This is a genomic window from Vibrio sp. QJM3NY_39, assembly GCF_057785895.1.
The window spans coordinates 1,208,376-1,439,061 of the sequence record NZ_CM173505.1 but is presented as its reverse complement, the minus strand read 5'-3'; the positions used below and the strand labels follow the sequence as shown (position 1 = coordinate 1,439,061).

At 44.0% G+C, this 230,686-nt stretch carries 186 protein-coding genes, 5 tRNA genes, 2 pseudogenes and 1 other annotated feature (2 of these 194 only partly in view); of the genes and pseudogenes, 70 read left to right on the top strand and 123 right to left on the bottom strand.

Annotated features, from left to right (window positions below):
- The 3 genes from AC3CHU_RS06490 to AC3CHU_RS06480 form a co-directional block, all read left to right on the top strand.
- On the top strand, nucleotides 1-256 hold the final stretch of the coding sequence (locus AC3CHU_RS06490) for a DUF2760 domain-containing protein (protein WP_488518719.1). The gene continues 377 nt to the left of window position 1, outside the view; 256 of the gene's 633 nt are visible here — the last part of the coding sequence; its start codon lies off the left edge, out of view; the stop codon is at nucleotides 254-256.
- A complete protein-coding gene (locus tag AC3CHU_RS06485; protein ID WP_488525265.1) occupies nucleotides 256-2,250 on the top strand; it encodes an Hsp70 family protein in 1,995 nt (664 codons plus the stop codon). The genes AC3CHU_RS06490 and AC3CHU_RS06485 overlap by 1 nt, the downstream gene beginning before the upstream one ends.
- Before the next feature lie 138 nt (nucleotides 2,251-2,388).
- On the top strand, nucleotides 2,389-5,229 hold the full coding sequence (locus tag AC3CHU_RS06480) for an Hsp70 family protein (protein WP_488525264.1): 2,841 nt from the start codon (nucleotides 2,389-2,391) through the stop codon (nucleotides 5,227-5,229).
- Between the two features lie 156 nt (nucleotides 5,230-5,385).
- On the opposite strand, the gene AC3CHU_RS06475 is transcribed toward AC3CHU_RS06480, so the two are convergent.
- From AC3CHU_RS06475 to AC3CHU_RS06440, 8 genes are all read right to left on the bottom strand, one after another.
- Complete coding sequence (locus AC3CHU_RS06475; protein WP_488525263.1) at nucleotides 5,386-5,601, bottom strand: hypothetical protein; 216 nt, start codon at nucleotides 5,599-5,601, stop codon at nucleotides 5,386-5,388.
- 256 nt (nucleotides 5,602-5,857) lie between these two features.
- Nucleotides 5,858-6,331: a DUF2947 domain-containing protein gene (locus tag AC3CHU_RS06470; protein ID WP_004734736.1), complete on the bottom strand. Its 474-nt coding sequence runs from the start codon at nucleotides 6,329-6,331 to the stop codon at nucleotides 5,858-5,860.
- Nucleotides 6,332-6,470: 139 nt separating this feature from the next.
- Nucleotides 6,471-7,058, bottom strand: coding sequence for a ribosomal protein S5-alanine N-acetyltransferase (gene rimJ, locus AC3CHU_RS06465; protein ID WP_237299385.1), 588 nt, complete (start codon nucleotides 7,056-7,058; stop codon nucleotides 6,471-6,473).
- An 18-nt stretch (nucleotides 7,059-7,076) separates the two neighbouring features.
- A complete protein-coding gene (gene tyrR / locus AC3CHU_RS06460; protein ID WP_017077872.1) occupies nucleotides 7,077-8,621 on the bottom strand; it encodes a transcriptional regulator TyrR in 1,545 nt (514 codons plus the stop codon).
- 248 nt (nucleotides 8,622-8,869) lie between these two features.
- Nucleotides 8,870-9,922 (bottom strand): YcjF family protein, encoded by a 1,053-nt coding sequence (locus AC3CHU_RS06455; RefSeq protein WP_488525262.1) that lies wholly within the window; start codon nucleotides 9,920-9,922, stop codon nucleotides 8,870-8,872.
- Between the two features lie 14 nt (nucleotides 9,923-9,936).
- A complete protein-coding gene (locus AC3CHU_RS06450; protein WP_054546554.1) occupies nucleotides 9,937-11,310 on the bottom strand; it encodes a YcjX family GTP-binding protein in 1,374 nt (457 codons plus the stop codon).
- Between the two features lie 221 nt (nucleotides 11,311-11,531).
- The gene (locus AC3CHU_RS06445; protein ID WP_004734731.1) at nucleotides 11,532-11,717 is read right to left on the bottom strand and encodes a hypothetical protein; all 186 of its coding nucleotides are present in this window, start codon (nucleotides 11,715-11,717) and stop codon (nucleotides 11,532-11,534) included.
- Between the two features lie 163 nt (nucleotides 11,718-11,880).
- The gene (locus AC3CHU_RS06440) at nucleotides 11,881-13,398 is read right to left on the bottom strand and encodes a fumarate hydratase (protein ID WP_488525261.1); all 1,518 of its coding nucleotides are present in this window, start codon (nucleotides 13,396-13,398) and stop codon (nucleotides 11,881-11,883) included.
- A 254-nt stretch (nucleotides 13,399-13,652) separates the two neighbouring features.
- Between AC3CHU_RS06440 and pabB the strand changes: the two genes are divergently transcribed.
- Complete coding sequence (gene pabB, locus AC3CHU_RS06435; RefSeq protein WP_488525260.1) at nucleotides 13,653-15,032, top strand: aminodeoxychorismate synthase component I; 1,380 nt, start codon at nucleotides 13,653-13,655, stop codon at nucleotides 15,030-15,032.
- A gap of 246 nt (nucleotides 15,033-15,278) precedes the next feature.
- Here pabB and AC3CHU_RS06430 read toward each other — a convergent pair whose 3' ends face one another.
- Both AC3CHU_RS06430 and AC3CHU_RS06425 read right to left on the bottom strand, forming a co-directional pair.
- On the bottom strand, nucleotides 15,279-16,997 hold the full coding sequence (locus tag AC3CHU_RS06430) for an ATP-binding protein (protein WP_488518712.1): 1,719 nt from the start codon (nucleotides 16,995-16,997) through the stop codon (nucleotides 15,279-15,281).
- A 1-nt stretch (nucleotide 16,998) separates the two neighbouring features.
- Nucleotides 16,999-17,541: a heme NO-binding domain-containing protein gene (locus AC3CHU_RS06425; RefSeq protein WP_017080579.1), complete on the bottom strand. Its 543-nt coding sequence runs from the start codon at nucleotides 17,539-17,541 to the stop codon at nucleotides 16,999-17,001.
- 305 nt (nucleotides 17,542-17,846) lie between these two features.
- Here AC3CHU_RS06425 and AC3CHU_RS06420 point away from each other — a divergent pair, with 305 nt between their 5' ends.
- The 3 genes from AC3CHU_RS06420 (at nucleotide 17,847) to AC3CHU_RS06410 (ending at nucleotide 21,491) form a co-directional block, all read left to right on the top strand.
- A complete protein-coding gene (locus AC3CHU_RS06420) occupies nucleotides 17,847-18,446 on the top strand; it encodes a CoA pyrophosphatase (RefSeq protein ID WP_017080578.1) in 600 nt (199 codons plus the stop codon).
- A gap of 309 nt (nucleotides 18,447-18,755) precedes the next feature.
- Entirely contained in the window at nucleotides 18,756-20,009 is a 1,254-nt protein-coding gene (locus AC3CHU_RS06415; RefSeq protein ID WP_004734718.1) for an aromatic amino acid transport family protein, read from the top strand.
- Nucleotides 20,010-20,129: 120 nt separating this feature from the next.
- Entirely contained in the window at nucleotides 20,130-21,491 is a 1,362-nt protein-coding gene (locus tag AC3CHU_RS06410; RefSeq protein WP_054546558.1) for an L-serine ammonia-lyase, read from the top strand.
- Nucleotides 21,492-21,959: 468 nt separating this feature from the next.
- On the opposite strand, the gene AC3CHU_RS06405 is transcribed toward AC3CHU_RS06410, so the two are convergent.
- From AC3CHU_RS06405 to AC3CHU_RS06395, 3 genes are all read right to left on the bottom strand, one after another.
- Nucleotides 21,960-23,102 carry an amino acid permease gene (locus AC3CHU_RS06405; RefSeq protein ID WP_237299919.1) on the bottom strand — a complete coding sequence of 381 codons (1,143 nt, stop codon included), beginning with the start codon at nucleotides 23,100-23,102 and terminating at the stop codon, nucleotides 21,960-21,962.
- Nucleotides 23,103-23,647: 545 nt separating this feature from the next.
- A complete protein-coding gene (fdhD, locus tag AC3CHU_RS06400; RefSeq protein ID WP_488525259.1) occupies nucleotides 23,648-24,478 on the bottom strand; it encodes a formate dehydrogenase accessory sulfurtransferase FdhD in 831 nt (276 codons plus the stop codon).
- 89 nt (nucleotides 24,479-24,567) lie between these two features.
- Entirely contained in the window at nucleotides 24,568-25,452 is an 885-nt protein-coding gene (locus AC3CHU_RS06395; protein ID WP_488525258.1) for a LysR family global transcriptional regulator AcsS, read from the bottom strand.
- 580 nt (nucleotides 25,453-26,032) lie between these two features.
- Between AC3CHU_RS06395 and AC3CHU_RS06390 the strand changes: the two are divergent.
- The 4 genes and pseudogenes from AC3CHU_RS06390 to AC3CHU_RS06375 all read left to right on the top strand — a co-directional run.
- A pseudogene (locus AC3CHU_RS06390) lies at nucleotides 26,033-26,869 on the top strand (molybdopterin-dependent oxidoreductase); the annotation flags it as partial.
- A gap of 93 nt (nucleotides 26,870-26,962) precedes the next feature.
- Entirely contained in the window at nucleotides 26,963-28,156 is a 1,194-nt protein-coding gene (locus AC3CHU_RS06385; RefSeq protein ID WP_488524348.1) for an ISL3 family transposase, read from the top strand.
- 107 nt (nucleotides 28,157-28,263) lie between these two features.
- Entirely contained in the window at nucleotides 28,264-29,064 is an 801-nt protein-coding gene (locus AC3CHU_RS06380; RefSeq protein WP_029224433.1) for a SanA/YdcF family protein, read from the top strand.
- 196 nt (nucleotides 29,065-29,260) lie between these two features.
- Nucleotides 29,261-30,631 carry an SLC13 family permease gene (locus AC3CHU_RS06375; RefSeq protein WP_488525257.1) on the top strand — a complete coding sequence of 457 codons (1,371 nt, stop codon included), beginning with the start codon at nucleotides 29,261-29,263 and terminating at the stop codon, nucleotides 30,629-30,631.
- A gap of 335 nt (nucleotides 30,632-30,966) precedes the next feature.
- Here AC3CHU_RS06375 and AC3CHU_RS06370 read toward each other — a convergent pair whose 3' ends face one another.
- Both AC3CHU_RS06370 and AC3CHU_RS06365 read right to left on the bottom strand, forming a co-directional pair.
- On the bottom strand, nucleotides 30,967-31,317 hold the full coding sequence (locus tag AC3CHU_RS06370; protein ID WP_004733411.1) for a GlpM family protein: 351 nt from the start codon (nucleotides 31,315-31,317) through the stop codon (nucleotides 30,967-30,969).
- 124 nt (nucleotides 31,318-31,441) lie between these two features.
- Nucleotides 31,442-32,737: a GGDEF domain-containing protein gene (locus AC3CHU_RS06365; RefSeq protein ID WP_019350596.1), complete on the bottom strand. Its 1,296-nt coding sequence runs from the start codon at nucleotides 32,735-32,737 to the stop codon at nucleotides 31,442-31,444.
- A gap of 304 nt (nucleotides 32,738-33,041) precedes the next feature.
- Here AC3CHU_RS06365 and AC3CHU_RS06360 point away from each other — a divergent pair, with 304 nt between their 5' ends.
- Entirely contained in the window at nucleotides 33,042-33,866 is an 825-nt protein-coding gene (locus AC3CHU_RS06360; protein WP_017070245.1) for a DUF2797 domain-containing protein, read from the top strand.
- A 262-nt stretch (nucleotides 33,867-34,128) separates the two neighbouring features.
- Here AC3CHU_RS06360 and AC3CHU_RS06355 read toward each other — a convergent pair whose 3' ends face one another.
- Nucleotides 34,129-35,352 (bottom strand): sensor domain-containing diguanylate cyclase, encoded by a 1,224-nt coding sequence (locus tag AC3CHU_RS06355; protein WP_488525472.1) that lies wholly within the window; start codon nucleotides 35,350-35,352, stop codon nucleotides 34,129-34,131.
- Between the two features lie 401 nt (nucleotides 35,353-35,753).
- Nucleotides 35,754-36,638, bottom strand: coding sequence for a LysR family transcriptional regulator (locus AC3CHU_RS06350; RefSeq protein ID WP_488525256.1), 885 nt, complete (start codon nucleotides 36,636-36,638; stop codon nucleotides 35,754-35,756).
- 238 nt (nucleotides 36,639-36,876) lie between these two features.
- Between AC3CHU_RS06350 and AC3CHU_RS06345 the strand changes: the two genes are divergently transcribed.
- Nucleotides 36,877-37,548, top strand: coding sequence for a type 1 glutamine amidotransferase domain-containing protein (locus tag AC3CHU_RS06345; protein ID WP_488525255.1), 672 nt, complete (start codon nucleotides 36,877-36,879; stop codon nucleotides 37,546-37,548).
- Between the two features lie 127 nt (nucleotides 37,549-37,675).
- Here the strand turns inward: AC3CHU_RS06345 and AC3CHU_RS06340 are convergent, their stop codons facing one another.
- The 4 genes and pseudogenes from AC3CHU_RS06340 to AC3CHU_RS06325 form a co-directional block, all read right to left on the bottom strand.
- Complete coding sequence (locus AC3CHU_RS06340) at nucleotides 37,676-38,911, bottom strand: cysteine desulfurase-like protein (RefSeq protein ID WP_488525254.1); 1,236 nt, start codon at nucleotides 38,909-38,911, stop codon at nucleotides 37,676-37,678.
- Nucleotides 38,895-39,551, bottom strand: coding sequence for a 2OG-Fe dioxygenase family protein (locus tag AC3CHU_RS06335; protein ID WP_004733405.1), 657 nt, complete (start codon nucleotides 39,549-39,551; stop codon nucleotides 38,895-38,897). Before AC3CHU_RS06335 ends, AC3CHU_RS06340 begins: the two co-directional genes overlap by 17 nt.
- A 1,039-nt stretch (nucleotides 39,552-40,590) precedes the next feature.
- The gene (locus AC3CHU_RS06330; RefSeq protein WP_016800025.1) at nucleotides 40,591-41,184 is read right to left on the bottom strand and encodes an NADPH-dependent FMN reductase; all 594 of its coding nucleotides are present in this window, start codon (nucleotides 41,182-41,184) and stop codon (nucleotides 40,591-40,593) included.
- Nucleotides 41,181-42,133, bottom strand: a pseudogene (locus AC3CHU_RS06325) (EamA family transporter). The gene AC3CHU_RS06330 and the pseudogene AC3CHU_RS06325 overlap by 4 nt, the downstream one beginning before the upstream one ends.
- A 130-nt stretch (nucleotides 42,134-42,263) precedes the next feature.
- Here AC3CHU_RS06325 and AC3CHU_RS06320 point away from each other — a divergent pair.
- The 4 genes from AC3CHU_RS06320 (at nucleotide 42,264) to ltrA (ending at nucleotide 46,003) form a co-directional block, all read left to right on the top strand.
- Complete coding sequence (locus AC3CHU_RS06320; protein ID WP_010432882.1) at nucleotides 42,264-42,746, top strand: MarR family winged helix-turn-helix transcriptional regulator; 483 nt, start codon at nucleotides 42,264-42,266, stop codon at nucleotides 42,744-42,746.
- Nucleotides 42,747-43,050: 304 nt separating this feature from the next.
- Entirely contained in the window at nucleotides 43,051-43,848 is a 798-nt protein-coding gene (locus AC3CHU_RS06315) for a CPBP family intramembrane glutamic endopeptidase (RefSeq protein WP_488525253.1), read from the top strand.
- A 304-nt stretch (nucleotides 43,849-44,152) separates the two neighbouring features.
- On the top strand, nucleotides 44,153-44,296 hold the full coding sequence (locus tag AC3CHU_RS06310) for a hypothetical protein (protein WP_170962378.1): 144 nt from the start codon (nucleotides 44,153-44,155) through the stop codon (nucleotides 44,294-44,296).
- A gap of 234 nt (nucleotides 44,297-44,530) precedes the next feature.
- Nucleotides 44,531-46,003 (top strand): group II intron reverse transcriptase/maturase, encoded by a 1,473-nt coding sequence (gene ltrA, locus AC3CHU_RS06305; protein WP_488525098.1) that lies wholly within the window; start codon nucleotides 44,531-44,533, stop codon nucleotides 46,001-46,003.
- Between the two features lie 152 nt (nucleotides 46,004-46,155).
- On the opposite strand, the gene AC3CHU_RS06300 is transcribed toward ltrA, so the two are convergent.
- Entirely contained in the window at nucleotides 46,156-46,542 is a 387-nt protein-coding gene (locus AC3CHU_RS06300; RefSeq protein ID WP_488525252.1) for a DUF6575 domain-containing protein, read from the bottom strand.
- Between the two features lie 314 nt (nucleotides 46,543-46,856).
- Between AC3CHU_RS06300 and trxB the strand changes: the two genes are divergently transcribed.
- The 4 genes from trxB (at nucleotide 46,857) to AC3CHU_RS06280 (ending at nucleotide 53,114) form a co-directional block, all read left to right on the top strand.
- Nucleotides 46,857-47,816 carry a thioredoxin-disulfide reductase gene (trxB, locus tag AC3CHU_RS06295; protein ID WP_102553382.1) on the top strand — a complete coding sequence of 320 codons (960 nt, stop codon included), beginning with the start codon at nucleotides 46,857-46,859 and terminating at the stop codon, nucleotides 47,814-47,816.
- 161 nt (nucleotides 47,817-47,977) lie between these two features.
- Nucleotides 47,978-49,762 carry a heme ABC transporter permease/ATP-binding protein CydD gene (cydD, locus tag AC3CHU_RS06290; protein WP_004733399.1) on the top strand — a complete coding sequence of 595 codons (1,785 nt, stop codon included), beginning with the start codon at nucleotides 47,978-47,980 and terminating at the stop codon, nucleotides 49,760-49,762.
- On the top strand, nucleotides 49,755-51,476 hold the full coding sequence (gene cydC, locus AC3CHU_RS06285; protein WP_488525251.1) for a heme ABC transporter ATP-binding protein/permease CydC: 1,722 nt from the start codon (nucleotides 49,755-49,757) through the stop codon (nucleotides 51,474-51,476). Before cydD ends, cydC begins: the two co-directional genes overlap by 8 nt.
- A gap of 231 nt (nucleotides 51,477-51,707) precedes the next feature.
- A complete protein-coding gene (locus AC3CHU_RS06280; RefSeq protein ID WP_488525250.1) occupies nucleotides 51,708-53,114 on the top strand; it encodes a hypothetical protein in 1,407 nt (468 codons plus the stop codon).
- Between the two features lie 91 nt (nucleotides 53,115-53,205).
- Here AC3CHU_RS06280 and AC3CHU_RS06275 read toward each other — a convergent pair whose 3' ends face one another.
- From AC3CHU_RS06275 to AC3CHU_RS06235, 9 genes are all read right to left on the bottom strand, one after another.
- Nucleotides 53,206-55,089 (bottom strand): methyl-accepting chemotaxis protein, encoded by a 1,884-nt coding sequence (locus AC3CHU_RS06275; protein ID WP_004733396.1) that lies wholly within the window; start codon nucleotides 55,087-55,089, stop codon nucleotides 53,206-53,208.
- 298 nt (nucleotides 55,090-55,387) lie between these two features.
- Nucleotides 55,388-56,959 (bottom strand): BCCT family transporter, encoded by a 1,572-nt coding sequence (locus AC3CHU_RS06270; RefSeq protein ID WP_017093820.1) that lies wholly within the window; start codon nucleotides 56,957-56,959, stop codon nucleotides 55,388-55,390.
- 272 nt (nucleotides 56,960-57,231) lie between these two features.
- Nucleotides 57,232-58,830: a BCCT family transporter gene (locus AC3CHU_RS06265; protein WP_108156071.1), complete on the bottom strand. Its 1,599-nt coding sequence runs from the start codon at nucleotides 58,828-58,830 to the stop codon at nucleotides 57,232-57,234.
- Between the two features lie 169 nt (nucleotides 58,831-58,999).
- Nucleotides 59,000-59,638: a response regulator transcription factor gene (locus tag AC3CHU_RS06260; protein ID WP_171316073.1), complete on the bottom strand. Its 639-nt coding sequence runs from the start codon at nucleotides 59,636-59,638 to the stop codon at nucleotides 59,000-59,002.
- Complete coding sequence (locus AC3CHU_RS06255) at nucleotides 59,631-60,986, bottom strand: cache domain-containing protein (protein ID WP_488525249.1); 1,356 nt, start codon at nucleotides 60,984-60,986, stop codon at nucleotides 59,631-59,633. Before AC3CHU_RS06255 ends, AC3CHU_RS06260 begins: the two co-directional genes overlap by 8 nt.
- 104 nt (nucleotides 60,987-61,090) lie before the next feature.
- A complete protein-coding gene (locus AC3CHU_RS06250) occupies nucleotides 61,091-62,374 on the bottom strand; it encodes a TRAP transporter large permease (protein WP_054547368.1) in 1,284 nt (427 codons plus the stop codon).
- 9 nt (nucleotides 62,375-62,383) lie between these two features.
- Nucleotides 62,384-62,956 carry a TRAP transporter small permease subunit gene (locus AC3CHU_RS06245; RefSeq protein ID WP_102442549.1) on the bottom strand — a complete coding sequence of 191 codons (573 nt, stop codon included), beginning with the start codon at nucleotides 62,954-62,956 and terminating at the stop codon, nucleotides 62,384-62,386.
- 212 nt (nucleotides 62,957-63,168) lie between these two features.
- Complete coding sequence (locus tag AC3CHU_RS06240; RefSeq protein ID WP_017060957.1) at nucleotides 63,169-64,263, bottom strand: TRAP transporter substrate-binding protein; 1,095 nt, start codon at nucleotides 64,261-64,263, stop codon at nucleotides 63,169-63,171.
- Nucleotides 64,264-64,912: 649 nt separating this feature from the next.
- Nucleotides 64,913-65,305 (bottom strand): hypothetical protein, encoded by a 393-nt coding sequence (locus AC3CHU_RS06235; RefSeq protein ID WP_004733388.1) that lies wholly within the window; start codon nucleotides 65,303-65,305, stop codon nucleotides 64,913-64,915.
- Nucleotides 65,306-65,525: 220 nt separating this feature from the next.
- Between AC3CHU_RS06235 and AC3CHU_RS06230 the strand changes: the two genes are divergently transcribed.
- Nucleotides 65,526-66,341, top strand: a complete 816-nt coding sequence (locus AC3CHU_RS06230) for a DUF2982 domain-containing protein (RefSeq protein WP_488525248.1) — start codon at nucleotides 65,526-65,528, stop codon at nucleotides 66,339-66,341.
- Nucleotides 66,342-66,513: 172 nt separating this feature from the next.
- On the opposite strand, the gene AC3CHU_RS06225 is transcribed toward AC3CHU_RS06230, so the two are convergent.
- The 15 genes from AC3CHU_RS06225 to nrfB all read right to left on the bottom strand — a co-directional run bounded on the left by AC3CHU_RS06225 (nucleotide 66,514) and on the right by nrfB (nucleotide 81,260).
- Entirely contained in the window at nucleotides 66,514-67,167 is a 654-nt protein-coding gene (locus AC3CHU_RS06225; RefSeq protein WP_473575704.1) for an MBL fold metallo-hydrolase, read from the bottom strand.
- Between the two features lie 100 nt (nucleotides 67,168-67,267).
- A complete protein-coding gene (gene mepK / locus AC3CHU_RS06220; RefSeq protein ID WP_065204824.1) occupies nucleotides 67,268-67,816 on the bottom strand; it encodes a peptidoglycan L,D-endopeptidase MepK in 549 nt (182 codons plus the stop codon).
- A 199-nt stretch (nucleotides 67,817-68,015) separates the two neighbouring features.
- Nucleotides 68,016-69,554, bottom strand: coding sequence for a L,D-transpeptidase family protein (locus AC3CHU_RS06215; protein ID WP_474356354.1), 1,539 nt, complete (start codon nucleotides 69,552-69,554; stop codon nucleotides 68,016-68,018).
- Between the two features lie 80 nt (nucleotides 69,555-69,634).
- Nucleotides 69,635-70,723: a DUF1513 domain-containing protein gene (locus tag AC3CHU_RS06210; protein WP_474356353.1), complete on the bottom strand. Its 1,089-nt coding sequence runs from the start codon at nucleotides 70,721-70,723 to the stop codon at nucleotides 69,635-69,637.
- Nucleotides 70,713-71,774: an imelysin family protein gene (locus tag AC3CHU_RS06205; protein WP_488525247.1), complete on the bottom strand. Its 1,062-nt coding sequence runs from the start codon at nucleotides 71,772-71,774 to the stop codon at nucleotides 70,713-70,715. Before AC3CHU_RS06205 ends, AC3CHU_RS06210 begins: the two co-directional genes overlap by 11 nt.
- 158 nt (nucleotides 71,775-71,932) lie before the next feature.
- Nucleotides 71,933-73,321 (bottom strand): di-heme oxidoreductase family protein, encoded by a 1,389-nt coding sequence (locus AC3CHU_RS06200; RefSeq protein WP_488525246.1) that lies wholly within the window; start codon nucleotides 73,319-73,321, stop codon nucleotides 71,933-71,935.
- Nucleotides 73,322-73,433: 112 nt separating this feature from the next.
- Nucleotides 73,434-74,693, bottom strand: a complete 1,260-nt coding sequence (locus AC3CHU_RS06195) for an imelysin family protein (RefSeq protein WP_488525245.1) — start codon at nucleotides 74,691-74,693, stop codon at nucleotides 73,434-73,436.
- Between the two features lie 176 nt (nucleotides 74,694-74,869).
- Nucleotides 74,870-75,466 (bottom strand): GTP cyclohydrolase II, encoded by a 597-nt coding sequence (locus tag AC3CHU_RS06190; protein ID WP_004733379.1) that lies wholly within the window; start codon nucleotides 75,464-75,466, stop codon nucleotides 74,870-74,872.
- Between the two features lie 249 nt (nucleotides 75,467-75,715).
- Complete coding sequence (locus tag AC3CHU_RS06185; RefSeq protein ID WP_017063565.1) at nucleotides 75,716-75,892, bottom strand: hypothetical protein; 177 nt, start codon at nucleotides 75,890-75,892, stop codon at nucleotides 75,716-75,718.
- 89 nt (nucleotides 75,893-75,981) lie between these two features.
- Nucleotides 75,982-76,422: a heme lyase NrfEFG subunit NrfF gene (nrfF, locus tag AC3CHU_RS06180; protein WP_054547360.1), complete on the bottom strand. Its 441-nt coding sequence runs from the start codon at nucleotides 76,420-76,422 to the stop codon at nucleotides 75,982-75,984.
- On the bottom strand, nucleotides 76,419-76,973 hold the full coding sequence (locus AC3CHU_RS06175) for a DsbE family thiol:disulfide interchange protein (RefSeq protein WP_171330945.1): 555 nt from the start codon (nucleotides 76,971-76,973) through the stop codon (nucleotides 76,419-76,421). Before AC3CHU_RS06175 ends, nrfF begins: the two co-directional genes overlap by 4 nt.
- Nucleotides 76,954-78,876: a heme lyase CcmF/NrfE family subunit gene (locus AC3CHU_RS06170; protein WP_488525244.1), complete on the bottom strand. Its 1,923-nt coding sequence runs from the start codon at nucleotides 78,874-78,876 to the stop codon at nucleotides 76,954-76,956. Before AC3CHU_RS06170 ends, AC3CHU_RS06175 begins: the two co-directional genes overlap by 20 nt.
- A gap of 132 nt (nucleotides 78,877-79,008) precedes the next feature.
- Nucleotides 79,009-79,983, bottom strand: a complete 975-nt coding sequence (gene nrfD, locus AC3CHU_RS06165) for a cytochrome c nitrite reductase subunit NrfD (RefSeq protein ID WP_029222016.1) — start codon at nucleotides 79,981-79,983, stop codon at nucleotides 79,009-79,011.
- A 2-nt stretch (nucleotides 79,984-79,985) separates the two neighbouring features.
- Complete coding sequence (gene nrfC, locus AC3CHU_RS06160; RefSeq protein WP_016797526.1) at nucleotides 79,986-80,672, bottom strand: cytochrome c nitrite reductase Fe-S protein; 687 nt, start codon at nucleotides 80,670-80,672, stop codon at nucleotides 79,986-79,988.
- Between the two features lie 3 nt (nucleotides 80,673-80,675).
- Nucleotides 80,676-81,260 (bottom strand): cytochrome c nitrite reductase pentaheme subunit, encoded by a 585-nt coding sequence (gene nrfB, locus AC3CHU_RS06155; RefSeq protein WP_372244023.1) that lies wholly within the window; start codon nucleotides 81,258-81,260, stop codon nucleotides 80,676-80,678.
- Between the two features lie 481 nt (nucleotides 81,261-81,741).
- Here nrfB and nrfA point away from each other — a divergent pair, with 481 nt between their 5' ends.
- Both nrfA and AC3CHU_RS06145 read left to right on the top strand, forming a co-directional pair.
- Nucleotides 81,742-83,172 carry an ammonia-forming nitrite reductase cytochrome c552 subunit gene (nrfA, locus tag AC3CHU_RS06150; RefSeq protein WP_017091593.1) on the top strand — a complete coding sequence of 477 codons (1,431 nt, stop codon included), beginning with the start codon at nucleotides 81,742-81,744 and terminating at the stop codon, nucleotides 83,170-83,172.
- A 125-nt stretch (nucleotides 83,173-83,297) separates the two neighbouring features.
- Complete coding sequence (locus AC3CHU_RS06145; protein WP_102540736.1) at nucleotides 83,298-83,642, top strand: rhodanese-like domain-containing protein; 345 nt, start codon at nucleotides 83,298-83,300, stop codon at nucleotides 83,640-83,642.
- Between the two features lie 43 nt (nucleotides 83,643-83,685).
- Here the strand turns inward: AC3CHU_RS06145 and AC3CHU_RS06140 are convergent, their stop codons facing one another.
- Nucleotides 83,686-84,315 (bottom strand): TPR domain-containing protein, encoded by a 630-nt coding sequence (locus tag AC3CHU_RS06140; protein WP_372244022.1) that lies wholly within the window; start codon nucleotides 84,313-84,315, stop codon nucleotides 83,686-83,688.
- 200 nt (nucleotides 84,316-84,515) lie between these two features.
- A complete protein-coding gene (gene gyrA / locus AC3CHU_RS06135; protein ID WP_004733368.1) occupies nucleotides 84,516-87,203 on the bottom strand; it encodes a DNA topoisomerase (ATP-hydrolyzing) subunit A in 2,688 nt (895 codons plus the stop codon).
- A gap of 258 nt (nucleotides 87,204-87,461) precedes the next feature.
- Here gyrA and ubiG point away from each other — a divergent pair, with 258 nt between their 5' ends.
- From ubiG to yfaE, 4 genes are all read left to right on the top strand, one after another.
- Nucleotides 87,462-88,205 (top strand): bifunctional 2-polyprenyl-6-hydroxyphenol methylase/3-demethylubiquinol 3-O-methyltransferase UbiG, encoded by a 744-nt coding sequence (ubiG, locus tag AC3CHU_RS06130; protein WP_017078713.1) that lies wholly within the window; start codon nucleotides 87,462-87,464, stop codon nucleotides 88,203-88,205.
- A 508-nt stretch (nucleotides 88,206-88,713) separates the two neighbouring features.
- Nucleotides 88,714-90,996 (top strand): class 1a ribonucleoside-diphosphate reductase subunit alpha, encoded by a 2,283-nt coding sequence (gene nrdA, locus AC3CHU_RS06125; protein ID WP_108176287.1) that lies wholly within the window; start codon nucleotides 88,714-88,716, stop codon nucleotides 90,994-90,996.
- A gap of 101 nt (nucleotides 90,997-91,097) precedes the next feature.
- Nucleotides 91,098-92,231: a class Ia ribonucleoside-diphosphate reductase subunit beta gene (gene nrdB, locus AC3CHU_RS06120; RefSeq protein ID WP_004733365.1), complete on the top strand. Its 1,134-nt coding sequence runs from the start codon at nucleotides 91,098-91,100 to the stop codon at nucleotides 92,229-92,231.
- On the top strand, nucleotides 92,231-92,509 hold the full coding sequence (gene yfaE / locus AC3CHU_RS06115) for a class I ribonucleotide reductase maintenance protein YfaE (protein ID WP_017078714.1): 279 nt from the start codon (nucleotides 92,231-92,233) through the stop codon (nucleotides 92,507-92,509). The genes nrdB and yfaE overlap by 1 nt, the downstream gene beginning before the upstream one ends.
- 192 nt (nucleotides 92,510-92,701) lie before the next feature.
- Here the strand turns inward: yfaE and napF are convergent, their stop codons facing one another.
- Nucleotides 92,702-93,214, bottom strand: coding sequence for a ferredoxin-type protein NapF (gene napF, locus AC3CHU_RS06110; RefSeq protein WP_054547353.1), 513 nt, complete (start codon nucleotides 93,212-93,214; stop codon nucleotides 92,702-92,704).
- On the bottom strand, nucleotides 93,214-93,780 hold the full coding sequence (locus tag AC3CHU_RS06105) for a molecular chaperone TorD family protein (RefSeq protein ID WP_488525243.1): 567 nt from the start codon (nucleotides 93,778-93,780) through the stop codon (nucleotides 93,214-93,216). Before AC3CHU_RS06105 ends, napF begins: the two co-directional genes overlap by 1 nt.
- A 198-nt stretch (nucleotides 93,781-93,978) precedes the next feature.
- Between AC3CHU_RS06105 and AC3CHU_RS06100 the strand changes: the two genes are divergently transcribed.
- From AC3CHU_RS06100 to AC3CHU_RS06090, 3 genes are read left to right on the top strand one after another with little or no spacing between them, the layout of a single operon-like run.
- Nucleotides 93,979-96,417 (top strand): DmsA/YnfE/YnfF family dimethyl sulfoxide reductase, encoded by a 2,439-nt coding sequence (locus AC3CHU_RS06100; RefSeq protein ID WP_171330959.1) that lies wholly within the window; start codon nucleotides 93,979-93,981, stop codon nucleotides 96,415-96,417.
- A gap of 11 nt (nucleotides 96,418-96,428) precedes the next feature.
- Nucleotides 96,429-97,049 (top strand): DMSO/selenate family reductase complex B subunit, encoded by a 621-nt coding sequence (locus tag AC3CHU_RS06095; RefSeq protein ID WP_004733360.1) that lies wholly within the window; start codon nucleotides 96,429-96,431, stop codon nucleotides 97,047-97,049.
- A gap of 1 nt (nucleotide 97,050) precedes the next feature.
- A complete protein-coding gene (locus AC3CHU_RS06090) occupies nucleotides 97,051-97,896 on the top strand; it encodes a dimethyl sulfoxide reductase anchor subunit family protein (protein WP_054547350.1) in 846 nt (281 codons plus the stop codon).
- Between the two features lie 147 nt (nucleotides 97,897-98,043).
- On the opposite strand, the gene AC3CHU_RS06085 is transcribed toward AC3CHU_RS06090, so the two are convergent.
- Complete coding sequence (locus AC3CHU_RS06085; protein ID WP_171309114.1) at nucleotides 98,044-99,282, bottom strand: CinA family nicotinamide mononucleotide deamidase-related protein; 1,239 nt, start codon at nucleotides 99,280-99,282, stop codon at nucleotides 98,044-98,046.
- Nucleotides 99,283-99,491: 209 nt separating this feature from the next.
- On the opposite strand from AC3CHU_RS06085, the gene AC3CHU_RS06080 reads away from it, so the two are divergent.
- From AC3CHU_RS06080 to AC3CHU_RS06065, 4 genes are all read left to right on the top strand, one after another.
- Nucleotides 99,492-100,403 carry a DUF3943 domain-containing protein gene (locus tag AC3CHU_RS06080; protein WP_054547348.1) on the top strand — a complete coding sequence of 304 codons (912 nt, stop codon included), beginning with the start codon at nucleotides 99,492-99,494 and terminating at the stop codon, nucleotides 100,401-100,403.
- A gap of 253 nt (nucleotides 100,404-100,656) precedes the next feature.
- Nucleotides 100,657-101,169 (top strand): glycine cleavage system transcriptional repressor, encoded by a 513-nt coding sequence (locus AC3CHU_RS06075; protein ID WP_010438087.1) that lies wholly within the window; start codon nucleotides 100,657-100,659, stop codon nucleotides 101,167-101,169.
- Nucleotides 101,170-101,361: 192 nt separating this feature from the next.
- Nucleotides 101,362-103,011: an Lcl C-terminal domain-containing protein gene (locus AC3CHU_RS06070; RefSeq protein ID WP_488525242.1), complete on the top strand. Its 1,650-nt coding sequence runs from the start codon at nucleotides 101,362-101,364 to the stop codon at nucleotides 103,009-103,011.
- Nucleotides 103,011-103,547 carry an Lcl C-terminal domain-containing protein gene (locus tag AC3CHU_RS06065; RefSeq protein WP_146457118.1) on the top strand — a complete coding sequence of 179 codons (537 nt, stop codon included), beginning with the start codon at nucleotides 103,011-103,013 and terminating at the stop codon, nucleotides 103,545-103,547. Before AC3CHU_RS06070 ends, AC3CHU_RS06065 begins: the two co-directional genes overlap by 1 nt.
- A gap of 85 nt (nucleotides 103,548-103,632) precedes the next feature.
- Here AC3CHU_RS06065 and nspC read toward each other — a convergent pair whose 3' ends face one another.
- From nspC to uvrY, 10 genes are all read right to left on the bottom strand, one after another.
- Nucleotides 103,633-104,766: a carboxynorspermidine decarboxylase gene (gene nspC, locus AC3CHU_RS06060; protein WP_488525241.1), complete on the bottom strand. Its 1,134-nt coding sequence runs from the start codon at nucleotides 104,764-104,766 to the stop codon at nucleotides 103,633-103,635.
- 210 nt (nucleotides 104,767-104,976) lie between these two features.
- Nucleotides 104,977-106,227, bottom strand: coding sequence for a carboxynorspermidine synthase (locus AC3CHU_RS06055; protein ID WP_010438082.1), 1,251 nt, complete (start codon nucleotides 106,225-106,227; stop codon nucleotides 104,977-104,979).
- Nucleotides 106,228-106,235: 8 nt separating this feature from the next.
- Nucleotides 106,236-109,187: a diaminobutyrate--2-oxoglutarate transaminase family protein gene (locus tag AC3CHU_RS06050; protein WP_488525240.1), complete on the bottom strand. Its 2,952-nt coding sequence runs from the start codon at nucleotides 109,185-109,187 to the stop codon at nucleotides 106,236-106,238.
- Between the two features lie 816 nt (nucleotides 109,188-110,003).
- Nucleotides 110,004-110,079 (bottom strand) — tRNA-Gly (locus tag AC3CHU_RS06045).
- 36 nt (nucleotides 110,080-110,115) lie between these two features.
- Nucleotides 110,116-110,202: transfer RNA gene (locus AC3CHU_RS06040), tRNA-Leu, on the bottom strand.
- A gap of 80 nt (nucleotides 110,203-110,282) precedes the next feature.
- Nucleotides 110,283-110,358: transfer RNA gene (locus tag AC3CHU_RS06035), tRNA-Gly, on the bottom strand.
- Nucleotides 110,359-110,405: 47 nt separating this feature from the next.
- Nucleotides 110,406-110,479, bottom strand: a tRNA-Cys gene (locus AC3CHU_RS06030).
- 266 nt (nucleotides 110,480-110,745) lie between these two features.
- Nucleotides 110,746-111,303: a CDP-diacylglycerol--glycerol-3-phosphate 3-phosphatidyltransferase gene (gene pgsA / locus AC3CHU_RS06025; RefSeq protein ID WP_102434829.1), complete on the bottom strand. Its 558-nt coding sequence runs from the start codon at nucleotides 111,301-111,303 to the stop codon at nucleotides 110,746-110,748.
- A 46-nt stretch (nucleotides 111,304-111,349) separates the two neighbouring features.
- Nucleotides 111,350-113,182 carry an excinuclease ABC subunit UvrC gene (uvrC, locus tag AC3CHU_RS06020; RefSeq protein WP_488525239.1) on the bottom strand — a complete coding sequence of 611 codons (1,833 nt, stop codon included), beginning with the start codon at nucleotides 113,180-113,182 and terminating at the stop codon, nucleotides 111,350-111,352.
- Between the two features lie 15 nt (nucleotides 113,183-113,197).
- On the bottom strand, nucleotides 113,198-113,842 hold the full coding sequence (uvrY, locus tag AC3CHU_RS06015) for a UvrY/SirA/GacA family response regulator transcription factor (protein WP_017078219.1): 645 nt from the start codon (nucleotides 113,840-113,842) through the stop codon (nucleotides 113,198-113,200).
- A gap of 425 nt (nucleotides 113,843-114,267) precedes the next feature.
- On the opposite strand from uvrY, the gene AC3CHU_RS06010 reads away from it, so the two are divergent.
- Nucleotides 114,268-116,631: a DNA polymerase II gene (locus AC3CHU_RS06010; RefSeq protein WP_488525238.1), complete on the top strand. Its 2,364-nt coding sequence runs from the start codon at nucleotides 114,268-114,270 to the stop codon at nucleotides 116,629-116,631.
- A 140-nt stretch (nucleotides 116,632-116,771) separates the two neighbouring features.
- Here the strand turns inward: AC3CHU_RS06010 and AC3CHU_RS06005 are convergent, their stop codons facing one another.
- Nucleotides 116,772-117,539, bottom strand: a complete 768-nt coding sequence (locus tag AC3CHU_RS06005; protein ID WP_237300170.1) for a nucleotidyltransferase family protein — start codon at nucleotides 117,537-117,539, stop codon at nucleotides 116,772-116,774.
- A 137-nt stretch (nucleotides 117,540-117,676) separates the two neighbouring features.
- On the opposite strand from AC3CHU_RS06005, the gene efpL reads away from it, so the two are divergent.
- The 3 genes from efpL to AC3CHU_RS05990 all read left to right on the top strand — a co-directional run bounded on the left by efpL (nucleotide 117,677) and on the right by AC3CHU_RS05990 (nucleotide 119,167).
- Nucleotides 117,677-118,246 (top strand): elongation factor P-like protein EfpL, encoded by a 570-nt coding sequence (efpL, locus tag AC3CHU_RS06000; RefSeq protein WP_004729781.1) that lies wholly within the window; start codon nucleotides 117,677-117,679, stop codon nucleotides 118,244-118,246.
- Between the two features lie 10 nt (nucleotides 118,247-118,256).
- The gene (locus AC3CHU_RS05995; RefSeq protein WP_004729782.1) at nucleotides 118,257-118,586 is read left to right on the top strand and encodes an HI1450 family dsDNA-mimic protein; all 330 of its coding nucleotides are present in this window, start codon (nucleotides 118,257-118,259) and stop codon (nucleotides 118,584-118,586) included.
- Nucleotides 118,587-118,675: 89 nt separating this feature from the next.
- The gene (locus tag AC3CHU_RS05990) at nucleotides 118,676-119,167 is read left to right on the top strand and encodes an RNA methyltransferase (protein ID WP_004729783.1); all 492 of its coding nucleotides are present in this window, start codon (nucleotides 118,676-118,678) and stop codon (nucleotides 119,165-119,167) included.
- 197 nt (nucleotides 119,168-119,364) lie between these two features.
- Here the strand turns inward: AC3CHU_RS05990 and rluB are convergent, their stop codons facing one another.
- The 3 genes from rluB to rnm form a co-directional block, all read right to left on the bottom strand.
- The gene (gene rluB / locus AC3CHU_RS05985; RefSeq protein ID WP_004729784.1) at nucleotides 119,365-120,393 is read right to left on the bottom strand and encodes a 23S rRNA pseudouridine(2605) synthase RluB; all 1,029 of its coding nucleotides are present in this window, start codon (nucleotides 120,391-120,393) and stop codon (nucleotides 119,365-119,367) included.
- 159 nt (nucleotides 120,394-120,552) lie between these two features.
- Nucleotides 120,553-121,173 (bottom strand): L-threonylcarbamoyladenylate synthase, encoded by a 621-nt coding sequence (locus AC3CHU_RS05980; RefSeq protein WP_017076369.1) that lies wholly within the window; start codon nucleotides 121,171-121,173, stop codon nucleotides 120,553-120,555.
- A gap of 55 nt (nucleotides 121,174-121,228) precedes the next feature.
- A complete protein-coding gene (gene rnm / locus AC3CHU_RS05975) occupies nucleotides 121,229-122,098 on the bottom strand; it encodes an RNase RNM (protein WP_054547341.1) in 870 nt (289 codons plus the stop codon).
- A 120-nt stretch (nucleotides 122,099-122,218) separates the two neighbouring features.
- Between rnm and trpL2 the strand changes: the two genes are divergently transcribed.
- The 7 genes from trpL2 (at nucleotide 122,219) to trpA (ending at nucleotide 129,372) form a co-directional block, all read left to right on the top strand.
- Nucleotides 122,219-122,344 carry a tryptophan operon leader peptide gene (gene trpL2, locus AC3CHU_RS05970; protein ID WP_009848753.1) on the top strand — a complete coding sequence of 42 codons (126 nt, stop codon included), beginning with the start codon at nucleotides 122,219-122,221 and terminating at the stop codon, nucleotides 122,342-122,344.
- Nucleotides 122,291-122,405: a sequence feature (Trp leader region), on the top strand. It overlaps the preceding gene by 54 nt.
- 125 nt (nucleotides 122,406-122,530) lie before the next feature.
- Nucleotides 122,531-124,138: an anthranilate synthase component 1 gene (locus AC3CHU_RS05965; RefSeq protein WP_488525237.1), complete on the top strand. Its 1,608-nt coding sequence runs from the start codon at nucleotides 122,531-122,533 to the stop codon at nucleotides 124,136-124,138.
- Nucleotides 124,139-124,140: 2 nt separating this feature from the next.
- Nucleotides 124,141-124,731, top strand: a complete 591-nt coding sequence (locus AC3CHU_RS05960) for an aminodeoxychorismate/anthranilate synthase component II (RefSeq protein WP_010438041.1) — start codon at nucleotides 124,141-124,143, stop codon at nucleotides 124,729-124,731.
- Between the two features lie 9 nt (nucleotides 124,732-124,740).
- Nucleotides 124,741-125,736, top strand: coding sequence for an anthranilate phosphoribosyltransferase (trpD, locus tag AC3CHU_RS05955; protein WP_171330543.1), 996 nt, complete (start codon nucleotides 124,741-124,743; stop codon nucleotides 125,734-125,736).
- Between the two features lie 20 nt (nucleotides 125,737-125,756).
- Entirely contained in the window at nucleotides 125,757-127,208 is a 1,452-nt protein-coding gene (trpCF, locus tag AC3CHU_RS05950) for a bifunctional indole-3-glycerol-phosphate synthase TrpC/phosphoribosylanthranilate isomerase TrpF (RefSeq protein WP_488525236.1), read from the top strand.
- 167 nt (nucleotides 127,209-127,375) lie between these two features.
- Nucleotides 127,376-128,566, top strand: coding sequence for a tryptophan synthase subunit beta (gene trpB, locus AC3CHU_RS05945; RefSeq protein WP_054547336.1), 1,191 nt, complete (start codon nucleotides 127,376-127,378; stop codon nucleotides 128,564-128,566).
- Nucleotides 128,566-129,372, top strand: coding sequence for a tryptophan synthase subunit alpha (gene trpA / locus AC3CHU_RS05940; RefSeq protein ID WP_488525235.1), 807 nt, complete (start codon nucleotides 128,566-128,568; stop codon nucleotides 129,370-129,372). Before trpB ends, trpA begins: the two co-directional genes overlap by 1 nt.
- 117 nt (nucleotides 129,373-129,489) lie before the next feature.
- Here the strand turns inward: trpA and AC3CHU_RS05935 are convergent, their stop codons facing one another.
- Both AC3CHU_RS05935 and AC3CHU_RS05930 read right to left on the bottom strand, forming a co-directional pair.
- Nucleotides 129,490-130,287 carry a slipin family protein gene (locus AC3CHU_RS05935; RefSeq protein WP_004729804.1) on the bottom strand — a complete coding sequence of 266 codons (798 nt, stop codon included), beginning with the start codon at nucleotides 130,285-130,287 and terminating at the stop codon, nucleotides 129,490-129,492.
- A gap of 69 nt (nucleotides 130,288-130,356) precedes the next feature.
- Entirely contained in the window at nucleotides 130,357-131,763 is a 1,407-nt protein-coding gene (locus AC3CHU_RS05930) for an NfeD family protein (protein ID WP_488525234.1), read from the bottom strand.
- 410 nt (nucleotides 131,764-132,173) lie between these two features.
- Between AC3CHU_RS05930 and AC3CHU_RS05925 the strand changes: the two genes are divergently transcribed.
- A complete protein-coding gene (locus AC3CHU_RS05925) occupies nucleotides 132,174-133,493 on the top strand; it encodes a dicarboxylate/amino acid:cation symporter (protein ID WP_371706714.1) in 1,320 nt (439 codons plus the stop codon).
- Nucleotides 133,494-133,594: 101 nt separating this feature from the next.
- Here AC3CHU_RS05925 and AC3CHU_RS05920 read toward each other — a convergent pair whose 3' ends face one another.
- The 5 genes from AC3CHU_RS05920 to hisC form a co-directional block, all read right to left on the bottom strand.
- Nucleotides 133,595-134,902, bottom strand: coding sequence for a TRAP transporter large permease (locus AC3CHU_RS05920; RefSeq protein WP_114633739.1), 1,308 nt, complete (start codon nucleotides 134,900-134,902; stop codon nucleotides 133,595-133,597).
- 21 nt (nucleotides 134,903-134,923) lie between these two features.
- On the bottom strand, nucleotides 134,924-135,403 hold the full coding sequence (locus AC3CHU_RS05915; RefSeq protein WP_004736522.1) for a TRAP transporter small permease: 480 nt from the start codon (nucleotides 135,401-135,403) through the stop codon (nucleotides 134,924-134,926).
- Between the two features lie 66 nt (nucleotides 135,404-135,469).
- Entirely contained in the window at nucleotides 135,470-136,429 is a 960-nt protein-coding gene (locus tag AC3CHU_RS05910; protein ID WP_488525233.1) for a TRAP transporter substrate-binding protein, read from the bottom strand.
- Nucleotides 136,430-137,014: 585 nt separating this feature from the next.
- Nucleotides 137,015-137,788: an ABC transporter substrate-binding protein gene (locus tag AC3CHU_RS05905; RefSeq protein ID WP_146455827.1), complete on the bottom strand. Its 774-nt coding sequence runs from the start codon at nucleotides 137,786-137,788 to the stop codon at nucleotides 137,015-137,017.
- A 10-nt stretch (nucleotides 137,789-137,798) separates the two neighbouring features.
- Nucleotides 137,799-138,941: a histidinol-phosphate transaminase gene (gene hisC, locus AC3CHU_RS05900; RefSeq protein ID WP_146455829.1), complete on the bottom strand. Its 1,143-nt coding sequence runs from the start codon at nucleotides 138,939-138,941 to the stop codon at nucleotides 137,799-137,801.
- 181 nt (nucleotides 138,942-139,122) lie between these two features.
- Here hisC and AC3CHU_RS05895 point away from each other — a divergent pair, with 181 nt between their 5' ends.
- The 6 genes from AC3CHU_RS05895 (at nucleotide 139,123) to AC3CHU_RS05870 (ending at nucleotide 142,779) form a co-directional block, all read left to right on the top strand.
- Entirely contained in the window at nucleotides 139,123-140,010 is an 888-nt protein-coding gene (locus tag AC3CHU_RS05895; RefSeq protein WP_488525232.1) for a LysR substrate-binding domain-containing protein, read from the top strand.
- A 286-nt stretch (nucleotides 140,011-140,296) separates the two neighbouring features.
- The gene (locus AC3CHU_RS05890; protein ID WP_004736516.1) at nucleotides 140,297-140,545 is read left to right on the top strand and encodes a hypothetical protein; all 249 of its coding nucleotides are present in this window, start codon (nucleotides 140,297-140,299) and stop codon (nucleotides 140,543-140,545) included.
- A 146-nt stretch (nucleotides 140,546-140,691) separates the two neighbouring features.
- Nucleotides 140,692-141,294 carry a septation protein A gene (locus AC3CHU_RS05885; protein ID WP_488525231.1) on the top strand — a complete coding sequence of 201 codons (603 nt, stop codon included), beginning with the start codon at nucleotides 140,692-140,694 and terminating at the stop codon, nucleotides 141,292-141,294.
- Nucleotides 141,295-141,489: 195 nt separating this feature from the next.
- The gene (yciA, locus tag AC3CHU_RS05880; protein WP_017061510.1) at nucleotides 141,490-141,888 is read left to right on the top strand and encodes an acyl-CoA thioester hydrolase YciA; all 399 of its coding nucleotides are present in this window, start codon (nucleotides 141,490-141,492) and stop codon (nucleotides 141,886-141,888) included.
- A 194-nt stretch (nucleotides 141,889-142,082) separates the two neighbouring features.
- Nucleotides 142,083-142,379, top strand: coding sequence for a YciI family protein (locus AC3CHU_RS05875; protein ID WP_004736512.1), 297 nt, complete (start codon nucleotides 142,083-142,085; stop codon nucleotides 142,377-142,379).
- Between the two features lies 1 nt (nucleotide 142,380).
- A complete protein-coding gene (locus AC3CHU_RS05870; RefSeq protein WP_029225239.1) occupies nucleotides 142,381-142,779 on the top strand; it encodes a GspS/AspS pilotin family protein in 399 nt (132 codons plus the stop codon).
- Between the two features lie 108 nt (nucleotides 142,780-142,887).
- On the opposite strand, the gene metE is transcribed toward AC3CHU_RS05870, so the two are convergent.
- Nucleotides 142,888-145,236, bottom strand: coding sequence for a 5-methyltetrahydropteroyltriglutamate--homocysteine S-methyltransferase (metE, locus tag AC3CHU_RS05865; RefSeq protein ID WP_488525230.1), 2,349 nt, complete (start codon nucleotides 145,234-145,236; stop codon nucleotides 142,888-142,890).
- 280 nt (nucleotides 145,237-145,516) lie between these two features.
- Between metE and AC3CHU_RS05860 the strand changes: the two genes are divergently transcribed.
- Nucleotides 145,517-146,428 (top strand): LysR substrate-binding domain-containing protein, encoded by a 912-nt coding sequence (locus AC3CHU_RS05860; RefSeq protein ID WP_017094462.1) that lies wholly within the window; start codon nucleotides 145,517-145,519, stop codon nucleotides 146,426-146,428.
- Between the two features lie 243 nt (nucleotides 146,429-146,671).
- On the opposite strand, the gene AC3CHU_RS05855 is transcribed toward AC3CHU_RS05860, so the two are convergent.
- On the bottom strand, nucleotides 146,672-146,872 hold the full coding sequence (locus AC3CHU_RS05855) for a DUF4250 domain-containing protein (protein WP_004736508.1): 201 nt from the start codon (nucleotides 146,870-146,872) through the stop codon (nucleotides 146,672-146,674).
- Between the two features lie 121 nt (nucleotides 146,873-146,993).
- On the bottom strand, nucleotides 146,994-147,674 hold the full coding sequence (locus AC3CHU_RS05850; protein WP_488525229.1) for a hypothetical protein: 681 nt from the start codon (nucleotides 147,672-147,674) through the stop codon (nucleotides 146,994-146,996).
- Between the two features lie 330 nt (nucleotides 147,675-148,004).
- On the opposite strand from AC3CHU_RS05850, the gene AC3CHU_RS05845 reads away from it, so the two are divergent.
- Nucleotides 148,005-150,317, top strand: a complete 2,313-nt coding sequence (locus tag AC3CHU_RS05845) for a YgiQ family radical SAM protein (protein ID WP_488525228.1) — start codon at nucleotides 148,005-148,007, stop codon at nucleotides 150,315-150,317.
- Between the two features lie 125 nt (nucleotides 150,318-150,442).
- Here the strand turns inward: AC3CHU_RS05845 and AC3CHU_RS05840 are convergent, their stop codons facing one another.
- The 3 genes from AC3CHU_RS05840 to AC3CHU_RS05830 are packed head-to-tail and all read right to left on the bottom strand — an operon-like array spanning nucleotide 150,443 to nucleotide 153,397.
- A complete protein-coding gene (locus tag AC3CHU_RS05840) occupies nucleotides 150,443-150,907 on the bottom strand; it encodes a GtrA family protein (protein ID WP_054547326.1) in 465 nt (154 codons plus the stop codon).
- Complete coding sequence (locus AC3CHU_RS05835; RefSeq protein WP_473575783.1) at nucleotides 150,900-152,381, bottom strand: ArnT family glycosyltransferase; 1,482 nt, start codon at nucleotides 152,379-152,381, stop codon at nucleotides 150,900-150,902. The genes AC3CHU_RS05840 and AC3CHU_RS05835 overlap by 8 nt, the downstream gene beginning before the upstream one ends.
- Nucleotides 152,378-153,397, bottom strand: a complete 1,020-nt coding sequence (locus AC3CHU_RS05830) for a glycosyltransferase family 2 protein (RefSeq protein ID WP_488525227.1) — start codon at nucleotides 153,395-153,397, stop codon at nucleotides 152,378-152,380. Before AC3CHU_RS05830 ends, AC3CHU_RS05835 begins: the two co-directional genes overlap by 4 nt.
- A gap of 125 nt (nucleotides 153,398-153,522) precedes the next feature.
- Between AC3CHU_RS05830 and AC3CHU_RS05825 the strand changes: the two genes are divergently transcribed.
- From AC3CHU_RS05825 to AC3CHU_RS05805, 5 genes are all read left to right on the top strand, one after another.
- Complete coding sequence (locus tag AC3CHU_RS05825; protein ID WP_029405344.1) at nucleotides 153,523-154,200, top strand: response regulator transcription factor; 678 nt, start codon at nucleotides 153,523-153,525, stop codon at nucleotides 154,198-154,200.
- Nucleotides 154,197-155,495: a sensor histidine kinase gene (locus AC3CHU_RS05820; protein WP_488518074.1), complete on the top strand. Its 1,299-nt coding sequence runs from the start codon at nucleotides 154,197-154,199 to the stop codon at nucleotides 155,493-155,495. The genes AC3CHU_RS05825 and AC3CHU_RS05820 overlap by 4 nt, the downstream gene beginning before the upstream one ends.
- 127 nt (nucleotides 155,496-155,622) lie before the next feature.
- A complete protein-coding gene (locus tag AC3CHU_RS05815; RefSeq protein ID WP_488525226.1) occupies nucleotides 155,623-156,552 on the top strand; it encodes a pyridoxal-phosphate dependent enzyme in 930 nt (309 codons plus the stop codon).
- 215 nt (nucleotides 156,553-156,767) lie between these two features.
- Nucleotides 156,768-157,505, top strand: a complete 738-nt coding sequence (locus tag AC3CHU_RS05810) for a dienelactone hydrolase family protein (protein WP_054547321.1) — start codon at nucleotides 156,768-156,770, stop codon at nucleotides 157,503-157,505.
- A gap of 176 nt (nucleotides 157,506-157,681) precedes the next feature.
- Entirely contained in the window at nucleotides 157,682-158,587 is a 906-nt protein-coding gene (locus tag AC3CHU_RS05805) for a MalM family protein (RefSeq protein WP_054547320.1), read from the top strand.
- A gap of 89 nt (nucleotides 158,588-158,676) precedes the next feature.
- Here the strand turns inward: AC3CHU_RS05805 and AC3CHU_RS05800 are convergent, their stop codons facing one another.
- Nucleotides 158,677-161,490 carry a glycoside hydrolase family 3 protein gene (locus AC3CHU_RS05800; protein WP_488525225.1) on the bottom strand — a complete coding sequence of 938 codons (2,814 nt, stop codon included), beginning with the start codon at nucleotides 161,488-161,490 and terminating at the stop codon, nucleotides 158,677-158,679.
- Nucleotides 161,491-161,631: 141 nt separating this feature from the next.
- Here AC3CHU_RS05800 and AC3CHU_RS05795 point away from each other — a divergent pair, with 141 nt between their 5' ends.
- Nucleotides 161,632-162,510 (top strand): helix-turn-helix domain-containing protein, encoded by an 879-nt coding sequence (locus AC3CHU_RS05795; protein ID WP_488525224.1) that lies wholly within the window; start codon nucleotides 161,632-161,634, stop codon nucleotides 162,508-162,510.
- A gap of 287 nt (nucleotides 162,511-162,797) precedes the next feature.
- Here AC3CHU_RS05795 and AC3CHU_RS05790 read toward each other — a convergent pair whose 3' ends face one another.
- Both AC3CHU_RS05790 and AC3CHU_RS05785 read right to left on the bottom strand, forming a co-directional pair.
- Nucleotides 162,798-164,129 carry a carbohydrate porin gene (locus tag AC3CHU_RS05790; protein WP_054547316.1) on the bottom strand — a complete coding sequence of 444 codons (1,332 nt, stop codon included), beginning with the start codon at nucleotides 164,127-164,129 and terminating at the stop codon, nucleotides 162,798-162,800.
- A gap of 454 nt (nucleotides 164,130-164,583) precedes the next feature.
- Entirely contained in the window at nucleotides 164,584-166,182 is a 1,599-nt protein-coding gene (locus tag AC3CHU_RS05785) for a family 16 glycosylhydrolase (protein WP_488525223.1), read from the bottom strand.
- A 548-nt stretch (nucleotides 166,183-166,730) separates the two neighbouring features.
- Here AC3CHU_RS05785 and AC3CHU_RS05780 point away from each other — a divergent pair.
- A complete protein-coding gene (locus AC3CHU_RS05780) occupies nucleotides 166,731-167,726 on the top strand; it encodes a LacI family DNA-binding transcriptional regulator (protein ID WP_054547314.1) in 996 nt (331 codons plus the stop codon).
- An 89-nt stretch (nucleotides 167,727-167,815) separates the two neighbouring features.
- Here AC3CHU_RS05780 and AC3CHU_RS05775 read toward each other — a convergent pair whose 3' ends face one another.
- The 6 genes from AC3CHU_RS05775 to AC3CHU_RS05750 form a co-directional block, all read right to left on the bottom strand.
- On the bottom strand, nucleotides 167,816-171,259 hold the full coding sequence (locus AC3CHU_RS05775; protein WP_488525222.1) for a hypothetical protein: 3,444 nt from the start codon (nucleotides 171,257-171,259) through the stop codon (nucleotides 167,816-167,818).
- Nucleotides 171,260-171,336: 77 nt separating this feature from the next.
- Nucleotides 171,337-172,326 carry an ABC transporter ATP-binding protein gene (locus AC3CHU_RS05770; RefSeq protein WP_054547312.1) on the bottom strand — a complete coding sequence of 330 codons (990 nt, stop codon included), beginning with the start codon at nucleotides 172,324-172,326 and terminating at the stop codon, nucleotides 171,337-171,339.
- Between the two features lie 10 nt (nucleotides 172,327-172,336).
- Complete coding sequence (locus AC3CHU_RS05765) at nucleotides 172,337-173,290, bottom strand: ABC transporter ATP-binding protein (RefSeq protein WP_488525221.1); 954 nt, start codon at nucleotides 173,288-173,290, stop codon at nucleotides 172,337-172,339.
- Entirely contained in the window at nucleotides 173,290-174,279 is a 990-nt protein-coding gene (locus AC3CHU_RS05760; RefSeq protein ID WP_237300156.1) for an ABC transporter permease, read from the bottom strand. The genes AC3CHU_RS05765 and AC3CHU_RS05760 overlap by 1 nt, the downstream gene beginning before the upstream one ends.
- 8 nt (nucleotides 174,280-174,287) lie before the next feature.
- The gene (locus AC3CHU_RS05755) at nucleotides 174,288-175,262 is read right to left on the bottom strand and encodes an ABC transporter permease (protein ID WP_048659636.1); all 975 of its coding nucleotides are present in this window, start codon (nucleotides 175,260-175,262) and stop codon (nucleotides 174,288-174,290) included.
- Nucleotides 175,263-175,317: 55 nt separating this feature from the next.
- Nucleotides 175,318-176,952, bottom strand: coding sequence for an ABC transporter substrate-binding protein (locus AC3CHU_RS05750; protein WP_054547309.1), 1,635 nt, complete (start codon nucleotides 176,950-176,952; stop codon nucleotides 175,318-175,320).
- Between the two features lie 500 nt (nucleotides 176,953-177,452).
- Between AC3CHU_RS05750 and AC3CHU_RS05745 the strand changes: the two genes are divergently transcribed.
- Nucleotides 177,453-178,232: a type 2 periplasmic-binding domain-containing protein gene (locus tag AC3CHU_RS05745; protein WP_171314170.1), complete on the top strand. Its 780-nt coding sequence runs from the start codon at nucleotides 177,453-177,455 to the stop codon at nucleotides 178,230-178,232.
- A 140-nt stretch (nucleotides 178,233-178,372) separates the two neighbouring features.
- Here the strand turns inward: AC3CHU_RS05745 and AC3CHU_RS05740 are convergent, their stop codons facing one another.
- The 15 genes from AC3CHU_RS05740 to AC3CHU_RS05670 all read right to left on the bottom strand — a co-directional run bounded on the left by AC3CHU_RS05740 (nucleotide 178,373) and on the right by AC3CHU_RS05670 (nucleotide 195,797).
- A complete protein-coding gene (locus tag AC3CHU_RS05740; RefSeq protein WP_488525220.1) occupies nucleotides 178,373-179,626 on the bottom strand; it encodes a D-amino acid dehydrogenase in 1,254 nt (417 codons plus the stop codon).
- Nucleotides 179,627-179,875: 249 nt separating this feature from the next.
- On the bottom strand, nucleotides 179,876-180,802 hold the full coding sequence (locus AC3CHU_RS05735) for a LysR family transcriptional regulator (RefSeq protein WP_114633752.1): 927 nt from the start codon (nucleotides 180,800-180,802) through the stop codon (nucleotides 179,876-179,878).
- Nucleotides 180,803-181,015: 213 nt separating this feature from the next.
- Nucleotides 181,016-181,993, bottom strand: a complete 978-nt coding sequence (locus tag AC3CHU_RS05730; protein WP_171314169.1) for a DHH family phosphoesterase — start codon at nucleotides 181,991-181,993, stop codon at nucleotides 181,016-181,018.
- Between the two features lie 58 nt (nucleotides 181,994-182,051).
- Nucleotides 182,052-182,858, bottom strand: coding sequence for an ETEC_3214 domain-containing protein (locus AC3CHU_RS05725; protein ID WP_171314168.1), 807 nt, complete (start codon nucleotides 182,856-182,858; stop codon nucleotides 182,052-182,054).
- A gap of 2 nt (nucleotides 182,859-182,860) precedes the next feature.
- Nucleotides 182,861-183,031, bottom strand: coding sequence for a hypothetical protein (locus AC3CHU_RS05720; RefSeq protein WP_017076175.1), 171 nt, complete (start codon nucleotides 183,029-183,031; stop codon nucleotides 182,861-182,863).
- A 64-nt stretch (nucleotides 183,032-183,095) separates the two neighbouring features.
- On the bottom strand, nucleotides 183,096-184,562 hold the full coding sequence (locus tag AC3CHU_RS05715; RefSeq protein WP_171314167.1) for a transglycosylase SLT domain-containing protein: 1,467 nt from the start codon (nucleotides 184,560-184,562) through the stop codon (nucleotides 183,096-183,098).
- Nucleotides 184,563-184,641: 79 nt separating this feature from the next.
- On the bottom strand, nucleotides 184,642-185,253 hold the full coding sequence (locus tag AC3CHU_RS05710) for an LPP20 family lipoprotein (RefSeq protein ID WP_171314166.1): 612 nt from the start codon (nucleotides 185,251-185,253) through the stop codon (nucleotides 184,642-184,644).
- 225 nt (nucleotides 185,254-185,478) lie between these two features.
- Entirely contained in the window at nucleotides 185,479-186,879 is a 1,401-nt protein-coding gene (locus tag AC3CHU_RS05705; protein WP_171314165.1) for a hypothetical protein, read from the bottom strand.
- Nucleotides 186,861-188,039 (bottom strand): aldehyde dehydrogenase family protein, encoded by a 1,179-nt coding sequence (locus AC3CHU_RS05700; RefSeq protein ID WP_114633758.1) that lies wholly within the window; start codon nucleotides 188,037-188,039, stop codon nucleotides 186,861-186,863. Before AC3CHU_RS05700 ends, AC3CHU_RS05705 begins: the two co-directional genes overlap by 19 nt.
- Nucleotides 188,039-188,755 carry a hypothetical protein gene (locus AC3CHU_RS05695; RefSeq protein ID WP_488525219.1) on the bottom strand — a complete coding sequence of 239 codons (717 nt, stop codon included), beginning with the start codon at nucleotides 188,753-188,755 and terminating at the stop codon, nucleotides 188,039-188,041. Before AC3CHU_RS05695 ends, AC3CHU_RS05700 begins: the two co-directional genes overlap by 1 nt.
- A gap of 11 nt (nucleotides 188,756-188,766) precedes the next feature.
- Entirely contained in the window at nucleotides 188,767-189,711 is a 945-nt protein-coding gene (locus tag AC3CHU_RS05690; RefSeq protein WP_479277247.1) for a hypothetical protein, read from the bottom strand.
- Between the two features lie 1,161 nt (nucleotides 189,712-190,872).
- Nucleotides 190,873-192,087, bottom strand: a complete 1,215-nt coding sequence (gene gltS, locus AC3CHU_RS05685; protein ID WP_488525218.1) for a sodium/glutamate symporter — start codon at nucleotides 192,085-192,087, stop codon at nucleotides 190,873-190,875.
- A gap of 254 nt (nucleotides 192,088-192,341) precedes the next feature.
- Nucleotides 192,342-192,432: transfer RNA gene (locus AC3CHU_RS05680), tRNA-Ser, on the bottom strand.
- A gap of 180 nt (nucleotides 192,433-192,612) precedes the next feature.
- Nucleotides 192,613-193,062: an L-alanine exporter AlaE gene (locus AC3CHU_RS05675; protein ID WP_017105736.1), complete on the bottom strand. Its 450-nt coding sequence runs from the start codon at nucleotides 193,060-193,062 to the stop codon at nucleotides 192,613-192,615.
- Nucleotides 193,063-193,310: 248 nt separating this feature from the next.
- Nucleotides 193,311-195,797: an ATP-binding protein gene (locus tag AC3CHU_RS05670; protein ID WP_488525217.1), complete on the bottom strand. Its 2,487-nt coding sequence runs from the start codon at nucleotides 195,795-195,797 to the stop codon at nucleotides 193,311-193,313.
- 138 nt (nucleotides 195,798-195,935) lie between these two features.
- Here AC3CHU_RS05670 and AC3CHU_RS05665 point away from each other — a divergent pair, with 138 nt between their 5' ends.
- The gene (locus AC3CHU_RS05665) at nucleotides 195,936-196,505 is read left to right on the top strand and encodes a UPF0149 family protein (RefSeq protein ID WP_017083925.1); all 570 of its coding nucleotides are present in this window, start codon (nucleotides 195,936-195,938) and stop codon (nucleotides 196,503-196,505) included.
- Nucleotides 196,506-196,615: 110 nt separating this feature from the next.
- Here AC3CHU_RS05665 and AC3CHU_RS05660 read toward each other — a convergent pair whose 3' ends face one another.
- From AC3CHU_RS05660 to aspS, 18 genes are all read right to left on the bottom strand, one after another.
- Entirely contained in the window at nucleotides 196,616-197,647 is a 1,032-nt protein-coding gene (locus AC3CHU_RS05660; RefSeq protein WP_286293253.1) for a potassium channel family protein, read from the bottom strand.
- Nucleotides 197,648-197,859: 212 nt separating this feature from the next.
- On the bottom strand, nucleotides 197,860-198,921 hold the full coding sequence (gene nadA / locus AC3CHU_RS05655) for a quinolinate synthase NadA (protein WP_488525216.1): 1,062 nt from the start codon (nucleotides 198,919-198,921) through the stop codon (nucleotides 197,860-197,862).
- Between the two features lie 210 nt (nucleotides 198,922-199,131).
- Nucleotides 199,132-199,920, bottom strand: a complete 789-nt coding sequence (ybgF, locus tag AC3CHU_RS05650; protein ID WP_488525215.1) for a tol-pal system protein YbgF — start codon at nucleotides 199,918-199,920, stop codon at nucleotides 199,132-199,134.
- 33 nt (nucleotides 199,921-199,953) lie between these two features.
- Nucleotides 199,954-200,496, bottom strand: a complete 543-nt coding sequence (gene pal / locus AC3CHU_RS05645) for a peptidoglycan-associated lipoprotein Pal (RefSeq protein WP_004736484.1) — start codon at nucleotides 200,494-200,496, stop codon at nucleotides 199,954-199,956.
- A gap of 111 nt (nucleotides 200,497-200,607) precedes the next feature.
- Nucleotides 200,608-201,960 (bottom strand): Tol-Pal system beta propeller repeat protein TolB, encoded by a 1,353-nt coding sequence (gene tolB / locus AC3CHU_RS05640; protein WP_017083928.1) that lies wholly within the window; start codon nucleotides 201,958-201,960, stop codon nucleotides 200,608-200,610.
- Nucleotides 201,961-201,972: 12 nt separating this feature from the next.
- Complete coding sequence (gene tolA / locus AC3CHU_RS05635) at nucleotides 201,973-203,040, bottom strand: cell envelope integrity protein TolA (protein ID WP_004736482.1); 1,068 nt, start codon at nucleotides 203,038-203,040, stop codon at nucleotides 201,973-201,975.
- Nucleotides 203,041-203,053: 13 nt separating this feature from the next.
- Nucleotides 203,054-203,497 carry a protein TolR gene (gene tolR, locus AC3CHU_RS05630; protein ID WP_004736481.1) on the bottom strand — a complete coding sequence of 148 codons (444 nt, stop codon included), beginning with the start codon at nucleotides 203,495-203,497 and terminating at the stop codon, nucleotides 203,054-203,056.
- 3 nt (nucleotides 203,498-203,500) lie between these two features.
- On the bottom strand, nucleotides 203,501-204,184 hold the full coding sequence (tolQ, locus tag AC3CHU_RS05625) for a protein TolQ (protein ID WP_004736480.1): 684 nt from the start codon (nucleotides 204,182-204,184) through the stop codon (nucleotides 203,501-203,503).
- Nucleotides 204,174-204,611, bottom strand: coding sequence for a tol-pal system-associated acyl-CoA thioesterase (ybgC, locus tag AC3CHU_RS05620; RefSeq protein ID WP_017078182.1), 438 nt, complete (start codon nucleotides 204,609-204,611; stop codon nucleotides 204,174-204,176). Before ybgC ends, tolQ begins: the two co-directional genes overlap by 11 nt.
- Before the next feature lie 172 nt (nucleotides 204,612-204,783).
- Nucleotides 204,784-205,086, bottom strand: a complete 303-nt coding sequence (gene ybgE / locus AC3CHU_RS05615; protein WP_017055065.1) for a cyd operon protein YbgE — start codon at nucleotides 205,084-205,086, stop codon at nucleotides 204,784-204,786.
- Nucleotides 205,079-205,186, bottom strand: coding sequence for a cytochrome bd-I oxidase subunit CydX (gene cydX, locus AC3CHU_RS05610; protein ID WP_000270284.1), 108 nt, complete (start codon nucleotides 205,184-205,186; stop codon nucleotides 205,079-205,081). The genes ybgE and cydX overlap by 8 nt, the downstream gene beginning before the upstream one ends.
- A gap of 31 nt (nucleotides 205,187-205,217) precedes the next feature.
- The gene (gene cydB / locus AC3CHU_RS05605; RefSeq protein WP_488525214.1) at nucleotides 205,218-206,354 is read right to left on the bottom strand and encodes a cytochrome d ubiquinol oxidase subunit II; all 1,137 of its coding nucleotides are present in this window, start codon (nucleotides 206,352-206,354) and stop codon (nucleotides 205,218-205,220) included.
- Between the two features lie 13 nt (nucleotides 206,355-206,367).
- On the bottom strand, nucleotides 206,368-207,954 hold the full coding sequence (gene cydA, locus AC3CHU_RS05600; RefSeq protein WP_004736475.1) for a cytochrome ubiquinol oxidase subunit I: 1,587 nt from the start codon (nucleotides 207,952-207,954) through the stop codon (nucleotides 206,368-206,370).
- Nucleotides 207,955-208,506: 552 nt separating this feature from the next.
- The gene (gene ruvB, locus AC3CHU_RS05595; RefSeq protein ID WP_488525213.1) at nucleotides 208,507-209,523 is read right to left on the bottom strand and encodes a Holliday junction branch migration DNA helicase RuvB; all 1,017 of its coding nucleotides are present in this window, start codon (nucleotides 209,521-209,523) and stop codon (nucleotides 208,507-208,509) included.
- 73 nt (nucleotides 209,524-209,596) lie between these two features.
- A complete protein-coding gene (gene ruvA / locus AC3CHU_RS05590) occupies nucleotides 209,597-210,208 on the bottom strand; it encodes a Holliday junction branch migration protein RuvA (protein WP_017111036.1) in 612 nt (203 codons plus the stop codon).
- A 92-nt stretch (nucleotides 210,209-210,300) separates the two neighbouring features.
- Nucleotides 210,301-211,761, bottom strand: coding sequence for a methyl-accepting chemotaxis protein (locus AC3CHU_RS05585; protein ID WP_488525212.1), 1,461 nt, complete (start codon nucleotides 211,759-211,761; stop codon nucleotides 210,301-210,303).
- A gap of 197 nt (nucleotides 211,762-211,958) precedes the next feature.
- Nucleotides 211,959-212,480: a crossover junction endodeoxyribonuclease RuvC gene (ruvC, locus tag AC3CHU_RS05580; protein ID WP_004736470.1), complete on the bottom strand. Its 522-nt coding sequence runs from the start codon at nucleotides 212,478-212,480 to the stop codon at nucleotides 211,959-211,961.
- 211 nt (nucleotides 212,481-212,691) lie between these two features.
- Entirely contained in the window at nucleotides 212,692-214,464 is a 1,773-nt protein-coding gene (gene aspS, locus AC3CHU_RS05575; RefSeq protein ID WP_488525211.1) for an aspartate--tRNA ligase, read from the bottom strand.
- Nucleotides 214,465-215,044: 580 nt separating this feature from the next.
- Between aspS and AC3CHU_RS05570 the strand changes: the two genes are divergently transcribed.
- The 6 genes from AC3CHU_RS05570 to AC3CHU_RS05545 all read left to right on the top strand — a co-directional run bounded on the left by AC3CHU_RS05570 (nucleotide 215,045) and on the right by AC3CHU_RS05545 (nucleotide 221,483).
- Nucleotides 215,045-215,950: a DUF72 domain-containing protein gene (locus tag AC3CHU_RS05570; RefSeq protein ID WP_488525210.1), complete on the top strand. Its 906-nt coding sequence runs from the start codon at nucleotides 215,045-215,047 to the stop codon at nucleotides 215,948-215,950.
- Between the two features lie 139 nt (nucleotides 215,951-216,089).
- Nucleotides 216,090-216,818 (top strand): carboxy-S-adenosyl-L-methionine synthase CmoA, encoded by a 729-nt coding sequence (gene cmoA / locus AC3CHU_RS05565; RefSeq protein WP_017078176.1) that lies wholly within the window; start codon nucleotides 216,090-216,092, stop codon nucleotides 216,816-216,818.
- Between the two features lie 182 nt (nucleotides 216,819-217,000).
- Entirely contained in the window at nucleotides 217,001-217,972 is a 972-nt protein-coding gene (cmoB, locus tag AC3CHU_RS05560; protein ID WP_054547297.1) for a tRNA 5-methoxyuridine(34)/uridine 5-oxyacetic acid(34) synthase CmoB, read from the top strand.
- Between the two features lie 266 nt (nucleotides 217,973-218,238).
- On the top strand, nucleotides 218,239-218,976 hold the full coding sequence (locus AC3CHU_RS05555) for an ATP-dependent zinc protease family protein (protein ID WP_488525209.1): 738 nt from the start codon (nucleotides 218,239-218,241) through the stop codon (nucleotides 218,974-218,976).
- A gap of 17 nt (nucleotides 218,977-218,993) precedes the next feature.
- Entirely contained in the window at nucleotides 218,994-220,499 is a 1,506-nt protein-coding gene (locus tag AC3CHU_RS05550; protein ID WP_054547295.1) for an inactive transglutaminase family protein, read from the top strand.
- A 3-nt stretch (nucleotides 220,500-220,502) separates the two neighbouring features.
- The gene (locus AC3CHU_RS05545; RefSeq protein ID WP_004736463.1) at nucleotides 220,503-221,483 is read left to right on the top strand and encodes an alpha-L-glutamate ligase-like protein; all 981 of its coding nucleotides are present in this window, start codon (nucleotides 220,503-220,505) and stop codon (nucleotides 221,481-221,483) included.
- Between the two features lie 111 nt (nucleotides 221,484-221,594).
- Here AC3CHU_RS05545 and fdhF read toward each other — a convergent pair whose 3' ends face one another.
- The 3 genes from fdhF to mukE all read right to left on the bottom strand — a co-directional run.
- Nucleotides 221,595-225,824 (bottom strand): formate dehydrogenase subunit alpha, encoded by a 4,230-nt coding sequence (gene fdhF, locus AC3CHU_RS05540; RefSeq protein ID WP_488525208.1) that lies wholly within the window; start codon nucleotides 225,822-225,824, stop codon nucleotides 221,595-221,597.
- A gap of 347 nt (nucleotides 225,825-226,171) precedes the next feature.
- Nucleotides 226,172-230,632 (bottom strand): chromosome partition protein MukB, encoded by a 4,461-nt coding sequence (mukB, locus tag AC3CHU_RS05535; protein WP_488525207.1) that lies wholly within the window; start codon nucleotides 230,630-230,632, stop codon nucleotides 226,172-226,174.
- Nucleotides 230,629-230,686: the end of a chromosome partition protein MukE gene (gene mukE / locus AC3CHU_RS05530; RefSeq protein WP_488525206.1), read on the bottom strand. 749 nt of this gene lie beyond the right edge of the window; the window shows 58 of its 807 coding nt (coding positions 750-807); its start codon lies off the right edge, out of view; it ends in the stop codon at nucleotides 230,629-230,631. The genes mukB and mukE overlap by 4 nt, the downstream gene beginning before the upstream one ends.

The following is a 230,686-nucleotide window of genomic DNA, read 5'->3' as shown; positions in this document are numbered from 1 at the left end:
TCACACTGGCGGTCAAAAAGTATTAGCTGATTACGTAACGCTTTCTCACATCCGCACTGAAGATGAAGAAACACGTATCACTATTGCTGAAGGTTTCAACCCTCAAGAAATTCGCCTAACAGGCAACGTAACGGGTAACGCACCCTTCAATGGCACATTGGTTCACAAAGGTTGGAAAGCAACTGACATGAACCTGCCTAAACTTGCTGAGAACTACGATGCATCTGTGATTGCACCGGCAGAGGTGGAGCTATAATGGAACACCAAACTCAGCCATCATCGCACGAGTCATCTGCACAGACGCATTCACAAGAGCTATCTTCTCAAGAGCAACATCAGGCGCCTAAGTTCAGTGTTGGTATCGATTTAGGTACCACACACTGTGTTTTGTCTTTCATCGACACAACAAATGAAGACGCTCGCGTTGAGGTGATGCCAATCCCTCAATTGACGGCGCCAGGTACAGTAGAAACTCGCAGCCAACTTGGCTCGTTCCTATACCAGCCGCACGAACATGAAATGAATGCAGGTTCTCGCGTTCTTCCTTGGTCTTCTGAGCCTAAAGCTCTGGTTGGTGCTATTGCGCGTAACTTTGGTTCTAAAACCCCTATCCGTTTGATAGCAAGTGCAAAATCTTGGCTATGCCACGGTGGTGTGAATCGTCGTGATGCATTCCTTCCTGCAGGTAGCCCTGAAGAAGTTGAAAAAGTATCTCCGCTTAAGACCACTGAACTGTACCTTGAGCACCTTAAAGATGCTTGGAACCACGCTAACCCAGAACACAAACTGGCAGACCAAGATGTAACGATCACCGTTCCAGCTTCGTTTGATCCTGCGGCTCGTGACCTAACGGCTGAAGCTGCGCGTAATGTTGGTTTCACTCACCTAACGCTTCTAGAAGAGCCACAAGCGGCTCTTTACAGCTGGATTGATAACAGCAACGACACATGGCGTGATGAAGTGAACGTTGGTGACATCGTTCTTGTTGTCGATATCGGTGGTGGTACGACTGACCTTTCGTTAGTTGAAGTAACACAAGATGAAGGCAACCTAAGTCTGAACCGTATCGCTGTAGGTGAACACATCCTACTTGGCGGCGACAACATGGACTTGGCGCTCGCTTACCGTCTGAAAATGAAACTGGCTCAAGAAGGCAAAGAACTGGCTCCTTGGCAGGTTCAAGCGATGACTCACGCGTGTCGCGATGCTAAAGAAGCTCTGCTTAACGATGCTGAGCTTCAATCTGTGCCAATCGTTGTTCCAAGCCGTGGCTCTAAGCTACTGGGCGCAACATTGAAAACAGAACTGACTCAGCAAGAAGTACAACAAACATTGGTTGATGGCTTCTTCCCACAAGTAGCGGTAACGGATCATCCGGTACAGAAAACTCGTGGTGCACTAACTCAAATGGGTCTGCCTTACGCTCAAGACGCAGGTATTACTCGTCATATTGCCGCGTTCCTTTCTAAGCAAGCCAATGCGCTTTCTGGAAATACCGAAGCCGCTCAACAAGATTTCAACCCGTTTGCAAATATGCCCGGTATGCCCGGTACAGAAGCGCAAGGGTCAGAAGCGCCAGCAGCAGACTTCATCAAACCAACAGCGGTACTGTTCAATGGTGGTGTTCTAAAATCTAATCTACTTGCTGATCGTCTTTCAGACACGATCAATGAATGGCTAATTAACGCAGACGCTGAATTCGCTAAACAGCTTTCAGGCCTAGATCTAGATCTAGCAGTTGCAAGTGGCGCTTCTTACTACGGCGCAGTTCGTCGTGGCCAAGGCGTTCGTATCCGCGGTGGTATTGCTTCTTCTTACTACGTAGGAATTGAAAGCGCGATGCCAGCCATCCCAGGTATGGCTCCTCCGATGGAAGCACTGTGTGTTGCACCATTTGGTATGGAAGAAGGCTCAAGCGTTCAAGTGCCTAGCCAAGAGTTTGGCCTCGTGATTGGTCAGCCAGTACACTTCCAATTCTTCGGTTCAACAACACGTCGTGAAGATGAAGCTGGTACGCACCTTGATCACTGGGCTCCAGAAGATCTTGATGAGCTTCCTGAAATCCAAGTGACACTGCCTGTATCTGAAGGTCGTCGCGAAGGTGAAGTGGTTCCCGTGACTTTGGCTTCTCGCGTTACTGAACTAGGCACGTTATATCTAGAAGCCATTGCGACTGACAATGGTCAGAAGTGGCATGTTGAGTTCGATGTTCGTGAAGACTCGAATAACTACTCAAACGAACAAGCATAATGAATCAACGGCACCTTAACGGGTGCCGTTATTTTATCAATGCGATTCCCTAGCCCTGTATTAAAAATATTCCAAAGACAATAATAAGACCAAGACTATCCATTAACTGGTCATCACTTTGGCAGAATAAGGTTTTGTATGGCATCTCCTCGTTTTTTAGTCGGCATTGACTTAGGCACAACGAATACTGTTGTCGCTTACTGTGAAATCAACGACGACCTACAACATGCTCCCGTTTCTCTTTTCGATATTGACCAACTCATCGGCCCCGGTGAAGTGGTTCGCAAGCCCCTACTTCCATCATTTCGTTATCATCCCGCACAAGGTCAGATCTCCCCTTCCGATCTCACCATGCCTTGGGAACCGAGCTTAGTTGAAGGCGATATTCAAAATGTCATCGTAGGCGAATGGGCACGAGAATTAGGTGCTAAGGTTGAAGGCCGCCAAGTATCCAGTGCAAAAAGCTGGTTATCTCACCAAGCGGTTGATCGTAACTCCGACATTCTGCCGTGGGCAGGCGCAACTGACGTCGATAAGGTGTCTCCTGTTGTCGCAAGCGCAAGCTACCTCAACCACATTCGCCAAGCATGGAACTACCGTAACCCGAGCAACAAGCTGGAAGACCAAGACGTTGTAGTCACCGTTCCCGCTTCATTCGATGAAACAGCACGTAAGCTGACACTCGAAGCGGCAGCACTTGCTGGCTTAGGTAAGATTCTATTACTCGAAGAGCCGCAAGCCGTTTGTTATGACTGGTATGCACGTCACCAAAAAACCGCTGCAGACGAACTTCAACAGATCCCGCTGATTCTAGTGTGTGATGTTGGTGGCGGTACTACCGATTTAAGTTTGATCGAAGCTAGCTTCAACTCAAGCAATGGCGATGACCAAGAACTCGCACTCGACCGTATCGGCGTTGGTGAGCACTTGATGCTCGGGGGTGATAACCTCGATTTAGCCCTTGCTCACCTTGCAGAGCAACGCTTCAATCAAAACAAAAAGCTGAATGCGTCTAGCCTAACCAAGCTTATTCAGCAGACTCGCGCCGCAAAAGAGAGCCTGCTTTCTGCTAATGCGCCAGACGATGTGAAGATCACCATGCTGGGCAGCGGTTCAAAACTGCTTGGCGGTACGAAGAGTATTGGTTTAACCAAACAAGAAGTTCATCAGATTGCACTGGAAGGTTTCTTCCCACTTTCTGAGTTCACTGAAGTACCTGACAAACGCCGTAGCGCGGTTGTAGAGTTCGGCCTACCCTACGCAGCAGATCCTGCGGTAAGTAAGCACGTTGCCGAATTCCTAGCGACACATCAACAAGTATCTAAAGCCGCATTGGAAAAGTCAGACTCTGTTGAGTTTGATGATACCAAACCTGCAATTCCTGTTGGTGTGCTACTCAATGGTGGTGTGTTCAACAGTGAGCTTGTCACTGAACGTATTACTCAGTTACTTGGCAATTGGAACGGTGCACCAATCACCGTCTTAGATAACCCTCACCCCGACTGGTCTGTAGCCCTTGGTGCTGTAGCTTTTGGTAAAGCACGCCGTGGTGCACAGCTGAAAATCGGTGGCGGTGCCGCTCGTTCTTACTTCTTACATCTACAAGAAAAGAACAAGATGGGTAAAGCGCTTTGTCTGCTTGCTAAAGGGACTGAAGAAGGCCAAGAGATACGCTTAAACAGCCGTCGTTTCTCACTGACTTTGGGTGAGCCGGTACGTTTCAATCTACTGACTTCAACACACGATCAAATTGCTCATGACACTGCCATTCAAAACAGTGTGATGGTCAATGTCGATGCTGACTTGTTCTCCCCTCTTCCACCTTATATTTCTACGCTGGAAGGATCAGGCACTGCAGAGCTTCAGGCCAACCAAAAAGAGCGTGTTGAAGTGTTGCTTGCTTGTCAGTTAACCGAAGTCGGCACATTGAAAATGGAATGTGTGAGTACGGAAGATGACACTAAGCGTTGGTTGCTTGAGTTCGAAGTCAGAAACAAGCAAGGCGATGAGTCCGATAACTCTAAACTTCATCCAAGATTGGACGAATGTAAGGAGTTGATTTCTCGCCTGTATAGCGGCAACAAGAAAAGTGCTGAGTCTAAAGAGATCAAAACGCTGGCCAAAGATCTTGAGAAACGACTTGGTAAGCGCGAAGAGTGGGACTTTACTACTCTCCGTCACCTGTTTGATTCGTTCTCATTAGGTCGTAAACGACGTCGTCGCTCTGAAGCACACGAGAAAAACTGGCTGCGTTTGGCGGGTTACTCTATGCGACCTGGCTTTGGTGATCCAACCGACTCATGGCGTATTGAACAAATTTGGGGGCTATACCAACAAAACATCCAATTCCAGAACCATCAAGGTTGGACAGATTGGTGGGTATTTTGGCGTCGTGTTGCGGGTGGCCTGAATCAAGAGCAGCAAGAGACCATCTTGGCTGATATCGCGAAGTACCTTCACCCAGGTGCAATGAAGAACCCTAAAACGGCTAAAGATGCACAAGACAATGGTTATGAAGCGATGGTGAGATTGGCAGCATCACTTGAGCAACTTGAAGTGGAAGACAAGGTTCTATTAGCGACTTGGTTCTTAAGCAAAGCGATTAACCATAATCAGTTCGAACAGGCTCACTGGTGGGCTCTGGGTCGCTTAGCGTCTCGTACACCGTTATACGGAAGCCAACACAGTGTAATCCCAAGAGAACAAGCAGAACAGTGGTTACCAAAGCTGCTTGACCAGAATTGGCAGAAAGAGCAGATGATCGCCTTCGCGGCTGTGATGATTTGTCGTAAGACGGGTGACCGTCAGTTCGATATCTCTGACGACTATCGTAATCAAGTGATTGAGAAGCTAAAGCAAAGCAAGGTACCTGATTCATGGCTAACGCTAGTGAGTGAAGTGACTGAGCTTTCTGAGAGCGAGTCTAAGCGCGTATTTGGTGATGCATTACCAAGCGGGTTAAGCCTGATTAATAACTAGTTTTAGGGCTCATTAGATTGGAGAGCTAACTAGTAAAGAAAAAGCCACTTTCGATTCGTTGAAAGTGGCTTTTTTATTGGTGGCTTAAGGCTGATATGTTTAGTCGACTTATCGCTTCTTGGTTAAGAGCCTTAGCCGTATTGCAGTTCATCATTGTTAATGTTTCGTTCCTGTTGGGTTGATAGGAAAATCCGTATTTTCATAAATATCAGATAACTTTTTCGGTTTCTTCTCTTTAGCTCCTTTGTTCGATTGATTATGAGTTTCGCTTAAAAGCCATTGCTCATGCATTTTTGCTGAATCCAAAAACTCTGGATCTTCCATTGCTTCCTTGCGAAGTTTATTTACACGTTCGAGAATATCCCAAATCATAATACTTCACCTCCACTAAGGCAGTACTATAAAGATAACCCAAACCCACAAAAATTCAACCAAGCCAATGAGATAGCGATCTCAATTTCGAAAATTACTAGCTCTAAGCTAATGAAAACCCTCGTCAGAAATCGGCTTCAAATGGCGTGTATTTATCGATGATCCTCGACGATCTTTAGCCACAAAAAAAGCGAGCTCAGAGCTCGCTTTTTATCAATCTTTTGTTCAACATTCGCTTGATTAAGTAGTGTCTTACTTAAGCTCGGTTGCCAATTTTAACGGTACCATTTGTTGCAAACCAAAGTGCTTCTGAACGGCGACGACCTAGTAAAATTGGGCCATCATCGTAGAACAAAAAGTTCTTCCAGTGTTTCTTGAAAACTGACCACTTGGTTTCTAAAACATTGTATTTTTCGTAACAAAAATAAACAGTTACGTCATCTTGCCAATCAATGAAGTTCAGAATCTCTTCTGGCATTTCAGGCTCATCCGCTTCCCAATTTGCCATCCAGCTGATCTCTTCGTTCCAGTTAGATGCCTTGCTTGGCCAGTCTTGCGAACTTAGTCTTTCCGCATCAGGGCTTTGAGGGCTCACGTTCTCTTTCCAAAACTGAGATGCTCTCGCCTGTGTCATTGGTTTAATCTTTTCCAAATCCTCTGCCGGCAGCGGCATTGACTGGTGAGTGAAAATCCATTTTCTTTGGTATTCGTCCAAAGTTGTGTATGACATCAAATTTCCTCAAATATCTTCTCAGGCTGATGGATTTACCATGCCTATATGTTCTTTCGATACAGCGGCGACCAGAGGTCGCTTGATATTCGCTGCCTTTAAATTCATTACTTGTTCTTACGCCTAGATACTATTTAGTCTAGACATTGCGTTTGTCTTCCCAGTTAGGGTTAACTAACGCGGTCAGTATATGGTCTTCCCATTTACCGTTAATCTGTAAGTATTCTTTAGCAAAACCTTCTCGAACAAAGCCAAGATGTTTCAATACACCCGCACTGCGTTCATTGTGAGGCATGTAGCCCGCCATTAAGCGGTGCATGTTCTGCACATCAAACATGTAGTCTTTTGCCATGCTCAAGCCTCTGCGCATGTAACCGTGGCCCTGTGCACTTTGCGCCAATGAGTAACCGACATTACAGGCGTAGAACGGGAAACGAGACAAATTACTGAACGATATGGTGCCTAACATTTCATTAGAGTCAGCATTAATCAGTAAACAGTAATAGCCTAGTCCCATTTTATGAAGCTCGTTTAACTTGATCAGTCGCTGCGCCCAACTCGCTCTATCAAAGAACGCGTCTTCGCGAATCGGTTCCCAAGGTTTCAGGTACTCTCTGTTAGCCTGAAAGTACTCACTGATCATCGCTGCGTCGTCGATTTCAGCCGTTCTCAGAATCAGGTTACCGTCACGCTTATAAATGCGCTCCGGTGTACTCAAATCTTCCATAATCTTGTTCTTATTCGATCAGTTCTTTCTAATACCGTAATCACGAAGCTTATTCGCAATTGAGGTGTGAGATACATTCAAACGTTTTGCAAGCTTACGGCTTGATGGGAAAGACTGGTAGAGCTTCTCTAGAATCTGAGATTCATAGTCTTTCATGATCTCGTCAAGCGAGCCGTCTAAGCTCAAGTTCGCCATTCCAGCAGTCATGGTTTCAAGCTGTGGCAGGTGGAATTGCTCAACCGTTAAAGTATCTGAATCCAACTCTGTTAGTGCACGTAAAACCATATTGTCTAACTGACGAATGTTGCCCGGCCATTGGTAGTTACCTAATTGGTCGATTAGTTCTTGAGTCAGCTTTGGTTTCAACATACCTAATTGCTGTGCGTACTTTGCAACGAATAGCTCCAGTAATGGGGCAACATCGTTTGAACGTTCACGCAAAGCAGGAATCGATAAAGTCAGCACGTTCAAGCGGTAGAACAGATCTTCACGGAACGAACCTGAGTCGGCTAATTCAGAAAGACGATGGCGCGTTGATGCGATAATACGAACATCCGCGTGCATCTCTTCTTCTTCACCAACACGACGAAATGAACCATCTTGTAGGAAACGCAGCAGTTTGATTTGTAGATGTGGGCTCATCTCGCCAATTTCATCTAAAAATACCGTACCGCCATTCGCTTGTTCGAAAATGCCTTTATGACCTTGTTCATGATTGAATGAACCCGGAGCATGACCAAACAATTCCGTTTCCGCTACGTCATCAGGCATCGATGCACAGCTTAGAATCAAGAATGGGAATGACGCTCGGTTCGAACGGTTATGACACGCTTTAGCCAGCATCTCTTTGCCCGTACCAGTGTCCCCTTCAATAAGCAGAGGTTGATCCAGCATAGCCAGTTTCTTAGCTTGGCTGATCAAGGCTTTATGGCGATTAGAGACACCAACAAAGTGTTCAAAACCTAGGTTATTCTGTTCAGGGATTGCGTCTGGCGTGTTCATCTCTTGGTTGCAAGAACGAATTGTCATTACCGCGCTAGCCAGTACCGCTTCGTTCACATCACCACCAAGGTAAATCGGCAGGATCTCAATAGAGAAATCTAAACCATCTAACACCACAACTTCACGATGGCGCGTTACATCGCCTTCAATCCAACGAGCGAAGTTAAAGCTAGGAACGAACGTCGCTAGCGGCTCACCGATCACTTCGTCTTCTTGCTTATTAAAGAGGTTCAATGCAGCGTGGTTTGCCATATCGATTGAGCCTTTAAGGTCAATCGCTATCACAGGGTCAGGTAGGTTTGCCAGCAGAGCAATCAACTCTGTGTTATGCCTTTCGCTTGGCATAAATTGGATTTTACGTACATCCTTCACACCTGAAATTCGGCGAATTTCAGCCATAAGTTCACTAAAAGCATCAAAATTGATATCAGGACAGTTTAAGTAAATAATGCCTTTAACATCAATTTCGATTCCTCTTAAATCAATGCTTTTTGAGGCCAAGATATCGAGCAACTCACGCGTTAAGCCGAGTCTGTCTTCACACAATACTTCAAGACGCACAAATAGTCCTATTATAGGTGTCAGGATAAGTTGACAGTAGTGTGGATTAAGCTCTGAGTTCAGTCAAGAAGAAGAGTAAACATATGTTTACTCTTCTTCACCAAACGACTTAAGCCAGTGTCTGGAATTTGTTGACCATTACAGATGAACAAATTTCGGACTCTGTATTTCAAAGCTATACGCTTTTACTTCAAACCAGTGCGTTCTTGTTTCAACGTAATGCGCATTTATTTCAAACCGGTGCGCTCTTATTTCAAAGTAATGCGCTTTATTTCAGAAAGGACGGCTTTACGAAGGTCAGATAATTTTACTTTTCGCTCATTATGCCAAGGCATAGGACGCAGCAATGTCATGGCTTTTAAACCCAGTCTCGCAGTGAGAATACCGACACCTAGCCCCTGCCCTGCTCGAGCCGAAACCTTGCCTGCAAGATCCATCGAGACGAGGTCCATACTCGCGTCTATCGCGAGTTCACTAGCACCTGCCGCTGCCATGTTGATCAACACCAACTTGAACAACTTAATACGCGACCAGTAACCAAGCTCAATGCCATACACATCAGCAAGCTTGTCTATCATGGTGAAATTGCGCCACGCCACCAGCAACATATCGGCAGCCGCCAATGGGCTCACAGCAACCAAAGCGGCCGATTCGGTCGAGAACTTAGTGACAATTTGAGTCGCCACTTTATCTTGTTGGGCAACAACGAGTGCATCATACATATCCAAGACTTCAGCATCGCTGTGCGCAGGGTTAATGCTGTTTCGCCATTTATCATAAGCGGGTGATTCAGCGACAATACCGCCCTGCTTCGCAATGTGTTCACAGAACGCTTTGCCTTTACCGACACTTTGGCTTTGCAGTAGCTCTTCACTCTGCTCTTGCACACTGAAATGATCTTTCAATGAGCGTAACTTCCACAGCTCTTTGCCTATTGCACCCAAGCCTAATGAAGCAATGGCAGCAATAAAGCCGGCCCAACCTAACGCGAGCCAGTCTGCTGTTTGAATCGCGGTAATGACAGAGTCAATTGCTTGCCAACCGACTAAACCGGAGAAAGCGACTAACAAGCCAGTTCCAAACCACTTCTTCTTTTTGCTCGGTCGAATCACTTGTTCCAATTGTTGCTCAGCATCACCATCAAGATCGGTTTCTACTTGTGGTGTAACGGGCACAAACTTTTCTTGTTCGGTAAACAGTTTTTGAGCACCCAAGTCTGGGTTAACTTCATTCTTATCCGGCTCATCGAATGAGGTCTTCAAAGGTTCATCAAAGACCTGTTTTGTTTTTAATTCACTCATTTTGATTGCCTCAATTACTTCAACTTGTCGCCAATGAGATACTCTAAAACCTTGTCGACTCTCAGATGCTGACAAGGCTCGTCAGAGTGCTGTTCAATCGGCCTAAAGCTTGTGAAATCAAACTGGTTGGTTTCCCAATACTGTTTGTTTGGCAGTTTACGCGGTACCTCTCCCGGATACATGGTCTGAGGTACGTTATCTAAAGTCACACCTTGCAATGCGGGGACATTGTCTGAACCTGACGAGATATAACCCGCACTCGTCGCTTGAATAGACGCGATACTCATGCAGCTCATGTCGATGTGTTCAAACGCCGCCTGTTGCCAAGCAGGATGCACCATCTGTTGTAACAGCGATACCAAGTTCGGGTGTTGATCCGGTGTCACGTGGTCAGCCTTGGTGGCTGCAAACAAGATCTTGTCGATCTTCGGCGCGAATAAGCGTCTTAAGATATTGCTTCGCCCGTACTTAAAGCTCTTTAATAGCTGCTCTAATGCGCCACGCATATCCATGAAAGAGTCATAGCCCGCATTGAGCGGCTGTAAGCAATCCACCAGCACGATTTGTCTGTCGAACGTCGCGAAGTGATTCTTGTAAAACGCTTTTACGACCTTTTGTTGATACTCTTCATAACGCGCTTTTAAAACCGCATAGTTACTTGTTTTTGAGAACTTGCCCTCAGGTGCAGTGCACGGAAAAAATTGCAGTACAGGCGCACCTTCAAGCTCACCCGGCAATACGAATCGACCCGGCTGCACCCAGTGCAACCCGTTATCCTTACAAGTATGAAGATACTGAGTATAGCTATCGGCAATAGCGACCAGTTTCTTTTCGTCTGCTTCGGCTAACAAGTCAACGTCACCACGCATTGCGTTCCACTGTTGCGAGTAGGTTTCTCTATCGCCTTTTAGTGCTGCAAATTGAGACTGACTCCAAGTATCAAAATCCATATCCAGCAAAGGTAAATCAAGTAGCCACTCTCCCGGATAATCAACAATATCGAGATAAAGGGTGCTGTTTTTGCTCAGCAGCTTCTTTGCGCCTTTGGCTGGCTTATATTTGATTGCTAGACGAATCTCACTGACATCGCGCGTCGGCACTGGCCATTCTGGTGGCTGCGCATTCAAAGATTCCATCGCTTCATCATAAGAGAAGCGTGGGATCATCATGTTGTGTTGAGGAATGCGCTTAGCGCCAATAATTCTCCCGTCTCTCGCCGATGCAAGTAGAGGCAGGTTTTTGTGGGTAGACGTATGAAGCAGCTGATTAACCAGCGAAGTAATGAATGCTGTCTTACCCGCACGAGAAAGCCCCGTGACCGCTACTCGAATGTGAGAATCCGTTCCTCTGCTTATAAAGTCACTCATTTCTTGAGTTAGGTGTTTCATTTGAACGACTCCGTGATAGTTAGGCTGGATTGCTGACTCACCAAGAGCGCAATCATTTGGAAAAATAGCCTACTTATTTATTCCAATCGGAATATCTTAAATACTGATGTTTTTGCTTATGGTGATAAGTATGCACTACACATTCTTAATGCTAGATGAATAAAAGCCCCTGACTACATTCATAATCAGGGGCTTTAGAATTTTTCTGCGATATCCGACGTTTAATCGTCTTCAATCAACTTGTAGATAACAAACAGCGCAATCTCTGCAATTAGCCAAAGCGCACAAGTAATTGTCACGTATTTATTATCAAAGATACTGATCCCTTTCAAGATCAGGTCGTAACCAACAAAAGCACCAATCACCACTGCCAAGATAATCTGTAGGATCTGAATAAAACGAGGCATTCCTCTCTCCTATGTTCTTATATCAAACTATGTGTTTATCACTATATCATTGATAATAAGACAAAAGTGCAAATAATGCTGCACTTTTGTCTTCAACTTTCTGTCAAGAATTGCAATTCAAACGCTGAAGCTAGCGCCTGTTACGACTTTTGACTTCGGTAAATTATACTTTTTCAGCTTCAGCAATTTTCACTTTCCACGTATCAGGGCCGATCTGGTGCGCGTTCACGCCGTTAGAGTCAACCGCGACCGTTACCGGCATGTCTTCAACTTCAAACTCGTAAATCGCTTCCATACCGAGATCTTCAAACGCAACCACGCGTGCTTTTTTAATTGCTTTCGCGACTAAATAAGCTGCACCGCCAACCGCCATCAGGTAAACCGATTTATGTTGTTTGATTGACTCTACCGTTGCAGGGCCACGTTCTGCTTTACCAATCATGCCCATAATGCCGGTTTCTTCTAGCATCATGTCAGTGAACTTATCCATACGAGTCGATGTTGTTGGGCCAGCAGGGCCTACCGCCTCATCGCGTACCGCATCAACAGGGCCTACGTAGTAAATGAACTTACCTTTCAGGTCGACGCCTTCTGGTAAACCTTCACCACTTTCAAGCATGCCTTGAATACGCTTATGAGCAGCATCACGACCGGTTAATATCTTGCCTGATAGAAGAACCGTTTCGCCAGTCTTCCACTCTTGAACGTCTTCTTTGGTAATTTCATCAAGGTTAACACGGCGTGTATTCGCGCCAGCTTCCCAAGTAATGTCTGGCCACTCTTCTAACTTAGGTGGTGTCAGCTCTGCAGGGCCGCTGCCGTCTAACGTGAAGTGAACGTGACGCGTTGCTGCACAGTTCGGGATCAAGCAAACAGGCTTAGAGGCTGCATGCGTAGGCGCTGTTTTGATTTTAACGTCAACCACAGTCGTTAGACCGCCAAGACCTTGAGCACCGATACCCAGTTTGTTTACACGGTTGAAGATGTCTAAACGAAGCTCTTCTTCAGCGTTCTCTGGACCTTTGTCGATAAGATCTTGGATGTCGATGTGTTCCATCAGAGATTCTTTCGCTAGTACCGCTGCTTTTTCAGCTGTACCGCCAATGCCTATACCTAGCATGCCCGGTGGACACCAACCAGCACCCATCGTTGGCAGCGTTTTCTCTACCCACTCTGCAATGTCATCAGAAGGATTTAGCATGACCATCTTGGTTTTGTTCTCAGAACCGCCGCCTTTAGCCGCGATTTGAATTTCAACTTTATTACCTGGAACCATATTAATGTGAACAACCGCTGGTGTGTTGTCTTTTGTATTAATACGCTTACCTGCAGGGTCCATTAGGACAGATGCACGCAATGGGTTATCTGGATTGTTGTAAGCTTGACGAACGCCTTCATCAACCATCTGCTGTACTGTTTGATCCGTTTCCCACCTAACATCCATACCGATGTTCACGAAACAAGTAACAATACCCGTATCCTGACAAATTGGACGATGACCTTCCGCAGACATGCGCGAGTTAATCAGAATCTGAGCGATAGCATCTTTTGCTGCTTGGCTCTCTTCTTTCTCATACGCTTTTTCTAGGGCTTGGACAAAATCTAAAGGGTGATAATAAGAAATGTACTGAAGTGCGTCAGCGACACTGCTGATCACATCTTGCTTACGAATAACCGTCATTGCATGCCTCTTTATTGTTCTGGTTCCATGTGGGGTCTTGGTTTGACTGTTTTTGTCTAACCGGGTTAGTTGGCTTAGCTTTTTATTATGTTGAGCTGTATTTAGTTGCTTTAGCAATCGCTTGCATAGCTTTAAACTAAACCATTTGGTTTGCACCGTTCTAATCAAGAACCCATTTTATTTTCAATTTATGATACTCTTGCTTCCTCTCACACGCCATGCAGTGATCGAACTCTTTGTCACAAATTAAACAAATGAATAACAACGAATTTCGCTCTATCCAAATCAAGCCGCTTGAATATCAATCAACTTTAGCTAAACAGCTGTTTTCTCATATTGAAAGTATGCCGTGGGCAATGCTATTACGCTCTGCTTCAGAAAGCCACGTTGATAGTCGATACGACATTTTAGTTGCTCAACCCATCGCCACCTTCGAAACTATCGGCGCAGAAACGACCGTTAATGTTAATGAAGAGTGCGAGGTTTCAACGTCGGATCCTTTCGAACTACTCGACCAATATCAACAGCAATTATTACCAACGACAACGGAACACAGCGAATTACCATTCGTCGGTGGTGCGTTGGGTTATTTCAGCTACGATTTAGGTCGACGTGTTGAGACATTACCTTCTCTAGCGCAGCGTGATATTGAAGCTCCTGACATGGCGGTTGGCTTATATGAATGGGCCATTGTCGTTGATCACAAACTGAAGACGGCATGTATTGTCGGCCAAAATATTGATTCACATCTCGATTGGTTAACCTCGCAGTCAAAGCACAATGCAGTAATCCAACCTGCCTTTGGATTAACGACACCATGGCAATCCAACATGAGTCAAGATAGCTATGCGAACAAGTTCGATAGTGTTCAAGAGTACCTGTTATCCGGCGATTGCTATCAGATTAACTTGGCTCAGCGTTTCAATGCCCAATATCAAGGCAGTGAATGGCTCGCTTATGAAAAGTTAGAGCAATATAATTCGGCACCGTTTTCCGGCTTTATTCGTCTTGAACACTCAGCGATCTTAAGTGTCTCGCCAGAACGATTCTTAGAGCTCAATAGTGGCACCATAGAAACAAAACCGATCAAAGGCACACGCCCTCGTTCTGATGATCGTGAAATTGATGATGCCCATGCTCAAGACTTGATGAGTGCAGAGAAGGATCAGGCCGAAAACCTAATGATCGTTGACCTACTGCGTAATGATATTGGCCGAGTCGCGAAACCTGGTACGGTTCACGTCCCTAAACTGTTTGATATCGAAAGCTTCCCTGCTGTGCATCACTTAGTAAGTACAATCAGAGCCGATCTAGATTCTCAATATTCAGCAACTGACTTATTGAGAGCTTGTTTCCCCGGCGGTTCGATTACTGGCGCACCAAAAGTGCGAGCAATGCAGATCATTGAAGAGTTAGAACCCCATCGACGCTCCGCTTATTGCGGCAGTATCGGCTACATCAGTCGAAATGGCAGAATGGATACCAGCATTACCATTCGTACGTTAGTTGCTGAAAACAACACGCTCTATGCGTGGGCTGGCGGCGGTGTGGTGTTCGATAGTGACTGTGCCTCTGAATACCAAGAGACGCTCGATAAGCTGAGTCGCATTCTGCCTGTGCTTGAAGAATGCTAAGCATAACGTCATTAACTGACAGTTTCGCTGCTTAACGGCCAGTAAAAGCTCTATATAAGAAGAAACCGAAATAAAAAGAAACCGAAGGATCGTAAGATCACTTCGGTTTTTTTAGTCTCTGAGCCAGAGCGTGTGAATGACCACTTCTGACTAGCGATGCTTAATTAACAATCTTTAGGTTACCTTAGTTAAAAAACTCTAAGCTACTTTAGTTAACAAACTCTAAGTTACTTTAGCTAACAAGCTCTAAGTTACTTTCGCAGGCGTAACACCCCACTTCTTGAGCATCTCTTTAAGGTCGTTGGCCGTATAAGGCTTACTAAGAATGTCATCCATTCCACATTGAATACAGCGTTCCCGCTCTTCAAGCGTCGTTCCGGCAGTCAGTGCAACTATAGACTTCGAATACCCTTTCTTTCTTAGCTTCTCTGTCGCTTCAAAGCCGTCCATAACTGGCATTCTGCAATCCATGAACACAATGTCGTAGTCATTATTTGAGGCTAGCTCGAGTCCTTCTACACCGTTACTTGCAATAACAGGTTCAATCTCATGTTTACGTAACATTTGTTGGATGATGATCTGGTTCATCTTAATATCATCAACTACGAGCACTTCAAGCAGTGACAATTCGACTTCAGATTCAAAACCTTTGGCGACACTATCGCTCTCTGCTGGTACGTCGACAACCTGAAGAGGAATCGAAATGGTAAACGTAGTACCTGATCCAACAATACTGGTCACCCCAATATCGCCATTCATCAAAGCCACCAGCTTGCGACAAATCGCTAACCCAAGCCCAGTGCCCTCGTAGTTTCGGCTACTTGAGTTATCCGCCTGAGTAAAAGGTTCAAACAGCGTCTTATGTGCAGATTCGGCAATGCCTACCCCAGTATCTTCCACTGAGAAAACAAACTGGTTTTTGTCCCACTCAATATCGACATTGACGTGCCCCTCTTCTGTAAATTTGATCGCATTACCGATTAAGTTTACAAACAGTTGCGTGATACGTTCTAAATCGCCTTGGAAATGAGAAGGTACGTTAGATGCGACACTGATATTAAATTCGATCTGCTTCTCAATCGCGCGATTGACGAAGATACTTTCAATCGTATTTCTCAAATCATGCAACGCAAATTTCTTGGGAATAAGATCCAACATCCCTGCATTGATTTTGCTGAAATCAAGCAAATCATTAATGATGGTTCTGAGAAACTCTCCAGATTGGCTCAGGTTATTCACTATTTCACGCTGAGAACTGCTGAGTTCGGTATCGCTGATCAATTCTGCACTACCTAGCAAACCATTAAGCGGAGTTCTTAATTCATGGTTAATCATGGCCACAAAGTCGCGCGTTGCCCTCTCGGACTCTTCCGCTCGTTTACGTGACTCAACATTTCGATTGATAGCAAGCTGATGAGTTAATGCACTGCAGATAAGGTCAGTCACTAACAATAGTTGGCTTTGAATGAATTCGTAGTCTTGGTCTAACAACCTGACCTTCACGATTAACGCACCGACTATGACCTTTTCGATCTCTAATGGCACCGTTAGCAAGTTGCCTTGCCAATGAGGTTCTTGAATGTATTGCTCTATCACCTCGACGGCTTCGTCACCATAGTCATAGGTATGTAACTGAGGAATCAGCTTGGGAGGCAAAATCAAACGACTGGCTTCGATCAAGTAACTGTTGGTCACATTCATCGTCAATTGTGACAACATGACGTCATCGAGATCATTTCTAAGGAACGCTCGCCCGAAATCAATCAACAAGTTGTCGATTTGTTCTTGGAATTCAATACGACGTATATTCGCATTGGAGCGCTTTTCTAACTGACGCAGAGCAAGTTCAAGCTGTTGGTTAGCCTCAAACAGTTCGAGGCTCTTTTGTTCCAACAACACTTCAGCCGCTTTCCTGGCCGCGATTTGACGCTTAAGTTTCTTCTCTATGGCAGATGCCGGATCCATATCACTTTTCTACTTTGAGATTAAACCTAACCACGCTTTGGTCATCATTTTGCGGCGTCATTTCAACCGCGATAGATTCACCGTGGTATTCAGCACACCCTTCAATAAGCCCTAAGCAAACGTGAGACATGCACCTTGCGCTTTTATAGTCAAAAACAAGCTGTGCTTCAGTCGTGGTAATAAAGCTGAATTCAGGCGGCTCCGCATCCGGATAGAGCTTCTTCACTTCAACGTGAATATAGCGCTCTACGTGTTGGATAAATTGAAAGGTGGTCGTGCTATGGGCAAGGCTCGCTTTATTAGGCAATGAGGCCAATAAGTTCTTAAAGACTGACTGCCCAAAAACACGCTGTAAACTGGCTGCATCAATATCGGTTTTCTTACTCAAGTTGATAATCAACCTGACAAGGTCTTTGTGGTCATAGCTTCCGACCGACGTGTAGATCCCTTCGTCTTCTGACATCTCTAAAACTTCTTCCAAAAGCTCTAGCCCAAACTTGTCTTCAACAAGCTCTAAAAATTCGGTGAATATGATTCCTTTCATTTCATACCTTTTCTTCTATTTCTTTTTAGAATGGTCTACTAAGTTATTGTTATCAAATTCTTAAACAAAAAAACTACGTTTCATCACCTAATTTTATGACATGGGTAACGCTTACTCGGAAATGTACAAATATTGAATATAGCAAAACCCCTCGTTTGAGGAGATGAGTAACTGCCCCCTCCCCTTTATTATGCTTAGTTAATGACTGAACTAAGGGTAAGTAAATGAAGACAAACTCAAAATTGGTAATCAGCCCACGGTTATGCCTATACTTAAAATCATAATAATCAATATATTGGCTTGATATGAATAAAGAAAACTTCCTTCAACAGTTCCAGCTTAACCCTACGGTTGGCTATCATCCTGAATCTGTAGAGCGTGTTTCGCATATCAGTGGCGATCAATTGCGCAAAGCGGCAGTGGTGGTCGGTTTAGTGGAACGAGAAGATGGTTTACATGTCATTTTTACTAAAAGAGCCGCTCATTTAAAGCATCATCCAGGCCAAGTCAGCTTTCCTGGAGGAAAACACGAACTTTCCGACCCCTCTATGCAATTCACTGCACTTAGAGAACTCCACGAAGAGGTGGGAATTCGATCGGATCAAGTTAAAATTGTTGGCCAATTACCTGCATTGAGTACTATTAGTAAATTTTCTGTGACACCGATTGTTGCAATGGTCGATCCTGACTATGAAGCCATCATCGATGAGAACGAAGTGGCCTCGATTTTTGAGGTGCCTGCCACCTATGTTTTAGACCAAGCAAAGTTACACAGCCACACAGTTAACGTTAAACAAATCAAGCATCGTGTTTTTGCGATGCCCTTCGAAGAGCACCTAATTTGGGGCGTTACAGCTCAAATCATCCAATCTCTGCAGCGACATGTAGTGCAACAAATTACATAGCAACTACGTTTTGTTTAATCTCTGTTAACAAAATCCAGCCTTTCTATAGAACAGATTTATTAATGCAATTTTACGCAAACGTTTTCTTGGTATAAATCTGAACAACCCCACCTTTCACATAATAAAAACTAATACCTAGCATGAGCATAAATCACCTGTAGCACGCCAATTTCGTGATCAAAAATCCGTTTTTCGCATATCATGTGACACGCCGTTTCATTACATGATTTAGATCTATTTTTTGCAGAAGAAAATTCTGCAGAATTAGCCCCAACTTATTTCCTGTTCCCAAAAAATGAGTAATTTAACATGAACACAACAACTTCTTCGGCAAATGCCGTTAAAGATTCAAGCAAGTTTAACTACAAAGATTTTACCTGGTGTTTATCACTATTCGGTACAGCAGTTGGTGCTGGCGTACTATTCCTTCCAATCAAAGCTGGTGCGGGTGGTTTTTGGCCATTAGTTATCCTAGCTCTAATCGCGGCACCAATGACTTGGTTCGCACACAAATCTCTAGCTCGTTTCGTACTGTCTGCTAAAAACCCTGAAGCTGATATTACAGACACAGTTGAAGAGCACTTCGGTAAGACTGGCGCAAACATTATTACTTTTGCTTACTTTTTCGCTATCTACCCAATCGTTCTTATCTACGGTGTTGGTATCACAAACACGGTTGATTCTTTCCTAGTAAACCAAATGGGTATGGAATCTATTCCACGTCCTCTTCTTTCTGGTGCACTGATCCTTGCTATGACAGCAGGTGTTGTATTCGGTAAAGAACTGATGCTTAAAGCAACTTCAGCAATGGTTTACCCACTAGTATTCGTCCTACTAGCGCTGTCTTTCTACCTAGTTCCTGAATGGAACACTTCAATGATGGAAACAAGCCCAGAATGGTCTTCAATGCCTTCTATTATCTGGCTTGCGATTCCAATCATCGTGTTCTCTTTCAACCACAGCCCAATCATTTCACAGTTCTCTAAAGAGCAACGTCGTGTATACGGTGAAGACGCAGTTAAGAAAACTGACGCGATCACTGGTGGCGCAGCAATGATGCTGATGGGTTTTGTAATGTTCTTCGTATTCTCTGTAGTGCTTTCTCTATCTCCAGAGCAACTAGCTACAGCACAAGCGCAAAACATCTCTGTACTTTCTTACCTAGCCAACGTTCACGAGTCTCCACTTATCTCTTACATGGGTCCTCTAGTAGCGTTCGCAGCGATTACTTCTAGCTACTTCGGTCACTTCCTAGGTGCTCATGAAGGTCTTGTTGGTCTAATCAAATCTCGCTCTGGTTCTTCAATCAGCACGATTGAGAAAGCATCTCTAGCGTTCATCGTTGTTACAACTTGGATTGTTGCGGTAGTTAACCCAAGCATCCTAGGTATGATTGAAACAATGGGTGCTCCAATGATTGCAGCTATCCTGTTCCTGATGCCTGTATTCGCGATGCAGAAAGTACCAGCAATGGCTAAGTACAAAACTTCAGCACCTGTGCAAATCTTTACAGCTTTATGTGGTCTAGCGGCTATTAGTTCTGTAATCTACGGCGCTCTTTAATCTCAAGCCTTTTTTATAAGATGGCATCCATCTTATATCGCGAGATTAGACAAAAAATATAATGATAATAAATGAGCCTCCCTACTCCCCTTGGGAGGCTCTCTTTTTGAGGTAATCGCTATGATTAGTGTATTTGATATCTATAAAATCGGTGTTGGTCCATCGAGCTCACACACAGTTGGACCAATGAAAGCGGGTAAAGAGTTTATTGATGACCTACGTTCAATGGGAAAATTGCGCGACATCACTAAAATCACCGTGGACGTATATGGATCACTATCACTGACAGGGAAAGGTCACCACACAGATATCGCAATCATCATGGGTCTTGCTGGCAATACTCCTGAGAAAGTGGATATCGACTCTATCGCAGGTTTCATTGCTCGCGTAGAAGAAACTGAACGTCTACCTGTTGGTATGCACTGTCATACTGTTTCGTTCCCGAAAGATGGCGGAATGAATTTCCATACTTCGAACCTTTCTCTACACGAGAATGGCATGAGCATTCATGCTTGGGTTGATGACGAAGTAGCTTACTCAAAAACGTACTACTCAATTGGTGGCGGTTTCATCGTTGACGAAGAGAGCTTCGGCAAAGAAGAAGAAAACCCAATTAAAGCACCATACGAATTCACAACAGCTGAAGAGCTGGTTAATCAGTGTAAAGAAAGCGGTCTTTCTATCAGTACACTGGTTATGAAAAACCAAGCGGCTTTCCACTCAGATGAAGAGTCTCGCACTTACTTCGCTAACATCTGGAGAACGATGCGTGAGTGTATGGATCGCGGTATGAATACTGAAGGTATCTTGCCTGGTCCACTGCGTGTTCCTCGTCGTGCAGCTTCACTTCGCCAACTTCTGATTACTTCAGAAAAAACAACCAACGATCCAATGACGGTTGTTGATTGGGTGAACATGTTTGCGTTCGCCGTAAATGAAGAAAACGCTGCTGGCGGTCGTGTAGTAACAGCACCGACAAACGGCGCGTGTGGCATTATCCCTGCGGTATTGGCTTACTACGATAAGTTCATTCAAACAGTAACTGAGAAAGACTACATCCGTTACTTCGCAGCTTCTGGTGCGATCGGTGGTCTTTACAAGCGTAACGCTTCTATCTCTGGCGCTGAAGTTGGCTGTCAGGGTGAAGTTGGCGTAGCATGTTCTATGGCTGCAGCTGGTCTTGCTGAGCTTATGGGTGGTAGCCCTGAGCAAGTATGTATGGCTGCAGAAATCGGCATGGAGCACAACCTAGGTCTAACGTGTGACCCAGTTGCAGGCCAAGTACAAGTACCATGTATCGAGCGTAACGGTATTGCTGCAGTGAAAGCAATCAACTCAACTCGTATGGCACTTCGTCGCTCTTCTGCTCCTACTGTTTCTCTAGATAAAGTTATCGAAACAATGCTAGAAACCGGTAAAGACATGAACGCTAAATACCGTGAGACTTCTCAAGGTGGTTTGGCTGTTAAGGTTGTTTGTTAATTAGCATTCGTTTGTTAGTTAACATTGGCTTGCTAGTCCGTATTAATTTATTGGCCAGCATCAGTTAACAAGCCAACACTTAACTCAGTCTGCTTTTAATGAGCAGATAATAAAAAGGAACGCCAATGCGTTCCTTTTTTTGTATCTAAAGCTTTTGTAGCTGAAACTTAGTGACTAGGGCGTGTTGATCTTTCGAGCTGATTTTTGCAGCGAGTTGCTGGGGATTTATACAAGGCAGAGGCGTCGATGTGTAGCTAGCCTACATGAGAAGCCGATAACGTAGTTGAAATGGCCAGCAAACGCTGCCCGAAGGGTTCGGCTAAAAGCGTTTTACTCTTTGTTGAGGGGGATTTGCTTAGAGTGCTAGGCTACTTCCCCCTCGCCGCGATTAAAACGTTTTTATTTCGAACAAAATTTAACCACGAAAGGTCAACACGCCCTAATTATTCAACCGACCAAATTGTTTTGCTAAATCACTTGTGAGATAAGTAAGAAGCAACCAAACAACAATGAGAAAAGCATCATTGGTCGGCCACCTTCAGCGCTGTATCTGTCTTCCGCTACTTTCATGAAGCGTTGCTTATGAACCATCACCAGAGGAACAAAAACAGCCAAGAACACTAAGATGATTCCAGCGTAGTTCAGCACTTGTAGGAACTTGTCTGCAGCAAGCAGTGAACCCGCCAACGGTAAGATGAAGCTAATGCAGTACGTTACCGCTGTATTTTGATTGAACATGTCTTTGTTTTGGTTGAACAACGCCATCGCTACACCAAAGAAAGAGGTCAACAACGCCAAGCCAGTGAAGGTAGACAGAACGTTACCCACCCAAGGAGACTGAGCCTCAAACGCCGCCATCAAATCTGATACGTTCTTGAAGCTTCTGAATTGCTCTTCACTCAAGTTACCGACCACAGCAAACAACCAACACAAGTAGCACACTAATGGGATCAGAGAACCGACGATCACCATGTTACGCAGCTGTTTGTCTGTCGCTTCGTGGTTGTAAGAAACCAAGGTTGGAATCACAACCATAAAGCCAAAGCTCGTAAACAGGATGGCACTGGTTTTGATTAGATCAACGTGGTCATGGCTGGTTACCTGCATCAAGTTTTCTTGAGTCATGCTCGGCGCTAAGAACACCATGGTTACGAACAAGCTAGCAAGCATCACGAAGAACAGTGCACGGTTGAGTTTATCAATCACACCGGTGCCACTTGCGACTACAGCACCAGCAAGTAACGTAAACACGACTTGGCTCGTGGTCGCGGTGAGTTCAACGCCAAAGTTAGACAGTAACTTACTCAGTAAATCACCTGCGCCTAAAATGTAAGCCATCAATAGGCAAATCAATAGCGCGTATAGCAAGCCGTTAGTCAGTAACTGGCCTTGTTTACCCAAGGTTTTTCGGGCAATTGAGTTTAGTCCTAGACCGCCACCCGCTTTGATGGTCGCTTCTAGAAGTAATAATGCTGCGTAAGTCGTACCGAAGCAGATCAGTACCATCAGCAGTGTGCCGTAAAGCAATCCGAATTGAGCTAATACCATTGGGATCGCAAGCATACCAGCACCGAGAGCGGTACCAGCGATAATTAGGGAGCTACCCATCATTTTAATATTCATTGTTTTTAACTTATTTGTTTAGTTTTTATAGATATGAGTCTTCGTACATCGAGCGGATGACAAAGGAGTTCAGATAGAAATAGAGTTATAAAACGAATAACAATAGGAGCGATAAACGGTAAAGAAGCGTGCAGAGACGTTGTCGAACAGGGCGTTCAAAGGGGAGCTTGTCTTAAAAGAGGTAAAACGAGAAGCGTGAGTGAGCGTTAACTGATGTGGTGAACCTTCCGTAGGTTCAATAATCGGCGATGTAATCTTGAATTTCATGTATGTGTCCAATAATTGAGTCACATTCCATAGTATTTAAAGCAGCGTATCCGTTGCTGCCCTACCCCTAAGCATTAGAGGTCGTTTTATCTTATCGAATGAGTCTCGAAACACAACGCTATAACCACAATTTCTGCTATTAAATTGAACAAAACAGCCGTTTGAGCAGAAATTAACCACCAAACCGCGTAAAACAATAATCATTATTAATAAAAACCAAAGAGAGACCCAATGGTCTCTCTTTTTATCCAAACGAAAACATTACATTAAGGCGCAGGGCTATATAAACGAGGTGGACTGCTGTTGGGTAAGTGAATCAGATTTAAGCGATTACGTCTTGCCCATTCAATCGTCAATGAGGTCGGAGCCGACAAACAAACCAAGGTTGCAATTTCAGCACGCACGGCTTTATGGATAAGCTCTAAACTGCAACGACTCGTCATAATCACGAACCCTAACTTAGGGTTGATCTCGTTCACAGCCATCGCTCCTATTAGTTTATCCAGTGCGTTATGGCGGCCGATGTCTTCACGACAAAGTGAAATTTCACCTTTCGAATTCGCAAACAAAGCGACATGTAAAGCACCGGATATTTTGGCTGCTTTTTGATGTTCGGCAATTCGCCCTCTCAACCCCTCAAAAACCAGTGGACTGGGTGGTAATGACGATGGCAATGGAACCAAATCCGGAAGTGCTTGTTCAAGCGCCTCAACACCGCATAAACCACAGCCGGTGGTTCCAGCCAAGTTACGCCGCTGAGTTTTCATTTCCCAAAAAGCACGGTTGCTGATTTCTACTTGCGCGAAATGAGATTCACCATTGCCACCAATCTCAATATCACGAATTTCACTGAATTTTTTTACGATACCGGTGCTTAAACTAAAACCGCGCACAAAGTCTTCCATGTGACCGGGTGTCACCATCATAACCGCCTGACTGATCCCGTTATAACTGATCGCCAATGCAGATTCGTTTGCCAGAGGTGCATCCACCACCATGCTATAGCCCGTAAGCTCTCGATAGCTCATGGCATTGGGCTGTGGAGGCGCTTGATTAAAATCAGGCAGTTCAATATAGGATTGAGTTATACATCTCATAAAATCACCCGGAAAGACGGTCAGCTTGACGATATCGATTCAGACTGAAAACGTTACTGATTAAACTAGTATTACTGATTAAATAGACATCACTGGTTAAACAAGTGTTTTGCTTCAGCAAAGCACTGATCAGTGAGTGCCGAATAAGGTTCTTGTTTACGCTTAAGTAGACCGAGAGGCGAATGCACCACGGCTTTTTCTATTGGTACGATACGCAGTTGTTCATTGAGCTCTTCCAATCCAGAGTTAAGCGGCATAACAGCACAGCACAGGCCACTGGTAACGGCTTGGATCAGGTGAAACGTAGAGTTACTTTCAATCAAAGTCTGCGGAACTAAGCCTTTACTACCGAAGCTCAAATCAATCGAATGACGATAATGCATTCCTTTAGACAAAAGCCCCAAAGGAATGCTATTGAGTGATTCCCATAAGACTTCCGACTCAGCAAAATCAAAAAATCGGCTGTCATACAGAATGCCTAAATCCGTCGAGTTCATTTCTATAACGTCAAAATAAGCCGTATTGATCTGGTCGGTGTAACACATGCCTAAATCAAGTTGGTTACGATTGAGCTGGTCTATGATCTGCTCAGATGTCATCGACAAAATTTGAAAGCGAAGTTCAGGGAATTTTTCTGCTAAAGGCTTAATCAACTGCATCGGGTTTTGACTGGCTAAAGGCACCATGCCAACTCTTAGCGAGCCGACCAGTTGGCCACGGCAGTTAGCCGCTTCGGCTTGTAAACCGTCATGAGCCGCTAAGACCGTCTTTGCCCAAGCCAATATACGTTCACCCGCTTCGGTAAACCCTTCAAAACGTTGACTTCTTGAAATCAACTCGAGGTCTATCTCTTCTTCTAAACGCCTTATCCTCATCGACAACGTAGGCTGAGTAACATGACAAAGTGTCGCAGCCTGACCAAAGTGTTTCGTTTGATCTAAAGCGATTAAATAATTAAGTTGTTTTATATCCATGAATGATTAGTAAAACCTTGAAATGAAGCGTCTTCTTCGCGTTCGTCGTACATTAACGGTTCTCTGTGATTGAAAATACCTATCACGGGAAATAGCTCAATCTGTAAAGCAACAGCTAAAGTAACAACGGTATTTTTGATTTAAATCAAAGTATGCCTAATTTAAATATAGGTCAAATCTAAATTATCTATAGCGTGATAGACAGCAACTATCATGGGAGACTCAGCTATATCAAGGCTGATTAACAAATCTCTCGTAAAATAGAGCTCACATCGCACTGGCTAATAAATTTTATTTATCACTGTGACAAAAGCGACACTTTCCATATTTACTCGCCATGATAGATTCTATTTATCACTTAGTCGGCAATATCAATTGGACGCACCGCCCCTTAACGGCATAACCTTTGATTTAGATCATGGCAAACAATTAGCCAGTCTATTTCTAAATATTCAAAGCAGTAAACAGGTATCGATACCAAATAATCAAAACCGTTTTACTCACGCCTTATTTTTTATAACGCGCCTGTTTTTACCGGTTCCCTTGTTTACTGCCGTTCCCGTGTGTGAGGAGTGCAGTTGTGAGCCAAAAAGAACAGATAAAAAAATATAAAGGTCCTGCTGGTGGTTGGGGTGCGTTAAAAGCCGTCACTAAGAGTTGGTGGGGCAGCGAAAACGCAATCAAAAACATTCGAACAATGCTTAAAACGAATCAAAACGGTGGTTTTGATTGTCCGGGATGCGCATGGGGGGAATCCCCACACAGCAGTAAAGTGAACTTCTGTGAGAACGGTGCAAAAGCCGTGAACTGGGAAGCCACAAATCGATTTGTGGATCCTGAGTTTTTCGCCGAACACAGCGTAACATCCTTGTCATCACAAACAGACTACTGGCTGGAATACCAAGGCCGAATAACCCATCCGATGAAGTACGACGCAGCATCCGACCACTATATTCCTATTGAGTGGGATGAAGCCTTTTCGCTCGTAGCCAAGCATTTGAAGCAACTCGACTCGCCACATCAAGCCGAGTTCTACACTTCGGGTCGAGCCAGTAATGAAGCGGCGTTTTTGTACCAACTCTTCGTCCGTGCGTTTGGAACAAATAACTTCCCTGACTGTTCAAACATGTGCCACGAAGCCAGTGCAATTGGCATGAAAGATACGGTCGGTGTGGGCAAAGGAACCGTGATTTTTGACGACTTTGAACAAGCAGACGCGATCTTTGTGCTCGGGCAAAACCCAGGTACTAATCACCCCCGCATGCTTGAACCATTGCGTGAAGCGGTAAAACGCGGCGCTCAGGTGATCTGTTTCAATCCATTGAAGGAACGTGGACTTGAACGTTTCCAAAATCCTCAAGTTCCAGTTGAAATGTTAAGCAATGGTTCAAAACCAACCAATACCGCTTATTTAAGGTTCATCGCGGATTAGCGGGAACTAAAAACAAAAACGGTAGTAAGTGATATGGTTTAGTCGCCAAACAAAAATCATACACAAACTACCGTTTCTATGCCGAATCATACTTTCCTATCTTCATTCTGGGAAGGCTTTCAAATAGTAAAGTCTCTCCAGACAGCATCACTTATTACCCTGACTCTTAAACCTAGCTCTGAGGCTAAATGCCTTTGTGGTCTTGAGGCCGAGGCTATCCATGAGTATCAATGGCGTCACGTAAAGGATGCCATGTTGCTCGGTGTGCCTGTTGAACTTTCCGTTCAAACTCGAAGGATTAAGTGTCGTGACTGCGGCATAAAAACAGAATCTCTCTCTTGGTTAGAGCCTTATGCTCGTATAACAAAGCGCCTAAAAAGCTATATAGAACAACTGCTACCCCTGCTTCCCATTAAGCATATATCCCAAATTACGGGCGTTCATTGGCACACCATTAAAGAAATAGATAAACGCCGACTTCGACAAGTGGTGCCGCCAGTGAAATGGGGTGAGCTAAAGCAGCTCGTGATGGATGAGTTCGCCATCTTTAAAGGGCATCGATATGCCACCGTCATCGCTGATGCGAAGACTCATCAAGTCATTTGGGTTGGATTAGGCCGCAGCCGCAAGGACATACGGCCGTTCTTCGAGCAGCTAGGCGAGAATGGGGTAAATATCGAAGCAGTAGCGATGGACATGAATACGGCTTTTGACCTTGAAGTTCAAGCGCACTGCCCGAACGCAAAAATCGTTTACGACTTATTCCATGTTGTTGCTAAGTTCGGTCGCGAGGTGATGGATAGAGTCAGAGTCGACCAAGCCAACAAACTCAAGCAAGATAAAAAAGCGAGGCAATGGGTGAAGCGCTCACGGTGGGTACTGCTGAAAAATAGAGGCAACTTAAATACACGTCAAGATAGCTATCTTACTGAAATATTGAATATCAATAAGGACTTAATGACCACTTATATACTCGGAGCCCAACTCAAAGAGCTTTGGTATTGTGAATCCGAAGGGCACGCGAAGGGGCTCTGGGACACGTGGTGGGAACAAGTGCAAGAGAGTGGAATTAAGCCATTGAAAGAGTTCGCACGAAAACTGAGTCCTTATCTTCACGGCATTATCGCATCGGCAAGTTATCCGTTGAACACCTGCACACTGGAAGGGATAAACAACAAGATAAAGTTAATCAAGCGAATGGGGTATGGGTATCGAGATACAGACTACTTCTTCTTGAAGATAAAAGCGGCTTTCCCCGGAAAGCCGCGATGAACCTTTTTTCTTTACACTGTCTTGTCTTTTTAACTGATTTTTCTCATTTTTATTTGGTATTATCGAGCACTCAAAAATTAATGCTCAGTCAAAGGACCATACCGAGAGTGAAATTTGATTCTCACATTTTCCGTAGCTACTTATTAAAAGCTTACAAAAAACTGCAAGGTTTTCTGTTTGGCGCTTTCCTCGTGTTCTTAGTTGGCAGCGCTGCGGTTATTGCGATCGATTATTGGGTTTCATGGCAAGCGGAAGATCGCATCATCTACGATATTGATGACGTGCCCGAGCTTGAGGTCGCGGTTGTGCTTGGCACAAGCAAATATCTGGGTAGAACACTCAACGACTATTATAAACACCGAATCGAAGCCGCGATTGAGCTGTTCGATCGTGAAAAAGTGGATCAATTTCTACTGAGTGGCGATAACGCTCATCGCTCTTACAATGAGCCGTGGACGATGAAACGCGACTTGTTGAAAGCGGGTGTCCCCGATGAACGCATCAATCTAGATTACGCCGGGTTTAGAACCTTGGACTCGATTGTTCGCGCCAAAAAGATATTCGATACTGATAACTTTCTGATCATCACTCAGAAATTCCACTGTGAAAGAGCGCTATTCATCGCCAATTCTTACGATATTCATGCGCAGTGTTTGGCGGTTTCAGGACCAACCCACCACTCGGGAACCTCAATACGTTTACGTGAAGTGTTTGCGCGCACCAAAGCATTCCTTGATCTGTATATTATGGGGACAACGCCAAAGTTCCTTGGACCTAAAGAGCCGATTCAACCCAGTCCAAAACCGGAATCATTTCCGATTCCAAACCCTATTACTGACCCCACTGTAAACCCTGTTGTAGACCCTACAACAAGCCCTATTTTAGAACCAGCAGAGACCGATGTGTAGAAAACTACACATTTTGAATTTGTTGCCTCACACTTCCCCATTGTTAAGCAAAAACACACCAACACTCCTTTATTAACTTGAGTAACATTCTTCCAACAAAGTCTGACCCTACATCAAGCTATATACCTCGAAAATAATAAGCACGACTCAATGAAGTCGTGCACCAATAAAACGAGGATAACAAAAGGAGCGTCTTATGACGGCACTTGTTACTACACTGAAACACTGGTTGTTTACCCGCAACAGCATGATCTTAATTGGTAATTTCACGTTATTTGCACTTTTGCTCAATAATCTTCCTTTCGAATCACAAGTTAATACGGGGCTGAGTATTCTCGTGTTCGTTGCCATTTTATGGTTAACAGAAGCTATTCACGTCAGCATCACCGCTTTGCTCGTTCCCCTATTGGCTGTCTTGTTTGGTGTATTCAACACGCCCGCTGCGCTGGCTAACTTTTCGAACCCAATCATCTTCTTGTTCATGGGTGGCTTCGCATTGGCAGCCGCGCTGAACAAGCAAGAGCTAGATAAAGCGATTGCTGACAAAGTACTGTTGATTGCAAAAGGCAGAATGTCGGTCGCCGTGTTCATGCTGTTCGGTGTGAGTGCGGGCTTATCAATGTGGATCTCAAACACAGCAACCACAGCAATGATGCTTCCTCTTGTTCTAGGCATCATGAACAAAGTTGACCAAAGTGAAGACCGTAACACCTACGTGTTTGTGCTACTAGGCATCGCTTACTGTGCATCGATTGGTGGCATCGCAACCTTAGTGGGTAGCCCACCAAACGCAATTGCTGCGGCAGAAGTCGGCTTGAGCTTCACAGAGTGGATGGCACTTGGCCTACCTATCTCAATGATCTTATTGCCAATCACGATGATTGTTTTATACGTGATGACTAAGCCCAAGCTCGATCATAAATTCGAGCTAGACCACGCTCCTGTAGAGTGGACGAACAGCAAAAAAATCACACTGTCTATCTTCCTTTTAACCGTAACGCTTTGGATATTCGGAAAACCAATCAACGCAATGATTGGCGGTTTCTCTAAATTTGATAGCTTGGTGGCGATTGGTGCCATTGTACTGCTTGGCGCTTCAAGAGCGGTTGAATGGAAAGATGTCGAGAAGACAACGGATTGGGGTGTACTTATCCTGTTCGGTGGCGGTATCTGTTTAAGTAACATTCTTAAAGCGACTGGAACCAGCGTATTCCTAGCACACTCACTAAGCGGATTTCTAGAAACAGCAGGCGTGCTTCTTACGATTCTAGCCGTGGTAGCGTTCGTGGTATTCCTAACGGAATTTGCGAGTAACACAGCGAGTGCAGCCTTACTTGTCCCTGTATTTGCAACCATTGCTGAAGCGCTGGGTATGTCGCCAGTTATCTTGTCTGCACTAATTGCGATTGCCGCATCTTGTGCCTTCATGCTACCAGTCGCGACACCACCTAATGCGATTGTATTTGGCTCTGGCCATATCAAACAAAAAGAAATGATGCGAGTCGGTATGGTGTTGAACCTAGTTTGTATCCTAGTGCTAACACTGTTCGCGTGGATCTTTTGGTAAGCAGCAAACGCTTATAGAGAAAGTTTTATAGGTAAGTGCTTAGAAACACATATTTATAGGTAAATGCTTATAGATAAATATTTACAGGAATACCCCCTCAAAAAAAAACTGGTTGAACTTCCCCGGCTCAACCAGTACAAAAATGCCCGTTCAGCTAACAAGATCAATTTAACTAGCAAGACCAGTTTAACTAACAAAACCAGCTAAACGGGCATCTAAAAACAAGAAACGCTTTTCCCTTTTGGTGGCCCCGCGCCACCTTTTTTGTGTCAGCTTGTCACCTTTTTTGTATCAACTTGCCACCAACCACGCATTACCGTTCTAAGATCTGGCTCTCACGCCACACTTGGCACCAAACGCGTCCAACCTAACAGCAACATAGAAGCACACATGACCCAAACGACAGTGGCTAAAGAAAGCGTCGATACCAAATTGTAGCGATAACTGAACACATAAACCGCGCCAAGATAAGCCGCGTATGGCACAAGCGAGAACAAGCCAAAGAGTGCCGTGGTACGTAACTCCACCATGGTTTGTTCCGTGCCAACAATGTAGTGAGCAATCAGAGCAAAGGTTGGAAACAACGGCACTAAGCCTGCGATGTAAAAGCTCTTACTTTTCGACAGTAGCGCAATCAACAAAACAGCCGCGGCACCGAGCAAGCATTTAAAGAACAGTGAGATCATTTTTTATACGTTATCCAAGCAAATCAACAAAGGCTCTAGAGGGTAAACTCATATAGCGCCCATAAAAATACCACACGTCACATATGCACGTGTGGCTTATAAACTAACCAAAACAATTTTCAGATTAGTGACTCAAGATCACCTGATTTCGACCTGAATGCTTCGCTTGATATAGAGCTTCATCAGCGCGAGCAATGGTTTCTGTCACCCGCTCTTGTTTCATCTCAGCAATACCGATACTGCAAGTGAGTGGATCGCCATGAACCCAAAGGTGTTGGCTGACCAACAGTCGGATTTTCTCGGCCTTTCTTTGTGCTTCGCCAAGATCAGTCTCCGGGCAAAAAACAATGAACTCTTCACCACCCCAGCGCACCAATTTATCTGTCGCGCTGATCGAACTGCCCACCACCATGCTGAATTCTCGTAAAATATGATCACCCATTTGGTGTCCGTATTTATCGTTGACGCTCTTGAAGTAGTCAATGTCGAGATACAACATACTCAGCTTTCCATGCCCCTGCTTTACCTGCTGAGACTGCATTTTTAGCCAATCACGAATCGCGTGTCGGTTGAGAATCCCAGTCAGTTCATCACGATGAGCCTTTTCTGAAAACTCAAAGTTTTGCTCTCTCAGTGCTCGATTGACGTTCTTTAAGTGATGATGTCTTTTCTCTGCAAGCACCATGCGTTTTCTTGAACGGTTTAACTCAGACAATAGGAATACGGTGCCTGTACCAACCCAAACAAACAGTAAGATAAGGAACAAGCTTTCGCCTGAAATATAAGATCCCTCGAACTCAATACTACGGATGACTATTCTGTGGTGACCCAGTTTCGCACCAGACGCAGTAGCAAACTCGACCATATTCACATTCGAATACTCAGGCGCTGAATGCTCTAGCGCAATCTCGTTATCCGCTAACCACCATGTCATTACTTGCAGGTTTTTGATCGGAATCTCAATCACACCACCATCCACGCCAGGAGAAAACTCCATCCCGTTGTACTTATGCGTGTACTCGTCATCAGGAACCGAATAAGCAGGATTATAATTACGCAGGTAAGTTCGCAAACGACCGCTAGAATCGGCCTCCGCATGGTAATCAATATTGACTCTAAAGGTGTGGTACTGAGAAAGGTCAAGGCCAGTGGTAATGTCTGGGTTGATACGAATCGATAGGCCGCAATAAGGCCACGGGTACTCAGACTTTTTAAGCTCACAGTCGAGAATATACTGGCCATTTTGATAAGATAATTGCGACGTACTGACGCCCCTATCCACTTGATCGCTGGTCGCAATAAATTCATATTTATCAGGCGTAATTGCCGTTATCACACGATTTCCGCTCACACGGTAATACTGGACAATCGCCAGTGTCGTGATAACTAAAAAGATGACTATTTTATGGATCCACTTCACGTCTAAGCTTCCGGCTTAAGGTCCCTATAGTTGGGATTTCACGATAAAAAATAAGTTAGGTAAATTAGTGATCTTAATGCCAATAATTTACTAAAAAACGTTATATCACGCCTGAACAAAATGTCATACCATAATTTTGAGTGAGTGTTTACTCATCAATTATCCATCGCAATAATCAAGTAATATTGCGTATTAAAACGGACTCTATTTGTTATACTCATCGCATAATCATCGTTAACCGTAGCGCCTGCTTACAGAGCGTCCGAGTCGACGAAATAATAATCAAAATACAACGAGTAATGTCATGTCTTTATTAGCAAAAGGAACACTCAAGAAAATGAGTGCTTCGCTCGATGGTGCGGTTACCTACCGTTTACCTGTCGGTGAAGAGTTTGTAGAGCTAAACCCTCTGATTGGTAAAACCATCAACCTCACTCACACCGGTAATATTTTTTGCTGCTCGTGTGGCAAGAAAACCAAGAAAAGCTACTCTCAAGGCCACTGCTTTGTGTGCATGAGAAAGCTAGCAAGCTGCGACATGTGCATCATGAAGCCTGAAACTTGCCACTACGATGAAGGTACTTGTCGTGAACCTGAGTGGGGCGAAGCGAACTGCATGGTTGATCACTTCGTTTACCTATCGAACACATCAAGCCTAAAAGTGGGTATCACTCGTCACACTCAAATTCCTACTCGCTGGATTGACCAAGGAGCCACTCAAGGCCTACCGATCTTGAAGGTAAAAACTCGTCAGATTTCTGGCCTGATTGAAGTTGAGTTAGCAAAACACATTGCCGACAAAACCAACTGGCGCACACTGTTAAAAGGCGACGGTGACGATATGGAGTTGGTAGAAAAAGCCAAAGAACTCTTGCCATTGGTTGAGGATAAAATCCAAGAGATCAGAGCGAAGTTTGGCGACGATGCCATCGAGATTCTTAGTGAGAACATCACTTCACTCAGCTACCCAGTTGAGCAGCACCCAGTAAAGATTGTGTCGCACAACTTTGATAAGAACCCTGAAGTATCTGGCGTGCTACAAGGCATTAAAGGCCAATACCTTATCTTGGATACTGGTGTGATTAACATCCGTAAATTTGGCTCTTACGAAGTAGAAGTTTCTGCTTAGTAAGCCAACGGTTTTGAGATAATCGCTGTTTTGATAAACCAAAGCTAAACGGCTTTGATCGGTGAAAGTTAAACGGCTTTGATGAGCTAAAACTAAAATGCCCTCAGCAATTGCTTGAGGGCATTTTTGTATCATGACCAAACATTATAACGGGGTGACACCCTATTTAGCTTTATTTTTATGCTTCTAGATTTATGGCTTAAGCTTCTAGATTGATTGGGTGTACTAAATTGATCGAGTTTACTCAATAGATTGAAGTCGTCTAGTGCGGTAATGCTTGGCTTATATCGCTGACAAACACTTCTCCGCACACGCAGTTCTTTCCATTCGCTTTGGCTCGATATAAAGATTGGTCTGTGAGGTTGACGAGTGCATCGATGGACACTTTTCCTTCGCAAGATCGACTATCACTCACTCCGATACTCACACTCACATTAAAACGAATCTGTTCGCCCACTTTGAACTCGACCTGATTAAATTGCTGTCGGATCTGATCAGAAACTTCTCGCGAAACGTTAGGTGATGCATTGGGAATAAACAGAATAAACTCTTCTCCACCCCAGCGGCCTGCCACACCACCCACTCTCTCAACATTACGTTTAGTAATGTTGGCCAATGCGCAAATAACCTCATCGCCCACCATATGGCCGTAAGTATCATTGATCGATTTGAAGTCATCGATATCAAGCAGCATACTGACGACATGAGTATCAGAGGCAATATGTTCCCTTAACCACTCATAAATCGCTCTGCGATTGAGTAAGTCAGTCATTTCATCGTAATTCGCTTGATGAACCAATTGCTTTTCCAACATCACCTTTTGAGTCACATCTTCGAGCACAACCTGAACGGCCGGCTGACCTTGCCAAGTAATCGCATTATCGTAAATATTGAAGAATCGATGAATGCCATCGAACCCAATGTTTTCAACCACAGTGCTGGTTCCCGACAATTCACCCGACACGATCGCTTGATAGTGCTTACTGATGCCATCCGTATTCTGTTTTGGCACCAATGTAAGGATAGAGTCCAGCTTTAAAACTTGTTCTATGGAAGAGCCACCCTGCATTTTAACCCACGATTGATTGACCATCAGCGGCTTGAACTCTCGGTGAACCAAGATGCCCTGCCCTGATTGCATGATCATATCGTGATACATCTTATCTTGTTCACGCACCGCATTTTGTAGCTGAATCGCAGGGGAAAGGTCGATCACCGTGACTTGCAGTGCTGGCCGACCTTGCCACTCTGTCACATGGTCAATAGAGAACACTGTGAACTCTCGACCATTGCGATCAACATTAACATAGGTGTGAACCTGCGGATCGCGTTGACCACTGATCGTTTCAAGGTAATTTTGATAGGCTAAAACATGGTATTCTTCTGAGATTAGATCTAGGAAGCTATCTATATCAGTAAGTAGTTCTTCGGGTGATTGGTATCCATAGATGCGAGCATAATTAGCGTCAACACTAACTACATTCATATCTTGAATAGTTATTACACCGTACGTGGATTCGAAATTTATTGAAGACATTGCCAACTCCGCACTCTCGCTATACTCCACAAACTGGAGCATAACAACACATCCTGCCAACGCTTCCACACAATCTTTCACGCGTTAGGGGCATTAATATGGTATCTAGTATATCGTACTGCTACAGGCTTCTCTACAATTCTATCGCTAACACGAGTCACTAAAAGTAGACAAGTATCTCAATCCTATTACTCGCGTCAAAAAACAAAAAAAGATAACGTATATCTATGTAAGCATTAGCTTTTCTGTTTTCCGCTCTAAAATCGATAGCTAGAGCTAATCACGACTCTTTTCAAATCCTTTTATTATTCACTTCTATCTTGTTGGCTGTTAGCTTGAAACCTTGTCGGTTATTCATTCCAATCCGAAAAGTAAGCGACTAAGAAGTCGATCGCCAATCTTGCTCTCTGGGGTAAAAAACGACGGTTTTGATATACGACCCAACTGCTGGTTCCTGCTCCCCAATACTCTTCTAACACCGGGACCAGTTTTCCATTACTAAGACCGCCATTGAAGCTGCTTTTGGGTAGGTAGACAACACCAAGCCCCTCTTCACATGCTTTCAGTACTGCACTCGAATTGTTGCTGCGCCAGCGCCCATGTACTCGAACTGCATTTAACAGCTTGCCCTCTTTCTCAAATAGCCACTGATCACTGTTGGCGATAATACAGCTGTGCATTTTTAACTGCTCTGGATGAGTCGGCGTACCAAATTCCTCTAGATAGTCTTTACTGGCTGCCGCCGCCATCGGGCGATCGACGAGCTTTCTTGCCACCAATCCTGAATCGTCCAATCGGCCATAACGAATCGCGAAGTCGATGCCATCTTCGATGAAGTTAACCATCTTGGTATTGAAATTCATTTCTATGGTGAGCTCAGGATGATCTTTGGCAAAATCCATCAGCGCCGCTGCGACATGATTTTCTGCAAACGCGCCTGCCGCACTCACACGCAAAGTACCGCTAAGCTGAGTCTGCTGAGAAGTCACTTGCTCGTTCGCTTGCTGAAGCCCAATGACCAAATCTCTACACTGCTGATAATAGGTGTGACCCGATTCGGTCAGGCTCACCATTCGTGTAGAACGTGCAAGCAGTGCCACACCCACTCTCTCTTCTAACCTTGAAACTTGGCGACTTACATGACTGGTACTGCAACCCAACTGTTTTGCTGCTGCAGAAAAGCCGTGACACTCGGCGACCGCAACAAACTCATTAATCCCTTCAAAGCTATCCATACTTCACCTGTTTACATATAACGAATTCACATCCGACTAATTCTCACCCTACTATTGCTATATAGCAATAATGTTTTGCCTATTTGGCATATTATCACTCAAATGGTTTACTACTAGTATTACAGGTAACGAAACAGCGGTATCTAAATTGAAAACTTTGGTTTTCTAAATAAAAACCACGATGCCTATAGCAAACAACGACGCTGAAACCAAACAAACGTGCTCAAAGGGACGAATCATGAAAAAAATACTAATACCTGTAACTAACCACGCAACACTAGGCGATACAGATCAAGCGAACGGTACTTACGCGCCTGAACTGACTCATGCTCTCAAAGAGATCATTGCTGCGGGTTTTGAATACGACATCGCTTCTATCAAAGGTGGTAAAGGCCCATTGTATGGAACCGATATTGAAGGGGATTCAGTAAACGCCGAGATCTTGGCTGATGATGACTTCCAGAACCGCATCAACAATACGATTCCTGTAAGCCAAATTAATGCAGAAAGCTACGATGCTATCTTCTACCCAGGTGGATTCGGTTTGCTTTCAGACCTAGCAACCGACGAGCAATTCGCAACCATCGCCGCTAAGCACTATGAAGATGGTGGCGTTATCTCATCAGTATGTCACGGCCCTGCAGCACTGCTTCCGATTGTCCTAAGCAACGGCGAGAAGCTATTAAGCTCTAAATCGGTGACAGGCTTTACACGTGAAGAAGAGATCGACTTTGGCACCATCAATGACATTCCGTTCTTATTGGAAGAATCTCTTGCTCGTAGCGCAGCGCGTTTCAATAAGGTTCAACCTTGGCATGAGCTTGTGATTGTTGATGAGCGAGTGATTACCGGTCAGAACCCAACCAGTGCGCACGCAGTAGGTGCAGCTCTGGTTAAGCACCTGTCTTAGTTAAATCAAGGGCTTATTCGAATAACTGGCGTTGATCAAATAAGCCCAATCAAACAAAAAGAGCATGCTTCTTACTCAATATTCTTGAGAGAAGCATGCTCTTTTCTAATTCTATAGCTATTAAGTGCTAGTGGCTTCGCAAGATCCCTTCAAGCACATTGAACAGCAAGTCGATCTCTTCAATCGAGTTGTAATGCATACAACCAATACGCACCACGCCTTGCTCTTCAATACCCAACTGTTTGACAAGCCCTAATGCATAGAAGTGACCATTCCACACACAGATATTATGCTCACCTAACTTCTTAGCGATGAACTCTGGAGAGTAATTATCAAAGGTAATCGCAAACGTTGGGGTTCTTAGGTTCGAATCAAATTCGGTTTTCCCGTAAAGCTTTGCCCCTTCAAGGTCGGCCAAGCGTTTAAGGAAGTACTCACTGAGTTGGCTTTCATGCTTATTATACAGCGCGTAGCTTTGCTCTAAACGAGAACGCAATGAATCGGCTGGATCGCCCAACTGCGCCAAGTAATCTACCGCTGCAATCACACCGGCAAGGCCTTCGAAGCTTTGCGTACCTGTCTCAAATCGACCTGGGCCGATATTGGTTGCAGGCTCAACCTTGTAAGGCTTTAAAGTATGCAGCCATTGAGGCGCAACATAAGCAATGCCAACATGAGGGCCGAAGAACTTATACGCTGAACACGCTAAGAAATCACAATTCAGTTGCTGAACATCAATCAAGTGATGCGGCGCGTAATGCACGGCATCGACATAAACCTGCGCACCATGCTGATGGGCAAGCTCAATAACTTTCGCCATGTCGACAATCGAGCCCGTCGTATTCGAAGCAAACGTCACCGCGACAAGCTTGGTTTTCTCGTTAAGAAGCGACTCAAAGTACGCCATATCCAAACTGCAATCCGACTCGTCTACGCGAACTTGGCGAACAATCGCACCTTTGTCGTCTGCCGCTTGCTGCCAGCTCGAAACATTTGAGTAATGGTCTAACGCCGTGACGATAACTTCATCGCCCTCTTTCCAATCGCGGCTGATCGCTCGGCTAAGTTGGAAGGTCAGCGATGTCATGTTCGCGCCGAACACAACGTTGCCAGAAGACTCCGCATTAAGCAGTGCTTGCGCTGCTTCTCGCGCTTGCTGCATTAAGCTTGTGGTCTTTTGGCTAGAAAAATAGTGGCCGCCTAGGTTTGAATTGAAATGCCCTAGGTATTCGGTCATCGAAGCTAAAACATTCTCAGGCACCTGAGATCCACCAGGCCCATCAAAAAAGGTCACAGGCTTGCCGTTATGATATTGGCCTAAAGCACTAAACTGTTGGCGCACATCATTAAGAGTGAAGGACATTGCGCGCATCCTTAGCTGTTAGAACAAACACATCCATATAGCCCATCTCATCGTGGTCTATGGTGCGAATCGGTTGTGCATTGTGCCAAAGCTTACTGTCTGCCAGCATCGCAACTTCGCCATCACCTAACACCTTTCTAAAGAATGGCGCTTCATGTGAATCTTGGTACAACATGATTTCACCACCCACAATGTTGTGTCGGTTAACACCAATCAAAGCGATGTGGTCAAAACCGTCTTGGTGAACACCTTCAGGAGCAACCTGAGTCTCTTCAAAAATAGCGGCAATGCGGATCTGATGAATTTCGATTTCTTGCCCGTCTTCAAGCCCGTTGGTTTCTATAAACAGCTCACACATTTCTTGCATGCCTTCACTGCTTAGAATCTTCGCTTCAATCGGCTCGAACTGACGAACTACGTCACCTTGAAAGTGATTAATGTTTTCAGACTGAACAAAGTTATGTTTGTCTTGCTCAACGACTTGTCCATTACTGAATTGAACCACCGAGTATCTTCTCAATCGAAACTGGCCATCCGCATGCTCTGTGCTTGGTAGCTTAGAGAATGATGGTGACAACTCCTCAACCGCGTGGTTACTGAGGTGGGTAATATGTAGGGTATTTTCGTGAGCATGTAACATCATCGACTCCTTAATGATTGTTAATTTACTTTCGATATTTAACGTTTTGTTTACATAAAGGATACTTGAAGATCTTGTCAAATCAACATTAAACAATCATTTATCCCGTCAGATTTAATAATTAAGACAATAAATCCAATCTAAAAATCAAAAGCAGTGTATAACACCAGAATAAAAGATGACCAACTCTTAAAACTAGCACACTCCACTGGCTAGTTATAAATCCCTATAAATTTAAATTTAACGATATTATTAACTAGCATGCCAAGTTTCATATTGTGTCAGCCCTTTCACTGCAATACGCCAGCCTCCTTGCATGAGCTCAGGCATCACGCTCGCCATCATTCATTTCTATGCTTTTGCACTACGAAATACGACCTACCTATCAGTTGCCAAGCTATTGATTATTTACACAACAAACTGAAATTGGTTAATTTATGAGTACGCCAGAAACCAAACGCCTTTGCTTGCGCGTCTGGAACAGGTCGAGTTCGGGGGGAACTCGGCCGCCCTTAATGGTTTACTTCCTTTCAGATAGTGGCTTCACTGTTCTTTCAGTCACGAAAACACTCAGCTTTAAACGGTGTGCACCTAATTCGACTTGATGATGCGGTTTATGTGAAGTGCTTGAAGTGGAATATTGCGAGAGGGATTTACTTTGTGGTTTCAGGCAATTAAGAGGTAAGCGTTTGAGCGGGTTTGAACAATGGAGGTTGCTTCAAAATCATCGGCATGTATTCACAAATATTAGACGTTCATCGCTAGCACGTTTCTGCACAAAAATGGTTTAGATAAACTATCTAAACCGCTTCTGATCCAATTATTGTTAGTGCTAATTTTTATTTATAGGCTGTTAATTCAGGCATTCAATCCCAGAGCTAATATGAAGATGAATAGGGTACTAAGCTCACTTTATCCTTATACGGTGTATTCGAATAATTAGGATAATTAGGATAATTATAAGCGAGCGTATGACTACTCATCTTCGTTCTTAACAAGAACCACATGTTTGGGCAGGTGACTTTTGTATTGCTAGTGGCTACATCCCATAGCGGAACTTTTTACCTATATTGATCATATCGCGATGCACTGGAGCTAGTGCATTAGCGTAGGCAGCTAGTAGCTTCATGGTATATTCGCTGCGGTCATGCAGATTCAGGTCGGTACATTCGTGTTCAGTTGTCAGAATATCTTCGCAGTTACGAAACATCAGATGATCAGGCAGAAAACACACATGATTGTTTTTATTACCCGTCATCCGTAATTCACTGATCGGGTAGACACCATTTACGCTCGCTGAAACGCTCACCAGCAGCGCTGCTTTATGAGCCAGTTCCTGGTCAGTGGTCAGCATCAAAAAGTTCTTTAATGCCGGCGTTGCCATTCCATGCCATTCTGGGGTAATAAAAATGAACGCGTCCGATTTCTTAAGGATTTGAGCGACAGGTTTCCATTGTTTCCACTCCTCACTGTCTTGCCATACTCCTTCATTCCAAAACGGTAGATTCAGTTGGTGTAAATCGAGAACAGTTGCCTTGTCAAAATGAGGCTCAGCCAGTGTTTGTAGGTAATAGGCAACATTTAGGCTCTGAGAATGTGCTCTTTGACTTCCTGATACGATTGTAATATTCATATTAATTCCTTTTTACGTTCTGAAATTGTGTTAGTTGATTGGTTTGATGGTGAGCGAGGCGTAGCCAGCACAATTGAAAATAGAATTACAGAGGCACCAAGTAATTGGGGCCAAGTAATTGGGGCCAAGTCAGTGTTTGATTTAGGATTAGATATCCAAGAAAACAGGCAGAAACACTGCTTAGAAATCCGAGAAAAGAGACGGTCACCGGAGGCAGTTTCTCGATACCGCGAAACCACAGAAAGTAACCCAAAACGGCACCAATCAGGCTTAGGTATCCATAGCCTAGGTAGTTGATTGACGTAAGTTGGTTTGGAACGCCTTCTAACCAAAGCGAGACTGGTAGCAAAATGATGCCGCCAAATAACAATTGCCAACCTGTAAACCCAAGCATCGTCATGCCCGTAGGACGTCCCCATTTTTTTGTCAGCACCACGCCTAAAGCCATGCTCAGCGTTCCAAGTATGGCGGTAGCCACACCTTCAATATTGATTTCGGCTGAGCTGTTAAGCACTAGCAGGCCTACGCCGAGAATTCCCAACACACTAGCGGTCAGTTGTTGTGAAGAGAAGTTGGCACTCAATAGGTACCAACTCATGATCATTACAATCACCGGCTGAATAGACATCACCATCGATGCCATGCCACCCGGTAGGTAGGTTGCCGCGAAAAATAAGCAATAGAAAAATAAGCAATAGAAAAATAAGCAATAGAAAAATAACCCGATGTTCAGAAAACCTAGCACTGCCATACGGAGCCACCACAATCCAGTTAGCCCCGCTCGGCTAATAAGCACAAGCAATATACCAGCAGGAAGCGAACGGATTGTTGAAGCAATAAGCGGACTTTCTGGAGGTAGCGCTTCCGTTGTGACTATATAGGTACTGCCCCAGATAATAGGTGCAATTGCGGTTAACGCTATTGTCTTAACTTGTTGAATCCTGTTCATAACTCTCCTTAACTGATTAGTTATTACTTTAATAAAAGTATCTTTCACAAAAGATACTTTTATTAAAGTAATGGAGGCCTAATCTTTAATCAAGTATATTTTTGAAAAGATATTTACTTGAGAGATAAAAATGACATCAGATAAAGTTGATAAAATTCTTGCTCAATGGCTTGCAGTCAGGCCGGATCTGGATTGCTCAGCAATGGGTGTTGTCGGGCGATTACGTCGAACCAGTGGTATATGGAAGAAGAATTTGGAGTCGGTTTTTCAAGAACATGGGCTGAGTAGTATTGAGTTTGATATTTTGGCTACTATGCGCCGCAGCGATACTGTGGTCACTCCTACTGAGCTGTATCAAACTCTGATGCTTTCGTCTGGTGCGGTCAGTACACGTATTGAACAGTTGGTAAAACGTGGTTTTGTCCAACGTATTGCCAGTGAAGAAGACAGACGCAGCTGTAAAGTTACCCTGACTCAAAAGGGAGTTGAGTTGGTGGACACAGCATTAAATGCACATGTTGCTAATATGGATAACATGCTGAGCGTACTTAGTAGCCAAGAACAAGATCAGTTGGCAAGTTTGTTGAGAAAGATACTGTTGGAAAGGCAATAACGAACAGACGCTTTTTAGGTTTTCAATATTCCTTTACTCGTTTACTGGCTGTTAATGTTGGCTTGCGATACTAAAAATTAACCGGAACGCTGTAATTAGAGCTGAAGAGCTAGCAAGTTTCTGTCCAGAACCGTCACAGGTTGACTTTTTACCCGTGGCTCGTTCTACCTCAGAAATGCCTCAAAACCCGTCAGAGTTAAACCCATACATATCCTGTTCCAGTTTTTCACCAGATTATTTAGTCGTGAAGATCTCGATACGATTGAAATTAATGTGAGGCTGATGATATAAAATGCACTCTTAAATGCAGGAATTAACAAATTTAGATATGGTACAAATGGATAACTTTCCCACCGTAGGACTTAAGACCTCGTTACCCATAAGCATATTGGCACTTGCCTTATATTACCTATGGGGCGACATGAGTTTTAATGATCTTCGAGGCCTTTTTTTGGTGGTGGCGTTTGTGATGATGCTTACTTTAAAGAAGAGTGAAAATAGCCTCTTTTCAGTAACTCCACAGGTTTCCTCTTTTACTCATCATGTATTCCCAATTACTGTGCTAGCGATTGGCGTGGCTTGTTTCACGTTGTTCTATATGGAATTTATCCGGCAATATGTCACGGGACAAGAAGTCGACTATATCGTAGGATTTCTCGTTAGTGGTGAACTGGAAGTAAGCGAGAAACTAAATTATCTTTTCGAAACCGTTATATTAGCTCCGTTATCAGAGGAGTTTTTCTTCAGGTTTATCTTGCTAAGTAGCATATGCTTACTTTTGAGAAACAAGTTTGTAGGCGTAATTTTATCGTCACTCTTATTCGCCTACGGCCATGAAGACCCTGTCGTTGCTTTTTCTCTAGGTATCACTGCATCTATAGTTCTACTGAAATACATGAGTATATATAGCGCTATAATTCTTCATGCGATTTATAATTTGTGGATATATACAGTGGAAGTTTTTATCGTACCCGCCTTTTTCTTTAATGATTGGGACTTTGCACCAAGTGGGAACATCGGAACAATCGTTTCTATAATGGCATTAGCTGTATCTTTTTTGGCACTATTGATTATTAAACGCAAGGAAAAATCAATACAATAAGGTTTTAGCAACCGCTTCATCACTATAAGTGACTGAGGCAATAATCAATGAAATCACCACACTTATCGACACCTCGATAGTAAAGTTGCTGACACACTTTTGTCCGTGCGACCTGAAGTCGTATGAAGCGTTGTTCACCGCTTTATGAGTGAACCGTCTGTATCACCAGATGAACCTACGAGCCTGAATAAAGCAGCGGCTCGGACAATGTAACGAAACTTGGCCGTTTGGCCGAGTGGGAAAAGAATCGTGAGAGGACGTTCCTCCTGAAAACCACAATTCGGGTAAGTGCTAGGTAGTCAGTATGATGAACGTATGTGAATCCATTCAAGGTGCGTTATGTGATGAAGCAGCGGAAGTGGTTAATACGCTGTGGCCAAAAGGCAATGAGAGTTGGAAAGAGGTTGGACAGTACTTTTTCGTGGTCGCTGTACTCTCCGCACTATAGTGGGCATCTAAGCTGACATTTTACGTAACATACGGAACAGGGTAAGCCTGAATCACTCCCTTTGGGAAAGCCTTTGTGGCCGATAGTGATGCAGGTATAGGAGGTCGGAAAAAGCGAAAGCTGCATTGTAATGATGTAGATACAGACCTGTGTCTGATCACGAAAGTGAGCCCACTTCCGACTGGTCTCCCATTGCGAGATAATTTGAAGAACTTTATTCAAGGAGAAAAGCAAATGATGATCTCGAAAGAGATTAGTGCACCTTCTGACGGCGCTCAATGGCAGTCCATCGATTGGAAATCCGTTGAAGCACACGTATTGAAGCTTCAAATGCGTATCGCAAAAGCAACTAGAGAAAAGAAATACGGTAAGGTGAAGTCCTTACAGTGGCTCTTGACTCATTCTCGCTCAGCCAAGCTTCTTGCGGTTAAGCGAGTCTCTCAGAATAAAGGCAGTAAAACGCCTGGAATAGACGGTGTCACCTGGAACACAGATGCACGCCGTATGAAAGCAGTCAATCAACTGAGTCGCAAGGCTTACTCTGCAAAACCACTCAAACGTATCTACATTCCCAAAAAGAACGGCAAGCTCAGGCCATTGGGTATTCCATGCATGATTGATAGAGTGCAACAAGCCCTCCACCTTCTAGCATTAGATCCTGTGTCCGAAACATTTGCCGACCTCAATAGCTATGGTTTTAGGCCAAATCGCAGCACGGCTGACGCTGTCAGTCAGTGCTTCAAATGTTTGGCTCTAAAGCGATCAGCGAAATGGATTCTTGAGGGAGATATTAAAGCTTGCTTCGACAAAATCGGGCATGAATGGCTGATGGACAATATCACTGTAGATAAACGAATGTTAGAGCAATGGTTAAAATCTGGCTATGTAGATAAGGGGCTGTTCTACGATACCGAAGAAGGTACACCTCAAGGCGGAATAATATCTCCAACCTTGATGCTAATGACTCTCGCGGGAATAGAGCAACAAATAAAATCTACAGCCCTGAAAAAGGGTGCTAGGGCCAACTTTATCGGTTATGCGGATGATTTCGTGGTCACCTGCTCTTCAAAGGAAGTGCTAGTGAACGATATCAAACCGTTGATTGCTGACTTTCTGGCAAAAAGAGGGCTAACCCTCTCCGAAGAGAAAACAAAGGTCACTCATATTGATGATGGCTTTGACTTTCTGGGTTTCAATCACAGGAAGTACAAAGGGAAATTGCTCATTAAACCGAGCAAATCCAACACGTTGTTATTCTTGAGAAACCTACGTGAACTTATTAAAAAGCACGCAACCATCCCTGTTAACGATCTTATCAAGTTGATAAACCCGAAACTCAGAGGATGGGCGAATTACTATCGCCACTGTGTTGCTAAACAAGTATTCGGGTATGTCGGCCACAAACTATTCCAAGCGCTATGGCACTGGGCAGTTAGACGTCATCCAACCAAGTCCAAAGACTGGGTTGTTCATAAGTATTTTCTTAATCGTAAAGGCCAGTGGCAATTTCACGGTTGGCAGAAAATTATGACCATGGACTGTCACTTCAATCTGTTCCAAATAGCGAAAGTACCCATCGAGCGACACGTAAAAATCAGGAATGCAGCGACCCCTTTTGATCCTCAATACCAAGAATACTTGGCGAAGAGAAAACCCAAAAGGCTAGCCCGCAACTCTTGGAAAGAACCTGTCCCGACTGCGTTATAAGTTGCTGGGTATCAATGATGCCTTAGTGGAGGCTTGAGCCGTATGCAGTGAAAGTTGCACGTACGGTTCTTAGAGGGGCGGCACTTGGTAACAAGTGTCGTCTACTCGACAATTGTGAGTTTCAGAGCCCGTAATAAGTCCCCTTGTGCAAACTAAACCATAAAAGATTCTTCAAGGTCGATTTCAAAATCAACGGGCGGTAGGTTTACTAAGTGCTTGTTCGTTGCATTCAGTAGTCCGACTTTCGCGGGCTTCCCTACTTCGTTTGTGTAGATAGTCGCTAGATAAAGCTTGTCTGAACGGTGGAACGCATCGTGAAAGCTCACTTCTTTGTTTAGCAAGCTGGCAAGCAATGGTTTGGTTACCGGAATGTAAGCCCACTTAATGCATTGGCCGTTGTCGTAATCCCCACTCCAATACACCATAAACCTTTGGGTGTTTTCATTCTTAACCGAAAAGCACTTCGGCCCTAAGACGTCTTGATACACTTCCAGTAGTTCCAATTTACCTAGCTGAGTGCCTGTTGGGAGTAAGTTCATTGCTCGTTCCTCATTGTTTCTAACTTTGCCTATCAAACGTTGCGTGTAATCTTATAATTAAACACTGTTTTTATATACAGTTATTTGAGCGTATTTTGATATGCCTGTTCGAAATCGCAAAGGCGGCAGCAACAATCCTTGAAGCAGACGGTGGTTTAACCGATCTTTAAGCCACGAAAACGTTTGTCCCCATTAAGTTCTAACGTATAACGAATAATTACACTTCAGCCCTTGTTTAACCTTTTATTGCCTCCATATTTTCCATACAATCTTAAGCGATTATAAATAAAAACAATTTCAATTTCGGAGTCCTCATGAGCGACGTAAAGCACTGTAATTTATTGATTCTTGGTTCTGGCCCTGCTGGCTATACAGCTGCAGTTTACGCTGCTCGTGCAAACCTAAACCCAGTACTAGTTACCGGTATGCAGCAAGGTGGTCAGCTTACCACCACAACAGAAGTAGAAAACTGGCCGGGTGATCCTGAAGGTTTAACGGGCCCTGCTCTAATGGATCGCATGAAAGAGCACGCAGAGCGCTTTGAAACAGAGATCCTGTTCGACCACATTAACGAAGTAGACCTTTCAAACCGCCCTTTCCGTCTTAAAGGCGATTCTGGCGAGTACACATGTGATGCATTGATCATCTCAACGGGTGCATCGGCTAAGTACCTAGGTTTAGACTCTGAAGAAGCATTCAAAGGCCGTGGCGTTTCTGCTTGTGCAACGTGTGATGGTTTCTTCTACCGCAACCAGAAAGTGGCGGTTGTTGGTGGTGGTAACACCGCTGTTGAAGAAGCACTTTACCTATCTAACATCGCGTCTGAAGTTCACCTAGTTCACCGCCGTGACACGTTCCGCGCTGAAAAGATCCTAGTGAAACGTTTAATGGACAAAGTAGAGAACGGCAACATTATTCTTCACACTGATCGCACGCTAGACGAAGTTCTAGGCGACGATATGGGCGTAACTGGCGTTCGCATTAAAGATACTCAGTCTGATAAGACAGAAGACATCGAAGTAATGGGCGCATTCATTGCTATCGGTCACCAACCAAACACTGAAATCTTCAAAGGCCAAGTGGACATGAAAGATGACTACATCATTGTTCAGTCTGGTCTCGAAGGTAACGCGACACAAACCAGCATCCCAGGCGTGTTCGCTGCGGGTGATGTAATGGACCACAACTACCGCCAAGCAATCACTTCTGCTGGTACAGGTTGTATGGCTGCACTGGATGCTGAACGCTTCCTAGATGGCCTTAACGATAAGTAAATCTGAGATTGCAGATTTGATTATCGGTGCTCTCGCCTCAGTAGATGCAGGGCGTCATCACATTTTGTTGTAAATCCCTAGAGCCCAGTGGTATATCCACTGGGCTTTCTTTTGTATACTAGCCGCCCTCAACAAATAATAATTATCATTAAGCCTTCATAATGGATAAGAAAAAACAACGCAGCTTGAACAAGTGGCTTAAGCAACAGAGTAAGTTAGCGAAACGCTGGCTTATGATTGCGATTAGCCTTGGCGTACTTTCAAGCGTGTTCTTAATTGCTCAAGCAGCTCTTCTCGCCTCTATTCTTCACCAGCTGATCATCGAGAATGTCGATAAATCTGAACTGGTTGGTCATTTCGCAGGCTTGGCATTATCGGTCGTTGGCCGTGCTGGCTGTACATGGGGACGTGAAATCGCAGGTTATCGCTGTGGTGAACAGATCCGTGTCTATATAAGGCAACTCATCCTTGATAAGTTACGTGAGTTAGGCCCTGCTTACATTAAAGGTAAACCTGCCGGTACGTGGGCAACCCTGTTGCTAGAACAAGTAGAAGACATGCAAGACTTCTTCTCTCGTTACTTACCTCAGATGTCTTTATCGGTAATGATTCCATTCATTATTTTGGTTGTGGTGTTCCCAGTAAACTGGGCAGCAGGACTGATCTTCTTGATTACTGCTCCACTGGTACCGATGTTCATGGCACTTGTGGGTATGAAAGCCGCCGATGCAAACCGTAAAAACTTCAAAGCGCTGCAGCGTCTTTCTGGTCACTTTTACGACCGTTTGCAGTCAATGACAACCATTCGTCTATTTGACCGCACCAACGCTGAAACAGAAGTATTGAAAGGTGCATCTGAAGTGTTCAGAACGCGCACCATGGATGTATTGAAAATCGCTTTCTTGTCTTCTGCGGTACTTGAGTTCTTCACGTCAATCTCTATCGCGATGACGGCGGTTTACTTTGGTTTCACCTACATCGGTGAACTTAACTTCGGCCACTACGGTGCAGGCATTACGCTATTCGCTGGTTTGTTTATCCTTATCTTAGCGCCAGAGTTTTACCAACCTCTGCGTGATTTAGGTACTTTCTACCATGCGAAACAACAAGCGGTTGGCGCAGCCGAAAGTATTGTCGAGTTCCTAGAAACAGACATCACTAAGGTTAAATCAGGCAACACTCAACTCGATTCAGCTCAAGGCATCAATATTGAAGCTACCGACCTAAAAGTGTTAAGCCCTGAAGGTGTTCAATTAGTTGGTCCTATCTCGTTCGCACTGAACACTCGCCAATCGACTGCGTTAGTTGGCCCAAGTGGTGCGGGTAAAACAAGTTTGATCAATGCCATCCTTGGTTTCATGCCTTATGAAGGAAGCTTGAAAATCAATGGTATTGAATTGCGTGACCTCGACTTAGCCTCTTGGCGTAAAACCATTAGCTGGGTTGGTCAAAACCCATTGCTACTGCACGGTAGCATTCGTGACAACGTCACCCTAGGTAAGCACGATATCGCTGACCAAGTTGTCGAGAATGCACTTGAGCAGTCATTTGCTAGCGAGTTCGTTAACGAGCACGGCTTGGATTACATGATTTCTGATCGCTCTGGCGGCCTGTCTGTTGGTCAATCTCAACGTTTGGCTCTGGCTCGCGCAATGATTCAAGACGGTCAGTTCTGGTTATTAGATGAACCAACAGCCAGCCTAGATACTCGTAGCGAACAGTTAGTGATGAAAGGCATCAATAGCAACATTGAAAGCCGCACTGCCCTACTTGTGACGCACCAACTCGCTCCTCTTAAATCAGTCGATAATATTCTGGTTATGCGCGATGGTGGTCTGGTTGAACAAGGTCATTACTCTCAGCTTTCAACTGCGGGTGGTTTGTTTGAAGAGATGCTCAACGCGAACTTAGCTCAACAAGATAATAAGGGTAATTTAGATGCGTGATTTACTGCCTTACCTGAAACTCTATAAAAAGCATTGGTTTGGCCTATCGCTAGGCATGCTATTGGCTTTTGCTACTCTGTCGGCTTCTATTGGCTTGTTAACGCTATCAGGCTGGTTCATTTCAGCTTCTGCGGTTGCAGGCCTTACGATTGCACGTGAAACCTTCAACTACATGCTGCCGGGCGGCGGTGTGCGTGGTTTGGCAATGAGCCGTACTGCGGGTCGTTGGGGTGAACGTGTTGTCAGCCACAATGCAACATTCAAACTGTTAACTGATTTACGTATCTTCTTCTTCAAGAAGCTAGCTCCGCTGATCCCAGGTCGTATTTCAAACCTTCGTGATGCTGACCTTCTCAACCGTTTGGTTGCTGATGTAGACGCCATGGATCACGTGTACTTACGTTTAGTAAGCCCAGTGACGGTGGGTGTGTTCGGGATCTTCTTCCTGACTCTGTTCTTGATGTGGTTCGATAGCTCACTAGGTTTAATCTTAGGTTCTATCCTTCTGATCATGCTGTTGGTTTGGCCAATCTTGTTCTACAAATTGGGTAAACGTAACGGTGGTGAACTGACACAGAACAAAGCAGATCTTCGTGTAACGACGCTAGATTGGATTGAAGGCTACAGCGAACTGACCCTGTTTGGTGCAGAAGAACGTTACCGTAATGCGATTCTAGAAACACAACACAAGCTGATGGCGAATCAGTTTGTGAATGCCAACCTAACCGGTATGGCGTCAGCAGCACTGATGCTGTTCAACGGTTTGACGCTGGTTCTTATGCTTTGGCTTGCGGCTGACGGTGTGGGTGGTAATGCACCAGACCCGTTCATCGCGCTAATGGCATTCGCAACCATGGCAAGCTTTGAACTATTAATGCCAATCGCAGGCGCGTTCCAGCATTTAGGTCAAACTCTGTCTTCTGCACGTCGCTTGAACGAAGTGATTCTGTCGGAACCTGAAGTTCAGTTTGCTGAAGAGAAACTCGACATTAACAAGCCGCTGGATATTACGTTCTCAAACGTGACGTTCAACTACCCTGATTCTGAGCGTAGTGTTCTGAACGCTGTTGACCTAACGATCCCTGCCACGCACAAGGTTGCGATTGTTGGCCAAACAGGTTCTGGTAAATCGACTCTGATTCAACTGCTGACTCGCTACTGGGATCCTAAAAAGGGCTACATCTCTATCGCGGGCATTGAACTGACTCAGTGGAATGAGTCACAGCTTCGTGAATCAATCAGTGTGGTAAGCCAGCGTGTCGATATTCTAAATGGCACTTTGCGTGACAACTTGTTGATTGCAAGACCAGAAGCAACCGATGATCACTTAGCGAATATCCTAAGAGATGTTGGCCTTGAAAAGCTGCTTGAGAATAACGCACTTGATAGCTGGTTAGGTGACGGTGGTCGTCAACTGTCTGGTGGTGAGAAGCGCCGTATTGGTATCGCACGCGCGATTCTTCATGATGCGCCTATCTTGCTTCTAGATGAGCCAACAGAAGGCTTAGATAAGCAAACAGAACACAGCATCATGACGCTGTTCGAGAAGCACTTCGAAGGCAAGACGGTTATCTTCATTACGCACCGTTTGATTGGTCTAGAATCGATGGATTCTATCGTTCTGATTGAACAAGGCGAGATTGTAGAAAATGGTTCTCACGAGAAGCTATTAAAAGAAAAAGGACGTTATTTCCAACTTCGCCAGGCAATCTAGCTCCTCATAAGTTATAAAGAAAACCATTCAAAGCCCGAGTTTATACTCGGGCTTTTTTGTGTCTGTGATTCTAGTATCGAGCAGCTACCAACCGACAACCAATAGCTTCAATAAATAACAAGTTATTAATTTGTAAGCACCATCAATACAAAACTTACAAAGGCTTACCAAGAGCAAATGCCATTTCTTGTAACATGCTGGCTTTATAGCTTGCAGATAACTTGGTTCCCTATGGTATACAAACTCACTATTCCAACTCTTGTTCTGACTACGATGCTCACTGCATGCGGCGGCAGCGACAGCAATAACACTAGCGCGTCAAAGAATGTAATCGATGCATCAAGCGCAAAATCCGTTGTTAGCTTAGGAAGCAATTACACACTGCATTTCAGCGTGAAGTCGCTTGCTGCGGGTACAGACAAAAACGTGAACATTGATATTACTCAGTATGGTAATAATCTAAAATCTAGCGGCAGCTTCGCACAAGTTCACGGCGTTCCTGAGCGCAATTACAAAACTCAAAGCGATGCCGATATCACCTTCTCTGTAACGGCAACAGACTCAGCGGGTAAAACGTTCAACGTTGAAAACTTCGATATTTACTACGAAAACTTTAACTCAACGAGCACCCTTGAAAAGCTTGCTATTGCAGAAGTTGAAAACAACATAAATAACGTCATTCGATGGAAAAAATCGGACACCGTAACCATCAATAAGCAATTCATTCTTGATAATATTGGCGTCAAATTTAATATCGATCAAATGAGACCTATGAACCTCTATGTTCGTGTTGGCAACACCCTGAGCAATGGCATTCAATTTGTCCCATCCTTCGCTCAAAGTGCCTCAGAGACATTCTCACGAGTGCCTACAGCTGACTGTTCTGTTATCTCAAATACAACGGGTGAGCTGCTTACAAATGGCATCAAGCAACAAACTTGCGTTGAAGCTCACGGTTATAAGATCCCACTGTTGATTGAAGACAAATCTGCAAACAATTCCGAAGCAAAGGTCGCTCATGTTAAGAACATCATGGAGTACTACCTTGATAGCTTCCCCGCTGAAGTGACTAAGGCAATTTACGACAGTAAAGCGACCATGGCATTCTTTTACGATAAAGATTGGTCTGACAGAGATGGCGGTGACTTCTTAGATGAGAATTACCGTTTCCAAGATCTATTTGCCACAGAAACAACCGATACAACAACAGGCGAGAACAAGCCTGACTTAGGGACTCAAAGAGACGCTGCTTTTGAAGAAATCATTCACTTTGTGCACGATTACGGTGTAATGAACATAGCAGTAAAGTCATCTTCATCGACATGGGGTGTGATGCAGAAAGAGTTAGATGAACTGAATGAGAAAGCGATTCTTGCAAGTTCTTACTTTCCGAACGGAAAAGACTCGACGATTGTCGAAGCTGATTTAGACGCAGAGTCATACGATCAAGAGTACCTAGCCTATTCTCTGTATGCCTACTACGACCTTAATCATAAAGGTTACAGCGCTGATGAGTTAAGTTCTGCGACATTCACAGAGCTACAAGCGAACGACCCTGCGATGGTTAAATTTATGGCGCACTATTTCCCTACTCGTGCAGCACTTAAAGCTAAGTTCCCAAGTTACCCGAACAACTAATTTGGGTTCATAATTCTAACTAGCACGCACAAAAAAGCCGAATGTGATATTCACATTCGGCTTTTAAATAATGCTATTACAGATTAATCACTTAAAGCTTGAAGCGGCTGATTTCGCTTTCTAGCTCGTGAGACAGTTCAGACAGCTGAGCAGCTTGCTCTGCAGCTTGGTGTGCTTCGTCTGCTAGCTCGTTAGATACGTCACGGATTCCCTCAGTGTTACGAGTAATCTCAGACGTTACTGACGCTTGCTCTTCTGCAGCAGAAGCTATCTGTGTTGCCATGTCGCTAATGCGTTCAACAGCAGCGTGGATTTGCGTTAAGCTTGCAGCTGCTGAGTTCGCGTCATCAACACTGGTTTCAGCAAGACTACGGCTATCGTTCATGATGCTAACCGCTTTGCCTGTTGTACCTTGTAGCAACTCAATAGTTTGCTGAATCTCTTGCGTTGAACCGTGTGTACGTTGGCTCAGAACTCGAACTTCATCCGCTACTACTGCGAAACCACGACCTTGTTCACCGGCACGTGCTGCTTCAATAGCGGCGTTAAGTGCAAGTAAGTTCGTTTGTTCTGCAATACCTTGAATGTTAGACAAGATAGCGTTGATGCTGTTGCCGTGCTCTTCAAGTTCTAGGATCACGTTAGTTGCGATTTGAACTTCTTGAGCAAGGTTTTGGATAGAGCTTTGAGTCTGTGTCACTTGACCAGTACCGTGCTCACACGCGCCAACCGCTTCAGATGAGTTCTGTGCAGTGTGGTCAGCGTTACCCGCGATCTCTTGTGTTGCTGCAGCCATTTCGTTAACGGCTGTTGCTACCATGTTGATCTCGTCTTGTTGCATTTGGATACGAGCACTACGTTCTTCAGCTTGAGAAGCCGTCTGACGTGCTTGGTTACCTAGCGCAGCAGATACTTCGCTTAGCTTGATCACCATGGTGTGCATGTTGCCTACAAAACGGTTGAAGTTTTCAGCAAGCTTACCAATCTCGTCATCGCTCTTAGGCTCAAGACGTTGAGTAAGGTCGCCCTCACCTGAAGCAATTTCTTCAAGTGCCGCTGAAACACGGTTCAAATCACGGAATAGGAAGCTCACTAACCAAGACACTAATACGATTACGATTAACGTAATAATGACCGCCGTTGTGATCAACTGAGTAAGTAGTGTTGAGTGGTTCGCTTCTTCTGTTGCTTTGTCCATCTGAACCGCGAAGATCCAGTTAGTGTTAGGCACCTTCGTGAAGTAAAGCAGCTTCTCTGCGCCGCGCTCTTTGATGATCTCGATGCTACCCGTACGCACTGCGTTCTCGATAATTGGCATAGAGATGTCGTTTGAAAGCTGGCTTACCGGCTTCAGGCTCAGTGCAGAATCTGGGTGTGCTAGGAATGTGCCGTCAGAGGCATCAATTAGCATTGCGTAAGCGTTGTCACCAACATCAAGGCTGATTACATCGTTAACCAATTGGTCGATAAGTACGTCTGCACCCACTACACCAACAAGTTTGCCGTTATGACGCACAGGTTCTGCAATCGTTACTAGCAATGCTTTGGTGATCGCATCTTGGTAAGCCGTTGTGATGATTTGCTTACCCGCTGCGTTTGCTTCTTGGTACCAAGGACGTTGACGAGGATCGTAACCGGCGCGATTACGTTCAGGATGTGAACGGTACATTCCGCCTTCTGGAGTACCTAAAAAGATATCGTCAAAGCCACCCGCTACACGAGCTTGCTTAAGGAAAGGAACAACATCATCCTCTCGTGAAAAGTCATTAAATGCTGATGCGATATCGGTGCGGATATCAATCCAGTTTTTAATACCTTCAGATGCTGCTTCTGATACGCTTTCAGCTCGCAGGTATACGCCGTTACGAGTCTGTTCAAATAATTGGTTTGCTGATAACCAAGTTAACGCCGTTGCCATAACGACAACAGCAGATAGGCTAGCACCTATTAACTTCTGCTTAAGTGTTAGTTTCATGTCAAAGTTTCACGAGTAGTGGGAAATCTCGCGCATACTACCCAATATCAGTATTAAATTCGAGCGATTTTATAATTTAATAACGTAATATAATTTTAAGCAAACCATTGGCTTATCGAATGTCAATTACTTGGCTAATCGCCAAATTTAAGACGTTATTTTGAAGGTAATCCCATCGAAATATACTGTTCTCTAGACTGTAAAATAGATACAAAAAAGGCAGGAGAGTTTCCTCTTCTGCCTTTCTTTTTATTTTATATTCGACTTCAACCAAATGGAAAGTCGATTAACGATCAGTCTATCGCTTCTCGGTGCGCATACCCATTAGCAAGCTAACACACATCAGTAATAGGATGATGGTGAATGGCAATGCCGTCGATATTGCACCCGCTTGCAGAGCTTGTACTGCTTCAGTACCGCCAACCCACAATAGAGCGACAGCAATCGCACCTTCTAGGAACGCCCAGAACACACGTTGAGGTACAGGCGTATCAACTTTACCACCTGCGGTGATGCTGTCGATTACTAGAGAGCCTGAGTCAGACGATGTAATGAAGAATACTAGAACTAAGATAACCGCAATGATTGATAGCAGCGTACCGAACGGTAGAGCATCAAACATTTGGAACATCGCTAGTGATACATCAGTCAAACCATCTTGACCAAGGATACCAACGTTATTCACGATTTGGTCAATCGCCATGCCACCAAATACTGACATCCAAATGATAGTAACAGTCGTTGGAACAATCAGAACCGCTGTGATGAACTCACGAACCGTACGACCTTTAGAAACACGCGCGATAAACATACCTACGAATGGTGACCATGAAATCCACCAAGCCCAGTAGAATACAGTCCAGCCGTGCATCCACGCTTCATCTTCACGACCATGAGGGTTACTCAAAGGAATGATGTTTTCAACGTATGCCATAAAGGTTGTTGGGATAGAACCTAAACTCACCGCATAGCCGATTAGAGCCACTAAGATAAGCAGTAGGAAAGCAACCAACATGTTGATGTTACTGATAACTTTAACGCCGCCATCAATACCGCGAAGCACTGACACGACCGCTAATAACGTTACTACGGTAATAACAACAACTTGTAACCCCAAGCCAGCCTCGATTCCGAAGACATGTTGGATACCACTTGCTGCTTGTTGCGCACCTAAGCCCAGCGACGTCGCCAAACCAAACAGCGTTGCAAGAACCGCCAGAATATCAACAATGTGACCAGCCCAACCCCACGCTCTATCACCCAAGATTGGGTAGAAAATAGAACGAATAGAAAGAGGCAATCCCTTGTTGTAAGAGAAAAACGCAAGTGACAGTGCTACTACGCCATAAATCGCCCAAGGGTGTAGACCCCAGTGATACATGGTTGCACCTAGCGCCAACTTAGCAGCTTCTGGTGTGTTTGGTTCAACACCTAACGGGGTTTCAAACCAACCCGTGAAGTAAGCAGCGGGTTCCGCCACACTCCAGAACATTAGGCCTATACCCATACCTGCGGCAAACAACATCGATAGCCAAGACATGAATGAGTAATCTGCCGTCGCATCAACACCACCAAGGCGGATTTTACCATACGGAGAAACAATTAAGCCTAAGCAGAAAACAACGAAAACATTACCCGACCAGATGAAAAGCCAATCAAACGAATTGATGATCTGGCCTTTAACGCCATCTAGTGCTGCCTTTGCTGAAGCGGTATCTGTAATCAGAATGCCGATCAGGAACAAAGCAATAAGTCCTGCACTGATACCAAATACTGGGTTATGAACATCAAAACCCCATTTTTGGACGTTATCTTGACCGACAGTGTAATCCGTACTGTCGATACTGTATTTATCTATACCTTTAGTCATTATCCCTCTCTACGGAATATTGATAGGGTCTGTTGACCTTACTATCCCTTACTTACTTGTGACTGAATCACAAACTCGAACACACGATCCAAGTAATACAAGCTGTTGTCACAATAATTCAAATACTTGGATGTCTGAAGTTTAGCAGGTTAACTTATTGTTTTCAGTAAACCAGAATCGGTTCGATGGGTTTTCATCCAATATTCACGTAATTACTCAAATTACTGACGAAAAAAAGGCCGAAGAAGTCGGCCGTTATTTGAATAATACTTTTAACTCAAAGCATTTTGCTGCTTAACCAATTGATTTTCGGTACGCAAACCTAGCAATAAGCTTAGGCACATAAGCAATAATATGAACGCAAATGGTAGCGCCATTGATACCGTTCCAGCTTGCAGTGCTTGAATGGATTCCGTACCGCCAACCCACAATAGAACCGCTGCAATCGCACCGCCCATCAACGCCCAAAATACACGTTGAGGAACAGGGGCGTCAACTTTACCGCCAGAAGTAATGCTGTCGATAACTAATGAGCCTGAATCTGACGAGGTGATGAAGAACACCATAATCAAACCAATCGATACTACAGAAAGCACAGAACTCATTGGCAGCGCATCATAAGTGTGGAATAGAGAAAGCGTAATATCTTGCAAACCATTCACGCCTATCTCACCCACCTTGTTCGCCACTTGATCAATCGCGATACCACCGAAAATAGCCATCCAGATGATGATTACTGTCGTTGGGATGAACAATACAGCGACGATGAATTCACGAATAGTACGACCTTTAGAGATACGCGCGATGAACATGCCTACGAATGGTGACCAAGACATCCACCAAGCCCAGTAGAATACCGTCCAACCCTGCATCCAAGTTTCATCATCACGACCATGAGGATTACTTAGAGGAATAAAGTTTTCAATGTAGCCCATTAGCGCGGTTGGGATTGCTTTAATACCCGCCATACCACCAGCGATCGTTACGAAGATAAGCAAGCCCAAAGCAACCAACATGTTGATGTTACTTAAAACCTTCACGCCACCGTTAATACCGCGAACCACTGACATTGTTGCTAAGAAAGTGACCACTGCAATAACAATCAGCTGCATGCCAATACCACCATCGGTACCAAACACATGGTTAATACCACTGGTTGCTTGCTGTGCGCCTAGGCCAAGCGATGTTGCAAGGCCAAATAGCGTAGCCAGTACCGCGACGATATCAACGATATGTCCAAACCAACCCCAAGTTCTGTCACCGAGTAGCGGGTAAAAGATTGATCGAATAGAAAGCGGTAAGCCTTTATTGAAAGTGAAAAAAGCGAGGGCTAGAGCAACAACGGCGTAAATAGACCAACCGTGTAAACCCCAGTTATAAATAGTTGCGCCAAGCGCCAACTTAGCTGCTTCAGGAGAATAAGCTTCAACACCAAGTGGCGTTTCATACCAACCCGTGAAGTAAGCTACTGGCTCTGCAACACCCCAGAACATCAAACCAATACCCATTCCCGCGGCGAATAACATCGACATCCAAGATAGGTTGGAGTGCTCTGCTTTGGCATCATTGCCACCTATACGTATCTTGCCATACGGGGAGACAATGAGGGCAAAACAGAAAATAACAAAGATGTTAGCTGCCCACATGAAGAAACCATCGAAGTTACCGATGACTTTCCATTTGATTCCATCCAGTGCCGCTTTTGCGGTTTCTGGATCTGCGACTAGAAGTGCAACCAAGAAGACAATGATCGCTCCTGCACTGATTCCAAATACTGGGTTATGAACATCAAAACCCCATTTCTGAACGTTATCTTGTCCTACTGTATAATCGGTATTTTCAATACTATACCTATCTTTTACAGGCTCCATGTTTCCTCTCTAATTTGTAGCGCACAGTTTGCAACATTGCATTCGGCGCTTAAATTTCGAAAAGAAGGATATCAACCTGTCGCAAAAATACTAAAAAAACCGCCAAAAATCAGGCATAAATTACAACTTTAGTAATTAAATTACACATTTAATGTAATTTAGCGTAAGATCACTCTACAAGCCCAGAATTAACAGCATATTTAGCTAGCTCTGCCGTAGAGTGAATATCCAGCTTATGCTTAATGTTTTGTCTATGAGTTTCGACGGTTCGGTAACTGATATTCAGCGCCTTTGCGACCTCTTTGCTGCTCTCCCCTTTCGCCACCAATTTCAACACAGCTTCTTCACGCCTGCTCAATGGATTCTTTACAGATTGTGTGGGAGTAATCGGCTGAGTAAACAAATTCTGTGTTACTTTTTCACAGAAATAGGTCGAGCCTTGATTGACCGTTTTGATCGCCTGCACCATTTTTTCCGCGGAAATCTCTTTCAACATATAGCCGACTGCGCCCGATTGCATCACCTTCATGATGTATTCACGGTTGTTATGCATAGTCAGCATCAACACCTTCGCTTCTGGGTCTTCTTCTTTAATCAGATGGGTCGCATCAATGCCATTCATGATAGGCATGCTGATATCCATCAACACCACATCGGGACGTAAAGACTTAACAACCTCTACCGCTTCTAAACCATTACTGGCGGTACCTATCACACAAATATCTGGCTCGAGTTCCAATCTCGCCATAAAGCCATCCAATACCACTTGGTGATCGTCAGCGATCACAACTCGAATAACTTCACTCATTCATTAATCCCTCTAGTGTCAGTAACACTGTAATTTCCGTTCCGAGGCCAATCTCACTCATCAATTCAAAATCACCACCGATGAATTCCACTCGCTCTCTCATGTTACGCAGACCGATCCCTCGTTTTTCCATCGCTTTATAGGTATTGAAACCAACACCGTTATCTTGGATTAGAAGCTGTAACACGTTGCCAATTTGCTGTGCGATAACCGTTACTTTGGTCGCTTGTGCGTGTTTCTCTATGTTATTTAGAGACTCTTGCACCACTCGATATAAGGTCGTCGCGGCCTCTGATTTCAATTTTCCGGGCTGAGTACTAAACAAGGTTTCAACCTCAATGCCCGAGTGCGCCTGAAAATCTAATAACAACGAAGACAGAGCCGCTTCTAAGCCGATATCATCCAAAGAACTTGGGCGAAGTTGATGCGAGATGTGCCTCACCTCTTCGATCGCTCGCATCAATGAATGCTGCGACTTATTCAAATGTGCTTTGAGGTCTTCATTTTGTAACTTATTACCAAGTAGTTCTAAGTGGCAACGACTTGATACTAATAATTGATTAATACCGTCATGTAACTCACGCGCTAAATGCTTCTTCTCGTCCTCTTGAAACATCACCGTCTTATGCGCCAGTTCCTTCAGGTTATTATCTGCAATCCGATGTTCATGCATGTTAATGGCCAACGTCAGCACGATAATAACCGCCACCGTCACGCTAAGAATCACCACAATGGAGAAGAACGTGGTTTCAATATTCTTGTTGATCGCAGCCTGCATCGAAGCCACTTCTTGATGCACGTCTTCAATATATAAACCCGTGCCAATCATCCAATCCCAACGCTCTAACCAAGCGGCGTAACTCAGCTTAGAGACCACTTCTCCGGTTGAGGGCTTTTGCCACAGGTATTGGTGAAATCCTCCTCCGGTTTGCGCCTCTCTTAGCAGAGCTTCGATTAGAAAGTCGCCATCTTCATCTTGAAGTTGAAGTAGATTTTGTCCAATCAATTCTGGCTGGATCGGATGAACTAAATTGGTTCCGTAACGGTCGTATGCGAAAAAATAACCATCAGAGCCATATCTAAGTTTAGACAATATGGTTCGAACTTCTTTTTTGGCTTGGGCTTCTTGGATATTTGGATCGTTATAGATGTGTTCAATGGCGTCGAATGCGAGGTCGACAGTGTCTTTGAGGGCGTTTTCACGCGACTTGATTAGGCTGTCCCTGAAGATCTCAACCTCTTTCGCACCCAACGTTTTGGTTTGGTGTAACGAGATCCAACTTATGCTCGCCGTGACCAGCAGCAACGGGAGTAACGTCAGCAAAATCAGCTTAGCTTTTAGAGGCATTCCTTTCCCTCACAAAAAACGGCTTACTGAACATCAATAAGCCGTTTTACTTTAGCAATTTATAGATAGCCGTTGAAACATATCATTCACATTCTTGGCTTCACTCACATTCCATAGAAAGAAGGGAAAGCGAGAAGTGATCCAAGTACGAGGATTTGAATCAGAATGAACGGCATCACGCCTCGGTAGATGTCTTTTGTGGTGACGCCTTTCGGTGCAACCCCTTTCAAATAGAACAAACTAAAACCAAATGGCGGCGTTAAGAAGGAGGTTTGTAGGTTCATCGCGATAAGGATAGCGAACCAAGTCATGTTGATACCCATCAGTTCAGCAACAGGCGCAATGATCGGTACGATGATGAAACAGATTTCTACGAAGTCGATGAAGAAACCCAGAATCAAAATAACCAACATGGTAATGATCAAGAAGCCCCATTTTTCACCCGGCAACTGCAGCATCCACTCTTCAACCAGATAATCACCGCCAGTATAAGTAAACGCCATCGAGAATGCCGTCGCACCAAGCAAGATAGCAAAGACCATTGCCGTGACTTTCACCGTCTCTTTGGACGCTTCATACACCATCGACCAACTGAATTGACCGTACAACAAAGCAAGTACCATAGCACCCGCACCACCTAATGCAGCTGACTCTGTCGGCGTGGCAACACCCGCGAAGATAGAGCCCAATACTACAATGATCAGCGCGAGTGGCGGTACGATAGCTTTCAGTGCATTGATGACTTCTTGTTTACGACTAATTGAGTCATCACGTTCAATTGGTTGAGCCGCTTCTGGGTTAAGTTTTGCGTATATCAAGATATAAACGATATACGCGCCCACCAACATTACACCCGGCCAAATTGCCGCTTGGAACAAGTCGCCGACTGGCACACCCAATACATCACCCAATAAAATCAAGACGATGGATGGCGGAATGATTTGCCCTAAGGTACCAGACGCACAGATGGTGCCACAGGCTAAGCCTTTATCGTAGTTGTACTTGAGCATAACAGGCAGAGAGATAAGCCCCATTGCCACCACAGAAGCACCAACTACACCGGTTGATGCGGCAAGTAGCGAGCCCACCAGCACAGTCGAGATAGCAATACCACCACGAACTCCACCAAACAGTCGCCCCATTGACTCAAGTAATTGCTCAGCAAGCTTGGTCTTTTGTAAAACAAGCCCCATGAAAACGAACAATGGAACGGCCATCAGCACCGTATTTTCCATGATCGATTGAATTCGATATGGCATGAAGGCGAACATTTCGATGCCTTCAGCCCAAACGCCAAAGATTAACGCGATACCACCAAAGGTGAACGCGACAGGGAAGCCAAGCAAAAGAGCAAACAAGGCTACGAAAAACATTACTATTCCAATCATGTTCAGCCTCTACTTATTCTTTGTATGAGTATTGTTTACATGCGTGTTAGTTGCATGGATAAGGTGCGGATTAAAAATCTTGTTCAGCGAATGCAGAATCAAACCAACACCACTGACTGCCATCAAGAAAAACGACAGTGGGATCATCGCTTTAATGATCCAACGATACGGCAAACCACCGGGATCGCCCGACGTTTCACCCAGGTTATAACTCTCTTTGGCCACATCGATACCAAACCAAGCCACCAGCAAACAGAAAGGAAGCAGGAAGACAACGGTACCTATTAGGTCAATAATCGCTTGTGCCTTGAAGCTGAGTTGTTCGTAAAAAACATCCACTCGCACGTGGCCACCCGCTTTGATGGCATAAGGAACACCTAATAGGAAAACAGCTGAGAATAGATGCCATTCCATTTCTTGGAAGGCGATAGACACATCGTTAAAGGCGTATCGCATCACAACGTCATACACAACGTTCGCAACAAGAAGGATAAACAACATACTGGAAAGCCATCCCAGTGCATCACCGATACGATTAAATAGGCGTTCAATATAAATTAGACTTCGCATTCCCGACTCCATGGAATTTGAAAAGACATCGCGTATTAGAAGTTAGGGCAACTAAAACAAGCAGCGCTAACAAGATGCACGACGTAGAAAGGGTTCTTGGGATCTTGTTACAGGATTTATCCTGATTAATTATTATGTTTAAAATGAACCCGCCGCTTAGTCACTCTTAGTTACCTAACAAGAACAGCTTTGGGTTCATTTAGCTTCAGTTCAACAACTGTCGATTATTTCGCTTGGCTATTTAAATAAGCTCTGTGTGAAATATCCGTCCATGAGCGCACTTGCTCTAGGTAGCTTGCTTGTGAAGCTTGGATCTCTTTCGCCAGCTCATCTTTCTCAGCATGTGCAGCAAGTAGGCGATCATTCGCTTCTTTCAGTGCCGACATTACTTCTGGCGGGAAATCTTTAACTTGTACGTCTGGGTATTCTGTTTTCATTGAAACCCAGTTCTTGCCACTTTCGTGCGTTGCTTGTGTGTACATGTCGTAAGCCGCTGTACGCATTGCAACACGCAAGATTTCTTGTAGGTCTTCAGGAAGCTTGTTCCATGTACGCTTATTCACTAGGAATTGAAGCTCTGAACCCGGCTCATGCCAACCTGTGTAGTAGTACGGCGCGATTTTGTGGAAACCCATACGCAAATCAAGTGATGGACCCACCCACTCTAGCGCATCGATTGTGCGACGCTCTAAAGACGTGTAAAGCTCACCAGGGGCAATGTTAGTCGGCTTAGCACCTAGCTCCGCAAGGATCTCACCAGCAAAGCCTGGGATTCGCATTTTCAGACCTTGTAGATCTTCAACGCTGTTGATCTCTTTTTGAAACCAACCGCCCATCTGGATATCCGTGTTACCACCTGGGAACGACATTAGGTTGTGTGGAGAGTAAACCTGCTCCATCAACTCCATACCGCCACCGTGATAGAACCACGCGTATTGTTCTGCTGGCGTCATACCGAAAGGCATAGAAGTGAAGTAAAGAGTGTTTGGAACTTTACCTTTCCAGTAGTAAGAGCCTGAGTGACCCATGTCGTATTGACCAGACTTAACCATGTCAAAAACGCCAAGCGGTGCTTTGTGTTTGTTTGCTGAATCGATTCTGATTTGCAGTCGACCATTCGACATTTTCTCAGCCATCGCAGCCATGTTTTTGGTTGCATCACCGAAAACAGGGAAGTTTGGTCCCCATGTTTCAGCGAGCTTCAAGCGATAAACCTTATCAGCAGCTGTGGCGCCAGTTGCGACCAAAGCTAAACAAGCCGCTGCAGTAACCGCAACGTTTTTAAAAACTCGTGTGAGGGAGTTAGAAATGAGACTCATGTTCACGTCCTTTTGTTGGATTAACACTCTTTCTGTGAGTATTTTTTATGGTTCAACATAAGAGTGCACCTTGATGAGGCAACTAGATATCAGGGAGAGCACGCACGACAGACCCACACAAACTGCGTATTAGACCAAAGGATTACGTAGAACTACGTAGGAGATAATTGAGTTATGTCGGTTTTAAAGGACTTACTCTATTCATCAGGAAAATGCTTATTGATAAGTACCTAAGTATTAATAATTAAATATCGTTAACAATTGATTGCCATTTCGTGATGAGGCTCTATTCACACCACATATCAAATACGCATCTGAATGCATTCAATCCATGAGAATCAAGGATTTCAGAGAATCCGACGCCCTACTTTGGTGCTTACTGATTCGAAACATCGGACACGCGAAAGACAGAGGAATAACGGAAGGGGTCAGCCGATTGGAAATGAGGCTTCTGGGGCTAGGTTCGAATGCTAGGTTTGAATATGAGTATGTGTTTAGGGGGTTTGGGTTTGGGTTTGGGTTTGGGTTTGGGTTTGGGTTTGGGTTTGGGTTTGGGTTTGGGTTTGGGATTAACATGATCCGTTAGATACAAAAAAGCCTCGAAAATCGAGGCTTAAAAACTTAACGAAGCGAATGTAATCCCACAGGATTAGATAGCTTTGTAGATAACCTTGTTACCTGCAAGTTGCTCTTTCGCTACTAGGTTTTCTTCAAGAAGTTTTTTCAATGCGCCTGTTGCCCATGAAGCTGCTTTCGCGTCTTCTTGACCAGCTGCTAGGCCGATACCTTTAGGGTTAATGCCTTCAGCATTGCTAACAACGATGTCTAGAACTTGTTGTTGCTTAGGAGTCAGTGCTACTGCAACTTCTTTAGTTGCTGCTACTGCTTTCTCTACCGCTGGTTTTGCTGCTACAGTTTTTTCTGCTACAACTTTCTCTGCGACAGGCTTCGCTTTTTTCGGCGTTGCCACTGCTTTAACTACAGCCGCTTTAGTGCGTTTCTGCAGTTTAGCCTGCACCTTACGCTTATGAGCAAGTCTCATTGAATATTTCTCCAGTTCACTGCTCTTTTCGCAGTGGTGAAAATTTGAAGCGCGATTTATACCAAAAAACAGGAGCTATTTGTAGAGTGAAGCGCCGAAAGTCGACGAAAAATACCGATATTGTCTACTAGCGTCTATTATTTAATCATCGACTTATCAATTCAGGGTCATATACACTGGTTATCCATCCAGACAAAAATATGAAAACTTGGTGTTGCCTATGGACACTCGTCACCTTACAAATTTCTCTTTGCCTTCGTTCACACGTTCGTACCGTATTCTGGCCGTTGTTTTAGGCTTCGTTTGCTTGATCGTTGCTCTGTACAGTGACAATCCAAAGTTACTGATCGTGGGTGCATTTTGCATTATTGCCCTACTCGGGACTGGCTATTATTTAATGTTGCGCAGCAGAGTGATGTTCACTCTCACCCCCACTCATTTTCAGCAGCATTTTTATAAAGGTGGGTGGATTTTAAAGTGGAGCAATATTGAAAAGATTGGCCTGTGTACTTACGAACAAGATGGGTGGCATCAACCTCTTCCTTGGGTTGGTATCAAGGTTAAAGATTACTCGCCCTACCTCGATTCAATTTGCCCTAAAATCACCTGCGAGTTATTGCTGAGCCAGCGAGCACTTTTGTATCTGGGCGCCAAGCAAGCGGGTAAAGAGTCAAACTTTGAAGATATGGTTCTCGACTCATCGCATTACCATGCTCGCTGCACTGAGAGCGGTTGTGTGGAACTGAACAGATATAAAGAGTCACAAAATACTGACGAGATTATCTTCAACGATAGCCAAACACAGACTAGCCTAGGTTCATCCCATGAATCGAAATCCCATAAATCGAATGCGCAAAACGCAGTGATTAAAGACTATTCCGGGTTACAGGCGATGCTTGCGAACAGGATGAAATATCAGAGGGGTTTCCACGGTTACGATATTTTCATATCAACTCAAGATTTGAATATGAGTGGAGAGGAGTTTATTGGACTTGCTCGACGCTACTTAGCAGCAGCCGAACGTCTTTCTGATTAAGTGAACACGTTGGAAATTGAAACTTGTGAGCAAAAGAAACTAAACGTTGAGATTAAAACAAACACGCTCGCATACGCGTAAAATTAAAAAAGCTTAGCTTTCATAGGAAAAGCTAAGCTTCATTTTCAATCAATCGCAACACGAATAATCGGTCTGATAATCAAACCCTTAATTAGTAAAGAGGCATTTCATCCGCGACAAACGGGTTTGATGCACGTTCACGACCAAATGTCGATTCAGGGCCATGACCCGGAACGAATGTTACGTCGCTGCCTAGTGGCCAAAGCTTAGTCTTGATTGAAGCAATCAGCGTGTTGAAGTCGCCTTGTGGGAAATCCGTACGACCAATAGCACCGTTAAATAAAACATCACCAACAAACGCCATGCGCGCTTGCTCACTGAACAGTACAACGTGACCTGGCGTATGACCCGGAGTATGAATCACATCAATCACTTGGTTACCAAAAGTAACTTTGTCGCCCTCTTCTAACCATGTGTTTGGTTCAAAAGCTTTGCACAGTGGGAAACCAAACATCTGGCTTTGATTCTCTAAACCTTGAAGCCAAAAGTTGTCTGCCTTATGTGGGCCAACAATGTTCACGTTCAAGATCTCAGCAAGCGGTACAGTGCCACCCACATGGTCTAAGTGACCGTGCGTCAGTACCAAGTTCACCACTTTAACACCTAGCTCTTCAATGATCACAGCCAGCTGTTGAACGTCACCGCCCGGATCGACAACGATGCCTTCCATTGTCTCATCACACCACACAATTGAGCAGTTTTGAGAGAAAGAGGTAACAGGGACAACTTGATACTTGAGAGACATATACAAACCTTAAAGGGCAAACTGAAATTTGGGCAAACTATGACATTGGATGTCTACTTTGACAAGTCCCTACCGTTTCGCTCGCAATCTAAGCTTAGCGCTACCAGCTACGAACTGGGCCAGTATCGATATGGATAAAGTTGCTACGTGCATAATAACCTACACCACCCGCATTCAGGCTTTTGGCTACGTCTCTTAATTCTTTTAGGTTGACGCCATCAATACGGAAATCAATCGCTTTACCCAACATGTGGTAGCTCTTCTTAGCTACGCCACTCGACTTAGAGCGCAATGCCTCATTGGTCGCTGGAGAGCGGTAGCCAGAGATGATCTGAACTTCTTTATGAATACCTAAGACATTTTGAATCTGAGTGATCTGATCAAACAGGTTCTTGTCCATTGGGTGAATTTCATTACGGCGGAAATCACGACATAGTTTGCTGAGGCGTGCCATCTCATCACCAACATAGTTAGTGCCATCGAAATAACAGGTCTCTAATCGTTCACCAGTGTGAAGATTGTTCATACTAATCGTTCTTGGTTGATCAGGGTATGAAGCAAAAGCGATAGAAGGAGTAATTGAGGCGACAACAGCGGTACCACCAGCGTAAGTCAGAAACTGACGGCGTGAAAATAAACTTTGAGACATACAGCAAAAAAACCAATTAGATCGAACGAAAAATGCACGATACATAATGGTAATTGCTGCGTCAACGTACAAAAACCGCCCAAAAGGTTAGTATTTGTAACCTTTTCACGGTTAGTTATTGATCCACATTATAATTTTATCAATAGAAGCTTGGTTGTCATTTTTTGGTCAAGATCACCCTTATTGACTTCACTGATAATTAACCACCCTCTTTATCATATTGATAGATGTCACCACGATACTGAATGCCCTCTTCTTCAAACAATACGGTTTGATAAATGATATGTACGGGGATTCGCTTCTTGAGTCGCACCTTAGTATTCGGAGCAAGATCATCATTCTGGTTCGGTACTTTCCTTACCTTGGTAGCAAACAACAACTCAGCCAGCTCCTCTGCATGTTCAACACGTATGCAGCCGGAGCTATAAGCACGGAAGTCGTCATTAAACAGACCTTTACTTGGCGTATCGTGCAGATAGATCGCTCGCTTGTTAGGTGTGTTGAACTTATACAAACCTAATGCATTGCGCGAGCCTGCCTGCTGGCGCATTCGATATGGGAAAGAATTGAAATTGATGGTCTGCCAATCGATATCTGTGGTGTCGACCGTCTCCATAGTGCGCCAACCATCAATCACTTGGAAGTTGTGTGTATCTAGATAGCTTTCGTCCGCTTTCACCTTAGGCAAAATGTCTTTGACCATGATTTTCCATGGCACATTCCAAGTCGGATTTAGGATGACCGAATCTAGGTTTATCTCTAAAAGCGGTGTTTTTCGCGACTTTCTGCCCACGACGACTTTGGACTCAAAGACCTCTTCGCCATCTTCCCAATACTTCATATCAAAACTAGGGACATTGACGACGATGAGAGAGTCTCTGTCTCTTGGCCACAAACGCACGCGTTCCGCATTCAAAGCCAATGAAGTCAGTCGATCATCAAAGCTCATGTTGATCCATTTGATCGTATCTGGCCCGACGATCCCATCGTCTGTAAGGCCGTGCATGCGCTGAAAAGATTTAATCGCTGTTTGCAGATCTCGATCGAACTCGGGAAAATCGACCGCGATCATCGAGGTATCAACACCAACCAAAGCAATGCGCTCAACAAGAACCGTTTTGTCTGAAAGCTCGTCACCCAAGCGCTTCAAACCTTTCTGTCTATATCGTTCAATATTGAGTTCAGAGGCGGTTTCTAACACCGAATAGGTTGCTTTGAATTGGTCAAAATCCCCTACAGGCGGAGCGTAGGACAGCACCATCTCCAATAAATAATCATCGGAAACACTGCTTTTTAATCTCATCAGAATATGAGGAGAAGGCGCCGGTAATTTGGAATGTAGCTTTCCGGAAAAATACCATTCCTTTCCCATTAGTGGCGCATTTTCAACGTAACTTAAGTAATAGATAAAGGTATCGGTTAAAAGAACGTCCAACTCTTGCCATTGACCGCGGGATTGATACTGACGGATTTGCTTGAGTTGTCGTTCGAAGAGCGGTGCCATTTGCGCTTGTTCGAGAAGCGACAATTGGAATTCAAACGCTTTAACAAGTTCAGGGGAGTCCCATAGAATAGGCAGAGAGGAGTCTTGATAAATACTCTGGGTAAGCTCTGGATAAATCAACATAAAAGAGAGCTCTGAATCAGCCGGAATAAATCGGCTCTCGTCAGAACTCGTATAGCTCCATGCGTGCACAGAAACTAGAACTAATAATCCACAGAAGTATTTTGCGAACATGCTTAACTCCATCACCAACCATCTCATAAGTATGGCAAAGAAATAGAAGTAAGCATGTTATTTTTAAGAGGCTTTATAAATCAGATTGAACTCCAATGGTTATCCCACTGGACCGATGATTGCTGAGTTGATTTCTCATAAGGCTTGCTCTGGCTTACCACACTTCCCGCCCCAGAGCTTAGTCGAAACTCACCATCAAGCAGCACAGCGCCAGAAGCATCAGATAATGCAGACAGTTCTACTAACTCTTTGGTTTCTTTAGACCAAATTCCGTAGCAGTTGCCTCTTGGCGAAGTCGCAATAATCCAATTGTCTGACGCCGCAATACTGGCGATATAGTGATTGAACCTTGCCCATTGCTCTGGCTCTGCGTTCAGTGATTCAAACTGCCCACCTTTAGTATGCATAGCTAATAGCGAAGGATACTCATCTGGTTCACCACGATATTGCTGGCCACAAAGCACGGTTTCAGCACCATCATGGGCTAAGTGTCGAATGCTCAGCTTCTTATCCAACAATTCAACCTGATCAAGTAACACACCTTCAGGAGAAACATAACTCAAGCTCGGCTGCATCGAATCCAAGTTTTTTGGGGTTCTACCATCAGTATGAACGCCACCCACGCCGATCGCGAGATTACCATCCGGCATGATGATCACTTCATGAGGCCCAATACCAAAACCGCTGAACTCTTCGACCTTACGATAGCCTCGCTCGACATCGTAAACGCCAATCACACCTTGGCTGCTGTCCGTTTTCCCTTCAGTGGCATACAGTAACTTGCCATTTAATGAGTAAACGCCATGACCATAAAAGTGACGGTTGTTACCTTTCACGACCATTTTTATCTGCTGACCGTTTTTATAGTCAAACACCATAAAATAGTCACCAGGACGACGAGCAAAAACCACCGCATGTGATGAGGTTGGGCAAATCGCGACGCCATGACCACGATCTGGGATCGGCAGTTGACTCAATGGAATTCCATATTCGTCAGCCACAACCGCTGAATATTGGCCTCGCCCGTTCAGCGCACAACCGATTAATTGAGGCTCACTAGATGAGCTCACAGCACCAGAGCGACTAGCGCAGCCAAACGGAAGCAATGGAACAGCTGCACAACCCAGTGCAGCCTTGAGTAGCGTTCTTCGCGTAGTATCAGTCACCATCGGTAGCATTAAATCCTATTACCACGCCAAGCTCTATCGCCACTTCTTCATGAATGAGGTACTTCAAACGTTCTAGTTTGTTGTATTGAGTCAGCACATCTCGATAGCCCTCTTTACTCTGCAATAACTCAAACAAGCTTGAGTCTGTAGGCCAAGTATCTAGCGTCAATGTGAACTGGTCAGCAACACGGTCAGCAAGGTCGTTTAAGCCCTTCTCTCTCAACAAGCCGTCTAGGCCATTGCCATCGGCAAGGTACAAATTCTGCAGTGCTGCTACATTGGCTTTTTGTTGAGTCATCGAGGTTTGTGCACGCCATGATTCTGAGAAGTAAGGACGCGGATGACCGATTTTCGCCATCGGGCGACTCAGCTTTTTCATGCTGTAATCAAGTTGGTTGGTCAATAGAGCGATGTATTCAGACTCCCAGCGAGTATCGTCTAGCGCTAACCAAGGGTTAACCTGCCATGCCTGCGCAATCGAAGATGACTTAATCGCTAAGTTTTCAGTAATCGCTTGTGATGATTGGCAACCTAGCGCTTTGTCTTGAAGCAGTGGCGATTGCTCGTCATAAAGCGACCATTCCAACGCACCTAGCCCTTGAACGGTCACACTCTGCTGCGCGATTTCGTCTTGAGTCCAAGCTTTGTTCTGCTGAGTTAATTGACGCATCTTAAGACCCGTCGTGTTCTTTTTGTCTGGCCAGAATTGAACATTCCAGCTCTCTTCAAGCGCTGCTGTCGGGCCTCTTTCTTGGCCTTGTAGTGCCATCCAGCTGTTCATGGTGAGTTGCCACTGACTTTTTAAAGCATCCAACTCAACATCATTAGTTTGGCAATAACCCTGCATCAAGACTTCTAGCTCGTTGGCTTGCTTGGCGAATAGGACTGCAGAATCAAACTCTTGTTGATAAACACTGCGGCTGATGTGGTCAGTCGTGTCTGCTTGATAAGACACACCGTTAACCTCAGATGAAGCGGCTTGCTCACCCGATGATTGGCAGCCTGCCATGATTAATACCGACAAAGGCATTAACAAAAATTTATGAGTCATGCTGTTACCTTACTTCCTAGTTTTTCTTTTAATTATATGAGTTCAATAAATATGAAACGACCGCTGACCTCGTATTCCTACAAGTTCAGCGGTGCTAAGTGGTTTGATAGCGACTTTCTTAAGTCATTAGCCGTTAACTAAACTGAATTCAACTCAGCCTATAACGAGTTTAAGAACGCCAATAGCGCTTCACGCTCGCTGCTACTAAGAGCTAAAACGTTTTGTTTCGCCATTTCTGCTTCACCGCCATGCCAAAGCACAGCTTCCATAACGTTTCTTGCTCGGCCATCATGAAGTAAGAACGTGTGACCATTCACTTCTTTGGTATAACCTAATCCCCATAAAGGTGTTGTGCGCCATTCTTGGCCATTCGCAAGATACTCAGGACGGTTATCCGCTAAGCCTTCACCCATATCGTGCAGCAACATATCGGTATATGGGCTAATTAATTGCTTAGACAACGCAGGCAAACCTTCACGCTCTGCCGTGCGGAATTCAGCTTGGTGACAACTTTGACAACCAGCATCTTTAAACAGCTTTTTACCCTGAACAACGACTGGATTGTCGATATTACGACGAATAGGTACCGCTAGATGCTGCGAATAAAACTCAACAAAATCTAGAATGTTGTCGCTGACTTCTGGTTTGCCACCATTTGGAAAATCATCACAAGTTGATTGCGCTGATGTGCAGTTTTCATTCGGGAATAAGCGACTCGTTAAGCCCAAATCACCGTTAAACGCCGCCGCATTTTGCTGCATTAGGTTTGGCTGTCCAGCTTTCCAACCAAAACGGCCTAGAGCCATTTCGTTGGTTTGAACATCGAGAACATAGTTAGCTTTACCTGAAACACCTTGCTTGTCCGCTAATTGCTGCTCAGCAAATCCAAGAATCGTTTCTTTTGAAATGCTCTCCAGCAGACCAAGGCCAATCATTGGCGGTGCAACGCGCGCAGAAAACTCTGTTTTAGGGTGCATCTCGCCAAAAGCAAGATCAGTAATCTTTAGCGTTGGTTTACGCAGAGTCACGACGGTGCCGTCTTTGAATTCAACAGGAACATCGGTGTAACTGATGTTCACTTTACCCTCTGGTTTAACACCTTGAAGCGCGAAATCTTGTAGCTGTCCACCGTAAGTCGGTTCTGGAATGCCACCATCGCGTATAAAGGCTTGTCTCTGCTCAGGTGTTTCAGCAGGAATACTCAAGCGAACCAACATGGATACCGCGTTTTCATCACCTTTTTCTGGCGCGTGGCCACGACCATCTTTGATGTGACAGTTTTGACAACCGTTGGTGTTAAACAATGGGCCCAATCCATCACGTGCATCGGTTGATGATGGTGCAGGAACCCAAGGGTTTCTAAAGAAGCTGTTACCTACGCTGAAATCCAAACGTTTACTCATTGGTAAATTGGCGGCAGGAAGAGAAAAAGCATTCGCTCCCTCTTTCTTCACGGTAGTTTTGCCACCAGAGTAGGTTTCATGAGCGTGTAATGGAGATAAGAAAAACAGTGCGGTTAATAGTGAGGCTGAGAGATACGACTTCATACATTGCCTTGCTGTGTTTTTGATTTTAGTTTTTATTTGGGAGTAACTTTCTTGAGTAGCAAACAATTAAGGGCTCAATGAGAGCCCTTACAATAGTTTTGGACTCGGGTTCTTAGAACTCGTGATCAGCCGTGTCTGGGTTTAGGCTATCAATGCCAATAACACCTGCAGCACGCTCGATTGCAGCTGTTTGAGACACTAGCGCAACAATTGTTTTGTTTACTAGTGCATTACCTGCAGCGTTGTCAGCAGCAATTAGCTGATCGAAGTGCTGGTTGTTTTTCTCCGCAGAAACAACAAGCTGACCAACTTGTGCACGTGCTAGGTCAAACTGCTTTTGAATCTCTTTCGCAGCTTGCTCGTCTTTTTGCTCAACTAGGTCAAACAGGCTAGGGCCTGAAAGTAGAGAACCATCTTCACGCTTGTACAAGCCAGTGTATACGTTGTAGATACCTTGCTCGTTGTAGTAGTGAGAGTTGTGCGTGTTATCAGAGAAACAGTCGTGCTCATCTTCAGTAGAGTTAGCTTCTAAAGCCACTTTCATACGCTCACCCGCCAATTCACCTAGAGACAGTGAACCCATGCCGAACAGCATTTTACGTAGGCCGTTATCGCTAGATTCAGAAAGAAGCTCTTGGCGGTAGTTGCCTTTCTCGCCTTCAGCCCACTGTTTTTCCATCCACTCTAGATCTTGGATAAGTAGTTCAGCTGATGCTTTTAGGTATGCGCCACGACGGTCACAGTTGCCGTTAGTACACTCAGCACCAACAACGAAATCAGTGTAAGCACGCTCACCTGCACCGCTGCTTGTGCCGTTTAAATCTTGGCCCCAAAGTAGGAATTCAATCGCATGATAACCAGATGCTACGTTTGCTTCAGAGCCACCGATCTCGTTGAGATCTGCAATTAGTTCTGGAGTAATGTTGGTTGCGTCTACCGTTGTCTGACCAATTTGGAACGTTTTGTTCGCAACGATGTTTGCGCTTGCGCCTTCGTTACCAAGCTCATATTGGTAATCAGAAGAAACGTAATCGATAAGGCCTTCATCTAGTGGCCATGCGTTTAATTGGCCTTCCCAATCATCAACAACAACGTTACCAAAGCGGAATACTTCAGACTGTTGGTAAGGTACGCGAGACTCAAGCCAAGCTTGTTTTACTTGTTCGAAGTTGCCAGCAGAAGGAGAAGCTAAGAAGGTATCAATAGAAGAGTTCAACGCTTTTGCTGTAATTACTGAATCTGCAAACACGGCATGAGCAATATCTGCGTAATGTTCTACAACTTGATCTTGAGTTACTGCTGCGAAAGAAGAAGCAGAGGCAAAAAGGAGTGACGAAGTTACGGCTTTTGTCACTAAAGATTTAATAGTCATGAAGCGTCCTTGTTGAGCTTTAAATTATTATTCGTAGTAATAGTGCAAACCATTATCATTTGCACTACGGATTGGAATAATACAAACTTACAATTTTATTGCAAGATAAATACAAAAAAACCTCACATTTGTGAGGTCTTTAAACATTTTTATGTTAAGCGCAACAAAGAGGCTAATCAGATATCCAGATTATGCTTACCGTGTGAGACTTTTGCCTTCAGGTAGCTTTCATTACCCGACTTAACATGAGCAGAGGTGTTCACCACTTCTTCAATCTCAATACCAAAAGATTTCAGCTCATTAATTTTCTTGGGGTTGTTAGTGACTAGGCGAATTTTTGTGGTTCCTAAAGCACGAAGCATTTCTGCCGCTTCAGTAAAATCACGCAAATCATCACCGAAACCTAGATGGTTATTGGCTTCATAAGTGTTCATACCTTCACTTTGCAGGCGGTATGCATCGATTTTATTGTATAAACCAATACCACGACCTTCTTGGCGTAAGTAAAGAATCACTCCACCCGTCTCACCCATAATTCTAATGGTTTCGTCTAGCTGCTCGCCACAGTCACAGCGAGAGGAATGGAAAACATCACCAGTCAGGCACTCAGAGTGCATACGAACAAGAGGTATGTCTTGTGTCTTGTCTGCTGATTTAAATATCACAGCAACATGCTCTTTATCTGTTTTCAATCCATGAAAAGACAGAAGTTCAGCATCAATACTGCTTGTTACCCCTACTTTGAAATCTATTCTGGCACGCACTTCCGCCATAGCTATACTCACTTGAAAATTCGATGTATTTAACAACACTACATTATATGTCTAGGCAATATTTTGTAGCTAACTATCTAATGATAGACACTATGAGGCTGTTAACAATTTTTTTCAAGGTCGACCATGCACTAATTGTTATATTATAACAATAATTTTTCAGGTAACAAAAAACCCCACATTGGAATGACCAACATGGGGTTATAAATTAATCAGTTGCGGCTAAGACTACGATTTTTTACAGAACGATCAACTTACTTGAGTTTGCTTCCAGATGACAAGCTGAACCCAAGCGTTCTCTAATTCGGTTAACTCTTCTTGAGTAAGCGTAGAAATGCTCGACTTTGCACTGTATTTTTCTGCCCATTTGTCAGATCGGACATGAGTATGGAACTCTTTCTTTAAATTTGAGATTACGTTATCCACAGATACATCCTTATATAACAGTGCTTAGCCTTTATAATCCTTTAATGTTACAAAATACAGGTCAATTGGTAAACAGTAATACATAATTTTTATGAGCTCTTTCTAACACTTTTTACTGATAGATATATAAATAAGAGGAATAATACGCTCGGAAGTAGCCAAAGTAATAAGTTTGAAACACTCATTGCTGGTTTATAGAGCACAAATTCACCGAACCTTTCCGTCATATATTGAGTAATTTCATTATTACTCTTCCCTGCTTTCACCATATTGAATACAACGAGGCGTAAGTCTTTTGCAATTGGAGAGTTCGACTCAATCAGGTTTTGATTCTGGCATTGCGGGCAACGTAGGGTTTTTGCCAATGTAATAGCGCGCTGCTGCTGTTCTGGGTTTTCAAACTCAAACAGTTCAACTTGAATACTCGTGTCCTTATTACTGGCTGTAAACAGATCTTCTGCCAAAGTCGGAAAACTAATAACCATAAGCGTAGACAGCATAACGAGTGCTTGTATTAAAGGCTTCATCATCCATTCGCACCATCAAAATACATCGCAAGTTCTTTGCGCCAAACCGATTCATTAATCACGCCTAGTAACTTCTTAACTATTTGGCCTTCAGCATCGACTAAATACGTCTCAGGAGTACCGATTACACCGAGTTCTAACGCCAACTTCCCTTGAGGATCGCTGATCACAGTTGAGTACGGGTTGCCGTCGTTGGACAATACATTAAGCGCAGCACCGGGGTTATCTCGATAATTTAGACCAACAATTGGAATACCTTCCTTTTGTAGTTCGAGTAAAAAAGCGTGCTCGGTTTTACATATTCCGCACCATGAAGCCCATACATTGACCAGTTGGTAAGGATGTTGAGTGACATCAGCCAACGTAATTTCCTGTTTACTACTGATGCCTTCACTATTCGCTAACGCAGTAGATATGAATTCTGGAAATGCCCTTTTTTGCTCCGACACAATCGTCGATTGCTGTTTATTATTGAGCGCAAAGGCAAAACCCAACACCACCATTAATGCCAAGATAATTAACGTGATGAGCTTGTTACGAACGCTGGTATGCATACTGTGACGCCTTAACGGTTTTCTTTTTACGATGAGTCAATGAGAGTAAAGCGCCAAGAATGGAAAACAACCCACCAAACCAGATCCAGCGTGCATACGCCTTGTACTGCACTCGAAATGCATAAGCGGTGGAATCTACTTTCTCGCCCATGGTGATATAAACATCGCCATGCCAGAACCACTTCATTGCAGGCTCACTCATATTCATGACTCGAACTTGGTAGTGTCTTCTTTCTGGCGCGATGGTAAAGCTTTTATCACCGGCATCTAGGTTGAGTATCGCCTTCTCTGCGGTAAAATTTGAGGCGACATAAAGCTCAGTATCACGATGAGAAAGCGTCCAATCCATGAACTCTACTTGTGTGCCAGGGCTTAGTTTATAGCTGCGCTCAAACGAGTGATAGCTATTCATTGCAGCGCCTACGGCGAGCACCGCAACCCCGACATGAGCAAAGGTCATCACCCAGACTTTGCGTTGGAACTTGGAACTTCGCGTCACCACTAAGCCATAAACATGAGTGAGTAAAACCCAAAATGCGAGTGACCATGTCATCAGAGCCATCACTTGTGCTTGCGCCTGTTCTACTTGCCAAGAATAACAAGCATAACCAAGTACCGATGACGCCACAGCTAGCGATGAAATAACACCTTTAGTCGCTTGAGGTTTAATACTCAGCAAAGGGGCTAAGCCGACGACGGCCAACGCAAGCAAAGCCAAAGGTGCAATCAATAGATTAAAGTAAGGCGCACCTACCGATATGTTACCCAACCCAAGCAGTTCAAAGACCATTGGATAAAACGTACCAAACACCACAACAGCGGTCGCCAGGACAAAAATGAGCACCGCGACTAGGCTTAAAAAGCTCTTACTGGCGAAGCTAGTAATCGGGTTAGATTCAAAAGACTCTCCTCTGATGATAAGCAGAGAAAATGAGCTCACCAGTACCAATACTAATATAAGTAGCAGTGCGATACCTTTGGTTGGGTCAACGGCAAAAGCATGCACCGACGTTAATACGCCAGAACGAACAATAAAGGTGCCTAAGATACTCAAACAAAACGTAATGAAAGCAAGGCTGAGAGACCATTTCAAGAGCTGTTGTTTGCCCTTGGCAACGCCTAAGCTGTGCAGTAAAGCCGTTGAAGTAAGCCACGGCAACAAGCTTGCATTTTCAACAGGATCCCAGAACCACCAGCCGCCCCAGCCTAATTCGTAATACGCCCACCAAGAGCCAAGAATGATCCCTGCAGTTAAAAAGATCCAAGCGACTAGACACCAACTGCGACAATGAGCAACCCAATCAAATTCAATTGGATCAACCAGCAAAGCGGCAACTGCAAATGCCAGCACCACAGAAAAGCCGACATAGCCAAGGTAAAGTAATGGCGGGTGAAAGATCAGACCGACATCTTGCAACATTGGATTAAGGTCACGCCCTTCTAGCGGCAAGATCGAGTTCATTTCAAACGGATTTGATGCGAATAACGTGAACCAAGCAAATATCGCGAGCAGTAGGTTCATCACCCACAGCACTCGGCTTTGGTATTCATTCGAATAGTGTTTTTGTAAGGCGATCACGCCAGACCAGACGCTGATCGTCAGCACCCAAAATAACAAGGAACCTTCATGGCCTGCCCATACGGCTGCGAGCTTAAAAAATGAGGGTAATTGAGTATTTGAATGTTCAGCGACATAGAGGATAGAGAAGTCATCACTGACAAAAGCGTAGCCAAGCAATGCGACAGAAGTGAGAGAAAACAGCGCACTTGAAAGAGAGAAACTGCGGATTAAACCTATATTTTGCGTCCGTTTGTTTAGCATTTGATAAAACGAATGCACACCAATAATGCTACTGAGTACAGCAACCAACACTAAACTAAACAGCCCCAAAGAACCGACCATATCACCTCAATAAGGCTCCGCTTGAGCAGAGCCAAGTTAAACAATTGTTCGCTTATACTGTTCCAATAAACAGAAACCAAGTAAGCAGATGCCCAGTATCCAACATCTACTTACTCATTAACTTGAGCAAAATTAAGCTATCGTTAACTGCCCTGCATAAAGAACAAAAGTTCGCAGCATCAATACGCCCATTAGGCTTAGCGAAGTCACGGAGAAAATATACACCGAGCTATGGCGGATTGAGGTTGGTGTAACGGCATTCAGCAGCAACGGTAAAACCATACCGACACCGATGACACCATACCAGAACCAACTTGCCCAGAAGCCACTGCCAATTGCGTTCCATACTGCTTGTTCACTTTGACCACCAGCGAAGATAAGCCCAGTAAAGAAAGTAATAAGAACAAACAATTCAAACATCACTACCGGGCGTTCAAATCCGTGGATCCATGAAATAGTCGGGCTATGAGGTGATTCTTTAAAGACCAGCACACCAAATAAAATACACGCCGCCGCTCCCGAAGATAAGCTCGAGAATAAGAACAAAATCGGCAGCACTGGGTTATTCAATAGTGGGAAGGTATTTAAAGCTGAAAGCAAGAATCCGGTATAAGCGGCAAGCATCAGAGCAAGAACAGCTAAGAATATTTCCAGAGCATTCTCAAACACTTCTAATTTGCCAATCCAATTACCGACAAAATCAAGTCGCCCTTTTAACCATGCTTGATCATTCAAGAACACGACTATTTGATCCCTAAATATAATGCCGATCCAAAGGAATAAGATCACCATATATACTTGGAATAAGATCACCCCCATCGACATCACAGACGTTGGATTATAGAAGATCATGATCTTCCAAAAGGATAACGGTTTTGTCAGGTGGAAAACCAAGATAAGCAGACCTGAAATGATCCCAAATGGCGCAAGAAAAGCCGTGGCCTTTAACACACCATTATGAGCAGGGTCGCCTTCAATGACCTTACGTTTTAGATAAATGGAGATCATTACGGCACCGGCCGACATCCCCGCGAGAAATAGATAGATTGCTATAATCCAGTCCCATACCACCGTACCAGACTGAAAAGCTGCGTCCCATGCACTCATAATCAAATCTCCCCTTTTTGGTGTGGCACTTTATAGAGCTTTGGTTGAGTACCTAGATAAGCTTTATCTCTGTAAACCACCTCAGATTGAAGCACCTGGTTTATCTCACTCTTAGGGTCATTTAGATCGCCAAAGACCAGCGCATTGGTCGGGCAAGATTCGACACAAGCAGGCAACTTCCCTTGTGCTAGATTGGTATCACGACAGAAGTTACATTTATCTGCGGACTTGTTCTCTGGATGGAAAAAGCGCACTTGATATGGGCAAGCCAATAGACAATAACCACAACCGACACACTTCTCTTGATGAACGTCGACAATGCCGGTTTTTTCATCTTTGTAGGCCGCGCCTGTTGGGCAAACCATCACACAAGGTGCGTTATCACAATGTTGGCAAGAGTTACGAGTAAAACGGTAATCAACATTGGGATATTCGCCTTGGGGCTCACTCTTAATAATTTCTAAGCGCGATACACCTTCAGGTACTTTGTTTACTTCACGACATGCTTCAGTACAGGCGGTACAACCAATACAAGCGGTTTCGTCATGAATCATTCCATAACGTTTAGTGCCATCTTCTTGAACATTGGCTAGCGTCTTGCGACTTGTTACTGCCGCAGTTCCCGCTACACCTGTGGTAAAAATAACGGCACCAGCGCCTGCTAAAAAGTTTCTTCTTGAGCAGCTCATAGATTACTCCTCTTCTTTCTTCTGGTTGAAGTCTGAATGGCAATCCACACACAGCTTGATGGTTTGCTTCTTATCTAAGCCCAACACCTTTGCTTCAGTCGCATGAACATCATGGCAGTTTGAACACGTTAAGTTTTGCGCGTGAACATCGTGAGTCCAACTCGCTTCACGCAGATCATCAGGCTTGTGACAATCGATACATTGGCTATTGGCATCTAAAATTAAGCGAGGGTCTAGGAAAACCTTTTCAGTTCCCGGTTGTGATTGAGCCTCGCGATACTTCACCACTTCAGGCGCACCTTCACGGTGATCGGGGCTAATAGAACTATGACAGTCGGTACAATTTACTTCGCGGCCAAGCAAAGCGTGTGCACTTTCACCATGTGAACCCAATACCGTTTCTTTTGAATCTTTATGGCATTGAACACACTTGTAGTCTTTGTCGCGGATTAATTCTACTTCATGTCTTGTTGATTCTCCTACTGGCGTAACAGCAGGCTCAGCAACAGCATGAATGGAATAACCATAGAGGCAGAATGCTAGAAGGGATTTAAGCATTATGACTATGGCCAATTTAATATTGCCCATTTTATCCTTTCCTTATACCGGCATTATTTAACTCTCAACTAAATAATATTCCGGTTAAACAAAAGTACCCTTAAACGATATTATTACCGCTTAAATGATATCAATTCTTATTTTGGATAAGCCACAACGCTTTCTACAGTTAGAATATACCTCTAATTAGGTAATACGAAATTTAGATGGGTTAATCTGTGAACGCAATCACCCTATTTATACCATGGTCAATTTAGGTAATTGATTGTTATATATGATAATAATTCTCAATTAAATTTTAATAACACTGCCCACCAATACCCCTTTAGGGGTATATAAACTTCAACGTGATTGAAGTCACTACCATTAATTGATCTAAGACAAGCTATATCCAACACGTAACAAAATGTGTTTGTTTATGAATTAATATAAACAGGAATTCTCCAGTTCTTAATTTGAATAGCAAACTCACAACGCTTGGTATAAGAATCAGTATATTGGAGATATCACTGTGAAAAAGCATTGGATACGTAATTCGGTCACAGCACTATTAATGGTTAGCGCATCACTAGCAAGCGCGACCAGTTTTGCTGCGTCTGAACAAAAAGAAATTGGCGATCCTCGTAACGACCAGTTCGAGCAAAACCACCCAGATCAATATCATTCATGGAGACAGACTTCAGAAAGCGAAGTTATTGAAGACGCACTAAAAGAAGATCCCAACATGGTTATCATGTGGGCTGGCTACGGCTTCGCAAAAGATTACAACAAGGCACGTGGTCACTTTTATGCGATTGACGATGTACGACAAACGCTTCGTACTGGCGGCCCAACAGACGAAAGCTCAGGCCCAATGCCAATGGCATGTTGGAGCTGTAAGAGCCCAGACGTAGCACGTGTTATTGAAGAACGTGGCGAAGATGGTTACTTCGAAGGTAAATGGGCGCGTCTTGGCAACGAGATCATTAACCCTATTGGCTGTTCAGACTGTCACGATACCAAAAGCGAAGGCTTTAAAAATGGTGAACCAGCACTTAAGGTGACTCGTCCTTACGTTGAACGTGCATTTGAAACGATTGGTAAAAAGTTTGATGAACAAAGCCGCTTAGACCAACAAGCTTCTGTTTGTGCTCAGTGCCACGTGGAATACTACTTCACAGGGCCAACCAAAGGTGTGAAATTCCCTTGGGACCAAGGTACAACCGTTGGCGACATGGAACGTTACTATGATGCAATCAACTTTAAAGATTGGACGCATAAAGTATCGAAAGCACCCATGCTGAAAGCACAGCACCCAGGTTTCGAAACATGGCGCGAAGGCATCCACGGTAAGAACAAAGTCGTTTGTGCTGACTGTCATATGCCGAAAGTGACCAAAGAAGATGGCACCGTTTATACCGACCATAAAGTGGGTAACCCATTCGACCGCTTCGAAGATACGTGTGCAAACTGTCACACTCAATCGAAAGAAACCATGCGTAACATCGTATCAAGCCGTAAAGCGCAAGTACTAAACATGAAGCTGACAGCAGAGAAACAAATCGTTGCTGCTCACTTTGAAGCAGGCGCAGCATGGGAAGCGGGTGCGACAGAGCAAGAGATGGAGCCGATCCTACTGGATATCCGTCACGCTCAATGGCGTTGGGACTACGCGATTGCGTCTCACGGCATTCATATGCATGCACCTGAAATCGCTCTAGAAGTGCTAGGTACTGCCGTTGACCGCGCAGCGGATGCTCGAACTAAGATTGTTCGTCTACTGGCGAAGAAAGGCATCACCGATCCAATCGAAATTCCAGATATCTCGACAAAAGAAGCGGCTCAAAAAGCGCTTGGAATGGACATGGATAAGATGAACGCTGAGAAACAACACTTCTTAGACACGGTTGTTCCTAAATGGGAAGAGCAAGCTGAAAAGCGTGAAGCCAACTACGAATACTAGTTTCTTCAATTAGACCATTAAGTAAAAACCAGTCACACTATTGTTGTGTGGCTGGTTTTTTAGGTTTTGGGGAATACACATCAATATCGCATCCCCGATCCGCTCGCCAATTCAAGGAATAAACAATGAAAATCTTACTTTCGCTTTCGGCATTATGTATTGCTCTACTCAGTTCAAGCGTTCACGCATCTGAGCGTGCTGAGACAGGGTGGGAATTAATAGAGAAAGGTGCATTAGTCGTTGATGTCAGAACACCTGCAGAGTTCGAACAAGGGCATCTAGATAACGCCATCAACTACCCTCTTTCTGAAGTGGCTACTCACTTTGCTAAGATAGATAAAGACCAACCCATCGTGTTGTATTGCCGCAGTGGCAATCGTTCAGGGCAAGCTTATCAGTTCTTGCGTGCTCAAGGGTTTACTCAAATCCATAACGCAGGTGGATTAATCGAAATGCAAGAAAGCCAATAGCTTGAGAGATTAATGACTTTAGAGGCTAATCAGGAAGAGCAGCCTAGCGGATCATCTGTTTGGCTTGATTGATCGAATGGATAATAGAGACACGATCAATGCCCTTCTGATTGGAATCTAAGATTTGAGTCCACGCATCGATCGCTTGTTGATAGCGCATGCTGATGAAGTGATCGGTCGCAATCAGCATCAATGCCGTACGATCATTGGGATCAAGCTGCATTGAGTGATCCAATAACGCATTCACGTCATCGCTCATAGCTTGAGAACTAAGATAGTAAAGTGCCGTTGCTTTGGCTGCATAGAGGCCAGAAGGTGCTTGAGGGTCTAATCGAATCGCATAGTCGTAGCAAGTGAATGCCGCATCGAACTCCCCTCTCTGCATGTACACACCACCAAGCTTAAACCACAAGTCGGATTGATTCGGGTCTTGTTTGAGGCTTTGTTGAAGCTCATCTTCGAAATCTGTCGCCGTGTAGTTATTGCTATCATCCAAAGGAAGTTGAGGTAACTCTTGTTTCAGTTGAGACCAGACCAGCACGCTCAAAGCCACTGCAGTAAGAGAAATCACCACATTGCCTTTTAGATGGCTGCCATTGTTGCTCGCGGCAATAACGACCGCGATCAAAAACAGACTCATTAGTACCAACGCAACCAACAACCAGATATCCATTTCACACTCCTTTTTTATTCCCCTCTACTCTATCGTTTTCATCTCCTCGCTATATTGATCAAGGTTTAGCTATCGATATTTTGACGATCACAGTTCAACGATAAAGTCAGAGCAAGATCCACACATAGCAGGCAATAAAAAACCGAGCACTTAGGCTCGGTTTTTTCATTGGTAAGCTAAATTACTTAACGTAATCGAGATTACTCAGTGTCTTGCTCGCTATCACTTTCAGAGTCAGAAGCATCTGATGCTTGCTCTTCACTTGATTCAGAAACGACCGTTCCTTCTGCATTAACTGTTTCTGCGTTTACTGCGTCAGCATTTGCTTCTTCAGTTTCTTCGCCTTCAACAATCTCAGCTTCTTCTACTTCGTCGATACGTTGTAGACCTACAACATTCTCGTCTTCAGCAGTACGAATCAGTGTTACACCTTGAGTGTTACGACCAACTTGGCTTACTTCCGCTACGCGAGTACGTACTAGTGTACCTGCGTCGGTGATCATCATCATTTCATCGCCTTCTTCAACCTGAACAGCACCAACTACTGGGCCATTACGATCAGAGACTTTGATAGACACTACACCTTGCGTTGCACGGCCTTTCGTTGGGTATTCAGCCAGCTCAGTACGCTTACCGTAACCGTTTTGAGTCACAGTTAGGATATCGCCTTCGTTTGAAGGAACAATCAGTGAAACCACTTGATCGTCTTCTGGGAGCTTCATACCACGAACACCAGAGGCAGTACGACCCATTGGACGTACTTTGTCCTCGTTAAAGCGAACAACTTTGCCCGATTTAGAGAACAGCATGATGTCGCTATTACCATCAGTAATATCAACGCCAATCAGTGAATCATCGTCACGTAGGTTAACTGCGATTAGGCCGTTAGCACGTACGTTTGCGAATTGATCCAGTGATGTCTTCTTAACTGTACCGTCGCCTGTTGCCATGAAGATGAATTTCTCGTTTGAGAATTCAGAAACAGGCAGGATAGCCGTAATACGCTCACCTTCTTCTAGAGGAAGAATGTTAACGATAGGCTTACCACGAGCTGTACGGCTCGCTTGCGGCAATTGGTAAACTTTCAGGCGGTACGTTTTACCACGAGTAGAGAAACATAAGATGTTATCGTGAGTATTAGCAACAAGCAGACGCTCAATGTAATCCTCATCTTTCATCTTAGTTGCACTCTTACCTTTACCACCACGACGCTGAGCTTCGTAGTCGCTTAGGATTTGGTACTTAACGTAACCTGCGTTAGAAAGCGTTACTACCACGTCTTCTTGAGCAATTAGCTCTTCCATGTCGATGTCATGAACCGCTGCTGTGATTTCTGTACGACGCTCGTCGCCATAGATATCACGTACCGCTTCAAGTTCTTCACGGATCACTTCCATCAAACGCTCAGTGCTTGCAAGAATATGCATTAGCTCAGCGATCTCTTCTAGAAGTGCTTTGTATTCGTCTAGAATCTTCTCGTGCTCAAGGCCTGTTAGGCGGTGAAGACGAAGTTCTAGAATAGCTTGCGCTTGAGTTTCCGTTAGGAAGTATTGACCATCACGGATACCGTATTGGTCTTCAAGCCAATCTGGACGAGCTGCATCAGTACCAGCACGTTCAAGCATTGATGCAACGTTACCAAGATCCCAACCACGAGATACTAGACCAACTTTAGCTTCTGCTGGTGTTGGTGCGTTCTTGATCAGTTCAATGATTTCATCAATGTTTGCAAGCGCTAAAGATAGAGCTTCCAAGATATGTGCACGGTCGCGCGCTTTCTTCAATTCGAAGATAGTACGACGTGTCACAACTTCACGACGGTGATCAACAAAACACTTCAACATATCTTTAATGTTGAAAAGTTGTGGTTGGCCATTGTTCAGAGCAACCATGTTGATGCCGAAAGTTGTTTGCAGTTGAGTCTGTGAGTAAAGGTTGTTTAGTACAACTTCACCGACAGCATCACGCTTACATTCAATAACAATACGCATACCATCTTTATCAGATTCGTCACGCAGTGCACTGATGCCTTCAACTTTCTTGTCTTTTACAAGTTCTGCAATCTTCTCGATCAGACGAGCTTTGTTCACTTGATATGGAATTTCAGTAACGATAATTGTTTCTTTACCGTTCTTTTCCATTTCAATGTTCGCTCGTGAGCGCATGTAAACTTTGCCACGACCAGTCTTATATGCATCAACAATGCCCTTACGGCCACTGATTAATGCTGCTGTCGGGAAGTCTGGACCAGGGATGTAGTCCATTAGCTCATCAATAGTGATGTCTTCATTATTGATAAATGCTAAACAGCCATCAACAACTTCGCCAAGGTTATGTGGCGGGATGTTGGTAGCCATACCTACTGCGATACCAGAAGCACCGTTAACCAATAGGTTTGGTATTTTTGTTGGTAAAACTGCTGGTATTTGCTCGGTTCCATCATAGTTAGGAACGAAGTCAACCGTATCTTTATCAAGATCCGTTAATAGCTCACCAGCTATTTTTGACATACGAACTTCGGTATAACGCATTGCCGCAGCTGAATCGCCGTCAACCGAACCAAAGTTACCTTGGCCATCGACTAACATATAGCGTAGTGAAAACGGCTGAGCCATACGAACAATTGACTCGTATACCGCACTATCACCGTGTGGGTGATATTTACCGATTACATCGCCTACTACACGAGCAGACTTTTTATATGCTTTGTTCCAATCATTACCTAGTACATTCATCGCGAACAAAACGCGGCGGTGTACTGGTTTTAGGCCATCACGCACATCTGGAAGGGCACGACCAACGATGACGGACATCGCGTAGTCTAGGTATGAACCTCTAAGCTCATCTTCAATATTTACGGGCGTGATCTCTTTCGCTAGATCGCTCATAGAGCCATTTTCCCTCTATAGTCAGATCGTATTTTTGAATACGTATAAGACCGAAAAATATAACACAAATTTACCTACGGAGGCATCACTTTCCCTCTCCTTTTACCATCTTGTGACCCTTGTAGCCAATCTATTGATGAGAAATTGCACCTCAGCGTCATATCTTGCTGAAACATGGTCACTTTACACCCAATAAACTAGCAAAATTGTAGATCTTCTGGTCAGCAGGAAAAGGCAAGTTATAATGCCTGCAATTTCATGGATGCATTATTTAACTTGGAAATGCCGATTATGACTAAATCACAGAACGTAGACCCAGCAGAAATCAAAAAATTCGAAGACATGGCGTCGCGCTGGTGGGATCTAGAAGGCGAGTTTAAGCCACTACATCAAATCAATCCGTTGCGCTTAAATTACGTGCTAGAGAAAACCGAAGGCCTTTTTGGTAAGAAAGTTCTCGATGTTGGCTGCGGCGGCGGTATTCTGGCTGAAAGCATGGCTGTAGAGGGTGCGGTAGTCACCGGACTAGATATGGGTAAAGAACCGCTCGAAGTCGCTCGTCTGCACGCATTAGAAACCGGCACCAAGCTCGATTACATCCAAAGCACCATTGAAGACCATGCAGAGCAAAACCCACACACTTACGATGTGGTGACGTGCATGGAAATGCTAGAGCACGTTCCTGACCCACAATCAGTTATCTCGGCTTGTTCAAAATTAGTGAAACCGGGCGGCCATGTGTTCTTCTCAACATTGAACCGTAACTTTAAGTCTTACCTGTTCGCTATTGTTGGTGCAGAGAAGTTACTTAAGATAGTGCCAGAAGGTACTCACGACCACGAAAAGTTCATTCGCCCTGCTGAGCTTATCAAAATGGTTGATAACACTCCGCTTCAAGAACTAGGGATTACAGGACTGCACTATAACCCGTTAACGAACACCTACCGTTTAGGCCAAAAAGTCGATGTGAACTACATCGTTCACACTCAAAACTTGGGCTAAAAAATATCGGTAGCCCTACCGTAAAATATTTTGTAAAAAAGACGAATGAAAAGAGTTGCAATTACCATAAGTTTGCGACTTTTTTCAGTCTAAATTTCGTGCGCTAGCTTCCATTTTGACCACCTCGATTTAAATTTAATCGTCCAAAATCCATTGCCTATTTTGCCCAAAGATCAAGGGATTTTTTTTTATGGGCGTGCAAAAATAAAGCATCCTTAAAAGGCGACTTTTGTACAATCAAGTCACGTCTAACGTCATCAGTTAGTGGTCACTTACAGTTTTTTTTCAATCCACCACTTATCCACAAGCAACCCCATTTCTTTACCTTGAAAAATATCAGTTGTAGCACTATCTTGTAACCCAACAAACAAATGACCCCTATATGTTGTGTTTGAACTACAATATATGGGTAGACCAAGATCACAAAGCCGAAACGTAATTTACAAAAATTACACAGAAATACACAAAAACACGGCCTTGTTCAGTTTTGTTAGGGAAATTAAGCAGAATGAACCAACAACTTACTGTTACCAAGCGTAACGGGCGCAAAGAAACGATCGATTTAGAGAAAATCCATCGCGTGATCACATGGGCAGCTGAAGGCTTGCACAATGTTTCTGTATCACAAGTAGAATTGAAAGCTCACATTCAGTTTTACGATGGCATTACCACGACTGACATTCATGAGACAATCATCAAGTCAGCAGCGGATTTAATCTCTGAAGAGACTCCTGATTACCAATATCTAGCAGCACGTCTGTCAGTGTTCCATCTACGTAAAAAAGCGTACGGTGAATACGAGCCGCCTGCACTTTATGACCACGTTGCAAAACTGGTTGATATGGGTAAATACGATAGCCACCTAATGGAAGACTACACGAAAGCTGAGTTCGAAGAGCTTGACGCGTACATCGACCACAAGCGTGACTTAAACTTTTCTTACGCGGCGGTTAAGCAGCTTGAAGGTAAATACTTCGTGCAGAACCGTGTAACAAAAGAAATCTACGAGAGTGCTCAGTTCCTTTACATTTTAGTTGCTGCGTGTTTATTCGGTAAATACCCGAAATCGACTCGTCTTGACTACATCAAACGTTTTTACGACGCATCGTCTACGTTTAAGATTTCTCTACCTACACCAATTATGTCTGGTGTACGTACGCCTACTCGTCAATTCAGTTCATGTGTACTGATTGAGTGTGGTGACAGCCTTGATTCTATCAACGCAACAGCAAGCTCTATTGTTCGTTACGTATCTCAACGTGCTGGTATTGGTATCAACGCAGGTCGTATCCGTGCGCTTGGTTCTGAAATCCGTAATGGTGAAGCGTTCCACACTGGCTGTATCCCTTTCTACAAATACTTCCAAACAGCAGTAAAATGTTGTTCTCAAGGTGGTGTTCGTGGCGGCGCAGCAACAGTGTTCTACCCACTATGGCACGGTGAAGTTCAGTCTCTATTAGTACTGAAAAACAACCGCGGCGTTGAAGAGAACCGTGTTCGTCACATGGATTACGGCGTACAGCTGAACAAGCTTATGTACTCTCGCCTAGTTCAAGGTGGCAACATCAGCCTGTTCTCTCCTTCAGACGTACCTGGCCTTTACGACGCGTTCTTCGAAAACCAAGAGCGTTTTGAAGCACTTTACGTGAAGTACGAAAACGATCCTTCAGTGAAGCGTGAAACGGTTAAAGCCGTTGAGCTATTCTCTCTGCTAATGCAAGAGCGTGCTTCTACTGGTCGTATCTACATTCAGAACGTTGACCACTGTAATACACACAGCCCGTTTGATTCTGAAGTAGCCCCTGTTCGTCAATCGAACCTATGTTTAGAAATCGCGCTACCAACTAAGCCGCTTTCTAACGTAGAAGATGACGAAGGTGAGATTGCACTATGTACGCTTTCTGCGTTCAACCTAGGCGCAATCAACGAGCTAGACGATCTGGCTGAACTTTCTGAACTGGTTGTTCGTGCTCTAGATGCACTACTTGATTACCAAGACTACCCGCTTCCAGCAGCACGTAAGTCGACAATGAACCGTCGTACTCTAGGTGTGGGTGTAATCAACTACGCATACTACCTAGCGAAGAATGGTGTTAAGTACTCTGATGGCAGCGCAAATGGCCTGACTCACCGTACTTTTGAAGCAATTCAATACCACTTGCTAAAAGCGTCTGTTGAACTAGCGAAAGAGCAAGGCCGTTGCCCATCTTTCCACGAGACCAACTACGCGAAAGGCCTACTACCAATCGATACTTACAAAAAAGATATCGACTTAGTATGTGAAGAGCCACTGCACTACGATTGGGACACGCTACGTGAAGAGATCATGGAGCACGGCCTACGTAACTCTACACTGACAGCGCTTATGCCTTCTGAGACTTCGTCTCAAATCTCGAACGCGACTAACGGTATCGAGCCACCACGTGGTTATGTATCAGTTAAAGCGTCGAAAGACGGCATCCTGAAGCAAGTTGTTCCAGATTTCCTAAATCTTAAAGAGAACTACGAGCTACTTTGGAACATTGGTACTAACGATGGTTACCTGCACTTAGTGGGTATCATGCAAAAATTCGTTGACCAAGCTATCTCTGCAAACACTAACTATGATCCAAGTGTTTACGACAGCGGTAAGGTACCAATGAAGCAGCTGCTTAAAGACTTGCTAACAGCGTACAAGTACGGTGTTAAGACGCTTTACTACCATAACACTCGTGATGGTGCTAAAGACGACCAAGGCGATGCAGTTCAAGTGCCGGAAGAAGATTGTGAAGGCGGCGGTTGTAAGATCTAAACCGCAATAAACATTAAGACCCCAGAGAAGTTATCTTCTCTGGGTTTAAAGCATTAACAGGGTCCGTTTTATTGCGGGTCTTTAAAGGATTTGAGGCATTTATGGCTTACAGTACTTTTTCTCAACAAAAAAATGACCAACTAAAAGAACCAATGTTCTTGGGTCAGTCGGTAAACGTTGCACGTTACGACCAACAGAAATTCGAAATCTTCGAAAAGTTGATCGAAAAGCAGCTTTCTTTCTTCTGGCGTCCAGAAGAAGTAGACGTGTCTAGCGACCGTATCGACTACAACAAGCTTCCTGAGCATGAAAAGCACATCTTCATCTCTAACCTGAAGTACCAAACGCTTCTAGATTCTATCCAAGGCCGCAGCCCTAACGTTGCCCTACTTCCTTTGGTATCACTGCCAGAAGTTGAAACTTGGATTGAGACTTGGTCATTCTCTGAAACGATTCACTCTCGTTCATACACGCACATCATCCGAAACATCGTGAATGATCCAGGCGTAGTATTCGACGATATCGTTGAGAACGAAGAGATCCTGAAACGTGCGAAAGACATCGCGTTTTACTACGATGATTTGATCAAGCTGACGGCTGACTACCACCGCTACGGTGAAGGCAACCACAACATCAACGGCGAAGACGTTAAGATTTCACTTCACGACCTGAAGAAGAAACTTTACGTATGTCTAATGTCTGTAAATGCACTGGAAGCGATTCGTTTCTACGTAAGTTTCGCATGTTCATTCGCATTCGCTGAGCGTGAGTTAATGGAAGGTAACGCGAAGATCATCAAGCTAATCGCTCGTGATGAAGCACTTCACCTTACTGGTACACAGCACATGATCAACTTGCTACGTAATGGCCAAGATGACTTCGAATTCATGCAGATCGCTGAAGAGTGTAAGCAAGAGTGTTTCGACCTATTCAAAGAAGCAGCTGAGCAAGAAAAAGAATGGGCAGAATACCTATTCAAAGATGGTTCTATGATTGGTCTAAACAAAGATATTCTTTGCCAATACGTTGAGTACATCACTAACATCCGTATGCAGGCTGTTGGTCTAGGTACTGCTTACCCAGAAGCAACGTCGAACCCAATTCCATGGATCAACGCTTGGTTGTCTTCAGATAACGTTCAAGTTGCTCCACAAGAAGCTGAAATCAGTTCTTACCTAGTTGGCCAAATCGACAACGAAGTAAAAGCTGACGACTTTGAAGGGTTTGAGCTGTAATGCCAACAATCAAAATCAACAAGCTGACTTCTATTGAATCTAACCCTTCAAATACTCTATTGGAAACAATGGAACAAGCAGGGTTAGAGCCAGAATACAACTGCCGAGATGGCCACTGTGGCGCTTGCCGCTGTACGTTGGATTCTGGTGAAGTCGAGTACGTTGGTTTTGCTATGGCTTACACACAAGCCAATGAAATTTTGCCATGCATCTGCAAAGCAAAAACTGAGTTATCGCTGAGTAACGTTCTTCATCGAAGTAAACAGAAACGTGCATAGACTGTTTTTCTTTAACGCATTTTTTCTTTAAGTTCTTTTTATTTAAAGAATATAAGAACTAAAAAGGGTCCGCTTCCTCTAGGAATGCGGACCCTTTTCTATTTATGTCTTTAGGTATCTGAGACGACTTGCCTCTCACTCAACCAAAGCCTTTCTGCTAACTCGCTGCCACAAAGCCAAATCAGACGTTTACTACTGAATAAGGTTCAAAGTCACTGAGCCGATGTAACAAGCGCTTCGGCACTCTCCGCAGCCGTTACACTTATCTTTGTCCACCGTAGGCAACTCCCCTGCTTCGATTTGAATCGCACTTGCTGAACAAGCGGTTTGGCACGCATTACAATCCATTTGCATGTAATTGTTACAGCTATCAGCAAAGCTAGGCTTCAAGTCAATATAAGGCGTGACCGTTGGATGAAGCGCGCCAGTCGGACACACTTCACTGCACTTGTTACACATAGAACAACTGTTGTAATCCAAATTCAGCAGCGCACTGCCCTCTAGCATCTCTATGACACTATTCGGACACGTATGCTCACATAGCCCACAACCGTCGCAAAGACGCTCAAACAGCACCTCATCGACCGCTTTTGGCGGCCTTGCATACGAGCGTTGTGACTTCTCTTCATAATTCGCGGCGGCTTTAACCGGTTTAGAAAGTCGAGTTAAGAAACCACGCCTATTTGAATTTATTTGTTCAGGCATTAATCGATATATAACTTTTTAGTAGCAATGTTTAAATTATATTCAGATGTTAATTGCTCAAGCCAATATATTACATCACTTGATAGCTTCTTATAAAAAGATAACTCTGATGCTGAATTAAATCTCTCTAAATAAACTGATGACCAAGTTAATAAATGAGACTCTAATAATTCACGAGATAAATCAATATTATTATTTTCTAACAAATACGCATGTGCGAGTAGCATTAAACCAAATTGGTCTTCTGGCTCTCTTAAGCCTGTATCTAACTCAATATGATTCAATTCTAAAAACTGTCGATATTCCACAGTCGATGCGCCAAACACAATACGGTCTTTATCGAGATAAACAGAGCCCCAAGGCGGTGCTGGCATGTCGCCAACGCCTTCAAACAGTCGACTAAACTCTGCAGCGAGCGCATCTTCCTGTTCGTTTTGGAGTGCCAGTAAACAATCTTCTGATAAAACTTGGCTCTCTACTAAGGCCTGAACAATATCTATTAACTGTTCTTTATTAGTTGCTTGATAAAATAATGAACCGAGCAATTTATGCGTATCAATAATCATTCTTATTTATACCGTAATTGGTTTAACGACAATTATATAAATAATACGATTGGATTCTTTGATCTGTTTTATACATTCGATTCATAATATTTTAATTCCGATCTTATTTGATGCCAATCAATCAATAATTAGAAATAAAAACACAGAGACTAAACTACCTATAAAGTGCTAGTCATCAATAACAATAGGCATCTTAGAATGACGAATAAGAAAGAATCTGGGGTAATGAATCTTACTCGAAGAGGCTTCATGAAAGCTTCTTCTGCGGTAGGTAGCGCAGCCGCACTCGCGGGCGGTATCGCTTTACCTTTCAAATCCAAACCAGTAGCGGCTGCGGTTGCTGAGAGTGTGGATGAGAAAATCGTATGGAGTGCATGTACTGTAAACTGTGGCTCTCGCTGCCCATTACGTATGCATGTGCAAAACGGTGAAATCAAATACGTAGAAACCGACAACACTGGTACTGACGAATACGGTCATCACCAAGTTCGTGCTTGTCTACGTGGTCGCTCTATGCGCCGCCGTGTTTACAACCCAGATCGCCTGAAATACCCGATGAAACGTGTGGGTAAACGTGGTGAAGGTAAATTCAAACGTATTAGCTGGGAAGAAGCTTACGATGAAGTTGCTGGCACCATGCAACGCCTTATCAAAGACTACGGTAACGACACCATCTACCTAAACTACGGGACAGGTACACTTGGCGGTACAGTAACTAAGTCTTGGCCACCAGCACAAACGCTGATTGCTCGTCTAATGAACCTAAGTGGTGGTTATCTAAACCATTACGGTGACTACTCAACAGCGCAAATCGCGAAAGGCTTGAGCTACACCTACGGTGGTTGGGCAAACAACAACTCTTTCTCTGACCTAGAGAACACCAAGCTTAACATCCAATTTGGTAACAACCCTGCCGAGACACGCATGTCTGGCGGCGGTCTGATCCACCACTATGTAGAAAGCAAAAACAAATCGAACGCAAGAACGATTATCATCGACCCTCGCTACACCGATACTGCCGGTGGCCGTGAAGATCAATGGATCCCAATTCGTCCTTCTACAGATGCTGCATTGGTAGCGGGTCTTGCACACGTAATGATCACTGAAGACCTTGTCGATCAACCGTTCCTAGACAAATACTGTGTCGGTTACGACGAGAAAACTCTGCCTGCATCGGCGCCTAAAAACAGCGACTACAAATCTTACATCCTAGGTTTAGGTGAAGATGGCGTAGAGAAGACACCAGAATGGGCTTCTAAGATCACCGGTATTCCCGTTGATACTATCGTCAAGCTTGGTCGCGAGATGGGCACGGCGAAACCATGTGCGATTCACCAAGGCTGGGGCTTACAGCGCACTGCGAATGGTGAGCTAGCGTGTCGTGCAATCGCAATGCTGTCATTACTAACCGGTTCTGTGGGTGTGTCTGGCGGTTCAACAGGCGCTCGTGAAAGTGACATCAACATTCCGTTTGTTCGCTTCCCTACTGTGCCAAACCCAGTTGAAACTTCAATTTCAATGTTCATGTGGACAGACGCGATTTACCGTCACCATGAAATGACCGACATCACTGACGGTGTTCGCGGTGCAGAGCGCCTTAAGAACCCAATCAAAATGATCTGGAACTACGCAGGTAACTGCATCATTAACCAACACTCAGACATCAACAAGACTCACGCGATTCTTCAAGATGAAAGTGCGTGTGAAATGATTGTTGTGGTTGATAACCATATGACTTCTTCAGCGAAATACGCCGATATCATCCTGCCAGACTTAACAACGTCTGAGCAAGACGACTGGTGTATGGATGGTAAAGCAGCGAATATGCCTTACTTCATCTACGCGCAGAAAGCGATCGAGCCTCAGTTCGAAGCGAAATCTATCTATGAAATGTGTTCTCAATTAGCGAAGCGCATGGGCGTCGAAAAAGAGTTCACTGAAGGTCGTACACAAGAGCAATGGATTGAGCATCTTTACGCTGAAACTCGTAAGAACGATCCAACACTGCCAACCTTCGAAGAGATGAAAGAGCTGGGTATCTACAAACGTAGCTATGACCACCACTACATCGCTTACGAAGATTTCCGCAAAGATCCTGAAGCGAACCCACTGACAACACCAAGCGGCAAGATCGAGATCTACTCAGAGCAACTGGCTGATATCGCGAAGACTTGGAAACTGAAAGAAGACGAAGTAATTCACCCACTTCCCGTTTACGCGGACTCTTTTGAAGGTCACAACGACCCACTAGCAGAGAAGTACCCACTTCAGCTAACTGGTTTCCACTACAAGGCTCGTACTCACTCGACTTACGGCAACGTTGCAGAAATCAAAGCAGCAGCACCGCAAGAGTTATGGATCAACCCGATTGATGCTCAAGAGCGCGGTATTAAAAATGGCGATATGGTGAGTATTTTCAATGACCGTGGCGAAGTTCATATTCCAGCGAAAGTGACACCTAGGATTCTTCCTCGAGTTGTCGCACTAGGCGAAGGTGCATGGTACGCACCAGATGGTCAGAAGATCGACCATGCAGGCTCCATCAACGTGCTGACGACTCAGCGCCCGAGCCCACTTGCTAAGGGTAACCCTCAGCATACAAACCTAGTTCAAATCAAAGCGCTAAACAAAGCATAAGGTAGGTTGGAATGAAACAATACGGCTTTTACATTGATTCAAGTAAATGCACGGGTTGTAAAACCTGTCAGCTTGCTTGTAAAGATTATAACGATCTAGACATCAAAACGAACTACCGTCGCGTATACGAATACGCAGGTGGTGGCTTCACTCAAGATGGTGATACTTGGGTTCAGAAAGATGTCTTTTCTTACTACCTATCTATCGCTTGTAACCACTGTACTAACCCAGCGTGTGTGAAAGTGTGTCCTTCGGGCGCTATGCACAAACGTGATGAAGACGGTTTGGTTGTGGTTGATGAGAGCGTATGTATTGGTTGCCAGCACTGTAGCAATGCGTGTCCTTACGGCGCACCACAATACAATGCTAAGAAAGGTCACATGACGAAATGCGATGGTTGTTACCAACGAGTTTCTGAAGGCAAACAGCCTATCTGTGTTGAGTCTTGCCCACTTCGTGCATTGGAGTTTGGCGAAATCAATACACTTCGCGAGAAGTACGGCTCTGGTGCGGATGTGGCTCCACTGCCATCTTCAACAGAAACGCTACCGAACATCGTGATTAAGCTGAACAAAAACGCGAAGCCGACTGGCGATACCAGTGGTCACCTAGCAAACCCGAAGGAGGTGTAAGATGATTTTTCATGAGTGGTCTTTAATCTTCTTTACGGTGCTGGCGCAAACTGCGGTTGGTGGTTACTTACTGATTGGTGCTCGTGCACTGGTACTTGGTCATGACGAAGAGAAACTAAACAGCTACAAGGTTCCAATGTTCATTCTGTGGGCATTAATGGGTCTTGGGTTTATGTTCTCGACAACGCACCTAGGTTCTCCACTGCGCGCGTTTAATGCCTTTAACCAATTAGGCTCAGCTTGGTTGTCTAACGAAGTGTTCTTCGGTGCGGCATTCTTCGCTGTCGGCGGCCTGCAATGGCTACTGTCTGTGGTTAAGAAAGGTGGCGTTGCTATCCAGAAAGCACTGATGGTCGGCGCTATGGTGCTGGGTGTTATCTTTATGTACGCGATGATCAACGTATACATGATCAACACAGTACCGACGTGGGACAACATCTACACACCACTGAGCTTCATCATGACGATGGTTGTGGGCGGCTTGCTGCTGTCTCAGTTTGTGATTGTATTCGCAAATGACAGCCGCTTTACGGTTGACCGTAACATCACCATGCTGGCTGTTATCGCAGTTGCTATCAGCTTGCTTGTGACAGTAGGAAAACTGAACCTAATCGGTGACATCCAAACTTCAGCGGCAAAAGCGTCTGAGTTAGTCGATGGTTTAGGTAACTATGTGATTCTTCAAGTGGCACTGCTAATGGCAAGCTTGTTGATTTGGATTCTACCTATGCTGAACAAAGCAAAAGTGAACCCAGTAAACCTTGGCTTAGCACTAGTATTGTTCTTGGCTTCAGAGTTAATCGGCCGTGGTTTATTCTATAGTCTACATATGACAAGCGGTTTGTAATCACGCATTACGTGTAAACATAGCTGCTTGTTTGGTTATCTAGAAGGCTAGATAAACTAAAGGCCCAACACCTATTTAGATGTTGGGCCTTTTTATTTCGTTTTTTCTCGCGTTTTTAGTACAGACTTGGTTAGCTCGCCTAAATACTTACTTAATAATAGCCGCTGGAATAAACATGTCTTTCAATCGCTTAACCGAAGAGTAAGTACCAAACATCGGTTTGTTGTCTAAATGCCTTCTCAGCATATCGGCAGCAACGGTCTTAATCACGTTACGTTGGTCTTCGCGTGAGTATTGACGATAAAATTCAAGCACCTGACCCCATTCTCCCGCTTCGGTCGACAATGCAACGCTGAATGTGTTGCCTTCTAACTTGCCAGTCACCAAAGCTAGCTCAGTACCGCACTTCTCTCTTGTTGCGCCAGCCAGAGCAAAGGTTGCAGCTAATGGATCGCTCTTCTCAAGTTCACTCTCTTTTGGCTCAGCCATCACCCACGAATGCCCGAAGCAATCTTCAACCTGCTCATTCAATTGCAGCCACGCTGACAATGCGCCTTTGGTCGACACTTCAGACACAGATAACGTCTTCTTTTTCTCAGCCATTATGTGGCCAATATGATCAACCATAGGCTCATCAACACTGACGACATTACTTTCTAGCAGCTTGTAAACCATTTGCAGCAACTTAACGCGAGTTTCTAAGTCTGCCTTAGGACCAAACAGTTTGACCTCAATGAACGGCAGATAAGAACGGTAGCCAAGTTCATAGCCGGCAGGAAGCTTAAGCTGATCTAACACATCCGAGATACCCGACTCAGACAAACCAAACGTAAACAGTCGACTGCATTCAGAGGCAACCACTTGAGGGTAAGTACGCGACAAATCAGGAATAATCTCAAACGTCACCATGCGTTTGAATTCACTCGGTACACCCGGAGTGAAATAGAAAGTCGCATCGTTGATTTTCAGTTTGAAGCCGCAAGCCGTGCCCACAGGGTTATCGACAATCTCTGAACTCGCTGGCAACAAAGCTTGTTTAAGGTTGCTGTCCGGCATCGGCATACCACGTCCAGAAAACATCTCTTCCATACGAGTTAGCCATTCAGGGAACATGACGAGTTTCTGCTCTGAAGCCGTCGCAGCCGCAGCCGCACTCATATCATCAGTTGTCGGTCCTAAACCACCATTAACGATAACCACATCATAGTTAAAACTCAGCATCAACAGTTCTTCAACTAGAGCATTCATTTGGTCACCCACAGTCGAACGTTTCGCTAGGGCAAAACCGTGCTGATAAAACTCAGCAGACATCCAAGCTGCGTTTGTGTCTACAATGTCCCCATGAAGAACTTCTTCACCAGTGCTTAACATTGCGATTTTCGTCATATTTCTATCCTTTGTAGTCATAAAAAGACACTGCATTATTTACAAACTGGTCTATGGTTGAGTTTGAGACATTTCACCTTTTCACAAATATTAATAATGTTAAATCTAAGGTTTTCTTAGGAAAAGCAATAAATTATTAGTTCCCTAAATCAGGCATTTAATAGATAATTGTGACTCTGATCAATTCTTAACTTCTCATGGAGACCCTTGTGGCCAAATCACCGTTACTAACGAAGGTTACTGCTGCATTTTCAATGCTAATGTCAGTTAACTCGGTTGCAAGCCAATACGACTTCGACCAGCCAATCAACCTTTCTTACTCGGATGAATGTGCTCAAGATTACTGTGTTAATGAAAGCTTGTACACCTACAAGCCTAGCAAGAACTATGCACTAAGCGAATCAAGTGATCAGTACGATCTAACGATCGATAAGCAACCAATCTACCTTACCGTCAGCGATGGCAAAGATTGGGATTACTTAATGGGTCAAACCTACACTATTCTTGGCCTAAGTGTCGCAACCGTTGGTCTAATGACTCTTTTACCTGAAAGTATCACTAAGTGGGATGATGACCAACGTGATATCAGCGCACTGGGTAAAAAATGGAAAGATAACGTTTCCGAAGGCCCAGTATGGGATCGTGACGAACACTTCCTAAACTACGTGATGCACCCGTATTTCGGTGGTGTTTACTATACAGCAGCTCGACATGCTGGTTACGACGAGTTTGAGTCTTTCATGTACTCTTGGACAATGTCGACCTTCTTCTGGGAATACGGCGTAGAAGCGTTTGCTGAAGTACCTTCATGGCAAGATCTCTTCATCACACCTTTCTTTGGTGCCGTTGTTGGTGAAATGATGCTAGAAGCAGAACAAGACATCGTTGCTTCAGGTGGCGAAGTGATGGGCTCTCAAACCATGGGTAATGTGTCTCTATTCTTCCTAAACCCTGTTGGCCATATCCACTACTGGGTAAGTGATGCATGGGGTGGTGACGCGGAAGTTAATCTGAATACTAACCCTTGGTGGGATAACCAAGACGCAGCTCGATTCGCCTACGATGCTGGCGCACGATACGATTCTCAATTTGTTGGTATGAACTTTAAAGTAACGTTCTAAATCGTCTTTCAGTCTATGAATTTCAAGTTACTGCATTCCTAATAAAAGCGACAACTCTTCTAAAAAGCGGCTCTCTAGCCGCTTTTTTTGTGCCCTACTCTTCATTCTCTTTTTTTACTTCACAGCTTAGTTTCAAAAATTGACGTAGGTCAAACATTGTTCGATGTAAACTTCTACACTGAAATTAAAGAACTTTATCGCGTGATATCAAACATTTAATTAGAAACGAATCATTGAAACTTTGGGGGCTGATATGAACAGTACATTTATCGTAAACTTTATCGGAAAAGCATCACCAGCAACAATCAAACAACTTGCTGCTGTTACTCACGAAAACGACGGCAAATGGCTCATCAGTAAAGTTAATTTTATTGAAGACCAGGTCGCAGGCGTACTTAAGGTTCAACTTCCAGCCATCAACGAATCGATTGTCAAAGAGGCTTTCAGCGCCAATACTGACTTGATCGTGCAGTTTGTTGATTCAGACCACACTCACAACGCACAAGATACAATCCATCACTTAAGGCTCGACTCTAACGACAGAGCCGGTATCGTCAACGAAGTGACACATGTATTAGACAGACAAGGGATCAGCATTCTCGATATGGACTGCCACCGTGTCTTTATCGCCGGTGGCGGCGGTGTTAGCTCAAGCTTATTTACTTCCAAGATTGCCGTTAAGCTACCAATCGAAGTTTTGATTGATGACGTAGTGAATGAACTCGAAACACTCAGCGAAGATACTCGAGTGATGATTGAGAGTTAAGTTACCTACCCTCCCGACAATGGATTCGTTGTTGGGAGGTTAACTAATGAGAAACACACTTCACTTACATAACTTACAAAAATACGAATAAAAAGGATAGAAAAACATAACCTAGACATATGAAACCAAGCATTTGTATGGATTTGTTGTTATCATAGATATCTTATATAATTTAGTAGCTTAGGTTGATACATGGAAAGAAAAAGGTCGAGTTGGCAACTCAATGCCATCTCAGTAATCCTTCTCACAACACTATTTAGCGGCTGTAAAAGCGGCCATGAAAATAATGACAGTGGAACAACAACGACAGGAACCAGTACTGGTTCATCCTCTTCCCCAGTTACTGTTAGCCTCCCTAATAGTGTTTCATTTTCTGAACCACAATCAGGGTCAAAAACAGAGTCGATCACCGTTTCTCTTTCCGAAGCCTTAAGCCAAGATCTAACCTTGACGATCTCAACCAGTGACGTGACGACACGTTCCAGTGGCGCGTTCAAGAACTACGATGTTATCTCTAGCCAAAACGTCAAAATTGCGGCAGGAGCAACAAACGCAGATCTGCCATTAAACCTTGTGCACAATAATCTGTATGAAGGAAGCAAAACTCTTCATTATTCTATAAGCGCAGATGGTAGCGATCTATATAAAATCGACAATGCTCAAACAAATGTGACGTTATCCGATAGTGATTCTGAACCAAGTATTCGCTATAGCGACACCAGCAAAGTGGTCTTAGAAGGGGATAGTGACAGCAGTAACATTGAGTTAAGCCACTATTCCTACCAAGATATTACCGTTACGCTAGAAAAAAGTGGGATAGCTTCAAATGATGATTACACCAGTAATCTTAGTAGCATGACTATTACGATTCCCGCCGAAAGTTTAACGCACGCAATAAAAGTAACAGCCAAACAAGATAGGCTAAGTGAAGGGGGGGAATCGGTTGTATTCACCATGTCCAGTAGCGGAAATACCTCGATCGATAGCGATCACAACTCGCTGTCATTTTATATACCCGGCGATAGAGGGATTAACGATACGGGTTTTACTACCTACTCTGATGGTGCAACCCACGATTTAATATCTGCGCCAGCCAATTACCCCGGGCAAGATGCCAACTATGGTTTAGATAGTACTAACGGTACAGACCACTCAGACGGTCAATACGGCTTTAAATTCACTAAATTAGATTACAGTGGCAACATTCTTCCAAATAGCGCCACGGATTGGTCTTGCGTTCGAGATGAACGAACAGGTATGTATATTGAAGCCAAACAGCAACCAATCGACTTACCAAATCAAAGCGCAATCGATCAATGGTTAGAAGATTACGCCAATGCCCCTGATGCAAACCCGTACCCATATTCGACAAAATCGGCCTACTGGCGCAGCGCTGCCTACCAATACACATGGTATGATTCAGTTTCCACAACGAATGGCGGTTCTGCCGGTCATAAAAATGATGAGCTTCTGGCTGACGGACCAATTTCTTCTACGTGTGCTTACTCGACCAATTCTTCAGGTAATAGACGTTGTGATGCCGAAGGTTACTTAGCCAACCTAAATAGCTTTGGTGCATGTGGCGTCAATAACTGGCGTTTGCCTTCTCCGGCAGAAGCTCGTTCATTTATTAACTATAATGTGGGCACTATTGACCCAACGACTGTTGATTACTTCCCATACATCAAGAATGTGAGCTCTGTTGATACTATTTTTACGCAGTCCACTTCTGTTGGAGCCAGCAGCAGTGCATGGTGTATGGATACATCAAGCGGGCAAATGAAACTTTGTAACAAAGGGACTTATCAAGGTGTTATCGCAGTAAGTGGAGTAGTCGAATAATGAAACTTAAATATTATGTTATAGCAGCCCTATTTGCTCCGAGTTTAGGCTCCGCTCAAACCTGTGTTGAAAATCAACCCGCTTCCCAAACTGATGGTCAATTCATCGACCGCCAAGATGGAACGATCTTAGATATACACACCAACCTGTTATGGGCCAAATGCAGTCTCGGGGAAACCTATGATACAGAAAGTAATCTTTGTAGCGGGTTCCCTACGAACTACATCTCTTTTCAAGATGCTTTGGCCGCGGCGGCTGATACAACATTAACAACAATTGGATCTCAAAATAGTTTTAGACTACCAAATATCAAAGAGCTTGGTTCCATTGTTGATTACCGCTGTACCCAGCCAGCTATTAATCTGAGTTACTTCCCAACAACAATAAATGCACCTTATTGGACAAATACTCCGGACAATAATGGTATCAATACTAATCACGACGGATTGATAATTGACTTCACAGAAGCACAAGAAGTAACCACAAATTCAAGTGGGATGACCCTTATCCGCTTAGTAAAAGAATTGAACGAGTAAAACACTCTTTCATCAAGTAAGAGTCCAAAATCAAAAAGAGCAGCTCATTGGCTGCTCTTTTTATTGTTCTGAAGCTATGACTCAGTTACTTTACTGACCACTGCGACAGAGAACGTTTGAAGTCGTCATAGCCAAACTCATTCAATTTTTGAATTTCGCCATTACTGCGCTCACAATAGATAGACGGCATTTTCAAACCATTGAACCAATTCAGTTTCACCATGGTGTAACCAGCACTGTCCAACAGATGCAGCTTTTGACCAATTTTCAGAGGCTCATCAAAGCTCGCTTCGCAGAATTGGTCGCCCGCAAGGCATGAACATGAACCAATCACATAGTCGTGACTGCCTGTTTCTGAGGCTTCCAATACCGATGCTGGCTCATTGTAAATAAGCGTATCAAGTCGGTGCGCCTCGGTAGCTGAATCGACAATTGCCGTTTTCTTCACGTTCTCTACGATATCAACCACTGTCACAACCAAGTCAGTTGTTTTAGTGATGATGGCTTCACCCGGCTCAAGGTACATCTGCACGCCGTGCTTTTCAGAGAAGGCTTTTAGCGCAAGACCAAGCTTTTCAATGTCATAGCCCGGCCATGTGAAGAACACACCACCGCCCATGCTCACCCAGTCCAATTTATCTAAATGCTCACCAAACTGTTCTGAGATTGAATCAAGTAGGCCGATAAACGCACCAACGTCTTTGTTCTCACAGTTCATGTGGAACATCACGCCATTAATCTCATCAAAGATCTCAGGTTTGATGTGATCAGCTTGTACGCCCAAACGAGAAAATTGACGCGCAGGGTTTGCCAAGTCTTGCCCTGCGTAGCTTACGCCCGGATTCAGACGTAAACCCAGCGACGCTTTGCCTTCAACAATATGACGGTACGCTGCGAACTGGCTTTGTGAGTTGAAGATCATCTTGTCGCAGATATCCGCAACTTCTCTCACGTCATCTTCGCTGTAACCGACACTGTAAGCGTGCGTTTCACCACCGAAAGTTTCATGGCCAAGTTTCACTTCGTATGGACCAGAGCTTGTCGTGCCATCGAGGTAAGGTTTGATGATGTCAAACACACCCCATGTCGAAAAACACTTCAGTGCCAATACCAACTTCACACCTGAAATCTCTTTCAGCTGCTTAGCTATCTCTAAATTCGCAATCAACTTGTCTTCGTTGATCATAAAGTATGGGGTTTTTAGTTCGTTGTTTTGCATGTTAATACCTTGCGGCCCTCGAGTTCACGAAGGCACATGATAATCGAACAAAGCCGACGCAACAGCATCGGCTTGTATTTGTACGTTCTTGTCATTCTGAAAACTTTGGATTGAATACGCAGAACTTTACCCTTGTAGCTAGGACATCGCGCGAAGTTTACGAATGTAAATAAGCACGATGGACAACGCAACGAGGGCAAAGAGCCAGAATTACTTCAAAGTATGGATCAGAGGTAAACCAGCTGCAGGCTCTAGCTCTTGGACATGCCAATCTAGACCGATCTCAGGCATCGTTGCTAGAAACGGGTCTGGGTTTAGCTGTTCCATGTTGAACACACCTTTATCAGCCCATTCGCCACGGAAGAACTGAAGTGCAGCCGTAATCGCTGGAACACCTGTTGTGTAAGAGATCGCTTGGTGCTCTACGTCTTCGTAAGCCACTTCGTGGTCTGCGTTATTGTAGATGAATACGCTGCGCTCTTTACCGTCTTTCTTACCTTGAACCCAAGTACCGATACACGTTAAGCCCGTGTAACCCGGAGCCAAAGATGTTGGGTCTGGTAGTAGTGCTTTAAGAACATGCAGAGGCTGAACCACAGTACCATCGTGCAGTGTTAGCGGATCTGGGCTAAGAAGACCGATATCACGCATGCAGTTGAAGTAGTTCAAGTATGCATCACCAAAGCCCATCCAGAATTCGATACGCTTAGCTGGGATGAACTCTTTCATTGAACGAACTTCATCATGCGCCATTGAGTAAACTTTGTGAGAACCACAGTTCGGGAATTCAAATTCAAGCATACGAGAGTGACAAGGTACTTGTTTCCACTCTTCATTTTCCCAGTAGAAAGAATCGCCTTGGATCTCAAGCATGTTGGTTTCTGGGTCAAAGTTTGTCGCAAACTTCTTGCCGTGATCGCCAGCATTCACGTCCATCACGTCAATTGAGTCAATCTCATCGAACAAGTGCTTAACCGCGTACGCTGCAAAGATTGATACCACACCTGGATCAAAACCAGCACCAAGAATACCTGTGATGCCCGCTTCAGCGAACTTCTCACGGTAGCCCCACTGCCAATCGTAAGCTTGTGGTACTTGTTGACCTTCAGAACATAGGTCAACCGCTACCGATGTATCTAGGTAAGATACTTTAGATTGGTAACACGCTTCCATGATCGCCATGTTTACCCAAGGAGGACCAGCGTTGATAACTAGATCAGGCTTAACTTCTTTAATCAAAGCAACAAGCGCATCAACATCGTCAGCGTCTACTGAACGTGCTTCTAGTTTCTTAGTTAAATCTTTAAGGTTGTTTTTACCTTTAATCGATTCGATGATTTTTTCACATTTCGCGATTGTGCGCGAAGCGATTGTGATATCACCCAGTACTTCGTTATTTTGTGCTGCTTTATGTGCAACAACCCAACCAACGCCGCCTGCACCAATTTGTAGAATAGCCATAGTATTAATTACCCTTGTTGTTCTGCTAGCTCAGTGGCTAGAGTCTGAATTTTGTTAATTAGAGATTTGAAATCTGATGTTTTTAAGCACGGGTTCAAGATAGTAAATTTCAGCGCGCTTTTACCATCGACGACCGTTTCGCCAAGAACGGCAACGCCACGAGTCAGCGCCTCCAGTCTTAACGTCTGATTCAGTTTGTCTAAATCAAGAACGCCGTTTGCCGATTGCTCATTGCTAGGCACCGAGCGGAACAGCACAGTAGACAGTGACGGCTCAGCAAGTAACTCAAAATCGTCATGCTTCTGAATCAGATCGGCAACTTGAAGCGTCTGCTCTAAGAGATGGTCGTACATATCGCCCAATTGCTTTGGCCCAACGCTTTGCATCGTCATGAAAACTTTCAGTGCATCGAAACGCTTGGTGGTAGCAATGGATTTATCGACCAGATTCGGCAGCTCATCGTGCTCACGATTCAAGTAATCTGCGTGATGCAGTAAGTACTTAAAGTTCGCTTTGTCTTTGAGCAGCACCGCACCACAGCTGATTGTTTGGAAGAACAACTTGTGGAAATCAACGCTGACAGAGTCCGCTTTTTCGATGCCTTTTAGACGAGCTTTATGACTACTTAAGATAAGCGCGCCACCATAAGCACTGTCGACATGGAACCAAAGATCTTGTTGGTTGGCGATTTCAGCTATCGCTTCGAGGTCATCAATAGCACCGTGATCGGTTGTGCCCGCCGTACCAACCACAGCAAAAGGAATCAAACCTTGAGCTTTAAGTGCTTTCACTTCTGCGTCTAGCAAGTCCGGCTTGATCGTGCCGTTTGCATTGGTATCAACACAACACACTGCCGCTTCGCCTAAACCCATTAAAGAGGCCGATTTTTGAACCGTGAAGTGAGATTTCTTTGAACATAAGATACGAAGCTTGCTTGCGTATTCTGGTAAGCCAAGCTTTTGGATTGAGTGGCCATTGTGCTTATCTGCAACCCAGTCTCTCGCAAGCAATAAACCCATTAAGTTACTTTGCGTGCCGCCGCTGGTGAAAACACCATCAGCTTGATCGCCAAGTTGGTATTTCTCACACATCCAATCCACGACTCGTTGTTCAACATAAGTCGCTGCAGATGCTTGGTCCCATGAATCCATTGATTGATTCAACGCCGCGATAATCGATTCCGCAGCAACAGAAGCCATAAGAGGAGGAGTGTGAAGGTGTGCAATACAGTCTGGGTGCTGCACGAAGATAGAGTTCGCTGCGACTAAGTCAGCCGTGCTATCCACAACATCAACCAGAGCGTGTTGGTTGTTATCGAGATCGACAGCATTGATGGCAGCTTCTAGCACTTTAGGGTCTAAACCTGAGTAAGGGGCTTCAACCTGTTCAAAAACCGCTTTCATCGCTTGAGTAGTTTGGTTCATCACGCTAGCAAATTCGTCGCTACCGCCTAAACCCGTCTGGATGAAATGCTTGTTCCATTCCTGATTTGATTCTTCGCTTTGTGTTTGGTCTTGTCGTAAACCACCACCCGCTGCGATGATCGCTTCTTCCATGACGCGCAATGCAAAGTCGATCTGCTCAAAAGAGATAATCATAGGTGGAAGGAAACGAATTACCGAACCATCACGACCACCCTTTTCAACCATCAAGCCACGCTCTAATGCTGCTCGTTGAATCGCTAACGTCAGCTCGCCGTCTGATTGCGGCTCGCCAAATTTGTTGAGTTCGCCGTTTGGTTGCTTGATCTCAGCGCCAAGCATCAGGCCTTTACCTCGAACTTCAGCAATACAGTTCACACGAGATTGAATCTTCTCAAGCCCATGACGTAAGTATTGACCTGCGATGTTCGCGTGTTCAACCAAACCATCACGCTCGATGATTTCCAGTGCTTTAGCACCAGACACCATTGCTAATTGGTTACCACGGAATGTACCGGTATGTTCACCCGCTTTCCAAGTATCAATGCTCTTATCGAACACAAGCAACGACATAGGCAGTCCGCCACCAATCGCTTTAGACAGGCACAAGATATCAGGATTAACACCAGATTCTTCAAACGCAAAGCGATGGCCGGTTTTACCCACACCACATTGAATTTCATCAAAGATCAGTAGGATGCCGTGCTCATCACAGATGCGACGTAAATCTTGTAGCCAAGATGCCGGAGCTGGAATCACGCCGCCCTCACCTTGTACAGGCTCAACGATCATGGCAGCCGGTTTCATGATGCCAGATTCGTCGTCATTCAACATGCGCTCGATGTAACGAATGCTCGCGTTAGCACCCGCTTCACCACCAATGCCAAACGGGCAGCGAAGGTTGTATGGGAAAGGCATGAAATGTACGTCAGACATCAAGCCGCTACGACGTTCTTTCGTGCCAAGGTTACCCATCATACCCATAGTGCCGTTAGTCATGCCATGGTAAGCACCACGGAAAGCAAACATGGTGTTACGACCTGTTGTTTGCTTGGCTAGCTTGATAGCCGCTTCCACAGCATCAGCGCCAGACGGGCCACAAAATTGAAGAACCGAGTTAGTTGAAAAATCTTGAGGGAGAAACGCTTTAACTCGCTTGATAAACGTCTCTTTTGCTTGAGTCGTAATATCAAGTGTTTGGTATGGCAAACCAGAATCGAGTTGCTCTTTAAGTGCTTGGTTAATCTCAGGGTGGTTGTAACCCAGAGAAAGTGTACCGGCACCAGCTAAGCAATCGAGAAAGAGTTGGCCACGAGTATCTTCAACTAAAACACCACATGCTCTTTTTATAGCAATCGGTAGGCGTCTTGGGTATGAACGAACATCCGATTCATGCTGTTCTTGCTCAAGCAAAATAGCGTCGGGTGTTAAGTCGTAAGTTCCCTCTACGATAGGAACCATAGTTGAAAATGAATTTGCGATAGTATTAATATCGACTTCAAAGGCGGTAGTCATAAAAGTCCCCTTGAATGTGTTCATACTCACCTCCATCAGACGCAATTGCACACCGTCCCTCTATTGATTTAGAGAGAATTCATAGTGAAACACGCGTATTGTCTAGAAATGAGATATAGCTGTACGCTCGTATAAGTCAAATGACGAATACGAAATTAGTCCGTCTTAGGACAGCAAAAATTAGTTAGCGCGAGCTCAAGGTTCAGTAATGCTACTGTTTTGAAGAATTGGACATTTTTGCAGTATCGGACAGCTATGAAGAACTGGCCCTTTTGGAAATGCAGAGCTGATTAGCAATGTTGTTATTAGTGTATTCAATGTTGGGTTTCCCATTAGCATGGCGAATTGCGCCATAAGTATCCCGTCTATCAGCTAAAGGATTAGCCGATACCTACCCTACGTAATGTCCCAATCAGCAAGAATGGTCACTACGCGTATCCCCCAGAAGCTATCGCTGCTCTTTTTGAACATTGATCATTCCGAGATTGCGCGGGAAAGTAACATAAAGTGAAATGAACGATCAATAGTTTTCAATAATAGCTTGGTAAATAGCAGCAGTGATTCAAAAATTGCCGAAAATATCGTCAACTTATTTTTTAGTTAAGGAGATCCCCGGTTCATTCGTTCCTCGCGCCCGAGGATGACGACGTGGGTATACAGAAGATGTTAGAGAGGCTCTAAAGCTAGGGCTTTTGTCATTCTCTAGAGCCGAGAGACGACCTAATAGGGAATCTCGCACTGAAACCAGCAAAGTTCACTACACAGATAGAGGAATGACTCGTAAAAATCAGAACAGCAGAAACCAAAAAGCCCGAACATTTCTGTTCGGGCTTTTTAATTTGGAGCGATACATCGGGTTCGAACCGATGACCTCAACCTTGGCAAGGTTGCGCTCTACCAACTGAGCTAGTATCGCATTTGCTACATCCGTTAAGACGTAGACTTTAATAGATGGTGCCCCGGGCCGGACTTGAACCGGCACAGCGCGAACGCCGAGGGATTTTAAATCCCTTGTGTCTACCAATTCCACCACCAGGGCACGCAATTCTTTATTGCGATGCCGATTACTGAAAAGTAAAACACCATCTTAATGTCGAAGCCAATCAACATTACAAATTTTGGAGCGATATATCGGGTTCGAACCGATGACCTCAACCTTGGCAAGGTTGCGCTCTACCAACTGAGCTAGTATCGCATTTTCATTACTCTTACCTCTTCTCATTAACTAAGAAAAAGAGATAATGGAGGCGCCTCCCGGAGTCGAACCGAGGTCCACGGATTTGCAATCCGCTGCATAGCCACTCTGCCAAGGCGCCTTAGTAACTCCAATCGAATCGCTTATTGCCATCCTCTTGGGTACGGGATGCATTCTACGGATTCGAGCGTTTGAGTCAATATTATTTTTGTATTTTTAATTCGTTTGAATAGATTTCATACGAAACAGGCTAAATAGCTGACTTTGTGTGCAAAGCACTTTGTGGACAGGCTATTCAAAGGAGATCTATATCACATTAGATATCCACTATTGATAACTTAACCTTAGGTTAAAGATCAAAAAAGCGAGCCTCAGCTCGCTTCTTCATCAATGGTGTTTTTCGTCTAACAAATCATCTTTGGCGGCCATCAAGTATTGCGCCATTGACCAGTAAGTAAGAACGGTTGCAACATAGAGTGCAATGTAACCTACCCATACCATCCAATCGTCGTATCTCCAGATAAGTACCCAAAGAGCGAACATCTGAGAAACGGTTTTGACTTTACCGACCCAAGATACCGCAACGCTTGCACGTTTACCGATTTCAGCCATCCATTCTCGAAGCGCTGAAATGATAATCTCACGAGCAATCATGGTCACCGCTGGAATAGTGATCCAAATCGAATGGTAATGCTCAGTCATCAAGATAAGAGCCGTCGCAACCAGCACTTTATCCGCTACAGGGTCAATAAAGGCACCGAAGCGAGACGTTTGCCCGAGCTTACGAGCCAGCATGCCATCTAGCCAGTCAGTAAAACCCGCTACCCAAAACACCATTGCAGCAGCAAAAGGAGCCCATTCATAAGGTAGGTAAAAAACAACAACGAATACTGGGATTAAAAATAGTCTCAGTAAGGACAAAATGTTAGGTATATTCAAACGCATATTATTAGGCTCTTATCAATTGCGCTTTAATGGTGCGGGATTTTTACTATTGTTTCAATGCTTGATAAATGTTTTCTGCCAAAGAATGACTAATGCCCGGCACTTTGGCTATTTCTTCGACAGTTGCACGCTTAAGTTCTTGTAAGCCACCCATATATTTCAACAAAGATTGACGACGTTTCGGTCCTACCCCTTCAATTCCTTCCAAAGCACTGGTTCGGCGAGTTTTACCACGTTTCGCTCTGTGCCCTGCTATCGCGTGATTATGACTTTCATCACGGATATGTTGGATAAGGTGCAACGCTGGTGCATCGCTTGGTAAGTTAAATTCCTCACCTTCAAGAGTCACTAAAGTTTCTAAACCCGGCTTACGGGTCACACCTTTCGCGATACCCATCATTCTTGGTCGGAATGGCCAATCACCCCAATATTGAGAAACAATCTCGTGAGCGCGATTCAGTTGCCCCTTACCACCGTCGATAAAGATGATGTCTGGGATCTTATCGACATCAAGTTGTTTGGAATACCGTTTCTCAAGGGCCTGAGCCATCGCCGCGTAATCATCACCTCCAGTAATACCGGTGATGTTGTAACGACGGTATTCCGGCTTAACAGGGCCTTCCTGATTGAACACCACACAAGACGCTATCGTACTTTCACCCATGGTATGACTGATATCGAAACATTCCATGCGCTTAATTGCATCCATCGACAACACTTCTTGAAGCTCTTTGAAGCGCTGATTGATGGTCATCTTATGATTAATCTTGGTAGTAATGGCCGTCAGTGCGTTGGTATTCGACAACTTAAGGTAACGACCACGAGTACCAGAAGGATTGGTATTGAAGTGAATCTTACGACCGGCAACTTCACACAAAGCTTCTTGAATCGGTGTGACATCTTCCATCAAGTCGGCATTAAGAATTAAACGCGTTGGGATGGTTCTTGCTTCATTATGCGCCAAATAATATTGGCTTAAAAAGCTCGAAAAGACCTCTTCTCGTACCGTATTGTTAGGAATTTTAGGGAAATGACTTCGACTACCCAAAACTTTGCCTTGGCGGATCATCAAGATATGGATACAAGCAACACCATTCTCTTGGGCAAATCCGAGGACGTCCATATCTTCCATAGAATCGTCAGATACGTATTGCTGTTCTTGTACACGTCGAATCGCTTGAATTTGATCGCGGAAAGCAGCGGCTTGCTCAAAACGAAGCTCTCGGCTTGCCTTGTCCATCTTATCGATAAGCGTCTCAAGGACGAGCTTGTCTTTACCTTGCAGGAATAGACGAACGTAGTCGATAAGCTCGCTGTACTCTTCATCAGAGATAATTGAGCTAACACAAGGCGCCGCACAACGACCAATCTGGTACATCAAGCACGGGCGTGTTCTGTTCGCATAAACCGTGTCTTCACACTGGCGAGCAGGAAAAATCTTTTGTATTAGGTGTAGCGTCTCACGCACAGCGCCAGAATCAGGATAAGGACCAAAGTATTCACCCTTTCTCTTCTTAGCACCACGATGCATCGACAAGCGAGGATGCTTGTGACCGCTAATGAAAATATAGGGATACGACTTATCATCACGCAGAAGTACGTTGTATTTCGGTAGGTACTGCTTGATGTAGTTGTGCTCAAGGATAAGAGCTTCTGTTTCTGTATGCGTTACAGTGACATCGATTTTATCGATATTGCTAACTAAAGCGCGCGTTTTTTCACTGTCGACTTTTTTACGGAAATAACTGGAAAGGCGTTTTTTGAGGTTCTTTGCTTTACCGACGTAGATAACAACAGCCTCGGCGTTATACATACGATAAACGCCGGGCTGTTCTGTTACTGTCTTGAGAAATGACACTGAGTCAAACAAGTTGGTCACTATACGATCTCAGTGTTAAAGGGTCTCAGTGTCTAACATTCCATGTCTAATCGCTAAATGCGTCAGCTCTACATCGCCACTGATATCCAATTTGCTGAACAAACGGTAGCGGTAACTGTTGACTGTTTTAGGACTTAGATTGAGTTGTTCTGAAATATCCGTCACTTTCTGACCTTTGGTAATCATCATCATGATTTGAAGTTCACGCTCAGATAAGTCTGCGAATGGATTTTCAGACGCAGGCGAGAATTGGCTCAAAGCCATCTGCTGCGCAATTTCTGGTGAAATGTATCGTTGGCCACTATTAACCACTCGAATTGCATTTACCATTTCATCTGGACCTGCCCCTTTAGTAAGGTAACCAGCAGCTCCAGCTTGCATCACTTTAGTTGGAAACGGATTTTCCGTATGAACAGTTAAAACGATGATTTTAACATCAGGGTTGAAACGCAAGATTTTCTTGGTTGCTTCTAAGCCACCAATACCAGGCATATTCATATCCATCAAAATAACGTCAGTATTATTACTACGACACCATTTTGCAGCATCTTCACCGCTTTCAGCTTCCCCTGCTACGTTCATTCCACGGACGTCTTCAATAATACGTCGTATCCCTGTGCGAACCAGCTCGTGATCATCTACAAGGAAAACATTTATCAAACTTGTATCTCCACACTATTAATTGGCTCTGCAACCACTGTGTCATTTCATCTGTTTGAAACAATTGAACAAAGGAACAGTGGATCGCAGCATTGAGTACATCTTAACTTAATTACTAAAAAAAGCTCTGTTGAATATGTGCTGAAACACGAACTTTAGCAAGTACTTATTAACAAATAAGCTAACTAAAACAACAAGCTTTTTCTAAAAATCAACCAGTTAAAACAACACCCAATAAAATTACACAAGATAAAGATATTTTCAATACCATTGAATAGCCATTCACGACAATTTCACTTATTTGCTTATGGAGTCCCGTTATTTGCCTCTGTTAACTAGAGTTTAGTTAGTATTTTGGTTGCCTGTTGTGCGCAGAGAGCCGCTAGATGGTAGTATTCGATTCCCAATTTCAATAGGTTACTACATTGGATATTCAGCAAGGCTTTGTACTCACAAGACAAGCGAGAGACTTTTCAGGGCGTACCCAAATTGATTTGTGGTTAAGCTCCCCTCAAGGCCCAACTCTGCTGACGATTCAAAATGAAAAACCTGTATTTTTCGTCGCTCAATCTGATGTTGAAGAATGTCAGGCAATCGCAGCGAAAGAGTCGATTGATTGCCAATTCAAGTCCCTAGAACTAGCCACATTCGATCAAACCCCTCTCGCCGCATGTTACACCTCACTGTCGAGAAGTAGCTTTGGTTTAGCACAAGCCTTTCACAGCGAAGAGATTCAGACCTTTGAAAGCGATATTCGACTCGCCGATCGATATCTGATGGAACGCTTTATCAAAGGCAGCATTGAGTTCACTGGGACTGCCGTGCAAAAAAGTCAGCATCTTAGAGTCTCCAATGCAAAATGCAGAGCGGGCGATTACTTACCCAGCTTATCTGTGGTTTCACTTGATATTGAATGCTCGGAAAAAGGCGTACTTTATTCCATTGGCTTAGACAGCCCGATGGACAGCCGAGTCATCATGGTCGGCGAACCACAAGAGGCTGACACAAACGTCCAATGGGTTCCTAATGAAAAAGCTCTACTCGAGGCGATGATTAGATGGTTTTCTGAATTTGATCCCGACATCATCATCGGTTGGAATGTCATTGATTTCGATTTTAGGCTGCTGCACAAACGTTCAGAATGGAACGAAGTGAAGCTCAATATCGGCAGAGACAATCAACCAAGCTTTTTCCGTAGTTCTGCACAAAACCAGCAAGGCTTTATCACTATCCCAGGCCGCGTTGTGTTGGATGGCATCGACATGCTCAAGACAGCGACCTACCACTTCCGCTCTTGGTCTCTTGAATCGGTATCTCAAGAGCTACTCGGCGAAGGTAAAGACATCCATAACGTTCACGACCGCATGGATGAGATAAACCGGATGTTTAAGTTCGATAAGCCTTCGCTCGCCAAGTACAACCTTCAAGACTGCGTGCTAGTAAACCGCATCTTCGAGCACACTCACCTACTCGACTTCGCGATTGAGCGCTCTCGATTAACCGGTGTCGAACTGGATCGTGTTGGTGGCTCTGTTGCGGCCTTTACTAATTTATACATGCCTCAAATACACCGAGCAGGTTACGTCGCGCCTAATTTAGAGCCCGAGAACTGGATTGCCAGCCCCGGCGGCTACGTGATGGATTCCATTCCTAACCTGTACGACTCGGTTTTGGTACTCGATTTCAAGAGCCTTTACCCATCGATCATTCGCTCTTTCTTAATTGACCCGATGGGGCTAATTGAGGGGTTAAAGTTAGAGTTAGGCTCTGAAGAAGACCAAGCGGTGGCAGGGTTTCGTGGCGGTCAGTTCCACCGTTCTAAGCACTTTCTACCAGAGATGATCGAAAACTTGTGGGCAGCACGTGACGTTGCAAAGAAGAACAACGAAAAAGCGTTCTCTCAAGCGATTAAGATCATCATGAACTCCTTCTATGGTGTGCTTGGCTCTTCTGGCTGTCGCTTCTTCGATACCCGTTTGGCCTCATCGATCACTATGCGTGGGCACGAGATCATGAAGCAAACCAAGGTTCTAATCGAGGATAAAGGTTATCAAGTAATTTACGGAGATACCGATTCAACCTTCGTATCGCTAAACGGCAGTTACGATCAACAAAAAGCAGATGAGATCGGGAACGCACTGGTCGCTTACATCAACGATTGGTGGACAAATCACTTAAAAGAAACCTACAACCTAACCTCAATACTCGAACTGGAATACGAAACTCACTATCGCAAGTTTCTAATGCCGACCATTAGAGGTTCAGAAACCGGCTCGAAGAAACGCTATGCAGGCTTGATCAATCAAGGCGACCAAGAGAAGATCATCTTTAAAGGGCTTGAAAGTGCGCGAACCGATTGGACACCTCTCGCGCAGCAATTCCAACAAACCCTGTATGAGATGGTGTTTCACGACCAAGATCCAACGGACTATGTCAGACAGTTTGTCGATGAAACCGCTGCCGGTAAACACGATGATTTACTGGTGTACCAAAAGCGTTTGCGCCGCAAACTACACGAGTATCAAAAAAACATTCCGCCACAGGTTCGCGCAGCTCGTATGGCCGATGAGATAAATGCCAAACTTAGTCGCCCGCTTCAATACCAAAACAAAGGGCGTATTGAATATTTGATTACACTGAGTGGCCCTGAGCCAAAGGAGTACTTGAAGAGTGGTATCGATTATCAGCATTACATCGACAAACAAATCAAACCGGTTGCAGAGGCTATCTTGCCCTTCATTGGTTTAGATTTTGAACAAGTCAGCGGACAACAGTTAGGCCTGTTCTAGATTTACTTTTCTTTTCTAGGCGACATTAGACTCGATATACCATTAAAACTCGAGCCAAACATCAAAACGAAAAAAGCAGAGAAGTGCTGTGTTACTCAGCCCGCTCTGCTTTTTAGTATTCATTGGGAGGTTACGAACCCCTACCCGATTCGAAACTCAGTTTTCTGATACTGCTTAACCAGCCATTCACCAAAGCCATCAAGAATCCCTATCACCGAACGTTTGGGAATCGCTCGTCCAGACAACAGAATACCCAATCTTTGAATCTCGACTTCTTTCTCTGGATGATATTTCAAGAACTGTTGACCACACTCTATTGGGTCATCGAACCAATATTTGTCACGATACATCACCAAAGAATAACTCGCTCGCAGTAGCTTTTTAGCAATAATCACCTGTGCTGCAACTTGTTGTTCTGGCGTTGTTGCTCGGGCAATCTTATTACGATAAACCGCTAACCAGTTTTCCGCATCCATATTCCAATGCTTAGCAATTTCCCAACTCGTTTCGAAATCACCATAGCAGTCCGATAGATCTTCACCATGCACACACACGGCTAAATGCTTGAGCATGAAGCCCCACGTAAAGATGTTGTCGAAATCAACGATCTCACTCACCAAGGTGGTTTTGATTGCCACTTGAGTGACCTGAGGGAAGCTCTTTTGGAAGCGCCACTTGATGGTATTCAGCAGCGTAGTTCGTTGATCTGGGAAGTGACGATGAGTAACCACGACCACATCTAGATTCGAGCGACCGACAACGGCTTGCTTACGTGCCACACTGCCATAAACATAGACACTGTGCAGATTAGAACCTAACCCACCTTTTAAAAAGGTAATCAGATCGTTAACCACAGGTTGGAATTCAGGTTGAAATGGCTGTGTTGGGTCAATAACAGGTAGCTGCATAGGTCGTTTCGGTAAATAAAATAATGATTTAACTGTCTCTCTATGATCGCTTAGGTGACTTTATGATTCAAGCTATTCCTATTTATAGCGTCTACGAGATATAATCACCGGATAGACCCAATAAGGACAAACACAAAATGCCTAGAGCAAGTGAGATTAAAAAAGGTTTTGCGATCAACGTTGATGGCAAAACAGTACTAGTAAAAGATATCGAAGTGACAACACCAGGTGGCCGTGGCGGTCAAAAGATTTACCGCTTCCGTGGTCACGATGTAGCAACTGGCGTTAAAACAGAAGTTCGCCACAAGGCTGACGAAATCGTTGAAACTATCGACGTAACTAAGCGTGCAGTGATGTTCTCTTACGTTGACGGCAACGAGTACATCTTCATGGATAACGAAGATTACTCACAGTTCATCTTCAACGGTGAAATGATCGAAGACGAACTGCTGTTCATCAACGAAGAAACTCAAGGCATGTACGCGATTCTTATCGACGGTACTGCAGCAACGCTTGAACTACCAACTTCAGTTGAGCTAGTGATCGAAGAAACAGACCCTTCAATCAAAGGTGCATCTGCTTCAGCTCGTACTAAGCCAGCTCGTCTGTCTACAGGCCTTACTGTTCAAGTTCCTGAGTACATTGCAACTGGCGACAAAGTTGTTGTGAACACAGCTGAACGTAAATACATGAACCGCGCAAGCTAAGATATTTATTATGACCGAAGCTAACGACCTAATGTCTTACGACGACGCAATTGACACTGCATACGACATCTTTCTAGAGATGGCTCCTGATAACCTTGAACCAGCAGACGTGATCCTATTCACGGCTCAGTTTGAAGATCGTGGCGCTGCAGAGCTCGTTGAAACTGGTGACGATTGGGTTGAACATGTTGGCTTTGAAGTCGACAAAGAGATCTACGCTGAAGTACGCATTGGTCTTGTAAATGAAGCTGATGATGTCTTAGATGACGTATTCGCTCGTCTGCTGATCAGCCGTGACCCTGAACACAAGTTCTGTCACATCTTGTGGAAACGCGACTAGGCTCTTCTTAAATCAGCTCCGAGTACTGAGCTGATTTTCTTATGATTTCATAGCCTCATCACTTTACCAAACTGCAACTCTACAAAATTATGACCAAAGCAAAGACAGATACACTATCCAAAGGCTATGCCTGTGTTGGATTAGTAAACCCCAAAACACCTGAAAATGTTGGCTCAGTAATGCGAGCAGCTGGTTGCTACGGAGCAAACTCTGTATTTTATACGGGCACCCGTTATGACCACGCTCGACAGTTTCATACCGACACCAAAGAAAAGCACCTTGAGCTACCATTAATTGGTGTTGAAGACCTGAAAGACATTATTCCAGTTGGCTGCGTACCAATCGCGGTTGATTTGATAGAAGGCGCTAAGCCTCTGCCTGATTATAAACACCCACCTCGTGCTTTTTATATCTTCGGCCCTGAAGATGGGACTCTGAAAAAAGAGATCACGGACTTCTGTCGTGAAACCATCTACGTTCCGACCAATGGCTGCATGAACCTTGCTGCCGCGGTCAATGTTATTTTGTATGACCGCATGGCGAAGGGTGATAATTTTTCTAATCATTTGAAAGTGACCTAATACCAATCGTAGTCCATAGCTAGTCACCCTAGCTAGTGAAGCACTTCTACCTAGTTAATCGTTTCTGCTTGGTAAGCACTTCCACATGATTTGAACTGCGCCATATTCAAGACGAAAAAAAACCTGCTAAGTTAGCAGGTTTTTTAGTATTCGAAACGTTGGATTAAGCTTAAGAACTGTAGCAACTACTGGTGTAATTACTTACGTGATCTTGGCTTAGCCGGTTTAGCCGGGCGTCCGTTGTTCAATTTAGGCTTTTTGGTAGCCTGAGGTTTGCCATTGGTCGCTGGAGCACTACGACCTGAATCAGGTGTTGTAGTTCCGCGAGTAGCAGGCTTCTTACGTTTAGTCTGGTTGCTGCGGCCTTTAGGAGCATTTGCACGCTCTTCGTGACGCTTAACAGCACGACGAATTTTCTGGCTACGAGAACGCTCACGCTTACGAGAAGTGTTTGCAGGATCAAGATCCAACAGTGTCTCTTTTTCTGGCTGAAGTTCAACAAGCTCACGCAAGTAGTTTACTTCTTGAAGATCTAGCTCTTTCCAACCGCCACGAGGCAGTTTCTTATCAAGGTAGATATCACCGTAACGTACACGTTTCAGACGGCTTACTGTTGTTTCTTGTGATTCCCAAAGACGACGAACCTCACGGTTACGACCTTCGTTAATCGCTACGTAGAAAGTATGGTTCATACCTTCACCGCCAGCGTAAACCACGTCTTCGAAACGAGCCATACCATCTTCAAGTTGAACGCCACGAGTCACGTTCTTAACTTTTTGCTCAGTCACTTCACCAAACACACGTACTAGGTACTCACGCTCAACCTGGCGGCTTGGGTGCATTAGGCGGTTTGCAAGTTCACCATCAGTAGTGAAAAGCAAAAGACCCGATGTGTTTGCATCAAGACGGCCAACTGAAATCCAACGAGAACCACGGATCTTAGGTAGACGATCGAAAACAGTACGGCGACCTTCAGGATCGTGACGAGTACAAAGCTCACCTTCAGGTTTGTAGTAAGCAAGTACACGACAAACCACTTCTTCAGAGGCTTTGCCTGTAATTGTGTGGCCATCGATACGGATCACTGAGTTCTCGTCTTCAAGACGTTCACCCAATTTCGCAACTTGACCGTTAACACTTACACGACCAGATTTGATTAAACCTTCTAGTTCACGACGAGAACCGTGACCAGCTCGCGCTAAAACCTTCTGTAATTTTTCGCTCATTTACTCTTTTCTACCTAATTGTCGTCTTCACAGACGTCGAATGAATTTTTCGCGACCAAATCGCGGTCGCGTATTATCGCAAATAACCTGCCAAAAAGCACTTGTTATTTACTCTGGCAGGTTTGCTGTTTCGTTACAGACTGTTAATCAGTAACGCTATTATTCAAACGGCGCTGGATCGCCGGCACCACGACGTAAAACAACGGCATCATCGTCACTGAAGTCAATAACCGTAGTTGGTTGCTCACCTAGATAGCCGCCATTCAAAATGACATCAACCGCATGCTCTAGGCTGTCGCGAATTTCTTCTGGATCCGATTCAGTGGTCTCGTTACCCGGAAGAATTAGAGACGTCGACATCAATGGCTCGCCCATTGCTTCCAACAGGTCAAGTGCAATCTTGTTGTCTGGTACACGAATACCAATCGTTTTACGTTTCGCGTTCATCAAACGCTTCGGCACTTCTTTGGTTGCTTTGAAGATAAACGTGTAAGCACCGGGCGTGTGCGCCTTAAGTAAACGGAAAGCAACGTTATCAACTCGTGCATACAGTGACAACTCAGAAAGATCACGGCATAACAACGTGAAATTGTGCTTATCATCGATTCGACGAATTTTACAGATGCGTTCAAGTGCTTGTTTATTTTCAAGCTGACAGCCCAGCGCATAACCGGAATCTGTTGGATAAACCACCACACCACCACTACGAATAATCGCAACAGCTTGAGTAATTAAGCGCGCTTGTGGGTTATCTGGGTGTACATAAAAAAACTGGCTCATTGTTGATCCTCGTTATCGAATCTCTCGACTCTATCATCAGAAGGAGCTGGTTCACCTAAATACTGTCATCAGTATCAGTTGGTGAAACCGTTTGAAACTCCCAATCTTTCCATACTTCTTCGACCCCAGAAGGTAGCCAGAGATTACGTCCAAGTTCCATCCACGGAGATGGATAATGGAAGTCACTGCCTTGGGAGGCTAATAGTTTGTATTGTATAGCATAATCCGCAAGTGTGCGTCTTTCTTGTTGTGCTTGCTGAGGTTGAGCCACTTCCATAGCGTCACCATTTGCTTCAACAAATGCAGCGAGCAGACGTTTAACCCACTTGGCTGTAAGTCCATATCGCGCAGGGTGAGCCAATACCGCTTGACCGCCAGCCGCATGAATAGCCGTTACAGCATCACTCATTGAGCACCATGTTGGCGGCACATAACCTGGATTGTTGCGCGTAAGAAACTTTTTAAACACTTGCTGCATGGTTTTCGCGTAGCCGTTGTCGACTAACCACTTCGCAAAGTGCGCTCGAGTAATTGGTGCATCACCAGCAATCAACTTAACTTCTTCCAAAACGCCTTCACGGGTCGCTTTCTCGAGTCGTTGAGCAATCATCTCAGCACGCCCAATACGATGAAGCTTTTGTTGTTCTATTAACGCTTTCAATTCTGGTGATTCAGGATCGACGTTTAACCCAACAATATGGATATCTTTGTTTTGCCAAACGGTTGAGATCTCGATGCCGTTAATCAACTGAATAGGAAGATTGTTATCAGCAATATAGCTGCGAGCTTCAGCAAGCCCATCAGTCGTATCATGATCTGTAATCGCTAACGCTTCGATGTTAAAGCCTAACGCTCGGTCAATCAGTTCAGGTGGAGTAAGTCGGCCATCTGAGGCTGTTGTATGACTATGTAGATCAATTCTCATATATTCTTTTTCATTGTTTTCAATTTTTATCGTTATATTTGTGTCAACGCACTTGACCTGCAAGCGCAAAACTAGTTAACTAGTACACAAATACGAAGTATCACATTTGATAGGTTCACTATGTTACAAGAATTTAACCAAAACCATAAAGATAAAGTTTTAGAACTTTCTTCAGTAGAAGCAAGTTCAGAGCTTAATTGGTGGCGCACTTGGACAAGTTCTTGGTGGGCCAACGTGTACTTCTAATTAAACAGTTTGTTTATAAAAAAGTTATCACTAAGCCCGCTTTCATAGCGGGCTTTTTAATTTGTCGAACATCTCACATTCAACTGACTAACAAATCAACGAATTGACCATATTCTAGATTGGGTGAAAGGTATCTTTATGCGACTATGTACGGCAGGAAATTTAAAGAATCATAAAGGAGGTCTTGTGAACAAGGCCATTGAAATCAAAAAGCTGGGAACCATTGAGGTCATCAATTCTTCCGTTCCTTACTCGCAAGATCCAACCAGTGTTTTTCATACTCTGTGTGAAAACAAAACAGACAGTCTGTTGTTGGAATCTGCTGAGATTGAATCTAAACAGAACCTGACAAGCCTACTCCTTATCGACTCTGCTGTTCGCATCGTATGTCGCGGACATGAAGTAACCTTTCAAGCGTTGACTCAAAATGGTCAAGCGCTAATCGAACACCTAGCTCAAAACGTTAAAACAGAGATCAAATCTGACCTTACGGATAACGTATTGACGCTGACTTTTGTCGAACCAAGCAACGAATTAGACGAAGATTCACGTTTAAGAGAAGCGTCTTCATTCGATGCACTGCGTTTGGTTCAACACAGCTTTGAGCAAGACGCGGATAACAAGCACGCGTTATTCATGGCTGGCCTATTCGCTTACGACATCGTGGCGAACTTTGAACCGCTAGGCGATGCTGAAGCGACCAACAACTGCCCTGACTTTGTATTCTACGTTGCTGAGACACTATTGCGTTTCGACCACCAAGAGAACGAAGGCCTGCTTCACGCAAGCTTATTCACTCAAGACGAAAGCATTAAGGCACAATTAACGGATCGTCTAGCTGATATTCAAACACAATGTCAGTCCTTGAAAGCGATTACCGAAGTAACTCCTTTAGACAACGTTGAAGCAGTACCAAGCGTTTCAGATGAAGATTTCTGCCAAACGGTTCGTGACTTAAAAGAGTACGTAGTTAAAGGCGATGTATTCCAAGTGGTACCTTCACGCCGCTTCACGCTACCTTGCCCTGCTCCGCTGGCGGCTTATAAAGAACTCAAGCAAAGTAACCCAAGCCCTTACATGTTCTACATGCAAGACGAGCTATTTACTCTGTTCGGTGCTTCTCCAGAAAGCGCGCTGAAATACGAAACCGAAACCAACCAAATCGAGATCTACCCAATTGCTGGTACTCGTCGTCGTGGTAAGCGCCCGAATGGCCAAATCGATTTCGACTTAGACAGCCGTATTGAACTTGAGCTGCGTACCGACAAGAAAGAAAACGCCGAGCACATGATGCTGGTCGACCTAGCGCGTAACGATGTGGCTCGTATTGCCGAAGCAGGTACTCGCCACGTGGCAGACTTGCTGAAAGTTGACCGCTACAGCCATGTAATGCACTTGGTTTCTCGTGTTGTTGGTCAGCTACGTGAAGACTTAGATGCCCTACACGCTTACCAAGCTTGTATGAACATGGGTACGCTAACTGGCGCGCCAAAAATCCGCGCAATGCAACTTATCCGTGACGTAGAAAAAACGCGTCGTGGTAGCTACGGTGGCGCAGTGGGCTACTTAACCGGTGAAGGCACATTAGATACTTGTATCGTGATTCGCTCTGCTTACGTTGAAGATGGCGTAGCACAAGTACAAGCGGGTGCTGGCGTGGTGTTCGACTCAGACCCACAAGCAGAAGCAGATGAAACTCGCGGCAAAGCTCAAGCGGTCATCTCAGCGATTCAAGCAGCTCATACTAAAAATACGGCACCAAGCCAAAGCACACCAAGTAAGAAGGAGTCGTAATCATGGCTGATATTGTATTCATCGATAACTTCGACTCGTTCACTTACAACCTTGTAGACCAGTTTCGTTCATTAGGTCACAGCGTAAAAATTTACCGTAACAACATTCCTGCAAAAGTAGTTGAAGCGGCGATCAACGAATTAGATAACCCGGTTGCACTGCTTTCGCCAGGCCCTGGCGCTCCAGCAGATGCGGGTTGCATGCCAGAGCTGATTCAATTGCTAAAAGGCAAAGTACCAATGATTGGAATTTGCTTAGGCCACCAAGCGATTGTTGAAGCCTACGGCGGCACCGTTGCAGGCGCTGGCGAAATCATTCATGGTAAGGTGTCGATGATGGAACACCAGAACCATGCGACTTACCAAGGCTTACCTTCGCCACTGGCTATTGCTCGCTACCACTCTTTAGTGGCAACGCATGTATCCGATAGCCTAACGGTGACCGCTGAAGTCGATGATTTGGTGATGTCTGTGGTTCAAGAACAAGACAAGGTTTGTGGATTCCAATTCCACCCTGAATCAATTATGACGACCTACGGTGCAACGCTTCTAGCGAACGCTATAGAATGGGCTCTTGAGAAAAAGACGATATAGGAAACGATCATGGAACAGATTAATAAACTTTACGAACAGCAGTCTCTTACTCAAGAAGAAAGCCAACAGTTATTTGATGTCATCATCAAGGGGGAACTCGATCCAATCCTGATGGCTTCGGCTCTGACTGCATTGAAAATCAAAGGCGAAACGCCCGATGAGATCGCAGGTGCGGCGAAAGCACTGCTTGCCAATGCAAACCCGTTCCCACGTCCTGATTACGATTTCGCTGACATCGTAGGTACAGGTGGCGACGGTCATGACACCATCAACATTTCGACGACTTCTGCATTTGTAGCAGCAGCGTGTGGTTTAAAAATAGCTAAGCACGGCAACCGCAGCGTATCGAGCAAATCAGGCTCTTCTGACTTACTGGATTCGTTCGGTATTAACCTAGCGATGACAGCAGAAGACACTCGTACTGCTGTCGATGAACTTGGCGTAGCATTCCTATTTGCTCCGCAATATCACGTCGGTGTACGTCACGCGATGCCTGTTCGTCAAACAATGAAAACACGCACTATCTTCAACATCCTTGGTCCATTGATTAACCCTGCTCGCCCTAACATCGAGCTGATGGGTGTTTACAGCAAAGAGCTAGTACGCCCTATCGCGGAAACCATGCTGCAAATGGGCATGAAGCGTGCTGCCGTTGTGCATGGTAGTGGCCTTGATGAAGTGGCTATTCATGGCGAGACAATCGTTGCTGAAATTAAAGATGGCAAAATTCACGAGTACACAGTGACACCGTCAGACTTTGGCCTGAACACTCACCCTCTTGAAGCAATCAAGGGCGGCGAGCCAGAAGAGAACAAAGCCATCACAACCGATATCCTGACGGGTAAAGGCACAGATGCTCAAGTTGGCGCTGTGGCAGTCAACGTTGCTCTGCTAATGCGTCTATTTGGTCACGAAGATCTAAAAGCCAACACACAGCAAGCGATTGACGCGATGAACTCTGGCAAAGCGTACGAGCTTGTACAAAAGCTTGCTGCACACGCCTAACGAACGACGAGATAAAGAACATGACACAGACTACCGATAAACTGTCGACCCACGTTTCAGTCAAAGAAGCTGAAATGGCGGAAGTATTAGCAAAAATCGTTCGTGACAAATACCAATGGGTTGAAGCGCGTAAGCAAACTCAACCATTGGACGAGTTTAAAGCAGCGTTAACCACAACAGACCGCAGCTTTTATGATGCACTGAGCGGCGAACAAACGGTTTTCATCACTGAATGTAAGAAGGCATCTCCGTCAAAAGGTTTAATCCGTGACGAGTTTGATTTGGACTACATTGCATCGGTGTACAACAACCACGCCAACGCAATTTCAGTACTGACAGACGAGAAATACTTTCAAGGTGACTTTGAGTTTTTACCAAAGGTTCGCAGCATTGCTAAGCAACCTATTCTTTGTAAAGACTTCATGGTTGATACCTACCAAGTTTACCTAGCTCGTCACTACTCAGCTGATGCAATTTTGCTAATGCTATCGGTATTAGATGACGAAGAGTACAAAGCGCTTGCTGACGTCGCTCACTCGCTAAATATGGGTGTACTAACCGAAGTCAGCAACGAAGAAGAACTTCATCGCGCTGTCGCTTTAAAAGCAAAAGTGATCGGTATTAATAACCGTAACCTACGTGACCTTTCGACTGATTTGAACCGTACCAAAGAGTTGGCACCGCTGATTCGCGAACTGGCTCCAAACGCAGTCGTGATTTCAGAGTCTGGCATTTACAACCATCAGCAAGTACGTGACCTTTCAACATTTGCAGACGGCTTCCTAATCGGCAGCTCTCTGATGGCTGAAAAGAACTTAGAGCTTGCGGTGCGTAAAGTTACGCTCGGTGAAAACAAGGTCTGTGGTTTAACTCACTCTGACGATGCAGCAAAGGCTTATCAAGCCGGTGCGGTATTCGGTGGTCTGATTTTCGTTGAAGTGTCTAAGCGTCATGTTGATATCGAAGCAGCTCGTTTAACCATGAGCGGCGCACCTTTGAACTACGTGGGTGTGTTCCAAAATCATAGCGTTACTGACGTTGCGAAAACGGTTTCTGAGCTAGGTTTATTTGCGGTGCAACTGCACGGTGATGAGTCTCAAGCATTTGTCGATGAGTTAAAACAATCACTACCTGAAAACGTTGAGATTTGGAAAGCTTACGGTGTTGCTTGCAGTGCTGAAAACGGCGCTGAAAGTGCGCTACCAGAATTACTGAAAAGCAACGTGACTCGCCATCTGCTAGATACTAAAGTGGGTTCTCAAACGGGTGGTACAGGTCAAGCGTTTGATTGGAGCCTAATCAACAACCAAAGCGCAATCATGTTGGCGGGTGGCCTAAACCCAGGCAATGCTAACCAAGCAGCGAAACTAGGCTGTTTAGGGCTAGACCTAAACTCAGGTGTGGAATCCGCTCCAGGTAAAAAAGACGCAGACAAACTGCAACGCGCTTTTGCAGCGATTCGTAATTACTAGTTCGGTTTCTAGAATTTAAAACCTAGAACTTGAAATCTAGAGCCCAGAGCTTAGAAACTAGAAAGCAGAATCTCAAAACTAATTAGTAAGCTTTGCCTTTGCGAAGCTTAAACAAGATAAAATGACTTGGTGTGAATACACATCGATAGAATTGAAGGAATAACACAATGGCTAAACTCGATGCCTACTTTGGTGAATACGGTGGTCAATACGTACCGCAGATCCTAGTGCCAGCACTAGACCAACTGGAACAAGCATTTATCGATGCTCAAGCAGACCCTGAGTTCCGCAGTGAATTCATGACACTTCTACAAGAGTATGCTGGTCGTCCAACGGCACTAACGCTAACGCGTAACCTGACTAAAGGTACAAAAACCAAACTGTACCTAAAGCGTGAAGATCTACTGCACGGCGGTGCTCACAAGACAAACCAAGTTCTTGGCCAAGCATTGCTAGCAAAACGTATGGGTAAACAGGAAATCATCGCTGAAACTGGCGCAGGCCAACATGGTGTTGCAACGGCTCTAGCTTGTGCTCTATTGGGCCTTAAGTGTCGTGTTTACATGGGTGCAAAAGACGTTGAGCGTCAAAGCCCGAACGTATTCCGCATGAAGCTAATGGGCGCAGAGGTTATCCCTGTTCATTCTGGCTCTTCAACGCTAAAAGATGCATGTAACGAAGCACTACGTGACTGGTCTGCAACTTATGAAGACGCGCACTACCTATTGGGTACTGCGGCTGGCCCTCACCCATTCCCAACGATTGTTCGTGATTTCCAACGCATGATTGGTGAAGAAACGAAGCACCAAATTCTAGCGCGTGAAGGTCGCCTTCCTGATGCGGTTATTGCTTGTGTTGGCGGTGGTTCAAACGCTATCGGCATGTTCGCTGATTTCATTGAAGAAGAGTCTGTTCGCCTAATCGGTGTAGAGCCTGCTGGTAAAGGTATTGATACCGACCAACACGGCGCTCCGCTTAAGCACGGTAAAACCGGTATTTTCTTCGGCATGAAAGCGCCACTGATGCAAGATGAGAATGGCCAAGTAGAAGAGTCTTACTCTGTTTCTGCGGGTCTAGATTTCCCATCAGTTGGTCCTCAACACGCTCACCTAAATGCCATTGGCCGTGCTGAATACGACAACGTGACCGATGACGAAGCGCTAGAAGCGTTCCAATTGATTGCACGTAAAGAAGGTATTATCGCAGCGCTAGAGTCATCTCATGCTGTGGCTCACGCTGTCAAAATGGCTCACGAAGACCCTGAGAAAGAACAGCTATTAGTGGTTAATCTATCTGGTCGTGGTGACAAAGATATTTTCTCTGTACACGACATTCTTAAAGAGAAAGGAGCATTATAATGGATCGCTATCAATCACTCTTCACTCGCTTAGCTGAAAAGAATCAGGGCGCATTTGTACCATTCGTAACGGTTGGTGATCCTAACCCAGAGCAATCTCTTAAGATCATGGAAACGCTAGTTGAAGCGGGTGCTGACGCACTTGAGCTTGGTATCCCATTCTCAGATCCGCTTGCAGATGGCCCAACAATCCAAGGTGCGAACATTCGTGCTTTAGATTCTAAAGTAACGCCAGATGTGTGCTTCGATCTTATTGGTCAAATCCGTGCTAAATACCCAGAGCTACCAATCGGCCTACTGATGTACGCGAACTTGGTTTACGCACGTGGTATAGAAAATTTTTACGAACGCTGCGCAAACGCAGGTATCGATTCAGTATTAATTGCTGATGTACCAACCAATGAAAGCGGCGAGTTTGTTGCTGCAGCTGAAAAGTTTGGCGTTCACCCAATCTTTATTGCTCCACCAACTGCAAGCGATGAAACGCTTCAATCAGTTTCTGAGCTAGGTGGTGGTTACACCTACCTACTTTCGCGTTCTGGTGTAACGGGTGCTGAAACAAAAGCAAACATGCCAGTAACGGCACTGCTTGATCGCTTGAACAAGTTCGACGCGCCACCAGCACTGCTTGGTTTCGGTATCTCAGCTCCTGAACAAGTGAAAGAAGCGATTATAGCTGGCGCTGCAGGTGCGATCTCAGGCTCAGCCGTTGTGAAAATCATTGAAAACAACGTTGAACAACCAGAAGCAATGCTTAAAACACTTGCGGAGTTTGTTACGCCAATGAAAGCGGCTACGCAGAAATAATCGACGGTCATTAAATTGAGGCCAGTAATCATTGGTCATTAGATAGAACCTATAATTCAAGATATTAAAAGGCTCCACAACTGTGGAGCCTTTTTTATTGCTCTTCATTTGATCCAATCACTCATCGGCTTTCATCGCTTTCTTGATTGCAGCCTCATTGAGTGTCGCTTTGATCGGATCGGTTATCTTCTCGACCAGATCGATGGGCATTGGGAATATGATTGTAGAGGTTCGCTCATTCGCTACTTCTGTTAGTGTTTGCATATATCGCAATTGAATGGCGTTGGGCGCTTGATTAAGAACCTCTGCAGCCTCTTTCAGCTTGGTTGATGCTTCTAGTTCCCCTGTTGCATGGATCACCTTAGCTCGACGTGAACGTTCGGCTTCCGCTTGTTTAGCAAGGGCTCGCACCATACTGTCATCCAGATCAACATGCTTGATCTCGACATTGGCAATCTTGATCCCCCAGTTATCCGTGTGTTGATCCAGTATCGCTTGTAAGTCTCTATTTAACTCTTCTCGTTCAGACAGCAATTCATCCAACTCATGCTGTCCTAATACTGAACGCAGCGTTGTTTGTGACAGTTGACTGGTCGCTTCGAGGTAATTCTCTACGTTATTGATCGCCATCTTCGGATCGAGCACTCGAAAATAGACCACAGCATTCACTTTCACTGACACGTTATCGCGGGTGATCAAATCTTGCGTCGGCACGTCCAACACGATAGTTCGAAGATCCACTCGCACAATTTGTTGGATGAAAGGAATGATGATAATTAACCCCGGCCCTTTCACACCGTAAAAGCGCCCAAGAAAAAACACCACTGCACGTTCATATTCGCGCAGTACTCTGAACATGCTGGCTATCAACAAGATAACGAGCACAATAACAATACCTATAGTGTGTATAAACATAACCGCCCCCTAATGGTAACGATGGCTAAGCAATTAATAATTCAATAACGTTTTTTCTAGCATGCCGCGCTAGCTAGATTTCGATGATGTATCATCGGTCAGCGCCTCAACATCCAAAGATAGCCCCGTCAGCTTGGTCACTCTGATGATCTGCCCCACTTGCAATTCACTCGCGCATTTGGCTTGCCAGATCTCACCTTCGACTAGCACACGCCCCGCACCGGGGAAGCCGCTTACAACTTTGCCCGTGTCACCGACTACCGCTTCCATCCCCGTAGTCACTGGTTTGTTTCTCACTCGGACTAGCATTGATATTGTTACGACGATAAAGGCAACAGAGAACAAACTGATCCCGATAATTAGCGGCAATGTGATTTGATAACCAGGCACTTCGGTGTCCATCAGCATGATCGAGCCCAATGTAAATGCGGCGACGCCACCCAAACCGAAAATACCAAAGCTAGGGCTAAAGGCCTCTGCGACCATCAAAGCAATTCCCAATAGGATTAAAGCAAGGCCCGCGTAACTCACTGGCAGCATTTGTAAGGAGTACATCGCCAATAACAGACAGATACCGCCCAATACACCCGGTAAGCCGACTCCAGGATTATAGAATTCGAGTAACAAACCGTAGATACCAATCAGCATCAAAATATATGCAACGTTCGGGTTCGTGATCACTGACAGCAAACTAAAGCGCCAGTCTTGTTCTCGCTCGACAAAAGCAACATCACTAAGTTGGACTTCCTGACTGACACCGTTGATGGTGACGGTGCGCCCGTTACTCAGTTCAACCAATTGCTGAAGGTCGCTGGCAATAAAATCAATCACGTTAAGAGTCAGTGCATTCTCAGAATCCAAACTCGCCGCTTCTCTTACCGCTTTTTCTGCCCATTCTTCATTGCGATTGTGTAGCTTAGCCAAACTGACAATGTAGGCTGCAGCATCATTGATGACTTTCTTCTCCATCGCAGTGGTGGCTTTTACTTGATCTGAATTCTCCTGTTTCGTTTCGTCTTGCTCACTCGCTGACGTGTTGTCATCTTTATTAGCATCGTCTTGAGGAGATAACGGATTAGCAGGCGCTTTGCCACCACCGAGCGACACAGGAGTTGCTGCACCTAGATTAGTTCCGGGCGCCATGGAAGCAACGTGGCTGGCAAGTAAAATATAGGTTCCGGCGCTCGCTGCTCGTGAACCCGCAGGCCCAACCCAAGTTGCTATCGGAATCGGTGATGTGGTGATGGATCGAATAATGTCACGCATCGACGAATCTAACCCGCCAGGCGTGTTCATTTTCAAAATGATGAGCTTTGCTTGCTCATCGTGAGCTTGTTCTATTTCTCTAGTGAGGTAATCACTGGTCGCCGGACCTATCCCCCCGTTCACCTCAACCACCCAGACATCATCGGCCTGAGCGAACACAGAGCTGAACAATAGAAGAAACGCAAACAAGTACTTTAATATGAAAGTCATAGCCCCTCTCCTTACAACTGAGATGCTAGATAGACGTTTTATTTAAAGCGCAGAGGTAACATCTTGGTAATAAATAGATACCTTAAGCATAGTTCAGGCTAAATTTCACACAACACGTACCTGTGGATTCACCCCAACACAAGCGTTCAAAAAACACTCGCAAATGAAATCAAAATGTTAACAAGACGTTTTCAATACCAGCGCTTGTAAATCATTCACAAAATCTCCAGCGAAAAGGCTTTTATAAATTCAACAAATAACATCGCAATAAAAAACCAAGGCAAACGATTGCATTGTTGTGCAAAATCAACAAATGACATTAGACCACCAGTTTTTCAGAGACTTTCACCTCTGCTCATATTGATAAATGTAAAGGATACGTGTAAAACTCGTCGCGAAATATTAATCCAATGGTACATCGTACATTGGTGAGTAGTTCTGGGATTTTTATATTTAGTAGCACAGAGGTTATGGAAGTGTTAAAAGAAAAGAGTTTACTAAGCAACATCGGCGTTCAAGTCGTTATTGCAATGATCATCGGTACCGCTGTCGGTGCAATGATGGGTGACAGCGCAACAATGTTCGCTCCACTGGGCGCAATCTTCATCAATTTAATCAAGATGCTGGTTATTCCTCTAGTCGCAGTTGCCCTAATTTCAGGTGCTGCAGGTCTAGGTAATAGCTCATCGGCAGGTAAAGTTGGTGTGGTTACACTGGGTTACTTTGCACTAACGTCTGCACTTGCTGTAGCGCTAGCGCTTGTAATGGGTGAAGTATTCGAACCGGGTCGTGGTATCGATGTTTCTGGCGTTGAAGGTATGTTCTCTTCTGAATACGCTGCGAAAGGCGAACTTCCAACGTTCTGGGCAACCATCACGGGCATGATCCCTACCAACGTTTTCCAATCACTGAACGAAGCTAACATTCTGCAAATTCTCGTTTTCTGCTTATTCTTCGGTATTGCGATTTCTAAACAAGCGAAAGAAAAACGTGACCCAATCATCAATGGCGTAAACGCGATTGTTGACGCTATGGTTTGGATGATCAACAAGGTTATGATCATTGCACCACTTGGCGTATTCGGCCTAATGGCAGAAGCAGTCGGTACATTCGGTTTTGGCGCACTTATGGTCGTGTTCAAGCTATTCATTGTCTACATTGCTGCGATTCTTATCTTCGGCTTTGTGGCATACCCACTGATGATTCAAATTTTCACTAAGACTTCAGCTAAGAAGTTCCTAGTGGCAATGAAGAAACCTCAAGCGGTTGCACTATCAACAGCCTCTTCAATGGCGACACTGCCAGTAACAATGGAAACGGTAGAGAAAGAACTTGGTGTTCGTAACTCTACGGCTTCATTCGTTCTGCCACTTGGTGCGACGATCAACATGTCTGGTAACGCAATTTACTACGGCCTAGTTGCTATCTTCTTTGCACAGCTGTTCAACATCGACCTGTCTATGGGCGCTTACGTTGCTATCATCGTAACGTCGACTCTAGGCGCAGTTGGTCAAGCAGGTGTTCCAGGTCCTTCTTTCCTAGTGGTTGCGGTTCTTCTAGCAGCTGGTATCCCTATCGAAGGTCTACCTCTGTTGTTCGCTCTGGACCGTATCTTCGACATGATTCGTACAGCTCTGAACATCACTGGTGATGCAGCATGTGCAGTAATCGTTGATTCTCTAATCGAAGACGAAGCGAAAGAAACTGAGCTACAAAAACAGCAAGCGTAATATTAAGCTTCAGTTTGATTGATAAATAAAACCGCCTTCATGAGGCGGTTTTTTATTAGGTAATGATCGATATTGATTCGGTAAATCTTACCCTTGTAAAGCTAATTGATTAGTCCAAACGCACGAGGCAGAGCCAAACTAATTTCAGGAATAAAAGTAATAGCCAACAGTGTGACGATCAATACGGCACAAAACGGCATGATACTTCTTATAACATTCTCAATCTTGGAGCCACTGACACTACAACCGACAAATAGCGCCGTACCAACGGGTGGCGTTGCAATGCCAATACATAAGTTGAAAATAATCATCATCGCAAAGTGAATTGGATGCATGCCTAAATGCTCAGCAATCGGCATAAAGATAGGGGTAAAGATTAATACGGCAGGCGTAAGATCCATAAACATACCCACAATCAGTAGGATCAGATTCATCAGAATAAAGATGATAATCGGATTATCTGAAATAGAGAGCATCCAATCGCTGATCATGGTTGGCAGACCGGTAAACGCCATTGCCCATGACATGATGGTTGAAGCACCAATCAAGAACAGCATAATGCCAGTAACCTGAACCGTTTCTCTACAAATTATCGAAAAGTGTGCCCATTTGAGGGTTCGGTAACAGAGTGACAGTATAAAAGAGTAAAGAACCGCTATACATGCTCCTTCTGTTGCAGTGAATATACCACCAATAATACCGCCAATAACAACAACAATAAGCCCTAAGCTTGGCGTTGCTTGCCAAACAATATTCAGCACATCTTTTGCTGTGAAGCCGTCATTGGCACTTGTTTTGTAGCCCTTCTTTTTAGCGATAAAATAGGCGACGACCATACAACTTAAACCCATTAAAATACCTGGGACATAACCTGCGATAAACAGCGCCGCTACGGATGTTCCACCCGATACCACTGAAAATACGATCAATGAATTACTCGGCGGTATTAGTAAGCCTGCCGGGCAAGATGCAACGTTTACTGCTGTTGCTAAGTTTTTATCATAACCATCTTTTTCTAATTCAGGGCCTAAGGTTTTACCAACCGCAGCTGCTGCTGCAACGGCTGATCCTGAAACGGCGCCAAACATCATATTGGCGAAGATGTTAACGTGAAAAAGTGAGCCCGGGATCCAACCAACCAAGAGCTTTGCAAGGTTGATAAGCCGACTCGCGATGCCACCCACATTCATTATATTCCCAGCAAGGATAAAGAAAGGGATGGCTAATAAACTGAAACTATCAATACCGGTAATAATTTTTTGACCCGCAGTAATACTGGCGACTTCAAACGGTAAGATGAAATACATGATCGTTAAAGATGACATGGCAATTGCAATCGCAATGGGCATACTAATCGCGATCATGAATAAGAATAGGCCTAGCAGCCAAACACCAATGGACAAATCCATAATATAGAGTCCTTTTAAAACTTACTTTTTGTTGGGTTCACAAAAAAGATCAAACGTATTCATGACCAAATAGATGAGGATAATAACGGCTGAAATCGGCAATATTGAATAAACCGTCGACATCGGTAATTGCAGTGCTGGAGAGAGTTGTTGTGTGGTTCTTCCCATTAGGGCGATGCCACCTTGAAGCATTGCTAGAAATACAAATGCGCCAGAAATGATATTGATGAGTACATGTAATGCGATATGTGCTTTACCCTTAAGATAACCATCCAATAACGTTATTGCTAAGTGTCCTTTGATACCGAATAAGTAGCTTGCTCCTAATAAGCCAAGCCATACCATCGCATAACGAGCAAGTTCATCAGTCCAGTTACTTGGATCATTCAAAACATAACGACTAAAGACCTGCCAAGTGACAGTAACGACAAGTAACATTAGTGCAAAAGAAGAGACAAAAAGAATCAGCCTATCAAGTAGGTTTCTGAAAGTTGCTAACATGGTGTGATACCTCAAAAATTTTGCCTTAGCAAAGCCAAGGCAAAATTATATTTTCACTAAGACTGATTAAAGAGCTTCAATTTTTTCAATGAATGGAGCTAGTTTTGGATCTTTTTTCGCCTCATCAATCATAGGTTTAACAGCTGCACGGAAAGGGGCTTTATCAACTTCAACAAACGTTACGCCTTCTTTCATTCCTTTCTCTTTGTTCATGTCATCTGTTGCGTCCCAGATTTTGATCTGCTCTTCAAGAGACTCAGCAGCAGCTTCTTTTAAGATTTTTTGCTCTTCTGCCGTTAATGAACCCCATTTGTATTCTGAAATGATGATCACGTCAGGTGTCATCATGTGCTGATCCATAGAGTAAAATTTGGCAACTTCACTGTGTTTCATTTCAACTAAGCTAGAAATATTATTTTCAGCACCGTCAATTACGCCTTGTTGCAGCGCCGTGTATACCTCATTGAAAGGTACAGGCGTTGCTTTACCACCTAATAGGTTAACCATTTCCATCATGGTTGGAGAACCAGGAACTCGAACTTTCATACCTGCTAGATCAGCCGGTGAGTTAATGGCTTTTTTAGCGTAGAAGCTACGTGTGCCTGAATCATAGAATGTAAGACCAATGAAGCCTTTACCTTCGCTTGAAAGCAACATCTCTTGTGCAGCTTCACTTCGCATGAACGTTCTCATGTGTTGAACATCACGGAATAAGAAAGGCAGTGCATTAACCTTAAACGTTGGTTCAAAAGATTCGGCTAGCCCACCATTGATTTTGGCCATATCAATCGCGCCGGTAACAACTTGCTCTGCTTGGTCACGTTCAGAGCCTAATTGACCGTTTGGAAAGATCTTAATCGTAAGGTCACCATTCGATTTTTCTTTCACTTTATCAGCCATGATCACCATGCCTTGGTGAGCTGCGCTTTCTAATGACATTGCATGCCCTAAGGTCAAAGTTTTTGCTTGAGCGCCAAATGCCATAAGAATTGAAGCCGCTGCAATCATCAGTAGGTGTTTTTTCATGTTCTTCTCCAGAATCCATTTTGTAAGAGGTACAGTTTTTATATGCAACGCTACAGCTAAGTTTGAAATCTAACGTTCAATTGCATACCGCTCATAGCAGTAACGTTTCATTACAATATTCTTACCTTATGAATTTTGTATTACAATAATATGTGTATATTTTGTGAGCTAAGGTTTGTCTATTGGCTTGTGAACCGAATTGATTGTGATACCAATCATATTTGGCATCAATTGGACCATTAAGTAGTCTAACTTAGGATTTTGGGGAATTTCGATCACTTCCAACTGCTTTTAGAACAATCTGTTGGCAAAAAATACACTTGCATATTTGTGTTATTTTAAACCTTGGAGCCATTTATAGAGCACGAGCAAAGAAGGTCTTATCGATTGAAAAGCGAGTCGTCAACTGTGATTTCTGAGGTGGTAGAGATAAGGTTTTAGGCTAAACGTATGGAACAAACATGGATAAGCAGAGATAAAGGCAATAGAGAGAAACTTGATAGGACGAATTGTTTGTAACAAAAATCCGAGAGCCTCACAGCCCTCGGATTTTTTTGGTGGTCTAGTTTTTAGGCTTTAGACGAATTACAAATCAGCGCCATAAATATCAAACGTGAAGTACTTAGCAGCGATCTTGTCGTAAGTACCGTTCGCTCTGATCTCTTCAATCGCGGCATTGAATTGTTTCGCCAGTTTTGAATCCTGCTTTCTTAGTGCTAACGCCGTACCTTCGCCAATGTAGGCTTTGTCGGTCACTGCTTTACCTTTAAATTCAAAGCCCTCACCTTCTTTCTTATCTAAGAAAGCTAATGACAGTTGATCCGAGTTGCCAAAGGTTAGATCTAGACGACCATTTTGCAGATCCAGATAAACTTCATCTTGGCCGGTATAGCGTTTAATGTTTGCCACATCGCCAAACTTGTCGGTTACGTAGCGATCGTGAATCGTACCTTGCTGAACACCGATGGTTTTACCCGCTAAGCCGGCCTCATCAATGCTGAACTCGGAGCTCTTAGCAGCAACAAACACAGCTGGTGTTTGGTAGTACTTATCGGTGAACAAGATCTTGCGCTTACGCTCTTCGGTAATACGCATCGAAGCCATGATCACATCTGATTTTCTTGCCAACAAACTTGGAATCAACGAATCCCAGCTTTGCGATACCCACGTGCAATCCAACTTCGCTTGCTCACACAAGGCGTCAGCTATCTCAATATCAAACCCGACAGGCACACCGTCACTGTTTTTGTAGTTGAATGGCGGATAGGTAAAGTCTGACGCCAAACGGATTTCTTTCGCCTGTACCGTTGTACCAAGTAAAGCGGCCGCACAAGCGAGTCCTAGTATTATCTTTTTCATCATTGCCATCCTAGATATGATCTTTATCGAGTTGAGATTGAGTTTCTTTATGTTGAGATTGTTGAATTTGTTTGCCTTGTTGATTCTTTTCTAATTCGGTTTGGTAACTTGTTAGTGACGTTATCACTTCTAGCATGCTCTCTTGGCTACCAATACTGATTCGAACACAGTTACGCAAAGCAGGTTCGTGGTTTTGATTCCTTGTCACAATGCCATCCTTCGCCAATACACTGAACACTTGATGCCCAGGTTTTTGACGCAGCAAAATAAAGTTCGTCGATGAAGGGTAAACAGACTCGATGAAATCAAACTGCGTTAACTCACAAGCAAACCAGTTACGTAGTTCGACCAGCTTTTGTGTGGCGTCTTGCATCACTGAGACTCGTTCATCAGACAAAGCGTCTAACACGATTTGCGATGAGCAATCCGGCATCGGATAAGGTGGAATCAGCTTCGCAACATACTGCATCACATTTTGACTCGCTAAGATAAAGCCACATCGAACCGCAGCCAGTCCAAACGCCTTAGACAAGGTGCGAATCACTACCAAATGCGGATAACGCTCAATAAGGCCCACCGCTGACGTTTGTGGTTCAAACTCGATATACGCTTCATCGACTACCACTAGAGACTTTCCAATCGTGCCTTCCAGTACCTGAATCAAATCCGATTTAGGAATCACATTACCCGTTGGGTTGTTTGGTGAGCAAAGAAACACGATATTAGTCAACTTCGCTTTGTTCACGATATCAGCGACGTTCAGGCTGAAATCTTGCTGCAATGGAGAGTCCAAGGTATTAATCGCCAATGCATCGGCGCAAAACTCATACATCGCATACGTGGGTGAACAGATAAGTATGTTGTCGCTTGCCGGTTTACAGAATGTTCTGATCAGCAAATCAATCGCTTCATCGGCGCCACGAACGGCAACAGTCGCAGCATCAGTGCCACAGTAATCTTGGTAAGCCTTAGCAATATCTTGTGGTAAGAAGTCTGGGTATCGGTTGTGACTTACTTCTCCTTGAAACAGCGAGCTTTCCAATTCATTGGCGTTTAGCCAGACACGTCCATCACCGCCAATTCTTCTTGCTGATTGATAAGGTATTAATTTTTTTACAGCCTGAGGTACTAAACTATCGATAAAAGATGTCAAGAAGCTATCCCTTTCACAAAATCACAATGTCTTCACCACTGCCTTCATATTCAAAAAATGTGACTTATACACATATTGAATCACAAATGATGATTAAGTATTTACATTCAAACAGAACACTATTGATAAATGAATCGAAATAATCACATAATAGCCATGATAAAAAGTCATAGGTAAAGATATGAATCGCACACTTCCTTCAACTAAAACCTTGCTCGCGTTCTTGTCGACGGCAAGGCATCTCAACTTTACGCGAGCGGCACATGAGCTCAATGTTACGCAAGGTGCAGTAAGTCGTCAGATATTGTCGTTTGAAGAAAGCCTTGGCTGTGATCTCTTCTATCGCCATGCTCGAGGATTGTCTTTAACACCGAAAGGAGAAGAGCTGGTTCCTCTGATACAAGGAACGATTCATCAACTGCAATCGGCTCTCAATCAAGTCGCAAGTTCTCCCTCTAAGATCAAACTCAACGCCCCCAGCTGTATTACCTCTTGGCTGCTACCCAAGTTGATGTCTTTTCAGCAAGCCTACCCTGGAATTGATGTCGAGCTCACGTCGACCATCAAGCACGTTTTTGAACCAAGCTTTGACCCGTTTGACGCCGTAATTACCTATGGAAAGAAGCCAAACCAACAATCGATTGTGAGCCAGTTATTGTTCAACGAGCAGTTGGCTCCGGTATGCCAAGCGCAAAGCATTACTCAGAGCCATCTTGTAAATAGCGCTTCTACTATCATCAAGCCACACAAGCTCGCTCAATACACTTGGCTACACGCCAACAATGAGCAAAGTGATTGGCGACTATGGTTAGAACATATAGGAAGCCACGACCTTTCAAGTAAGAACAACCAACAATTCGCGACACTTGATCAAGCGATGAACGCAGCCATTCAAGGGTTTGGTATTGCCATAGGCGACATCACGCTGGCCAAGCAAGATATCGATTTGGGCAGGTTGGTGAAAGTGAGTGAAGGCAGTGTCTTTTCTGGAAATGGTTACTTCTTGCTGCAGCCTAAGAATCGACAAAATACATCTTTATCTACGCTTGTTGATTGGCTTGTCGATTAGCGGCAATCACCGTAGATAGAACCACACTATAAACGGCAGTAGAGCGTCATAATGAGAATTTCATCGTTCTCAAAATGAAACTATTTTATGTCTGTTACGTATTGGTTGTCAGAGAATAGAACGTACCTCGCCTTAACTATTTGAAAAGAAGTTCAATTCTATCTGGCAGGGAAAATGTTCCGTTCAACTAGAGAAAATGGCATTCGAATTGCTTTGTCATAGATAACCCAACCAATATACAGCAGGTTGCAACAGTTTCACTGCAGCTTGTCACGGAGGATAGGCTATGACCTTACAAAGACATACGTATTACGGCTTGATTCACCATGGAATTAAAACCTTATTAATGGACAGAATTGGCCACTTCACAGAGCGTGAATATCACGAATATCTCGACCTAACGACAGGCAAATCGACGTGTTTTGCCATGAGTGAGCAAGAGCTCGAAAACACCTTAGACAGCTTAAAGAGTGAAGGTTACCTTGAAGACATCAAGAAGCTGATACCTCGCTACCAAACCACATCAATGCGATAACGTTATCCAACTCGATGATGAAAAGATCCGACTCGATAAACCAACTAGATGGAATTAATTAGCACCCAATTGTCTCGGGCTATTTAGCATCGAGACAGTTTTCGTTAGACTGTCTGCAACTCAACTAACTGGACAGTCAGTGCCACATGAAGCAAATCCTTGATTTCATTCCTCTCATTATTTTCTTTGCGCTGTATAAGATGTATGACATCTACACGGCTACAGGTGCATTGATTGTTGCTTCCGCAGTACAAATCGTTTTGACATACGTCATCTACAAGAAAGTAGAGAAAATGCAGATCATCACATTTCTGATGGTTGCCGTATTTGGTGGCATGACCATTTTCTTGCACGATGACAACTTCATTAAATGGAAAGTAACCATCGTTTATGCATTGTTCGCTATCGGCCTGACCGTCAGTCACCTAATGGGCAAGTCAGCGATTAAAGGCATGCTGGGTAAAGAGATCACACTTCCTGAAGCGGTATGGAGCAAGATCAACTGGGCTTGGACTTTATTCTTTACTCTATGTGCCATTCTCAACGTTTACGTTGCTTTCAGCCTACCCTTGGATGTTTGGGTAAACTTCAAAGTGTTTGGCTTACTGATCGCTACTTTTGCATTTACCTTGCTAACGGGTGTCTACATCTACAAGCATCTACCAAAAGATCAGCATTTGCCAAAAGACCAGCATCTACAAAAAGACCAGCAGAACGAGTTAACGGATAAAAATACCGACGAGAAGTAACCCTAAGGGATGAGTCCTCATCCCCTTTTTGATACAATTATTATCAATATGCTATTTAACAGTGGCCAATGATACTCGTGATCATTGGCCACTGATTGTTTGTGTTCGGTGAATACGTTAAAAATACGACCACCGCGAGCCCCGCAAACACATCTATTTAAATTTAAAACAATCAATACCATTAAGAGTACAACAATGACTATTCAATCAACTTTGAACCCGATTGGTTCTTTACTTCTTCGCACTTTGGCGATGCCTTCTGATACCAATGCAGCAGGCCAGATTTTCGGTGGTTGGATAATGTCTCAGCTCGACCTTGCTGGCGGGATACTGGCGAAAGAGATCTCTAACGGCAAGATAGTCACGGTTTCAGTATCGAGTATCGAGTTCAAACAACCAGTTTCAGTGGGTGATGTGGTATGTGTTTATGGTGACTGCACCAAGATTGGTCGTAGCTCGATGAATATCGACCTAGAAGTTTGGGTTAAGCCGGTACTTGATCACGGTATAGGCGATCGCTACAAGGTATGTGGTGCGACATTCAACTACGTTGCTGTAGATGAAAGCGGTAAACCTCGCCCAATCAACAAATAACCCTTCGACGACCCTATCGCACTTTAAGGTCTTTAGTCGTTTCGATTAAAAATGCTAAAGACCTTCTCACTCTGCCGCACCATTTCACAATTTCTTATCATTAGCTCTTCCAATACCCATTAGTTCGCGTAAATTAGCAAGATAGCGAATTTAAACGCCCTCAATTTAGTGAAGTAAAATAAGGATATCTCAATATGTGGTACGTGATTTTTTCTCAAGACGTCGAAAATTCATTAGAAAAACGCCTAAGTGTTCGCCCACAACATCTAGAACGCCTACAAACACTTCACGATGAAGGCCGCCTTTTGACAGCAGGTCCAATGCCAGCGATTGATTCAGATAACCCTGGTGAAGCGGGCTTCACAGGCTCTACTGTGATTGCTGAATTTAATTCTTTAGACGATGCACAGGCATGGGCAGACGCAGACCCGTACATTGCTGCTGGTGTGTACCAAAATGTGATTGTTAAACCATTCAAGAAAGTATTTTAACGTGAAAAAATGGATTATCGGTTCACTGGCTGCTGTTCTGCTTGCAGGCTGTAGCTCATCAAGTGAACAAGACAAACAAAGACAGCTAGAAATGATGGCGCAGCATCGCGCTGGCGTTTTATCCGCAGGCCTTCCGATTGAGTATGGCCCGCTGTCGGTCATGCGCGTGCTGGCAAAGAACACGGTTATCGAAATCATGATGATCTACAACCAAGATGCAAAAGGTGCTAAACCTTTAAACCAAGTTGTAGACATGAGTGTGAATAGCTACTGCACCAACTCTGAAGTAAGAGCGAACCTCGACATGGGCTTGGCTTACAACATCAAGATTCGCAACACTCGCGGACAACTGATCGTTGAGAAGCTGATCAGTAAAGAGACGTGTCAAAGTAGCAGCTAGTTTCTAGCTCGAGATTCGAACAAGTATAAAACCAGAAGGCCTCGTAAATGCGAGGCCTTTGTTGTGGTTCATCGTGGATTAACGGATCAATCAAAATCTTAGACTGAATTATATCTCAGCTGATTCCCACTCTTTACGCAGTGTCTTAGTCGCCGTAACTAAGTTAGTTAGTGCGGCTTCTGTCTCTGCCCAGTTACGAGTCTTTAATCCACAATCTGGGTTCGCCCACAAACGTTCTGCTGGGATTTTTTCTGCTGCTTTCTTAAGTAAATCAACAATCCACTCTTCAGAAGGAATGTTTGGTGAGTGAATGTCATAAACACCCGGTCCAATCGCATTCGGGTAGTTAAACTCTTCAAACGCTTTCAGTAGCTCCATGTTCGAACGAGAAGTCTCAATGGTAATCACGTCGGCGTCTAGCGCCGCCACTGAATCAATGATCTCGTTGAACTCGCTGTAACACATATGGGTATGAATCTGAGTTTCTGGTTTAGCACTCGCTGCTGAAATCTTAAAGGCATCCACTGCCCACTCTAGGTACTCTGCATGGTCGCGTTTTTTCAAAGGCAAACCTTCGCGAATAGCAGGCTCATCTATTTGAATGATGTTGATCCCTGCATCTTGTAAATCCGAAACCTCATCACGCAGTGCAAACGCCAATTGATTCGTAATCTCTTTTCGTGAGATGTCTTCACGTGGGAATGTCCAACACAAGATAGTGACAGGCCCTGTCAGCATCCCTTTCATCTGCTTCGAGGTCAGAGATTGGGCATAGGTCGACCATTCCACCGTCATTGGTTTTTCACGCTCGATATCCGCAACCACAATCGCAGGCTTCACGCAGCGAGAGCCATAGCTTTGTACCCAACCAAACTTGGTGGTTTGAAAGCCTGCTAAGTTTTCCGCAAAGTACTCCACCATGTCATTACGCTCGGCTTCACCATGCACAAGCACATCCAAATCTAAGGCTTCTTGACGCTTAACAGCATCTGCGATGTGACCTTTCAGTGCAGTGTTGTATTCCGACTCATTCAGTTTTCCAGTGCGGTAAGCACTGCGTTGAAGACGAATTTCCCCTGTTTGTGGGAACGAACCAATGGTTGTGGTTGGTAATAGCGGTAAACCCAACACCTCAGACTGATGCGCTGCGCGTTCTGCGTATGGAGCACTGCGCTCTGCTAGTGCTTTAGTAATGGTATTGAGTCGAGCTTGAACTTGCGGCTTATTCACATGAGTCGCGCTCTTACGTGCAACGATAGGTTGGCTGTGAGTCTCACACGCCAAAATGGCATTTTGATCGCCATCTAACGCCGCACCTAATAAGCTCACCTCGGTCACTTTCTGTTTTGCAAAGGCAAACCAACTCTTCACTTCTTCGCTAAGCGTCTCTTCTAACTCAAGGTCAACCGGGCTATGCAGCAGTGAACATGAACTTGCGACCCACAGCTTGTCTCTCAGCTTCTCTTTCACAGGTTGCAGTAACTCAAGCTGAGAAGCTAAGTCTGCTCGCCAAACATTGCGTCCATTGATTGCACCCGCAGAAAGTACCCAATCTTCCGGTAACTTATTCACCACTTCATCAAGTTGCTGCGGTGCGGCAGCCAAGTCGATGTGTAAGCCGTTGACGGGCAATTCCACGATCTTGCCTAACGTATCAGTCACAGAATCAAAGTAAGTGGTCAGCAATAGCTTCACATCGCCTTGAATCACTTGATAAGCCAGTTTGAATGAATCAGCCCACTTAGTCTCAAGTTCCAGAGATAGAATGGGCTCATCGATTTGCACCCACTCAACGCCCAACTTGGAGAGTTTTGCCAGAATCGCTTGGTAAGCAGTAAGCAAACGCGGCAACAAGGTTAAACGCTCAAAGCCCTCTTCCACTTCTTTACCTAGATATAAGTAAGACAGCGGGCCGAGAAGTACAGGCTTAACTTTGTGTCCTGCTTTTATCGCTTCACTCACTTCGTCAAACAATTGTGGCCAACTCACCTCAAACGAATCGTCTTTACTGAACTCAGGAACAATGTAGTGGTAATTGGTGTTGAACCACTTAGTCATGTCAGAAGCCGCCGAACTGTCTTTAGTGCCATCATTAGACGTATGCGTACCACCGCAGCAAGTAGACTGAACTTGAGACTGACCACGACCAACACGAAACAAGGTATCCAGATCTGGGAAGGCTTTTTCATCTTCAGAACCACCAGCATGACGCTTTGGAACGTGGCCTAGAAGTAGAGTCGTTGTCAGAACATGGTCGTACCATGCGAAGTCACCCGCAGTTGCAAAGCTTAGATTCGCGTCAGCTTGTACATTCCAGTTACGATTTCTTAATTCGCTACCGAGTTGTTTGAGCTCAGATTGATCGATTTCACCCCGCCAGTATTTCTCGAGCGTGAATTTAAGTTCTCTTTTTTCGCCGATACGTGGGTAGCCAAGAATATGCGTTGTTGTCGTCATGAGTCTGTTCCTTATTCGATAATTTTAATTTCCGGTCAGATTGCCTTTTATGATTTTTACTTTTCCACAAAGGCGTCTGGATGGCTAAACTATCGCCTTAATCCGATCTATGGACAACGTCCAAATATTCATCTTGTTTATTAATAATATTCATCTTGAATCATCCAAAGATGAACAGTTCAAATCCATCTGGACATCTAGACGTTTACAAAAGAGCAAAAACACCGTAGGGTGATTATTAAGAAATATTGAATTGGCTTAGGGAATATGAGGAATACTCATGATAGAGCTTAAACACCTTCGAACATTGACCACCTTGAGAGACAGCGGATCGTTAACAGCAACTGCGACCTCTCTTCACCTGACTCAGTCGGCGCTTTCGCATCAATTGAAAGACCTTGAAGCGCGTATTGGCGGTCAGCTTTTCCTACGAAAAACTAGGCCAGTGAAATTTACCTCTGAGGGTGAAATCTTGCTTAAGCTCGCGGATGAGATACAGCCAAGAATCGCTAAAGCAGAGAATGAGTTAGCGAGCCTAAAAGAGGATGTGAATGGTCGTTTGCACATGGCGATCGAGTGTCACTCATGCTTCCAATGGCTAATGCCCGCTTTGAAAGAGTACCAAGTTGCTTGGCCAAGCGTGACGCTCGATTTCTCGTCAGGCTTTGGTTTTGAGCCGCTGCCCGCATTAATGGCAGGTGAGTTAGATTTGGTGATCACCTCTGATATACAGCCTCGTTCTGAAGTTCACTACGAACCGCTTTTCGATTTTGAGATGCGCTTGATCACTGCTATCAACTCTCCTTTAGCCGAAAAGCCGAGTATTGAACCGCAAGATCTTAGTGATATTACGATGCTCTCTTATCCGGTTCAAAAGCAGCGTCTCGATGTAGTGAAGCACTTTTTACAACCTGCAGGCGTTGAACCAAAGAAATGGAAACAAGCAGACAACACATTGATGCTGGTACAAATGGTGTCGGCAGGACTCGGGGTTGCTGCGTTACCAAACTGGGCGATCAGTGAATTTTCAAGACAAGGACTCATTGCCAGCAAACCATTAGGCAAAGGGCTTTCAAGAAGGTTGTTCGCAGCGGTAAGAAACTCAGAAAAAGACAAACGTTACCTGCAAGCTTTCTTTAGCACGGCAAGACAGCAAAGTAAGAGTCACCTAGATGGCATTGAGGTCGTTTAAGAGACTCGTTGTTAGGTTATGCCTGCGTTGAACCTGATAGGCATGTGCCAGAAACAAAAAGTCACAGATTAGCTGTGACTTTTTTCTTTTAACTTTAGTACCGACGATGGCGGTACTTATTCATTCTCGATAACTGGCTCACAATCGATAACTAGTTCATTCTCGATAACTGACTCACAATCGATAACTAGTTCATTCTCGATAACTGGCTCACAATCAATAAAACATGCGCCAGTTTGTTGCTTATCTAGGATAAGACTTAAACTGGTTAGTTAATGGATCGTATTGATAGCCAAGCATATCAAGCTTACCTACAACACTTTCTATATCCATTTCATACATACTGATCAGCTCTTCAAAGCTATCGCATTCTAAGCGAAGTTTTTCATTCACGATTCCCAGCAAAATAATGCTATCGAAACCTTTGACGTTGCTTAAATCCATCCCGAACTCCTAACGAACACACCGACTAGATTTAAGTTTAGAACGCTTACCAACACCACGCTAAAAAACAGATCACACTTTTTCGATTCAACACCGAAAGGCTTGTGAGATCAGTAACCTTCTACATAGCCCAAACTGGCGTTAAACCAACAGCCGCCGCCAATAACATCAACAATGAAAGAGTCAGCTGAAACTTTTCAGGGGTTTTGACAAACAGCAAATGCCAACACCAAACCACGATAGAAGAGATAAGCAAAGCAAAGCTAAACAACAAAGTTGAAATAACAGGTTCTAGTTGCGCTTCAGACAGTGAATAAACGTTAATCACGGTCGCCAATACCACCAACATGCCACTTAATACGCCCACAACAGGCAGAACGCGGTGAAATGCTTGTAAGCGCGTTCTTGCGATAGTCAGGAGTAAATGACCAAACGCAGACCCCAACAGTGCCACCAGCAGTAAAGTAGTAATAATACCGACGGTAGTTGCTTGCTCAGTCGCTTGAATAGCAACGTATGAAAGCGCCAAACCACACGCAAGGTACATCACCCAGATAGGGCCTGAGTCACGTGTCTTCTTAGTTTGAACTTGAGAATAGAAATAAAAGATCGCGAACACGACCAGAAAGGCTTCAATTCTTAATGAGGCAACAGCAAGCCAAAGCACGCCAATCGCAGGTAACATCTTGTGAATACGGCCACGTTGACCAGGGCAAATGTCACCCTTCACTAAGATTAAAGTTAAGATCAGTTGGGCTCCTAATAACATGGGAGCAAATTGTACTAATAATGATTCGACCATTGTGGATCTACTTATTCAGACTTATTTTCGCGAATAATATCAAAAACTGCTGCGAACACTAATCAAAATCACAAATTAGCGACGTTATTCAAGGCTTCAACTATGCTGTTGTATGGTTCTTTTGTCAGCATTATCTGCAAAATGGCGAAAGACATCAGAACTAACAGGGGCATGTTCTACTGGCTAGTCTAGCCTCATGCCGCTATAATTCCCGCCTCAAAAATCAGAGGTTGAAATATGTACAGCGATATCACTCCTATTCACGAACACAAAAAATACTGGGCCGAGTGCTACGGAACAGCACCCTTTTTGCCTACCAGTAGAAAGGAGATGGATGCTCTTGGATGGGATAGCTGTGACATTATTATTGTAACTGGTGACGCTTATGTCGATCACCCGAGTTTTGGTATGGCTATCATTGGCCGTTTACTTGAAGCTCAAGGTTTCCGCGTGGGCATCATTGCCCAACCAAAGTGGGACAGTAAGGATGCCTTCATGGGACTGGGTCGACCTAACCTATTCTTCGGCATCACTGCGGGTAACATGGATTCCATGATCAACCGCTATACCTCTGATCGCAAACTTCGTCACGACGATGCCTACACACCAAACAATGAAGGTGGTAAGCGTCCTGACCGTGCAACTCTGATTTATTCTCAACGTTGTCGTGAAGCCTACAAAGGCACACCAATCGTACTTGGTGGTATTGAAGCAAGCTTACGTCGCGTTGCACACTACGACTACTGGTCTGATAAAGTTCGTCGCTCTGTATTGTTTGATGCAAAAGCAGACATTCTTCTTTTCGGTAACGCCGAGCGTGCGCTGGTTGAAGTTGCACACCGCCTTGCTGATGGTGAAGAGATCAGCAACCTAACAAACATTCGCGGTACTGCAATCAACCTGCCTGCAGCGCCTGAAGGTTACAAAATTATCGATTCTTCTCGTATCGAAAAACCGAACAAAGCTTACGTTCCGGTTAACCCGTACGAAGTAGAAACGCAGTGTGATACCAAGAAAGATGAAAAAGAAGAAGTAAAGGCGCAGCCAATTACGATTCGCCCTTCTCGTCACGATGCAAAAACAACCGCAGTTCGTATCCCTGGTTTCGAAAAGCTCAATAACGACCGCATTCTTTACGCTCACGCTAGCCGTATTCTGCACCTAGAGACTAACCCGTATTCAGGTCGTGCTCTTATTCAGCGTCACGGTGACCGCGAACTATGGGTAAACCAAGCGCCAATTCCTCTTGCTACAGAAGAGATGGATTATGTGTTTGGCCTTGCTTACAAGCGTGTTCCTCACCCTATGTATGGCAAAGCAAAGATTCCTGCATACGACATGATCAAAACCTCGGTTAACATCATGCGTGGTTGTTTTGGTGGTTGTTCTTTCTGTTCAATCACAGAGCACGAAGGTCGTATCATTCAGAACCGTTCGAAAGAATCGATCTTGGATGAAATCGAAGATATTAAAGATAAAGTACCTGGCTTTACCGGTACCATTTCTGACTTGGGTGGCCCAACAGCGAACATGTATCGCCTAGGTTGTTCTGATCCTAAAGCTGAAATTAACTGTCGTCGCCCATCATGTGTGTTCCCTAAAATCTGTGAGAAACTGAACACAGACCACCAGCACACCATCGACCTTTACCGCTCAGCGAGAAAGGTTCCGGGCATCAAGAAAGTGATGATCGCATCAGGTGTTCGTTATGACCTTGCGATTGAGTCTCCAGAATACGTACGTGAGCTTGTGACTCACCACGTTGGTGGTTACTTGAAGATTGCTCCAGAGCACACTGAAAAAGGCCCTCTGGATCTGATGATGAAACCGGGCATGGGCACTTACGATCGTTTCAAAGAGATGTTCGAGAAGTACAGCGCTGAAGCGGGTAAGAAACAGTACCTAATTCCTTACTTCATCTCTGCTCACCCGGGCACGGAAGATGAAGACATGCTTAACCTTGCGTTGTGGCTGAAAAAGCATAACTACGAGTGTGACCAAGTACAGAACTTCTACCCATCGCCAATGTGTAATGCGACGTCAATGTACTACTCAGAGACCAACCCTCTGAAACGCGTGAAATACAAAAAACGTGAAGATGTTCCTGTACCGAAAGGTGATCGTCAACGTCGTCTGCATAAAGCACTGCTTCGTTACCACGATCCAGAGAACTGGAAGATCATCCGTGAAGCACTGATCAGCATGGGCAAAAAGCACCTAATTGGTGACAAAGCGAACTGCTTAGTCCCTGAAGAAGATTTTGAAGCTCAGACACCGGCACAGCGCCGTAAGTCTGGTCGTCACGGCTCACAACGTTTTGCAACTAAGCACAGTAAAGCTCAACCGGGTCTTGGCGGAGAAAGCCCACGTAACCATTCTAAGCCAGGTGGCAATAAGCCTAAACCGGGTGGTAAGAAGCCAACAGGTAGCCAAGGTAACGGCAATCAGGGCAACGGGAAGCAGAACGGTAATGGTAACGCGAATAAACCAGCGACTGGTTTCATCAAAAAAGCCCCTGCTAGCCAGCAATCACAAGGCAACGGCGGCGGAAATGGCAAGCCAAACCGCAGCAAAGCAGGCAATGGTCAAGGTGGTAAACCAACAAGTAACGGAAAGAATCGCCAGCGCGCAACACAGCGTTAATATAGCGACCCCATTTACTTGGTTATCATAAAAATACAAAGCGCATCTATTTAGCTGCGCTTTTTTGTGTCTGTTACTAATGAACGACCCGAAGGTTTCACTTGGTTATGTGATTACAAGGGATTCTAACGGGTGAAGACCCAATACTGGCTAAACAAATAGTTAGTGACCATGCCCACCAAGATACCTACGGCCATCGCGATAAATACAGCCCCAGTAAATGCAGGAAGCAATTCAGTCATCAGCTTAAAGCACAGCAAATTAGGTATCGCCGATATCGATGCGGAAAACATGAACTTTTGCCACTGAATCAACTTCTCTGACCAACTATCCTGCCCTTTGAAGTCAAAAGTTAGCACTCGATTACCAAACCATGTTGTCGTGGCGGCTGCAATGAAAGATCCTATCCGTGCACTCATCAAAGGCAGCCCAACGGCATAATGCAGTAATGCAAAAACTAAGCAATCAACAACAAATCCGCCAACACCAACCACAGCAAATCGAACCACCTTGTGGTGAGACTGTAACCTCTGACTGTGCGTTTGAAGCTTGTTGTTGAACATTCGTAACCCCGAGTTAACGCTAAACATCGCTGCCACTTTGAATATGACTCAACGATAGATTTGGCTTGATGCTTGAGCTATGACAGCTGAATAAAGCACGCTTTATTTTCACCGTTGGCTCTAGAATACACGTTAATGCGTTCTCTTTAATCTTGGTTTCCACTTCAGATCTTTTACCAATCAGATAGAACTTATCAATGCCATCTAGCTGCTCGATATCGAGAAGTCTTTTCGCTTGACCATGACTGTAAAATTGCCCAGAGAATGGTCGTTTACCCACGTAAAAGCTTGGCGCAGAATCCGTAATCTGTTCGAAGATAATGCGGTCACTTTTCTCGTTCGCCTTGCCGAGATTCAGGTAGACCATCGCAATCATTAGCAACACAGGTAGAACCAAAGCCACGCTCGAGAACCACTTCTTATCTTTTTCCACTACGAGTATAGCAATCAACAAGCCAAGGGCCGGAATACCTGGCAGGACGTACGCTGGGAGAATATTGCCCGCCATAGTGAAAAGAATCAGAGGTGAAATCAACCAACAGACAAGAAATGAAAACAAACCGCGATTTTCAGTATTAATTTCTGCAATTTTCTTACGTCGAGCAAATGCCAATATAGGTAATACAATCGACCACGGCGCAGCCGCTTGAAGCCAAAACAGCCAGATCATACCTCTTGCTTGGTCATGGGCAGAGCCGTACAGATCGCCCTCCCAGCCACTCACAACAAAACGCTTAAAGTGCTCGCCAACAATAAAGTAATCAATAAAGCCCGGTGTTGCCATTTCAGCCATGATGTACCAAGGCAAAGCTATTGCTAGCATCACACCCAAGCCAGACAACAATGGAAAGCGTTGCCAAAGCACTTTGAAAGCGCCAAAGAAGCCATGTTGTAATACTAACCAAGGGAAAACTGCGATGCCCATAATGACAATCGCTACTGGCCCTTTTGCAAGCAAGCCTAACGCTAAACCAATGAAACCGACATAACCCCAAGATCGATTAGTCTTCGCACTGCCTTCGCCTTTCCAACCCTCTCCTCCTAGCCAACACAAGTAGAAGCCTAACATGGCAATGGTCATCGCTAAGGTTAACGCGATGTCTGTCATCACAGCGCCCGCGGCAATAGAGAAAATACCGCATGTCGCCAACACTACCGCGGCAACCAACGCACTTTGCCCAGTTCGCTTCGCCATGTAAGCGGTTAACAAAATCGTCGCTACTCCCGCTAACCAGTGAGGTGCACGAACAGCAAACTCACTCAAACCAAACAGCTCAATCCCCGCAGCACTCATCCATGTGAACAACGGTGGCTTGCCCCAAAAAGGAATGCCGTAATCAAACTGAGGTGTTAACCAATTACCGGTTTCTACCATCAAGCGAGCCATTTCTCCGTAGCGCGCCTCCGTAGTATCCATTAACGGATAAGTCGCCAAAGATAGGAGTCTTAAAACCAGTGCAAAAGCCAACAAATACCATAGGTGCGTTCTGTTCAGGCTCATGCTGACTCCTCTAATTTGAAATGTGTTTTTAATGCAGGTGTATCGACCACCGATTGGATCAGATACAAAGGACGATTCTTGGTTTCAATGAAAATACGACCTATGTACTCTCCCATTAAACCAATACTCAGGAGTTGAATACCGCCAAGGGCAAGTTGCACGACCATCATTGACGGATAGCCCGTGATGGGCTCACCAAACATAATGGTTTTGAATACGATGAAGACGCCATACACAAAAGCAGTAAGTGCCACTAAACCACCTAATGCGGTAGCAATGCGCAGTGGTCTGATAGAGAATGAGGTAATGCCATCCATCGCCAATCCGATGAGCTTGAGATAGTTCCACTTGGTCTCACCACAGAAGCGAGCATCACGCTTAAATTGGAGCGTCGCTTGTCGGAAACCCGGCCATGAAAAAATGCCTTTCATGTAGCGGTTACGTTCTGGAAGCTGATTGATATGGTCGACAACTTCTCGGCTTAACAGTCGGAAATCACCCACATTTTCAGGAACATCAATCTTCGCAGCCACATTCATTACTTTGTAAAAGCTCGCTGCTGAAAACTTCTTAAACCATGTTTCACCGTCGCGCTGGCTACGCTGCATATTGACGACGTCATAACCCTCGCGCCACTTGGCAATCATTTGCGGGATAAGCTCAGGAGGATCTTGTAAGTCAGCATCTAGCAAAATCACCGCTTGTCCACGACAGTGCTCAAGGCCTGCGCTCATCGCTGATTCTTTGCCAAAATTACGGCTTAAACCGATAACAGAAATTGAGCTATTGATTGAAGTGAATGAACTCACCAACTCTAAGCTGCTGTCTTTGCTACCGTCGTCGACATAAACGATTTCACTCTTGATGGGTAAGCTATCAAGCACCTTGGTAAGGCGAGAGTGGAACTCTTCCAATACCTCTTGTTCATCATAAAAAGGCACAATGATAGACAGAGAAACCGCAGGGTTGATCTGCGATGTGGAGACTTTAGGGCGGCTTATATGAAGTTCAGACATAATACGTTCTTCTATTTTTTAATCTGAATCCAATCTACCCTCCCATAAGTGAAAGTTATGTTATTGACATATTTTTCACGCTCACTCAGGATAATGTTACCGTCTATTTCTGTATGAGAATCAAAATGAAACGAGTTCTATTAGTCGAAGATAACCGTGAAATCGCAGGTGTCTTGTTTGATTATTTTGAGTGTATTGGCATGGAACTCGATTATGCGGACAACGGCGAACTCGGCCTGCAACTCGCGTTGGAAAACTCATTTGATATCATCATATTGGATCTGATGTTGCCAAGAATGGACGGCCTCACGGTTTGTAATAAACTGCGAGACCAAGGCAACGCAACGCCTATTCTAATGCTTACCGCGTTAGATAGCCGAGATGACATGTTGAAAGGGTTTGAGCATGGTGCCGATGACTATCTAACCAAACCTTTTGATTTGGATATTTTGGAAGCCCGAATGAAAGCGCTTGTTCGTCGTTACCGAGGAAAAGTAGCTTCTTCTAAGCTTCAGTTTGATGAACTCACCATTGATCAAAAAACCCGTAAAGCCTACCGTAAAGACAAACTGCTCGCACTTAACCCAACCACTTACACCATCCTTGAGATGCTGTGCCAAAAAGCACCTGAAGTAGTGACTCGTGAAGATATTTCCTACAAGCTATGGCAGGAAGACGAACCCAACAACGATGTGTTACGTAGCCATATCTATCAGCTGCGTAATCAACTCGACAAGCCTTTTGACACCCAAATGTTGATTACTGTCCCTAAAGTAGGATTCCGTTTGGAGTCTTCAAATTGATTTTGAACGTTCTCACTAGCACTAAAACTCTAACTGGCCGCCTAGCGGTTTTCTTTGGGGCAATGGCGGTCATTGTCTCGGTCTTTACCTACATAGTGTTTATGTCTGCACTTTATCTATCAGAAGATCGGGTGGGCGAAAGACGTATCTTGATTGACCGAAACTATGCGGTCGAGCAATTTCAGTCAGGGGAGAGTGGTAAAATTCGCATCGATGGTCTTACCATGGCATACAATGACCCTTCATTCATCCCTATCGAATACCGGAAATACATTGAAGGTAAAGAGAGCTTTGTTGGTGAGGTAGGAGAAGAGCCTGATTCACGAATGGTGTATGTCGGTGAGTATTCTGACAAAGGGAAAACCTATCCAATCATCCTTTTATCTGAAGTTGACCGCGTCGAGTTTAGTCATGACGAATTGGTGTACGCAACAACATTCGTTTTAACATTACTTTCCATTTTAATTTTTAGCTTTGGCGCTTTGCTCTATCGATTATCGAAACGACTGATAGAACCTTTCAACTTACTTTCAGAGCAACTTGAGACAAATAAATTAAACCTAAGTGAAGAGTTCGGTGTAAGTGATGACGCCGCCGTTGAGTTTCGCCAATTAACTGATCAGCTTAATCAATATCGTCGTGAAATTAATTCATTACTCAAACGAGAACAAGCCTTTGCTCGTTATTCAAGTCATGAGTTAAGAACCCCACTAACGGTCGCTCGTGGTGCGAATAAATTGCTATTAAGAAGCGAAACAACGGAATTTCAATCTCGTCAGGTTGAGCGCATTGATGAAGCCATTATCCAGATGTCAGAAATGGTCGATGCCCTACTCGGTTTAGTTCGTTATGAAAGAAACAGTGACGATGCACCACTGCGCTTGTTTAGTCAGCAAGAGTTAGAAGCTATCGTTTCCAAGAATTCATTACAGGCGGATGAAAAGCTAGTCGAGATATCCCTACACATTCAATCAGAGCCTACCATTCAAGCCACCAGCGCGATCATGAATATGTTGGTCGGCAACTTATTGAGAAATGCCATTGCAGCGACCAATAGTGGTACTGTCACTGTTACCCTGTCCGAGCAGAGTATTGTGATTGAAGACCAAGGTGAAGGCCTTCAGGAACAATACAATCCGAATGGTCATGGATTAGGTTTATTGATTGTCGACGACTTGTGCCAACGCTTCCATTGGGACTTTGATTTGGTCAATCGTAACTCTGGAGGGTGCACTGCCAGAATCGCCTTTCAGACAGATTCACCCTCGCCCATACCAGAGCAAATAAACTCGTAGTACTAAGTTCAATATCCAACGAAAACTTGATTTAGTTGGTTTACAGCACTTGCAGGCTACTAGATACTCGTTAGTCCAATTTGATTTTAAAATGCTGGCTTTTTAGTCAGCATTTTTACTAAGTGCGATGAAACTAAATAATAGCCCTGTAACTCAACATCAATTTAACGATCACACTTTTTTCTTAAAGCGTGACGATCAGCTGCACTCCCACTTTTGCGGCAATAAAGCCCGCAAATTCATGAAGCTGCTGGAAGACGATCACCCAGAAACTACAACATTGATCAGCTATGGTTCTGCGCAGGCTAACTCTCTGTTCTCACTCGCGGCACTGGCAAAGATCAAAGGTTGGACGCTTGAGTTCTACGTCGACCACCTTCCCCAGTGGCTACTAGAACGCCCAATAGGTAATTACCGTGGTGCAGTAGACCTTGGTGCGAAGGTAATTTCAGTCAAAGAGACAGGCTCTGAGCTTCATCCACAGGAGTATATTGAGCAAATAAGACAGCCAGATTCTCAGTGCATTGTATTGCCTGAAGGTGGACGCTCTCAGCTTTCTGAATACGGCGTGAAGCAACTGGCGATGGAAATACTTAGCTGGACGCGTTTCGAAAACAAACACGATTTCGTGGTTGCACTACCAGCAGGCACCGGCAGTACGGCTCTGTATCTACATAAGCATTTAAAAGTGCACAACATCCTGGTGTTAACCTGCGCTTGTGTTGGCGGCAGTGACTACCTTACACAACAATTTAATGAGCTTGGTGAGTCCGATCATCCACAAATACTGCCGCTCAAAACCAAGCACCACTTTGGTAAGCTGTATCAACAGGACTATCAAACCTGGTTGAACTTACAAGAACAAACGGATATTGAATTCGATCTGCTGTATGACCCATTAATGTGGCAATGTTTAGAACGATGGCAAGATAACAACCCAACCAAAACCATTATCTATATCCATCAAGGTGGCATCTTGGGCAATGAGTCGATGTTGCCGCGCTATCAGCGAAAATATCCGGAGATGAGCATTAGCAAAACCAACGCATCTTGGTAGTTGTTTTCCTTTATTCCCCAGTTTAGCTATTCAAGTTTTGGTAAGCTGAAAACATCACAAAACAGCCATAACACTCCCTCTCGATGGCTATTCATCAGCAATAGCCACCTGCTCTCCCTGCCATACATTTCAAGTTAGAAACAGAAATCTGGCGAGAATCATCGCGTTATCTATACTTTCGATTGGAACGTCTCTGTCATAGAAAGGAATAACGCATGCGAACACTCACTACGCTAGGCTTGTTTTCAGTTTTGCTGCCCTTCTCTGCAATTTCGGGAGAAAACGTCACTTATCAAGTCGACGGTATGGATTACGAAGGTTATTGGAGTGAAGCCAGCGACCAAGCGCCTTTAGTGCTGCTAATACATGATTGGGACGGCTTAACTGATTACGAAAAAAAACGTTCTGAAATGCTCAACGAACTCGGTTACAACGTGTTCGCCATCGACCTATTTGGTAAAGGCATCCGCCCAACCGAAGTCAAAGACAAAAAGCAACACACGGGCGAACTATATAAAGACAGAGAAAAAATGCGCGCACTACTTAATGCGGGAGCAATGGAAGCGAAAAGACTTGGCGGCAACTTAGATAACAACGTGATGATGGGATATTGTTTTGGCGGAGCTGCTGTTTTAGAAGCCGCGCGTGCGGGCATCCCATCGAAAGCTTATGTCACTTTCCATGGTGGTTTATCAACACCGAAAGGCCAAGATTACTCTCAGACTAAAGCGCCTGTCGTCGTATTCCATGGCACAGCAGATTCGATGATTTCAATGCAAGATTTTGGCAACCTCGCCGCTGAACTTGAAACGACCAAGGTTCCACATGAAATGATCACTTATAGTGGAGCACCACATGCGTTTACCGTGTTCGGCTCCAATAATTACCAAAATGAAGCCGACCAAAAATCATGGGAACGCTTTACTCAGTTGTTAAGTTCGGTATCTCGTTAACTTTCAATCTTGGTAACTGTTCAACGACAACCTATTACCTAATTCGTATTAATTATTAGCGAGTATTTCTCTAACTTTGGTGTCCGTCACTCAAAAAGAAAGCGCTTTCTTGCAGTGTGTCACTATTATCAATTAAGCACTCTGAATCAGATATGCTTTTTTAACTGTGAGAAATTATGAAATATTTAGCAATACTACCAGCGGTATTCGCACTAAGCGCCTGCTCAACAGTGACAGAGTCACCGGTTATCTACCACAAAACGTCTCCGGGGCTGGAATCACTACAAAACAACGAAAACTGCTGCGAAACCCTGAGTAACATTCAATATCAAAACATCGCGAATCCACAAGAAACATTCGTTTCAATCACTACAGCAAGCCCAAAAGTGGAGTTTAAATCTGGCCGCTCTTTTGCTGAGGGGATTAAGCTTCCGACCACGCTAGATGCTATTCGTTTCTCAGTGACTTCAAATGCGGGTTATTCTACGTTCGTCCCATCACTTTTAGTTTTGGACCAAAACTACCAGCCGTTAGATGTTATTGGCAATGAAAGCATTAAGTACCAACCACTTAGCCTGCTTGATGGTGCACAATATGGCGCACAAGTAGAACTTCAGGAACGTTACTTAAACGGCGAGGCTCCTGCTTACTTGGTCGTATTCACAACCAGCGAAGCACTCTCAGAAACAACTCCCGTCGAAAAACCAAGTGATATGGCAATGCGTTCTGGTGATATCCAAGCAAACATTGCTCACAATACGGACTACGAAATCCCCCACTCTGCGATCGGAAAAGTCTCCTTTGATTTTGAATTCACAGCAGTAACGACTGTTGTTGAAGAACAAAATCGTCAAAAGCGAGTTCAACAAATCATTCCTGAAGCAAGCGCAATAAAGTCTGATCTGTTAACGGAGAATCCCTTAAACCAGAAAGAGGTTTATAGCACTCTTATTGAAAACTCAGTTTCATCGGGAGACTTCAGCGCAGCACTGACTTACGTTGAAGAATCTGAACGACTAGGTATTGAGGGGATGCGAAACACCTTTGTTGACGCGATGAAACAATATCAAAAAGCACAATAACTCAGCCTCAAAGTAGTCGTTTATTTTCTCTCACTTTACCTCTTTTTTGAGCAAACGAGAGTTAAATAAACGACTGTTATCCCTCAGCCCTATTCAGGCATAAACGAGAATTCTAATTGCTCTAATTCTAAGCCTAATTTGATGAATTCAATATCCAACGAATAAAAGCCTTTATCCAGCTTAACAGGAAGCCCCTCAACTGAAACTGTCTCGCCATTAGTACCATTCACTGATAGAGACATCGCATACACGTTATTGAGACTTAAACTACACGCAGATTGAGCTAAAGTGCCGCTATCGTAATTAACAATACCTGCACATCGATACACACCAGCCTGTTTAACTTCCAAAACAATGCTGCGGTTTTCTCTGATATTAAGTGGTAATTCTATTGTACGTTGCTCCGCCGTCAGAGAGCAAAAGTCCCCATCAGTTTTACTCTGTTGTTTATCAAGATTTTGGGGCGCCTTAAAGCTCTTAACTGGATCAAAAATGACTAATGGGCGATCCATTGCTGGAGAATCCATAATAAAGCGACAGATATTTATCGCGCTTCGTTGCAACTCTCCCAAACTCAACATCCCATTTTCAAGCGCCTGTAATGTATCGTCGTTTGATGCGTTACTTTCAGCGCCATCGTGCTCAACGACCATATACAGATCATTTTGAGAGCGAAGCATAAAGGATGTGTAACTTCGGCTTTCAGAACCTCCTTTGATTGGGTCATTCATTTTTGCCCACCAATCCGTCATCACTATCCCTTTATAGCCCCACTCCTTTCGAAGAATAGTAGTATTGAGGTCGTAATTAGATGCAGCCCAGTGACCATTGATGGGGTTGTAAGCGGTCATAATGCTTGAAGCTCGCCCTTGCCTTACCGCTATTTCAAAAGGCCTTAGATGAATCTCACGGAGCGCTCGCTGAGAAACCACACTATCAACATCAAATCGTCCAGTTTCTTGGTCGTTCGCAACCAAATGTTTGATAGTACCGGACACGCCTGCAGATCTAAGCCCAGAAACCTGAGACGCCGCCATAGCTCCGGTCAAAAGAGGATCCTCAGAAAAATACTCGAAGTTTCGCCCGTTCAAAGGATGACGATGAATGTTAATCCCAGGCCCAAGCAATGTATCAATATGATTGGCTTGCATCTCTTTCCCTACTAAATAAAACAGTTGTTCATTCAGTTCTGTATTCCATGTGCAGCCCAATAGCGTGCCAATCGGGACTTGTGATGCTTTGTGTCCACTATCCATTCGGATACCCGATGGGCCATCAGCAGCCGCAACAATAGGGATACCTAAATCAAACAAGCTTGGTGATACACCACCAAAAGCCGCAGCCGTGCCAGGGGTTACCTTGGGGCTGCACATGCCTTCACCACGAACAATTGTCGCCAACTGTTGTACCGTCATTTGCGATACAAACGCCTCAATATTCGCCAGTCCCTGCTTCACATCAAGCAACTTGATTCCCTTATCTTCACTAAAAGGAATCGAAGTTGGGAGTTCAGTTAGGATACGTTTGCTCAAATCTACACTTCGTAGTGGCACAGATTCATAGTCGCAACTGTAAACCCCATTTTGCCCTATCTCTTTTGGAACGAGCCTTTTAAAAGCGGTGACGGGTGCCAGAGCTTCCGTTAGTTGCTCAACAACTATTAGTTCATCAACTTTTATGCTTTCGTCAACCAGCCTTGCTTGTCGAACGCTGCCTCCCAAATAGAACTGATATTCCCCTGCTTCAAGTACATAGCTAATAGGGTGGCCCGTCTTACCACTATCATCAAATGACGCTAACGAAGATAGAAGAAATGAAACCTTCACACGTGCTGTTTCATTTGGAGCCAATGTGGGTGTTTTTGCAAACCCTGTAAGTGCTCTAGATGGCTTCCCCAGTTGGCCTTGAGGCGATTCAACATACAATTGAACAACATCCTTACCACTGTATTTCTCGCCTATGTTTTTAACTTCAATATCGAAGACCAACTCTTGTTCAGAGCCGGTTCCAAGAATCGTTAATGCATTTAATTTATTGGAAAAATTGGTGTAGGAAAGCCCGAAACCAAATTCAAATTGAACGGCTTTTGGGTTAAAGGTTTCAAAGTATCGGTACCCAACATAGATATCTTCTTGGTACAGATTACGCTCTTTATTTCCGAAGCTAGCGCTGGAAGGGTAATCAGATAAAGAGTGCGCAATAGTGTCGGTCAAACGTCCACTCGGGCTAACATCACCTGATAAAACATCAGCTAATGCATGCCCACCTTCCATCCCTGCAGCCCAGCTATACAAAATCGCCTTGATCGACCTTGCATCTTTGAGTGAGCGTACCCATGACATATCAATAATGTTGGTCACGTTCAGTATCACAATGACATCATCAAAATGTTCCGTCACTTTCTCCAACATTTGCATTTCGAGCGCGGTTAAATTGTAACTGCCTTGCTGCTGTGCATTGTCTTGATCCTCACCCGCCGTCCGACCGATAAAGATAATGGCTTTGTTAGATTTGGCGGCAGCATCCATCACAACAGAAGTTGAAAGAGGCATTTCATCTTGAAACCAAGGTTCTGCTGCCCAACCACCACCGCCGTCATTGAACGGGTTGTCCTTGACCCAACGTTGGTATACCTCCACCAAACTGAGATTAAGATTGATGTTTGGATTTTCATACAAGCCATATAATGCATTTACGGAATAAGGCACGTTCACCGCTCCACCCGATCCAGTGCCACTTCGGTAGGTATCAATCTGACAGCGACCAAAAAGAGACACCGTATCACTAGTCTGCAATGGTAATATTGAATCACTATTTTTTAGTAGCACAATGCCCTCAGTAGCCGCTTGTCGACTTATGGGTGCAAGCTGCTTCTGTGCTTCGAGAATTTCCACAGTATTCATTTTGAGTCCTACCATTTTTTACCTAGAGCAAAAATTTGACCTCTCGCTCTAAAAGTTAATATTGTCTTTGTTCAAAAAATAGTAATCTTAACCACGGCGTGTAACTACCAAATAAGCGACAGTTATGGGTAAAATAGCGACATGAAAACCAAGTTTAGACTCCAGAGTCATCAGAGATATCCCCAGATAAAATTTGCCTATGTCGATGGGCATCACGATTTCGACTTTGACGTACATAGCCATGACTTTTCTGAACTTTTCTTAGTTGTGAGTGGTAGCGGGAAGCATACGGTAGCTAGCCACACTTACCCTTTAAGTACAGGAGATGTATTTGTTATTAATGGGGATATTGAGCATGGATTTTGTGAAGTAAATAAACTGAAGATTGTAAACTTGATGTTTGATACGGCATTGCCTTTTTTTGAGGTTCCTCCAATGCGTCAAATGCCGGGCTATCAAGCACTTTTCAAGGTAGAACCGATTGCTCGACAAGCGTCGGAATATCAAGCAAAGCTTACGTTATCAGTTTCTCAGTTGAAACGAATCAATGAACTTCTACAACAAATCAAATCGGAATACGACAATGCAGAACAGGGGTTTGAAATCATATTGACGAGCACAATGCAGCAACTTGCGATAGAACTTGCTCGGCGATATCAAGAACAGACCCATAGCTTACCAAAAACAACCCTAGCATTGAGCCGTGCTCTCGCACATATTGACCGTCATTACAAAGAAGTAGGATTAGATACAGAAGCCATTGCACAAGCGGCGTATATCAGCAAAAGGCAACTAGAAAGGTTATTCAGGCAGTTTTTAAATACATCCCCGAACCAATACATCAAAGGCCTTCAAATTAGACACTCGGCAACCTTATTGTTAAACGACAACAAAAGCATCCAACACATTGCTGAGTCTTGCGGCTTTTCTGACAGCAATTATTTCTCCAAGTGTTTTAAGACCCAAAATGGATGCAGCCCTCGAGAATTTAGAAAGCAACATTCTTCCCATAACTCATAATCCTTTGCCCCTTAAACCTTAAACCTTAAAAGATTAGATATGTCACACATAAAAAAACCGCTTCTTTCGAAGCGGTCAATGAGTATCTTTGGCAAGAACACATTTGAAAAGAAATTCAAATATGGAAGACTCATAGCAATAAAAATGAAACTCTTTGTGCTGCTAGGAAAGAGTTCAACTATTGCAATAAATAGGGATATCGAGAACCTTACCCGCCCTAAAGGCAAGGCCGTCATACCACTCCCCCGGTATGCTCGATATCACTTAAGACCCGAAGGTAAAAAATTCTACCACCACATGTCAGCTTGAATACCTACAACAAAGTCGCCCTCTTTACCCGTGCCGTCTTGCATTTCACCATCAAGGTAAGATGCCATAAAGCGAATTTCTGGAGATGGACCGAAGCCAGAGTGCACAACTAGAGTCGGTGCTACTGTTAGCTTGTAATCATAAGAATTCTTTGACTCACCATTACGGTCTTCGTAGTTGTACATGTAACCAGCTTCGGTAGCGATAAAGAAGTTTTCTGAAATTGGGAACGTTGGTCGCACCATTGCTGATACCCAGCCGTCTGTGTCGCCATTGTCAAAATCGTTGTACTGGGTTTGAAGAGAGTGGAAAATATTCACACCATTGTCAAAAAAGTACCCACCCCATGCTAAAGCACGTAGTGATACATCGTTTTCATCAACAGCCTTCAAACAAGACGTCCCACAGCCCGTGCCTGTCGTTAACCAACTTTGATAGTCGCTACCAGGCTTGTACGTGTTGTAAGTTGTAAGAGTACCACCTAAAAGGTTACCCGAACCTAAGCCTTTACCAGCCTGCGCGATGTATTTTGTAAAGCCTTTATCTGACAACCCAAAGACAGACTCAGTGTGAACAATTGCCGTCATTTCATAGCCATTCTCAGCGAATGCTTCTGGACCATTACCAAAACCTAAATCGACCATATTGTCTGGCATATACTTAGCCATAGCGTGAAGTTCAACACTGCCAAAGTTCACGCCAGCATGAAGTGCATGCATGATATTGTTGCTGTCACCCCAGAAACTTGTATCGCCAGAATCATCGCTTGCAATGTAAGCAAAGTCCCACTTATTACCACCTAGCTCAACACCTTCAATACCAACACCAGTACCCGACATATCCGTGTAGAAAAAGTCGGTCATAAAGATGTAATTATCTTTACCATAAAAGCGCTTACCCCCCCATACAACACCGGTTTCAGATACACCTTCAAACTCGACAAAAGTTTCTGCCATACCAATTTCGCTGTTGGTTGCATCGGCATTGGCACCAAGCTGGTTGGTTGCATATTCCGCATTGTTGGCTGCAGCTCGTGTTTTGATTCGAATTTTCTGACCACCGTCATTCTCAAAATTTTTCTGCAGTGCAACTTCAAAGTGACTATCCGACTCAACACCCAATCGACCTAAACGCTCTTTAGATGCAGGGAACTTTGCACGTTTAAAATCATCATTTTCACTGAATAGAACACCAGCACGGAAATAACCGTGAAATTCAAATCCATCCGATTTTTCGGCATGTACAGCAGGTGCAGTAGACAAGCCAGCTGTAGCGACTAAACAAGCAAGGGTAAGCTTAGAAAGTTTCATAATAACTCCATGTTCTAAATTATACTTTCACAAAGAAAGCGCTTTCTTTATTTTTCTTAAAAAAACCAATCGAACAGATTTAAAGAAGATCAAATCTAAGCCCACATTTACTATGCACTCTTAATCTTATTGGCTTTAACCGCTCAGTTGGTATGGAAAGAGTATAAATCGATCCTGTGAATATAAACCGTGATCAAACCCAACAAAGAAAGCGCTTTCTTATGCGTGAGTCACAAAAACCCAAGATGTTAAGTATTTTGTTTGAACAATTATGGAACTAAGTAAAATATCACTGACCACATAATAAGAACGTATCGGTCCGTTCAATTACGCAGAATTTGCCTCGAGCACATAAACGATTTCCTCCCGCAAAAATCATCGCAAAAAAAAGGGAACATACATAGTATGCTCCCTTTCTATTCAAGCTTTGATTAAAAGTAACTAGTTAAAAGGCTTACTTTTCAAATCGAATATTGTCTAATTTAAAACTCATTTCTCCTTGAGGCTCAAACACTAAAAGATTAGTGATCATTGTAGGATCAGCTTGATTCCCACCAGCAAAACGGTTGTCTCTCTTTAAAATGTCAGCTATTGGAATACGTACCGTCTTCCATTCATTCATTACTGATAGCGGCACGGTATAGTCACTTGTTTTCGGCCAGCCACTGTCCATCTTAACCAGTAGTTCAACCCCATCAGCCATACTCTCAACGTTCAAATCAAAGACCAGTTCACCCGTTTCTTGCCAATGTGTCACATCCGTTACAGGAGAACGAAAATAGATATTTCCTGCTCCTTGACTCTTATTCACTTGTAGCACTGTTCCACGATCTGGTTCGGTCAGTTCTTGATAGTCAACAATATCCAATGGGTCATAACTTGCATAAGCCAAGCTTGCGTTAAGAGTTTCGGTAAAAATCTCCAACGTTGGTCCATCGGCATAACTATCATCGGTTGCTAAGATCTCTGGAGCTTCGTGCCCGATTACTTGTATTGCGTGTTCAGAACGACTTGCACACCCTTTTCCTTTCCAACGATCAACCTTACAACGGTAAACCTTTACTGAATCAACTAGCATTGTTTTCGGAAACAAACCTTCGTCGATTCCTTTATCATTTGCGTTTGCTGACCACGCCCCACCGACAGCCAAGTTCAATAACAAATGAAACTTTTCATCAAACGGAGCTGCTCCACTCGCATTAATGAGTTTCCCTTCTTCCGCTTCATATTGGCTGTACCAACCCTCTTGAGTTTGAGTCGCGTAATGAATATTGTCTACATACCAACGAATTTCACCTTCTTCCCACTCAATCGCGTATGTATGGAAGCCATCAGTAGGGTTCACACCATTTGGCAATATCGCGGCCTGCCCTTTATAAACATTGTCTGGCCAATTTCGTCCGTAATGTAACGTCCCATAGACTCGGCTCTCTAGATCATCATTTTTCGCTCCCGCCGCATCTGAAAGTGTGTTTAGGTTAACCGCTTCCATAATATCGATTTCGCCAGAAGCTGCCCATGAGCCATATTTATTATCGGTTGGCAGCATCCAGATTGCGGGCCATGAACCTTGTCCACCAGGTAACTTTGCTCTGATTTCATAACGGCCATATTTGTTGTCACGCTTGTCTTTGCTGCTCAATCTCGCAGAGGTATAAGGAAGAGTCTTCGTTGCTCCACCAAGCGAGCCTTCAGCATTATCAGGCCCAGTATGACTTTTCTTCAGCGCGACAATGTGTAAAAGACCATCTTTAACAAACGCGTTATTCGGATCATCCGTATAGCACTGTTGTTCATTGTTCCCTCCTCCCCAGCAGTTCACTTCTAATGACCAATTGCGTTTATTTATTTGCTCACCGTTAAACTGGTCTTCCCACACCAATTGCCAATCAGAGCTTGAAACAACCGGTACATGGGATAGCACAATCGGCTTTTCGGTTTGAGCTAAGTCGGCACTGCCAGAAGCCGGTAGTTCTACCGTCGTACAACCGGACATCAATGCCGCGGTAGTCAAAGACGCTAATATTTTTACCTGAGTGTTGAGATGTTGCATTACAGCTCCTTGTATCACGACCTTCCAAACAGGCGACACGTAATATGGGTGCCCCATAAAGATAAAATCGATTAATGAGTGACTTACGAACATGACGCGGAGATACCATGCCCGCCTTTATGAAAATGAGTATATAAAAGTGCCTAGCGTTAAAAAGAGACCATGATCACCCAAAGAAAGCGCTTTCTTGTTTGATTTCACATTTTGTTAAAATTGATTGTAATTCGAGCAGAACCCCAATTAAATTTCATTGCGGATCGATGAATTAATTTCCTAAGAGGCCTATATTTACTGGTATCTTTTTAAAAAATATCTGTTCAATACTCAAAAAGTACGTTTTCTTTGATAACAGCACCAAAGAAAACGCTTTCTTGATATTTTATGATGTCTATGAAAATATCCGTTACCTTACTTTGTATGCTTAAGAATTAAATTAAGCGTTAAGCAGTTCAGAGTTTTCAAATATTAATCATTGGATTACTAGGCTCGTGCAAACCCCAAAGGTAATATAGCTTAGTTAACTCCTAATAGAGATAAGGCCACTACCATTGATCACCATTAAAGAAGTATCTGAACTTGCTCAAGTTTCTCAATCAACCGTCTCAAGAGCATTGAATGGTCACCCTACGGTAAAAGAGGCCAATCGCGAAAAAGTATTCAAAGCGATTGAGCAGTTAGGTTACAAACCGAACGCATTTGCCCAAGCTCTAGCATCTAGCCGTTCAAATAGTATAGGCATGTTAGTCGGCTCACTTGATGGCCCTTTCTATGGCCCATTAATGCACACGGCTGAAGATACTGTTCGCCAGAGCAATATCCACTTGATCGTTACCAGTGGCCAAGAATCACGCACCAAAGAGCTAGACTCCATCCAGTTTTTGCAATCTAAACTTGTGGATGGCCTCATTGTTCATTCAGACAAGCTCAGTGATGACGAACTGATCAAAATAGCGAAAGGCAGTGAAACAATGATTGTTCTCAACCGTTTTATTCCTGAAATTTCTGATCGCTGTATTTACATTGATAATGAGCTTGGTGGCTACCTTGCAACGAAGCACTTACTTGAAAACGGGCACAAAAAAGTCGCTTGTATCACAGGCCAGTTGAGTAAAGTTGATAGTAGAGATCGCTTTCAAGGGTATCGAAATGCCTTGTTAGAGTTCGGAATCGAATACAATGCAGGGCTGTTTGTAGAGGGGCGCTTTGATCATCAAGGCAACCACGACGCTGCACGACGCTTGTTAGACCGAGACCCTGAGATCACCGCGATTTTCTGTCAAAATGACAACATAGCGCTTGCTGTATATGACGTAGCAGCAGAGCGAAACCTCATTATTGGGCGAGACCTTTCGGTCGTAGGCTTCGATAACGATACTCATAGCCAGCATATTCGTCCTCGCTTATCGACGGTCGACTTTCCTGTCCATGAAATGGGAGAAGAAGCTGCAAAAGGTGTTTTATCGTTAATTAATAAACGCGACTACCCATTGAAGCACAAATTAACCCCGACATTGATTGTAAGAGAGTCCGTGGCCAAGCTTTGATTTTCGTAAATCAAACACCCTATTTTTACAATTATAAGAAAGGCTCTAAGTATTCACTTAGAGCCTTTTTATTTCACTTTAAACTAGAATTAGCGTAACTGGTGCTTTGACAATACGACAACAACTTTCTCAATGAGGCCACTACGAGAAAAGAGCTGTGAAGCCATTTCACGATTTAGCGTTAACGATGCAAATACCTCACTTGATCCGTCTTTAAACTGAACTTCAATACCCTGTGTTGGCTCATCATTGAGTTGGTAAATAAATGGTACCTGACAGTAAGTAAACGCCAGTTGCCCAGCCTGAACAATAAAGCTCTGCATTTGTCCTTCAATATTTTGGCAGTCAAAAGTCGCCGCTTTTTGCAAGAACTCTTTAGGACTAAGAAGTGATGGGTTGATTACAATTGTGCCATCAACGACCTCTAGACCTAGCTCTCCAAAACGGGTAATCACTTCCTCCTTAACTTGCCCTGTCATCCCTGGCTGCTGTGCTCCAGAGTGCTTTGGCGTATGAGAATACGGATCCGTCGGAAACGCACCGTAGTTTTCCGGCGTTTTGTTGAAGCCAATACCAGCTCTCACTTTGTAATAGTAATCCGCTAATTTCAGAGTTTCCTTACTATTAGAATCCATACTCCAAGCATGCTGATAATTTTCTTGCACAGCTAGCAGCAACTTAGAAACCATATGCCAATAGATACAACCTAAACCTTCATAACCAAACATGGTGCCCGAACGCCCAGTAAAAGCTTTATGGTTGAATACACGCTCATACAAACTAGATACATGACAAAATTCATCATCACTAATTGACGGGTAATCGGCTTTAATTTCATCAATCGCAGTCTGAAGGAAACCTTTGTTTTCAAAACTTGAATTGAAATGGTAAGAACCTTTGCTGTCTTGGTTTACTAATCTGTTATCTTTGGCAACAACCATCATGCTTAACAATTTGCTCTGATCAATGTCTTTAGCGTCTAAACAGTTTTTGTCCATAAAAGAAGCCAGCTCGCGGTCAGGGTAAAGCATGAAGCTATTTTGATCAGCACGATACATATCACTAGCAAACAATTTATCCAACAACTCAACCGCTTGTTTAGGTGATAATAGACCCGAACTTAAGACTGCAACCTGCCCTTCTAGCATCGGGTAAAGCTCTTCAACCATTAAGCTCTCACCAGAACAGCTCAAGATGTTATACGCATTGTACAAACCGTCTTCACGCAAGTTGTTTGTAATCGTAGAATCCAGGACTTTTAAACTCGCGCCCATCAATTGAACAATCGCTTCTTTCTCAACTTTCGTTTTCCCTGAAAATCCATTTACTCGGTAAACACGCTCACGATAGTTAGCAGCAGATTTAGCCAGCTTAGTCAGCATTGCTTTGCGAGTTTGACGAGTTACCGTATCTTGACGAATCTCTGTATTTGCCTCTGAAACAATCTGTGTAACAGAAGACATCCACTCAAACACTTCTTTGGAAATACTGTATGAAGATGGTGACTTCTCTAACAGGCGCTGCATAAAGGCAACATAGCGACGCATGTAGTACAAGGTTACCATTGACAGACCGTTGCCAACGATAGCGTTGTTTGCATCATTCCATTCTGGACGTTGTGTATTGAGCCAAATACCACCATCAAGCACTAAGTTACTCAATTTCGCCAACAAAGGTACGAGTATCTTCTCCATTAAGTTGACCATATAAACTTCTTGGTCACCCGTCATCAACAAGCGACCGTCACTGCCTAAACTCTTGACACGTTGCTCTGTCAGTTCCTGCAGGTCTTGGTTGAACTCTACGGTATCTTTAGGGTTATCAAAGAGACCTTGCACTCCACAAAGCTCGTAAGGCACATTGGCATAACTAAAAATGTCACTTTCTAGTAATTCGATAAGATCGCTTTGCTCAAATTTGTCTGCCAGCTCAAGGAATTTTAATAGATAGATGATTTGATGATCGCCCCAGTAACCAATGTTACTCCAAGGATCATCCGCCTCTAACAGCTCCCAATCTACACCATCTTTAGTGATTCGATACGGATTGTAGCCGTCCACCGTTGAAGCATTAACAAACTTAGAGATGAATGATTTGATGAACCCAGGATAACTAAGAGCCATCGCTTCCCAGTTTTGGAAAATATCACGCCAGTTGCCTTGATAAGAAAGTAAGCGTTCGCCATTTTCATCTTTGAGCTTAATCTCATAGTGGTTCCAAGGGCGACTAGGGTCACCATGACGACGTCCAAAAGTAAGCGGTAGATACTCATAGCTCAATCGAACTAATTGAGAATCTCCTGTCGCTTTAGCGCGCGAAACTAATTCGGAATGGCTGAAAACCTCCCCTAACTGTTCAAAAAAGTCTTGATGGCGGCCAACTACCTGAGAGTTGGCCTTTTCCATAGTTTTAACTACGTCAGCCTTTTCTAACATATAGCCGTTTTCAAACACGCCACCACGCATGTTATTGAACAACACATTGGCATAATGGTGAACGCTTGTATTTTCTTCAGCTGTTATTTGCCACGCATCCGCGCCAGACATCAATGTGATCAATTCATTTTGATTATCTGCAATGCTCTTTTCTAAAGCTAATACTAGGTTAGCAGGAACAGAGAGCTCAGATTGAAGCTGACAGATATCGGAATGAGTCTTGTCTATATCAGCGACAATCGACCAAACTTTGGTTTGATGTGCTCGCAGTGTCAGAGACTTATGAACTAAATAGCTTCCTCTAATCCCTTTAGTCAAAGGCTCACTTTCAATCGGTCGCCCTTTTCTAAATGCATTCACCTGAGTGCTAGTCAGTAAAATTTGGCTAGTTTCTGTTTCTAAACTAAAGACTGTCGTCGCCAGCAAAGATTCAGCAGGGTCCGCTCTATCGCTCAATTTGGCATACATGCTGAATAGTGCTAATGAACTACCATCAACTTGCTCATTCCACTTGTACGCATCAACTAATGCGCTTCTTGTTTGGAGTGCTGATAGTGGAGCCCCTGAAGGTAGTATATTTTGTAAGCCATCTAGCGCTTCAACTTTACGCTCGAAGCTCGCTAAATTGGTCAGCTTTGAACGACGAATAAAGCCGTATTTCTCGCTCGTATTCCAGCTGTATTGGAATTTCAGTTGCAAAGTATGGTTTGTTTCTTCAAATACGATCTTGTCTCCAATCGTATTTTTGTAAAGGTTACGTTCAACCTGGAAAATCCCATCATGAAACGTGTTGAACGGTTCCCAAAGTACAACCTTGTCACCGTGTTCAATGCGAAAAATGGATTTCGACCCGGTATTTTCAGCGTTTTCATGAATATGGTCGACAGACTTATAAGGGAAAAGCGCATTTTCCGGACGAATGCGTCCTGCTGAAAGGCTGCCTGTCGATGAAATAAATAACCAGTGATCGCTCGACGATACAACGCTAATAAAAAACGGCGTCATTTGGTCAACATTAGAGATTTGGTAGTAACGCTCACCATCTAAATCAACGAACTTACCATCGACTTCAGATGTGAAATCATTGTCTTTTTTCATATCAAAATTCCAAAAAAATTCTTACTCTTAAATTTTTGAAAGCGCTTTCTTTTGCGTTTCAAAAAAGGATTAAAGGTTTATAGGTGATGACAGCGAGCAAAATGCTCTTCTGCAATTTGAGTCGGTTCTGGGATCGATTGCGTACAAAGCTTGTCGGCTTTCATACAACGGCTTGCGAACGGGCAACCGACACTACTTGGCTTCCAAGAAGGGATATCGCCCTTTTTCACATTCATATCGCGCTTACCTGATTTACCGACTTCAGGTACCGCTGAAAGCAACAGCTGAGAATATGGGTGTTGTGGATTCTGCGTTACATTGTCGCTATTGCCCCACTCCACCATATGTCCAACGTACATAACTGCCGTTTTCTCAGCAAAATAACGCGCCGTCGCGATGTCATGAGTAATGTACATAAACGAAATACCATGCTTATCTTTCAAGTCAGCCATTAGGTTTAAGATGCCTAATCGAACGGACACATCAAGCATTGAGATAGGCTCGTCCGCCAATATAACTTCAGGACTCACTGCAATTGCACGTGCGATAGCCACACGTTGTCGTTGTCCACCACTCAATTCATGGGGGTACTTCTCTGCTGTCTCTTTTACTGGCGTCAACCCAACCATTTCAAGGAGTTCATAAACAAGGCTAGGAACCGCATCTTTTTCTGCTCGCTTATGAATAAGTAATGGCCGCGCAATATGGTGGTAAATCGTGTGTACAGGATTCAACGAGCCAAACGGGTCTTGAAAAATCATTTGCACTTGGCGTGCATATTCAAGCTCACCATGTTTTTCAATATAGTCAGATAATGGCTCGCCCTTAAATTCAATATCCCCAGCAGTTTTATCGTAAATGCGAGTAAGAATTCGAGCACCTGTACTTTTTCCAGAACCAGATTCGCCAACAATCGCTAATGCTTCTCCTTTTCGAAGATCAAATGAAACATCATTAACCGCTCGCATCATGTTGCTTTTCACTGACTGGCCAAGTGGAAAATCTTTTACCAAGTTCTTAACTGATAAGATAACTTCGCTTTTATCAACGTTATTTAAAGTATTCATAATCTTTCGCTCAAACTAGATGACAAGATACGTGATGCCCAGTCGCAACTGTGCCTAAACGAGGTTCACTTTTGATGCACATTGAAATGCATTCGCCACATCGCTCTTGGAAGTTACATCCCTGAGGAGTGTCGAGTAGGTTGACGGGATTTCCAGGGATCCCATACAAGCGTTCTTTTGGCCCATGAATAGTCGGAAATGAAGAGATAAGCCCTTTGGTATAAGGATGCTTGGGGTCACTAAATACCGTTTTAGCATCGCCTAACTCAATAAGGTTACCCGCATACATCACGCCAATTCGATCAGCAATCTCACCCATCAAACTTAAGTCATGGCTAATAAATAGAATGGAGAAACCAAACTTACTCTTAAGTTCATACAGTTCATTCAATATTTCACGTTCAACAACCACATCGAGTGCCGTCGTTGGCTCGTCCATGATGATCAGTTTAGGCTCCAACGCCAATGCAATTGCGATAACAACACGCTGGCGCATCCCCCCACTCAGTTGATGGGGAAAGCTCGACATTCTATCGCCGTGCATCCCGACCGTTTCTAATAAATCAACCGCACGCTCATGAGCTTGCTTATAAGGTGTCTTTTTATGCGCGAGAATAACGTCCGTTAACTGCTCACCAATAGTAATGACAGGGTTAAGTGAGTTCATTGCGCTTTGAAAAACAATAGAAACGTCATTCCAACGGAAGTCACGTAACTGCTTCTTATTCATTTTTAAAACATCTTGCCCTTTGTAAAGTATCTCGCCTTCAGAGATAAGGGCTGGTGCTTTATGGAGCCTTGATATTGCAAAAGCCAATGTACTTTTACCGCAACCAGACTCACCAGCAATACCGAGCGTTTCTCCGGGCGCAATGGAAATACTTACGTCGTTTACGGCTCTCGCTACACCATTAGGAGAAACGTAATCAACACACAGATTATTAATTTCTAGTAGCTTGCTCATTATAAACCTCGGCGTTTGTCTGCTTCTTTTTTAAGTTTGTGCCACAATTTGATGTGTGGGCCCGTACGTAATTTAGGGTTGCTCACTTGGTCAATGGACATGTTAATCAGTGCTAATCCACCACCAGTAATCGCTAACGCTAATGCAGGAACCATCATTTCCCACCATGCTCCGGTATATAGCGACGAAGATGTCTGTGCCCAATACAACATTGAACCCCAACTCACTTCCGTTGCATCACCTAAACCTAAAATACCAAGACCAGCTTCAGACCCCATTGCGTAGATAACCGTGCCAAGGAAGCCACCAAAAACAATCGAAACTAAGTTAGGTAAAATCTCGACTAAAATAATACGAATTTTTGATTCACCCATAACCTCTGCAGAAATGATAAATTCTTTGCTTCTAATTGCCATCGTCTGTGCACGAATTACCCTCGCCCCCCAAGGCCAAGAGGTTATTCCTAACAACATAGTGATAACCAACGAACCGACTTGCCCTAAGAATGCAGCGAGAACAATCAGCAAGGGTAGCTGCGGAAACACGAGAAATACGTTAGTAATAAAGTTCAAGCGCTCATCAATTTTTCCGCCAAAGTAGCCAGAAGAAACGCCGACTAAAACTGCGATAGTCATTGCGATTACGCCCGCAGAAATCGCGACAGTCAGTGACTTTCTCGCCCCAAAAAGAACTTGGCTATACACGTCTCGTCCACTACGAGTAGTGCCCATAATATGTTCAGCACTTGGTGCTTCATGCGGGCGCGCAACACGCTTTTCGGGATTGTGCGTTGATAAAACAGGGGCAAATAGTGCACCAGCTAAAACTACCGTAAGTAAAAAAGTACCGATGATTGCTGGTGGGTTACCGTAGAAAAAAGCATAGGCTTTACCTAATGTTTTCTTTACATTTTTCCACGACCATTTCGGCTCACGTGCCGGTATATTTGTTCGCTTCGAAATTTTTTGAGTGTCAATTAAATTATCCATGATGTGCCTCAATTCGAAATTCGTGGATCAAGCCAGACATACAGTAAGTCGGCGATAAAGTTAGCAACAAGCACTGCGGTCACTAAAATAAGAAGAATGGCTTGAATCAAAGGATAATCTCGCGCCACAATTCCCTTAAGAAGAATGTTGCCCAAGCCTTGGTAGTTAAAGACTACTTCGGTCATGATTGAGCCCGCGAATGAGAAGCCGATTGCCATAGCAATAGCGGTCGCGACAGGAAGAATGGCATTTCGACCAGCGTATCGAGACATCACACGATAGCTGCTCAAGCCTTTGGCCTCAGCCATCGTCACGTAATCCTCTCCCAACACATTGATCATCGCATTACGCATATTGAAGACCCATGTTGCGATTCCAACCAAGACCATAGAGCCCATTGGAAGCACAGCGTGTTTAGCCACACTAGAAACAAATTCCCACGTAAAACCGGGCTCAAGTGACGGGTCATAAGTGTAAGCCAAAGGTAGTAAATCTAACTTTAGACCGAAGAAATAGAACAACAGTAACGCGGTTACGATATACGGAAAGTTGCTAATAAAAGCCAAGACTGGAGGAACAATTTGCCCAAACAGCCCTTCACGTCGATATGACGCATAAGTTCCAATACTGACACCGATGATGAGAGCGACAATGAGCGAACCAAGCGCCAGAAACATAGTCCACGGCAGTGCCATAGCAAGCACATCAGAAACACTAATAGGAAACATCAAAATAGACGGCCCCAAATCAAGCGTAAATACACTCTTCATATATGCAAAGTATTGTTCGAAAACATTACCATCAACAAAACCATACATCTCACGAACCGCATCCATCTGAGCAGGATCCATACGACCTTGAGCAGCAGCAAACAGAGCATCTACTGGGTCACCAGGCATTAAACGAGGCAACATAAAGTTAAACGAGATAGCAATCAGAAAGGCTGTGAAATAAAAACCGAATCGACGAAACAGAAATGACATAAATATCTTTTAACCTAAGAGCCGCAACTTACGTTACGGCCAAATTAGAAATAACTTACTTAAGGTGTAGGTTGTTGAGAATGATTACTCGCTTACCACCGTCGTACCATACTGGTTGTACGTATGGGTTCTCAGCGCTAGGCCAACCGACAATGTTCTTAGTGCTGTACTGGAACCAAGTCGGGTTAGAGAACAGAGGAATAAACGGAAGATTTTTAGCCGTAAATTCTTGAAGCTCACTCAACACTTCTTCTTGCTGTTCAGCGTCACCAATTTTGCCGAAGCTATCGATCAATGCATCGATCTCTGGTGAATTAACGCCATGACCAGCATGCCAAGTTTTCCCGATACGTGATGTCGAGAAGTACTCTTGATAAGCCAAGATTGGGTTAGTCGCAACCATTGACCAGTTGATAGACATTGTGTATTTACTGTCTTTCAAGTTGCTATCATAGACAGACCAGTCAACCGTTTTGATATTAGCTTTTACACCAACCTCTTCGTAGTACTCAGATACCATCTGAACAACTTGAATCCAGTCAGTCCAACCCGCAACGACTTCAATGTCGAACTCAAATGCTTCGCCATTTTTCTTTTCACGGAATCCATCCCCGTCTTTATCGACTAGACCAACTTCGTCAAGTAAAGCTTTCGCCTTTTCAGCGTCGTATTGTGTCAGATCCGCGTATTTAGCAGATACAGCTTTGTCGATATGCGTTTCGTAAAGCTCAGCAATACCACCAGCATTGTAGTTAGGCGTTGGGTAGCCGTAAGCTGCAATATCGACGATAGTTTCACGGTCAAGTGCCATAGATAATGCTTGGCGAACGCGAAGATCATCAAAAGGCGCTTCTTTAGTATTTACGTAAAGATGAATCGCATCGTTAGCGGGGTACCAGAAATGATGGTTTTCTTTATCAACACCAACAAACGTTGACTCAACGTCAGCGATAAAGTTTGAACCCCAATCAATTTCACCTTTAATTAAGGCCGGTTGGATTTGAGAGTTATCATTGTAAGAACGGAAGTTCACACAATCTAGGTACGGGCGGTTCTCTAGGTAGTAATTAGGGTTTCGGCATAGCTCCATCTGTTGCGGCTTGATGTATTTAACTGTGGTCATTGGGCCACTGCCTACTGGGTTCAAGTTGGTGAACGTTGTCAGCTCTTCAACTTTCGACCAAATATGCTTCGGTACAACGTGGTAGCGCTCTAGGTTCCAAGCGAAAGTAGAATCAGCTTCCGCCAGTGAGAAGACAACGGTTCTCTCATCAGAAGCAGTAACTTCTTGCAGGTTACCCGCTGACCAAATACCTTTTTGGTCAAATGCTGGAGCGTCTTTAGTTAGCATAAAGCTAAACACAACGTCTTCTGCTGTTAGTTTAGTACCATCAGACCACTTCAGGTTTTCACGAAGTTTAAGAGTTAGTGTCTTAAGATCTTCTGAAAATTCAACTGATTCAGCTAATCGGTAATCAACATCACCCGTCATATTGTTAAATACAACTAGAGGTTCAAACATCACACCGTGAAGTAGGTCTTTAGTTGTGTACGGGTTGAAGTTTTCAACAAAGCCAGTATTGATAATTGGCACCGTTAGCGTACCGCCCTGCTTTACTTCATCTGCTTGTACAGATGCTCCAAATAAAGCTCCAATAGCGAGCGAAGCAATCAATGTCTTTTTGTGCATCACGTTGTCCTTTTTAATGATAATAACCAGAAAGAAAGCGCTTTCTTTTAACTTTAAAAAAGGGGGGTGCTTTAGTATTTACTATCGGTTACTCATCTCAAGAAACCGCTTTCTTTAGGTGGATAATAAGCTGATTCTATGATTCTTCAACTTACAATTGAATGAAACGAACCATAGATCACAAATTTAAAACAGACAGAGAGCGGATATATATAACAGTGCCATTCATCACATTAATTACCAACATAACAATAAAAACCCTATAAAACAGTAAATTAAATAAAACACCAAAGTGACCTCATCATGAATACTGATCATCTATTTTCTTTGTCATTTATCAGCTTGTACGCTTTCTCAAATAGTCTTTTCATCACCGTTCTCCATTTTCATAATCTCCAACTATCTATGCTCCTCTCAAAAATTCAAGAAAGCGCTTTCTTGAATTTTAAACCTATGACAGCATATCAAGATTCAAATATGAGTTAGCCCTTAGGAAAGATATGTTTAACTTTTGGAATGGCAATAAATCAAATAAAAGACAGCACTACGAATTCGAACTGATCCGTAACTTATTAAATTGGAATTCAAATGAATCTGTTGTCGTTCACGACGACAAGACCGATTTTCCGAGAGCAGAGGATGAGGGGAATATATTCAACAAGGATTATGACGTACTCGTTACAGTCGCAGGGAACAAAAAATTTGCAAACAAACCTGTAATCAAGCTCAACTATCCAATTTGCAAAGGATTACTTGGGCACCGTATTTTAGTCGTTCGGGAACAAGATCAATCTACATTCCATCATATCCATAGTGATCAATTGAAATCACTGACAGCTGGAGTTCCGGCGACATGGGCTGAAGCTGAGCTGTTTAGAGCAAATGGATATCGAGTACTTGAGCAAGGAACGTTACCAGAGATTCTTAAACTTCTCTCAAATAAAAAATGTGATTATGTGTCACTCGGCGCCAATGAAGTAGAAAGTATATACCAAGAACACGCAAGCTTGCTGGAAGGGCTAATGATAGAAGAAAGCACCTTGCTTTATTACCCTCTTCCTTTGGTCTTTTATGTACACCCAGACAAAGTGCAATTTGCGCAATTATTGGATGATAAGCTTCAAGATTTCATATTCAGTGGTGAGTTTGATTCACTGTTTAACCAGCATTTTGGAAATGTGGTGAACTCAACTGGACTAGAAAGCCGTAAGATGATTAACCTCACCAATCCAGAGTTACCTGACGAGTTTGGATCATTTCAATCCAATTTCGCCTCATAAACATAAATGGTAAAGACAATAGAGCCCTAACTTGTCCTAAATCTATCGAAAAGTTACGAAAACAACACAATGACCCTCGAAACGATCTTAATCTAGGGTCATTGAGCCAGAGTAGAGGCTACATTATTAACTACGTACATTTATAGATAACGATGAATACTCAAGTCATCTGTTTTGATATCACTTGAAGAACCACTGACTACGCTTGCCAAGATCTTTCCTGAACCACACGCCATCGTCCAACCCAAGGTTCCGTGCCCCGTATTAGTGAACAAATTCTTGATTGGAGTTTTTCCGATAATAGGTGTGCCATCTGGCGTCATTGGTCGTAGTCCTGTCCAATACTCTGCCTTAGAAAAATCCCCGGCTTGAGGAAAGAGGTCTTTGATCACCATATCAATCGTGGCTTTACGTTTTTCAGGAATGAGATAATCAAAACCAGCAAGCTCTGCCGTACCCGCAATGCGAATGCGGTCATCAAAACGAGTCATCGCCACTTTGTAGGTTTCATCCATCACGGTAGAGGTCGGTGATTTATCAGTATTCACGATAGGCAATGTCAGCGAATACCCTTTGACTGGATAGACAGGAATAGACAGGTCTACTTGCTTCAACAGATCACGAGAATAACTGCCAGACGCGACTACGTAAGCGTCCGCTTTGAAGTCGCCTTGAGTCGTGGTAATACTTTCAATGGTTTGATTCTGATGATTGAGCTTGACCACTTCAGTATCAAACACGAACCTAACACCGAGTTGCTTGGCTTTCTCAGTTAAGGTTAAACAGAATTGATGGCAGTCACCGGTTTCATCATGTGGTAAATACAGGCCACCTACGAGCTTATCTTTCACGTCTGATAAACCAGGTTCGATGGATAGGCACTGCTCAACATCAAACAACGAGTGCTCAATTCCACTTTCTTTAAGCAGCTTCATATCTTGCTGAATGAAATCCAATTGCTTCTCGCTTCGAAACACTTGCAACGTCCCTTTCTGTCTGCCCTCATAAGCCAGTTCTTCACTGGTTCTCAGGTGAGTCAGACAATCACGACTGTAATTTGCGATTCTCAGCATGCGCGATTTATTCTGTGCGTATTTGGCTTCATTGCAGTTGGCGAGCATCTTAGACGCCCAAGAAACCAATTCAGGAGAAAGTGACGGTTTCACTTTTAATGGCGCATGTTCTTGGGTGAGCCACTTCATCGCTTTTAAAGGGATACCGGGGGCGGCCCATGGGGAGGAGTAGCCGTAGGAGATTTGGCCAGCATTCGCAAAACTGGTTTCCTTACCACTGCTATCTTGACGATCGATAACCGTCACCGAGTGACCTTCTTTCGCCAGGTACCAAGCACTGGTCAACCCAATAACACCGCTGCCAATTACAATAACTTCCATTCTCTTCCCCTAATACCTGACAAAGCTAAAACCTGTCGAACACAGCTGTCAGTCTAAAACTCGTTTCGTTAATGCTTTGTAACTTATTCCGCATATGTTGACTTAACAATAGAGTTAGCGTTGACAAAAACTCAATTGCACTTAAAAACGAATTCGGCAGTTTGGAACTGTGACATTGGCGGTATTTGGGAGCTTGGGAGCTTGGGAGCTTGGGAGCTTGGGAGGGATCGTTACATAAATCTACTATGCCTAGATATTGTAAGCGTCATGACTCAAGAAAGTGGCGTTCTCGAGTAAGAAATCTAACAAGGTTTCGGCCTGTAACGTAAGTGCGCGACCTTTCAAAGATTGAACCTTAACCGTCGCCTTCGATAGCATCTCCAACTCGGTCGCAACCACTTCGATCTGCCCTGACTTTATCTCATCGATCACGGTGAGTTTTGGCATAAAGGTTACGCCCAGCCCTGCTGAAACAAAGTTAGTCAGTGCGGTTACCGAATTGGTTTGAAGCTTTGGCTGCAAGGTAAGATGAGAAATTTGTTCGGCCTGCTTTACCAGCCTCCCCATGCCGGTCGAATTATCAATTAAGGCGAGAGAAGCGTCTTGAATATCTTGCATTACCACAGGCGATTTTTTCATCGTAAGGAAATGCCCTTTCGGAGCAATCAATTCGAGCGGATGGCTACGTTCAACGTGTGAATGTAGTTTGGGGTGCGGTGCAGAAGCATAGGTAATCGCAAAATCTATCTGTTGATCTTCCAACATTTTTACGGCGTCCAATGCACCCGCAATCTCAATAGAAAGATTGATATCAGGATAACGAGTCATGAAGGTTTGCATCGGCTTTGACACCAAGTTGGTAATAAACCCTTCACCGATGGCAATGCTGACATTGCCTCCTTTGAGGTTTTTAAGCTTGGTTAGTCGAGCAAGCACTGCGGCCTCTCCACGAACAATGGAACGGTAGTAATTCAGCAGTTCATTACCCGCTTCAGTTAACAGTGATTGGCGGTTGTTGCGCTCCCATACTTTCATTTCCGCTTGCGCTTCTAACTGTGTCAGCATTCTACTCATCGCGGCAGGGTCAACGTTCATCATCTTAGATGCTTTACGTAACGACCCATATTTCGATAAAGCATTAAGGTATTCCAGCGCGCGGATATTAAAGTGGTGCATTCAACTTCCTTGTGATTCAACTGACACTGATTCAAGCGTCTCATAAAGTTGCTACGAACATGTATCCCAATTTATCAAGATCGTGTCTGCACTTACTAACTTGTGCACCGAGTCACTTCAAGCCTGCACATCAACCGTTGTACCGTTTGTTCTAGACACAGCACTAATTTTATCAAACTGATTTCAAGATACCCGATATTGTCAGCAAACCGTTTAAGTACTGAGTACTAGGTTCGGTCGAATCAAGTCATAGACACAAGCAAGTTCTCTGCTGAATTCAAACTGTTTGTTGATAATGCCGCCAGCCATATGAGAGTGCCCACCGCCAAAACCAATCCCTTTTTCATTAAGAGCTCTTCTAACTATCTTCGCGACATTGTTTTTTGAACACTCTGAACGGAGAGAAATAAAGGTTTTCTCTCTATTTCTAGCCGTGAGGACGACAATATCGATCTCATCAACGCTCAGCAGGAAATCTCCTAATACGCCAAGCATATTTTTAGGGCACCCCTCAGGAAGTACAGCAAATGCTGCATTTTTTTCACGACGTAAGCTATCGAGCATTGAATAGAAAAGTTTTAATTCGTGAAACTCTACTTGATTACGACAAATTTTGTTAACCATATCATTGTTGGCCTTAGCCTGAAGATACAACAGTGCTTTTAGATCAGCAGTTCCTACCCCTCGGGTAAAATTTGCGGTATCAAAGCTCAAACCAACCAGTAGTGCTGTTGCGATATTCTGTGGCATCGGCAAAGAAAAATAGCGGTAATATTCAACCATAATGGTTGCAGTTGAACCGTAGTTTGAGCGTATATCGGAATACCATACAAAATCAGGCGCTTTCACTTGATGGTGATCTATCACTCCCACTTCTATCCCAGGAAAGTCGATAACATTTTTCTCACCAATACAACCATCAACAACAATAATCTTATCATCCGGTTGCAATTTTAAATCTTTTGGCTCGTAGATTGGGATATCTATCCAATCGATTAAGTTTCTGAGTGACACTCTATCTATGTAACCATGAAACGTAATAAACGGGCACAACCCTTTCTTTTTTAATAAATATGCCAGAGCGTATGCGGAAGAGATCGCATCATGGTCAGGGAAGTCATGAGCTTGGATAATGATTCTCTTATCACCCTTAAGCCGCTCTAGAAAGCTTTCGAACTTTAAATTTGCCATAATCCAACTGCTAATAATGTTCTAGCTTCGTAAAAAGCTAGAACTGATGTGTTAATGATTAACTCTTATGAATTAAACGATATTCAGTGTTAGACAAAATAGCTTCTTCTAGAGCCCCTACACCTAACGTACTGTAACCATAGAAATTAGGCTTCGCATTCAAGCGTAAAGACTGTACGCTCTTTACGACATGTTTATCCATAGTCAGCGAGTCAACAACTTCAGAAAGCAATTTCCTATTGTTTTTTGTCAAAGGTGTAATGAATTCACTAGCGCCACTGATTGAAGAATATAAGTAGCCAAACTCACCGCCATTATTTTCTTCAATGTAATAATTGCCGGTTCTAGCGAACGACGCTCGAATTTCATTGACACTTTCAATGGCATTAAAAGGTTGGTTGAAAAACTCCGAACCACCTGCATGTTCTAATGTTTCAGGTGTAAAGCCTTCATCTGGAAATACAAGATAAGCAACAATTGCATTATCTCTAGTAATAGATGAAAGAATAAAGTTATCGTCTTTGTAGTACTTTATAACGTCATCGCCAGTTGAACGCTTGATATAAACAGGGGCACCAAATGTCTGATCTAATACTTCAGCTGATGAGCGGATGTACACTTTTTCAAGCTTTTTGTGTGACGGAATATCAGTCATTTGTGAAAGACCAAAATCAACCATCTTTTCGATTGCATCAAAACTATCGTTAAACCCACCCAAAGCAATTGAAACTACAGACAACAAACCAATAGTGCGCGCCAAGTTCCCTTTACTTTGAGCCTCTAACAACGACTCTTGGTTATCTTGGAGCTCTTTGAGCTCATCTTGAATTTCTTTTGGAACGTCTTTTTTTTGTTCTTCAGACATGATCAGCCTTTAATCTCGTCAATTGTATCCATCAATGCATCTTTACCGTCTTCAGCACGTTCTTGCACTCGCTCAAAAGCCTCTGTATCCATTATATTTTTAATTTCATCGCTGTAATTAAGACCTAGGTAAATACCAATGACGATGAAAAATAAAGCAAAAATCTTAAACATTGTTACTCTCAACAACTCTAAAAAGGGATTAAAGCACACGCCTTTCCATGTGCTTGCTACAAGCTTATTTGTATAGTGCGATACGGCTGTTCACTTTCTTCAAATAATTTTTTGTTTCATCGTATGGCAACTTCGCGACCAATTGGTTGTACACTTCTTCAGGAGTCATCTTATTGATCACTTTAGATGCTTTACCAATGCTAGTTGAGCGGTCTTTGTTAAACGCTCGGGCAACATTTCCCGCACCGGTGTTGTAAGCCGCAATAATGCAATACAAACGACTTTGATCATTCTCGATCTTACGTAAATATTTACTATTTAGGATGTCTAAATAAGCAGTACCAGTTTCAACATTGATGACGGGTTGATACAAATCTGAAGCCTTCATTGGCGCATCAATATTTCGAACTTGTTTATTTACATCATGCCCAGCGCTGGTCGGAACAACTTGCATAAGACCAAATGCCGGAACGTGGGATTTAGCATCTGGGCGGAAAGCAGACTCAGAGTGCATGATCGCCATAATCAGTGCTGCATCTATTTCCCAGTTCTTGCTTTCTTTCTCTGCGAGAGGTGTATATTTGCTCGCACGAGATTTCAAGCTATTCTCAGGAAGCTTCACTTTATAGCTGACCACCTTCTTAGACTGACTAGGAACAGATACTATGTCGGAAGTTGGTTTTAGCTTCACAGCTTGAGTTTTAGGTGTAACCTTCACCAGTTTTTCAGCTACTTTCGGAGCTTCTTGTACTGGCGTTGACTCTACCTTTTCAACTACTTTTGCTTTTTCAGCTACTAACATCTCTGGTTGACCAACCGCGATGCCATGTTTGGCTCGCATTTCGTTGTAGAGCTTAGTCTGAGCAGCAATACGCTCTTGTGCTTTAGTAAGCAGTGCTAGTTTCTTATTGTGAGCTCGCTGGTAGATGAACGAGTCAGGAATTCCGGTATCAGATTGAATCAATCGCTCCGCTTGAACATCAAGTTCATTCATTTGACTCTGCGTTTGTTCAATAACAAAGTTCTTTTCTTGTTGCTCTTTATCTAAAGAATACAAAACCGCATGGTCTTCCGCTTTCAGATTGGCTAGATCAACCGTTTTCCCCTCAACTTCAACAGGGATTTTTCTTACAAGCGCTTCTATCTCTTCAGGGCTACTGTCTTCATCAACTAAAACAGAAACCGTAGCGGTATTACTTTCATAATCCACTGCAGTCTTTACTTGGTCGTTTTGTGAATAATCGACCTGTTTTGTTTGAGAAGATACCTCTCCTTCACCCCAAGTTTTAATAAGGTCTGTTCGGCGCTCATCAAGTCTATTGGTATATTCGTCACGCCATTGTTCATACTCATCCAAGTATGCATTTACATAAGCATGAAATTCTTTAAGTTTTTCTTCTTGGGATTGACTTGTTTTTACAACCGCATTATTAAGTTGTTGCTTTTGGCTATCTGACACTGCGAGTGTTGGAAAGCTAACAGCTGCTGAAATTGCAATAGCCAGCCCGGTCTTGGTGATCGTTTTATACATAACTAACTCCGAGAGTGTATAGAAACAAAGGCCACTCTATAGGTGGCCTTTTTCACTTTAACTAATCGTCAAACAACGATTATTTTTTCAAAGAATCGAATACGGCAGCAAGATCTGCGGCTGCCTTTTCGTCGTTGAATTGATTCCAAAGAGCAGAATCTTCACCACCTACTTCGTCGATAATTTTATTCATATTTGCATCATAAGCAGCTTGGTCCATGCCAACTAATACATAAAGACCGCCTGCAGGACTTGCTTGGCTTACCAATATTCGGCTATTTGTAAGTCTTTTACTCACTACCGATTTAGTAATGTTTTCAAATGCCTCTTGAACATTCTCAGTTACTAGTGATACGCCTTCCCCAGCAGATGTTGAGACAGCACCGTCGGTAGCAGATTGAAATAGGTTACTCACATCTGTTTCAAATTCCGCAGCAAGGTTTACACGAGCATCATTCACAGCAATTTTGCGCATAACGCTCATACCTGCTGCGCTTTTCTTCGCATAACCTGTTGCACCAATCGCTACATCTGTAGGAACCACATCACAGATCCAACCAGGGGCTTCGACAGTCGGCGCATCTGGGAACGTGCATGACGCAAAATTTTGAGCTTGCTCTAGTGTATTGTTGTTGCTTTGGCAGCCAACTAGAGCTGTAACTAGTGACGTTGCAATAATTAGTTTTTTCATATATTAAAAGCTATCCATAACGTTTTTTGTGTATCATTTTCAATTAGTAAATCTGCAAATGATCATTTGATATTTGATGCGTCAATCTTACCTGTGATGCATTTCTCTACTCTTTGTGACATTTCTGAATTAATCACAACTCAGTAGAAACTATAAAAATCAGCTAACCTGTTATGTGTAATAAACAATGTTTTTTAAACATAAAAAGTCCTATCAGACTAACGCTTAAAGCACTCTGATTTGGTATTCATTAAGTACATCAACTTTCGAGCGGTAGTTTGGCTGATGGGTACGTAACACAGGCTCAATGTCTTGAACTAGATCACTTGCGTCGCTAAGCGACCTTAACTGAATAACAATATTGCCACCCTTTTGACTTGATTTAATATCCGAAACCCCATTCATATCACCAATCAAACGGTAAAGTTGCCCCTGTTTGCCTGCGGCTTTCTGTGAAAAAATAAGTTCTCGAATAGGCCCACCACGACTTGCCATTATTTGCACCGACGATTGAAGTTCACGCTTTAGGGCAATTTGATTACCTTCAACAGCCAAGTGAACAGCTGCAAGTTCATTGAGCATGCCCGCTTTGTTCGGTAACGTCATGAAAGTCGGGTCGTTGTGCCAACTACCATAACGGTTGCCAGCACGATCGATTACGGTTGCCGATAGATCAAGCTGAAGACCAGAAGACGTCACTTTTTGGGTTTCTTGAACATCAAGAATGACACTAGATTGCGCCGGGTTCGAAGCAAGATCAAAGCCCATCTCTGCGAGTGCATTTGAAAATGTATTTTTTACGACTGGGAGATCTGCACCAACATAGATTGAAGGTTGTCCAAGGCTTTTTATCAATCTTGCTATTTTCGCTTCCATCTTCTGTCGTTCAACAAACACATCAAGCGTAACGGTTACAGAACCGTTAGGTTTTTCCTGATAAGAAATTTCATTCCAACTGGAAATCATGCCTTGAGGTTCCATCGAAAGTGATTGCATTGCGATTTCTTGCAAATCGAAATCATTACTGCTTTCTGTTCCTGACAGGGTATCGTAAGACTTTTGCATGTGACCAGAATGGACCATAGCGCCAAGTACCCGACTAATAGCGCGTTTGAAGGCGTCTTGTTCCGCCGCTTGCCTTGCACTCAATGCCAATTTGTTACTTTCGCGGCCTTCACCAACAACCACGACAGACATAACCGGTGAGTCATCCCATTCAATACCGTCGTCAATATTGGCAAACCCAGTATTAAGTTCTGGTGCTAGACGCACTGTTACACAAGTATCATCCCCTTGAATTTCAGGTGCACTGAAGTCGGCATTGACATCACCGGCAGCAATGCTTGTTATCAATAAATCGCGGCTCTCTTGATCAAATTGATCCTCAACCAACGCACTATCTTCAGTTGAAAAAGAAACTGAGATTTTACCCTGCAAAAACAAGCGAAGATTATTTAAACCGTCAGCTTTTGCTGACTCAATGGCCATCGCCCCTCGACCATATGCACATCCTTGCTCAATAAGAGCCAACGTAGGCTGGCTCTTATCTAATTCCAATGCAGGAATGGACATACATACAAATAAGGTACTAATGGCAAAGCTTGTGCTTAGCCTTTTGCCGCCCATGTACTACGCTCCTTCATAAACTCCATAGGCACACCAACACTTACAGCGAAAATACGACGTTGGCGATCAGGACGATAAATTCCGTCCTCAGCAATGTCTTTCACTTCGTCGGCTATGCTGCTGTCTTTCCAGCGAACAATTTTTCCTTGGGCACTTTGTTGGCTTGGGTTAACAGTAGCAACACCAATAGGTTCAACAAAACCTGCGCTGTATTCGAATATAACCATGGTCTCATTAGGCAATACACCTGCGTTTTGGCCGCGGTCTAATGAAATTCGGTCGCCTTTAATACCCACAACCTGAGCGGTAGCCGGCATTTCTTTGAGCAAACGCGTTAACATAATATCGAAGCCGCGTGATGACATTTCATTAAGAACGGCATCAACATCTTTACCACTGGTGTAGTTAAAACCTCGATAATAATCGCCATTTGCTATCACTGTGGTGTAACTGTCTTTATCGCGTACATCGAAGTTAGAAACACGTATCTTACCGATATTCGGATAGCTCAATTTTTCACGTGTATATGGATCAATCACACCTGTCGTCATTTCCATTGACGTTTGGAACAAAGACTGGGTTGAACCGAACAACATGTCAGCTGTTTTGAGTACATCGACTTTCATAATGTAATCGGTAGACAACTTGCCGCGACTTCCTGCCTTTTTAGCTACGTTTACCGCGCCTTCGTCTATCAGAATTTCTTCCATCGCAGTGTTAACAGCATCGGTATCACGCGTCAAAATGCGGAAGCGGTTAACGCCTGCAAACTGGTTTTCTAAAGTATTCTCTAACGCTTTGGTTTGGAATTTACTGATGCTTGAGTGCATGGAATTAAAAACATCAGCAGATTTTCCCTGAAGATTTTCATTCACATCCGTTTTCACATCACCAAAATACAAACGAATTGTTTTTTTCGCGAGTGGACAACGAGTGTCTTTTTCTTCTGCTTCATAGGTACAGAATTGAAGACCTTGGGTATTGAAGTACGCTGGTACTTCAATATCCTCACTGCTAAATTCGTGTGCTGATTTGCCGATAACCAGCGATGAATTTCCCGCATTACTTTCGACAGAATACGTTTGGCTACCTTGGTTACTCTGACAACCCGTTAGTGTAATTGCAGCAGTAACTAAACCGGCAATTCGAGAAAATTTCATTATGATTTCACTTTGTCAGCAACAACTTTATCTAGGTTCTCAAGTTGTTCGATAGTGTTTTTATCCATAGAAATAAGTGAGTTGGCATCTAATGCAAGTAGCGAGCGAGCTTCCATCTCATGGTAAGCTTCAACAACGGGTACCGTTTCCTCTCCGCTTGCTTCACCTTCTTTCTCGCTTGAGACTGCTGCAAAAAAGCTATCCATTGCGCCACCCGCAGAATCATGCGCAAGTGCCGATGCATGTTGAGATGCAATGTAAGTTAGTTCAGCCGCTTGAACGGCGATATCTGCCGCCAGTTTTAAGTTTTTCTGGAAGATTTCGTCAGAGGCTTTTTTGTAAGCTTCTACTTGAGGGGTAATCATTTTATTTGTAGGTTTACCTTCATCGAATTCGCTCATTGCAACACGAAGTTCTTCATCAGACTTATCCGCGTTTACTGCTAGGAAACCAGCAACATCACCATGTTTAGAAGCAAGAGTGCGGTAGTCGTTAAACACTGAACATTGGCGCTCTTGCAGTGACACCATCACTTTTGATGCTTTATCAACGGCGAATGATACAGGTGTGAACTCTGTACCTAGTTCTTTACAGTTCAGAGTAAGTTCCTTGCTTGTAGCTTCGCGGTCTACGTTTGCTGATTCCATACCTGGAATTGATGAACAACCAGCCATCACTGATACGACTAAACCTGCAAGGATTGTTTTCTTAAGCATTTTGAGAACCTTTAATTCAAGAGAGTATAAATAGAGTTTTTATTAAGAATTTTTGTTATTTTCGTATGAGCAGCATCAAGTGCTTTCTCTTTACTAGTCGAAGACTTTCCTATCTCCGATAAAACCTTTTGGCTAACCGCCACATTGGGATTTTTAGCTTCAAAGACTTGTAGTATTAGATCTTGCTTAGCAATGTAAGTGTTGTTTTTTTTGCCTTGTCTTACATTACCTTTGATATAAACAATGATGTCGCCTTGCGAAGTCGCTCCTAGGTTTTGAGTGAGCAAAGCTTTCGTTTGTGTGGAATACATATCTGAAGCAGAACGGATAGAAACACTGAAATTTTGAATACGTTTAATTACATTTCTTTCGAGAACAAGTTGTGGTTCATAGAATGTTTTTGCAACATCATGATCTAACGATGACAACACTAATAGTGATTCTCTATTACTCTTCAATAAGGTATGAGCTTTGTTCGTGAATACAGCACCTTTCCAGTAGCTTTCTTGGGGAGTTAAATATTGTTGAGCGATCTGGTGGTTCTTATCAATATCAATTGACAACTGATCAACCCACACATCCACGTTAACTCTAAATAGGTAGTTGCACCCAGAATCATCACATTGCGATGTCATTACTTCCATATTTGAAATGCTAATAGGTACCGAAGTAATTTCAGATTTAGTACTGATTACTTGACCATATTTATCGTGAGTTCCAACCAATTCGCCGTTTTTTATTTCTGTTGTGGTTTCGGATATCATGGAGGTACTCTCAGATGCCTGCACAGTGCTATTTACCCGAAAAGCTAGATTTTCTTTCGCATCGATCGTTGCTTCTGATTTGTTTTTACCAATACCTTCTACTTCCCAATAAGATTGAGCGAAAGCTGGGTTCGATAAGCAAAAGAAGCAACAAGTGATTAACAGTTTGAATGTAATATTATTTGTCTTCACGTGACGTCCACCAAAGTTTGTTTTCGCATGGTACAAAATTAGTTTTTTTCAATCAATCAGATATACATATGGTTGAAGTGAAGATATGTGCGTCATACTCATCATTTTAGGCAGAGGAAATGTGATATCAGTTCCAAGTGTCAACATTTCGACTCCTATATACCCCAATGCTTGAAGGGCTATTGCATGGTTATTCTGGATTAGAAGTCAAAATCATGACACCGTCAATTTACTAAATATATATAGGTTATATTGAGTTTTAATATTTATCATAATTGTGAGCTAATACCCGTTTTAAAGAATTTTCATATTGTTTTAATTATCTATAGGTAGAGAAAATAATTGGTTTCTAATCCAATTTATTTAATCCTCCCCATATATATTGTGCAATATTTGGACTCCAACGCTGATTTCTAACCTTGAAATTTTCTAATCATCAAGAAAAATAAATTCGATAATCATACAAAAAATAGATTTCACTTTGATGGGTTAAACTAAAAAGACATTATATTGATAGAGCTATCAATATAATTCGGTAGGGCTTCTGAACTAACAGGAAATAGGTTAATATTTAATCTTAGATTAAATAAATATAACTTTAATAAGAAGATAATAAACCGTTAATAATTTAATCCTTGAATGCAATATGATGTCTTTGACATCATTGAACGAGCATTAATTACAAGTCGAATTTTAGACTAATTAACAGGGATTTAAATCAACGTACACTCTGTCAGTGGTTGGGGATATTACTTTAGGGTTGATGAGAAGATCGTGAAGGAAGAAATATTATAAGGTACTACAAATGACCGGTGAAAAGTTAGTTCTATATAAATCCAACGAGTATTACCATGAGCGTTCACGTCTAAACAGCAATGGCTAGATGCCGTAGAAGAACTTGGCCAACTCGCTTTGAAAATCACAGTACTCAACTAGGTACAGCGCTTATCAAGCGCTACAAAAATAATAGAGTTAGATACACTTAGCAAAAACTAACAACAATAGTGTTTTGGTATGATGTCTCTCAATTTAACCTGACCAACAACGTTCCATTGAACCTAGCATTATCAACAAATGCGGCAGGTTACAATATTAAATCACTAGTAGCTTACTCTATTGAGCAAACTACTAATCATCTAGTTTGTGAAGCAACGGCTTCACCTACATCCCAACAAAGAAACTGATCACTAACGCGTTAATCAAATCAACAAAGAAACCACACACTAATGGCACCACAATGAACGCTTGTGGGCTTGCGCCATAGCGGTGAGTTACCGCGGTCATATTAACAATTGCAGTTGCTGTCGAGCCAAGGGTGATACCACCGAAGCCTGAACATATCACTACAGAATCGTAGTTTCTTCCCATCAAGTAATAAACGACGAATATCGTAAACAGCAGTGAAAGCAGGATCTGGATACTCATGACAACAGAAATATAGCCAAACAGTCCATCGAGATCCCAGATACGCAGCCCCATCAAGGCCATGGTCAAGAACATACCTAAGCAGATATCAGAGATCATCGCTAAGCCTTTACGGCCTTGAGCAATTTTCTCTTGTGTACGGCGCTTCTTGAACAATGATCGACCAATATTTCCTATGAGGATACCAGCAATTAAGCAGCTTACGAATAACGGGAGTTTTAAGCCCATCGAATCGATAACTTCGCTCAAGCTGTAACCGAGCATCAGTGTTAAGTTGAGAATCAACCACGCCCACAAGACACCGTAATGGCTCAATTCAATGCGAGTTTCACTTTCTTGGTATGCACCAACTGTCACATCTTCTTCATTGGATGGACTCACTCTGTGCTTGTTTAGTAGGTAGTTGGCAATTGGACCACCAACCACACACGCCGCTATCAAACCAACCGTATTTGACGCCACACCTAGCTCTAGCGCGTTAGCAATACCGAACTCTTCCACAAACATTGGAGCCCACGCTAACGTTGTACCTACGCCACCGATTAAGCTAACAGAGCCCGATAACAAACCAGCTTTAGGATCCATTCCAAAGCCAGAAGCTACAGCCATCCCGACCACGTTTTGCAGAACGATAAAGACGGCAGCAAGAAACAATAGAATGAACAACGGACGCCCACCCTTAATCAGTGTCTTAATATCCGCTTGGAGTCCGATACCAGCAAAAAAGTAGAGAAGTAAAAAGTCTCTGACATCTAGGCTAAAGGTGATTTGGATTTCAAAAATATAGTAAAGCGCCGCTACGGTCGCAGCACAAACAAAGCCACCAATCACAGGCTCTGGTAGTGAATACTTTCTTAATACTTCAGATCGTTCAATCAAACCTTTACCGATAAACAGTAACGAAATCGCGATAGTAAAAGAGAGCATTGGAGAAACTAGGGTTTCTGTCATGGGGTAATGAATTCCTAATAGTTAGATTATTAATAATATTTCGTACTATTAATAATCTAGATTCATACCAAAAGATCAAGCGTTTATCGATGATAAAAACACCAAATATGGTTCATTCTGCGACGCCATTAATAGAGGAAATAACTGTAAAGAAATGATTAAAGGAATTGATACTAGGGATGGATGTAGATGACGTGAAATATAGGGGCTCTAAAACGAGAAAACCCGAGCATTTCTGCTAGGGTTTTGAATAGTGGTGGAAGGATGGGGATTTGAACCCCAGATACGCTATAAACGTATACTCGCTTTCCAGGCGAGCGCCTTAAGCCACTCAGCCATCCTTCCACAAATTGTGTGTTGAGCTTGTCACTCAACGAGGCGCTACTTTATTGATTCTGCTTGCTTTGGTCAAGGGGCTTTGTCAAAAAAAGTGCCTTTTTCAGTTTGTTCGATTACAAATTAACTCATTAGATCAAAAACAAACCAAATTTCATTCTTTCGCTGCACTTACGCTTGTTGCTTTTCTTAAGCTTGTTGATAGTAGCCCGGAACTCGAAACCATTTACGGCACATATCTAGGAAGTAGCCATAAAGTACGCCCATACCACACGAGATAACCGCATTACTGGTTACAGCCGTAACGATCTGGTCGCTTGAAGCACCCACCGCCAATAAAATACCGGCATACACAGGCGACTGGAACAACACGTAAGCTAAAAGGTCAGAAATATTCTTCATCAACGAACTTTGTGAAAGCTTTGCACCATTACGCAAGAACCAATCACGAAAAACACCATAAGGCCAAGCGATAGCAATGTTTACTGGGATAGATAACGTTCGAGAAGCGAGAGACTGCTCAAATGTCATACCAGAAATAAACACTTCTACAATCATGCCTGAAATAAAACAGAAAACGACCATAGCAAATGTATCCGCAGCTGCGTTTCGAATACAAAATGGACCACGAGACTTCATTGACGTTAAACCTAAAATATATCACTACCTATTGAGTGAATTAGCAACATATAAACAAGGTGTTTTTACACCACACCAGATAATGTCGCTATTAAATCACAAGATTAGTAGTCATACATTCCAAATTAAAAATCAAGTTGTAAATTAACAACCAAAAACCACTTAAAAAGCAGTCACTTCCACCAATAAATCTTATCAAGGTCAAATAGTAGACAATTCGTTATTAATTTTCTGTAATTAAACAACATCTAAGCCATAGGTATATTTACAGTAATGATATTGATGACATCTTGAGAAGGAGGCTCTCCCAGAGATACCTGTTCTATTGCCTTATCAACTTGATAGGTAAGTTCAGCATTGTTCATAGGTTCAACGTGGACACGTAGGCTCTCTAGTGCAAATTGAATCAGTTCTAGGTTGTTGTCTTCTAGCGCCACATACAGCGTCACTAACAGCTCTTCGGTGTTATCTTTATTTCGCAGATCAGGTTTAGGCAGTGACTCACTTTTACTTTTAGAGTTGTGTTTTTTTACATCCTGGCTTTCGAGAGCATCCGCTTTTACTTCATGGTATTGGTAAAGCTTATTTGAATAGCGGAACAACGCGTCATCCAGTTCACGCTCATCAATCGGCTTAGCGATAATGTAGTCCACACCCGCCCCGAGCATACGTTCGCGAGTCTCTTTAAAGACATCAGCCGTACAACCAAATACCAGTACCGATGACACATCACCTATCAAAGCACGAATCGCTGTGGTTGATTCAACGCCATCCATCACAGGCATATGGTTATCCATGAGTACCAAATCAAAGCGCTCGGCAACCACTGCTTGTATTGCAAGTTCACCATTTTCGACGCTCTTACAAGTGAAACCTTTGCTGCTCATGAAGGTTTCAATGATCACCGTATTCGTTCGGTTATCCTCGACAATCAATACTTTTAAGCCTGAGTAGTCCAACTTCTTATGTGGCAAACTCTCTATCTCACCAGGCTGACATGGTTGAATCTTCAATCGAACATCAAAGCTCGTGCCTATCCCTTCTTCACTGGTAACGGTAATACTGCCATCCATCAATTGGGCAATTTTCTTCACTATCGCTAAGCCAAGGCCTGTACCGCCAAAACGTCTTGTGGTCGAAGACTCCGCTTGTTCAAATGGTTTAAAAATACGCTTTTGAGCTTCTTTAGAGATACCAATTCCGGTGTCGCGAACTCGAATACTCAGATAGGTGTCACTCCCCTCTACGACTTCTTTCAGGTACACCTCGACAAAGCCTCTGGAAGTAAACTTCACCGCGTTGTTCAATAGATTAAACAAGATTTGTCGTAGACGTGCTTTATCTGAGAAGTACCAACGACCAGAAGGCACCTCAGAGTACACTTTGAATTGCAGCCCTTTCTCGGAAGAGAGTGTGTAGTAGACACTGTTGATACTGCCGATGATCGAATCGAGTGGGAAGCGAGTCTCATCAAGATCCAGCCTTCCCTGCTCGATCTTCGAAAAGTCTAAGATCTCGTTGAGTAAGGTCATCATGTGATCACCGGACTCATACAAACTCTTTAGATGCTTCTCTTGTTCAGAATTTAGAGGCGTTTTTAATAGGATCTGAGCAGTACCTAATACCCCATTCATAGGGGTGCGAATTTCATGTGACAGGGTCGCAAGAAAAGCAGTTTTAGCATTGGTGGATGCCTGAGCTTTAACCTTTTCCGCTTCAAGATAAATGGTCTTTTCGTTGAAGGTTTTAATCAAATGACCGATTTCGTCATCACTTGAGTAGTCAACATCGATGATTTCGCCTGCTTTCGAGCTATCTACCTGTACGGCAATCGTTGTAATTGGGCTAATCAAATAACGGTTCAATAAGTAGTAACCCGCCATCACACAAAGTAGTAATAGCGGAACAATACCGCCCTCAATACTCATCACCTGACGAAATACTTCGTCTGCTACACGTGACTTAGAATTAACCACATCCACTTGCCAACCGAAATCACCAAATTGATTGCTACTGATGTAGATCCCTTCAACGAGATTGAAGTTATGCGAAACCAATACTTGATTGAGTTTATCTCTGAGCATAATGCCAAGATTGTATTCTTCGGCGTGGTTCTTGATAAAGCCTAGCAACTCTTCAAGCGAGAGATCCACCGTCGCAACGCCAGCAAAAATGCCGTCGTAATAATAAGGCGATGAAGCAGTAATCATTCGAACGTGTGTGTATGGGTCGATATACACATCGCTCCAAGAGATGGTTCCTTGTTTTTTGTTGACTACAGAGGTGTACCAATACTCTTCTTGATAAGGAGCATTTTTAGGATTGTTGTAAGAAAACAGCTGATCAATTTTTCCATCGTCGGCTTTATTGAAAAAGTGGCTGTTAAGACGCTTTTTAGAGTCAAACGCATAAGGTTCAGGCCAAATTCCGGCACTGACGATCGTATCGTCGCTCGCCGCCAACATCGACTTAAAGAGCGGAATAACATCATCAGTGTTGTGATGTGCTTGAGCAAAGCCAACTAGACTATTTACAAAGCCTTGAGAGCTGCTGAGTGGCTCTGTAATCAATGCGGATAAAAGTTGTGTACGCAAGTCGAGGTTTTGTTGTAATTTGGCGCGCACAGGGGATTCTACGACGTAATACGTCACACTACCGACAATGGCAATAAACATCGCAAGGTATAACCCAAGCGCTATCATACTTTTTTTCTTTAAAGACGACCGTATCTGCATAATTCTTTTATTGTTTTCTTTTCTGTTAAACCTAGTGTTTATCATCCATGACATCAAGCCTTTTTAGATTGAAGCTTGATTGGCACAAGTTCATTGGTACTATAAGCGCAAATATGTTCCCTTTTACGGTACCTCACTTTGACTTTACAAGATATTCTTGCGCTTCCAGAGTTGGAAGGAAAGCTAATCACAGAACACAAAACCATGGGATTTGTCACTGCAATGGCAGCGGCGCCTAATGTGTTAACGCCGCATGAGTGGCTACCGTTCCTTTGGGGTGGCGAAGAAGTTGCTCCATTTACAGACGGTGAGCAACTTGAAAGCTACATTGAAGTTATCATCACGCTTTGGAATAAAACACGTCCTGAGCTAATCGAAGGTACTTGGGTTTGGCCTGAAGCGTGCCAATTAGATGATGCAGAAGTGGTGAACACCGCTGCTCGTGATTTCTGTGAAGGCTTACTTCAAGGCTGGCAGATCGCCCGTGATGACTGGGAAACACTAATGCCTGAAGAGAGCGAAGACAACGCCCTTGTCGGTGGTGTATTACTTTCTCTAAGTATGCTTTACGATCCAGAAACGTCAATTGCAACGCTTGCAGAACAAGGCATTGAAGGCTTAGAGCAATTCGAAGAGATCTTCAACGCGGTTCCAGTGATGCTTTGCGGTCTAACGCAGCGTGGTATCGCACTAGCAGAAGCTCAATAAGCTAGATAAGCAGTGCAAAAGAATTAAGCTCAACTTGCTTAACTCGATCAAACGATAACAAAAAGGCCTCACGATGAGGCCTTTTTTAGATCTGAAGGAACGGTGTTAGCTTAAAAGCCTTTCCAATCAAAGTGATCGATACGTTCATCGGCAATATAAAATAACTTAGTCCCACTGCTGACAACTTGATCAAGTTCTGGGTTAAGTTCAATACCACTACCCGTATCAATCGCGATCAGCGTTGCTTGATACTTCTCTTTAAACACTGAGAAAATAGGCGCAACGGTGACAGGCTCAGCATTTTCAGGGAAGTACGTTGAATACTGTGTCATGCCTCTTGTGGAACTTAATAGCTCTTGGTGAAGCGCACTAGAACCAGGGTCAACAGCAGCTTTAGCCAGCATTTCCGCACCCACAGCAGGAATACATTCTGAATTTGGACAATGCTTATGTAGCAGGTCGCTCAACGCTTCATCTTTAAAATAAACCAGTAAGTGAGCTTTCGGATTTCGGTTAGCACAGTAAAGTGCTGCAGACAGGGTAATGTCGTCTTCTGGGTTATCAATCAGAATGCAACTCGCAGACTCAATACCCGTTTTCTCCATCTCTTTGCCATCTGTGTAGCTGTTTACTTTGACGAAATTGATTTCACCGGGTAACGGGTTTTCGATATCTGAACGAGTACATAATACGATTGGTCGCTTACCCGTTTCTTCGTGTTGCAGCATGCGGATGAGGTGAATAGTTCTTTGTTCATTCCATCCCAGCATCAAAATGTGGTTGTCCACTCTAACTCTCCTTTTTCCTAGCAAGCCTGCTCGCCAATATTCAACACCTTCGGTTGCAACCTTACCGAGCAAAGCTGCGAAAAGGCTCAGCCCACCGGGAATAACAAATAGGATTACAATCCATCGACCTGCATCCGTTGTCGGTGACAGATCTCCGTAACCAACGGTTGACGCTGTCACGACCAGATAATAGGCAAATGTTGTGATTGAGTTGGTTAAATCCGTTTCACCAGCGACGTACAGCATCGACCACGACAAGAATATGTAGCCTAGAAACGTAAACAGTAAGTTTTTGCCATTCAAAACAAAGATGTTTGCTTTGATCCAGCGTTTGAGTTGTAACCAGATTATCATTCGAGCCCCAATCTTAATCTCTTACTTACATGCTAGAAAAAATACGCGATATCAACAAGATATATCATCAGAAAAAGATACATAAGAACAACATTGATATCGATAGCCAATATTCAGATACAAAAAAACCAGCACTCGGCTGGTTTTTCTCTTGATGAGAAAAGCAAAACAGTGATTAAGCTGGACTGCTATATATCATCACGGCAACGAAATTAAGCGTTGCCTTTAACCTGTAGGTTAAGCTGTTCGGCAAAATCTAGCATGCGGTTCAATGGGATAAGAGACTTCACACGTAGTTCGTCAGAAACGAAAATTTCGTGTTGCTTACCACCATGCTCAAGTGCGTTTTCAATCGCTTCAAGGCCATTCATAGCCATCCAAGGACAGTGTGCGCAGCTGCGACAAGTTGCACCAGCACCCGCAGTCGGCGCTTCAATCAGCTCTTTTTCAGGAACCAATTGTTGCATCTTAAAGAAGATACCTTTGTCTGTCGCGACAATCATCTGTGGATGAGGTAGCTCTTTCGCCTTCTTGATCAGTTGGCTTGTTGAGCCTACAGCATCAGCCAGTTCAACCACGCTTGCTGGTGATTCAGGGTGAACCAAAATAGCCGCGTCTGGGTAGACCGATTTCATTTTCTTCAAAGCATCAGCTGAGAATTCATCATGAACGATACACTCACCTTGCCAAAGCAACATGTCAGCGCCAGTTTGATTTGCAATGTAAGAACCTAGGTGGCGGTCTGGCCCCCAAATAATGGGTTTGCCTTCAGCATCTAAGCTTTCAACAATTTCCAAAGCAATGCTCGACGTAACCACCCAATCTGCGCGAGCTTTAACCGCTGCAGAGGTGTTCGCGTATACAACCACAGTGTGGTCAGGGTGAGCATCACAAAATTCTGTAAATTTGTCAGCAGGACAACCCAGATCAAGTGAACATTCAGCTTCAAGCGTTGGCATTAAAATGCGTTTTTCAGGGGTAAGGATCTTTGCAGATTCACCCATAAAACGAACACCAGCGATAATCAAAGTGCTTGCTGAATGACGGTTACCAAACTTAGCCATTTCTAATGAATCGCCAACGAAACCACCAGTTTCTTCTGCCAGAGCCTGAATTTCAGGATCGGTGTAGTAGTGTGCAATTAGAACTGCATCTTTTTCTTGAAGTAGTTTTTTGATGTTTGCGATGTGGGCCTGTTTCTGAGCGTCGCTCAATGGAACTGGCTTAGGCGGAAACGGGTAAACTGTATCGATTTTATCTAGTATATGACTCATTGCTCTTGCTCTACGCAACTTCTTCCGAGGATTAGAGTATTCTACACAGGACAGCGATAAGGATCAAAAAGGATTGGTTGCAAGTAGTGACTAGCTAATACTTAAAACGCATAAACAAGGCGATGTGTTGGCAGCATAAAGAAGATAAGTAGACACTAAACGGGAGTGATCAGGTATAAAAAAGAGGTACCTGAGCACCCCTATTTTGTTTTACAAGTGGGTTTTAGCCACTTTAGCCGAAGCACTGTTTGGGTACTCGGTAACGACTTGTTGGTAATATTTCTTAGCTTGCGCCGCGTTGTTGTTGCGTGCAGCTATGTCACCAAGCTTAACCAGCGCATCTGCTCGCTTATTTGAGTCTTTGTATGACACAACAGCGGCAAAGCTCTTCACGGCTTCTTTATCTTGCTTCTTAGCAAAATAAAGCTGACCTAACCAGTAGTGTGAGTTAGGTGTGAAGGTTGAATCTGGGAAGTCTTTTTGAAACTTTTGAAATGCTGTGATAGCACCCGTATAGTCTCGTTGCTTTAGAATCATATCTACAGCATTTTGATAAGCGGTTTGCTCATCCATATCAGTACTGAACGTACCAGAAGCGTCTTTAGAGCCTTCGCTCACCGCTACTGCTACCGTTGCCGTTCCTGCTGCTTTCACCTCGCCTCTCACACGATCCAGTTCAATGAACAGTTCGCGTTGGCGCTCTAGCATTTGCTTCATATCGTAGCTGTTTCGTTCCAGCTCACCACGAAGTTCACTGATCTCCAGTGCCATGTCGTCGATTTGCTGTTGCATTTGAAGCTGAACGAGATTGCGATTTTGAAGCAGGCGCTCTAAACGCTCAATATCTGATTCGTTAGATGCAGACGCTGCTTGAGAGGAAGATGATGAATTGGTTGCGGTGCTATTGAGATCGGATACTGGAGCTGGTGCAGCGAACGTAGTGTTCGCTGCACTTGCCAGTAACGAAAGCAAAATGACTCGCTTTGTGTTACTGAACATGAGGCAATTCCTCAATTATATAGTCTACTAAAATTAGTAAACTAGTACTGCGCGACGGTTTTTAGCGTACACATCTTCAGATTGACCTAGAAGAAGTGGCTTCTCTTCACCGTAGCTTACGATAGAGATTTGGTCTGCTTGAACACCTAGAGCTTGTAGGTATTTCGCTACAGCTTGTGCACGACGCTCGCCAAGTGCGATGTTGTACTCAGGAGTACCGCGTTCGTCAGCGTGACCTTCGATAGTAACGTTCATGTCAACGTTGTTGCTTAGGTAAGCTGCGTGAGCTGCTAGAATTTCTTCGTAGTCGCCAGCGATAGTAGAGTTATCGAATGCAAAGTAGATTGTTTGAGTTTCGCGTAGCGCTTGCTCTTTAAGCTCTTGCTCAGACAGTTGAGCGTTAGCATCAATTGGCGTTACAACAGTTGTGTCTACGTTGCCTTCTGAACCTGAAGTTGTTTGGTTGCTTTCAGTACCTGAAGTTGCAGATGTTGCTTCATCAGTTGAGCTACATGCCGTTACTGCCATCACTGGTAGTGCAATCATCAAGCCTTTAAGAACTTTGTTAAGTTGCATCTTTTTTTCCTTACGTTATCAAACTTAGTTTCTACAGCGACTAAGTGCTATAGATAGTTAATTGCCACAATAGTTAACACTATCAATAGCTAAAAGAATATATCACTTTAACTAGAGGAACGGTGACCATGCAGGCGCTCTTACACGTCCGTTGGTTGCCGGTAATCTAGCTTTGAAACGGCCATCGATAGAAACCATCGATAATACGTTTGTTTTGTTGTAAATAGAGCTATAGATAACCATACCTCCATTTGGCGCAATACTTGGAGATTCATCTAACAATGTCTTTGTTAGCACCTGAACCGCACCGGTTTCCAAATCTTGCTTAGCCAAGTTGAAGCCTGAATTACTGCGATTGACCATGATTAGGAATCGACCATCAGGGGTGATCTGGCCACCTAAGTTTTGGCTACCTTGCCAAGTAATACGAGAAGTCGAATTATTGGACAAATTTACATTATAAATCTGTGGTTTACCACCACGATCCGATGTGAAAATAAGAGACTTGCCATCTGGGTGCCAGAATGGTTCCGTGTTATTAGAGCGGCCACGAGTAATTTGAGTCAGCTTACGGCTAGCAAGGTCAAGTGTGTACACCTGAAGGCTGCCTGTTTTAGACAATACCAATGCCAATGTTTTACCATCTGGCGAGAATCTTGGCGCACCATTATGACGAGGGTATGAAGTTACTTTCTCACGCTCACCCGTGTAAATATTCATGATGAATATTTCAGCTTGGCCATTTTGGAAGCTCACATAAGCAAGCTTTTTGCCGTCTGGTGACCATGCCGGTGACATTAGAGGTTGCTTAGAACGAAGTACCAAGCGCTCGTTAAAACCATCGTAGTCAGCAACACGAAGTTGGTATGGGTATTTATCTTTGTCGTTCACTACCACATAAGAAATACGAGTTAAAAACGCGCCTTTCTCACCAGTCAGTTCTTCATACACTAAATCAGAAATACGGTGTGCGTACTCTCTCAAGCGTTTACCCGGAACCGTCGCTTTCTTATTGAACAACACGTGATCTTTAGAAAGTACTAATTGGCCTTCATCGCTGAGTGCACGGCTTTGTCCTTTGGTCAGTTGACCACGAACAATGTCAATCAACTGGTAGTTGACTACATATTGCCCTTCAGCATTTTTAGTGATGCTACCGGTTAGCAATGAATCAACGCCTAAGTTAGTCCAAGCATCAAAATCCACCTCACTTTCGCTGTAAGGCGTCTGTGGCATCTTGCTTGTTGCAACTGGGCTGAATTTACCACTGCGTTGTAAGTCAGAAGCAATAACCGCTGATACATCGTGTGGCAATGGCTCTGCACCTTCCCAACGGAAAGGGACAATAGCGATAGGTCTTGCGGAGTTAATACCGTCTGTAATAACCAGCTCCAGTGCCGCGTGTGCAAACTGGCTGCTTGTAGCTATTAAGAAAACAAAACTCAGTAATAGTTTCTTTAACACAAGTTCGTCCTTTTACTCTGGTGATACAGTTAAGTTAATGTCTTTCAGTGATTTCACAATGTCTGGGTCTTTCGGCAACGGGTAAGATTGCACTTGTGCCACTGCACGCTTGGTTGCTGCACATAAACGGCTATCGCCATCTAAGATACTTAAGCTACCCAATATCGCGTTAGAGCCAGTTGGAATCAGCTTAAGGTTCACTCGACATGAGCGTCCTCTATAGCTGTCTTCTAACAACAGGTTCTGCTGAATCAGTTGGGTATAAATAGCGCCGTAACGCTGTGCTTCATCACTAATAAACTGTTGTCTTGCTGAAGAGTTTTGAGTCGATTCAGTCTCCAGCCCAGCAAAGATGTCGTTCAATGCTGCTTCTTGCTGTTTACGCTCTTTTTCAGCTTTTGCTGCAGCTTCTTTTGCTTTGCGCGCTTTCTCCGCTGCGGCTGCCGCTTCTTTCTCTTTCGCTATACGTTGCTTTTCAGCACGTTCAGCGGCTTCTTTTTCTTTACGAGCTTTATCTGCAGCTTCTTTCGCGGCCTTTTCTTTTGCCACGCGTTCTTGTTCAGCTTTAGCTATCGCCACTTCTTTGGCTTTGCGCTCTTTTTCCGCTTTCACAACCGCTGCTTCTTTCAATTTACGATCAGCTTCTGCTTTAGCGGCTTTCTTTTGTTCTTGCTTTAAACGAGTCTCTTCAACTTTACGTTGTTTTTCATTCTCAACTCGACGCTTTTCCGCTTCGCGAGCGGCTTTCGCTTCTTTAGCCTGCTTTTCTTTCAGCTTTCGAATGTTCTCTTCTTCAGCTTTACGATTTTTTTCAAGTCGTTCGCTTTCACGTCTTAGTTTGTCTAGACGCTCTTGCTCTTTCTTACTCGCTGCTTCTCTTTGTTGACGAATCTGTTGAGCTTGTTGGCGAACCAACTGAGGATCAATCACCACGGCTTGAACCATCTGCCCAGTAGGCTTTGGTTCCGACATTGTGAAATCCGCCCCCCAAATAAGCGCAACGAATAAGATGACGTGCAGCCCAAGAGAGATAAGAAGCGGTGATCTAAAATTATTGGATTTCTTATTATTCGCTTTCATGAATGCTACGGAGCTATTCCCTTATATCCGTTAATAGGCCAACCTTTGGCACACCTGCACGGCTTAATTCATCAAGTAATAAAACCACTTCAGCGTAAGGCGTTGCGGCATCACCACCAACCGCCACTGGAGAGTTTGGCTTAAGAGACAGCTCGGCTTTCACTCGGACGATAATGTCTTCCATTGATAAACCACGCTGTACTTCTTCGTTGTTCACACTCAAGCCAAGCTCACCGTCTTTGTTCACTTCAACGATAATAAAGCTCGCATTGTCGTCACCCAATAGATCTTGTGCAGACTGAGCCGTTGAAGCCTTAGGCAATTCAACGTCTACGCCTTGAGTAACGAATGGCGAAGTCACCATAAAAATAATCAGCAAAACAAGCATAACGTCGATGTAAGGTACAACGTTAATCTCTGCTGTCATTTTGCGTTTTTTAGGTTGGTATCCGGCCATCTATTATTCCCTGCCAGCCATCGCTTGACGGTGAAGAATACTGTGGAACTCTTCAGAGAAAGTCGCATAGTTGTGCTCTAGCTTACCGACTCGACTGCTAAAGCGGTTGTAAGCCATTACAGCTGGAATCGCCGCGAATAGGCCCATTGCTGTCGCGATCAGCGCCTCTGCAATACCAGGAGCAACCATTGCTAATGTCGCTTGCTTCACTTCACCTAATGCGATGAATGAGTGCATGATGCCCCAAACCGTACCAAATAGGCCGATGTATGGACTGATAGAACCAACGGTTGCTAAGAAAGGTAAGTTGGTTTCTAGCTCGTCTACTTCACGGGCAACCGCTACGCGCATTGCACGGCCAGTGCCTTCCATAATGAAGTCAGGAGATGTTGCATTCGATTTACGAAGGCGAGCAAACTCAGTAAAGCCTGCGTAGAAAATTTCTTCAGTACCAGAAAGCTCGTCTTTGCGCTTATTGCTCTCTTGGTACAGTTTTGCGAGATCAACGCCTGACCAGAACTTATCTTCAAATACGTCAGTTTGTTTAGAAGCTTGAGATAATACTTTACTTCTTTTTATGATCATTGCCCAAGAAACAACAGACATGCCCATAAGAATCAGCATGACCATCTTAACTAGTAAGCTAGCTTCTAAAATTAGGCCTAAGATTGAGATTTCAGCAGTCACTATTCGTTAGCTCCGTGAGAATAAATGTTGGCATTGCTTTGGGTTTCATTTTTTGATTATCGATACATGCTACCTTAACCATTGCTTTACACAATGCCTTGCCATCAGGATTTACGATCTCTTGACAGAAGACCAAGGTAGCTCGCTTCAACTCGTAAATATTTGTAATGACTTGTAAAGAATCATCAAGTCGCGCACCTTGAATAAAATCAATGTCCATATGTCGGACTACAAAACCGATATTTTGTTCTAACAAGACTTGCTGAGAGACGCCAATTGAGCGCAACATCTCAGTTCGAGCGCGTTCGAAAAACTTAAGATAGTTTGAATGGTATACAACACCACCTGCATCGGTGTCTTCGTAATACACTGTCACTGGCCACGTAAATGGCTTAGATATTCCCTGCAATTTGATACCACAGTCCAAAACGATAAAGATCTCACTATAACCTAACTCCTTATCATTAATAGTATATCGCTGTGAATTTTTTGATTTAATAGACGAAAAAAAAGGCCATCTGTATAAGATGACCTCTTTTTGGCTAAAAACCCAACAAGTATAAAGGTTCACGTCGTTATGAACCTAAATCTTCTGCCTTTTATAAAAGGCGCAACACAGTTAGGTAGAGCAAAATTGTGAGTGAAACGTATGGGCTAAACAGTAGCTGCCACATCCAAGCTCTAGGCTTAAACCCGATACCGTAAACCATGCTTGAGCACACTGCCCAAATAAACATTGGCCCGATGATCGCGTTAAAGCCACCGATGCTTGTCGCATACGCTTCAGGATCCCACATCACTAAACCAACATGCATGAAACCCAATACGAGGGATAAAGCTCTTAACAGAGTCTTATCCATTGGTTGATGCAGTTTAGCGATTTGCTCCGCGAGATTACTCACTGTCTTTATCCATCATTTCTGAATGCTCTAACCATAGAGCATTGATGATGCCGAATGCACATGCTAGAAGTACACCCAAAATCCATGCGAAATACCACATAAAATTTCTCCTAAGTTATTTAACTTCTAGCTTAGTAAGCTGAAACGTCGTTATCTTCGATATGTTTCTTATCTAGACGACCGAACATTTTGTAGTATGTCCAAGTTGTGTAGCCAAGAATCACAGGAACCATTACCGCCGCAACTCCGGTCATAAGACCAAGCGTTAACTCACTCGCTGTTGAATCCCACATAGTCAAACTATGGCTAGGGTTCAGGCTTGATGGCATTACGAATGGGAACATTGCAAAACCAGCCGTTAAAATAACACCAGCGTTAGATAGGCTTGAGAACAAGAATGCGAAACCACCACGCTCAAAGCGAGATGCAATCACAGCAAGCAGTGGCATTACTACACCAAGGATCGGCGCAGCCCACATTGCAGGATACGTTTCGAAGTTTGTCATCCAAGCACCAACTTGAAGTGATACTTCTTTGTTTAGTGGGTTTGAATCAGCAAACGTGTCCATCGTGCTTGTGATTACATAGCCTTCAATAGACTGAACCCAGAAGCCACCGATAACGAACAGAGCAATAGCAATTAGGCCAGTGATCTGAGCAACGTTACGAGCGCGGCTGTGCAGTTCTTCTGTTGTCTTCATTTGAAGCCATGTTGCACCTTGCATCACGAACAACATCAGAGCCAACACACCACAAAGCAATGCAAATGGGTTAAGCAGAGCAAAGAACGTACCATGGTACTTAGACATCATAAATTCGTTCAGATCAAATGGTACACCTTGTAGTAGGTTACCAAATGCCACACCGAAAATGATTGGTGGTACTGTGCCACTAAAGCAAAGTGCGTAGTCCCAAGTTTTACGCCATTTAGGATCTTCAATCTTAGAGCGGTAATCAAGAGCAAGTGGACGTAGCCAAAGCGCTGCTAACGTCGCGTACATTGCGAAGTAGAAACCAGAGAAAGACGTCGCGTAAACCAGTGGCCATGCAGCAAACAATGCACCACCAGCAGTGATAAGCCAAACTTGGTTGCCATCCCAGTGAGGGGCAATCGTGTTTAGCATAATACGACGTTCAGTGTCGCTCTTACCGATAACAGGAGAAAGGGCTGCAACACCCATATCGAAGCCATCAGTTACGGCGAAACCAACCAGTAGAACACCGATCAATACCCACCAAATAAGTCGTAAGCTTTCGTAATCAAACATAATATTCCCTCACTTATACTTCAACTGAACGGCTAACTTTGTCTTCAACAGAGTTATCGTTTTGTTCGAAGTGGTAACGGCCTGTCTTCAAGCTACTTGGACCTTTACGTGCGAATTTCAGCATTAGATAAACTTCAGCAATCAAGAACACTGTGTACAGTGCCAGAATCGCGAATAGAGAAGTCCAAAGCTGTTCAATAGTCAGTGCTGATGCAGCCACATTAACCGGTAGGATTTCACCAACCGCCCATGGCTGACGACCAAACTCAGCAACGAACCAACCTGCTTCAATCGCAATCCAAGGTAGTGGGATTGAGAATAGCGCCGCTTTAAGTACCCATGGTTTCTGTTCGATCTTCTGACGACACGTTTGAACAAACGCCGCACCGAATACAAACAGCATGATGAAGCCACAAGCAACCATCAGACGGAATGACCAGAATAGAGGCCAAACAGTTGGGATAGAATCATCCGCAGCCATTTGGATTTGGTCTTCTGTTGCATCAACAACGTCGTCTGTGTAGCGCTTAAGAAGCAGACCGTAACCTAGGTCACCTTTCACTTCGTCGAACGCTGCGATGTTTTCTTCAGACTTATCGCCTGAACGTAGCTTTTCAAGCAGCTCGTATGCGTACATACCAGTGCGGATACGATCAACGTGATCATCACGTAAGTCACGTAGGCCCGTTACTTCAGTATCAAGCGAACGCGTTGCGATGATGCCCATTACGTATGGGATTTTAATTGCGTAGTCAGTATTCATTGTTTCTTGGTTTGGAATACCAAAAACAGTAAATGCTGCTGGTGCTTCTTCAGTGTGCCACTCGGCTTCTACCGCAGCGAGCTTCACTTTTTGAACTTCACCAAGCTCGTAGCCAGATTCATCACCTAGTACGATTACTGACAGGATCGCCGCCATACCGAAAGATGCTGCAATCGCAAAAGAGCGACGAGCAAAGGCAAGGTCACGACCTTTAAGAATGTAGTATGAGCTGATACCAAGGATGAACATTGCACCCGTTGTGTAACCAGACGCCACTGTGTGTACAAATTTAACTTGTGCTACTGGGTTTAGTACAACTTCAGCGAAGCTCACCATTTCCATACGCATGGTTTCAAAGTTAAATTCTGCACCCACTGGGTTCTGCATCCAGCCGTTTGCTACCAAGATCCATAGCGCTGAGAAGTTAGAGCCAAGTGCTACTAACCACGTTACCGCTAAGTGCTGACGCTTTGACAATCTGTCCCAACCGAAGAAGAAAAGACCAACAAAAGTAGACTCTAGGAAGAATGCAACAAGCGCTTCAATAGCTAGCGGAGCACCGAAGATGTCTCCAACGTAGTGAGAATAGTAAGACCAGTTTGTACCAAACTGAAACTCCATAGTTAAGCCTGTCGCTACACCAAGAGCAAAGTTAATACCAAACAATTTACCCCAGAACTTGGTCATGTCCTTGTAAATTTGTTTGCCCGTCATTACATATACTGACTCCATAATGGCAAGAAGAAATGCCATACCTAAGGTCAGTGGAACAAATAGGAAGTGATACATCGCTGTAAATGCAAACTGCAATCGCGACAGATCAACAACATCAATCATGGTAACTCCTTTGTGTCGGCTGAATGACACTTGTGTGATTATTCACCGCAAAAATCCATGTTAAAACAATTTATGTGATTGTTATTACAAATTGAAATTTGTAGCAAAAACGTACCGTTATAGTTGGATTATTGTTAAGCATGAGCTAATATAGCTGGCGCTAATATTACTGGTAAAATCAGTATGTTTCAAAAGGTTTATAGGAGAAGTCTGCGTTGATTTGTATCAATTTTATTCAAGCAAATTAGAGTTATTTTTAAACAATCATGATTAAAATCACACCAATTTTAGCCTTGTTAATAACCGCGCATGATATCTGTGACAAAAGCCCAGCACCACCTCAACATACCAATTACAACTACCTATAAAGTATTAACAAAAGATATGACAGTTTATTTCATTTTTTGTTAGCCAAATCAAACTTGGAATCAAAGTTTCCATTTTTGAATTTCGATAATTCGCCTTTTTATCGATTTGCTCAAAGAGTTGTTATTCAATAAAAAGCAAAAAATCCCAGCGCTTATGCAACTGGGATCTTTGAAAATGAATAATTTAACGATTAGACGGTTTATCTATTCCAAAGTGTAAATACGCTCTGTCGGTCGCGATTCGACCTCTTGGCGTTCTTTGTAAGTAACCTTGTTGTATCAAGTAAGGCTCTAACACATCTTCAATGGTGTCTCTCTCTTCACCAATCGCGGCAGCCATGTTGTCGATACCAACCGGACCGCCACCAAACTTCTCCATAATTGCGAGCAGAAGCTTTCTATCCATGTAGTCGAAACCTTTAGTATCGACATCCAACATGTTAAGCGCTTTATCTGCAACGTCTGGGCAAATATGTCCATCGCCTTTCACTTCCGCATAGTCACGAACACGACGTAGTAAACGGTTAGCAATACGTGGTGTACCACGCGCACGGCGAGCAATTTCTAATGCACCTTCAGACTCCAGAGATAGGCCAAGGCAATCCGCGCTGCGTTGAACGATATTTTGAAGATCTTCTACTTTGTAATACTCAAGACGCTGGGTAATGCCGAAACGGTCACGTAACGGAGACGTCAGTGAGCCAGCGCGAGTGGTTGCGCCAATCAAAGTGAACGGAGGAAGATCAATCTTGATAGAACGTGCCGCAGGGCCTTCACCAATCATGATATCCAATTGGTAGTCTTCCATCGCAGGATAAAGCACCTCTTCAACCACAGGGCTCAAACGGTGGATTTCATCAATGAACAGAACGTCATTTTCTTCAAGGTTAGTCAGTAGCGCCGCAAGGTCACCGGCTTTCTCAAGAACAGGGCCTGAAGTGGTACGGATGCTCACATCCATTTCATTGGCAACAATGTTTGCCAACGTGGTTTTACCTAAACCGGGAGGGCCAAAAATCAACAGATGATCCAGAGCTTCATTTCGCATTTGAGCGGCTTGAATGAAAATCTCCATCTGGTTACGAACGTGGTCCTGACCTTGATAGTCGGCAAGTGCTTTAGGGCGTATTGCGCGATCAATGACATCTTCATCTTTAAAGACCGGATTATCCGGTGCAATCAGGCGATCGGCTTCAATCATAAATTCTGTTATTCCTAACTCTGCGCACAGGCAAAGTGAATGAGTCTATTTTGTAGAACAAGTATATGAGGTATTAAACCATCGACTTCAGTGCTTCGCGAATCAATTGTTCGCTGGTCATGCCATCTTTAGCCACTTGAGCAACAACTTTAGAGGCTTGAGTCGGTTTATAACCCAACGCAAGTAGTGCGCTTACCGCTTCTTCTTCAGCATCGTGAACCGCTGGCATCGAGTCCATTGGCGCAGCATCCGTTGCAGGCGTAAACAGATCACCTGCGCCCCACCCTTTCAGGCGGTCTTTCATTTCAACGACAAGACGCTCTGCGGTTTTCTTACCCACACCCGGAAGTTTAACTAGCGTAGAGATGTCTTCACGTTCAACACTCTGAACAAACTGACTTGCCGTCATGCCTGAAAGGATACCAAGGCCTAGCTTAGGACCTACACCATTTGCTTTGATGACTTCACGGAACAGAGCACGCTCTTTTACCGTATTGAAACCATAAAGTAGTTGCGCATCTTCACGTACGACAAAGTGAGTGTAGATAATTGCCTCTTCGCCAACGTTTGGTAATTCATAAAAACAGCTCATTGGCATTTGTACTTCATAACCAACACCACTGACTTCGATTAGCAACTCTGGTGGCTGTTTTTCTATTAATGTACCGCGTAGGCGTCCGATCACAATTCACTCTCTTGATGGAATATTATTTGACGGACAGAATATAAAAGAACTGGATGCTTATCCAGTTCTTTGTGTTTATTAAGGTGATTTATTTAAGCTTGCTTAGCTTGAGAAACCACACTATTCAGGCTTTCAACCAGTTCTTTTACCGAAGTAACATGGCCTGTTAATTCAGAACCATAATTGGCCACTAAACCCGATACAGATTTAGTTTCTGCCACACTCTGCGCCACCTCTGAACTCGCGAGATCGAGTTCTTTCAGAGAGCTCATCTGCATAGCCATGATATTGGTGAGCTGATTAACATCAGTAGAAATGGTTTGAACCTCAGATATGATACCGTTCATTTCATTCGCCGTAGTTTCAATAATGGCTCGACCGTTTTCCACTTCTTCTTTACTGCGGTCTAACAAAGTTCGAATCTCTATCGCCGAATGACTGCTTTTGGCGGACAGCTCTCTCACTTGATCGGCCACCACAGCAAAGCCTCGTCCTTGTTCACCTGCGCGCGCAGCTTCGATTGCAGCATTGAGAGCCAATAAGTTGGTTTGCTCAGCAACCGAGGTAATCAAATCAGCGACTTTCATAATTTCTTGATTACTTTGAATGATCTGGCTGATCGCATCGGTTGAGGCTTCTAATGACTCTGAGCTCTTTTGCGCTTTGGTGCCAACCGCTTCGCTACGCTCTTTCAGTTCACCTACAAATGAATTGGATTCTTCGATGCCTTGAGTCATTTGATGGAGTTGTTGGCTCATCTGTTCTGCTGCACTCGCTTGAGATTCACAATTGACATTCAACACTTCGACTTGAGCATGCAGGTCTTGCGATTGCTGGTCTAAATGAACCGAAACACCTTGTAGACTCTCTGAATTCGAATTGGCTTGGTCGAGCACGATAGAGAGCCGACCTTCACTTTGCGTCGCTTGGTTGGCAACGTGTTGGCTTTCTGAAATCGCATCCTCTGCCATTTCGATCGCCACCTCTTTCTGTTTCGCAGTAAATGCTTGGGCAATGCAGATCACCACCAGCGGCATAATCACACCGGACCAAGTTTCTACCACTACCGCATCAGGGGTTAGCTCAAGCTGGGGAAATGTAAATCCATTGAGATGTGCTGAAGTCATCACTAATGAAACACCGATAACCAGCCCACTCCACACCAAAGCCACAATTCGTGTTCCTGATAAGAAAAAAGCGACCACTAACAAAGGCACCCAATAAGCTTGGGTGGAAGCCACAACCCCACCGCTTTGGTAAATAATGTTCAACGCGTGTACGGCCATGCCGACAAAACCAAAGTTAAGTGCAAGGCTCGGCTTACTCGTCATACGGAGTAGAAGTGCTGAGATCAGTTCGAATACGATAAGAAATACAGATGTGGCGACCAAGAGTTGCTCTTCATGCTTAGTCCACTTGATTAAGCTATAGACGCCCACGAAGAATGCGATAAAAGTGAAGAGTAATAAGATATCGGCTTGTCTGACTTCGTTGTTACTCCACCCATTGCTTTTGGGTAGAAACAGCGCGCGCCACAGCTTGATTGGGTTCATCAGTGATCATCCTTGATTAACTTGTAAGACCTCCGACCAATGTTAATAACATGTTAAATGATACGCAATGTTATTATCTGGGTTCTGTTCGAAAGATCTCATTTCCTCAAGGATTTAGCGGCGTATTGTTTTGATATGAGCCAAACAGGGCGTGAGGCTCACGTAACGCAAGTTTTTAGAAAGCGGAGGGATGGGACTTAACGATAACGCCCTTTTCTCGCACCTGTCGCTTTACCTGCGAGTGCGACCAAGGTTTTATTGGTGTTAGCGTGAGTGATCGCTACGCCTAGAGCATCGGCTGCATCGGCTTGTGGCTTAGCGGGTAGTTTGAGCATACTCATCACCATATTCTGAACCATCGACTTATCAGCGCCACCGTTACCTGTCACCGCTTGTTTGATCAAACGAGCCGCATACTCATGTACAGGCAAATCAGCATTCACTGCTGCTACAATCGCACTGCCACGAGCTTGGCCAAGTTTAAGTGCTGAATCGGCATTCTTCGCCATGAACACTTGTTCGATCGCGAATACGTCAGGCTGAAACTGAGTAATGATCTCACTCACGCCCGCATAGATTTGCTTTAAGCGACCTGGCAGTTCTTTTTCGGAAGTACGAATACAACCACTACCTAAGTAATATAGATGACGACCATTTTGACGAATCACGCCATAGCCGGTAATACGAGAACCAGGGTCAATCCCTAAGATAATAGACATAACTTCAATACTGATTATTTATACATGCTTTATGAGCTTAGTATATCGAACGCAAAAAAAAATGCCCGTCAAATTAACGGGCATTTCGTTGTTCTGCGAAAGAAAAAGTTCTATCAAAAACTAAGTTTTGTTGAAAGCTTAAGTGCTATCTAAGACTTAAGCTCTATCGAAAACTCACTGCTTGATTAGAAAGTTGAGCTTATTCGTTTGATTAGTCTTCTTTCTTCGCTAAGTTAACAGCGATTGCTAGCTCTTCCAATGATGCTGGGTTTGCTAGGCTTGGCGCGTCTGTTAATAGACATGCTGCAGCTGTTGTTTTCGGGAATGCGATAACGTCACGGATGTTCTCTGTACCACAAAGAAGCATTGCTAAACGGTCAAGACCGAATGCTAGACCTGCGTGTGGTGGCGTACCGTACTTAAGTGCTTCAAGTAGGAAACCGAACTTCTCTTGTTGTTCTTTAGCTTCGATACCTAGGATACCGAATACAGCCGTTTGCATTTCTGCGCTGTGAATACGTACAGAACCGCCGCCTACTTCGTAGCCGTTGATTACCATATCGTAGGCATCAGAGTTAGCTGCTGCTGGGTTCGATTTTAGCTCTTCCGCGTTCACACCAAGTGGTGATGTGAATGGGTGGTGCATAGCGTGAAGATTGCCTTCGCCATCTTCTTCGAACATTGGGAAATCAATAACCCAAAGAGGAGCCCACGCTTTCTTATCTGTTAGCTCTAGGTCATCACCTAGTTTGATACGAAGTGCGCCCATTGCTTCAGCAACGATGTTCGCTTTATCTGCACCAAATAGGATGATATCGCCAGATTCAGCTTGAGTGCGCTCAAGAAGACTGTTGATTACGTCTTCGTTTAGGAACTTAGCAACTGGAGATTGGATACCTTCCATGCCAGCAGCACGGTCGTTAACCTTCATCCAAGCTAGACCTTTCGCACCGTAGATACCTACGTGCTCTGCGTAACCGTCGATTTGCTTACGAGTCAGCTTAGCGCCACCCGGTACACGGATTACTGCTACGCGACCTTTTTCGTCGTTCGCAGGGCCAGAGAATACTTTAAACTCTACACCTTTCAGTAAGTCAGCAACGTCTACTAGTTCTAGTGGGTTACGTAGATCTGGCTTATCAGAACCGAAACGACGAATCGCTTCAGAGAAAGGCATTACTGGGAATTGACCCAGTTCAACATCTAGAAGTTCTTTCCACATATCGTGAACAAGCTTCTCAGTCACGTTACGCACTTCTTGAGAAGTCATGAAAGATGTTTCGATATCGATTTGAGTAAATTCAGGCTGACGGTCAGCACGTAAATCTTCATCACGGAAACATTTAACGATTTGGTAGTAACGGTCAAAACCAGACATCATCAGCAGTTGCTTGAACAGCTGAGGAGATTGAGGAAGTGCGTAGAAGCTACCTTTATGAACACGGCTTGGCACTAGGTAGTCACGAGCGCCTTCAGGTGTCGCTTTCGTTAGTACTGGCGTTTCGATGTCTAGGAACAGGTTCTCGTCTAGGAAACGACGAACGAAACTAGAAGCACGTGCACGAAGCTTAATACGATCGCTCATTTCTGGACGACGAAGATCGATGTAACGGTACTTAAGACGCTGTTCTTCAGAGTTCGTTTGGTTGAAATCTAGTGGAAGCGCTTCTGAACGGTTGATGATCTCAAGGCCAGTTGCGTAAAGCTCAACTTCACCCGTCGCCATATCTTTATTTACTTGGCTGTCAGGACGAACACGTACCTCACCAGTAAACTTGATACAGAATTCATTACGCAGTTGGTTAGCGATCGGGAAGATATCTTTCATATCTGGATCGACAACAACCTGAACGACGCCTTCACGATCTCGCATATCGATAAAGATAAGACCGCCTAAATCACGGCGACGGTTTACCCAGCCGCACAATTCTACAGTTTGTCCCGCCAGGGACTTGTTCAGGTTACCACAGTAATGGGTACGCATAATGAATTTCCCAATCTCTTAATTATTTACTAGTTTCCAAGCTGTCAGTGGTCATTCCACACAACAGAGCAAAGGAACATTTATACGCGGAAACTCGTTTAAAATCGACCTTCCACATTCGAATTTATTATGTTTTATCTGGCTTTGCTGCTTTTTAGCCCATCAAGTGCGCAAAGATTCATCAAAACCGAAAAAATTGCGCTAATTATATCTCGAAAGTACCTTAATCAGCAAAACTCTCGTAAAGTAGATTTTAGGGCGCGTTGACCTTTCGTGGTTAAATTTTGTTCGAGATAAAAGCGTTTTAATCGCGGCGAGGGAAAAGTAGCCTAGTCATTCTAAGCAAATCTCCCTCAACAAAGAGTAAAACGCTTTTAGCCGAACCCTTCGGGCAGCGTTTGCTGGGTATTTCTACTACGTTATCGGCTTCTCATGTAGGCTAGCTACACATCAAAGCCTCTGCCTTGTATAAATACCCAGCAACTCGCTGCAAAAACCAGCTCGAAAGATCAACACGCCCTAATTTCAAACCAAAAACTTTTTGTAATGACTGATAGCGTGATGAATAACGGTGTAATAGATGGATGATCGTGTAATAACAACAGAAACTTTACCTCTAAGACTTGGATTAACCATGTGGTCTCATTCCGAGTGGCAAAGTCAGTTCTATGGTAAGGGAACAAAACCCGCTGAACGCTTAGAGAAGTACACACAAGTTTTTCATACGGTTGAAGGCAACACGACCTTCTACGCCACACCGAGTATGTCGACCGTTAACAACTGGAAAGCCGCCAGTCACGATGATTTTAGGTTCACCTTCAAGCTGCCAAAGTTCATCACCCACCAGCAACAACTTAGGCACTGCCAAGCCGAGCTCAAAGAGTTTTTAATGACCATGTCGCCACTGCACGACCGTATTGGCCAATGGACGATTCAGCTACCACACAGTTTTGAACCTAGTATGCTCCCTGCCCTGCAAAAGTTTTGTACCTTGTTCCCCAAAAATATGCAGCTCGGCGTAGAGGTTCGTCACCTTGGTTTTTTTGATAAGGGCGATGCGGAAAAGCGCTTCAATCATTGGTTAATAGAAGAAGGGATCAATCGCATTATTATAGATAGCCGTCCCGTTTTCTCCGCACCACCAACCACAGAAGCGGTGATCGATGCTCATCAGAAAAAACCACGCGTTCCCGTGCATGCGATTGCGACCGCCAATAATCCTATGATTCGATTTATTGGCCACCCAGATCAAGAACCTAATATTGAATTTTTTAAGCCTTGGTTTGCCAAAATTCCAAACTGGCTTAATGAAGGCAAACAACCCTATTTAATGATCCACACCCCAGACAATAATCACGCACCTGAACTCGCTATTGCTATTTATAAGCAGCTACAAAAACAAGTGTCTGAAAATACATCACTTATATTGCCTGATCTCGCTCAATTTCCAGCACAGAAAGGCAATCATCAAATCTCGATGTTCTAGCCCATCACCTATCAGTAACTTCGAACCTTGAGCTAAATCTCAGTTTTCGTGACAGCCGCGCTTTTTTTACGTAAAATACGTCCCCTTTTATTTGGTATGAATTTTGTGCCAATTACGCTGACTGTCGAGAGAAAATGCCATGAGCAACACAGACAATATCTTTTCCGCTCCTATTGATAAAATTGGAGACTTCACCTTTGATGCAAGGGTTGCTGAAGTATTTCCGGATATGATTCAACGCTCGGTGCCTGGCTATAGCAATATCATCTCTGCAATCGGCATGTTGGCTGAGCGCTTTGTAAAGCCACATTCAAATATTTATGACCTAGGCTGCTCTCTTGGCGCGGCGACACTTTCTATGCGTCGCCATATTCAGCAAGAAGGCTGCACCATTTTCGCTGTTGATAATTCACAAGCGATGGTTGAACGCTGTAAGTTGCACGTTAATGCTTACCGCAGTGACACGCCAGTAGAAGTCATTGAAGCCGACATCCGTGAAGTAGAAATTAAAGACGCCTCTGTTGTTGTTCTTAACTTTACGCTGCAATTTCTGTCTCCCGACGACCGATACGCTCTGCTTGAGAGAATTTATGCAGGCTTGCGCCCGGGCGGGATCTTAATTCTGTCAGAAAAATACGTATTCGAAGATGAAAGTTCAAATGAACTGCTTATCGATCTGCACCATGATTTCAAACGTGCCAATGGATACAGCGAGCTTGAAGTAAGCCAAAAACGTAGTGCAATCGAAAACGTGATGCGTCCAGACTCGATCCCTGTCCACAAGGAACGCTTTGATAAGATTGGCTTCTCAAGCAGCGAAGTGTGGTTCCAATGCTTCAACTTTGGTTCAATGTTCGCGATTAAATAGCGCACATACCCAGTCAGCTCGTACTAAAACGTCATCCTCAAGAGCGAGGAACGAGCGAGTTGGGGAGCGCTATCAAGTACGATAAACCGAGATTCCCTATCATGTTCGTCCCTCACTGTAGGGAATGACAAATTTAATTTTTATTTTAGGGTTTATTGACCCTATTAACTCAGTGAAAAACTATGTTTAATTTTGCCAATTTTTATCAACTCATTGCCCAAGACACTCGCCTACAGCCGTGGCTCAATGTTCTTCCTCAACAGCTGACGGATTGGCAAAATGCAGAGCACGGTGACTTCGACCGTTGGTTACGTGCACTGAATAAAATCCCTCAAGGCGTGCCTGACCAAGTTGATCTGAAAAACTCAGTAACCATTGGTAGCTCGACACCATTTCACACAGGTGAACTTAAGAAGTTAGAAAGCTTACTAAAGACCTTCCACCCGTGGAGGAAGGGTCCTTACACCGTTCACGATATCCATATCGATACGGAGTGGCGCAGTGACTGGAAATGGGACCGTGTCCTTCCTCATATTTCTCCATTGAAAAACCGCTCTGTGCTTGATGTAGGTTGTGGCAATGGTTACCACATGTGGCGCATGCTAGGTGAAGGCGCACGCCTAACAGTGGGTATCGACCCTTCTCACCTATTCTTGGTTCAGTTTGAAGCGATTCGTAAGTTAATGGGCGATGACCAACGTGCTCACCTATTACCTTTAGGTATTGAGCAACTGCCAAAACTAGAAGCATACGACACTGTATTTAGCATGGGTGTGTTGTATCACCGTCGTTCACCACTGGATCACTTAATTCAGCTGAAAGACCAATTGGCATCTGGCGGTGAGCTGGTTCTTGAAACCTTGGTGATTGAAGGTGACGAGAATGCGGTATTGGTCCCTGTTGACCGTTACGCGCAAATGAGAAATGTGTACTTCTTCCCTTCTGCTCGCGCGCTGAAACGCTGGCTTGAACAGGTTGGCTTTGAAGACGTACGTATCGTTGACGAAAATATCACGACGATTGGCGAACAACGCACAACAGAATGGATGACACACAACTCTCTTCCAGATTACCTCGATCCGAACGATCCAACTAAAACGGTTGAAGGTCACCCGGCACCGAGACGTGCTGTTCTTGTCGCGACGAAACCGTAATTTCTATAGGACCAAGCCATTAACTCTGTGGTCACTAAGTCTTAGTTATTTATATGTGTAAGTTTTGATTAGCAAGAGCATGAATTGTATAAAACTTACGCTCATGCTTAACAAATGAACGAACTAAGATCACAATAATTTTCGTAGCGCTCACATAGCGATTCAATATGACCAGACTCTTACAATAGGATGCTTCACGCGTCCTTTTTTGTGGGATAAACTACTAAATAGTCTGAACTATTCTCTAATTCTCAAAGGTTTTTTATATGTTTAAGCGATTATCGCCTATCGTGGCGGTTGGTTTGCTCTCTGGTTGTACCCTCACGAACGGTGCTACCTACCACCAAGAAACTCTCGACGCTATTGCCCGCTCAGAGACAAACATCGCAAATAAGGTTCAAAATCTTGAACTACAACTAAGTAATCAAAGTGATTATATTGAAAGCTTAGAAGACGAAATCACCACTCTTTCTAGTCAATTAGATGTTCATCTGACCAGCATGGAACATAAGGTTATTGAAGAGCTAGAGGAAGAAGAACCCGTCGTAGCAGCTACTCCTATCACTACTACGTTACAACCGACCATCCTTGGCGGAATCGAGAAAGTGTCTATCGATTCGATCAAACAAAGCTTTGATGCGCGCGTTGATACTGGCGCAACCACTTCTTCTTTAAATGCTGTCGATATCAAAGAATTCGAACGTAACGGTAAAGACTGGGTGAGATTCCATTTGGCTGATAAAGCACAAGCTGTAGAAGACCAAAAATGGATTGAAGCGCCCGTTGTGCGGTATGTAAAAATCCGTCAGTCAACCAATGACCAGACAGAACGTCGAGCTGTGATCGAATTATGGGTAAAAGTTGGAAAAATCCATGAAAAAGCGCAATTTACATTGGCGGATCGCTCTCAAATGAGTCACCCTGTATTACTAGGGCGCGAATTTATCAAAGACATAGCGCTAGTAGATGTAAGTAAAAAGTACGTACAAACGGAAGTTAAATAACAATAGTAGGGTAAGCTATGACGTCAAGAATTCCATTTTATATCTCTATATTCCTGCTTATCGTGGCAGGTATAACACTGAGTATGTTCAGACATACCACCTACGGTGTACCTTGGACTCCAGGGGAAACCAGACAGGTTTGGGACGTTGAAGCTCGTATTGAGTTCAACGCAGTAGGCAAAGAAGCAAAAGTTTCATTAGCAGCTCCTCACACTCAGTCTAATTACACACTTATTGGTGAGTCAGCTTCGTCACCAGGTTACGGCATCTCTTACTTGAACACCGAGTCAGGTCGTCGTGCTGAATGGTCTATTCGCCACGCTGATGGCCCGCAAACTATCTACTACAAAACTCAATTCCTTGTCGATAACCAAGCGAAAGTTGATGCTATCCCACCAGAAGGTGAAATCACGCAACCAAGCTTTGATGGCCCAGAAGAAGCGGCAGCGTTGGCACTGATTGACCGAGCAACTAAGCGCTCAGCAGACAACATCACCTTCACTCGTGAACTTATCAAAACACTTAATGATCCAGACAGCCAAAACTCTGCGCTGATTCTGAATAACATGAGCAAAGTTGAAGCAACACACAAGCTACTTTCAGCAGCAAATATCCACAATAAAGTGGTTGGCGTTATCGAGCTAGAAGATGGCCGTCGTCGTCAATCTATCCAGCAAATGAACCAGATCTGGGATAACGACCAATGGGTTTTATTCTCTCCTGAATCAAGCGAACAGCAAGTTCAGCCAAACCTGCTAATTTGGGATGAATCAAATGTATCTCTATTAGACGTGGTTGGCGGTCAGAACAGTAAAGTACACTTCTCTATGATTGCTCAGGAGGTGACTCCCACTGAAGCAACCAACAGTAAAGTCTCTGCGGATCAACTGTTAAACCTCTCCATTCACAGTCTACCGTTAGAAGAGCAAGCGATGTTTAAAACCATCATGCTGATTCCTATCGGTGCTCTGATTGTTGTGTTCCTACGAGTCATCATCGGTCTGAAGACGTCTGGTACGTTCATGCCTGTACTGATTGCGGTAGCCTTTGTACAAACACAATTGGTAACGGGTATTGTCGGCTTCCTACTGATTGTAGGTACAGGTCTTATTATTCGAAGTTACTTATCCAAGCTCAACTTGCTACTGGTCGCCAGGATATCCGCCGTAATCATTACGGTAATCATGATTATCTCTGTGTTTACTGTAGTGGCGTTTAAAGTCGGTCTGACTGAAGGTCTATCGATTACGTTCTTCCCAATGATTATCCTATCTTGGACTATCGAACGTATGTCTATCCTATGGGAAGAAGAAGGGGCGAAAGAGGTAGTGCTACAAGGTGGTGGCTCTCTATTTACCGCTGTTCTTGTTTACTTAGGCATGACTAACCCGTTCATCCAGCATTTAACGTTTAACTTTATTGGTTTACAGCTTGTTATTCTAGCGACCATCTTGCTACTAGGTAACTACACAGGCTACCGTCTAACCGAGCTTCGTCGCTTTAAACCGCTAGCGGAGGACTAAGTTATGTTTGATCAATTTACTTCACCGTTTAAGTTGAAAGACAAAGGCATAATGGGAATGAACAAGCGTAACCATAGCTATATTGGTCGCTACAATGATCGTTCCAAGTATCCACTCGTTGATGACAAGCTTAAGACTAAGATTATTGCTGAACAAGCTGGTGCAACCGTACCAACACTGATTGGCGTTATTGGTCACCAAGCTGAAGTAAAAACAATCCACAAGATGGTTAAAGAGTGGCCGGGGTTTGTAATCAAGCCCGCTCAAGGTAGTGGTGGTAAAGGTATCCTTGTTGTTATTTCTCACAAGGATGGTGTTTATACCAAGCCATCGGGTTCGACTATCAATGAAGAAGACGTAGAGCGTCACATCAGTAACGCTCTCGCGGGTCTTTTCTCACTGGGTGGTAAGAACGACGTAGCCGTGGTTGAAAACCTCATCAAGTTTGACGAGTGTTTTGATGGCTTCAGTTATGAAGGTGTGCCCGATGTACGAATTATCGTATTCAAAGGCTACCCTGTGATGGCGATGATGCGTCTTTCTACTTCAGCTTCTGACGGCAAGGCAAACTTGCACCAAGGCGCTGTGGGTGTGGGCATCTGTATCGCGACGGGTAAAGCCGTTCGTGCGGTTCAATTTGACCACCCTGTGACTCACCACCCGGACACGGACAAAGAGTTGGCACAACTTCAAGTACCGCATTGGGAAAAACTGCTTACGCTAGCATCAAGCGCGTGGGAAATGACAGGCCTTGGTTACATGGGCACTGACATGGTTTTAGACCAAGAAGAAGGTCCAATGGTACTAGAGCTAAACGCTCGTCCAGGATTAGCAATACAGATTGCAAACGGCGCGGGTTTATTGCCTCGCTTGCATCATATTGAAAACCTAGGCACGCCAGCTGAATATCCAAAACCTGCAGAGCGCGTGGCATACGCCGCAAAGCAATTTGGTGTTCACGGTAACGAACTCGCTTCAAACTAAGCGACTAACTCGGTCATTTGACACCGAATCTAGCTCAATAAATAAAGCCGCATAACTCTGAGAGTTACGCGGCTTTTTAATGCCTATCGTTAATTAGCTTAACGCTCGGAACTAAACTTCTGTTGTTTCTGCTTCAGACTCACGAATGGGGTCAATGCGGACTGCCGCCACCTTAAACTCTGGGATCTTAGCGTGCGGATCGGTTGCAGTCGTAGTTAAGCGGTTAACTGGAGATTCGACAAAATGGAATGGAATAAATACCACCCCCTTTTGCATTCGCTTAGTGACAAATGCCGCGATTTCAATTTCTCCACGACGGGTTGATACTTTGAGCATCTGGCCATTCGAGATCCCTAACGCTTCGGCATCATGAACACTCACCATCGCACGTGGTCCTGCCAAGTTATCAAGCCCTTTGGTTTTACGTGTCATGGTCCCGGTGTGGAACTGTTCTAGGATGCGACCTGTCGTTAATACTAGCGGGTATTCCGCATCAGGAAGTTCTGCTGCGTATCTAAACGGAATCGCTTCCATTTGACCACGCCCGCGAGTGAATTGAGTCTGGTGCATGATCCGTGTACCGTCAGGGTTATTCTTATTACTTGGCCATTGGACGCCGTTCACCGTAATATTCTCCCAACGTAAACCACCATACTGCGGCGTTACACGTGCTATCTCATTGGTGATATCAGCAACGGTTTTATAGTCCCAACCGCCGTCCATTGCATTGGCTAGCATTTGAATAATCACCCAATCTTCTTTCGCGTCACCGGGCGGATTAACAGCAGGATTAATACGTTGGACTCGGCGCTCTGTATTAGTGAAGTGGCCAGACTTTTCAGCAAACGAACAAGACGGCAGAACCACATCGGCATACTGAGCGGTTTCGGTTAAGAAAATATCTTGAACCACTAGGAAATCTAACGCTTCAAGGCCTTCAATCACATGCGCTTGATTTGGGTCACTCAACACTGGGTTCTCACCCATGACATACAGACCGCGAACATCTCGATGGCACGCTCCATCAATAATTTCGGTGAGCGTTAACCCCGCTTCCGCTGGTAAGTCAGAAACACCCCACTCCATCGCGAATTTTTGACGAACTATCGGGTTATACACTTTCTGATAACCAGGAAGGTTGTTCGGCAATGCCCCCATATCACACGCACCCTGAACATTAGATTGACCACGTAATGGGTTTATACCACCGCCTTCAATACCAATGTTGCCACACAAGAGTTGTAGATTAGCGATTGAACGTACGTTGTCGTGACCAGTAGTGTGTTGCGTAATACCCATCGAATAATACACTGCGGTGCGTTCTGCAGTACCAATCAAGCGAGCCATCGCGAAGATATCTTCCGCTTTCACGCCAGTCACTAATTCAACTTTATCAAGTGAGTAGCTTGGTGACATGACTTCCTGCAATAAGGTATCAAAGCCGTCAACACGATCATCAATATAATCTTGATCGTACCAACCGTGTTTGATGATCTGCTGCATCACACCATTAATCAGCATCACATCAGTGCCCGGGCGGTGCGCTAAGTAAAGCTCAGCATGGTCAGCTATATCGATTCGTTTTGGATCTGCAACGATCAATCGTGCTCCACCGTGCCTCACCGCTTGCTTGATGTGCGAGCCAATAATTGGGTGTGCTGAAGTAGTGTCTGAACCAATAATAAAAATCACATCTGAGTGCTTGATACTTGGAATATCATTGGTCATTGCACCGCTACCCAGCGAAGCCTCTAAACCGGTAACAGTAGAAGCATGACAAAGACGTGCACAGTGATCGACGTTATTAGTGCCTAATTCACGGCGTATGAATTTTTGGAAAGCATAGTTGTCTTCATTGGTGGTTTTCGCCGATGAGAAGCCCGCCAAAGCATTGCTACCAAAGCCCTGTTTAATCGCGGTAAATTTATCAGCAATGAGCTTAATCGCTTCTTCCCAACTTGCAGGTTGCAACCAGCCATCTTTACGAATTAATGGTGTGGTTAAACGCGCATCACTGCCCACAAAATCGAAGCCGAATCGCCCCTTAACACACAACATGCCTTCATTAACCGGAGAGTCACCGCCTTCGATATAACGGATTTTGTTTTTCTGTTCATCGATATGCATGGTTAGCTTACAGCCCACACCACAATAGGTGCAGATGGTATCGACTTTCTTGAGCAGGTCTGTGTCTCCCTGCTTTCTATCACGAGCATCCACCATTGCACCGGTTGGACATACCTGAATACACGACCCACATTGAACGCAGTTTGAGTCGCCCATTAAGGTCTTGTCTGCCCCAAAGTTAGGACGATATTCAGGTCTTGATGCAGGTTTGCCATCAGATTGATTCATGAAGCTTAAAACACCATGAACATTCTGTTCACGACACGCTTGGATACACTGGCCGCAACTGATGCAGCGGTTGGCATCAAAGATAATAAATTCTGAACTGTCATCAACTGCAAATTTTTGTCTTGTTAAACCGACCTTCGCTTCTTCTGCACGAATCGCCTGCCAACTCTCATTCGAAGCCATATCGATTTTGTACTCTGGATGTGTTTGCGTTACCTTGTATTCGGTCGAGTAGTCTCGTAGGTCGCAATCGGTATTGGCTTGGCAACCACATTCTAGACATCTTGCTGCTTCCGCAATTGCATCGGCATTATCAAACCCTGTTTCTACTTCGTCGAAACTTTGTTCACGCTGCTCGGGTGTTAGCTCTGGCATGATCTTACGCGCCATACGCTGTATGGATTTGTATTGCTCAGGATCCACCGCTTTGAGCTGCTTGTGCTTTCTTGAATTAAACGGTTTAGCCGGAATGTTATCCATGTCACCATGAAAGAACCGATCAATCGCCTGTGCAGCAATGCGCCCATCCCCCACCGCTTCCACTGCGGTTGCAGGGCCGCGTCGGAAATCACCGATACTAAAGATATTGCCGGTACCTGTATGCATGGTTTGCGGATCGGCATCAGCGGTATTCCAACGAGTAAGAGGAATATCAATCGCTTCATTGTCCATAAAGCTCAGATCCGGCTTTTGCGACACGGCAGCAATAACCGTATCAAACGCTTCAACAAAGAATTCGCCTGTTGGTTTAGGGCTACGACGACCAGAGGCATCTGCTGGTCCCAAAGCCATACGCTCTAATCGTATTTCTGATACATGACCATTTTCATCGGCTATGTTTTCTGCCGGGTTGGTTAAGAAGTGGAATTTCACGCCTTCATGCTCAGCTTCTTCGATTTCGTAATCTTCTGCAGGCATCTCATCTCGAGTCCGACGGTAGATCAGCGTGGTATCAGCGCCATCTCGCACTGCCGTTCTCGCACAGTCAATCGCAGTGTTACCGCCACCGATCACCGCTACTTTTTTACCGGTAATGAACTGCTGATCGGTCACGTAATCTTTCAGGTAATCGACGCCTAGATAACAACCGCCAAGCTCGCTGCCCGGATAATTCATTTCAACTGCTTGCGATGCACCAACCGCTAAACAAACCGCATCAAAATCGTTACTCAAATCAGACAATGTAAAATCAACACCGAGCTTTTTATCACACTCTACCGACATCCCGTTACGACACATCAGTTCGATTTCTTTGTCTAGAATCGACTTAGGTAAACGATATTCAGGGATACCATAACGTAGCCAGCCACCAGCTTTGGGCATCGACTCATAAACACTGACATCATAGCCTTCGTTAGATAGATAATAACCCGCCGTAAGCCCACCGGGGCCACTACCAACAATCGCAACACTCTTGCCTTTAATTGGTTTCTTAGTTGGCATGTAGCTCTCTTGAGCGGCTAAATCTGCGTCGGCAGCGTGTCGTTTGAGTTGGCGAATCGCGATGGATTCATCGACCAAGTTGCGACGACATTCCGTTTCACAGAAAGCAGGACATACTCGACCAATTGAAAGTGGCATTGGTAGTGTCTTTTTGATCACCTCAATCGCTTTAATGTGATCATTTTGAGCAATATGATGGAGGTAAGACTGGATATCAACGCCAGCAGGACAAGCCGTTTGGCATGGCGCCTCACAGTCAGCGTAGTGATCTGTCATGATACGATTTAGTGCTTCTTGTCGATGATCGGTCAGTTGTTTTGACTGAGTCGTAATCTCCAATCCATTAGACACTTCAAGCTCACAAGAACGAGTGACACCAACGCCATCAACTTCAACAACACACAAGTCACACGGTACTTTATCCGCTGTTTTGTTCAAACCACATAAAGATGGGATCTCTAAACCACATGTTTTTGCCGCTTCAAGAACGGTTTGCCCTTGATCGACGATTCGATATTTCCCATCAATAACGATTTGAATCATACCTAAGTCCTACCTTTACCTTTCGCACACGCGAGTTATCAACAATCAAAATTCAAGTAATACAATATTATTAATATTATTAAACCTATGTCATTACCATACATTATTTGTGGTTTTGTGCGTGTGACCTCAAACAAGTTCCATTGATAATAACCATAAGGTATGAGAGGTCTTATCAGTATCGACGAGAGGATTAGGCGGGAGGGGTTCTGCTGTAGAAGTAAGAAGTAAGGAATTAGATTCTAGGTACAAAAAAGCCCCTAATGATTAGGGGCTTTGAACAAATATCATTGAGTCACTTTCAAGCTTATAGCTGCGCTATCAAGGTTATAACTCGGCTATCAAAGTTATTGCTCAGTTTCTTCGATAAGCTCTTGCACCGGAGATGCTGGTTTGTTTTGAGCAAAACCGCGCAGGCCAACAACGTGTACGTGTTCGTGGTCTTTGAAGACCTTACGAACCAGTTTGTAAGTCGTACCTTTCTCTGGGCTAATGTTCTCTGGCGCAGCAATCAGAAGCTGCATACCTAAGCGGTCACACAGTTCAAACAGCGTAGATATTGACTTAGAATCCAGACGTGCTGCTTCATCAAGGAACAACAAACGACATGGAACGATGTCTTTACTGCGAAGTCGACGAGATTCCTCTTCCCAGCTCTGAATAACCATCAATAGGATTGACTGACCCGTACCGATCGCCTCACCCGTAGACAATGCACCCGATTCCGCTTGTAACCAACCGTCTGAACCACGGTTAACTTCAACACTTAGCTCTAGGTAGTTACGGTAATCCAGTAGCTCTTCACCCAGAACCTGTGGAGAACGTTGACCCATATCGATATGCGGGTTCACTCGTTGGAACAACTTCGCCATCGCTTCTGAGAAGGTAAAGCGCGTTGATTCAAACAAGTCTTTGTGTTGCTCTTGTTGAGTCGCTAGCCCTGATAGCAAGATCTCGTGGCTTTCACGGATCTTAACGTTCAGACGTACGCCTTTAACCTGACCAAAGTAAATGTTAGACAAACCTTGGTTCAGCATTCGAATACGGTTCTGCTCGCGCTGAATCGTTTTCTTGATGATACTTGCTACGGACTCAGAGCTGATTGCCAGGCGATTTTCACGCTGCGTCAATTCTTCTGTTAGTCGAGCTAGCTCAACTTCCATCTCTTCGATAGCTTCAACCGGATCATCCGTACGAATAATATCCTGACGAATACGCTCGCGAAGGTGTTGGTAAACCGCAATGTAGAACAAAACCTTACGTTCTGGATGCGCGTTGTCTTCAGAGAGACGCAGCGAATCACGTAGGTCGTCATTGTCAGCGACAGCCAGACGTAGCGCACCCAATGACTTGTCTGACATTGAGCGAAGTTCGCCCGCCGTTAGGTAAGCCAGTTCACGCTTGTGTAAACGACGTTCAACGTCATTCTCACGAGCTAAACGAAGTACTGAACACCAGCCTGCTTTTGCTGCAACTACGAAGGTACGAAGCTCTGTGTACTCTTTCTGAACTTTCTTAAGACGCTTGGCCAGTGCTTTCATCTCAAGTTCAGTTGATGTAATCGTACGCTCGTATTCGCTCTTACGCCCACGAGAAGTATGCAGACGTTCGTGCAGTTCATCGCGACGACGTACAGCACGTTCTTCAGCGCCTTCATCAGCATTGACACCAAACTCTTGTAGCTCTTGTTTGAACTCTTGAACCGTTTCTTGTTTCGCTTGATGTGAGCTCTTCAGTGCTGCCAATACTTGGTTGTACTGGTTCATCTGTTCACGAGCTTGTTTCAAGCCATCACGGCCTTTAGCTCGAGCTTGTTCAGCTTGAACCAATTTCGCTTTTAATTGCTCGCTCAGTTCGCTGCTCTTGTTTAGAAGATCAACAGAATCCGCATAGGCAAAGTAGTGACGACGTTCAATCAAGTCAGACAGAGCAAACACTTTACCTTTCAGGCTTTGTAGAGCTTGGTCAGCTTGTTGGTATTGTGCTTCTAGTGTCTCGAACTGTTCAGGGTCTGCGTCTAGTGCAGAAACGATCTGCTCTAAAGACGCCAGTGCCTTGCAATGGTTGTTCAAGTACGACTTAGCTTCGCTCAAGCGCTCTAGTTGCGCTTCTAATTCAGCTAGGCGTTCAGCCAATGTTTCGTCTTCTAAAATACGAACCATTGGTGCTAATTTGTCTAGCGCACCTAATGCCTGCTTGCTTTGTAGTAGCTGACTACGTTGCTGTTGCTCTTTAGAATTTAATTCAGCCAAAGAACGTACAATCTGGTTACGCTTGTCACGAATAGGCACTAGTGCCTGTTCAGGGTCAGCGTTAAACGCAACGTGTAGGTGCTTAGCAACAAAACTATTGAATGCTTGGTATAGGCGATTCAGCTTTTGTGCATCAAACGCCGCTTTCGCGTGGTTTTCCACAACAACATCACGCTCTTCACGCAATTTCTCTAAACGTTGTTCACGAGCCGCACGTCCAAATAGCGGTATCTCAGGGAAACGAGAGTAACGCATTTGGCGATCGTTCAGCTGAACACACACCGCGCCCTCTAACTCATCAGCATTGAATGAGCTGTCATCAAATGCGTCGACATCACCTTCAAGGATGTAAAGGTCATCTGGACAATCATCAAGATCCACCAGCTTCTCTTTAATACCATCAAGATCAGAGACCACAATCGCATGACGAGCAGGACCGTACATCGCACTGAAATACGGTGCATCACCAATGGTAATGTCGTCATATATTTCAGAAAGCAGAACGCCACCAAGCGTATCCGCTAAACCTTTCAAACGAGGATCGTTAGAGCCACCCGGAGAAGCTAAGCGTTCAATCTCTTGCTCAAGTTCAGCACGGCGAGTTGCTAACTGATCTTTTGCTACTGATTGAGACTTTTCGCCTTCGAGCACTTGTTGCATTTGAGTCATAACCGCTTGGCTATCTTCTAGCTCAGCTTCTGTTTGATCTCTTAGAACTTCAAGTGCGTCGTTCGCCGTGATCCACGCTGGAGCAATAGACTCAAGTTTTTGAATCTCTTGGTCGTGGTTTTGTTGCACACGACGTTGCTCACTCTTCGCTTCACGCAGCTCTTCTTGAGCGTACTCAAGAGACTCGATCTGCATAACATGGCGTTCACGTTCTTCATCGAAAACCGCTTCGTCAGTCAGTGAGATGTTGTGTTGCTTTTGATATTCAGTCGCAAGCTCTTTTGCTTGACGCTGCTGCGCCACATCACGAGCCATGTCACGGTGCTGAGCACGCCACTGTTGTTCGTTTTCAACAACGTGTTTTGCGTTACGGCCTTTTTCTAAAGCTTGCTTAGCACTGTTAGACGCTTCTTTACGCTCAACTTCACCAACGATGCTTTTAACAAGAGCGAGCGCTTTGTCGAACTGTGCAGACGCAGCAGAAGACATGTCTAGTTTATGCTTAGTCGACAGTAACGTTTGAGTGCTTGATTCTTCTTGTGCTTTTAGCTCAGAAACCAGAGTTAATGCGCTTTCTGCAGTAATAGATTCATCACCAAGTAACTGCTTAGTTTTCTCTAAGGCTTGAACCGCTTGCTGGTATTGAAGCGCACGAGTCTGCTGAACATCCAACGCTTGTTGGTAGTCAGCAAGCTGAGTTTTCAGGCTATCCACTTCTTCTTCAGTAATGGTTGCCTGTTCTTCAGCAAGAAGTACTCGTTCTTGAGCTTCTTCAACTACCATAATCTGCTCTTCGAGACGCTCATTAAGCTCTTCTAAATCTTCGCTGTAGCGAGCAATTTTCTCTTGCTGACGCAGTGCAGTTTGAACCAATTGAAGATGATCCGAAGCCGCTTGATAATCTTGCTCTAGTGCCGATTCTTGATCGACCAACAGCTCAAGCTCTTCTTGAACGCGGTTCAACAAGTTGTTTTGATCAAGCAAGGTTTCGCGAGAACCAAACAGTTCACCACGGAACTTCATGGTTTGATCTAACTTGTTGCGACGATCGTTGGCATGGCGCATGTAATCTGCTGCCACGTAGTTCGTAGATTCCGTGATCAAGTGCTTGAACAAGTCACGATCCGACTGAGTCGTTTTGATCGCTTCTAGCGTCATGCGGTTTTCGCGTAGTGCTGATTCCATGTCTTGGAATGCTTTCTTCACGCCACCATTTTGCGGTAGAAGGTAATCACGCAGAGAACGCGTAATCGCACTAGAAATACCACCGTAAAGTGATGCTTCAATTAAGCGGTAGAACTTAGAACGGTCGCTGCTGTTACGCAATTTCTTCGGTACTACACCGTATTCAAACATCTGTGAGTGGTAATCAACAATCGAAGAGAAGGCTTTAAAGTGCGCGCCTTCGTATTGTGCAACTGCCGCTTTTACATCATTTAACTGACATACGCGAGCATGGCTGTCTGAAACGTTCTGAATCAACACATCCGTTGGTTTTACATGGCTTGGAAGGCCTTGGATTACGAACGGTTTGATGTCTACTTTCTTATCACGACCCGCTACTTGCTGCAGTTTTACTGCAAACAATAGGCGTTGGTTACGAGAGTTCACCACATCTAGCGCAGCATAACATGCGCCCGGCTGAAGCTTACCGTAAAGGCCTTTATCGCGTGACGACTGTGAGCTGCCCGCTTCCGTTGTGTTACGGAAATGCAGAAGGCTTTGGTCAGGGATCAGTGCTGTGATGAATGCCGCCATTGTGGTCGACTTACCTGCACCATTACCGCCAGAAAGCGTTGTAACCAACCCATCAATATCAAAAGTACGCGCAAAAAAGCCGTTCCAGTTGATCATGGTTAATGATTGATACTTACCTCTTTCAATCATGCTTCACCTTCTACTTTTGTTTGTTCGCCATCGTTTGACTCAAGGTCAAAGCCG

Coding starts and splice junctions, on each gene's coding strand:
- AC3CHU_RS06485 (WP_488525265.1), top strand. CDS start 256: ATGGAACACCAAACTCAGCCATCATCGCACGAGTCATCTGCACAGACG.
- AC3CHU_RS06480 (WP_488525264.1), top strand. CDS start 2,389: ATGGCATCTCCTCGTTTTTTAGTCGGCATTGACTTAGGCACAACGAAT.
- AC3CHU_RS06475 (WP_488525263.1), bottom strand. CDS start 5,601: ATGATTTGGGATATTCTCGAACGTGTAAATAAACTTCGCAAGGAAGCA.
- AC3CHU_RS06470 (WP_004734736.1), bottom strand. CDS start 6,331: ATGTCATACACAACTTTGGACGAATACCAAAGAAAATGGATTTTCACT.
- rimJ (WP_237299385.1), bottom strand. CDS start 7,058: ATGGAAGATTTGAGTACACCGGAGCGCATTTATAAGCGTGACGGTAAC.
- AC3CHU_RS06455 (WP_488525262.1), bottom strand. CDS start 9,922: ATGAGTGAATTAAAAACAAAACAGGTCTTTGATGAACCTTTGAAGACC.
- AC3CHU_RS06450 (WP_054546554.1), bottom strand. CDS start 11,310: ATGAAACACCTAACTCAAGAAATGAGTGACTTTATAAGCAGAGGAACG.
- AC3CHU_RS06445 (WP_004734731.1), bottom strand. CDS start 11,717: ATGCCTCGTTTTATTCAGATCCTACAGATTATCTTGGCAGTGGTGATT.
- AC3CHU_RS06440 (WP_488525261.1), bottom strand. CDS start 13,398: ATGACGGTTATTCGTAAGCAAGATGTGATCAGCAGTGTCGCTGACGCA.
- pabB (WP_488525260.1), top strand. CDS start 13,653: ATGAATAACAACGAATTTCGCTCTATCCAAATCAAGCCGCTTGAATAT.
- AC3CHU_RS06430 (WP_488518712.1), bottom strand. CDS start 16,997: ATGGATCCGGCATCTGCCATAGAGAAGAAACTTAAGCGTCAAATCGCG.
- AC3CHU_RS06425 (WP_017080579.1), bottom strand. CDS start 17,541: ATGAAAGGAATCATATTCACCGAATTTTTAGAGCTTGTTGAAGACAAG.
- AC3CHU_RS06420 (WP_017080578.1), top strand. CDS start 17,847: ATGAATAAAGAAAACTTCCTTCAACAGTTCCAGCTTAACCCTACGGTT.
- AC3CHU_RS06415 (WP_004734718.1), top strand. CDS start 18,756: ATGAACACAACAACTTCTTCGGCAAATGCCGTTAAAGATTCAAGCAAG.
- AC3CHU_RS06410 (WP_054546558.1), top strand. CDS start 20,130: ATGATTAGTGTATTTGATATCTATAAAATCGGTGTTGGTCCATCGAGC.
- AC3CHU_RS06405 (WP_237299919.1), bottom strand. CDS start 23,102: ATGATGGGTAGCTCCCTAATTATCGCTGGTACCGCTCTCGGTGCTGGT.
- fdhD (WP_488525259.1), bottom strand. CDS start 24,478: ATGAGATGTATAACTCAATCCTATATTGAACTGCCTGATTTTAATCAA.
- AC3CHU_RS06395 (WP_488525258.1), bottom strand. CDS start 25,452: ATGGATATAAAACAACTTAATTATTTAATCGCTTTAGATCAAACGAAA.
- AC3CHU_RS06385 (WP_488524348.1), top strand. CDS start 26,963: ATGCCGAATCATACTTTCCTATCTTCATTCTGGGAAGGCTTTCAAATA.
- AC3CHU_RS06375 (WP_488525257.1), top strand. CDS start 29,261: ATGACGGCACTTGTTACTACACTGAAACACTGGTTGTTTACCCGCAAC.
- AC3CHU_RS06370 (WP_004733411.1), bottom strand. CDS start 31,317: ATGATCTCACTGTTCTTTAAATGCTTGCTCGGTGCCGCGGCTGTTTTG.
- AC3CHU_RS06360 (WP_017070245.1), top strand. CDS start 33,042: ATGTCTTTATTAGCAAAAGGAACACTCAAGAAAATGAGTGCTTCGCTC.
- AC3CHU_RS06355 (WP_488525472.1), bottom strand. CDS start 35,352: ATGAATGTAGTTAGTGTTGACGCTAATTATGCTCGCATCTATGGATAC.
- AC3CHU_RS06350 (WP_488525256.1), bottom strand. CDS start 36,638: ATGGATAGCTTTGAAGGGATTAATGAGTTTGTTGCGGTCGCCGAGTGT.
- AC3CHU_RS06345 (WP_488525255.1), top strand. CDS start 36,877: ATGAAAAAAATACTAATACCTGTAACTAACCACGCAACACTAGGCGAT.
- AC3CHU_RS06340 (WP_488525254.1), bottom strand. CDS start 38,911: ATGTCCTTCACTCTTAATGATGTGCGCCAACAGTTTAGTGCTTTAGGC.
- AC3CHU_RS06335 (WP_004733405.1), bottom strand. CDS start 39,551: ATGTTACATGCTCACGAAAATACCCTACATATTACCCACCTCAGTAAC.
- AC3CHU_RS06330 (WP_016800025.1), bottom strand. CDS start 41,184: ATGAATATTACAATCGTATCAGGAAGTCAAAGAGCACATTCTCAGAGC.
- AC3CHU_RS06320 (WP_010432882.1), top strand. CDS start 42,264: ATGACATCAGATAAAGTTGATAAAATTCTTGCTCAATGGCTTGCAGTC.
- AC3CHU_RS06315 (WP_488525253.1), top strand. CDS start 43,051: ATGCAGGAATTAACAAATTTAGATATGGTACAAATGGATAACTTTCCC.
- AC3CHU_RS06310 (WP_170962378.1), top strand. CDS start 44,153: ATGATGAACGTATGTGAATCCATTCAAGGTGCGTTATGTGATGAAGCA.
- ltrA (WP_488525098.1), top strand. CDS start 44,531: ATGATGATCTCGAAAGAGATTAGTGCACCTTCTGACGGCGCTCAATGG.
- AC3CHU_RS06300 (WP_488525252.1), bottom strand. CDS start 46,542: ATGAACTTACTCCCAACAGGCACTCAGCTAGGTAAATTGGAACTACTG.
- trxB (WP_102553382.1), top strand. CDS start 46,857: ATGAGCGACGTAAAGCACTGTAATTTATTGATTCTTGGTTCTGGCCCT.
- cydD (WP_004733399.1), top strand. CDS start 47,978: ATGGATAAGAAAAAACAACGCAGCTTGAACAAGTGGCTTAAGCAACAG.
- cydC (WP_488525251.1), top strand. CDS start 49,755: ATGCGTGATTTACTGCCTTACCTGAAACTCTATAAAAAGCATTGGTTT.
- AC3CHU_RS06280 (WP_488525250.1), top strand. CDS start 51,708: ATGGTATACAAACTCACTATTCCAACTCTTGTTCTGACTACGATGCTC.
- AC3CHU_RS06275 (WP_004733396.1), bottom strand. CDS start 55,089: ATGAAACTAACACTTAAGCAGAAGTTAATAGGTGCTAGCCTATCTGCT.
- AC3CHU_RS06270 (WP_017093820.1), bottom strand. CDS start 56,959: ATGACTAAAGGTATAGATAAATACAGTATCGACAGTACGGATTACACT.
- AC3CHU_RS06265 (WP_108156071.1), bottom strand. CDS start 58,830: ATGGAGCCTGTAAAAGATAGGTATAGTATTGAAAATACCGATTATACA.
- AC3CHU_RS06260 (WP_171316073.1), bottom strand. CDS start 59,638: ATGAGTGAAGTTATTCGAGTTGTGATCGCTGACGATCACCAAGTGGTA.
- AC3CHU_RS06255 (WP_488525249.1), bottom strand. CDS start 60,986: ATGCCTCTAAAAGCTAAGCTGATTTTGCTGACGTTACTCCCGTTGCTG.
- AC3CHU_RS06250 (WP_054547368.1), bottom strand. CDS start 62,374: ATGATTGGAATAGTAATGTTTTTCGTAGCCTTGTTTGCTCTTTTGCTT.
- AC3CHU_RS06245 (WP_102442549.1), bottom strand. CDS start 62,956: ATGGAGTCGGGAATGCGAAGTCTAATTTATATTGAACGCCTATTTAAT.
- AC3CHU_RS06240 (WP_017060957.1), bottom strand. CDS start 64,263: ATGAGTCTCATTTCTAACTCCCTCACACGAGTTTTTAAAAACGTTGCG.
- AC3CHU_RS06235 (WP_004733388.1), bottom strand. CDS start 65,305: ATGAGACTTGCTCATAAGCGTAAGGTGCAGGCTAAACTGCAGAAACGC.
- AC3CHU_RS06230 (WP_488525248.1), top strand. CDS start 65,526: ATGGACACTCGTCACCTTACAAATTTCTCTTTGCCTTCGTTCACACGT.
- AC3CHU_RS06225 (WP_473575704.1), bottom strand. CDS start 67,167: ATGTCTCTCAAGTATCAAGTTGTCCCTGTTACCTCTTTCTCTCAAAAC.
- mepK (WP_065204824.1), bottom strand. CDS start 67,816: ATGTCTCAAAGTTTATTTTCACGCCGTCAGTTTCTGACTTACGCTGGT.
- AC3CHU_RS06215 (WP_474356354.1), bottom strand. CDS start 69,554: ATGTTCGCAAAATACTTCTGTGGATTATTAGTTCTAGTTTCTGTGCAC.
- AC3CHU_RS06210 (WP_474356353.1), bottom strand. CDS start 70,723: ATGGTGACTGATACTACGCGAAGAACGCTACTCAAGGCTGCACTGGGT.
- AC3CHU_RS06205 (WP_488525247.1), bottom strand. CDS start 71,774: ATGACTCATAAATTTTTGTTAATGCCTTTGTCGGTATTAATCATGGCA.
- AC3CHU_RS06200 (WP_488525246.1), bottom strand. CDS start 73,321: ATGAAGTCGTATCTCTCAGCCTCACTATTAACCGCACTGTTTTTCTTA.
- AC3CHU_RS06195 (WP_488525245.1), bottom strand. CDS start 74,693: ATGACTATTAAATCTTTAGTGACAAAAGCCGTAACTTCGTCACTCCTT.
- AC3CHU_RS06190 (WP_004733379.1), bottom strand. CDS start 75,466: ATGGCGGAAGTGCGTGCCAGAATAGATTTCAAAGTAGGGGTAACAAGC.
- nrfF (WP_054547360.1), bottom strand. CDS start 76,422: ATGATGAAGCCTTTAATACAAGCACTCGTTATGCTGTCTACGCTTATG.
- AC3CHU_RS06175 (WP_171330945.1), bottom strand. CDS start 76,973: ATGCATACCAGCGTTCGTAACAAGCTCATCACGTTAATTATCTTGGCA.
- AC3CHU_RS06170 (WP_488525244.1), bottom strand. CDS start 78,876: ATGGTCGGTTCTTTGGGGCTGTTTAGTTTAGTGTTGGTTGCTGTACTC.
- nrfD (WP_029222016.1), bottom strand. CDS start 79,983: ATGAGTGCATGGGACGCAGCTTTTCAGTCTGGTACGGTGGTATGGGAC.
- nrfC (WP_016797526.1), bottom strand. CDS start 80,672: ATGAGCTGCTCAAGAAGAAACTTTTTAGCAGGCGCTGGTGCCGTTATT.
- nrfB (WP_372244023.1), bottom strand. CDS start 81,260: ATGGGCAATATTAAATTGGCCATAGTCATAATGCTTAAATCCCTTCTA.
- AC3CHU_RS06145 (WP_102540736.1), top strand. CDS start 83,298: ATGAAAATCTTACTTTCGCTTTCGGCATTATGTATTGCTCTACTCAGT.
- AC3CHU_RS06140 (WP_372244022.1), bottom strand. CDS start 84,315: ATGGATATCTGGTTGTTGGTTGCGTTGGTACTAATGAGTCTGTTTTTG.
- gyrA (WP_004733368.1), bottom strand. CDS start 87,203: ATGAGCGATCTAGCGAAAGAGATCACGCCCGTAAATATTGAAGATGAG.
- ubiG (WP_017078713.1), top strand. CDS start 87,462: ATGGATGCATTATTTAACTTGGAAATGCCGATTATGACTAAATCACAG.
- nrdA (WP_108176287.1), top strand. CDS start 88,714: ATGAACCAACAACTTACTGTTACCAAGCGTAACGGGCGCAAAGAAACG.
- nrdB (WP_004733365.1), top strand. CDS start 91,098: ATGGCTTACAGTACTTTTTCTCAACAAAAAAATGACCAACTAAAAGAA.
- yfaE (WP_017078714.1), top strand. CDS start 92,231: ATGCCAACAATCAAAATCAACAAGCTGACTTCTATTGAATCTAACCCT.
- napF (WP_054547353.1), bottom strand. CDS start 93,214: ATGCCTGAACAAATAAATTCAAATAGGCGTGGTTTCTTAACTCGACTT.
- AC3CHU_RS06105 (WP_488525243.1), bottom strand. CDS start 93,780: ATGATTATTGATACGCATAAATTGCTCGGTTCATTATTTTATCAAGCA.
- AC3CHU_RS06100 (WP_171330959.1), top strand. CDS start 93,979: ATGACGAATAAGAAAGAATCTGGGGTAATGAATCTTACTCGAAGAGGC.
- AC3CHU_RS06095 (WP_004733360.1), top strand. CDS start 96,429: ATGAAACAATACGGCTTTTACATTGATTCAAGTAAATGCACGGGTTGT.
- AC3CHU_RS06090 (WP_054547350.1), top strand. CDS start 97,051: ATGATTTTTCATGAGTGGTCTTTAATCTTCTTTACGGTGCTGGCGCAA.
- AC3CHU_RS06085 (WP_171309114.1), bottom strand. CDS start 99,282: ATGACGAAAATCGCAATGTTAAGCACTGGTGAAGAAGTTCTTCATGGG.
- AC3CHU_RS06075 (WP_010438087.1), top strand. CDS start 100,657: ATGAACAGTACATTTATCGTAAACTTTATCGGAAAAGCATCACCAGCA.
- AC3CHU_RS06070 (WP_488525242.1), top strand. CDS start 101,362: ATGGAAAGAAAAAGGTCGAGTTGGCAACTCAATGCCATCTCAGTAATC.
- AC3CHU_RS06065 (WP_146457118.1), top strand. CDS start 103,011: ATGAAACTTAAATATTATGTTATAGCAGCCCTATTTGCTCCGAGTTTA.
- nspC (WP_488525241.1), bottom strand. CDS start 104,766: ATGCAAAACAACGAACTAAAAACCCCATACTTTATGATCAACGAAGAC.
- AC3CHU_RS06055 (WP_010438082.1), bottom strand. CDS start 106,227: ATGGCTATTCTACAAATTGGTGCAGGCGGCGTTGGTTGGGTTGTTGCA.
- AC3CHU_RS06050 (WP_488525240.1), bottom strand. CDS start 109,187: ATGAACACATTCAAGGGGACTTTTATGACTACCGCCTTTGAAGTCGAT.
- pgsA (WP_102434829.1), bottom strand. CDS start 111,303: ATGCGTTTGAATATACCTAACATTTTGTCCTTACTGAGACTATTTTTA.
- AC3CHU_RS06005 (WP_237300170.1), bottom strand. CDS start 117,539: ATGCAGCTACCTGTTATTGACCCAACACAGCCATTTCAACCTGAATTC.
- efpL (WP_004729781.1), top strand. CDS start 117,677: ATGCCTAGAGCAAGTGAGATTAAAAAAGGTTTTGCGATCAACGTTGAT.
- AC3CHU_RS05995 (WP_004729782.1), top strand. CDS start 118,257: ATGACCGAAGCTAACGACCTAATGTCTTACGACGACGCAATTGACACT.
- AC3CHU_RS05990 (WP_004729783.1), top strand. CDS start 118,676: ATGACCAAAGCAAAGACAGATACACTATCCAAAGGCTATGCCTGTGTT.
- rluB (WP_004729784.1), bottom strand. CDS start 120,393: ATGAGCGAAAAATTACAGAAGGTTTTAGCGCGAGCTGGTCACGGTTCT.
- AC3CHU_RS05980 (WP_017076369.1), bottom strand. CDS start 121,173: ATGAGCCAGTTTTTTTATGTACACCCAGATAACCCACAAGCGCGCTTA.
- rnm (WP_054547341.1), bottom strand. CDS start 122,098: ATGAGAATTGATCTACATAGTCATACAACAGCCTCAGATGGCCGACTT.
- trpL2 (WP_009848753.1), top strand. CDS start 122,219: ATGTTACAAGAATTTAACCAAAACCATAAAGATAAAGTTTTAGAACTT.
- AC3CHU_RS05960 (WP_010438041.1), top strand. CDS start 124,141: ATGGCTGATATTGTATTCATCGATAACTTCGACTCGTTCACTTACAAC.
- trpD (WP_171330543.1), top strand. CDS start 124,741: ATGGAACAGATTAATAAACTTTACGAACAGCAGTCTCTTACTCAAGAA.
- trpCF (WP_488525236.1), top strand. CDS start 125,757: ATGACACAGACTACCGATAAACTGTCGACCCACGTTTCAGTCAAAGAA.
- trpB (WP_054547336.1), top strand. CDS start 127,376: ATGGCTAAACTCGATGCCTACTTTGGTGAATACGGTGGTCAATACGTA.
- trpA (WP_488525235.1), top strand. CDS start 128,566: ATGGATCGCTATCAATCACTCTTCACTCGCTTAGCTGAAAAGAATCAG.
- AC3CHU_RS05935 (WP_004729804.1), bottom strand. CDS start 130,287: ATGTTTATACACACTATAGGTATTGTTATTGTGCTCGTTATCTTGTTG.
- AC3CHU_RS05930 (WP_488525234.1), bottom strand. CDS start 131,763: ATGACTTTCATATTAAAGTACTTGTTTGCGTTTCTTCTATTGTTCAGC.
- AC3CHU_RS05925 (WP_371706714.1), top strand. CDS start 132,174: ATGGTACATCGTACATTGGTGAGTAGTTCTGGGATTTTTATATTTAGT.
- AC3CHU_RS05920 (WP_114633739.1), bottom strand. CDS start 134,902: ATGGATTTGTCCATTGGTGTTTGGCTGCTAGGCCTATTCTTATTCATG.
- AC3CHU_RS05915 (WP_004736522.1), bottom strand. CDS start 135,403: ATGTTAGCAACTTTCAGAAACCTACTTGATAGGCTGATTCTTTTTGTC.
- AC3CHU_RS05910 (WP_488525233.1), bottom strand. CDS start 136,429: ATGAAAAAACACCTACTGATGATTGCAGCGGCTTCAATTCTTATGGCA.
- AC3CHU_RS05905 (WP_146455827.1), bottom strand. CDS start 137,788: ATGAAAAAGATAATACTAGGACTCGCTTGTGCGGCCGCTTTACTTGGT.
- AC3CHU_RS05895 (WP_488525232.1), top strand. CDS start 139,123: ATGAATCGCACACTTCCTTCAACTAAAACCTTGCTCGCGTTCTTGTCG.
- AC3CHU_RS05890 (WP_004736516.1), top strand. CDS start 140,297: ATGACCTTACAAAGACATACGTATTACGGCTTGATTCACCATGGAATT.
- AC3CHU_RS05885 (WP_488525231.1), top strand. CDS start 140,692: ATGAAGCAAATCCTTGATTTCATTCCTCTCATTATTTTCTTTGCGCTG.
- yciA (WP_017061510.1), top strand. CDS start 141,490: ATGACTATTCAATCAACTTTGAACCCGATTGGTTCTTTACTTCTTCGC.
- AC3CHU_RS05875 (WP_004736512.1), top strand. CDS start 142,083: ATGTGGTACGTGATTTTTTCTCAAGACGTCGAAAATTCATTAGAAAAA.
- metE (WP_488525230.1), bottom strand. CDS start 145,236: ATGACGACAACAACGCATATTCTTGGCTACCCACGTATCGGCGAAAAA.
- AC3CHU_RS05860 (WP_017094462.1), top strand. CDS start 145,517: ATGATAGAGCTTAAACACCTTCGAACATTGACCACCTTGAGAGACAGC.
- AC3CHU_RS05855 (WP_004736508.1), bottom strand. CDS start 146,872: ATGGATTTAAGCAACGTCAAAGGTTTCGATAGCATTATTTTGCTGGGA.
- AC3CHU_RS05850 (WP_488525229.1), bottom strand. CDS start 147,674: ATGGTCGAATCATTATTAGTACAATTTGCTCCCATGTTATTAGGAGCC.
- AC3CHU_RS05845 (WP_488525228.1), top strand. CDS start 148,005: ATGGATGCTCTTGGATGGGATAGCTGTGACATTATTATTGTAACTGGT.
- AC3CHU_RS05840 (WP_054547326.1), bottom strand. CDS start 150,907: ATGTTTAGCGTTAACTCGGGGTTACGAATGTTCAACAACAAGCTTCAA.
- AC3CHU_RS05835 (WP_473575783.1), bottom strand. CDS start 152,381: ATGAGCCTGAACAGAACGCACCTATGGTATTTGTTGGCTTTTGCACTG.
- AC3CHU_RS05830 (WP_488525227.1), bottom strand. CDS start 153,397: ATGTCTGAACTTCATATAAGCCGCCCTAAAGTCTCCACATCGCAGATC.
- AC3CHU_RS05825 (WP_029405344.1), top strand. CDS start 153,523: ATGAAACGAGTTCTATTAGTCGAAGATAACCGTGAAATCGCAGGTGTC.
- AC3CHU_RS05815 (WP_488525226.1), top strand. CDS start 155,623: ATGAAACTAAATAATAGCCCTGTAACTCAACATCAATTTAACGATCAC.
- AC3CHU_RS05810 (WP_054547321.1), top strand. CDS start 156,768: ATGCGAACACTCACTACGCTAGGCTTGTTTTCAGTTTTGCTGCCCTTC.
- AC3CHU_RS05805 (WP_054547320.1), top strand. CDS start 157,682: ATGAAATATTTAGCAATACTACCAGCGGTATTCGCACTAAGCGCCTGC.
- AC3CHU_RS05800 (WP_488525225.1), bottom strand. CDS start 161,490: ATGAATACTGTGGAAATTCTCGAAGCACAGAAGCAGCTTGCACCCATA.
- AC3CHU_RS05795 (WP_488525224.1), top strand. CDS start 161,632: ATGAAAACCAAGTTTAGACTCCAGAGTCATCAGAGATATCCCCAGATA.
- AC3CHU_RS05790 (WP_054547316.1), bottom strand. CDS start 164,129: ATGAAACTTTCTAAGCTTACCCTTGCTTGTTTAGTCGCTACAGCTGGC.
- AC3CHU_RS05785 (WP_488525223.1), bottom strand. CDS start 166,182: ATGCAACATCTCAACACTCAGGTAAAAATATTAGCGTCTTTGACTACC.
- AC3CHU_RS05775 (WP_488525222.1), bottom strand. CDS start 171,259: ATGAAAAAAGACAATGATTTCACATCTGAAGTCGATGGTAAGTTCGTT.
- AC3CHU_RS05770 (WP_054547312.1), bottom strand. CDS start 172,326: ATGAATACTTTAAATAACGTTGATAAAAGCGAAGTTATCTTATCAGTT.
- AC3CHU_RS05765 (WP_488525221.1), bottom strand. CDS start 173,290: ATGAGCAAGCTACTAGAAATTAATAATCTGTGTGTTGATTACGTTTCT.
- AC3CHU_RS05760 (WP_237300156.1), bottom strand. CDS start 174,279: ATGGATAATTTAATTGACACTCAAAAAATTTCGAAGCGAACAAATATA.
- AC3CHU_RS05755 (WP_048659636.1), bottom strand. CDS start 175,262: ATGTCATTTCTGTTTCGTCGATTCGGTTTTTATTTCACAGCCTTTCTG.
- AC3CHU_RS05750 (WP_054547309.1), bottom strand. CDS start 176,952: ATGCACAAAAAGACATTGATTGCTTCGCTCGCTATTGGAGCTTTATTT.
- AC3CHU_RS05745 (WP_171314170.1), top strand. CDS start 177,453: ATGTTTAACTTTTGGAATGGCAATAAATCAAATAAAAGACAGCACTAC.
- AC3CHU_RS05740 (WP_488525220.1), bottom strand. CDS start 179,626: ATGGAAGTTATTGTAATTGGCAGCGGTGTTATTGGGTTGACCAGTGCT.
- AC3CHU_RS05735 (WP_114633752.1), bottom strand. CDS start 180,802: ATGCACCACTTTAATATCCGCGCGCTGGAATACCTTAATGCTTTATCG.
- AC3CHU_RS05730 (WP_171314169.1), bottom strand. CDS start 181,993: ATGGCAAATTTAAAGTTCGAAAGCTTTCTAGAGCGGCTTAAGGGTGAT.
- AC3CHU_RS05725 (WP_171314168.1), bottom strand. CDS start 182,858: ATGTCTGAAGAACAAAAAAAAGACGTTCCAAAAGAAATTCAAGATGAG.
- AC3CHU_RS05720 (WP_017076175.1), bottom strand. CDS start 183,031: ATGTTTAAGATTTTTGCTTTATTTTTCATCGTCATTGGTATTTACCTA.
- AC3CHU_RS05715 (WP_171314167.1), bottom strand. CDS start 184,562: ATGTATAAAACGATCACCAAGACCGGGCTGGCTATTGCAATTTCAGCA.
- AC3CHU_RS05710 (WP_171314166.1), bottom strand. CDS start 185,253: ATGAAAAAACTAATTATTGCAACGTCACTAGTTACAGCTCTAGTTGGC.
- AC3CHU_RS05705 (WP_171314165.1), bottom strand. CDS start 186,879: ATGGGCGGCAAAAGGCTAAGCACAAGCTTTGCCATTAGTACCTTATTT.
- AC3CHU_RS05700 (WP_114633758.1), bottom strand. CDS start 188,039: ATGAAATTTTCTCGAATTGCCGGTTTAGTTACTGCTGCAATTACACTA.
- AC3CHU_RS05695 (WP_488525219.1), bottom strand. CDS start 188,755: ATGCTTAAGAAAACAATCCTTGCAGGTTTAGTCGTATCAGTGATGGCT.
- gltS (WP_488525218.1), bottom strand. CDS start 192,087: ATGACAGAAACCCTAGTTTCTCCAATGCTCTCTTTTACTATCGCGATT.
- AC3CHU_RS05675 (WP_017105736.1), bottom strand. CDS start 193,062: ATGAAGTCTCGTGGTCCATTTTGTATTCGAAACGCAGCTGCGGATACA.
- AC3CHU_RS05670 (WP_488525217.1), bottom strand. CDS start 195,797: ATGCAGATACGGTCGTCTTTAAAGAAAAAAAGTATGATAGCGCTTGGG.
- AC3CHU_RS05660 (WP_286293253.1), bottom strand. CDS start 197,647: ATGATAATCTGGTTACAACTCAAACGCTGGATCAAAGCAAACATCTTT.
- nadA (WP_488525216.1), bottom strand. CDS start 198,921: ATGAGTCATATACTAGATAAAATCGATACAGTTTACCCGTTTCCGCCT.
- ybgF (WP_488525215.1), bottom strand. CDS start 199,920: ATGTTCAGTAACACAAAGCGAGTCATTTTGCTTTCGTTACTGGCAAGT.
- pal (WP_004736484.1), bottom strand. CDS start 200,496: ATGCAACTTAACAAAGTTCTTAAAGGCTTGATGATTGCACTACCAGTG.
- tolA (WP_004736482.1), bottom strand. CDS start 203,040: ATGAAAGCGAATAATAAGAAATCCAATAATTTTAGATCACCGCTTCTT.
- tolR (WP_004736481.1), bottom strand. CDS start 203,497: ATGGCCGGATACCAACCTAAAAAACGCAAAATGACAGCAGAGATTAAC.
- cydX (WP_000270284.1), bottom strand. CDS start 205,186: ATGTGGTATTTCGCATGGATTTTGGGTGTACTTCTAGCATGTGCATTC.
- cydB (WP_488525214.1), bottom strand. CDS start 206,354: ATGTTTGATTACGAAAGCTTACGACTTATTTGGTGGGTATTGATCGGT.
- cydA (WP_004736475.1), bottom strand. CDS start 207,954: ATGATTGATGTTGTTGATCTGTCGCGATTGCAGTTTGCATTTACAGCG.
- ruvB (WP_488525213.1), bottom strand. CDS start 209,523: ATGATTGAAGCCGATCGCCTGATTGCACCGGATAATCCGGTCTTTAAA.
- AC3CHU_RS05585 (WP_488525212.1), bottom strand. CDS start 211,761: ATGAACCCAATCAAGCTGTGGCGCGCGCTGTTTCTACCCAAAAGCAAT.
- ruvC (WP_004736470.1), bottom strand. CDS start 212,480: ATGTCTATTATCTTAGGGATTGACCCTGGTTCTCGTATTACCGGCTAT.
- aspS (WP_488525211.1), bottom strand. CDS start 214,464: ATGCGTACCCATTACTGTGGTAACCTGAACAAGTCCCTGGCGGGACAA.
- AC3CHU_RS05570 (WP_488525210.1), top strand. CDS start 215,045: ATGGATGATCGTGTAATAACAACAGAAACTTTACCTCTAAGACTTGGA.
- cmoA (WP_017078176.1), top strand. CDS start 216,090: ATGAGCAACACAGACAATATCTTTTCCGCTCCTATTGATAAAATTGGA.
- cmoB (WP_054547297.1), top strand. CDS start 217,001: ATGTTTAATTTTGCCAATTTTTATCAACTCATTGCCCAAGACACTCGC.
- AC3CHU_RS05555 (WP_488525209.1), top strand. CDS start 218,239: ATGTTTAAGCGATTATCGCCTATCGTGGCGGTTGGTTTGCTCTCTGGT.
- AC3CHU_RS05550 (WP_054547295.1), top strand. CDS start 218,994: ATGACGTCAAGAATTCCATTTTATATCTCTATATTCCTGCTTATCGTG.
- AC3CHU_RS05545 (WP_004736463.1), top strand. CDS start 220,503: ATGTTTGATCAATTTACTTCACCGTTTAAGTTGAAAGACAAAGGCATA.
- fdhF (WP_488525208.1), bottom strand. CDS start 225,824: ATGATTCAAATCGTTATTGATGGGAAATATCGAATCGTCGATCAAGGG.
- mukB (WP_488525207.1), bottom strand. CDS start 230,632: ATGATTGAAAGAGGTAAGTATCAATCATTAACCATGATCAACTGGAAC.